This is a genomic window from Mycobacterium sp. NGS26 (assembly GCF_059813025.1).
In genome coordinates, this window is sequence record NZ_JCALDU010000004.1 from 339,073 (window position 1) to 567,044 (window position 227,972).

Sequence of the window (227,972 nt, forward strand, 5' to 3'; positions counted from 1 at the left end):
TGGGTCCGGCCGATCGCGACGAGATCCGCGCGCCCGGCCAAGAGCACCGAGTTCACATCGTCGTACGAGGAGATGGCACCCACGGCGACGACGGTGACACCGTACTTCCTGCCGATCTCGTTGCGGATCCGGTCGGCGTACGGGGTTTGATAGCTACGCCCGTAGGCGGGCTGCTCGTCTTTGACTACTTGCCCGGTAGAGACATTGATGACGTCGACACCGTGTTCGGCGAAGGCACGGGCAATTTCGACGGCCTCGTCGATGTCATTGCCGCCCGCTGCCCAGTCGGTGGCCGAAATACGCACCGACAGTGGACGTTCGGTCGGCCACACTCGGCGGATCGTGTCGAACACCCGCAGCGGGAAGCGCAGCCGGTCCTGCAGTGGACCGCCGTACCTATCGGTGCGCAGGTTGGTCAGTGGGGACAAGAACGACGAAAGCAGGTAGCCGTGAGCGCAGTGCAGCTCCAGCAGGTCGAATCCCGCGCGGTCCGCCGCTGCGGTGGCGTCGGCGAATTGCTGGGTTATTCGGTCCATATCCGGCTCGGTGACTGCTCGCGGCATCTGGTTATACGGCCCGTACCGCAGCGCCGAGGGTGCGACAACCTCCCAGTTCCCTTTCTCGAGGGGTTCGTCGATGCCTTCCCACATCAGTTTCGTTGAGCCTTTGCGCCCGGAGTGGCCCAGCTGCACGCCGATCTTCGCGGTGCTGCAACCATGGACGAGGTCAACAATCCGTTTCCACGACGCCTCCTGATCGGCAGCGTAGAGACCAGCGCAGCCGGGAGTGATGCGGCCCTCCGCTGACACACAAACCATCTCGGTCATGATGAGTCCAGCCCCACCGAACGCTTTGCTACCCAGATGCGCTAGATGAAAGTCGCCGGGTACCCCGTCGACGGCCGAATACATGTCCATCGACGACACCAGGATCCGGTTCTTCAGCTCAAGACCGCGAACTATATAGGGCTGGAACATTGGTGGCCGTGTGTCTGCCGGTGGGGAGATGCGACCTTGGCGCACTTCGCATTCGGCGTACCACTGGTCGGTGCTGTCGACGAACTGCGGATCGCGTAGCCGCAGATTGCTGTGTGTGATGCGGCGACTGCGGGTCAATATGTTGAACGCGAACTGCTGCGGGTCCTGATGCACGTACTGGCTAATGTTCTCAAACCACTCCAGGCTTGCCCGCGCGGCGCGCTGGGTTGACTCCACGACTGGACGGCGCTCGCGCTCATAGGCTTCCAGCGCGTCACCGAGCGCGGCCTGCTCGTGCAGGCAAGCGGCCAGTGCCAAGGCGTCTTCCATCGCCAGCTTGGTTCCGGACCCGATGGAGAAGTGAGCGGTATGCGCGGCATCGCCGAGCAGCACCAGATTGTCACGACACCAGTTGGTGTTGCGCACCGTGGCAAAATTGAGCCAGCGCGAATTGTTTGCCAGTATCTTGTGGCCGTCAACAATGTCGTCGAGCAGGCTGGCGAGCGCTGAGATGGAGGCCTCATCACTTTCACCGGGCGGGAGGACTTGTGCTGCGGATTCTGCGAATCCACCCCGGTGCCAGACATCTTCGCGCATCTCGACGATCACGGTGCTGCCGTCGTTGCCGTAGGGGTAGCCATGGACCTGGATCACCCCGTATGGTTCTTCCCGGATGAAGAACTTGAAGGCCTCGAAAACCTTGTCCGTACCCAGCCAAATGTATTTGTTGCGGCCATATTCCAGCGTAGTGCCGAAATGGTCGGCGAAGCGGCTGCGGGTTGCCGAGTTGGCACCATCGGCGGCAAGCACCAAATCGTAGGTGGCGGCTAGCATTTCGACGTCGGGCGCGACCGTGCGGAACAGCAGCTTGACCCCCAGCTCCTGGCAGCGCTCCTGCAGGAGTAGCAGCAGTCGTTTGCGGCTCATGGCCGCAAACCCGTGGCCGCCGCAGATGTGGATGCTGTCGCGCAGATGGATGTCGATGTCGTCCCAGCGGGCGAACTCGCTTTCCATCCGGCGGTAGGTCTCCGTGTCGGCAAGTTCGATGCCGCCGAGTGTCTCGTCGCTGAACACCACACCGAACCCGAAGGTGTCGTCCGGGGCATTACGCTCCCACACTGTCACCTGGTGCGCTGGGTTCAACTGCTTGGCGAGCGCGGCGAAGTACAACCCGCCGGGGCCCCCGCCAATTATTGCGATACGCATCGTCGTCTCCTTATTCTCCTGCGTGAGATACAGCGCCCCAACGTGTTTCGCCGATTCCGCAGCATCGACCTGCCGAGTCACTGCCTCGCCCCGGAATCATGGTGGGTAGTTAAGAGCGCTGCACCTTGCCGGTAACCGTGCGCGGGATCGCGTCGGTGAATTCGATACTGCGTGGGTATTTGTAGGGCGCCAGAACGCTGCGGACGTGAGCCTGCAGTTCGCTGGCCTTGTGGCAGTCGCCTGCGACACCGGGCCGCAGCACCACAATGGCGTGCACCACCGCGCCGCGGTCGCGGTCGGGCTTGCCGACGACGGAGCACTCGACCACGTCGGGGTGTTGCTCCAACGCTTCCTCTACCTCGGGAGCGGCGATGTTGTAACCCGAGGACACGATCATGTCGTCGCTGCGTGCCTGGTACCAGAAGTATCCGTCAGAATCGCGAATGTAGATGTCGCCGGTGATGTTCCAGCCGTGCTGGACATAGTTGCGTTGCCGCTCATCGGCCAGGTAGCGGCAACCCGTGGGCCCAATGACGGCTAGGCGACCAGGGGTACCATCTGCTACCGGATCCCCCTCGCTATCGAGGATTTCGGCGCGGTAGCCCGGCACCACCCGGCCGGTCGAGCCTGGCCGGATGTCATGGGGGGTGGATGAGATGAACACGTGCATCATCTCGGTGGCCCCGATGCCGTCGATGATCGACAGCCCTGATTGGTCTTTGAATGCTTGCCATACCCATTTAGGCAGATGTTCGCCCGCCGACATGCAGCACCGAAGCCCGGTCAGCGAGCGGGCTTTGCCCTCGCGAAGCAGGGCGCGGTAGGCGGTGGGCGCGGTGAACAAAATGGTGGCACCCTGGTCGGCGACCGCCGCGACCAGCGCATCTGGCGTCGGCTTCTCCAGCAGCACCGTGGCCGCACCGACACGCATCGGGAAGATCAGCAGCCCGCCGAGCCCGTAGGTGAACGAAAGCGGCGGTGTTCCGGTGAACACGTCGTCGGGTCGTGGAGCGATGACGTGTTCGGCGAACGTGTCGGCTACAGCCAGCACGTCGCGGTGAAACTGCAGCGTCGCCTTGGGCGCGCCGGTGGTCCCGGAGGTTGGCGCCAAGAGCGCCACATCGTCGGCGGCGGTGTCGACATTGGTGAACACGCCGGATTTGATCGCGGCCCGCGCAGTGAGGTCGTCGGGCTCCGGGCCGCCGTACTGCAGCACCGACACGTCGTCGGTGCTGTGGAGCGCCGCGAGCAACTCGTCGCTGAAGCGATGGTCGCATATTGCGACCGCCGGTTTGACGAGGTCGATCAGTTGGCTCAGCTCGTGGCGACGCAACAGGGTCATCGTGGTGACCGCCACTGCGCCGGCCTTGATCACTGCGAACCAGCACGCCAGAAGCCACGGGTTGTTGGGCCCGCGCAGCAACACGCGCTGCCCCGGGATAACCGCGAAATCCTCGCACAACACCTGGGCTACCTGATTGGCCCGCTGGAGCACATCGGCATAGGACCAGCACTCGGTGGGCGTAAGCACGCATGGGCGGTCACCGCCAAGTCGATCGACGACCTCGTCCAGCAGTACGGTCCCGCAGTTCATGCGCGCGGGGTAGTGCAACGCGGGCAGCTCAAACTCCAAGTGCGGCCACTGATCGCGCGGGGGCAGATGATCACGACAGAACGTGTCGGCGTGTGCCGTCAGTGACATCGGCATGACTGGACCTCCGTTGAGGCTCGAAGTGTCCGAAATATATACCGTATCTATAACGCTCGTCAATATTATTGGATATCCTGCCGTATGGGCAGTCACGCGCCGGACGGCCCGACACGACGCGTGTGACTAACGGTCCTCATGGGACCGTCAGTCACCATGGGGGCTGACCGATGCCGCGCTCGGCTTGTCCGGACGCCGGACCGAGATCGGGTAGTCCCGTTCAGCGAGGAGAGCCGATGCCGAGCGCCACCACGCGAACCGACCCGGCGCTGCCCTGGCCCACCGAGCCGCAACCACGGGACCTGATCTTGACGCTGTTCGGGCTGTATGCGCGTGCGGAGCAGAACTGGTTGTCAGTGGCGTCGGTGGTCGAGCTGATGAGCGATCTCGGCGCCGCGGGACCGCTGGTGCGCAAGTCGATTTCGCGTCTTAAGCAGCGGGGAATGCTCGCCAGCCATCGTCTGGGTGGGGTCGCGGGGTACTCACTGTCGCCGCAGGCGCTTGCCATCTTGGCTGAAGGTGATGTCCGGATCTTTGATCGCGCCCGTGCTGCTGTCGAGGACGGCTGGGTGCTGGTGGTGTTTTCCATCCCCGAATCCGAGCGGCACAAGCGCCACGCGTTGCGGACCGCGCTGATCCGGCTGGGTTTCGGCGTGGTGGCGCAAGGGGTGTGGATCGCGCCGGGCAAGTTGAGCGATGAAACCAGGCAAGTACTGGAACGGCAGCAACTCGCCGACTATGTGGACATGTTCGTCGGTGATCATCTCGCATTCGGCAGTCTGCGCACCAAGGTGCGCGAGTGGTGGGATCTCGACAACCTTTCGGCGCTGTATGGGCAATTCGTCGCCAGACACCGGCCGGTGCTGACTCGGTTCGGCAGCGACACCGTCGACCCCCGCGAGGCGTTTTGTGTCTATGTACCGATGCTGACCGACTGGCGCCGGCTGCCGTACCTGGATCCGGGTCTTCCGCTGTCACTACTCCCGGCCGGATGGAACGGGGTCACGGCGGACGAACTTTTCGGCAAGCTGAACGCGGTGCTCAGCGCGCCGGCCCGTGAGCACGCGATGCGCGTCATTCACCGCTGACCGGGCTCGCCATGGGTGGTACACAGGCAATACCCTGGATTTCCACGAGCGCTTCGGCGTCCCACAGCCGCGCCACTCCCACCCCGGCGATTGCCGGGTATGTCGGCCCCACCAGCCGCCGCCACACTTGCCCGATTTGCTTGGCATGGTGTTTGTAGTCGTCCACATCGACGATGTAGATGGTCAGGCTGACCAGCTCTTTAGGCGTCCCGCCCGCGGCGCGCAGCGCGGTGAGCAAGTTACTCAGCGCCTGCTCGAACTGGTCGACGACCCCGTCGCCGACTACAACTCCTGTCGCGTCCATGGCGGTCTGCCCGGCCAGGTACACCGCAATACCCTCGGCGCGCACCGCGTGGGAGAAGCCAGATGGCCTGGGCAGGTCACCGGGGTTGATAAACGCGGCCGTCACGATTGCAGCGCTCCCCCGTCGACGTTGATGCCTTGCCCGGTGACCGCAGCGTTGATGATGCAGAATCGGACCGCCTCGGCGACCTCCGCGGCATGGATGAGCCGGCCGATCGGCTGCCGCCGGGCCAGCATCGCTCGGGCGTCGTCCGCAGACCGGGCAGTACGGGCGCTGATGGCCGCCACCGTAACGTCGGTCATCGGGGTATCCACATAGCCCGGGCACACCGCGTTGACCGTGATGCCGGCGCGCGCGTACTCCAATGCGGCAGCGCGTACCAGGCCCAACACACCATGCTTGCTGGCGGTGTAGGCACTCACCTGAGCCTCCCCCCGTTTGGCCACAATCGAGGCCACCACCACGATCCGCCCCCATCCGGCCTGCACCATCGCGGGTAACGCGGTGCGCACGCACCGAAACGGGGCGGTCAAGTTGAGGTCTATCGCCCGCTGCCAGTCGTCGTCGCTGGTCTGGGTGAGCGGCGAAGCCCACCCCGCGCCCGCGTTGGCCACCAGGACCTCCACCGGCGCCCAATGCCGTTCGATGGTGGCGAAGAGGGTTTCGACATCGGGTGGGGACGTGACATCGCAGGCCACCGGCAGGACGGGGTGGTTGTGCTCGTCCGCCACGGCGCGCGCGGCGGCTTGAAGCTGCTCCCGCGATCGGGCGGCCATCGCGACGCAATGCCCGTCGGCGGCCAGCCGGCGCGCGATGGCCAGCCCGATGCCCTTGCTGGCACCGGTGACGAGGCACACTCGCGGCGTGGTCACCGGAACGCCGAAAACCCTGTGATATGTCTGCCTAGCGTCAGGGCGTGTATCTCCTCGGTGCCTTCGTAGGTGATCACGGACTCGAGGTTGGCCAGGTGGCGCATGACGGTGTGCTCCAGCGTGATGCCCGCGGCGCCGAGCATGCCGCGCGCGGTGCGCGCCACCTCGAGCGCCGAGCGCGTATTAGCCAATTTCCCGAAGCTGATCTGGGCCGGATGAATCCCGACGGTGTCCTTGAGCCGCCCGATCTGCAGCGCGATGAGGTTGGCCGTGGTGACCGCGATCAGCAGGTCGGCGAGCTTGCGCTGACTCAACTGAAATGAGGCCAGCGGCCGGCCGAACTGCTTGCGCACAGTGGTGTAGTTCAGAGCTTCCTTGAAGCACTCACGTGCCGCCCCGACCACGCCCCACAAAATCCCGTAGCGCGCCTCGCTGAGGCAGTTCAGGGGGCCCCTCAGCCCGCGGGCGTCCGGAAGCTCGGCCCCCGCCGGCAGCCGCACTTCGTCGAACACCAGCTCCGAGGTCACGGAGGCGCGCAGTGACAGCTTGTGCGGCACCGGGTGCGCAGTGAATCCGGGCACCGTCGTGGGCACCACGAAGCCACGAATGCCGTCCTCGGTGCCCGCCCAGACCACCGCAACGTCGGCGAGTTCGCCGTTGGTGATCCACATCTTGGCGCCGTTGAGCACCCAGTCGCCGCCGGCTCGGCGGGCAGTGGTGCGCATCGACGCGGGGTCGCTACCCGCGTCGGCCTCGGTGAGCCCGAAGCAGCCGATCGCCTCTCCGGCCGCCATGAGCGGCAGCCATGCGGCCTTCTGGTCCTCGGATCCCCAGCGGTGAATGGCGAACATCGCCAGCGATCCCTGCACGGACACGAAGCTGCGTAGACCGGAGTCGACCGCTTCCAGCTCACGGCAGGCCAACCCGTAGGCCACAGCGCTGGTGCCCGCGCACCCATAGCCGTGCAGGTGCATGCCCAGCAACCCCAACCGCCCGAGTCCCGGCGCAATGGAACGGTCGATCGCGCCCTTCTCATACCATTCACCTACGTACGGCGCCAGCTCGGTGACGGCGTAACGGCGCACCGTCTCGGCGATCGCGCGCTCCTCGCCGGTCAGCTGGGCGTCGATCGCCAAGAAATCCAACGGGTCGGGCCGCCGCGCCGCAGCGGCCCCGCGACTTGCAGCGCCCAGGGTGTGCGATAGCACCGGGTTCACCGCCCCAGCCACTGCGGAGGGCGCTTTTCGTTGTAGGCGGCATGAAACTCGGCGTGGTCGTGGGTGGTCATCAGCAGCGCCTGCGTCATTGCGTCCAGCTCGAGGGCTGCGTGAAAGGATGCGTCGAGCTCGCGGGCCAGCAGCGTTTTGGTCTGGCTGTAGGCGAGACTCGGCCCGTCGGCGAGGCGCCGGGCCAGCTGCGAGACGGCCCCGTCGAAGGCCTCATCTTCCACCAGTTCGCTGACCAGGCCGTAGCGGTCGGCGGTCGCCGCGTCGATCGTGTCGCCGAGCATCAGCAACTGAGTGGCCCGGCCGGTCCCAACCATGCGGGGCAGCAGGTACGCGGCGCCCATGTCCGCGCCGGCGAGCCCAACCTTGGTGAACAGGAACGCAAACCGGGCCGACGCCGACACCACACGGAAGTCGGCGGCAAGCGCGATGACCGTCCCGGCTCCCGCAGCGATCCCGTGGATCGCGGCGATAACGGGGATCGAGCAGTCGCGCATGGCAGCGATCACATCGCCGGTCATCTTCGTGAACGCCATCAGCTGATCGGGCTCCATCTTGATCAGCTCGCCGATGATTTCGTTGACGTCCCCGCCGGCGCAGAAGCCCTTGCCCTGCCCGCGGACGACCAGCACCCGGGTGTCGGTGCGATACGGCAGCTCCCGCAGCAGGTCGCGAAGGTCGGCGTAGCTGTCGAAGGTCAACGCGTTGAGTTTCTCTGGCCGGTTGAGGGTCACAGTGGCTACCCCGTTGGAAACGGTGAAGTCGAAGTGTTTCCACACCTGGGTCAGCGGCGCAGAGCCACGAAAAGGGTTGCTGGTCAACGGGTCTCCTGTCCTAGTTGGGTGAGGTGGCGGCTGATTATGGTGCGCTGGATCTCCGAGGCACCCTCATAGATGCGCGGGGCGCGCACGTCGCGGTAAAGGTGCTCGAGCGGGTGTCCCCGCTGTAGAGCCCGGGCGCCGACCAGTTGCACGGCAGTGTCTACGACGAACTGAGCCGCCTCGGTCGCCTCGAGCTTGGCCATCGCCGAGCGGTAGGTGATCTCGGAGCGATCACACCCCGCGTCGTAGGCCGAGGCGGCCTTGTAGACCAGCAGCCGGCCGGCTTCCAGGCGGGTGGCCATGTCGGCCAGTTTGTGAGCGACCGCCTGCTGGTCACACAGAACACCCCCGAACGCTTCCCGGGTCATGGTGTGTTCGATGGCGACATCGAGGGCCGCTTGGGCCATACCGAGGGCAAACGCGCCGACACTGGGCCGGAACAGGTCGAGGGTCTGCATGGCGACCCGAAACCCCGCGTCCACTTCGCCGACCACCTCCTCGGGACCGACTGGCACGCCGTCGAACGTCAGCCGTCCTATCGGGTGGGGAGACAGCATCTCGAGGTGTTCGCCGCCCAGCCCTGGACTGTCTCCCGCGATGACGAATGCGGTGATCCCGCGTGCCCCCGTCCCCGGTTTGGTGCGGGCGAACACCGTGTAGACGTCGGCGTCGGGCGCGTTGGAGATCCACATCTTCTCCCCGTGCAGGCGCCATCCACGCCCGTCGGGCCGTGCCTGCAGGCTCAGCGCTGCGGCGTCGGACCCGGCGCCCGGTTCGCTCAGCGCGAAGGCGGCCACGGCGCTGCCGTCCACGACGGCGGCGCGCCACCGGTTTCTTGCCGCTGGGTTTCCCCACAGCAGGAAGGGATAGCTGCCCAGGCCCTGCAGCGCCAGCGCCGTCTCAGCCTCGGTGCTCACTGCTGCGAGCGATTCGCGCAGCAGGCACAGGTCCATCGCGGCCGCTTTTGCCGTGCCGTCGGCGGCGAACATCCGCGCGAGCAGGCCTCGCTCGCCCAGGGCTCGCAGCAAGTCTCGGTTCACCCGCCCGCACGGTCCAGCGGTCGCGAGCGGTCGGAGCTCGGCGGCCACTTGGCCGACGCCGCGCACCAGGTCGCGCTGCTCGGCGGTGAGCGCAAATGCTGGCATGGCTTCCTAGAGAAAACGAATACGGAAGGAGCAAGATATGTCGTTTATAGCACGTCCGTCACAAATACGCCATACGAGGTATTCGTAGGACTGGAATCGACCGGGACCACCGTCAGGACGCCTGTCGGTTTGCGGCCAGTAGGTCGGCCAACGTGAACCCGTCGTCGGCAGTGCGCATCAGTTTGCGGGCGACACCGAGTGCGTCGCTGTTGACGCCGAACACGCCGACCGGTTGGCCCTGCGCCCGGTAGGCCGCGACGAACCTATGGGCCGATACATCCCCGCCGATTTCCACGCTGTCGTACGCCCGGGTGTTCCCAACGCACCACATGTCCAAGTCGAACTGCTTAGACCACACAAACGGGAGCGATTTGTCGACGGTCGTGCCGCCCAGCATGTTGCGGGCCGCCACGGCACCCTGCTGCTGCGCGTTGGACTCGTGCTCAATGCGCACATACCGGTCGAGCAGCGGCGAATAGGTCGCGGCGGCGTCCCCGGCGGCGTAGACATGCGGGTCGGCGGTGCGGCAGTGGGCGTCGACAACGATCCCTCCCTCCGACAGCGTGATGCTGCTGTCGGTGAGCCAAGAGGTGGCCACGCGGCTGCCGACCCCCACTACGACGACGTCACAGGGCAATACGGCGCCTGAGTCCAGGCACACCGCCTCGACTCGGTGGTCGCCGCGGATCTCCACCACCGTTGCGCCCAGGTAGGTGTGCACGCCGGCACGGCGATGGTGCTCGGTGAGAATCTGCCCGACGTCGCGGCCGACGGCGCGCTCCATCAGCACCGCGTCCATTTCGACGGCGTGGACATGCGCACCACGGGCGATGGCGCTGGACGCAACCTCGCAGCCGATGAAGCCTCCCCCGATCACGACAACCCTTCGCCCCGGAGCAATCTCGTCGCGCAAAGCGATCGCGTCTTCCAAGTTGCGCAGCGTGTGGACGCCCGGCAACAAGAACCCAGGAATGTCCAGCGGTGCGGGCACCAGGCCGGTGGCCAGAAGCAAAGTCTCGTAACCCATGTGGCGTCCGGAGGACAGCCTCACCACACGCTTTTCGGCGTTCAGTCCGATGGCAGCATCGCCGAGGACGACATCGATCCCCCGGTCGCGATAGAAATCGCTGGGCTTGAGGTAGGCCGAGGATGGTGCAGTCTCGCCGGACAGTATCGCCTTCGATAGCGGCGGTCTCGCGTAGGGAAAGTGATGCTCCGCGCTGACCAGACACACCCGGCCCGGTTGTTTTTTGGCTAGTGTCTCCGCCGCGCTGGCGGCGGCCAGACCACCCCCGATGATCAGATACGGCGTGCGCTCCGCTGTCATGGCATCGTCCCACCGACTGGTGAGCGTGCTAGTCGCCGTCGGTGCGTGCGATGAAGACGTCAGCACCGTCAACGACGACGTCGAATTTTTTCACCGGCTCCACGCACGGCAGTGCCGTGGCCTCTCCCGTGCGAAGGTCGAATTTGCCTTCATGCAGGGGACATTCGATCTCCAAGCTGTCCGGGTGAACTACACCGGAATCCAGCCACGCCTCGGCATGGCTGCAGATGTTTCCGACGGCGTAGACCACCCCGCGGATGCGCACGACCAGCACTTCCTCGCCGCCGGCCTCCACGCCGACCGGCTGCTCCTCTGCAAGATCGGTATAGTCCGCGATCCTCAGCAGCTTGCAGCGGCGGGTGCCTTCCACAGTCATGTTCCCCTCACTCCTGACTGACAACAGGCGAGCCACTCACGCCGCGCCCTCTTGTGGACTGGTGAAAGCAAAGGCGCTCATACCTGTCACCCACGCTTTGATCGGTTCGTAGTAGAGGGCCTCGCCACCCCGGTCGCCGATGGCCGCCGCAGCGAAGATCCAGTTGCGGATCTCCAGTCCGCCATTGCCGGCGTGCTCGAGAATGTAGTCGTTGGACCAAGCCGCGGCGTAGCCGCCGTCACCGGCAGCAAGAAGCGCCAGGAACTCGGCATCGAATTCCTCGTTGATTCGGCCCATTTGGGGCGTACCCGGCCAGTGCGAAAGACCTCCGCAACCGACCACCACCACGTTCTCATCACGGGTTGCGACGTAGTCTGCCAATACCTTGCCCAGCCGGTAACAACGGCTTGGTGTGGCAAGGGAATTCGGCGACTGGGTTCCGATGATCAGCGGGACTACCGCTATGTCGTTGTCCGGAAACATCATCAGGATCGGGATTGCCAGCCCATGGTCGGCGCGGATCGTGCTCATCGACGCGACGTCGAAGTCGCGGGCCGCCGCGTGGCTGATGAAGCCCCCGGCGAAATCGGCGTTGGAGGCGATCTGCACCTTGGGAATATTCATTTCGCCGAACGTCGAAAAAGATTCGGTCACCGCCACGGTGTATGGAGGTTGGGGCCCGCTGGGTAACAGTGTCGGCCCGTGTTCGGATGACACCATCAGCACAACATCGGGGCCCAAGGCGCGTATTCGGCGCCCGACTTCAACGAAGCCGTCGACAACCTTTTGCGCCTGAATCTCGACGCCCCTGCTCGGGAACATGGTGTGCGAAGTGGCGAATGCCCCGATGACGTTACCCATCGGCGCACTCCGCGCGGTAGGGCGCCGCAGTGAAGTATTCGCCTGCGCTCATGGAGGTTTCAAAGTCCGGGTTGGCCATGAACGATCCCCACATGGCCAGCAGCGGCGGCACCCCGAGCGACGCCAGTTTGTCAGGTGTCGGCTTGTTGCGAACCGTCGCGGCCTCCTCGGGCGTCAGGGCGTACCGGGCGAGGAAGTCGTCGTCGAGGGCACGGATGGCGCTCCACGCCTCGGCGCTGACGAGTCCGTCCTCGACCATACGGCTCAGTTCAGCGGAACTCATCGCGGTCGACCTCTGAGGACAGGAAGTCGCAGGAGATGCGGCCGAACTCCGCGGGATGCTCGATCATCGCCCAATGCCCGCATCGGGGAATGGCGTAAAGCCGCGAGTCCTCGATGAGTTGATGGAACCGTACCGACTCCATCAGTGGCACGACGGCGTCTTCGCGGCCGCAGACGACAAGCGTGGGAACCCCGACGGCAGCGATTTCGTCCTCGCCGTAGTGCAGCCCGCCTTGTTCGCGCACCCATGCCATGGTGCGCCGGTAGGCGTCCATCACCGCGGGCTCGCGAGTGAGGGTGTAGCGGTAGTCGACCAGATCCTCGGGAGGCACGAAGCTTTCGTGGGTCAGGGCGCGCACGATGTCCGCCATAGCGTCGCGGCTGGGTTCGCGGTAATTCAAGATGGTCTGCAACTGGGGCGAGAAGGCGCGGTTGAGCCCGGCGCTACCCATCAAAACCAGCTTTTTGACCCGCTCCGGCTGGGTCATCGCCAACCCCAGCGCCGTTGCGCCACCCATTGAGTTGCCGATCAGTGACACCCGCTGCAGCCCCAGCGCATCCAGGAGGGCCGACAGGTGGGCGACACGATCGCCCTGCGAGTAGTTGAAACCGGCGTCGTCATCACGACTCAGCAGGCTTTGCCCAAACCCGACCATGTCGTAGGCGATGGTGCGGAAATTCGTTGCGTACGTGGGGATCAAGGGCGCCCAGTTGCCCCAGGCGTCGGCGCCCGCACCCCCGCCATGGATCAACAGCAGCGGCTCGCCGGTACCTGATTCCCAGTAGTGGGTTCTGACCAAGTCAGCCTGGATGAAGCGTTCGTCTGCAGTGGTGATGGTCATGTCATGTGGTCGATTCCAAGTGGGCCAGGCCGCGGGCATGGGTGGAGGCGAGTTGGCGCCATTTGGTGATGCACATGTCGGGCGGGAACAGGTGCTCATTCGCCCAGCCATTGTGGTCGCGGTAGAACTCCTCCTGGGCTTCACGCGCCCACACATCGTCGTCGTTGAAGCCGTGCAAACCCAAATCCCGCCACTTGCTTTCGAATTCCCGCTCGTAGGAGGCGATGTCGGCTTCGGATGACACCTTGCGCTGCAGCACCTGGAAATACTCGTGCTGGCCGGAGTTGATCGGCACGTAGAACTCGTACTGGATCAGCGTGGGGTCAGGGAATGGGTCGACCTTGAGCACTCCGGGCAGCCACACACTGACCTGGGCGGCCACCCGCTTCTGGTCATCGGTCAGCTCAAAGTGCAGCACCGCCTCCCCGCCTAACTGGGCCTCAAAGATCGGCCGATAGTTCTGCGCGAGGTTGTCCACCACCCCTTTGGGCCAGCCCTGGCTGTGCACCTCCATCGCCCCGCGATCTGCGGGCACGAACCCATAGGGCAGGGCGAGCCGGTTTTCCGTCACAAGCGGAGAGTTGCGGTGCATGAAAATGTGGGTGGTGTCGAATCCGTTCTCCACCCCGAGCCGCCAGTTGGACGCCACCGTGCGCCGGATTCCCAGACAGTGCGTGTCGGCGTCGAGGAAGCCCGGGGGCACATCCTCGGCGAGATCGTGCGGTTGCTGATCGCCGAGGAATACAAACACGAGTCCCTGACGCTCGGCCACCGGATACACAGGGATGGCGACCTGACCGATCACTGGCGAATTCGGCGACGTCAACACATCACAGAGCCGACCGTCATCGAGGCTATAGGTCCAGCCGTGATACCAGCACGACACCGTGCCCTTCTGAAGACACAACGGCTGCGCCGAAAATCGCACCCCGCGGTGCGCGCACCGATCGTCGATCGCACGCACCTGTCCGTCGGTGCGGGTCAACAACACCTGTCGGCCCAGCACCTTCACCGACATGAACCCGCCTTCGGCTAACTCATGACCGAACAACACTGGATGCCAATGGTTGCTAAACCCCAGCTCGGCCTGCAGATACCGGGGCCACTTCGACCCCCTGGATGCAGTGGAGCCAGCAGGCATATCGATACTGGTGTCGGTTTGCTGATCGGCCGCTGTCACCGGAGTCGCCTCCTTGTCGTTTGGCTGACGGTGCCCGCGACTATGCCAACCGCGCTCTCGTCCGACATCCGTTGAACTACCGACCCGGCCACCGAACCGACGAGGGGCCAACGGCCAGCGTCGCTACGTCGTTGGTGGAGGCCGGTGTCACAATGCGGTCGTCGCCTCCAACCGCTTTGAAGGTCCGGCACCGCCGTCCGTGCCCTCGCGGCATCATAGGGCGACGTCCTCCAACACAAGCCGCACTGCCGCCGGCGCTGCGCCCGAGTCGTCCGGCAGCAGGTGCGTGTATCACAACGGTCTCCGCGCGCTAGTGTGCTTTGGTCAGTCGTAGCGAACAAGCCGATAGAAGAGTTGAATTCCATGACCGCAGCAGCGGAAGCGTCGGCGATCGAATCGCGGGTCGGCCACTACTACCAGATGGACGGCACCTACCTGGTCGGCCGCGAAAAGCTACGCGAGTACGCCCGCGCGGTGCAGGACTATCACCCTGCACACTGGGATGTCGCCGCCGCCGCTGAACTGGGCTATCCGGACCTGGTGGCGCCGCTGACGTTCACGTCGACGCCGGGCATGACGTGCAATCGCCACATGTTCGAGCAGGTGGTCGTCGGTTACGACACCTACATGCAGACCGAGGAGGTCTTCGAGCAGCACCGCCCGATCGTGGCCGGCGACGAACTGCATGTCGACGTCGAACTGACGTCGGTGCGCAGGATCGCCGGCAGGGACCTGATCACGGTGACGAACACCTTCACCGACACCGCCGGCGAACGGGTGCACACCCTGCACACCACCGTTGTCGGTCTCACCACCGAGGATGTCGATCCGGCAGTCAAGACGGCCGTGCACAACATGATGATGCACGACGTGGACATCATGGCCGTCGGTCAATCCGACGCCTCCTACGAGAAAACCCTGCGCCCCGAGGGCGAGGTTCGGATCGCCGACGGGGGCACGACCCGCACGCCCGGGACGCCGTCCTTCGAAGACGTGCAGGTCGGCGACGAGCTACCGGTGCGCCACACCCGACTCTCCCGCGGCGACCTGGTGAACTATGCCGGCGTGGCCGGCGACGCCAACCCGATTCACTGGGACGAGGGGATCGCCAAGCTGGCCGGGCTGCCCGATGTGATCGCCCACGGAATGCTCACCATGGGTTTGGGCGCCGGGTTCGCCTCCGCGTGGTCGGGCGACCCCGGTGCGGTCACCCGCTACGCGGTGCGGCTGTCCCAGCCCGCGATCGTGTCGGCGGCCGAAGGCGCGGACATCGAGTTCAGTGGCCGCGTCAAATCGCTGGACCCGGAAACCCGCAGCGGTGTCGTGATCGTCGCCGCGAAGTCCGGCGGCCGGAAGATCTTCGGCTTGGCGACGTTGAACATCCGGTTCCGCTGAGGTGTCGGTCTTTGGTGGCGGCTGGCCCCCATCAGCCCAATCCGGCTCGCACGAAAACTACTGGGCTACAACGCGAGCCGCACCTGAAGGTCACGGCAACTTCTAGCCCGCGATCGCATCCCGCGTGTCGAGCACGGCCATATCCGCCGCTGCGCGCCCGGCTCCCCAGCCGGCAACGTCGTACCCTGATACCGCGCGAGGCGTCGTCGACGGGAACAGCCGATCGGTAAGCTCATCGGCCGCTCGATTGTTGGCCGCCAGCACGGGAAGTAATCGACTGTCCCGCTTGACCTCCGCGGTGACCGACGCGCTGGCGTTGTCCAGCCGTTCGCCGATCCGCTGGGCGTAAGCGAGGAGAAATGATTGGCGGAATGACCTGGTTCGTGTGTGCCGATTGCCGCTCTGACGGCGCCCGGCAGTGAGCATGGCTCGGTTGGCTTGGACGAGGAGCGAGGTGCTGAGCAATTCGACCAGAGCGAGGTCGGTTTCGCAGCCGACGATGGTAACGAATCCGAGGCGCTCTGCCCATACCGCGCGACAACGATTGGCCTGGCTCACCGCTTGCACCAGCGCTGTCTTGGCGGCGGCATAGGGGTTCTCGATCCAGATCCGTCGCGCGGCGGCCACCGGCACCTGGCCGCGGCCGTGGCGTGTCAGCGCTTCTTGTAACGAGTACCGGCTCATCAGGTCTTGGGCCTTGGCCGAAAGGGCCTCCGCTTCGTCGGGAAACTCGGTGGCTTCAGCCTTCGCCAGCAGAGCGCGCACTTTGCCGAGGGCCTTCTCGTCGACGCCGTTCACCGCCGTCGGCGCGTGGCGATGCGCCCCGGGCGGCGGCAGAACCGCCCCGAGTACGGGAAGTCTGCCGAGGAGATTCAACAGCTTCAGGACCACGGTCAGGGCCATCCGCCGGTCGACAGCGTTCGATGCGGCCCAGCGCCACATCTGCGGCGTTTGTGCATCGAGATCGACGGTGGCCGCAAGCACGGCGATATCGGCCCGCCAATTCGGATGCAGCGTCGCGACCGCATACCGCCGAGACTCGCGGACGATGGCCTCATCGAGGTAGCCGACCTCGCCTGCCGGTAGCTTGCGGCGTGCGACCTCGTGCAGATCGGACGGCAACCAGCCGTGTTCCCACGCCGCTCGGATCGCCTCGTTCATGGTGAGGTCGGCGGCAACGTCGAGCTCGTGCGGGTGGGCCCGATAGTCCTCGAACAGTTCCGCCGCATGCCGCGGCGCGTGATCGCCGGGACACGAAGCGGCCGTACTCAACCCCACGACGAGGCGCTCCAGAAGCAGCGCCCGGTCCGCCTCCGGGTCGAAGCCGACGCGCTCTCGTTCAGTCGCCGCCCGGCGCCGACTCTTCTGCTTGGCCGCCCGCTTCTCGCGATTGCGTCTGCTCATGCACCGGATTCTTGCGAAGGGGTCCGACACTTTGCGGCAGACGCGCCGCGAAGGCCACCGTTGGACTGGATGCCCAGATTGACCCAGCAGATCGGCGGCGCGCAGCCGGCGTAACGATATCTTCATCCGCTTCTTCAGAACGTTGCGAGCACTCCCCCGGGAGGACGTCCAGTAGCTCAACAAGCGTGCCGATGCAGTGGGGGATTCATCACGTGACGGCACACTTGTATCGGCATCGTCGCGGAGTCCCCGCGGAGGGTCGCCTCCGATCCCCGTCCGTTATCACCGAATCTGAGGCATTCTCATTGACTCTGGGCCAAGTTGATGGCACTTCCGTCAACGGTGCCCACCTATCGAGGCCGTGTGGCGCGACAATCGCCGGCGAGGTCAATGCACGACAGATGATAGCATGATATCATTCGCACATGGCGCAGATTCTGATTCGTCAACTCGAAGACGACACTAAGTCCAAGCTGCAGCGGCTAGCCCGTCAACATGGTCGCAGCACCGAGGAGGAGGTCCGCGAGATCCTGCGGAACGCTGTCCGGAGCGTCGATGAGCCGCCTGGACGACTGGGGTCGCGTATCGCGTCCCGCTTCAAAGGCAAGGGCCTGACCGAGGACATACCCGAACTACGCGGACAGCCCGTCCAGCCGGCGCAGTTCAACGAATCATGATCGTGCTCGACACCAATGTGCTCTCCGCGTTGATGCGGGACACACCCGATCCGGCCGTCGTGGAGTGGCTCGACAATCAGCCGGCCGAATCGATCTGGACGACATCGGTCACTGTATTCGAGATACGCACTGGCATAGAACTTCTGACACCAAGCCGCCGACGCAAGCGGCTCGACGATACCTTTTCACAACTCCTCGACGAAGACCTCGACGGTCGTGTGCAAGCCTTCGACCTGACGGCTGCAATCGCCGCTGGGACCATAGCCGCCACCCGGCAACGAGCCGGGCTTGCGGTGGAGATCCGTGACGTACAAATCGCCGCTATCGCCGCATCCCGGCACGCAATTGTGGCGACCCGCAATACTCGCCACTTCGACGGAACCGGCGTCGACCTGGTCAACCCCTGGGACATGATAGTTGTCGGGCGGCAATACGTTCTGTCCCGCAGGTGATGTCGGTCGGTAGCAATAGCCTCGGAACATGACAGAGCGTGATGATGCGGGTTCGGCTAGTGAACTAGTTGCCCGAACGGATTGGTCGGTCAGACAGGGCTACGGGAACCCCGCAGGCGTGGCGAAGCCGTCACAGACACGGGTGGCGCGGGCAGACACCGGATTCGAAGTCTCGCTGGACGAATTGATGCGTACTGGTGTGAGTCCCCTCCTGTGGTCAGTCGACGAGAGAATGCGCCTCGTCAGGCGACGTGCCACGGGGCGCGTTCTGACTCGCAGTCAAGAGGTGTTCCGGCTGAGCCTGGCATCCGGACGTCAACTCGTGCTGACATCTGGGCAACATGTCCTGAAGGTGGATGGCTGGACGCCTCTGGTAGAGCTGCATGCTGATTCCAGGATTGCTGTGCTCCGCCGACTCGGCGAACCGGTGCAAGCGAATCGGATGCATGACTCAGAGGTAATCCTCTTGGCGCACATGATTGGTGACGGCTCCTGCGTCAAGCGGCAGCCGATTCGTTATGCATCTGTCGATGAGGCCAACCTCGTGGCGGTGACCATCGCGGCCGCACATTTCGGCGTGACACCTATCCGCGACGAGTACGCGGCGGCGCGTGTGACGACATTGCGGTTGCCTGCTCCTTTTCGTTTGACGCACGGCAAGCGCAACCCGATCGCGGAATGGCTGGATAATCTCGGCCTCTTTGGTCTGCGTAGCTATGACAAGTTCGTTCCGCCCGAGGTGTTCTCGCTTCCCGACGAGCAAGTGGCCCTGTTCTTGCGGCACCTATGGGCCACGGACGGTTCGGTGCGCTGGGACGCGAAGACGCAGCAGGGGCGGGTGTACTACGCCTCGACAAGCCGGCGCCTAATCGACGACGTGATGCTCCTACTTCTTCGGATGGGGGTGCAGAGCAAGATTACGCGTACGACGAAGGCGGGCTATCGCGATTGCTGGTTCCTCACCATTGACCGAGCCGCCAACCAGATCGCCTTCCTTACGAAGGTAGGCGTGCACGGGGAGCGCGACATCAAGGCCAAGGAGGTTGTCGAGAAGCTGGCTGGACGCACGCGTCGGCCAGGTACGGATACCATCCCGCTCGAGATCTGGGTACGGGTTAAAACGATTCTGGCGCGACAGAACTGGTCCGAAATGGACTTCGCGCGCGCGACCAACACCAGATTTGACGGTCCCCGGATGTGGACCCACGCGCCAGGCCGCGCCAGGCTGCATCGGATATCCGTCATTCTGGACGATCCCGCGTTGCACGACCTTGCGACGAATGACATCTATTGGGATAGCGTCGTTGACATCGCGAGCTTGGGCAACCGTGATGCGTACAGCATCGCTGATGCCGGGGGCAGTCCTGTCGTGGTTCAGGGCGTGGTGGTGCGATTCAAGTTTTGATTTCAGCGCAGCTTTCGGGCACGTGGAGGATTCGGCTAGACCTTGAGTAGTAACGCTTGCGGGACAACGCACTTTCGTAAACCTTCGCGGCCTCGCGACAATAATTGCCTCATCTCGCCATGTTGGCGAAGCGTGAAAGATGCAACTGATGCGCGACAGTGACCGTCTTGGTCGGACCGTTACGGTGTTTGGCCAAAATTAAGTCCGCCTCTCCCCCGCGTGGGTCGTCGCGATCGAAAGCATCTGGCCGGTGCAGCAGGATCACAACGTCGCTATCCTGTTCTAAGGAACCCGATTCGCGAAGGTCGGAAAGCATCGGCTTCTTGTCGGTGCGCTGCTCGGGACCACGGTTGAGCTGGCTGATCGCGACCACCGGAACCTCGAGTTCCTTAGCTAAAAGCTTGAGATGCCTTGAGAATTCGGACACTTCCACTTGACGCGACTCGAACTTTTTGCCTGATGTCATCAGCTGCATGTAGTCGACGACGATCAGCCTCAGGTCGGCCTTCTGCCGTAGCCGGCGCGCCTTGGCACGGATCTCCATCATGGTGAGGTTGGGCGAATCATCGATATACAGTGGGGCCTCGCTGATTTCGCTCATCCGTCGTGCCAGCCGCGTCCAGTCGTCGTCGTTCATCCGGCCCGAACGCATATCGGAGAGCTTGATTTTCGCCTCCGCCGAGAGCAGCCGCATCACGATTTCGGACTTGCTCATCTCCAGCGAGAAGATGACGCTGGCCATGCGGTGCTTGATCGAACACGAGCGCAAAAAATCTAGTCCCAGTGTCGACTTCCCCACTCCAGGTCGGGCCGCCACGATGATCATCTGCCCGGGATGCAGACCATTGGTCACATCATCGAGTTCGTTAAATCCGGTCGGCACGCCGCGTGAGACGCCGCCGCTGGAGGCGATGGCGTCGATCTCGTCCATCGTCGGCTGCAGCAGGTCCTCGAGCGGAACGAAGTCCTCGGAGAGCCGGCGGTCGGCGACGTCGTAGATCTCGGCCTGCGCGCGGTCCACCACCTCGGCGACGTCGGCGCCCTCGGCGCCCGCGTAGCCGTACTGCACCACCCGCGTGCCGGCCTCCACAAGGCGGCGCAGCAGCGCCTTCTCGGCCACGATGCCCGCGTAGTAGCCGGCGTTGGCGGCGGTCGGCACGGTCGAGATCAGCGTGTGCAGATATGGCGCGCCGCCGATGCGGCGGAGCAACCCGCGGCGATCTAGCTCGGCGGCGACGGTCACGGCGTCGGCCGGCTCCCCACGGCCGTAGAGGTCGAGGATCGCGTCGTAGACGTTCTGGTGCGCCGGCCGGTAGAAGTCGCCGGGCCGCAGCCGTTCCAGCACATCGGCGATGGCGTCCTTGCTGAGCAGCATCCCGCCCAGCACCGACTGCTCCGCGGCCAGGTCCTGCGGCGGCTGACGGCCATAATCCTCGCTCGGGGGCGAGGCGCCCATGCCGGACGTTAGGTCATCGACGACCGCCATGGCTCTCACCTCCCTCCGACAAGGCTAGCCGAACATACATTCGACACCCGACATTCAAGAGCGTAAGTCGGGGCACCGACACCCCGCGCTCGAGCGCCGGTATGGCCGGCGCCGGGACGACGGTAGGCGTTGCTGGCGAGTACTTAAAGGGGGTGCTGTTCATAACGCTGTGCATCGTGTGTGCATATCCGTCGGCACCTGTGTTGAGCGGGGTGTGGAGAACCTGTGGATTATTCCTCGACGTCCTGACATAGCTGCAGATAAGCGCAGTACAACACCGCGCAATTGGTGTGGACAAGAATCTCTTCGGCGTGTCGCGACAGGTTACCGAGTCGGGCGTGTTGGCTTTCGGCCGTATTTTCGCAACGTTAAGCCCCGGTTACGGCGACCCCTCTGGAGCGGCCCCAAAAAAGTTCGCCAGACACGGGCTGAGCGATCGTCAAAAACGGGCGCACAGCGCCCCCATAGCGCCTAGGATTCTGCGGCCGCCGGATGCGGCGCCCGGCGGGCGAGTTGGGCGAACGCCGCGGGGTTAGCTCTCCGCGACGACCTCGAGCGCGAGCTCGACATCGACCTCGGGGTGCAGGTGCACCGACACCGGGTGGGTGCCGACGGCTTTGATGTGCGTCTTGGGCAGCCGGACGATTCTCTTGTCGAGGTTTGGCCCGCCGGCCTTCTTGATGGCCGCGACGACGTCACCACTGGTCACCGAGCCGAACAACTTGCCCGAATCGGCGGCGGTCTTCACCGGCAGCGAAACCGGTCCCAGCGCCTCGATCGCCGTCTTGATTTCGTTGGCGTGCTCGAGGTCGCGCACCGTCTTGGTCTCGCGGGCGCGGCGAATCTCGTCGGCCTGCTTCTGCGCGCCGCGCGAGGCGACGATCGCCAGGCCGCGCGGGAGCAGGAAGTTGCGGCCGTACCCGTCCTTGACCTCGACGGTGTCGCCGACGGTGCCGAGGTGCTCGACATCGGCGGTCAGAATCAGCTTCATCGTTTGCGTACTTTCGGTTGAGCCTGGGCTATCGCGCCGAGGAGGTGAACGGCAGCAGGGCCACCTCGCGGGCGTTCTTCACCGCGAGCGCGATGTCGCGCTGGTGCTGCACACAGTTGCCGGTGACACGACGCGCCCGGATCTTGCCGCGCTCGCTGATGTAGGTGCGCAGCAGCGTGGTGTCCTTGTAGTCGATCACCTGCTCCTTCTTCGCGCAGAAGACGCACTTGCGCGCCTTGACCGGCTTTTCCGGAGCCGGCCGCCGCTTGTTGGACTTGGCCATGTCTGTCTTTCTTTCCGTTTACCGATTGAAGTTTCTTGGTCAGAAGGGGGGTTCGTCGTCGCCGCCGCCGAACGAGCCCGAAGCCGGGGCGCTGCCCCACGGGTCGTCCCCGCTGCCGCCGCTCGGTTGGGCCGCCGGCGGTGCCTGACGGGATCCGCCCCCGCCACCACCGCCGAAGCCGCCGCCCCCGGCGCCGCTGCGGCTGGCCTTGTTGACCTTGGCCGTGGCGTAGCGCAGCGAGGGACCGATCTCGTCGACCTCGACCTCGACCACGGTGCGCTTCTCGCCCTCGCGGGTCTCGAAGGAACGCTGCTTGAGACGCCCGGTCACGATCACCCGCGCCCCGCGGGTGAGGCTCTCCGCGACGTTCTCGGCCGCCTCGCGCCAGATGTTGCACCGCAAGAACAGCGCCTCGCCGTCCTTCCATTCCCCGCTTTGGCGGTCGTAGATCCGGGGCGTGGACGCGACGGTGAAGTTCGCCACCGCGGCGCCCGACGGCGTGAACCGCAGTTCGGGGTCAGCGGTCAGGTTTCCGACAACCGTGATAGTGGTGTCACCAGCCACAATTTCCTCCTGGATCCGCCTGGGGACGAGTGATGGTCATGAGCGTGTTCCTCGCTGAGCCTACGCAAACGCGCCGACAGCGGGCAGCCAGCGCCGCCGTTGCTGCCGTCAGTGCTTGTCGGTGCGCATCACCTTGGTGCGCAACACGGACTCGTTGAGGCTCAGCTGCCGGTCGAGCTCGGACACCGTCGCGGGCTCGGCCTTCAGGTCGACGACGACGTAGATGCCCTCGGCGTGCTTGGCGATCTCGTAGGCCAGCCGGCGCTTGCCCCAGATGTCGACCTTCTCGACGGTTCCGCCGTCCTTGCGGACGACGTTGAGGAACGTCTCCAACGACGGAGCGACGGTGCGTTCGTCGAGTGTGGGGTCAAGAATGACCATGATTTCGTATGGACGCATGGAAACCTCACCACCTCCTCTGGTCTCAAGCGGCCACGGTCGATCCGTGGCAGGAGGGTCGCCTGCGTCGGCAACCGCATCAGGGTACCGGACGGCCGGCCCGCGCCGATAATCCGGGCGCGGCGCCGGCTATCGGCGCGCCCGCAGGTAGTCGTTGGCCCTGGCCACCGTCGCGTCGTCGGCCTTGGCCAGCGCACCCGAATCGAACGGCGGTTGCGGGTCGTATTCGATGAGCAGTTGCACCGCCTCCGCGGCCCGGCGGTCGACGAGCAGCTCGACCAGCCGCAGCGCCATGTCGACGCCGCTGGACACCCCCGCGGAGGTGATGATCCGCTGCGGCAGATGCTCGACGACTCGTTCGGGCACATAGCGCGCACCCAACTCGTTGAGCAGGTCCGCGGCCCGCCAATGCGTTGTCGCGGTCAGCCCGTCGAGCAGGCCGGCCGCGGCGAGCAACAGCGCCCCGGTGCACACCGAGGTGGTGAACGCGGTGTTCGGGTGCACCGATTGCAGCCACGCGCGGATGGTGTCGTCGTGAATCAGCGGGCGGGTTTCGATACCGCCCGGGAACACCACCACGTCGGGTGCGCCGACTTCGTCGAACGTGGCGTCGCACGCCATGCCCAGCATCCCGTTTTCGGTACGCACCTCGCCACGGCGGTGCCCGACGAACACCACCTCGATCGATGGAATGCGTTGCAGCACTTCGTAAGGCCCGACGGCGTCCAGGGCGGTGAACCCCGGGAAGAGCGGGATGGCGACCTGCGTCATGATCGTCCTCCGGCGGTCGCGGTTTCTAATTCGGCGCCGGTCTCGGGCGCCGGCGCGGTCGACCGTTTCGGGCCGGCGGGGCGCAGCCACTGCGGCAACCAACCGGGCGGGGCGTCGGGTGCACGGTCGAACGGCCCGCCCGCGGGATCGTCGATCCGCCCGCGCCAGCGCACCAGATCCTCGTCCGGGCGATAGATCTGCCGGATCACCAACGCGCACAGCGCCACCACCGCGATGTCGCGCAGCAACACCGTCGTGGTGAAGAACTGCTGGGGCAGCGCCCTATTCGGGTTACCGTACAGGTAATACATGCGCGGCACCCATACCACCGCGTCGATCGTCATCCACGCCAGCAGTATTCGGCGGTGCGGCAGGGCCAGCACCGCCAGCGGCACCAACCACAGCGAGAACTGCGGGCTCCACACCTTGTTGGTCAACAGGAATGCCGCCACGATCAGGAACACCACCTGTGCCACCCGGGGCCGCTGCGGAGCAGTGAACACGATGTAAGCTATTGCCGCGCAACATATTACGAACGACACCACGACCACCGTGTTCAGCACCGTGGGCGGCTGCCAGAAGCCCAGCTTGGGATCGAAACCGTGCCAGCTGGTGAACGATTTGACGACATTGTACAGCGAGTCCATGTCGTCACCGCGGCGGGTGTTGAGCCGGAAAAACTCCGACCACCCCCGCGGAAACAGCACCAGCACAGGCAGATTCACCGCCAGCCAGGTCGCCGCGGTGGCGCCCGCGGTGCGGGCCAGGGCGCCGAGGCGCCCGGTCCGGATGCCCAGCACCAGCATCGGCCCCAGGAACAGCAGCGGATACAGCTTGGCCGCGGCGCCCAGTCCGATCAGCAGGCCGGCGAGCACCGGCTTGCGCCGCGCCCACGCCAGCAGCCCGGCCATCGCGAATGCCGTTGCCAGCGCGTCGAAGTTGGTGAAGATCTGAAAGATCAGGATCGGCGATGCCGCCACCAGCGCCGCGTCCCACACCCGGCGCCCGGACAAGCCGGCGGTCGCCCACACGGTCGCCAGCCACGCCAGCGCCAGCCCGAACGCCGCGACGTCGAAGAAGACCACCACCTCGGCGACGACCGGAAGGGGCGCGATCTTGCTCAGCGCGGTGTAGGTCTTGGCCACGGCCATCGACGCGTACTGATAGACGCCGGTCAGCACCGGATATTCCATGTACCGCACCGCGGGCTTGCCGTCGTATTGGGTCTGCGGTGCGCCGCTGGCGTCGTTTTCGACCCAGCTCGACTTGTACGGAAACTTGCCCTGGCTCAACAGCTCCGCGCCGTAGAGCGGCACGGTGTCGGAGTAGCACAGCTCGTAATAGGCGCGCTGGTTGTCCCAGTTGGCGACCCGCTGATCACCCGTCCCACTGCCGGTGCTCTGCAGGCAGGCCGCCTTCGTCGACCAGCCGAGCGCCAGGAACACCAGCCCGATCAGAAACATCACCCGCAGCGGGGTCATCAGCCGGGCCCGGCCGATCAGCGCGTGCCGGCCCACCGGCCCGCCGATCGCGTCGGCCAGCGCGGCACCCAGAAAGTCGGTGCGGCTGGGGCAATCGCGGTTGTCGGCGCTGCGCAGGTCCGCGGCCAGGGGTCGCGGCGAGATGGGGGCGCGCTGCTGCTGGGTGCTCGTCACGGCGGCGGTTGGCCGAACGGTGGCGGCTGACCGAACGGTGGCGGCGGGCCACCCGGCGGCGGGGCCTGGGGGCCACCAGGCGGGACACCGAACGGCGGCCCGCCGCCCGGCGCCTGCGGTGGCGGCGGCCCCATCGTGATCGTCGTGGGCGGGCCGACCGGGATGGTGATGCCCGGCGCCACCTCGATGGTGGGCTGGATGACTTGCTCGGACGGCGGCGGGGGCGGAGGGGGCGGCGCGGCGGGCACCCCCGCGTAGCCGCCGATCTCGCTCGGCTTGGGGAAGTTCTCGTTCGGCGTGCCCTTCAGCGCGCCGTCCATCGTCGCCTTCCAGATGTCCGACGGCAGGCCCGAGCCGTAAACCTCTGCGCCCGAGGAGGTTACCAGCGGCACGTTGTCCTGGACGGTTCCCACCCACACGGCCGTCGACAGCGACGGCGTGTATCCGACCATCCAGGCGTCCTTGTTGGCCTTGGTGTCGCCCAGCTGCACCGTGCCGGTCTTGGCGGCCGACGGGCGTCCGCCGGCCAGGGCGTGGCCGCGAGAGTAGGCGGCGATGGGCTGCATCGCCGCGGTGACGTTGTCCGCGACGCCCTTGTCGATGCGCTGCTCGCCGTTGTTGTCCGAGCCGGCGGCGTCGAACAGGACCTGGCCGTCGGCGTTGACGACCTTTTGCACCAGGTGCGGCCGGTGGTACACCCCGGACGCGGCCAGCGTGGCATACGCCGACGCCATGTCGATCGGCCGGGTTTGGTACTGCCCCAACACGATTCCGTTGTTGGGTGGCCCGCCCTTGCCGTCCTCGGACAGCGTGTGCTCGACGCCGGGGAAGCTCTTCGCGATGCCGGCCTGATGCGCGGCGTCCGCGACGGCCTGCGGCCCGTTCTTGAGTTTGAGCATCAGCCGGTAGTAGGCGGTGTTCAGCGAGAGCTTGAGCGCCTCGGCGATGTTGCAGGTTCCGCAGCTCTCGCCGTCGACGTTGGTGATCTTGATTCCGTCGACCGTCAGTGGCGAGCTGTCCACCTGGTAGCCCAGCCCGATGCCCTGCTGCAGCGCGGCGACAAGGGCGAACACCTTGAACGACGATCCGGTCTGCAGGCCGGCCTGGGCGAAGTCGAAACCGTTGGCATCGGAGCCGCCGTAGTAGGCGCGGATCGCGCCGTTGTGCGGGTCGATGGACACCGCGGCCGAGCGCATGTCGGGGTCCTGGCCGTCGAGGTACTTCGATATCGCCTTCTCCGCCGCCTGCTGGGCCTTCGGGTCGATGGTCGTGGTGACCTGCAGCCCCTGGGTGTTCAGGGTCTGCTCGTCGATGTTGAACAGCTCCATCAGCTCCTTGGTCACCTGACGCTCGATCAGGCCGTTGGGGCCGGTGGTCTGGTTCTGCGCGCGGGCCTGATCGGGCGGCACGGTCGGCGGAAACACCTGCGCCGCACGGTCACTGGGCGACAGCGCCTTGGTTTCCACCATGCCGTCGAGCACCCAGTTCCAGCGGGCCGCCGCGCCCTTGGGATCGACGGCCGGGTCCAAAGTGGACGGCCGCCGGATCAGCGCCGCCAGGAGCGCGCCCTCGGAGACGGTGAGCTGCTCGACGGGCTTGTTGAAGTAGGCCTTGGCGGCGGCCGAGATGCCGTAGGCGCCGCGGCCGAAGTAGATGATGTTCAGGTAGGCCTGCAGCACATCGTCTTTGGACCACTCCCCCGACATCTTGGTGGCGATGACCAACTCCTTGGCCTTGCGCAGCAGCCCACTGAATCCATGTTGCGCGGAGCCGACGAGGGCGTTCTTCACGTACTGCTGGGTGATCGTCGACCCGCCCTGCAGGTCGCCGCCGCCGAAGAGGTTGTTGTTGACCGCCCGCGCGAATCCGCTGAATGAGAAGCCCGGGTTGGAATAGAAGTTGCGGTCCTCCGCGGCGATCACGGCCTGGCGCACGTGCACGGGCACCTGGTTGATGTTGACGTCGACCCGATTGCCTTCCGGGGGAATGATTTTGGCGATCTCCGAGCCGTCGCTGGCCAGGATCGTCGAGACCTGGTTGGTGCGGATGTTGCCCGGTTTGGGAATGTCGACGATGAAGTACGCCATGGTGAACGTCACGATCGGCAACAGCACCAGCACCGCCGCGGTGAGGTAGGCCGCCCGTCGCACCCAGCGCCAATTGATCTGGTCTATCCAGCTCCAGTCCAGCCTCGGCCCGGGTGCCCGAGGGCCGGGCCCGATCGGCTCGTCGGGTCCGCCCGGCCGTCGCGGCGGGGGTGGCGGCCCGGCCGGCGGCCGTGGCCCGGACGCCGGGCGTTCACGCCGCGGACGGGTATCGAGCGCGGCCTTGACCTCGTCGATCGCGTCTCGCTGCAGGGGTTTCGAGGCGGGGGCGTCCAGCGCGGCCTTCACCTCTTCGAGGGGGTCACGCCGCCGGAACGGCCGGTCGTCGGCGACGGGCGGCAGGATCGTCGTCATCCGGTCGTCGGGCGGAAGCGGACGACGCGGGCGCGGCCCCGGACGCGCGCCGTCGCCCGGCCGGTCGGGGTGGTCCGGCGGGTCGGTGCTTGCATGCTTGCCCACGCGCTCAGTCGCTGGCCCGCCCGGGTCGTTGGACGACTGGTCGTGGCGCCCTTCGTTATTCAATGGCCGTGCGGGCGCCGTCGCGCGCGGTCCGGGTGCCGCGCGTCCCCTTTGGCGGGCGTGCCGCGCCGAGCACATACGACTTGACCAGGTGGTTCCAGCTGCAGGTGCGGCACACCTCCACCACGTGGACCGCGAACTCCTCGTAGCGCGTTGCCAGCATGACCAACTCTTCGGCGGTGCGCGCCGAGCCCGACACCGCGCCCAGGTGCTCGCCGAACACCCACGACACCAGGGTGAGTTGTTCCTTGCGGCAGATCGGGCACATCACCTGGCTGGGTTTCCCGTGAAACTTCGCGGCGCGCAGCAGATAGGGGTTCGCGTCACACACCTCCGACACACCGGTGCGGCCCGAGTACACCTCGGCCAGCACCGCGCGCCGCCGAAGCGCGTACTCCACCACCTGTCGCTGCAGTCGCACGCAGACCAGAGTACGTCGCCATCCCGGCCGCCGATATGCAACCGAGGCGGTCGCGCTGGCCGAGCCGCCGTAATCGCTCGTCACATTCGGTGCCGAACTCGATTCGGGCTCCTACGATCATGGCCGTGGCGAAATGGCTCGGGGCACCCCTCGGCGGGACGACGTCGGCGACCCGCGCCAAGGACAGCGACCGGCAGGACACCTGCGCGATCCTCGACAACGCCCTGAGCGACGGCGAGTTGTCCGGCGAAGAGCACCGGGAGCGGGTCAGCGCCGCGACCAACGCCGTCACGCTGGGTGAGCTGCGGGCGCTGGTGGCCGACCTGCAGGTCGACAGCGCGCCGGTGCAGCTCCGCGTCCCCAAGTCGCCGCCGCAATTCGGCGGGTGGGGCATCCTTGCCGCCGCGTTCGTCGTGTCGGTGCTGCTGGGCGTCGGCATCGGATGGGGCCTGTACGGCAGCACCGGCTCGCCGCTGGACGTCGGCAAGGGCCGCGAGGATCCGGGAGCCAAGCCCGACGGAATCGGCGCGGTGGTGTTGACCCCTCCCACGCAGCTGCATTCGCTGGGCGGGCTGACCGGCCTGATGGAGCAAACCCGCAAGAGGTTCGGGGACACCATCGGTTTCCGGATGGTGGTCTACCCGACGTACGCGATACTCGATCGCCCCGACCCCTCCGACAGCCGCCGGATGCTGTCCTACGACTACCGCGGCGGCTGGAGCGACCCGACCAGCTCCGCCAAGAGCTCCGCCGACGGCGCCGTCGCCGTCGACCTGAGCAAGTTCGACATCGCGGCGGCCGTCGGAGTCATGCGCGGCGCCCCGCAGACCCTGCACATGAAGCAGTCCGACGTCCAGACCATGTACCTGATCATCGAGCCCGGCACCGACCCCACGGCGCCCGGGGCGCTGTCGCTGTCGCTGTATGTCTCGTCCGATTACGGCGGGGGCTCGATCGTCTTCGCCGGCGACGGAACGCCCAAGCGGCTGAATTTGCCCACGTAGCGGCCCAATGCCGCACCAACATCGGGTGGTGTTGAGGCAAATATATCGAGACGATACGATGACGCGAGGCGTCGGACCGTCGTAACCAGCCAAGCAAGGGAGGTGAGTCGATGCTGGAGCTCGCCATCCTGGGTCTCCTGATCGAGTCGCCCATGCACGGTTACGAGTTGCGGAAACGGCTGACCGGCCTACTCGGCGCGTTCCGTGCGTTCTCGTACGGTTCGCTGTACCCGGCGCTGCGGCGCATGCAGGCCGACGGGTTGATCGCCGAGGACGCCGCCCCGGCCGGCACGCCGGTCCGGCGGGCACGGCGGGTCTACCAACTGACCGACGCTGGGCGTCGGCGCTTCAGCGAGTTGGTGGCCGACACCGGCCCGCACAACTACACCGACGACGGCTTCGGGGTGCACCTGGCGTTCTTCAATCGCACCCCGGCAGAGGCGCGGATGCGCATTCTGGAAGGCCGCCGCCGGCAGGTTGAGGAACGCCGAGAAGGTCTGCGCGAGGCCGTGGCGCGGGCCAGCAGCTCGTTCGATCGCTACACCCGCCAGCTTCATCAACTCGGGCTCGAGTCCAGCGAGCGCGAGGTCAAGTGGCTCAACGAGCTGATCGCCGCGGAGCGGGCCATGCCCGGCCTGTCCGAGCAGATGTAACCCCTTGCACGAATCCGCACGAAACCAACAAGTCACCGAGCATCCGAGGCAAACGTAATGAGGTTAGGAGAACGCCCTATGAGTGAGCACCAGCCCGTAGGGGCGCCGGAGGCGCACACCGAGGTACGAGTCGCCATTGTCGGCGTCGGAAACTGCGCGTCCTCACTGGTCCAGGGCGTCGAGTACTACCAGAACGCCGACGAGACAGCGTCGGTGCCGGGCCTCATGCACGTGCGGTTCGGTCCCTACCACGTGCGCGACGTCAAGTTCGTCGCGGCATTCGACGTGGACGCCAAGAAGGTGGGCTTCGACCTGTCCGAGGCGATCTTCGCGTCGGAGAACAACACGATCAAGATCGCCGACGTACCGCCGACCAACGTCACGGTGCAGCGCGGCCCGACGCTCGACGGGATCGGCAAGTACTACGCCGACACCATCGAGGTCTCCGACGCCGAGGCGGTCGACGTGGTCAAGGTCCTCAAGGAGAACAACGTCGACGTGCTGGTGTCCTACCTGCCGGTCGGCTCCGAGGACGCCGACAAGTTCTACGCCCAGTGCGCCATCGACGCCGGCGCGGCGTTCGTCAACGCGCTGCCGGTGTTCATCGCCTCGGACCCGGTGTGGGCCAAGAAGTTCGCCGACGCCGGCGTCCCGATCGTCGGCGACGACATCAAGAGCCAGATCGGCGCCACCATCACCCACCGCGTGATGGCCAAGCTGTTCGAGGACCGCGGCGTGCAGCTGGACCGCACCATGCAGCTCAACGTCGGCGGCAACATGGACTTCCTCAACATGCTCGAGCGTGAGCGGCTGGAGTCGAAGAAGATCTCCAAGACCCAGGCCGTCACCAGCAACCTGCAGCGCGAGTTCAAGACCAAGGACGTGCACATCGGCCCGTCCGACCACGTCGGCTGGCTCGATGACCGCAAGTGGGCCTACGTGCGGCTGGAGGGCCGCGCCTTCGGCGACGTGCCGCTGAACCTGGAGTACAAGCTCGAGGTGTGGGACTCGCCGAACTCGGCGGGCGTGATCATCGACGCGGTGCGGGCGGCCAAGATCGCCAAGGACCGCGGCATCGGCGGACCGGTGATCCCGGCCTCGGCGTACCTGATGAAGAGCCCGCCGCGGCAGCTGCCCGACGACGTCGCGCGCGCCCAGCTCGAGGAGTTCATCGTCGGCTAGGGCCGGCTGCCTCTCGTGGCGGATTTCGTCGACACGGCGCTGGGCGGGTGCTTAGCATCATCTCTCGATGAGAGTTCAGCCCGCCGCGTTCCTGCGCACGACGCTTCCGCTCGACCTGTCCCGGCTGTCGGAGCTGGACGGTGGCCGCTACCACTCGATCTGGCTGCCGGATCACATGGTCAGCTTCTGGCCCGACGCGCTCTGGACTCCCGAGTTCACCGACCTCGCCGCCGCGTCGCCGTCGCCGCACCGCCACCTGGACGGGCTGGCTGTGGCGGCGGCGGCCGCGGTCCTGACCGAAAACGTGCCGCTGGTCAGCGCCGTCGTCGACACCGTGCGCCGCCATCCCGCCATGCTGGCGCAGACGGCGCTCACCATCGACCATCTCGCCAAGGGCCGTTTCGTCCTCGGCCTGGGCAGCGGCGAGAGCGAGAACACGCTGCCCTACGGCTTCGACTTCTCCCGGCCGGTGAGCCGCTTCGAGGAGGCGCTGACGGTGATCCGCCTGCTCTGGGACAGCGACGGCCCCGTCGATTTCGACGGGCGGTTCTACTCGCTGCGGCACGCCCGATTGGACACCGAACCGTACGGCGGTGAGCCGCCGCGGATCTGGATCGGCGCCAGCGGCCCGCGGATGCTCGACATCGCGGGACGCCACGCCGACGGGTGGTGGCCGGCGGGCGCCTGGACCCCGGAGCACTACGCCGACATGCTGACCGCGGTCAGGGCATCTGCCGAACGCGCCGGCCGCGATCCGATGGCGATCACGCCGTGCTACATCCAGGTGTGCCTGATCGGCGAGGACGAGGACGCCCTGGCCGAGATCGTGCAGGCGCCCCTCGTCAAGGCGTTCCTGCTGCAGGTATCGGCAGAAACGTTGCGCGGCTTCGGGTTTGAGCACCCGATGGGCGAGGGCTGGCGCGGATTCCAGGACATCGACCCGGCGCTGCTCACCCGCGAACGCATCATCGCGTTCCTGCGGCGGGTGCGGCCGGAAATGCTGCTCGCCGTCGTGCCGCACGGCACGCCGCGACAGGTTGCCAAGATCATCAAGACGTATGTGGACGCGGGCCTGCGGGTGCCCAAAATCCTCGACTACGGCGCCATGGCGGGCCGCAAGCACGCCGAGTCCTCGGCCGCCAACGTTCGCGCGGCCGAGGACCAACTGCTGGCGCTGTGCGGGGACCCGTCGTGAGCGAACACCTGGACGCCGCCGAGCTGCTGAGCGCCGCGGAGGCCGAAACCGGGTTGCGCGACTACGGCGACCCCACCTTGCCCGAGCGCTTCGCCGTCGCCGTCGACCACCTGAACGGCCTCGGCCTGGACGCCGACGGCAGGCGGCAAGCGGCGCGGGTGTGCCGGTGGCTGCTCACATCGCGTCTCGAGTTCATCGAGGACCGCAGCCGGTACCCGATCGGCGACGAGGTGATCCAGGCCCCGATGTTCGTCACCGGCGAACCACGTTCGGGCACAACGCTCATGCACGCGCTGATGTCCGTCGATCCGCACGCGCGGGCGCTGCGGTTCTGGGAGGTGATGTATCCCTCGCCGCCGCCGGGCATCGCCACCGCCGACGACGACCGGCGCGACCGGGCCGATGCGGACTGGCGCGAGATCAACGCCAAGATGCCCAAATGGCTGCACAGCCACCCCTACAACGACATGCTCGGCGACGGCCTGCCCGAGGACGAACGCACCTGGGCCTTCGATTTCCGGGTCATGACGCCGACGGCGTGGTGGCGGGTGCCGATGCAGTCGCTGGTCGGCGGCCTGCCCACCGACCCGGCCGCACAGTACCGGTTGCACAAGGCGATGCTGCAACAGCTGCAGTACAAGCGGCCGCGAAAGTACTGGGTCCTGAAGGGTTTTCACGGTTTCCGGCTCAAGGAGCTGTTCGAGACGTACCCCGACGCGTTCATGGTCTGGTTGCACCGGGACCCGGTCCAGGTCGCCGCGTCGCGCACCATGATGATGGCCGACATCGCCGACGGCATGATCGGCCCCGTCGATCTGCACGCCGAGGCCAAGAAGCATCTCGAGATGACCCGCGCCAGCATCGCCAACACGATGAGCAATCCGCTGGTCGACGATCCGCGCATCCTGCACGTTCGCTACGCCGACTTCATCGCCGATCCGGTCGCCACCGTGCGGCGCTACTACGCGTTTTGCGGGCGGGAGCTGACGGCCGAAGCCGAGTCGGCCATGCGGGCCTACCTGGCCGACAACCGCCCGGACCGATACGGCAAGTTCACCTACTCCACCCGGCTGCTCGTCGACATCGGCGAAGACATCGACGCGCTGCACGCCGAATTCCAGCCGTTCCGTGAACGATTCGGCGTCGAGATCGAGAAGCGGGCCTGACGTGACGGCGGTCGACCAACGCCTGTCCGTGCACAGCGTCACCTTTCACGGCGCGTCACTGGCCGAGCTGCAGCAATACTGGGCCGCGCTCGGGGTGTCCCGGCTGAGCATCCTGGACAGCCAGCTGCTCGATCCCGAATTTCCAACGCTGTTGCGGCGCAACGACTACACGGTCGAAGCCGTGTACCACCTCTTTGCGGGCGGCTCACTGTCCGCCGACCCGCGCGCCGCGCGGGAAGCGCTGTGCGCGGTGATCGACGCCGCGGCCGGGGTGGGCGCGCGCACCGTCTACCTGCTCACCGGTGGTCGCGGCGCGCTCACCTGGAAACAGGCGGCCGACCGGTTCTGCGCGATGGTCGGCCCCTGCGTGCAGCGCGCCGACCGCGCCGGGGTCGCGCTGGCGATCGAAAACGCCTCCAGCCTGTACGCCGACATCCATCTCGCCCACACGCTGCGCGACACCATCACGCTTGCCGAGATGGGCGGGCTTTCCATCTGCATCGACCTGTTTCACTGCTGGGCGGAGGGCGATTTCGAGGCCACCGTGGCGCGCGCCCTGCCACGGACCGCGCTCGTCCAGCTCAGCGACTACGTGCTGGGCGACCGCGCGCTGCCGGGAAGGGCGGTCCCCGGCGACGGCACGATCCCGATCGAGGCGTTCGTGGCCCAGGCCCTCGAGGGCGGCTACACCCACGGCTTCGACCTGGAGCTCATCGGCCCCCGGATCGAGAACGAGGGCCGGCTCGAATCCGCCCGGCGCGCATGCGATTTCGTGACCGCGATGCTCGACCGGCTGGGAGCGTGACGATGGCATTCGGCGACGGGCCCGACGACGCGGAACTGCGGTCCGCGTGGACCGCGTTCTGCGAACGGCTGCAACGCGCCGGCGAGCAGGCCTTCAAGGACGCCAACGCCACCTCGGGCGCGCAGCGCGCCGACGCCTTCCGCTTTCTCACCCAAAACCTGGGCCAGGCCTTCGATTTGGCGCTCGAGACCCGCGACACCCGCTACCCGGTGCTGCACACCTTCTGCGGCCCCACCCGCAAACTCGGCGGCGACTGCGCCGACTTCACCTACCAGCAGGCGTGGATCGACGGGCGCTCGACCTACCGGCTCACCGGCAGCCGGGGCACCTCACGGTTTTTCAACGTGACCGTCCAGGGCCCGCGCCGTCCCGGGCCGGGCGTGCTGCACGAACCGTTCGGTGACACACCGGAGGCCAACCTGCACGGCCATCAACTCGTCGTCGGCGGCGACGGGCAATTCGAGCTCTACATCGGCGGGCCCGAACGCGGCCCGAACTGGTTGCCCACCACCGGCGGCTCGCGCAAGGTGTTCATCCGCCAGGGGTTCGACCGATGGGACGAGACGCCGGCGCGGATGCGGATCGAGCGGATCGACATGGCCTCCCCCAAGCCGCCGCCGACGCCCGCCGCGATGGTTGAGGCGATGGGCTGGGCCGGCGACTTCGTCACCGGCCTGATGTCCGATTGGCCGGAGTTCCCCTTCACCCACGGCGGCGTCGACGCCGAGCACCCCAACACCTTCCCCCGGGTGGACGCCACCGGCGCGGACGCCAAGCGCGGCCGCGCCGCCGCCAACATGTACTGGGAGCTCGGACCCGACGAGGCGCTGATCGTCGAATTCGACGCCCACGACGGGCTGTGGATGCTGACGAACATGGGCGTCTTCTTCAACAGCATGGACTACCTCTACCGCCCGGTGAGCTACACGCCGAGCCGCACGAAAACCGACCGCGACGGCCGGGTGCGTCTGGTCATGGCGCACCGCGATCCGGGCGTGCACAACTGGCTGGACACCCAGGGCTTCGAGCGCGGCAACCTCACCTACCGGCACATGCTCGAGGGCCGGCCCGCCGTGCTGGACACCCGCACCGTCAAGTACGACGAGCTGCTGCGCATCCTTCCCGCGGACACCGCCAGGGTGACCGCGGCGGAACGCACCGCGGCGATGTGGGAGCGGTTCCGCGCGATTCGCCGGCGCTACGTCCTCTGAAGCGTGTCCTCTAGTGTCTGTAGATCGTGACCGAGATCTCCGAGGACGAACTGGCGGGGCTGTCCGAGTTCTCGCTGCTGCCCGAGAACGCCGAGCAGGCGGGTGTTTCGGGCCCGTTGCCGGCAGTCGAGCGCGTCGACGCGGGCGCCGTCAGCGCGCTGCGCTGGGGCGCCACCGCACCGCGGGTGGTCTTCCTGCACGGCGGCGGGCAGAACGCGCACACCTGGGACACCGTCGTCGTCGGCATCGGCCAGCCCGCGCTGGCGGTCGACCTGCCCGGCCACGGGCATTCCGCCTGGCGTGAGGACGGCGACTACTCACCGCGGCACAACGCCGACGCCCTGGCGCCGGTGCTGCGCGAGCACGCCCCGTCGGCCGAACTCGTGGTCGGCATGTCGCTGGGCGGGTTGACCGCGATACGGCTCGCCGCGATCGCCCCCGAGCTGGTGCCCGAGCTGGTCCTCATCGACGTCACCCCGTCCGCGCTGCAGCGGCACTCGGAGCTGACCAAGGAGCAGCAGGGCACGGTGTCGCTGATGCACGGGGAGCGCGAGTTCCCCAGCTTCCAGGCCATGCTGGACCTCACGATCGCCGCGGCCCCGCACCGCGAGGTGAAGGCCCTGCGCCGCGGCGTCTTCCACAACTCCCGCCGGCTCGACAACGGCAAGTGGACGTGGCGCTACGACGCCATCCGCACCTTCCCCGACTTCACCGGCCTGTGGGAGGACGTCGACGCGCTGGCGGCGCCCATCACGCTGGTGCGCGGCGGTTCGTCGGGCTTCGTCACCGACGAGGATGCCGACGAACTCGCCAGGCGCGCAACGAATTTCCGCACCGCGCACATCGTCGAAAATTCCGGCCACTCCGTCCAAAGCGATCAGCCCCGCGCGCTGATCGACATCCTGCGCGGGGTGCTCGACGGGCGCTGAGCCTACGGTGGTCCTATGACTGTGCAACGGCCCATTCGAATCGGTGTGCAGCTGCAGCCGCAGCACGCGCCGTATTACCGCAACATCCGCGACGCCGTTCGCCGTTGCGAAGACATCGGCGTCGACATCGCATTCACCTGGGATCACTTCTTTCCCCTCTACGGCGATCCCGACGGGCCGCACTTCGAATGCTGGACGGTCCTGGCGGCGTGGGCCGAGCAGACGTCGCGCATCGAGATCGGCGCGTTGGTGACGTGCAACTCCTACCGCAATCCCGAGCTGCTGGCCGACATGGCCCGCACCGTCGACCACATTTCCGACGGCCGGCTGATCCTCGGCATCGGATCGGGCTGGAAGAAAAAGGACTACGACGAATACGGCTACGAGTTCGGCACCGCGGGCAGCCGTCTCGACGACCTGGCGGCCGCGTTCCCCCGGATCAAGTCGCGGCTGGCCAAGCTCAACCCGGCACCCACCCGCGACATCCCGGTGCTGATCGGCGGCAAGGGCCCGCGCAAGACCCTGCGGCTGGTCGCCGAGTACGGCGACATCTGGCACGGCTTCACCACCGTCGACACCTACCCGGCCGCGGCAGCCGTGCTGGAGGAGCATTGCGCGGCCGTCGGACGCGACCCGGCCGCCATCGAACGGTCGGCCGGCGTGGAGGACAACAGCGGTGTCCGCCGCGGCGAGGGCCTCGACGGGCTGATCGCCAACGCCGAGGGCCTCACCGCCCTGGGCGTGACGCTGCTGACGGTCGGCGTCAACGGCCCGGACTACGACCTGAGTGCCGCCGAGGCGCTGTGCCGGTGGCGCGACCGGCGCTAGTCGGTTTCGCCGGCAATTCATCGGCGAAACATCGCAACGCGGGCGCCAAGTCGTGAGAAACTTCCTCCGCTGATTGCCTCGTGGGAAAAGAGACCGATGCCGAAGAAATACGGGGTCAAAGAAAAAGATCAGGTTGTCAACCACATCCTCAACCTGATATTGACCGGGAAGCTGCGCAGCGGTGACCGCGTCGACCGCAACGAGATCGCGGTGGGCCTGGGAGTGAGTCGCGTCCCCATTCAAGAGGCGCTCGTGCAACTCGAACACGACGGCATCGTTTCCACCCGCTATCACCGGGGCGCGTTCGTCGAGCGGTTCGACGAGGCCACCGTCCTCGAGCACCACGAACTCGACGGCCTGCTGAACGGCATCGCGTCGGCGCGAGCGGCCACCAACCCGACGCCGCGGATCCTGGGCCAACTCGACGCGCTGCTGCGATCGCTGCGCACCGCAAAGGACGCGCGGGCCTTTTCCGAATTCGCCGCGGAATACCGGCGCACCATCAACGACGAGTACGCGGGCCCGCGGTTGCACGCCACCATCCGCGCCTCGCAAAACCTCATCCCGCGGGTGTTCTGGATGACCTACCAGGACAGCCGCGACGGCATGCTGCCGTTCTACGAGGACGAAACCTCCGCCATCCACCGGCGTGACTCGGAAGCCGCGCGGGCCGCGTGCGTCGGCCGTTCCTACGTGATGGCCCAGACCATGCTGTCCGAGCTGTTCCGGCGAAGGGTGTTCACCCCGGCCGAAACCGTTGTTCCGGGGCCTCTTCGGGCGCTGGCCGGCGCCGAACCGGCGAGCGCCGAGCCGTCCATCATGCTCTGAACGCACCCGCCGACATTATGAATGACGGCAAAGTTTCCTTTCCGACGTGACTTTGATGCGGGCTAAACAAAGTCGCCAATAGCCATCTTGTCCGCACCCGATATCCGGTTAGACTGCCAAACTATGGCGGACACTTCCACCGCGCCCGAGGTGACGGAGCTTGCGGAAGGGTTACACCGTGCGCTGTCCAAACTCATTTCCATCCTGCGCCGCGGGGACCCCAGTGGCGTGGTGGCCGGCGACCTGACGCTGGCACAGCTCTCCATCCTGATCACGCTGCTCGAACAGGGACCCATCCGGATGACCGACCTGGCCGCACACGAGCGGGTGCGCACCCCCACCACGACCGTGGCGATCCGTCGGCTGGAGAAGATCGGGCTGGTGAAGCGCTCGCGCGACCCGTCGGACCTGCGCGCCGTGCTGGTCGACATCACCCCGCGCGGGCGGGCCGTTCATGCCGAGTCCCTGGCCAACCGGCACGCCGCCCTGGCGGCGATGCTCAGCCAGCTCGACGAATCCGACCTGAACACCCTGGCGAAGGCGCTGGCGCCGCTGGAGCGGCTGGCCTTCGGCGAAGCGGTGCACGACGGGGAAGGCGAATCGTCGGCACGCAAGCGGGCGTGAAAAGGGCTGATTCCCAACATCATTGGCGATGCCCGTAAGCTGGGTCGCATGCCAACTGCTCTGATCACCGGGGCCGGCGGCGGCATCGGTTCCGCCATCGCCGCCGCGCTGGCGCCCACGCACGCCCTGCTGCTGGCCGGTCGCCCGTCCGACCGGCTGGACGCCGTCGCGGCCCGGCTCGACGCCACAACGTTTCCGCTCGACCTGACCGATGGCGACGCCATCGGGTCCAGCTGCGAGGTCGTGGACGCGCTCGACGTGCTGGTGCACAACGCCGGCGTTTCCATCCCCGGCCATGTCGCCGAGTCGAGCGTCGACGAGTGGCGCGCCACCTTCGCCGTGAATGTCTTTGGGGCCGTGGCTCTTACACTGGCGCTGCTGCCCTCGCTGCGCAGCGCCCGCGGTCAGGTTGTGTTCGTCAACTCCGGGTCGGGCCGCAAGGTGTCGTCGGGCATGGCGTCCTATTCGGCCAGCAAGTTCGCGCTGCGCGCGTTCGCCGACTCGCTGCGCGACGACGAGCCGGAGCTGCGGGTGACGACGATATATCCGGGCCGCACCGACACCGGCATGCAGCGCGAGCTCGTCGCGTTCGAAGGCGGCGAGTACGACCCCGCCGACTTCCTGCGGCCCGAGACCGTGGCGGCCGTGGTGGCCAACGTGGTCGCCACCCCGCCCGACGGCCACGTCCACGAGGTGGTGATCCGGCCGGGCCGGCGATAGGCCTTGCTAGACGACGAGATTGATCAGCCGGCCGGGCACCACGATCACCTTGCGCGGGGTGGCACCCGCCAGGAACGCCTGCACCTTTTCGTCGGCCAGCGCCGCGGCCTCCAGGACGTCCTCGCCGGCGTCGGGCGCCACCACCACCCGCCCGCGCACCTTGCCGTTGACCTGCACGGGGTATTCGACGCTCTCCTCGACGAGATAGGCGGGGTCGGCCGCCGGAAACGGGCCGTGCGCCAGCGAGGTGGTGTGGCCCAACCGCAGCCACAGCTCCTCGGCCATGTGCGGGGCCAGCGGCGCCAACATCAGCACCAGCGGCTCCACCGCCGCGCGGGGCACCGCGTCGCGGTGCTCCTTGGTGAGGTGGTTGGTGTACTCGATCAGCTTGGCCACCGCGGTGTTATTACGCAGTGCCGCATAGTCTTCCGTCACCCCCGCGATGGTGCGGTGCAGGGCCCGCAGCGTCTCGGTGTCCAGCTCCCGCGGGCCGGCGTCGCCGACCACCCGGGTCTCGCCGGTGTCCTCGTCGACCACCAGCCGCCACACCCGCTGCAGGAAACGGTAGGCACCGACGACGTCCTTGGTGGCCCAGGGTCGCGACGCCTCCAGCGGTCCCATCGACATCTCGTACACCCGCAGGGTGTCCGCGCCGTACTCGTCGCAGATCTCGTCGGGCGATATCGAGTTCTTCAGGCTCTTACCGATTTTCCCGAATTCCTGAAAAACTTCGATTTCGCCGTCGGGCCCCGAATAGACAAAGCGGCCGTCGCGCTCGATCACCTGCTCCGCCGGCACATACGACCCGCGGGCGTCGGTGTAGGCGAACGCCTGGATGTAGCCCTGGTTGATCAGCCGGCGGTAGGGCTCCCGGGAGCTGACCTGACCCAGGTCGTAGAGCACCTTGTGCCAGAACCGGCAATACATCAGGTGCAGCACCGCGTGTTCGGCGCCGCCGACGTACAGGTCGACGCCGCCCGGGTCGTCGGGGCCGTGTTCGGCCGGCCGCGGCCCCATCCAGTACGCCTCGTTTTCCCTGGCGCAGAACCGTTCCGGGTTGTGCGGGTCGGTGTACCGCAGCTCATACCAGGAGCTGGCCGCCCACTGCGGCATCACGTTGGTGTCGCGGGTATAGGGCTTCAGGCCGTCGCCGAGGTCCAGTTCGACGTGCACCCAATCGGTGGCCTTGGCCAGCGGCGGCGACGGCTCGCTGTCGGCGTCGTCGGGGTCGAACGACACCGGCGAGTAGTCGGGCACGTCGGGCAGCTCGACCGGCAGCGCGGCCTCGTCGAGCGGATGCGGGCGCCCGTCGCTGTCGTAGACGATCGGGAACGGCTCACCCCAGTACCGTTGTCGTGCGAAAAGCCAGTCGTGCAACTTGAATTCGATGCGCGCACGGCCGCGGCCGTCGGCCTCCAGCCGCGCGATGATGGCCTCCTTCGCCGCCGCCACGTCCATTCCGTCGAGGTAGCCGGAGTTCACCAGCACGCCGTCGCCGGTGTAGGCCTCCTCCGAAATGTCGCCGCCGGCAATGACTTCCACGATCGGCAGGTGTAGCTCGCGGGCGAATTCCCAGTCGCGCTGGTCGTGGCCGGGGACCGCCATGATGGCCCCGGTGCCGTATCCGGCCAACACGTAGTCGGCGACGAAGATCGGCACGGGTTTTCCGTTGGCCGGGTTGGTGGCGTAGCTGCCCAGGAAGACGCCGGTCTTGTCCTTGCTCTCCTGGCGCTCGAGGTCCGACTTCGCCGCGATGGCGCGGCGGTACGCGGCGACGGCCTGGGCCGGGCCGGCGGCCCCGAACGTCCACGCCGGGTCCACCCCGTCGGGCCAGGCGGGCGCGACCAGCTCGTCGACCAGGTCGTGTTCCGGGGCCAGCACCAGGTAGGTGGCGCCGAACAGGGTGTCGGGCCGCGTGGTGAACACCTCGATGTCGGTGACCTCGCCATTCGTCTTGGTCGCGGAGAACAGCGCCTGGGCGCCGCGGGAGCGGCCGATCCAGTTGCGCTGCATCGTCTTGATCTTTTCCGGCCAGTCCAGCAGGTCGAGATCGTCGAGCAGCCGGTCGGCGTAGGCGGTGATGCGCATCATCCACTGCCGCAGGCGTTTCCGGAACACCGGGAAGTTGCCCCGGTCGCTGCGGCCCTCGGCGGTGACCTCCTCGTTGGCCAGCACCGTGCCCAGGCCCGGGCACCAATTGACCATCGCGTCGGACCGGTAGACCAGCCGGTGGCCGTCGATCACGTCGGCCCGCTCCCCCGCCGACAGCGCTGTCCAGTCCCGGCCGTCTTCGAGACGGCGTGCGCCGGAATCGAATTCGGCGATCAGCTCGGCGATCGGGCGCGCCTTGCCGGCCGCGGTGTCGAACCACGCGTTGTAGATCTGCAGGAAGATCCACTGGGTCCACTTGTAGAAGTCGACGTCGGTGGTCGCAAAGCTTCGCCGGCTGTCGTGGCCGAGGCCCAGCCGGCCGAGCTGACGCCGGAAGTTCACCACGTTGGCCTCGGTCCTGGCGCGCGGGTGGGTGCCGGTTTGCACGGCGTACTGCTCGGCGGGCAGCCCGAAGGCGTCAAACCCCAACGCGTGCAGCACATTATGGCCGGTCATGCGGAAGTATCGGGCGTAGACGTCGGTGGCGATGTAGCCCAGCGGGTGTCCGACGTGCAGTCCCTCGCCGGAGGGATAGGGGAACATGTCCTGCACGAACAGCTTGTCGTCGGGCACCGGGGACCCGTCGGCGGGGGCCAGCGAGCCGACCGGGTTGGGCACGTTGAACGTCCCCAGCCGCGCCCAGTTGTCCTGCCAGGTGCCTTCGATACGGTTCGCCAGCTCCGCGGTGTAGCGGTGTGGCGGCGCATCGGAGTCCGTCGGGGCACCGGCCGGGTTGCTGCCGGCCGCGGCGATCGGGGATTCGGTCACCTGAACAGGGTATAAGGGCGGGCGTCCCGCCCCCGTCGGCCACAGGTTGATCTCGGTTGCGTTGCGCACGGGTCAGAGGTTCATCCCAGGTGTGTTTCGGGCCTGTTCACCGCGTTTGACCACTGGTTACAGTCAGCCTCTGTACTAACGCCTGAGTCGTTGGGATGGACCTGGGAAGGACCGAGCCATGAGTCAGATCACCCCGAATTGTCGGGTCTTAGGGGGTCTGGTCGCCGGCCTGATCGGCGTCGCGGTTTTTTCGGGCGCCCAGGCCTCGGCGGAACCCTTGGTCCCGGCACCCCCACCCGCGCCCGCCGGTCCGGGTGTCGCTGCGCCGGCGCCCCAGAACGTCATCAGTCCCGGAGCGCTCAACGGGAACCGATTCACCGCCTCCCCGCCGTCGGCCAGCCCGGTCGTGCCGCCTTCGGTGACCCCGGCGGCCCCGCCCGCGGCCCCGGCGCCGACGGTGACCCCGGCGGGCTCCGGCACGATCCGCGAGTACCTGCAGGCAAAGGGCGTCAGGTTCGAGCCGCAAAAACCGCAGGGGTTCAAGGCGCTCGACATCACGTTGCCGGTGCCGCCGCGCTGGACGCAGGTGCCCGATCCCAATGTGCCCGACGCGTTCGCGGTGATCGCGGACCGGCAAGGCAACAGCGTTTACACATCGAACGCGCAGGTCGTGGTGTACAAGCTGGTCGGTGACTTCGATCCCAGGGACGCGATCACGCACGGCTACGTCGACAGCCAGAAACTGCTCGCCTGGCAGACCACCAACGCCTCGATGGCCGATTTCGGCGGCTTCCCGTCCTCGGTCATGGAGGGCACGTACCGTGACGGCGACATGCTGCTGAACACCTCGCGGCGCAACGTCATCGCCACGTCCGGCCACGACCGGTACCTGGTGTCGCTGTCGGTGACTACCGACCGCTCGCAGGCGGTCGCCGACGCCCCGGCCACCGACGCCATCATCAACGGGTTCCGGGTGACCGCGCCCGGGGCCGCGACGGCCGCGCCCGCACCGGCCCCGGTCAGCCCCCCGGCCGGGGTTCCGGCGCAGGCGCCGCAACACTCCCCCGTCGGGCTACCCGGGCAGACCCCCACCGGGGCGGCACCCGTCGGGCTTCCCGGGCAGGCGGCCGGTACCGCTCCCCTCGGGCTGCCCGGACAGGCGGCGGGGCAACCGCCCGCGGCGCAGCCGAGGCCAAACCTGTTGACCCTGGTGCCCGGGCTGCCGCCGCTGCCGAACTTCAGCTTCCTGCAGCGCTGATTCAGCGCCGACGCGCGCCCTGTGGAACCCGGCGCGCGGGTTGACGGCGGGACTCGTATTGTGATGCCCATGTTGATCGCGGGCGTGGTGTGCGTGTGCGCGGCGGTGGCCTCCGCCGGGTTCGGGACCTGGTCGCTGTCGCAAAGGGCCGTCGGCACCACGCAGCTGGCGCTGCGCGCGTTGGCGCCGACACAGTTGGCCGCCGCGATAATGCTGGCCGCCGGCGGCGCGGTGGCGCTGGCCGCGTCCCCACAAACCGCGCTGGTGGTGTTGATCGTCTGTGTCGCAGGCGCTTTCGGCACACTCGCCGCCGGGTCGTGGCAGAGCGCGCGCTTCGCGCTGCACCGGGAGGAAGCGGCCGCGTCCGGCTGCGCCGGCGACTGCGCCCTGTGCACGCAGTCCTGCCACTGAGCGGCGCTAGTTGCGGCTGACGTCGATCGGGTGGGTCGCGAGCAGCGAAAGCGGCAGCGGCTGGCGGCGCAGCACCTGCCCCCACAAGTCGGCCCGGGGCCCGACCAGAACGTCGGATGGCAAGGCGGACAACACAATCCAGTCGTCGCGCTCGATCTCGCCCTCGAGCTGACCGATGGTCCAGCCCGAGTATCCGGCGAAGATCCGCACTCCCTCCACCACGGGCGCGATCAGGTCGGGCTCGGCGTCCAGGTCGACCATCACCATCCGGCCGGCCACATGCCGCAGGCCCGGCACGCCGTCCGGGTCGGCGCCCACTCGCAACGCCGCCAAACACAGTGCCGCGTCACGCTTGACGGGCCCGCCGATGAACATCGTCTTCGGCTTGGCGGCGAGTTTGGCCCACTGCGGCAACACGTTGTAGACCGCGGTCTCGCTGGACCGGTTGAGCACCACACCCAGTGTGCCGCCGTCGTTGTGCTCGACGATGTAGATCACGCTGCGCCGAAACGTCGGTTCGAGCAGGTCGGTGTTGGCGAGCAGCAACGTACCCGCGCGCACCCGCTGCGCGGCGGGAGCGACATGGTCCTCTGGATCTTCGGGCGGCACAGCACCATCATCGCATTCCCGCGGCATCGTCCGGTGGAAACGGGCCCGCCCCAGTCGCATTTGTAATGTTATTAGAGCGGCGTCGAGTTCGACGGCCCCCTGCCAGCCCCGATCGTGGAAGTCGGTTCTGTGTCTCAAACCCGGATGCGCACGCGAGCACGCGTCGAACTCTGGCGGTCGGTGCGCGGCCTGCCGGATTTCTGGCGATTGCTGCAGCTGCGCATGGCGAGCCAGTTCGGTGACGGCCTCTTCCAGGCGGGGATGGCGGGGGCGCTGCTGTTCAACCCCGATCGGGCCGCCGACCCGATGGCGATCGCGCGGGCGTTCGCGGTGCTGTTTCTGCCCTACTCGCTGCTGGGGCCGTTCGCCGGGGCGCTGATGGACCGGTGGGATCGCCGGCTGGTCCTCGTCGGCGCCAACATCGGCCGGCTGATGTTGATCGCGGTGATCGGCACGATCCTGGCGGTTCGGGCCGGCGAAATGCCGCTGCTCGTTGCGGCGCTGGTCGCCAACGGCCTGGGCCGGTTCGTGGCATCGGGGCTGTCGGCGTCGCTGCCGCATGTGGTTCCGCGTGAACAGGTGGTGACCATGAACTCGGTGGCCACCGCGGCGGGCGCGATCGCGGCCTTCCTCGGTGCCAACTTCATGCTGGTGCCCCGCTATATCGTCGGCGCCGGCGATCGGGGAGCGTCGGTCGTCATTTTCCTGGACGCGATCCCGGTGGCGACCGCGTTGCTGCTGTCGTGGCGGTTCGCCCCCCGGGTGCTCGGCCCGGACGACACCAGGCGTGCGATCCACGGGTCGGCCGTCTACGCGGTGGTCACCGGCTGGCTGCACGGCGCGCGCACGGTCGTGAGCTACCCGACGGTGGCCGCCACCCTGTCCGGCCTGGCCGCGCACCGGATGGTGGTCGGCATCAACTCGCTGGTGTTGCTGTTGCTGGCGCATCACACGAAGGACCCGGCTGTCGGCGGGTTGGGCATCGCGCTGGTGTTCTTCGCCGCCTCGGGGCTGGGGTCCTTCCTGGCGACGGTGCTGACCCCGCCCACGGTGCGGCGGTGGGGGCGCTATGCGGCGGCGAACGGCGCGCTGACGGCGGCCGCGCTGATCGAGTTCGCCGGGGCCGGACTGTGGCTGCCCGTGATGGTGGCGTGCAGCTTGCTGCTCGGCGTGACCGGCCAGATGATCAAGCTGTGCGCCGATTCGGCGATGCAGATCGACGTCGACGACGCGCTGCGCGGCCACGTGTTCGCAGTGCAGGATGCGCTGTTCTGGGTCGCGTTCATCGCCTCGATCACGCTGGCCGCGACCGTGATTCCGCAAGACGGGCATGCGCCCGGGTTCGTGCTTTTCGGGTCGGCGCTGTATCTGCTCGGGCTGGTCGTTCACGGCGTCGTCGGCCGGCGGGGCCAGCCGGTGGGCGGCCGTTAAGGTGGGGCGATGATGGCGGGACCCGGGCCGATCGTGGCCGACTTGCGCGCCGAAAGCGACGATCTCGACGCGTTGGTGGCGCCCCTTCCGGCCGAGCGCTGGGCGGACCCGACGCCGGCGCCGGGCTGGACCATCGCGCACCAGATCGCACACCTGCTGTGGACCGACCGGGTCGCGCTGACCGCGGTGACCGACGAGGCCGCGTTCGCCGAGGTGCTGGCCGCCGCGGCGGCGGATCCGGTCGGCTTCGTCGACACCGCCGCAGAGGAGCTGGCGGGCGTGGCGCCGGCCGAGTTGCTTGCCGACTGGCGGGCGACCCGCGGCCGGTTGCACGAGGCGCTGCTGACGGTGGCCGACGGGCGCAAATTGCCGTGGTTCGGGCCGCCGATGAGCGCGGCCTCGATGGCGACCGCGCGGTTGATGGAGACCTGGGCGCACGGGCTCGACGTCGCCGACGCCCTGGGCGTCACCCGGCCCGCCTCCGAGCGGCTGCGCTCGATCGCGCACCTGGGGGTTCGCACCCGCGACTACGCGTTCGCCGTCCACAACCTGGCTCCGCCGGCCGAGCCGTTCCTGGTCGAGCTGCGCGGACCCGGCGGCGACACGTGGTCATGGGGACCGCCGGATGCGGCCCAACGGGTCACGGGCTCCGCCGAGGACTTCTGCTTCCTGGTCACCCAGCGGCGCCCGCTGAGCGCGCTGGACGTCGCGGCGCACGGGGCGGACGCCCAGCGTTGGCTGGAGATCGCGCAAGCCTTTGCCGGCCCACCGGGCCCCGGTCGCTGAGCGCGACCTACGCGTCCTGCGGGTCCGTCCTGTCGCCGCCGACCACGACGCGGGCGCGCGTCACGGCGTCCTTGTCCGATTCCGGACCGGTCCCGCGCGCCAGCATGCCGGCCGGCGACATCGGCATGGGCGTCCCGCCCATCCCGGTCGACGTCGTGGGCCCGCGCACGTCGGCGGCGTTGAGAACGCCGGCGCGCAGGCTGGTCGGGCGGCCGCCGGCCTCCGGCTCGAAACTGCTGGTGGGGCGGGTGTAGCTAGTCAGCGCGGCGCCCGGGAAGCCGCCGGCTCCGACCCCGCCGCCGACGCCCGCGGCGCCCGCACCCCCCGCGGCCCCGCCGCCGGCCAGCACCGGTTCCGCGAGGGCGCCGGCCGAAGCGTTCGGCGCCCCGGCCGCCGAGAACATCCCGGTCATCGACGAGAGGAACCCTTGCGGCATGCTGCCGACGCTTTGAAACGCGTCCATCGGCGCCTTGAACGCCTCCTGCAGCGGCTGGGTCATCCCGGACACCATCGACATCGGCTGGCCGAACATCGAACTGAGCTGGCCGCCGGCATCGGCGGGCGCCGAACCCGCCTGCCCCGCGGCCTGGGTGGCCTGACCCGACGCCTGCACCGCGTTGTTCATCCCGCTCTGCGCCGCCGCTTGGGCGACGGCCTCACCCGCGGCCGCCGGGGCGGCGGGCGACGCGCCCATCGGCGCGACCGGTGGGGGAACGGCCAGCGCGGCGGTCAACGCGCTCAGGGCGGCGGAATAGAGCCAGCCCACCCTGGAATTGTGCGGCCAGTGACCGCCGTGGTACTCGGACTCGTGCGCCACGATGTTCGGGCCGTTGATCCCCATGAAGTTGGTGTCGTACAGCGCCTGGGTCTCGACGCGATTCCTGATCGACATCACCGACGGGATGACCGATGACCGCGCAATGGTAAACGCCTCCACCGCGGCCTGGGTGACGCCGATCTTGTGCGCCGTCCACCCCACCAGGGTGTGCAGCCCGACGTTGAGTCCGGTGTTGGCCACCAGCGACGCGACCGCGCCGGCGCCCTGCCAGTTCGCGGCCGTGGCCATGGCGTTGACGGTGGACAGGCCGGCGGCCAATTCCTTGTTCGCGGTTTCGGCGACCCACACCGCGTTGTTGGCGATCACCGACGCCGGGCTGCCCGCCTCGAAGATCAGCGCGACCGTTTCGGGGGGACCGCTGAATCTGGGGTCGGCCATTGGTGCTTACGGCTTACGGGCTATAGGGCGCTGGCGGCCGCGCGCGCCGCCTCGGTGGCCTCGGTGGTGGCAGACGCCAGACCCTGGGCGCCCGAAAAGGCGGCCCGCTGGCCGACGTGCTCGCCCGCGGTCGTCAGGTAGGCGGCCCCAGCGGCGTTCAGCGCGGCCGCGAATTCCGCCGAGTCGGCGTCGGTGGCCATGGGCATCACGCCGGTGAGTGCCGCGGCTCCGGCCGCTGTGGTAGCCGCCATCTCCTCGCTGATCCCAGCCTCCGCGGCCGACGACAAGTTGACGGCCCCCGGAGCCATGCCGAACGATGTCATTTCTGCCTCCGTGTATTAAGTGCCCGGTCCACCCGCAGGGGGATATATACCCCCAATGCCCGAGCTTCCCACCCATATGTTGTGTCCGCGGCGAAACCGCGCGGAATTGCCTGATTCTATGGTGGTCACCAGTGGGTGTCGACTCACCCGCCAGCTCCATTAACTGGAGCTACCGGCCGCCCCGCCCGGGTCACCCCATTCGGGTTCTCCGACCAGCACCCCTTCCATCGCCCCGTCGGTCGTGACCAGCAGGCCACGGCCGGGGGGAAGTTGCTGGGCGCTCACCCTGCCGAACACCTTCACCGCCGCCGGGTCGTTGTCCATGAACAGCGTGGGCGCCCGCGAGCTGGTCATCTTCTGCACGAACGGATTGGTCACCGACACCCCGGCCCAGTTCCCGGGCAACCGGGAGGCGATCACGTGCAGGCCGATCTCGCGGCTGCGCTCCATCAGTCCCCACAGCGGCGCGGTGGCCGCGTTCTTGCCGATCACCCCGTGCGGGCGCAGCTCCTGCTCGTCGTCGATCAGGATGAAATGCTGTGGGCCCTCCCACGTGCTGCGGCTCAGCAACTCCTCCTGGCTCAGGCCCGAGGGTGGGAGGCGGTCGCGCAGGACGGCCGCCAGCCCCTCGATCACCTCGTCGATGTCGTCGGCCGTGTAGGCGTACGCGCGCACATGCGGACCCCGGATCTTGCCGATGAGCGATGTCTTGGGGTCGACGATGGTGATCTGCGCCTGCTCGGGATCGAACCGGCTCATGATCGCCTGTCCGAACGCCGCCAGCGTCGTGGTCTTGCCGCACAGCTGGCGGCCCAGGACGAGCATGTTCGGCAGCGTTCGCGCCGGCAGGGCAACCGGCTGCAGCGCGCTTTCGCCGATCGCAAACGGGATGTTGAGCGGGTCGGCCGCCTCGGCGGTGGCCGCGAACGCGCCGATGATCTGGCCGAGCTCGACCCGCTCGGGCAGTCGCGCCAACCTCTCCAGCCGGCCCGCGCCGGTCACGTCGGCGATGACCGCGCCGATGTCACGCGTCGCCACCCGCTCACCGGTGGCCGACGTGAGCTCCGGCACCCCGACGAGCAGCTCGTGGCCTTGCCGGGTGACCCCGAAGCCGGGGCGGTCCAGGGTGTTGCGGGCGGCCTTCCTGCGCTCGAAGCCCTCACCCATCTGGGTCTCGTCGGGGTTGCTCAAGCGCAGCTGGATGCGCGCGTTCGACACGTTGACCAACTGCTGCTTTTGCCCCACCAACCACGCCGTGGCGCTGGTCATGACGTGCACGCCGTAGGACAGGCCCTGGCGAGCGATCCCGATCAGGCGGTCCCCGAGCGGGGTGTTCTTCTCGTACAGGTCGCTGAAGTTGTCGACGACGAGGAAGACGTCGCCGAACTTGTCGTCGGGGTCGGTGCCGCCGCCCGCCGCCGCGCCGCCGAACCGCCGTTCCCGGAATTCGGAGATGTCGATCTGGTACTGCTTGAACGACGCCTCGCGGGCCAGGATCAGCCCCTCGACCGAGGCGATGGTCCGCGACACCCCCTCGGTGTCGGTCTGGCTGACGACGGACGCCACGTGCGGCAGCTCTTCGACCGGATACAACGACGCCCCGACCGCGAAGAACGTGACCCGCTCGGGCCGATACATCAGCGCGGCCGACGCCATCAACGTCATCAGCGTGGTGGACTTGCCGCGCTGCGCGGTCGCGACCACCATGATGTTGTCCATCTCGGCGTCGATGGCGTGCACCCGCTGGTCGTGCTCCTCGGGAATGTCCACGATGCCGACCGGGAACACCAGTCCCGGGTTCTGCCCGTAGTCGACGTGCCATGGCTTGCCGCGCCAGCGTCCGACGAGCGCGTCGATGGGCTCGCTGACTTCCAAAGGCGGAAGCCAGATTTGGTGCGGTGGGCGCGCGGGGTGGGAGCTCAGCGACTCGCGGATGATGTCGACGAGCTTCTTCTTGCGGAAGCCGTCGGCGTGGAAGAGGAACTCGTCGGGCTCCTCGGGCTCGTCCGCGACGGCCAGGGCCGCGGCGTCCGCCTCGCTGAGCGGCTGGTACGCCCACGTGAACGCCCGCGGTTGCGAAAAGCTCACGGCCACGGTCTTGTTCACGTTGACCACCCGTTTGGGCACCACGAAGGGCGCCGACACGTAGAAGCACCGGAACTGATCCAGGTCGCGCGGTCCGACCTTGAGCAGAGCGTACCCGTTTTCCTTCGACGGCAGGTGCAGCGCCGCGTCGCTGCCGATCACGTCGCGCGAGTCCTCCGCGGTCTCCGCGCGCAGGGCGACGCGGAATGCGATGTTGCTCTTGGCTTTACTCAGCGATGACAGATCCAGCCGCTGGCCGCCGAGGGTGAAGAAGACGTTGCAGCCGCGGCCCTCCTGGCCGATGTGGATGACCAGATCGATCCACTCGGGGTGGTGGATGAACAACTCGAGGTATTCGTCGATGATCGCCAGCAGGATCGGCACCGGCTCCAGGTCCCTGCCGGCGAGGCGCATCTCCTCGTACTCGTTGGCGTCGCGGGCTCCGGCCTCCTTGAAAAGCCGGTAACGCCTGGCGATCTCGCCGTTGATCGCCTTGCGCATCCGCTCGGCCAAATGCCGGTCGTCCTTGCCCAGGTTGGACAACGAACCCGCGACATGGGGGAACCCCTGCAGGTCCTGGGCGGCCGACTCGAATTTCATGTCGACGAAGATCACGATGAACGATTCCGGCGAGTGCGTCAGCGCGATCCCGCTGCACAACGACAGGAAGTACTCCGACTTCCCCGAGCCCGACGTCCCGATCACGACCGAGTGAAACCCGAAGCCGCCGAAGTCCTTCGCGCGCAGGATGATGTATTGCAGCTCGCCACCCTGCTTGACGCCGACGGGCACCATCGCCCACTTGTGGTCGCCGCGGCCGCGGCTCTCGGCCCAGAGCCTGTCGACGTCGAGCTCCCGCGGGTCGCTGATCCCCAACGCGCGCAGCAGTTCGCCGCCCTGGCTGTCGGTCTCCGACAACTCTCCGGCGGTCATCGGGGACCAGCGCGCGAGCGCCCGCGCGTACCGGTTGGCAGTGCTCTCGGCGAGCATGTCGGCCACCGCGTAGAAGGTGCCGCGGTGGGTGAGCCTGCCCTCGCGCAGCCCGAAACGCTCGCTGTCGTCGGTGAATCCGACGCCGACGCCCGGTCGGGTCGCCAGCCGCAACACGGTGATGCCGGCCATGCCCTTCTGGCCGGTCACACCCTCCCATTGCTCGGGCGTGCCGACGTTGTCGTCGACGATCACCCAGTGCGGGCCCAGCGCCAGGCCCGGGGCCGACTCCATCGGCGACGGCATCGACGTCGGGCTGGTCCCGACCGGCGGCGCCCACGGCCCGCGACCCTTGCGGTGCAGCTCGGGGTCGAGCGCCTCTTCCAGTTCCGTCGGCGACGCGAACACGAGCCGGCGCAGCCCGCACGCGTCGAACATCTCGTCGTGCTGATTGTGCGGCAGCCACACGATCCAGGACCACAGCTCGGGGTGGCGGGTGACCACCATGAGCTTGACGTCGTTGGGGCCGTGATAGACGGCCAGGGAACACAGGATCGCCCGGGCGAAGCTGTGCAGCTCGCCGGGATCGTCGCCGATGAAGCTGAACCCGGGCTTCGACCGCAGGCTCAGCACCTTGCCGATGCCGCGTATCTTGCTCTGCTCGAGGATGAAATCCCTTAGCGCGCCGCCGGTTACGGGTTCGAGCTCTTCGCCGATGGGCACGTCGGGCCACTGCAGCGACACCGCCGATTCGCTGGCCTGCTGCACGCCGATCCCCAGGCGCACGTCGAGGAAGTCGGGGTCACCCGGGCGCCGCTCCCACATCCGCGGACCGCCGATGACGGTGTCCAGCTTCTGCGGGTCGCCGTGCACGAACAGCTGGCTGCGCCGCTGTTCCTGAGCGGCGCGCTGGACTTCTTCGCGGTCCTCGTCGAGCTGGCGCAGATAGCTGCGGCGCTGCTTTTCCTGCTCACCCCAGGTGATTCGGCGTCCCCGGCCGAAGCGGCCGCTGAACATCAGCGTCCCGAAACCGACCAGCCCGATCATCGGGAAGAAGCCGGACTGCAACGAACGGATTCCTGAGGCGTACATCACCACCAGGGTGCCGATGATCCCGACCAGCAGCGCCGGCACGGCGATCATCAGCAGGATGTTGCGCGGCTCCCGCTCGGGCAGCGCCAGCGGCGCGGCGACGGCGACCCGCACCGGCGGAACGCTCGGCGGCGGCTTGCGGCGGCCGCGGACGAAACCTCTTTTTGACATTGCTCAACCCCCGCTTGTCTGGTCGCTGGAATCTGGAATGGGCGCCACGGCGCCGCCCCCGGACACCGAATCGCGCGCCACCAGCGCGGCGTCGCGACTGATCGCCGGGCCGGGCGCGAACGTCCGCACTATCGGCCAGGGCGCTTGCACCGCCAAACGCGGATCGAGCCCCAGCGCCTTGAGTGTGCGCTGATCCGATTGGATGCCGTACCGAACACCTTGCGGCGAAAGCCAATACAGGCTCTCCCGGCTGTCGGACGTGCTGACGCCGCTTGTGGTGGTGACGAAGTTCGCCGCACCTGGCAGCATCAAGGTCTGTTGTGCCTCGGGCGAATTGGGGTCGCGGTCGTCGCGGACCAGATGCACGACGCGATCGTCCATGCCGATCGGGACCGGCAAACCCCGCCCGCTGAAGACGGTGATCCTGGCCTGCGGGTCGCCGGGTTGCTTTTCCCATCCCACGCACGTCACCGGATTCGCCGAGGTGTCAATGAATTCCATCTTGCCCGACGGGTAGTAGTCGACGTCGAGCACGTCGACGACCGGGATCTGGATCAGCTTGTCGGGCGCGACCAGGACCGGTGTCGTCGTGCCCTCCGAATCCGCGGTGCGCAACAAGTCCGCGACGAAACTGGTGATCTTCTGCACGCCCGTCGGCAACAACACATAGAAGCCGTTGACGGTGCCGTTGGCGTCGCGGGTTTCCAGCACGCTGCCCACCGTCGAGCCCGGCAGCCACCGCGATGGCGTGCCGTGACCCGGAATCACCGGCAGCACAAGGGGTTCCGTCGAGGGCATCGCATCGAAAAGGGCGTTGGAGATCTCGATCGGATACGTCACGCCGGGGTCAAGACCGAGGTTGAACGTCACCGACCGGTCGGTCGGGTCGATGCGGGAGCGTTGCCCCTTCCAGATCACGTAGGTCGCGCCCTTGTGGGTCACCAGGATGGCCTGCGCCGGGCCCATGGCCGCCGACCGGCCGAACGGCGAGAGCTGGCCCGCGATGGATGTCACCACCGGAGAAGTTCCGCTGCCCCGGGTGGCCGCGGTGTCGCAGACCGACCAGGCCGACACGGCGCTCGCCGTGATCGGCAGGCTGTCCGGCGCCCCCGGAATGCCGATCATCGCGCCCGTCGGGTACTTTGCGATCTCGCTCGCCTTGACCCAGGTGGGCGCGCTCGCGTTGCCGATCGCCAGCCGCGCGGAGGTCAGGTTGAGCGCGGGGTAGAGGCGTCCGTTGATCTTCGCGTAGACCGCGCCGGTGTCCCGGTCGCCGATGATGGCCGACTGGCCGACCAACCCCGCGGGCTTCATCACGTGCAGCAACGCCATCCAGCCGAGGCCGATGAGGACGAGCACGATGGACAACGCCACCGCCGCTTGCTGTTTGCGGTCGTCGTGCTTCATCCGCACCGAGAACCTGGTGATCGCGGCCCGCAACCGCCGGTTGTAAAACAGGTGCCCCGAATTCTGATCCCGGTTGGACAGATTGAGCGGCACGGTCCTTCTCCTTTCGGCGGTCGATGCGGTTGTGCTGCATCGACCCCGACGTCACTGCAGCTGGCCCCCATATCTTTCCCGGTTATCGGCCTCCGCCTCCTCGCGGAGGGCGGCGATCACCAGGTTCAGCCTGTCGGCCAATTCTCCATGGGCGTAGCCGGTCATCACGCCCGGATGCAGCGTCAACTCGAGCAACCTACCGTCGGAGTTCGCCACCGCACGAATATCGCCCATGTCCACGCTGTACGTGACCGTCTCGGCCTGCGCGACAAGAGCCTCCCACTTGTCGGCGGCCTCGCTCAATTCACGCAAAACCGATTCGACGAGATCCTTGTCGCTCAGATTCGCGCGACTGCCCGATCCCGACACGCTGTCAGTATCGTTGACCCCTCCAACCAGCGTCAATTCATGGATTTGGGGAGTTCGGCGGTCCACTGGCTGGGCGGCGGCTCGTCGAGCTTCCGGAACCAGGCGAGGTGATAGTTCGCCGATATCGAGTCCCCGGCGACAAGGCTTTCGGTGGCGGCCAGCAACAGGCAGTTGAGCAAGAGCGCGGACCCGGCGTCGGGATACTGGGTCAGGAGTTGGTGGCGCGCGGTATCGAGGTGGACCCGCAACAGGTCGACTTCTTCCGCTACGACGCCGGTACCCGCGGCGGCCGCCTTGGCCAAGGTATGCACCATCCGGGGCAGACCGTCGCGCCAGTGCGTAGCTCGCCCCAGCTCCCAGCCCAGATCGTCGACCGCCGGCAGTTCTCGGGGCTGCACCGACGATTCCGTCGCCGCGAAGTCGGCCGGCCGGCCGATCGCGTCGCCCGGGGTGTAGGTCGCCATCCGCGTCGCCTCGCCGATCAGCGCGGCGACCTTCCCGGCGCGCCGCCCGGGCTCCAGCAGCCGCACGCCCGCCGGGAGGCTGATCCCCGGAGGTATCCAGCCGTGCGCGAGGTCGGTGACCAACAGCGTCGTGCCGTCCGCGAGATCGGCGACGGCCCAGCTCAGCCGCGGTTCCTGATGGACGACGAACGCGAGTTGCCGCCGCAGCCGTTCGTCGTCGGATTCGGCCACCGCCGGGAGCTCGACGGTCTCGGGGACCTCCGGGGTCTCCGGGATTTCCGGGATTTCCGGTTCCTCCGGGGTTTCCGGTTCCTCGGGGATTTCTGGTTCCTCCGGGATTTCCGGTTCGTCGGCGAGCGGCGCGGGCTGCGGTGCCTCCGGGGCCTCGCCGGCCGCCGGCTCCGGCGTGATGGCCGTCGTGACGGCGTCGTCCTCGTCGGGGGCCCGATGCCGGGCGGGCGAAATCTCGGGAACCTCGGGAACCTCGGGCTCGCCCGGGGCCTCGGCCACCGCGGCATCCGGCGCCGGGGGAGCGGCGGCGGGTTCCACATCCGCGACGACCGGGATGACTTGCGTCTGGTGGATGTCTCTGCCCGCGAACCGCTGGGTGACCTGCGGGCGCCGATGTCCCGCGAGCATCTCGGCCTTGATCGCGCGCACATGGCGAAGCGTCGATTCGACTCGCCGCTCGGCGTGGGCGCGGGCTTCGTCGATGACTCGCGCCTCTTCGGCCGCCCGGGTGGAATCGGTCATGTCCGCCCGCTTGATGACCCGCAGCTGATTGTTGGCGCGACGGGTGATCCGCTGCAGGTCCTGCCTGAGATAGTCTGCGAGCGCAGCGGTTTCGCCGGTTGTGGTCGACAGTTCGTCAGGCCAGAGCCCGCCTGTCACCCAGGGGGTGCAGTCGACCTGAGAGCTGAAGGCCGGAATCTCCAGTGATTCCCGGGTAGCCCTCCGGAGGCGCTGGCGCGCCGCAATCCGACCGAAGATAGCCACCGGCCAAGCCTACCGGCATCTGGCAGATGCTTTATGCGGACGGTGAATTGTGCGGATGCGACGGCCTGGGTAGCGTGGGGGCATGGCTGATTCTGCGCTGCAGCAGCAGCTCGACGAAGTCCGCGCTCTGCTGAGCCGCGCGCGAGAGTTGTTCGGCGCCAATCCCATCGAGCCACCAACCGATATCGCGCCCGATCCGGACATCGTCAAGACCTGGGTTCTCTAGGTCAACGCGCGTCATCGCGGCGGCGCAGTTTATGCGCCAGCAACTTCTCGATCGCCGCATCCAGGTCGTGCGGGGTCGGCACCGCCGCGGACGGGGTGTGCCCGGCCGCCACGATTTCGTCGCGAACCTCTAGCAACGCCTTCAGGCACGACACATCGGCGGTCAAAAGGATGCCCCTTGCCAGGGTTTGGGCGTCGGTGTCCATCGCCTCTTCGCTCAGGGCGACGCTGTGCATGTAGCCGCCGCGGCACGAGCGGACCAGGATGTGTCCGCTCGGGTGAACCGTGTCGAAGGCCGGATTGGCGTCTGTCATCGACCGCCGTCGACGATGCCGCCGAGCTTGCCGGCCGCATCTTCCTCGTGCTGGTCCCACACCGCCGCCGACGTATTCAGTTTGTGCGCCATCTCGGCGTGATCGTTGGCTTGTTGCTCGTAGCACTGGCGGCGGAGCTCGAGCAGCTCCCGTCCCGCGTCGCGAAGTTCGCCGAAGATGGGCCCCAGTGAGTCCAGGCTCTCCTGAATCGCAGGGTGCGACGACGGCACGGTCCGCAAGTACTCGGAGGTGTCCCGGTGATGCGCGGCGGCGTCACGTAAATGCGCGGGCACCACATGGATTCGGTCTGCCATCTGTTGTCTCCTGTTCATGCCGTGGTCGACGTGCCTGCCGGGCGGGTGGGCGCCGGCGCGTCGTCAATGGCCGGCGCGGTCGCGACCGCCACCGGCGGATGCTCCCAGCCTAGAAAGCTTGGCCCGGTTACGGTGGCGATGTGCTGAATCTGCCCGTCGAGAAGGGCCTTCTCGTGGCCGAGGGCCAGCGCGTGCCGGTCGGTGAACATGCCGATGTCGCCCGGCGCGACTTGCAGCGCGTCGATCGGATCGGTGACCGCGGTGCCCGGCGCGGGAATGATAATTCCCTGCTGGTGGAAGGCATCCGCGATCGACGCCCCGCCGGTCGCGGCCTTGATCGCCGCGGCCAGCTGCGGGCTGGCGGCCGTCACGGTGTCGCCGTCGGGCAGGGTCACCGGCGTCGGGCCCGCCGGCTGCGGTTCGCGCTTGTCGGCTGACTCGTCCTGCTCGCGCTCCTCGTCCTCCGCGTGCTTGTCGGCCTCCTCGGGCGAGGCGTGGTCCATCGCGTCGGCGTCTTCCGCCCCCGCCAGCCCGTCGTCCGTACTCCCCGGATCGGTGCGCTCTTGCGGCCCGCCGAACGGCAACCCACCCGGGCCGCCCCAACCGACCGGTGAGGCCGGCGCTGCGCCCAGCCCGGGTAGACCACCAAAATTGGGAACGCCCGGCGCGACCGGCGCCGCTGGCGTGCTGGATGTTGGGCCCTGCCCGGATGGGTCCCCGGCCGGCAGCCCGGGATCGTCGGCCAGCAGCGAATCCAGTAACGGATCCCATCCGGGGTCGGCAACATCCGCGGATTGACCGGCGGTGCCACGCACGGGTGCACTCGTGGCGGCGCCGGGCGCCGGCCCGCTTTCGCGCGAAGCGCTCGGCGCGCCCTTGGACGCGTCGTACAGCGCCGTCCACGCGGCCATCAGTGCTGACTTCGACGTGTCGTCCAGGCTCGCGTTCGCGACCACCGCCCGAATGTCCCTGAGCTTGCCGATGAGGAACCGCTGGAAATCGCGCGCGCCCGCGGGCGTGTCCAGATCGGACCGGGTTTGGACGGCCGCTTCGGTTTCGTGCTGCAACTTGGTCAGCGCGTCCCTGCCCTCGACGGTCTTCAGGTGCGCGTTCATGATGGCCGAAACCACTTGCAGGTCGAGCTGCGAGCTTGCCGAATTCTGGTGTGCCAGAGCGGCTTCGGCCTCCGCTATGGCCTCGGCGGCGGCACCCTCCTGCCGATCCGGCAGCGGTCCGCCCGGCAGCGCGCGGGCGTCGAACAGGTCGGGGTGCTGCCGCCGGATCTTGAGCAGAATCGCATCCAGGGTTTCCGCACGCGTGGTGGGGGTGACCACGGCGGTCAGCTCGGCCGGCGTCAAACCCGCCTGCCAGGCGTTGGGATCGCCGGTGCGGTCGCGCACGCGTTTGACCGTGGTGAGCAGTTCGTCGTAAGTCGACATCGTCTAGGCGAACAACGCTGCGTCCCGGTGCGGGCGGTGTCGCGACCCCTCCATGCCGCGTGACAGTACTCAGGCGCAAACTCGGCGACAATTCACCTCGACAGGCCTGTGAATGAACGCACCGCGCGGCTTTCGGCTAGCCCGGGGAGACGGTGTAGTGCGCCCGGAGCTCTTCCAGCACAGCACTTTTCGCACGGTCGAGCTCGTGCGCATCGGCGACGATCGCCGCGATCTCGCGTTGCTTGGCGACCAGGAAACGCTGAAACTCGCGGACCCCCAACGGAGTATCGAGAGCAAGGTCGTTCCGATCCGGTGCCGCGCGTTCGATTTCGTCGGCGATCGCATCGAGCCGGCGGATGCTCTCCCGTATCGCGGTGTGAGCGTTGGCAAGCACCTCGGCCAGCACGCGGTCGGCGTCGGCGACCGTACCGTGTTGGTCTGCTAGCGCCGCCTGACGCGCCTGAATGGCGGCTAGCGAAGGCCCGGACGGTTCCGACATGGGTTCAACCTATTCATCGTGCCCAGCTGGATCCGGGCGGTCGTTGCTTCTCATATCGGTCGGCGGATCGCAACGTTACTGCCCAGCTGGCTGATCCGCACCGAGGCGCCCGAGTAGGGGGCCTCGACCACCAGGTTGTTCCCGATGGCCAGCTGTACGTGTCCCGCATGGGGAAAGACGAGATCGCCCGGACGGACTTGCGAACGGGGCACCGGGATCCCGTCGTTGATCTGCTGATACGTGGTGCGGTCCAGGTGAATACCCGCCTGCGCGTAGGCCCATTGGACCAACCCCGAGCAGTCGAACTGGTCGGGGCCCGTCGCGCCCCAGACATACGGCCGGCCCAACCGTGACAGGGCGGCGCGCACCGCCATCCCGGCACGGCCGTTCGGTAACGGCAGCCGCAGCCCGGCCAGTCCCCGGCCGCGATGGTGCGACATCCGGTACCGCAGCGCGCGCAACGCCGCTGAATGCCGCCGGGCGCGAAGCCGGGTCGCCAGCACGTGCGCCCGTTGCGCGTGCAGCCGGGCGACGCGGCGCCGCATCGCCTCCCGTTGGGCCATCGGGGTAACAGGGGTGGTGGCGGCATCGGCGCGAGCCTCGTCGAGGACGTTCTTGGTCAGCTCGCGCGCCTGCGCCCGATCTCGGTGGGCAGCGGCGATCACGCCCGTCGCCGCGGCATCCGTGCGCGCCGTCGACCGCAATGTCTCCCGTCCGCGCTCCGCCAGCAGTCCGTAATCACCATGGACCACACCACTATTCAGTTCTGCAGATCGCGACAGCAATCTTCTGTAATGCCCGCTGTTCGCGTCCAGCGTCGCGTGCGAAGTGCTGCCGGTAAACATCTGATGCGCGCGACTCAGCGCCGCGATGTCGCTTTCGATCACTGTTCCCCCTCGTCAGTGTCCGCGTCCGTCGTGACCTCGTTCGTCGTGGGGTGAGCCGTCGTGTCCTGGGTCGTCGACTCGACGGCGTCCGTGAAAGCGCGCACGCGGGGGAGCGCTCCGGCCGGGATGACCCCGCGGTTGCGGATGTCCCACATTTCGTCGCTGCCGACACCGAGCAATGCCGCGACGATCGGCTCCGGCAGCGACGAGCGCGCGCAAGCCCGATCAAAGCGCGCGCTCAAGCTGGCTGGCATCCGCTCCAGCAGCGCGCTGCGCGTCGCCTCGAGCTCCCGTAGATGCTGCATGAGCCGATCCGTCGAGTCGGCGCCGGCGTTCACGGCCACCCGCCATGAGCTGGCGGCCAGCATCTCTGCCTTCACGCATTGTGCGATCACAGAGAGAATATACGTCTCATATTCGTTTGATGTCGTCGCCGGCAACCGATCGATGACAGATTTGAGGGCGTCGAGTTGCGCTTCGGCATAACCTTCCAGCACTTCGGTGTCGCTGTGACGGTCGACGACCACCGTGCCGGCGGGCCGCGCGGACGCCGGTTCGGGCGGCTGCGCGGCGAGCAACCGGGCCAGCTCCGCGTCCGGATCGGCGGCCACCAACAACCGCGAGTAGGTGCCGGGCGGCAGACCCAGCCCATTCTCGACCTTCTGAACTGTGCTTTTGTGAGGCTTGCGGGCCCCGCGCTCCAGATAGCTCAGTCCCATGACGCTGACGCCGGTCGCGGCGGCGAGTTCGGCTAGCGACCAGTCACGCGACTCGCGCAACGCGCGGATGGCGGCGCCGGCCGATTCACGGCTCACGGCAGGCTCCGGCCATAGGCCGGATATTACACAGGCCGGGTCGCTAGGCCCTGTATATACGTTTTTGTCACGTTTCGCTTGCGCTAACCGGTTATGTGCGTATACGCTTTTGCCTACGTTTCATTCGACAAGGAGACCAGCATGGGACATCCCTGCGCAGCCAACCCGGAACTATGGTTCGGCTATCCCGACGATGACGGTGGCGACGGCGCGGCAAAGGCGCGCGCTTACGAGCAGTCCGCCACCGAAGCGCGGCTGCAATGCCTGCGCCGTTGCCCGTTGGCGCAGCAGCGGCGGTGTGCCCAGCACGCCATCGCGCACCGCGAGGAGTACGGCGTCTGGGCGGGCGTCAAACTTCCGGGTGGGCAGTACCGCAAGCGCGAACAGCTCGCGCGTGCCCACGACGTCCTCCGGCGCATCGCCGCGGGCGAGATCAACTCCCGCCAGCTGCCCGAAAACGCGGCCCTGCTGGCCCGCCGCGAACATGACGTCGTCGCGGCGCCCGCGGTGGTGGTGCACCTGCCGCTCGCGCACGTCGGGCCCCGCTCGGCTGCCTGAGAAACGCCCTGGCGGTCGGCAGTTTGTTGCCCCGGCATACGGGGTAGTGCGCATCCATGGCGTTCGACCTGACTCCGACGGCCGCACAGCACGACCTGGCCCGGCGCACCCACGAGTTCGCCGAAGAAGTCATCCGCCCGGTCGCGCTCGGCTACGACCAGCGGCAGGAGTTTCCCTGGCCGGTGCTGGAGGAGGCGGCCCAGCGCGGCTTCTACAGTCCGCTGTTCTACCGCGATTTGATCGGTGATCCGACCGGCATCTCGCTGCCGATGTTCATGGAGGAGCTTTTTTGGGGCTGCGCCGGAATCGGGTTGGCGATCGTCATGCCGGCGCTGGCGCTGTCGGCGATCGGCCAAGCCGCTTCCCCCGAGCAGATGTTGGAGTGGGCGCCCGAATGTTTCGGCACACCAGGCGATCTCAAACTTGCCGCGCTGGCGATCTCCGAACCCGAGGGCGGCAGCGACGTCCGCAACCTGCGCACCCATGCCCGCCGCGACGGGGACGACTGGGTGATCAACGGCCACAAGATGTGGATCGGCAATGGCGGCATCGCCAACGTGCACGTCGTCAACGCGGTGGTCGACGAGGAACTCGGCCACCGCGGTCAGGCGCTGTTCGTGGTGCCCGGCGGCACGCCCGGACTGAAGATGGTGCGGAAGCTCGACAAGCTGGGTTGCCGGGCGTCCCACACCGCCGAGTTGCTTTTGGAGGACGTCCGGGTTCCCGCGGCCAACCTGCTTGGCGGGCAAGACAAGCTCGAACACAAGCTCGCCAAGGCGCGCGAGGCGGCGGCGGGCGGACAACGTTCCGGCTCCGCGACTTTGGGCACCTTCGAGCAGACCCGCCCGATGGTCGCCGCGCAGGCGATCGGGATCGCGCGCGCGGCGCTGGAGTACGCGACGTCCTATGCCACCCAACGGGAAGCGTTCGGGGGACCGATTATCGACAACCAGGGCATCGCGTTCCCGCTGGCGGACCTGGCCACCCAGATCGACGCCGCCCGGCTGCTGACCTGGCGTGCGTCGTGGATGGCCGCCAACAACGTCGCCTTCGAGCGGGGGGAGGGCTCGATGTCGAAACTCGCCGCCAGCGAGGTGGCCGTCAAGGCCACCGAACGCGCCATCCAGACCATGGGCGGCTGGGGCTACGTCACCGACCACCCGGTGGAGAAGTGGTATCGAGATGCCAAGCTGTACACCATCTTTGAGGGCACCAGCGAGATTCAGCGGATGGTCATCTCGAACGCGCTGGGCGCCGCCGTAGGTACACCGCCGCTGCATGTGGTGATCGAGCCGTCCGGGGGACCACTGAACCGGGTTTTCGGTCGCGGCACGCCATTGCGTTCTCGCGCCGCAGACGTCGCGTTGTCGATGCAGGATCGGATTCCCGAGCCGGTGATGCGGCTCGCCATGAAGGTGCTGCGCCCGCCCGGGCGATGACCGGGGCTTGGGTATCGTCGCGGTATTGGCGCCGTCCGGCACCCACGATGGAGGGTGAACGATGAGCAACCTCGAAGCCGCGCCGGCCGAAGTGGCCTGTAGCGCTTCACGGGTTGCGGGCATCGAGGTGCTACATCCACGGGAAGTCCCGCTGGGCGGCCCGAGGGCGCTACCCGTCCAGCGCACGCTTCCGCAACGGCAGCGCTCGTTGATCGGCGCGTGGTGCTTTGTCGACCACTACGGCCCCGTGACCGCGAGCATGGACGTGCCGCCCCACCCGCACACCGGGTTGCAGACCGTGAGTTGGTTGTTCAGTGGGGAAGTGGAGCACCGCGACAGCGCCGGCGTGCACGCCATGGTCCGTCCCGGCGAGCTGAACCTGATGACGGCGGGTGCGGGCATCTGTCATTCCGAAGTGTCGGTGGGGTTGGGCACCGTTCTGCACGGCGTGCAGCTGTGGGTGGCGCTGCCTGATTCCGATCGCGATACCGGACGCGACTTCGTTCACTATGCGCCCGAGCCGATTTCGCTGCGCGGCGCGGTGGCGCGGGTGTTCATCGGGGAGCTGGCCGGCGGCCGTTCACCGGTGCGCGCGTTCACACCGCTGCTCGGCGCCCAGCTCGACCTTGACGCGAACGCTGAACTACAGCTCGACGTCAACCCGGCATTCGAACACGGCGTGCTGTGCGATGCCGGTGGCGTGCGGATGGGCGGGACCGCTCTGGCGGTCGCCGACCTTGCTTACCAGGGTCCCGGCACCTCGACACTGCGGCTGCAGAATATGGGGGAGCGGCCAACGCGAGTTCTGCTGCTGGGCGGGGCGCCCTTCACCGAAGAGCTGGTGATGTGGTGGAACTTCGTCGGGCGCAGCCACGACGACATCGTCAGCTATCGCCAATTGTGGCAGGACGCCGACGAGCGGTTCGGCGCCGTCCAGGGGTATCGGGGGCCTGTCGCCCGGCTGCCCGCACCGCCGCTGCCGACCACCCGGCTGCGGCCTCGACCCATACCGGAGAGAAAGGATCCCGAATGACCACCGACAAGACCGGTGCGCCGACCACCGTCACCGCGAGGCACCAGACCTACACCATTGCCGTCGACGGAAAGACCGTCGGCCACGCCGACTATGCGGACCGTGGCGACCAGCGCGTGTTCCACCACACCGTGGTCGATCCCGAATTCGGCGGCCGCGGCCTGGCGACCATCCTGGTCGAAGAAGCACTCGATGACGCCCGTCGTGCAGGCAAACGCATCGTCCCCGTGTGCTCGATGGTTGAAACGGTGCTCAAGAAGCATCCCGAATTCGATGACATCACCGACCCGGTCACCGCCGAGGTCACGGCGTGGTCAAAAACTCAGCCCAACGGCTGAGGCCCGTTTCGGTGGCGTCGGGCCGTTTTCTCGAGCTAGTACAAAAGCCGGTCGCCTTCATGGTCGGGTTGACTCATCCAACCCTTGGGTTCCAACGCTATTCGACTTTCGCCAGCGCAGTTATGACGGATTTCCTTGCGCGCCTGCGGGATTCGTTCCTAACGGAGCCCCTCGCTAACCATCTGTTCAATCTCATCGACCGATTTGTTCATCAGGTGACTAAATATGGTCGCGTAGGGCTCCATCAAAATGGCGCGTCCACTGCTTGATCGCACTTCGGCGATTCCTTCGGTTATAGGATTCAACTCGACCTCCGGACTGACGCCTAAGGAATACAGTTGCGGTCCCAGCCTCGGAGCACCGACGACCCCTCGAGCGCTGGAAGCCCAGATCCATATCAGGTATTTTTCGGCTAGTTCGAAAGTGGATAGTTTGGCCGTTCCATCATGGCGTTGTCCGCGGTCGTCCACGGTATCTACAATCCACCAAGTTCCGTCGTTCCTGAGATGGACTGAGTAGTCGGTGGATTCGAACAAGAGTTGACAGTCATCGCAGTCGGTAGACACGGATATGTTGCCGAGTTGCGCCAGATTGGACCATGCAAACCAGTTCTGCGACAGTCGGGCGAAATTTGCCATCACTTACGAACCTCTTTCAGGTATCCAGACTCAAGCAGGGCATCCACCGGGGCGTCCTTCCCATCTGGCCCGATAACTCGATATTGCGTCCCGCCCCCCGGCTGGTGGAACCAGGGCGCTACTTCAGATTCCTCAATGTGGTAGCCGCGCGGCAGCGCTTCCGGGTTATCTACGACGTATTGAAAGTAGGGCTTGAGAGCACTATCCGGCGGGAGTGAAAGTTCGGCGAATGGGGTTCCCTGAGGAGCCATGTAGGAACCTCCGGGGTAGCCGAAGCGACTGAGAACCGTTCCTTCGGGCAGCTGTGCGTCGGGCATGACGGTGCCGGGTACCGCGTAGGGCTTGGTGGGGAGGCTGTCGTCGGGATAGATAAGGCTGCCATCGGGCCTGGTGAATTCTGGGCCCGGTTCGATCGGTTGGTATCCGTGAAACAGCGGATGGTCCGAGGGCAGCGGTGGCGGTGGCGACTGGTCAACGACCGGTGGTGGAGTGTGCGGAACGTCAGGTACCGGCAAATGTTCTCCGGGAGCGTGTTCCGCAATGCCGCCGCCCTGACCTCCCGGCGGCGTGTGCTCGACCACGGGTGACGGGCCGGGATGCGCTCCGGGCAGAGGCTCCCCGCCCGCGCCGGGCAGTGTGCGTGGTGGGAGATCCGCCTGGGCGATTGCCGCACGCGCCTCGGCCGCGCTCAATGCGCGGGGCAGCACGTTGTCTGAAGTCAGGCCCGTCATTAGGGCTTCACGACTGAAGAGGGTTTTGAGCCCCTGCCACGCGGCTTCGCCGCCGGCCTTGAGTTCGGGTCCGCCGACGGCCAGGGTGATCACGCTCCACAGGGGTTCCGGCGTGGCTTCCACCTTGCCGGGGTCCAGCGTGCGCATGCCGGTCAACTTGCCGTCTTTGAAGGTGTAGGACGTGCCGGTGGCTTGGTCGAAGAATTCGCCGGCACCGTTCTTGAGCTGCCCGACGACCTGCACCGGCTGCCCGTCAACGTTGTAGGTGAACATGAATCGACCGTCGGCGGTGGTGCTGACGGACGCGGGGTCGATGGTGTTGTAGTCGGGAATCTTGCCCAGGTCGTCGATGGCGCGGGCGAGGTCGGCCTTGAGCTTCGGCAAGCTCTGGGCCGCGGCCTCTCCTTCCGGGGAGCCCGGGCCCTTGGTGTAGAGGGTCGCCAGGGCTTTGTCGACGGCGTCCTGCGCGGCGCGCACTTTGCCCATCTGATCCACCACGGCCTGGTTGGTGACTTGGCGGAGGTCGGTCAGCTCGCCACTCTGCAGCGCGGACGGCGGGGGCGCAGGGTCACTATCGACGCCGTGGATGGCGGCCGGATCGTATCCCTCGCCTCGCAAGTTCTGCAGCGATTTCTGCAGGCAACCGGTGTAGCCGTCGCGCGTTAACTGGATCTGCGCCAGCGTGGCCTGAGTGTCTTTGATGGCGTCCTCTTCGCAGGCACCAATGAAGGCTTCGAGTTGGGCCATCTCATCAGGGGTGACATCGGGATCGTCTTCTTCATCCAGCGCTTGGCCGATCAAGTCGTCGAGCCGCTGCAAATGATCCTCGAGCGTCGCGATCTGCCCACTTGCGGATCCTTGCGCTTCGGCAAGTGCGGCGGCGATGTTTTCCAGGTCGACGCCGATCTTGGGCAGCTGCAGGGACTGCGCACCGAGCGACCGGACGACGAACTGCACTTCGGCGGAGTCATTGATCGGGTGCTCGCCGTTCTCCCGATTCCAGGCCGCCTCGAAGCGGCGACGTGCTTCGTCGAACGCGGCGTTGGCCTCGGTGGTGCATCGGCCCGCGGCATGGAAGGCCTCCGCCAAGTCGGAGATCTGGGCCGGGCGGCCGGCTTGCAAGCTCTTGTTGATCGCGCAAGGATCGCCTCCGGCCTCGGCGACCAGCAGCGCGATGCTTATGTAGCGCAGCTGCATCGCGCCGCCCGCATGCTCGCGGCGCTGCGCATATCCATCTCGGTCGACGTCGCGAACATCCCTAACCCCTTCTGAGCTGCTGGTTAGGCTACTGCCGCAAACGCACCCGTCAATTCACTTCGCGAGCGAAACCATCGCGAGATCGTGGGTTTCGTTCCACCGCAACGGATTCCATGTGCGTGAAGGGTGGGATGCCAGCTCACCCGGCCATCCCTACCAATCGGTGGGCGATCTTGGCGACCGTGTCCAGCTCCCCGGTGGCTACGGCGACCACCAGATCGAACCTTGCGTCCTCGGACGCAGAGATGGTGTAGCCGTTGTATGCGTAGAACAGCCGCATAGCGACCCAGCCGAGCGGCTTGTTGCCGTCAATAAGCGCGTGGTATTTGACTAGCGACTCCAATAGTGCGGCGGCCTTCTCGTGGATCGTCGGATAGGCATCCTGTCCGAATACCGAGGTCCGCGGGCGAGCGACCGCGGATTCGAGCAGCCCGTAGTCGCGGACCTGCGGTGAGTGCCCGGCATAGGCGGCGGCCGCGGCCAGCAGATCGTCGAGATCGAGGTATTCGACGCTCATGCATCGGCCAGCCGCCGCAGCAGCCCGGCATCCTCCTCAACGATCTGGGCCAGCAACGCGGCACGCCGTGCCTCGCGGTTATCGAGATACTGATCGACGGCTTTAAGGGCAACGGCCTGCATCGACAAGCCCTCGCGAGCAGCTGCCTCGCGAAGCCGTGCAGTCTGGTCGGCGGTCAGCCGCAATGTCATTGCCATACGAAGATGGTATCAAGTGATACCAAACGATACCATCGCTCTATCGGTGGATGTTGAATCCCTGAAGGATCCGGCAGCGCGGCCGAAATCGTCTGGCGCCCAAGCGAATGCACCAGAAATATCGCATCATCTATGAGGTATTGATGGGATGTTGACGCGGCCAATACCTGACCCGTGGTTTTTTGGTGGGCGAAGGGGGACTTGAACCCCCACGTCCCGAAGGACACTGGCACCTGAAGCCAGCGCGTCTGCCATTCCGCCACTCGCCCGGGGAACAACCGATGGACCATACCACTCTAATAGCCTTCTGCCCCAGCCCTGCCCGGCAGGGTGCGCGCACCGGCTGACCTGCCTCGTCGCGATTCTCAGGATTCTCATGGTGCCGCCGCATGAGGGTATCTCGATACCATGCACAAGTGATGCGACACGCGGGCGAGTCGTTTGCCTTGCGCGGCCGATACACCAACACAGCTGCGGGCGAGCGCTGATTCATGGGTAGCCACAAAGGGCTGGTTCAGCGGATCGAGCGCAAACTCGAGGCGACCGTCGGTGATGCGTTTGCCCGCATGTTCGGGGGACAGATAGTCCCGCAAGAGGTCGAGGCCCTATTGCGCCGCGAAGCCGAAGACGCCGTCCGGCCGCTTCAGGGAAATCGTTTTTTGGCCCCCAACGAATACATCATTACCCTCGGTATGCACGACTTCGAGAAGGTGAGCGGGGATCCCAATCTCACGCCGAGCGTTTTCGCTAGGTACTTGGCTGACTATATCTATGAACAGGGGTGGCAAACGTATGGTGAGGTGGTGGTTCGGTTCGAGCAGTCGCCGAACCTGCACACCGGCCAGTTCCGCGCCCGCGGTGCTGTCAACCCCGATATCGAGCCCCGCCCTACGCACAACGATGCCGCCCGGCCACAATCAAACCAGGCGTTCAGCGCAGAACCAGGAGTACCACCAATGACTGACAATTCGAGCTACCGCGGCGGTCAGGGGCAGGGGCGGCCCGGCGACGAGTATTACGACGAGCGTTACGCGCGTCCCCAAGACGACCCGCAGGGCGGCCAGGACCCGCAGGGCGGAGCCGACGCGCGAGGCGGATATCCGCCGGAGCAGGGTGGCGGCTACCCACCGCAGGGCGGCTACCTACCGCAAGGCGGCTACCCACCGCCTCGCCCGCCCGAGCAGGGCGGCTACCCCGAGCAGGGCGGCTACCAGGACCAGCGCGGCGGGTACCCCGAGCAGGGCGGTTACCAGGACCAGCGCGGTGGATACCCCGAACACGGCGGTTATCAGGACCAGCGCGGCTACCAGGACCAGGGTCGGGGCTACCCCGAGCAGGGCCAGCCCGGCTATCCGGACCAGGGGCAGCCCGGCTATCCACCGCCGTATGAGCAGCGCCCCCCGGCGCCCGGCGGTTACGGCGGCCCCGGCTACGACCAGGGCTACCGCCAGGGCGGTGGCTACGCCCCGCCGGGCGGGGGTCAGCCCGGCGGAGGTCAGCCCGGCGGCGCCCAACCCGGCTACGGCGGGTACGGCGACTACGGCCGCGGGCCGGCTCGCCCGGAAGAGGGCGGTTACGCGCCGCCCGCCGCCCCGGAACCACCGCGGGCGCCTTACCCCGACCAGGGCGGCGGCTACGACCAGGGCTACCAGCAAGGTGGCCCGGGATACGGCCAACAGGATTACGGCCAACAGGATTACGGTCAAGGCGACTACACGCAGTACGCCGAAAACATCCCGGCCGGGGGCTACGCCCCACCAGCCGGCGGATACGCCGAACCCGCCCCCCGCGACTATGACTACGGCCAGTCGGCGGACTACGGCCAGCCCGCCGACTACGGCCAGCCGTCCGCCGGCGGCTACGGGGGTTACGCCCCGGGCGGTTACGGGGCCGGCGGCACGTCGGTCACCCTGCAGCTCGACGACGGCAGCGGCCGGACCTACCAGCTTCGCGAGGGCTCCAACATCATCGGCCGCGGACAAGACGCCCAGTTCCGGTTGCCCGACACCGGTGTGTCGCGCCGTCACCTCGAAATCCGCTGGGACGGACAGGTCGCGCTGCTGATCGACCTCAACTCCACCAACGGCACTACCGTCAACAACTCGCCGGTGCAGGAGTGGCAATTGGCTGACGGCGACGTGATCCGTTTGGGCCACTCGGAGATCATCGTTCGCATCCACTGAACGCAGCGGGCTCAAAGCTGCCGTGCTTCGCCCCGCGCCGACCACCGCCCAAGTATCGTGACGTTGCCGATGTGCTAGGCGTCACCGATGCGAGGGGTGCGACGCCAGGACGGAAAGGACGCCAGATGCAGGGACTAGTACTGCAACTGACGCGTGCCGGATTTTTAATGTTGTTGTGGGTATTCATCTGGTCCGTGCTGCGGATCTTGCGGACTGACATTTACGCGCCGACCGGTGCTGTCATGGTGCGTCGCGGCCTGGCCTTGCGGGGCTCGCTGTTGCCCTCGCGGCAGCGCCGCCACGCCGCCCGCTATCTGGTGGTGACCGAAGGTTCACTGGCGGGCGCGCGCATCACGCTGAGCGGGCAGCCGGTGCTGATCGGACGCGCTGACGACTCGACCCTGGTGCTGACCGACGACTACGCTTCGACACGGCACGCCCGGCTCTCGCAGCGCGGCTCGGAATGGTACGTCGAGGATCTAGGATCGACCAACGGCACTTACCTTGACAGGGCGAAGGTGACGACTGCGGTACGAGTCCCAATAGGAACGCCGGTTCGGATCGGCAAAACGGCAATCGAGTTGCGCCCGTGACCCTGGTCCTGCGATATGCGGCCCGCAGCGATCGCGGCCTGGTACGCGCCAACAACGAAGACTCGGTCTACGCGGGCGCGCGACTGTTGGCCCTGGCCGACGGCATGGGCGGCCACGCCGCCGGCGAGGTGGCATCCCAACTGGTGATCGCCGCGCTGGCCCATCTCGACGACGACGAGCCGGGCGGCGACCTGCTGGCCAAGCTCGACGCGGCGGTGCGCGCCGGCAACTCGGCCATCGCGGCGCAGGTCGAGATGGAACCCGAGCTCGAGGGGATGGGCACCACGCTTACCGCAATCCTGTTCGACGGCAACAGGATTGGGCTGGTGCACATCGGGGACTCACGCGGCTACCTGCTGCGCGACGGCGAGCTGACGCAGATCACCAAGGACGACACGTTTGTCCAAACCCTGGTCGACGAGGGGCGGATCACGCGGGAAGAGGCGCACAGCCACCCGCAGCGATCGCTGATCATGCGGGCCCTGACCGGTCACGAGGTCGAGCCGACGTTGACCATGCGAGAGGCAAGAGCCGGGGACCGCTACCTGCTCTGCTCCGACGGGCTGTCCGATCCGGTCAGCGACGAAACCATCTTGGAGGCCCTGCAGATCCCCGACGTCGCCGAAAGTGCCTACCGCCTAATCGAATTGGCGTTGCGCGGCGGCGGGCCCGACAATGTGACCGTGGTGGTCGCCGACGTCGTCGACTACGACTACGGCCAGACCCAACCGATTCTCGCCGGTGCGGTGTCCGGCGAGGAAGATCAACTGACCCTGCCCAACACTTCGGCCGGGCGCGCTTCGGCGATCAGCCCTCGCAAAGAGGCGGCGAAACGCGTTGCGCCGCAAGAAGAGACGGCAAAACGACCGCGATGGCCGCGGCGCCGGATGTTCATCTTCGTGACGCTGATCGTGTTGCTGATACTCGCGGGCCTGGCCATCGTGCGGACCGTCATCCGGAGCAACTACTACGTCGCCGGTAACAACGGCATGGTGTCGATCGTGCGGGGAGTGCAAGGGTCGATCCTGGGCATGTCGCTGCACGAGCCCTATCTGGTGGGCTGTCTCAACGCGCGCAACGAGCTGTCGCTGATCGGCTACAGCCAGACCGGGGGGCACCTGGACTGCCGGTTGATGCGACTGCAGGACCTGCGTCCGGCCGAACGCGCACAGGTTCAGGCGGGGCTGCCGGGCGGCACCCTGGACGACGCCATCGGGCAGTTGCGGGAACTGTCGGCCAACTCCCTGCTGCCGCCCTGCCCGCCGCCCCGCGCCACCTCTCCGCCGGGCGCCCCGGCCACCAGCGGGACCACAGCCCCAAGCGCCACACCCACCACGACCATCGGCCCCTCAGCCAGCAGCCCGACCCCCACCAGCGCCCCCGCGAACACCCCGCCGGCAGCGCCCGCGACCACGTCGCCCCCGACCACTTCGCAGACGGTCACCGTACTGCCGCCACCCCCACCGCAGCCGGGCATCGACTGCCGGGCGGTCGCATGACCACTCAGGTCCAGCCGCCGGTCGCCGTCACCCCGCCGCTGCCCACCCGGCGCAACGCCGAACTGCTGCTGTTGTGCTTCGCCGCGGTGATCACCGTCGCCGCGCTGCTCATCGTCGAGGCCAACCAGCAACGCGGCCTGCGCTGGGACCTGACCGGTTACGGCCTGGTCTTCCTGGGCGTGTTCGGCGGCGCGCACCTGGCCGTCCGTCGCTTCGCGCCCTACACCGACCCGCTGCTGTTGCCAATAGTGGCGCTGCTCAACGGACTTGGCCTGGTGATGATCCACCGCCTCGACATCGTCAACAACGAGTTGAGCGGTCGCCGTCACCCCAGCGCGACCCAGCAGATGCTGTGGACCCTGGTGGGGGTGGCCGCGTTCGCGCTCGTCGTCACCTTCCTCAAGGACCACCGCCAGCTTGCGCGCTACGGCTACATCTGCGGATTCACCGGTCTGGTTTTCCTGGCGATTCCCGCGCTGCTGCCGTCGTGGCTGTCCGAGGAGAACGGCGCCAAGATCTGGATTCGCTTCCCGGGCTTCTCAATTCAGCCCGCTGAGTTTTCCAAGATCCTGCTGCTGATCTTCTTCTCCGCGGTGCTGATCGCCAAGCGCGGGCTGTTCACCAGCGTCGGCACGCATTTCATGGGCATGAACCTGCCGCGCGCACGGGATCTCGCGCCGCTGCTGGCGGCCTGGGTGATCTCCATCGGCGTGATGGTGTTCGAAAAGGACCTCGGCACTTCGCTGCTGCTCTACGCGTCGTTCCTGGTGGTGGTCTACCTTGCCACGCAGCGTTTCAGCTGGGTCGTCATCGGCCTGGTGCTGTTCGCGGTGGGAAGCGTTGTGGCGTATTTCATTTTCGAACACGTCCGGGTTCGTGTGCAGACGTGGTGGGATCCCTTCGCCGACCCCGACGGCCACGGCTATCAGATCGTGCAGTCGTTGTTCAGCTTTGCCACCGGCGGCATCTTCGGCACCGGCCTGGGCAACGGCCAACCCGACACCGTCCCGGCGGCGTCGACCGACTTCATCATCGCCGCCTTCGGCGAGGAACTTGGATTAGTGGGTCTGGCGGCCCTTTTGATGCTCTACACGATCGTCATCGTCCGCGGCCTGCGGACGGCGATCGCGACGCGTGAGAGCTTCGGCAAACTGTTGGCCGCGGGCCTGGCGTCGACGCTGGCGATCCAGCTGTTCATCGTCGTCGGCGGGGTGACCCAGCTCATCCCGCTGACCGGCTTGACCACCCCGTGGATGTCCTACGGCGGCTCGTCACTGCTGGCGAACTACGTGCTGCTGGCCATCCTGGCGCGCATCTCGCACAGCGCCCGCCGCCCGCTGCGCACCCGCGCACGCAACAAGGCGTCCATCGCGGCGGCCGGCACCGAGGTGATCGAGCGGGTATGAACGCCTCCCTACGCCGGATCTCGGTGACCGTGATGGCGTTGATCGTGCTGCTGCTGCTCAACGCCACGATGACGCAGGTCTTCGCGGCCGACGGGCTGCGCACCGATCCGCGCAACCAGCGAGTCCTGCTCGACGAGTACTCACGTCAGCGCGGCCAGATCATCGCGGGCGGCCAGCTGCTGGCCTATTCGGTGGCCACCGACAGCCACTACCGCTTCCTGCGGGTGTATCCCAACCCGGCCTCGTATGCACCCATCACCGGCTTCTACTCGCTGCGCTATTCCAGCTCCGGCCTGGAGCGCGCCGAGGACGCCCTGCTCAACGGGTCCGACGAGCGGCTGTTCGGGCGGCGGCTGGCCGACTTCTTCACCGGCCGCGATCCGCGCGGCGGCAACGTCGACACCACCATCAACGCCCGCGTCCAGCAGGCCGGCTGGGACGCGATGCAGCAAGGCTGCGGCGGGCCGCCGTGCAAGGGCGCCGTCGTCGCCCTGGAGCCCTCCACCGGCAAGATTTTGGCGATGGTGTCGGCGCCGTCGTATGACCCCAACCTGCTGGCGTCCCATGACCCCGACGTGCAGGCGAAGGCCTGGCAGCGGCTTCGCGACGACCCCGACAACCCGCTGACCAACCGGGCGATCTCCGAGACCTACCCGCCCGGTTCCACGTTCAAGGTGATCACCACCGCCGCGGCCCTGCAGGCCGGGGCCAGCGACACCCAGCAGCTGACGGCGGCGCCCACGATCCCGCTGCCCGACAGCACCGCCATGCTGGAAAACTACGGCGGCGCGCGGTGCGGCAACGGCAACGGGTCGACCGTGCCACTCAGCGAGGCGTTCGCCCTGTCGTGCAACACCGCGTTCGTCCAGTTGGGCCTGCTGACCGGCGGCGATGCATTGCGCAGCATGGCGCGCTCGTTCGGCCTGGACAGCACGCCCAGCGTCATTCCGCTTCAGGTCGCGGAGTCGACGATCGGGATCATGGCGGACGCCGCCGCGCTGGGAATGTCGAGCATCGGGCAGAAGGACGTCGCGCTGACGCCGCTGCAGAACGCGCAGATCGCGGCGACCATCGCGAACAACGGGGTGATGATGCAGCCCTACCTGGTCGACAGCCTCAAGGGCCCGGACCTGTCCAACATCAGCACCACCGCGCCCTATCAGCAGCGCCGCGCCGTGTCGCCGCAGGTCGCCGCTAAGCTAACAGAGCTGATGGTCGGCGCCGAGAAGGTCGCACAACAGAAAGGGGCCATTCCCGGCGTGCAGATCGCATCCAAGACTGGTACCGCAGAGCATGGCACCGACCCGCGGAATACTCCGCCGCACGCGTGGTACATCGCCTTTGCGCCCGCGCAGTCACCCAAGGTGGCCGTGGCGGTGCTAGTGGAGAACGGCGCCGACCGCATGTCCGCGACCGGCGGTGCACTCGCGGCACCGATCGGGCGGGCCGTCATCGAGGCCGCGCTGCAGGGAGGACCATGAGCCCGCGAGTTGGGGTGACGCTGTCTGGCAGGTACCGCCTGCAGCGCCTGATCGCCACCGGCGGCATGGGCCAGGTTTGGGAGGCGGTCGATAGCCGGCTGGGCCGGCGCGTCGCGGTCAAGGTGCTCAAGGCCGAGTTCTCCCAGGACCCCGAGTTCATCGAGCGGTTCCGCGCCGAGGCGCGCACCACCGCGATGCTCAACCATCCCGGGATCGCCAGCGTGCACGACTACGGCGAAAGCCAGATGGACGGCGAGGGCCGCACCGCCTACCTGGTGATGGAGCTGGTCAATGGCGAACCGCTGAACTCGGTGCTCAAGCGCACCGGCCGGCTGTCGCTGCGGCACGCGCTGGACATGCTCGAGCAGACGGGCCGCGCGCTTCAGGTCGCCCACGCCGCCGGCCTGGTCCACCGCGACGTCAAACCGGGCAACATCCTGATCACCCCGACCGGGCAGGTGAAGATCACCGACTTCGGCATCGCCAAGGCCGTCGACGCGGCCCCGGTGACGCAGACCGGCATGGTGATGGGCACCGCGCAATACATCGCGCCCGAGCAGGCCCTGGGCCACGACGCGACCCCGGCCAGCGACGTCTACTCGCTGGGAGTTGTTGGCTACGAAGTGGTTTCGGGCAAGCGGCCGTTCACCGGGGACGGCGCCCTGACGGTCGCGATGAAACACATCAAGGAGCCCCCGCCGCCGCTTCCGGCCGAGCTTCCGCCCAACGTGCGCGAGCTCATCGAGATCACCCTCGTCAAGAACCCCCAGATGCGCTACCGCAGCGGGGGACCGTTCGCCGACGCCGTCGCCGCGGTGCGGGCCGGCCGCCGGCCGCCGCGGCCGAGTCAGACACCGCCCCCCGGTCGGGCCGCACCCGTCGCCATCTCGTCCGGCGCGACGACCCGGGCCGCGACCGTCAGCCGGGCCGCCGCGCCCCGCCGATCCCGGCCGTCGACGGGCGGCCACCGGCCGCCCCCGGCCCGGCGCACCTTCTCGTCGGGCCAGCGCGCGCTGCTGTGGGCCGCCGGGGTGCTCGGCGCGCTGGCGATCATCATCGCGGTGCTCATCGTCATCAATTCGCGAGCCGAGAACGAGCAGCAGCAGACACCCGCCCCGACCGTCACCGACACCGGGACCCCGCCGGCGACCAGGACCCCCAGCGGTTCGGCGCCCGGCCTGCGGCTCAATTGGACGGATCCCGCGGCGGTAGGTAATTCTGGACTTCGGAGCAGGCCGCCCGAACTCGGCTGGGCAATCCCCGTAGCGCCCAGCACGTCGCCGGCCCAACACGAGACACCGCAATGACCACCCCGCAGCACCTGTCCGACCGCTACGAACTGGGTGACATCCTCGGTTTCGGGGGAATGTCCGAGGTTCACCTGGCCCGCGACGTTCGTTTGCACCGCGACGTCGCGGTGAAGGTGCTGCGCGCCGACCTGGCCCGCGACCCCAGCTTTTACCTGCGCTTCCGGCGCGAGGCCCAAAACGCCGCCGCGCTGAACCACCCGTCCATCGTCGCGGTCTACGACACCGGCGAGGCCGAGACGGCGGCGGGCCCGCTGCCCTACATCGTCATGGAGTACGTCGACGGGGTCACCCTGCGCGACATCGTGCACACCGACGGCCCGCTCCCGCCGCGGCGCGCCATCGAGATCATCGCCGACGCCTGCCAGGCGCTGAACTTCAGTCACCAGAACGGGATCATCCACCGCGACGTCAAGCCGGCGAACATCATGATCAGCACGACCAACGCGGTCAAGGTGATGGACTTCGGCATCGCCCGCGCGATCGCCGACAGCAACAGCGTCACCCAGACCGCCGCGGTGATCGGCACCGCCCAATACCTGTCCCCGGAGCAGGCCCGCGGCGATTCCGTCGACGCGCGGTCCGACGTGTACTCGCTGGGCTGTGTTCTCTACGAAATCCTCACCGGCGAACCGCCTTTCACCGGTGATTCACCCGTCTCGGTCGCCTACCAGCACGTGCGCGAGGACCCGGTCCCGCCGTCGAAGCGACACGAGGGCATCTCCGCCGATCTGGACGCGGTCGTGCTCAAGGCGCTGGCCAAGAACCCCGACAACCGCTATCAGACCGCCGCTGAGATGCGCGCGGACCTGGTGCGGGTGCACAACGGCGAGCCGCCGGAGGCGCCCAAGGTGCTGACCGACGCCGAGCGGAGCTCGCTGCTGGCGTCCACCGGCCCGAGCCTCGCGGGTCCGCGCACCGATCCGCTGCCGCGCCAGCCCCTCGACGACGGCGACGACGATCGCATGGGTGGTTCGATCGGCCGCTGGGTTGTCGCGGTCGCCGTGCTGGCGGTGCTGACGATCGTCGTCGTCATCGCGTTCAACACCTTCGGCGGCGGCACCCGCGACGTCCAGGTGCCCGACATGCGGGGGCAGGTCTCCGCCGACGCGATCGCCGCGCTGCAGAATCGCGGCTTCAAGACGCGCACCCTGCAGAAGCCCGACTCGGCGATCCCGCCCGACCATGTCATCAGCACCGACCCCGGGGCCAACGCCTCGGTGAGCGCCGGCGACGAGATCACCATCAACGTGTCCACCGGTCCCGAACAACGCGAGGTGCCCGACGTCTCCTCGCTGAACTACGGCGACGCGGTCAAGAAGTTGACCGCCGCCGGATTCAGCAAGTTCAAGCAGGCGAACTCGCCGTCGACCCCGGAGCTCATGGGCAAGGTCATCGGGACCAACCCGCCGGCCAACCAGACCTCGGCGATCACCAACGTGATCACGATCATCGTCGGCTCGGGGCCGGAGACCAAGCAGCTGCCCGACGTCGCCGGGCAGACCGTGGACGCCGCGCAGAAGAACCTCAACGTCTACGGCTTCACCAAGTTCAGCCAGGCCTCCGTCGACAGCACCCGGCCGGCCGGGGAGGTGGTCGGCACCAATCCGGCCAAGGGCCAGACGGTTCCGGTCGATTCGGTCATCGAACTGCAGGTGTCCAAGGGCAACCAGTTCGTGATGCCCGACGTGTCCGGCATGTTCTGGACCGACGCCGAGCCGCGGCTACGCGCGCTCGGCTGGACCGGGGTGCTGGACAAGGGACCCGACGTGGATGCCGGCGGCTCCCAGTCCCACCGGGTGGTCTATCAGAACCCGCCGCCCGGCGCCGGCTGCAACCGGGACGGGATCATCACGCTGAAGTTCGGTCAGTAGCAGCGGGATCGGCCGGCAATTGCGGCCGCACCGCGGCGCGCACGTCGTTTTCCAGCCGGCGGATCAGGGTGTCGTCGCGCGCCCATCCGCAGTAGGCCAGCCAGTTGGCCAGCATCCGGTGGCCGCCCTCGGTCAGGATGGACTCGGGGTGGAACTGGACGCCGTGGATGGGCAACTCGGTGTGCCGCACGGCCATGATGACACCGCTGCGGGTGCGCGCGGTGACCTCCAGCACCGCCGGCAGCGACCCCGGCAGGATCGTCAGCGAGTGGTACCGGGTCGCGGTGAACGGGTCCGGAAGTCCTTGCAGCACACCGACATTGGTGTGAAACACGTTGCTGGTCTTGCCGTGCAACAGCTCCGGCGCGCGGTCCACGGTGGCGCCGAATGCGACGCCGATGGCCTGGTGGCCCAGGCAGACCCCGAGCAGCGGGGTGCGCGCCGCCGCGCACGCGCGCACCAGGCCGACCGAGGCTCCCGCGCGTTCCGGGGTGCCGGGCCCCGGGCTGAGCAGCACCCCGTCGAACTGGGTCGCCACTGTGGCCTTGTCCGACAATCGCGCGTCGTCGTTGCGCCACACCTGCGCCTCGACGCCGAGCTGCCCGAGGTACTGCACCAGGTTGAAAACGAAGCTGTCGTAGTTGTCGACAACCAGGATCCGCATCGTGTCAGGGTACCGTTTGGCGCGTGCGCCGGCGCTGCTCAGTGCTGTTCAGTAGCCGACCGGGCCGGCGGGACGGGCGAAATGCGTCCGGACCGGTTCGCTGTGGCCGACGATCTGCACGTCGGGCCTGACCTCCTCGCGGTAGCCCAGCCCGAATCGGACCACGTACTGCTTGTAGAGGGTCACCAGGGGGGCGGCGGCCAGCGCGGCCTGCATCGCCGCGGCGTTACCGATCGCGGTGATCGTGTACGGCGGGCTGTAGGTGCGGCCGTTGAGCAGCAGCGTGTTCCCGACGCAGCGCGGCACCGAGGTTCCGATGATCCGCTGGTCCTGCATCTGGATCGCCTCGGCGCCGGCGCTCCACAACGCGTTGAGGACGGCCTCGATGTCCTGCTGGTGCACCACCAGGTCGTCGGGGGACGCGTCGCGCGGGAACCGGCCGTTGGCATCGCGCTGGGCGTCCTGCAGTGTCACCGTCAGGCCCGGCCCGTGCACCGGATCCAGCCCCGCCTCGCCGGCCAGCTCGGCGGCCCGTCGCAGCATCGCGGCCAACGCCGCGTTCGAAGACCTGCCGTGCATCGAATCGAGCTTGCCGGCCAGCGCCTCGCGTTCGGCGTTGAGATGACTCACCGACGACTGCGCCTCCCGGACCAGGTCGACCAGGCGTGGGGCATCGCTGCGGCGGATCTCGGCGCCGCCGGACACCCCGTGCGTGGCGGCCAGCAGCAACCCGGCGAGCAGGCACACCAACGGCACGCCGAAGCGCCACGGCGAGCGGCGCGTGTCGTCCATCGGGCTCTCCGTTTCCTGGTCAGGTGCCCAGGTGGGTTAGTCTCGTAGCGTAATTGCCGCGACACCCCCGAGGTAACCGTGCCCAAATCCAAGGTCCGCAAGAAGAACGACTTCACCGTCAGCGCCGTCAGCCGCACCCCGGTGAAGGTGAAGGTCGGGCCGTCGAGTGTGTGGTTCGTGGCGCTGTTCGTCGGCCTCATGCTGATCGGCCTGGTGTGGTTGATGGTGTTTCAATTGGCCGCTGTCGGCAGCCAGGCCCCGGCGGCGCTGAACTGGATGGCGCAACTGGGTCCGTGGAACTACGCGATCGCGTTCGCCTTCATGATCACCGGTTTGTTGCTCACCATGCGCTGGCACTGACCAAGATCAAATCCGCAATGAATTCATCTTGGGGTCAATCCGTTACTGCGCCAGCAACGTTGTGACCGCCCAATCACACGCGTGTGATTTATCCCCACTGTTGATAGCGCTTGTGGATAACTCCATCGGCAGTGGTGGGAGGGGGTAGAAAGCAGGTGCAGCAAACTCATTGGGAGCCCCGCGCGGCGGGAATCGCTGGTTGTGGCCTCGCCGGGTTATTGATGGCTACCGCGAGTGTGACCATCGTCACAGACCCGCCGGGCCGCGTCATGACGGGGATTGCCGCGGCGGGCCTGATCTTGTTTGCGGGCGCGACGTGGCGGGCGCGGCCGAAACTGGCAATCACGACCGACGGCCTGGTCGTCCGCGGCTGGTTCCGGACGCAGCAATTCCGCCGCCCCGACATCAAGATCATCCGGATCACCGAGTTCCGCCGCCTGGCCCGCAACATGCGCCTGCTCGAGGTCGAAACGGTCGACGGCGGGCTCGTGGTGTTCTCCCGGTGGGACCTCGGAACCGAACCCCTCGACGTGCTCGACGCGCTCACCGAGGCCGGCTACACCGGGTCGCGCGAAAGCTAGCCGGTGGCCGCCGGGGCGGCCACGATTCGGGTCAGGAGATGGTGATCGACTCGATGACCACCGGATCGGTGGGACGGTCGTTGCCGTCGGTGGGCGTCGTCGCGATCGCGTCGACGACCTTCCGCGATTCGGGGTCGGCCACCTCGCCGAAGATCGTGTGGCGCCGGTTCAGGTGCGGGGTCTTCTCGACGGTGATGAAGAACTGCGAGCCGTTGGTGCCCGGGCCCGCGTTGGCCATCGCCAGCAAGTAGGGCTTGTCGAATTGCAGCTCGGGGTGGAACTCGTCGGCGAACTTGTAGCCGGGGCCGCCGCGGCCGGTGCCGGTCGGGTCGCCGCCCTGGATCATGAATCCCTTGATCACCCGGTGGAAGACCGCGCCATCGTAGAACGGGCCGGACGGGCTACCCGAGGCGTTCTGCGTCGAGTACTCCTTGGTGCCCTGCGCCAGGCCAACGAAATTGGCGACGGTCTTGGGCGCGTGATTCCCGAACAATGCGATCTTGATGTCCCCGCGGTTGGTGTGCAGGGTGGCGGTAGCGGTCTGAAAGGGGCTGTTGGTCACGGGGTCACAGTCTGCCATCACCGACGCGCATGCCCGCACCGGGTGTGGGTCTGCCCGCGGACGTCGTTTTGGTGGCAGTCTGTAGGCTCCACGAGCGGCACAGAAAGGCGACAGATGAGCGCGCAGGCGGACAACCGGTTGACCCCCCGTGAGCGATTGGCCCGAGGCCTGACCTACTCGACGCTGGGACCGGTGGACGTCACGCGGGGCGTCGTCGGGCTGGGGTTGCACTCCGCGCAGTCGACCGCGTCGGGGCTGCGCCGGCGGTACCGGGAGGGCCGGCTGGCCCGCGAAATCGGTGCGGCGCAGGAGACTCTCGCCCAAGAGCTGGCCGCCGCGCAGGAGGTGGTCGCGAACCTTCCGCAGGCGCTGCAGGACGCGCGCCGGTCCCAACGCCGCCGCGGCAGGCGCCCCGTGCTGATCGCCGGAGCCGTCGTCGTGGTCCTGGCCGGCGGCGCCGTCGCCTTCAGCATCGCCCGGCGCTCGGCGCGCCGTGAGCGCTCGGAGCCGTCGCCGCGTCCGCCCAGCGTCGACGTGCAACCGCGACCCTGAGGGGTACGGTCCCGCCGAAGTGGGACACTGGTTGCGGTAGGAAATGAAAGCGCTCGGGATTGCGGCCGCAGCCGCCATAGCTTTCGCACCGCTCTCGGTGGCAGTGGCCACACCCGGTGCGGTGCACGCAGCTCCGTGCGCGGGCGCCGGGGCGACCCCCCAGCGCTGCCAGTACTGCCAGTTTTTGGTCAACGCGTACCACACCTCGAACACCGGCGTGTGTAACGAGGACCCGCCGCCCCGCCCGGCGCAGGCGCCGCCGAGCAGGGTGCCGGAACCGACCCCGGGACCGCTGCCGGAGCCCGCGCTGCCGAGCATGCCGCCGGTGCAGGTCCCGCAGGTGATTCCGCCGAGTCCCCCGGCCCCGAGCACCGTCCCGGTGCAGGCCCCGAAGATCGCCCCGCGCGCCCCCGGCGCGCCGAGCAACGCCCCGCTGGTGGCCCCGCCGAAGCCGCTGGATGCCCCGCCGCCGGCGGTCAGCGCCGCCAAGGCCGCGCCCCCGACGAGGGTCAATCCCGGCACCGCGCACCAGATGCTGCAGGTGGTGGACTTCGACCGCCAGGTCCAAAATGTGGTCAGCGCCCACGGCGGCAACGTCGACGTCGTCAAGGCCGACAACCAGTCGCTGGTGCGTCCGCGGCATTGGGACTACATCGACTACGACGCCTACCACCGCCCCACGCTGTACAACCCGCTCAATCAGGCGATGACCTTCCGCTTCTCCTACAACGGCGGGCGCCAGGAGGCGTACGTGCCGGCCGGCGGCCGGATCGTGCTCGACGTCGCCACCGCCGGGCTGTTCCCGTTCACCGCGGTCGGCGACAGCTATGTGGCGTCGGGCAGCTTCACCGGAGGCGCCTGGATACCGCCGGACAGCGGCGCCGGCTCACCGCCGCCGGACTACCACCCGCCGGCGCCCCCGGAGGTCGACCAGGACGTGTTGGCCGACGTGCCGTCCGGCAACCAGGTCGTGGAGGTCGGCCAGGTGGCCCTGGTGGGCCACGACGACAGCCAGCCCGCGGGCAGTCAGGACACTTTCCTGCTCGACGACTCCACCCTCGCCTGGGGTCACATCAATGATCCCGGCGGCCGCTCCCAGATCACGGTGACCAAGACCCAGTCGCTGCCGGGCGCCGGGCCGACCGACAACGGCGGCTTCCTAGTGGCGCTGGCCGCGCAGCACGACGAGCCCAGGCAATCCGGCCCGCCGTGGTGGCCCTCGGCGCTGGGCTTCGGGGGACTGGCGGCGGTGGTGTGGCTTGTCGCCGGGGCGATCAACCGGCAGAAGCGGCGCGAGGACCTGACCGCTGAGCGCTGACGGTCGGGGCTACGTGGAGCCTAGGGGAATCGAACCCCTGACACCTGCCTTGCAAAGGCAGTGCTCTACCAACTGAGCTAAGGCCCCTCTGGACGACTCGACCGGTGATCGGGCGCATCGGCTGCGGCCACGTGCCAGACCTCGACCCCACGCCGTGACCGCACCACCACCGCCGCGGCGATCAACGCCAGCGGCAATGCGAGTCGTAGGTAACGCCGGGACGAGCACATGGTTGTGGGCCTAGGAGGACTCGAACCTCCGACCTCTTCGTTATCAGCGAAGCGCTCTAACCGCCTGAGCTATAGGCCCGCACGCTGTACGGCCGAGCGACGAGATTACCGCAATCGCCGCCCCTTCCCCAAAACCCGGGAACCGCGCTAGTCGCGGTCAGCCAGGGTCACCTCGATGCCGCCGATCAGATCTGTCGTCAGGTTGTAGACGAATGCACCGATGGTGGCCATCGCGGTCAGCAGCACGATGTTGACCAAGCCGATCAACACGGCGCCGCCGAAGATGGTGCCGCTGGAGACCAGCTCGCCGCTGCTGCCGCTGGTGTTGTTCAGCAGGTCACCGACGTTGCTGTTCAGCTTCGACCACACACCCATGCCGCCGAGCACCAGGTACAGGAACGCCACCGCGATCATCCACACGAAGAACAACGCCACCGAAAGCAACAGGGACACCTTCAACGTGCTCCACGGGTCGATCCGGCGGATCTGCATGCTCGCCCGGACCGGGCCGCGGGTCCGCCGCGACACCTGGAACCGGCTTTCGCGGCCTTCCCGGTCCTCAGTCGCCGAGCGGCCCGACGCCGGCGCGGTCGACGCCTCAGTTGTGCGGTCGGGTGCGGGCTTGCGCTGCGCGGTGCGCGGCATCGGGCCGGACAGGTCGGGCAACTCGCTGGCGTAGGCCTCGGCGGGCGGGCCGTCACCGCGGGGCGGCGGGGCGTCGAAGTCCTGCGGCGCGCCCTTCGGATGCCCCGACGCGCCGGCCCCCGGCGCCGCGGTGCCGGAGATGAAACGGTTCAGCCGGGCGTCTATCCCCGAGGGTGGGCCCGCGGGCCGCGGCTCGGCGGGCGGCTCGGCCGGGCGATGCGGTGGCTGGGGTGCCTGGGCGGGCCGGCTCGCTCGCTGCCGCGGCGGCGGGTCACCGGCGTCCGCGGCGCGGCCGGCCTGCGCGGGCGTCGCGCGGTGGACGCCCGCCCGGTCGGCCGAACCGTCCCCGTTCAGGCTGTCGCCCTTTTTGGGGGCGCCCGGCTCCTTTGGTGAAGTCACCCCGACTCCTTACGTGTGTACCAAGGCCCCCCGGGCGGTGGCTGTCTTGTCTGCGGTCGGGCTGAGTCTAGTTGCCCTTCCGTCGGCGGGTCGCCGCTTGCCCGCATCGCTACCGCGCTAGCCGTCCGACTCCTCACCGTCGATCTCCCCGACGGCCTCGTCGGCGCTCGCTTCGGCGTTGCGGGCAATGGCTAACAGGGTGTCACCCTCGCCCAGGTTCATCAACCGAACGCCCTTGGTCTGCCGTCCCGCCTTGCGCACCTGGCGCGCGGCGGTGCGGATCACGCCCCCGCCCGAGGTGATGGCATAGAGCTCGCTGTCCTCGTCGACGATCAGCGCCCCGACCAGCCTGCCGCGCCGGCGGTCGTACTGGACGGTCAGCACGCCCTTGCCGCCGCGCCCCTGCACCGGGTACTCCTCGATCGCGGTGCGCTTGGCATACCCCCCGGAGGTCGCGACCAGCAGGTAGGTGCCCTCGCGGACCACGTTCAGCGACAGCAGGTAATCGTCGGTGTTGAACCGCATGCCCTGCACGCCGGAGGTCGCCCGGCCCATCGGGCGCAGCGCCTCGTCGGTGGCCGAGAACCGGATGGACTGCCCGTTGGCCGACACCAGCAGCAGGTCCTCGTCGGACGAGCACAGCACCGCGCCGACCAGCTCGTCGCCGTCGCGCAGGTTGATCGCCACGATCCCGCCCGAGCGGTTGGAGTCGAAATCGGTCAGCTTGGTCTTCTTCACCAGCCCGTTGCGGGTCGCCAGCACCAGGTACGGGGCGTCCTCGTAGCCGCGGATCTGGATCACCTGCGCGATGCGCTCCTCCGGCTGGAAAGCCAGCAGGTTGGCCACGTGCTGGCCCCGCGCCGTGCGCGAAGCCTCGGGCAGCTCGTAGGCCTTGGCCCGATAGACCCGGCCCTGGGTGGTGAAGAACAGGATCCAGTCGTGCGTCGAGCAGACGAAGAAGTGCCGCACGATGTCGTCCTGCTTGAGCCCGGCGCCCTGCACGCCCTTCCCGCCGCGCTTCTGGCTACGGTACAGGTCGGTCTTGGTGCGCTTGGCGTAGCCGGTTTCGGTGATGGTGACGACGACGTCCTCGCGAGCGATCAGGTCCTCGTCGCTGACCTCGCCGTCGGCGGCCACGATCCGGGTGCGACGGTCGTCCCCGTGCTTTTCGACGATCTCGCCGAGCTCGTCGTGCACGATCGTGCGCTGCCGCTCCGGCTTGGCCAGGATGTCTTCCAGGTCCGCGATCTCGGCCTCGATCTTGGCCAGGTCGTCGATGATGCGCTGGCGTTCCAGGGCGGCCAGGCGCCGCAGCTGCATGTCGAGGATGGCCTGGGCCTGGATCTCGTCGATGTCCAGCAGCTCGATCAGGCCGGCCCGGGCGATGTCGACGGTTTCCGACGCGCGGATCAGCGCGATGACCTCGTCCAGCGCGTCGAGCGCCTTGACCAGACCGCGCAGGATGTGGGCGCGCTCGTTGGCCTTGCGCAGCCGGTAGGTGGTGCGCCGCACGATGACGTCGAGCTGATGAGCGACGTAGTGGCGGATCAGCTGATCGAGCCGCAGCGTCCGGGGCACCCCGTCGACGATGGCCAGCATGTTGGCGCCGAAGCTGGTCTGCAGCTGGGTGTGCTTGTAGAGGTTGTTGAGCACCACCTTGGCGACGGCGTCGCGCTTGAGCTCGATGACGATGCGCAGGCCGACCCGGTCGCTGGACTGGTCCTCGATGTTGGAGATGCCGGCCAGTTTCCCGTCGCGCACCTGCTCGGCGATCGAGGTGATGAAGTTGTCGTGGTTGACCTGATACGGCAACTCGGTGATGACCAAAGACGTTTTGCCCCTGGCTTCTTCGACTTCCACCACGCCGCGCATCCGGATGGAGCCGCGGCCGGTCTTGTACGCGTCGGCGATGCCCTGCGAGCCGACGATCAAACCTGAGGTGGGGAAGTCGGGGCCCTTGATCCGCTGCATGACGGCGGCCAGGGTCGCCTCCTCGTCGGCCTCATGGTTGTCCAGGCACCAGAACACCGCGTCGGCGAGCTCGCGCAGGTTATGCGGCGGGATGTTGGTCGCCATGCCGACCGCGATGCCGCCGGAGCCGTTGGCCAGCAGGTTGGGGAACCGGCTGGGCAGCACCGTCGGCTCCTGCACCCGGCCGTCATAGTTTGGAATGAAATCGACTGTCTCCTCGTCGATTTCGCGCAGCATCTCCATCGCCAACGGAGTCAATCGCGCTTCGGTGTAGCGCATCGCGGCCGGCGGATCGTTGCCCGGGGAACCGAAGTTGCCCTGCCCGTCGACGAGCGGATAGCGCAGCGACCACGGCTGCGCCATGCGCACCAGCGTGTCGTAGATCGACGCATCGCCGTGCGGATGGTAGTTGCCCATGGTCTCGGCGACCGAGCGCGCCGACTTCGCGTGGCTGCGGTCCGGGCGGAACCCGGAGTCGTACATCGCGTAGAGCACCCGGCGGTGAACCGGTTTGAGGCCGTCGCGCACCTCGGGCAGCGCACGGCCCACGATCACGCTCATCGCGTAGTCGATGTAGCTGCGCTGCATCTCCTGCTGGATGTCGACAGGTTCGATGCGGTCGCCGGCTTCGTCGCCCGGCGGCAACGTGGTGTCAGTCATTTGTTCCTCGGGTTATCAAACGTCCAGGAAGCGAACATCTTTGGCGTTGCGGGTGATAAAGCTCCGGCGCGCGTCCACGTCCTCGCCCATCAGGATGGAGAACAACTCGTCGGCGGCCGCCGCGTCGTCCAGGGTGACCTGGCGCAGCACCCGCACGGTGGGGTCCATCGTGGTCTCCCACAATTCTTTGGCGTCCATCTCGCCCAGACCCTTGTAGCGCTGGATGCCGTCTTCCTTGTTGATCTTCTTGCCGGCCTTCAGCCCCGCCTTCAGCAGACCGTCGCGCTCGCGATCGGAGTAGGCGAATTCGGGGTCGGACCGCTGCCACTTCAGCTTGTACAGCGGTGGCTGCGCCAGGAACACGTGCCCGTTTTCGATGAGCGGCCGCATGAACCGGAACAACAACGTCAACAGCAGCGTCGAGATGTGCTGCCCGTCGACGTCGGCGTCGGCCATCAGCACGATCTTGTGGTAGCGCAACTTGGTGATGTCGAACTCGTCGTGAATCCCGGTTCCCAGCGCGGTGATGATCGCCTGGACTTCGGTGTTCTTCAGCACCCGGTCGATGCGGGCCTTCTCGACGTTGATGATCTTGCCGCGCAACGGCAGGATCGCCTGGAACATCGAGTCGCGGCCGCTCTTGGCCGAGCCGCCGGCCGAATCACCCTCGACCACATACAGTTCCGACTTCCGCGGGTCGGTGGAGCGGCAGTCGGCAAGCTTGCCGGGCAGTCCCCCGAGATCGGTGGCGCTCTTGCGGCGCACCAGCTCGCGCGCCTTGCGCGCCGCGATCCGCGCCTGTGCCGACGAGACCGCCTTGTTCACAACGGTTTTGGCTTCCGAGGGGTTGGCCTCGAACCAGTGCGTGAGTTGCTCGTTGCACACCTTCTGCACAAACGACTTGACCTCGGTGTTGCCCAGCTTCGTCTTGGTCTGGCCCTCGAACTGCGGCTCGCTGACCTTGACCGAGATCACCGCCGCCAGGCCCTCGCGGATGTCGTCGCCGGTGAGGTTGGGGTCCTTGTCCTTCAGCAGCTTCTTGTCCTTGGCGTACTTGTTGACCACCGACGTCAGCGCGCTGCGGAAGCCCTCCTCGTGGGTGCCGCCCTCATGGGTGTTGATGGTGTTGGCGAAGGTGTGCACCGACTCCGAGTATCCGCCGTTCCACTGCATCGCGATCTCGACCTCGTGGCCGGTCCCCTTGCCCTCGAAGTCGATGATGCTCTGCTGGATCGGGTTCTTGGTGCGGTTGATGTGCTTGACGAAATCCACCAAGCCGCCCGGGTAATGAAAAGTGCGGTGCTTGACCTTGTGCGGGGCGGTCGACTCCGCCGCCTTCTCCTCGGCGGATTTGGGCGCATCGGCGGTGTCGCTGACCACGTCGTCGACGACTTCCTCGTTGGTCACCCGCTCGTCGGTGAGATTGATCGTCAATCCCTTGTTGAGGAAGGCCATTTCCTGCAGCCGGCGCGCCACCGTCTCGAAGTCGTATTCGAGGGTTTCGAAGATGTCGGGGTCGGCCCAGAACCTGATGGTGGTTCCCGTCTTCTTGGTGGCCTCGCCCTGTTTGAGGGTGCCCGGCACCGCGTGGTCGTAGTACTGGGACCACTCGTGCCCGTCGCGGGCGATCTCCACCTCGAGCCGGGTCGACAGCGCGTTGACCACCGACACACCGACCCCGTGCAGACCGCCGCTGACGTTGTAGCCGCTGTTCTCCCCGCCGAACTTGCCGCCGGCGTGCAGTTGCGTCATCACGACGTCGACGGTCGGCGCGCCCGTGGCGTGCATGGCCACCGGGATGCCGCGCCCGTTGTCGGTGACCTCGACGCTGCCGTCGTCGAGCAGGCGCACGTCGACCTGGGTGGCGTAACCGGCCATCGCCTCGTCCACCGAGTTGTCGACGACCTCCCAGATCAGGTGGTGCAGTCCCCGCTCACCGGTGGACCCGATGTACATGCCCGGGCGTTTGCGGACCGCCTCCAGCCCCTCGAGCACGGTGATCGCTGAAGCGCCGTATTCGTCTTGTGCCTTCTTCTTCTGGGCAGCCACGGTCGGAATGCTCTCCTTGGGGTTTCATGCGGGCGGTCCGTCACCGCAACAGTCGCACCTCTTCACTCTACCGTGAGAGGTGGTCCGCACCGATTTTCTGGGCGCGTTTCTACCTATCTGGCCGCGCCGTGCGCTCGATTTCTTCATTCCCGGTGCGTCCGGACGTTTGAGATGCGGGTGCGTTCCGTCCTGGCGGCTCTGAGACGTCGCTGTTATGACGTTGCACCGGCCCGTCGGGTTCCGTTATCCGTAGGTGTCGCGGGGTCCCCTGCCGGCGATGTGCCGTGGGCCCTTGCGCCAGGACGGGGCGGCGGGTCCGGTGATTTTCAGCGACGTCACCGCGCCGTTGCCGACCGCCGCGGCGATCTTGGCCAGGATCTGTGCCTGGATCATCCGCAGCTGGGTCGCCCACGCGGTCGATTCGGCCGCCACGCTGAGCACCCCGTCGTTCAGCGCGGTCGGGCTCGCGTGGTCGGCGATCTGGTGCCCGACCACCGACGGCCAGTGGCCGAGCACCGTGCCCTCGGCGACATGGGCGGACCAGCCTCGCTTTTTCGCCAGATCGCGCGCGAGCCTGCCCAGTGGCTGGGGATCCCGGCTGTCGGGCCCGGGCCCCGACCAGCTGCGCCGTTGTCCCGCGACACGACGCGGGGCGGGAGGCGCGCCGCGCCCGCGGCCGGCGTCCTTGCCCTGCGCGCGAGCGGCGGCGCGGGCTTCCTCCAGGGTCCGCCGCACCAGGTCGATGCCCGACGGACCACCGGGTGGCGCACCGCGGTTAGGGTCCGATCCGTCGCCGGTCATGCCCGCACCACCGATACTCGTCCCGAGTCCTCGTCGCGCAAGTCGATGTGCACCCGCCTAGCGTCCCACTCGGCCGGGATATCTTCGAGCACCGCCGCGGTCACCAATACCTGCTCCGCCGCTTCGGCCACCGAAGCCAACGCCCGGCGGCGGGCCGCGTCGAGTTCGGCGAACACGTCGTCGAGCAACAACACCGGCTCGCTTCCGTCGGCCCGCAACAACTCGTACGCCGCCAGCCGCAACGCCACCGCGAACGACCATGACTCCCCGTGGCTCGCAAAGCCTTTGGCCGGTTGATCGCCGAGCCGCAACTCCAGGTCGTCGCGGTGTGGGCCCACCAGACACATCCCGCGCTCCAGTTCGGCGTCGCGGCGCTCCGACAACGCCGCCAGCAACGCGGCTTCGAGAAACTCGGGATCGGGGCCCCCCACGCCATCCACGCTCGCCCGGTAACCAATCGCGGCCACCCGGGATCCCGGCGCCAGCAACTGATAGGCCTTTTCCACCTCGGGCGCCAGCTGGTTCACCAGGTCGATGCGGGCGGCCATCAATTCGGCGCCGTGCCCGGCCAGCCGGCTGTCCCACACGTCGAGGGTGTCCAGGGCGCCCCGGGCGCCCCGATGCCTCGCCCCCGACAACGACTTGAGCAGCGCGGTGCGCTGGCGCAGCACCTTGTCGTAGTCCGCCCGCACGCCGGCGACCGTCGGCCGGCGCACCGTCGCCAGATCGTCGAGGTAGCGCCGGCGGTCCGCCGGATCGCCGCGGACCAAAGCCAGGTCTTCCGGGGCAAACAGCACCGCCCGCAGCACCCCGAGCACCTCGCGCGTGCTGCGCACCGGTGAACGGTTCAGCCGCGCCTTGTTGGCCCGCCCTGCGGCGATCTCCAGATCAACTGCGCACTCCCTGCCCTCGTTGACGACGATCGTCGAAATCACCGCGCGGGGCTGGCCCGCCCGGATCAGCGGCGCGTCGGTTCCCACCCGGTGCGAGCCCAGTGTGCTCGAATACCACAGTGCCTCAACCAGATTCGTCTTGCCGAACCCATTCGGGCCGACGAACACCGTCCGGCCCGGCTCCAATTCGAGATCGGCCTGCGCCCAGGACCGGAAATCGCGCAGCCCCAACTGCCGGACGTACACCTAGCCGGGCAACCGCACGGGCATCAGCAGGTACACGTAGTCCGTCGGCAGGGCGGAAAACGGGCCGTTGCCCGTCGGATGGCTGTCGTCGTCGAGCGCGGGCCGCAGCAGGGCCGGCTTGCCCGGGGTGGTGAACCCGAACGACACCCGCTCCGCGTGCACCGACCCGAGCCCGTCGGTCAGGTAGGTCGGGTTGAACGCGATCGTCAACGGCTCCCCGGCGAAATCGACGGCCAGGTCCTCCTCGGCCCGGCCGACGTCGTCGGCGCCGGCGGAAAGCCGCAGCATGCCGTCGGCGAATTCCATGCGCACCTGCGCGCCCCGGTCCGCGACCAGCGCGACCAGCTTGATGGCCTCGGTCAGCTCGGCGACGTTGATCGTGGCCACCGCGGTGTGTTCGGCCGGCAACAGCTGCCGGAACTTCGGGAACTCCGCGTCCAGCAGGCGGGTTGTGCTGCGTTTGCCGTCACCGCTGATGCCCAGCAGCCCGTCCTTCCCGACCCCCATCCCGGCGCCCAGCGACAGACGAACCTCGGAACCGTCGATGCCGGCCTTGGCGGCCTCGAACAATGTCCGCGCCGGCACCAGCACCGCCGCCTCCACATCCGGTGACAACGCCGTCCAGGTCAGCTCGCGAACCGCGAGACGGAACCGGTCGGTGGCGGCCAAAACCACCTTGTCGCCCGAGATCTCGACCCGGATCCCGGTCAACATCGGCAGCGTGTCGTCCCGGCCGGCCGCGATGGCGACCTGACCGATCGCCTCGGCGAACAGGTCCGCCGGCAACGTGCCGGTGTCCTCCGGCAACACCGGCAGCGTCGGGTAATCCTCCACCGCCATCGTCGGCAACGAAAACCTGGCACTTCCGCAGGTCAGCGCGACCCGGTTGCCGTCCACATAGAAGTCCACCGGCTTGTCCGGCAACGCCCGGGTGATGTCCGACAACAGCCGTCCGGACACCAAAACGCTTCCGGGAGAGGCTATTTCGGCCGCAACCTGCGCCTCGGCGGACACCTCGTAGTCGAACCCGGAGATCGTCAGGCCCTCGTCGGAGCCGGTCAACAGCACGCCGGACAGCACCGGCACCGCCGGCCTGGTCGGCAGGTTCTTCGCCACCCACGACACCGCGTCGGCGAAAGACTCCCGCACCATACGGAACTTCAAGTCGGTGAGGCCAGCTCTCGTCGTCGCTGTGTCCATAGCGTCCCCTCACCTACCGAATTCCAGTGGCCGGCCGCCCCGCTCGTCGGGGCAGTCGAAGAACAACCGTAGATCCTCTGCGGCCATCTTGAAAGCTAATCGCGAAGGCCGACAAGCACGGTCACGCGGGCCTTCCGACGCCAGCGTAACCAAGCTTCCCCAGCGCCGTTCTTCAAAGAAGAAACAACCGAGATAACTCAGTAGCAGTAGTAAGGGGTGTGGACGTTGGGGACAGCGTGATCTTGACCCAGGTAGGGGTGCGGGCCGGGTGTGGATGACGACGTTGACAACTGTGTGGGGTGTGTGGAGCCGTTGGGGATCGAGCCGGAGCGTGTGGAGCGCGGCCGATCAATGCACGATTGCTCGACGGGTTGTGCACAGGGCTGCGCACACGACGGGTGTGTGGCCGGTGTGACGGGGGAGTGAGAAGTTTTTTGAAAATAGTCTGCCGCGGAGGGCGGAAGTCAGCGCTTGGAGCGCTGCCGGATGCGGGTGGTGAGCTCCTTGACGTGATCGAACACCTCGCGCCGCTCGGCCATCTCGGACAGGATCTTTTTCTGGGCGTACATGACGGTGGTGTGGTCGCGACCGAACGCTTGGCCGATCTTGGGCAGGGACAGGTCGGTGAGCTCGCGGCACAGGTACATGGCGATCTGTCGTGACTGCGCCAGCGCACGGGTCTTGCCGGGGCCGCGGAGCTCCTCGACGGTGGTATCGAAGTATTCGGCGGTGGCGGCCATGATGGTCGCCGCGCTGATCTGAATGGTGCTGGCGTCGGCGATCAGGTCACGCAGGACGATCTCGGCCAGCGACTTGTCGATCGGCGTCTTGTTCAACGACGCGAACGCGGTGACCCGGATGAGGGCCCCCTCCAGCTCGCGGATGTTGCGTTCGATGCTGCTGGCGATCAGCTCGAGCACGTCGTCGGGCACCGCGAGCCGTTCCATCTGTGCCTTCTTGCGCAAGATGGCGATGCGGGTTTCCAGCTCGGGTGGCTGCACGTCGGTGATCAGGCCCCACTCGAACCGCGTCCTCAGCCGGTCCTCGAGGGTGGCGAGCTGCTTGGGTGGGCGGTCGGAGGAGATGACGATCTGCTTGTTGGCGTTGTGCAGTGTGTTGAAGGTGTGGAAGAACTCCTCCTGGATACCTTCCTTGCCCTCGATGAACTGGATGTCGTCGACGAGCAGCACGTCGACGTCGCGGTAGCTGCGCTTGAACGCAACCTTGCGGTCGTCGCGCAGCGAGTTGATGAAGTCGTTGGTGAATTCCTCGGTGGAAACGTACTTGACCCGCATGCCGGGGAACAATCGCTGCGCGTAGTTGCCGGCCGCGTGTAGCAGGTGCGTCTTGCCGAGGCCGGACTCGCCCCAGATGAACAGCGGGTTGTAGGCGCGGGCCGGGGCTTCGGCGATGGCGAGGGCCGCCGCGTGCGCGAATCGGTTCGAGGCGCCGATGACGAAGGTGTCGAAGGTGTAGCGGCGGTTGAGGCTGGTTCCGCCGGCGATGGCCGGGTCGATGGTGTGCGGGCGTTCGGTGAAGTAGTTCGGCCAGCCCTGCTCGGCGGTGATGACGGGTTCACCGTTTTCGTAACCCTCGTCGCCGTCGTTCAAGGTGTCGAGATCGGCGTCGTCGGCAAAGGCATCGGTTTGCGACTGCAGGGTGTCCTCGGCGTCGTCCGACGGCGGCGCGATGCGCACCCCGAGCTGGACCTGCTGCCCGAGCCGGCGGCTGAGCGCGTCGGTGATGGGCGCGCGCAGGTGACGCTCGATCTCGTTCTGGACGAAACTGCTCGGGACCGACAGCAGGGCAAACCCCTCGACGATGGTGAGCGGCTGGACCAGGTTCAGCCACGCCTTTTGCTGAGGGGTCAGGGGAGTGATGAGGGCGGTGCGATTGGCGGCTACGCCGTCCGCGGTGGGCTCGCCGTTGAGTTCGGAGACGACCGCGTTCCACACGGTGGTGAAACTGGAACCGGGGTCATCGGTCAACGACGTATCTCCCTGGTCCGACGTCGAGAAACAATCACGCTTGGCGACAAAGCAACTGTCCACATACTTATACACAGGTGTGGACAGGATGAGCGTAAACGAGCCGCAGCCTTGCGGCGACGGCTCGCGATCTCCGCGCTGCCGACAACCCGGGCAGGGGCGCCTAGGCAGCTAGTCGATCCGCCATCCTCGCTTCGTCGTCGAGCGCCGCCTCACCCTGAAACGGCATTGCCCGAAGCTAACAGTTTTCCGTGCGGCTGCCAACCGTTCTGCTGCATTCCAATTGGCCAATTTAGAGTTCTTTGGGGCGTGCTTCGGCCGGGCACGGGTGCGGGCCGGAGCGGGGCGTCGAGAACGAATGTTTTCACCCACCGTTGCAGCGCGGGTCCGTTGGGGGAGGCCAGGTTTGAGCCAGGTTTGACCCGGCGAACACGCGTCAGTACCCTCAAACAGTCGCCCGAAAGTCGGCGATACGGCTGCGACCCAGGTTGAACCGTCTGGGGACCGCGCCGGCCAGTAGCGAGACCGCCTCCGACCGACCCACGAACCACAGTCGTGAATCGTGAACGGCCGGACGGGTGGGAAAGCTTGAGTTAGACACAACGAGGAGAACGCCGTGGCCAAGGGCAAGCGGACTTTCCAGCCGAATAACCGGCGCCGGGCCCGCGTGCACGGCTTCCGGCTGCGAATGCGGACCCGAGCGGGGCGTTCCATCGTGTCCAACCGGCGCCGCAAGGGCCGCCGCGCGCTGTCTGCCTGATCGCAACGTCAGGTCTTTTGGCGGTGCTACCCGCACGTAACCGTATGAGGCGGTCGACGGAGTTCGACGCGACCGTGAGGTACGGGGCGCGCACGGGCCGGGCGGATGTCGTCGTGCACGTTCGCCGGGGGAACGACGGCGGGGGCGATGGCCCGCGGGTCGGCCTGATCATCGGCAAGGCGGTGGGGTCGGCGGTCGAACGGCACCGGGTCGCGCGCCGGCTGCGACACGTCGTCCGAACCATGCTCGGCGACCTCGACCCATCCGACCTGGTGGTGATCCGGGCGTTACCGGGCAGCCGGCAGGCATCGTCGGCCCGGCTGGAGCAACAGCTGCGAAGCGCCCTGCACCGGGGTTGCGAGTTGGCGGGTGCCGGCCGGTGAGCGGGTGGGCGCGAGGGCGCGCAGCCGCCGGGGGTGCGGGCAGGACCGTCGCGCGGGGGCTGATCTTTCTCATCCAGCTGTACCGGCACATGGTGTCGCCGCTGCGGCCGGCGACGTGTCGCTTCGTTCCGACGTGCAGCCGGTACGCGGTCGATGCGCTCACCGAGTACGGGCTGATCCGCGGCGGCTGGCTGGCGGCGGCAAGGCTGGCCAAGTGTGGACCATGGCATCGGGGAGGATGGGACCCGATACCGGAGCGCCACGAATGCCGGGCGGACTCCGACCATGCGAGCGACGCCTGGGGCTCCCCGGCGACGCGAGGGGAGAGTGAAGCTTTTGTTTGATTTCTTCAGCCTCGACATCATCTACTACCCGGTGTCGTGGATCATGTGGGTCTGGTACAAGTTGTTCGCCGCCGTGCTGGGCCCGTCGAACTTCTTCGCCTGGGCGCTGTCGGTGATGTTCTTGGTCTTCACCCTGCGCGCGCTGCTGTACCACCCGTTCGTGCGGCAAATCCGCACCACCCGACAGATGCAGGAGCTGCAACCACAGATCAAGGCGCTGCAGAAGAAGTACGCCAAGGATCGTCAGCGCATGGCGCTCGAGATGCAGAAGCTGCAGCGCGAGCACGGCTTCAACCCGATCCTGGGCTGCCTGCCGATGCTGGCCCAGATCCCCGTGTTCCTCGGGCTGTATCACGTGTTGCGGTCGTTCAACCGAACCACCGGGGGCTTCGGCCAGCCGCACCTGTCGGTCACCCAGAACCGGATGACCGGCAACTACGTCTTCACTCCGGCCGACGTCGGTCACTTCCTGGACGCGAACCTGTTCGGCGCCCCGATCGGCGCCTTCATGACCCAGCGCACGGGGTTGGACGCCTTCACCCACTTCAGCCGGCCCGCGGTGATCGCCGTCGGTGCGCCGATCATGATCCTCGCCGGCATCGCAACGTACTTCAACAGCCGCGCGTCCGTCGCGCGGCAGAGCCCCGAGGCGGCGGCGAACCCGCAGACCGCGATGATGAACAAGCTTGCGCTGTATGTGTTTCCGCTCGGCGTGGTCGTCGGTGGCCCTTTCCTTCCGCTCGCGATCATCCTGTACTGGTTCGCGAACAACATCTGGACCTTCGGCCAGCAGCACTACGTGTTCGGCAAGATCGAAAAAGAGGAAGAGGCCAAGAAGCAGGAAGCCATCAAGCGCCGGGCGGCGAACGCGCCGGCACCGGGGGCCAAACCCAAGCGCAATCCGAGGGCGGCCGCGGCGAGCGGCGACGGCTCGGCGGTGGGCGACGGTGCGGAACCGGGGTCGGCGAAGGCGGGCTCCGGCGGCTCCGAAGTCCGGGAGACCAGGGCGGCCGGATCGGACAAGCCGAAGCCGCCCGGACCCAACGGCAACCGCACCCCGAGGCCCGGGGCGCGACCGAAAAAACGCAAACGCTGACCAGGGTGCGCAATGCTGTGGGGCCGCATCGCAGAGGTGTGAGCCCAACAGATCGGGACCCGTGGATTGAGGGAGAGAAGGGCATGACGGACGCACACACCACCGAATCCGACGTCGACGTCGAGCCACCGGTCGAGGACGCGCCCGAGGGCGAAGCCGCGGCGGATGGCGCCGGCGGCGAGGGCGACGACCTGGAGGAGCGATTGGTCGCCGAAGGGGAGATCGCCGGCGACTACCTCGAGGAGTTGCTGGACCTGTTGGACTTCGACGGCGACATCGACCTGGACGTCGAGGGCAACCGCGCGGTGGTGAGCATCGACGGCAGCGACGACCTGAACAAGTTGGTGGGCCGCGGCGGCGAGGTGCTCGACGCCCTGCAGGAGCTCACCCGGCTGGCGGTGCACCAGAAGACCGGCGTGCGCAGCCGGCTCATGCTCGACATTGCAAGCTGGCGGCGCCGGCGGCGGGAGGAGCTCGCCGCGCTGGGCGACGAGGTCGCTCGCCGGGTGCTGGACAGCGGGGAGCGCGAGGAGCTCGCGCCGATGACGCCGTTCGAGCGCAAGATCGTCCACGACGCCGTGGCGGCCGTTCCCGGGGTTCACAGCGAGAGCGAGGGCGTGGAGCCGTCGCGCCGCGTCGTCGTGCTGCTCGACTAGGAGTTACAACTGTGTAGTTCGTGTCGGCGTCGCTAGCGGCGTCGAGAAGATCAGGGGATGTTTCACGTGAAACATGTCGGTCGTTTGGAGCGGATGCCGGGCTCCGCCGCGCCGACCGCCGCGTCCGAACCGGGCCCTCCGCTCGAGGCGGCATCCGCGATCTTCGGGACACGCATATATATCGCGCAGCGGTATGCCGAACTGCTGGCGTCTGACGGAGTCGAGCGCGGGCTGCTCGGGCCGCGGGAGGTGGGCCGGGTGTGGGAGCGCCACCTGCTCAACAGCGCGGTGGTTGGCGAGCTGTTGGATGCGGGCGACCGGGTGGTGGACATCGGCAGCGGCGCGGGGCTGCCGGGGATACCGTTGGCGATCGCGCGGCCCGACCTCCAGGTCGTCCTTCTCGAGCCGCTGCTGCGGCGGAGCCAGTTTCTCAACGAGGTGGTCGCCGAACTAGGGTTGGCCGTCGAGGTGGTGCGCGGCCGGGCCGAGGAACCTTGGGTGCGGGAACGGTACGGCGGAAGGGACGCGGCGGTGTCGCGAGCGGTTGCAGCGTTGGACAAGTTGACGAAGTGGAGCATGCCCTTGCTACGACCGGGCGGCCGGATGGTGGCCATCAAGGGGGAGCGCGCCGCGGACGAACTCCAGGCGCACCGGCGTGTGATGGCGGCTCCGGGCGCCGTTGATGCCAGGGTGGTCACATGTGGCGCGAACTATTTGCGTCCGCCCGCGACCGTGGTGTTGGCGCGGCGCGGAGAGCGGTCGCGGCACGGGTCGCAGCGGATGGGGAACAGGGGACACCGATGAGTTCTCCGCGTGACTGGCCCGCCGCCGCGCCGCCACCCGTCGCGCCGCCACCCGTCGCGCCGTCACCGGCGGCGGATGCCGTGCCGCATGTTTCACGTGAAACATCCGCCGAATACGACACCCCGATCGGTGCTGCCGCGGAGCGCGCCATGCGGGTTCTCCACACGACCTATCCGCCGTTGCGCCGGCCCGACCACCGCCGGGTGTTCACGGTCGCGAACCAAAAGGGCGGCGTCGGCAAGACCACCACGGCGGTCAACCTCGCCGCGGCGCTCGCCGTGCAGGGACTCAAGACGCTCGTCATCGACCTCGACCCGCAGGGCAACGCGAGCACGGCGCTGGGCATCACCGACCGGCAGTCCGGCACGCCCTCCTCGTACGAGGTGCTCCTCGGCGAGGTCTCGCTACAGGACGCGCTGCGCCGCAGCCCGCACAGCGACCGCCTGTTCTGCGTCCCGTCGACGATCGATCTGGCGGGCGCCGAGATCGAATTGGTGAGCATGGTTGCCCGCGAGAACCGGCTGCGCACCGCCTTGGCCGCGCTGGACCAGTTCGACTTCGACTACGTCTTCATCGACTGCCCGCCGTCGCTCGGGCTGCTGACCATCAATGCGCTCGTCGCCGCGCCCGAGGTGATGATCCCGATCCAGTGCGAGTACTACGCGCTCGAGGGGGTGTCACAGCTGATGCGCAACATCGAGATGGTGAAGGCCCACCTGAATCCCCGGCTCGACGTGACCACCGTCATCCTCACGATGTACGACGGGCGGACCAAGCTGGCCGACCAGGTGGCCGACGAGGTGCGCCGGTACTTCGGCAGCAAGGTGTTGCGCACGGTGATCCCGCGCAGCGTCAAGGTCTCGGAGGCGCCCGGCTACAGCATGACGATCATCGACTACGACCCCGGTTCGCGCGGGGCGATGAGCTACCTCGACGCGAGTCGCGAACTCGCGCTACGCGACTGACGACCGGAAGGGACGACCATGACGCAGCCGTTACGCAAGAGGGGCGGCCTCGGCCGGGGCCTGGCTTCGCTGATTCCCACCGGTCCCGCCGAGGGCGACTCCGGGCCCGCAACCCTTGGCCCGCGGATGGGCGACGCGGCCGCGGACGTGCTGATCGGGGGCCCGGTACCGGACGCCGCCTCGGTGGGCGCGGTGTACCGCGAGATCCCGCTGACCGACATCGAGCGCAACCCCCGCCAGCCACGCCAGGTGTTCGACGAGGAGGCGCTGTCCGAGCTGGTGCACTCCATCCGCGAGTTCGGCCTCTTGCAGCCCATCGTGGTGCGGGCGGTGTCCGGGACGCAGAGCGGCGCGCGGTACCAGATCGTGATGGGGGAGCGGCGCTGGCGGGCCGCCCAGGAGGCGGGCCTGGCCACCATCCCGGCCATCGTGCGCGAGACCGCGGATGACACCCTGCTGCGCGACGCGCTGCTGGAGAACATCCATCGCGTACAGCTGAACCCGCTCGAAGAAGCGGCGGCCTACCAACAGCTGCTCGACGAGTTCGGCGTCACCCACGACGAACTGGCGGCCCGCATCGGCCGGTCGCGCCCGCTGATCACCAACATGATCCGGCTGCTCAAACTGCCGATCGCGGTCCAGCGCCGGGTGGCGGCGGGCGTGCTGTCGGCCGGTCATGCCCGGGCGCTGCTGTCGCTGGAGGCCGGCCCCGAGGCGCAGGAGGAACTGGCCGGGCGGATCGTCGCGGAGGGCCTGTCCGTGCGCGCCACCGAGGAAGCGGTCACCCTGGCCAATCGCGGCGAGGCGACCAAGCCAGCACCCCCGCGGCGCAAGCCGATCCAGATGCCGGGCCTGCAAGACGTTGCTGACCGGCTGTCGAACACCTTCGACACGCGCGTGACGGTCAGCCTGGGCAAACGCAAGGGGCGGATCGTGGTGGAGTTCGCCTCGGTGGAGGACCTGCAGCGGATCATCGACGTGATGACCCCGCCCAACCCGTGACCGGCCACACGGTGTAATTACGTCACTGTGACACCGGGCGGGATTCGGGGCGCGTCGGCCCGCCCCCAGGGCCGCGTTGTGCCGGAGAACCGTTGGGCGCCAACCAATTTCGGATTCCGGCGGATCGGATGTTGCCGGGCGGGAGGCAGACCGGCCGGCCCGCGCACGTGGCTGCGCCGATACTGGCCGCCCGACGGAAAACTCTCCTATCCTGGAGGGGTTGCTGGTGCATGTCAGGAGGCTAGTGTCTGCTCGAATCATGCCGCTGCGGCTCGAAGCCTTCGAGCATCTTCCGAAGCACGCGCGCCGCTGCGTGTTCTGGGAGGTCGACCCCGCCACCCTCGGTAACCAGGACCACCTCGCCGATCCCGAATTCGAAAAGGAAGCCTGGTTGTCGATGGTGATGCTGGAGTGGGGCTCGTGCGGTCAGGTCGCGACGGCGGTCCCCGACGAGCACAGCCTTGCCGAGCCGGCGTGCCTGGGCTACGTCCTCTACGCACCCCCGCGGGCGGTTCCGCGGGCGCACCGCTTTCCCACCGCCCCGGTGTCCGCGGACGCCGTGCTGCTGACGTCGATGGGCATCGAGCCCGGCCCGCACGCCGACGACCTGCCGCACAGCCTCCTGGCCCGCGTCATCGACGAGCTGGTCCGGCGCGGGGTGCGGGCGCTGGAGGCCTTCGGCCGCACGCCGGCGGCGTCGGAGCTACAGGATCCCGGGGCGGCGGACCCCGACGTGCGACCGGTGCTGGAGGCCCTCGGCGACTGCACCGTCGACCACTGCGTCATCGACGCGGAGTTCCTGAAGGACGTGGGCTTCGTTGTGGTGGCGCCACATACGTACTTCCCGCGGCTGCGCCTGGAGCTGGACAAGGGCCTGGGCTGGAAGGCCGAGGTCGAGGCGGCGCTGGAGCGCCTGCTCACCAGCGCCGAGCTGCAGGCACCGGTCGGGGCCGGTTCCACGGCCCAGAACGCTTAGGAGCCGCCGAGCCGGGTGGCCCGCTCCACCGCCAACTCGTGGGCGAGCAACTCGGCGAAAGTGAATGTGCCGGTGGGCCGGTCGTTCTTGCCCAGCAGGTAAAGCCGTTTGACCGCGGCGAGGATACCCTCGGCGATGGCATCGCGAGTCTGGGTCGACACCAGCATGTCGCGGTCGCGCGGGTTGGTGATGTAGCCGACGTCGACCTGAACGGTCGGCATCCGGGTCAGCCGCAGCAGGTCCCAGGTCCGGCCGTGCGTGCGACAATCCCGTAAGCCGGTGCGGGCCACCACTTCTCGCTGAATGAAGTCGGCGAGGTTGCGGCCGATGGTGGAGACCGAGCCGTGTGAGTTGCCGAAATGGAATGAGGCGACGCCGTTGGCCGACGGGCTGCGCTGCGCCTCGCAGCGCAGGCTGATCATCAGGTCCGCGCCCACGTTGTTGGCCGTTGCGGCGCGCTCGGCGTCCGACGGGCTGCGATTGGTCGGACGGGACAGGAACGTCTCCATGCCGATGGCGGTCATCCGGCCCTCGAGCCGACTTGCCAAGTCCCACAACACATCCGCTTCGCTGATGGGCCCGTTCGGGCCGTGGCAGATCATGCCGTGGTCCGCGCCGCCGCGGCCGGGATCGATGATGATCCGCTTGCCCGACAGCTTCGGCCCGGAACGGCGCACCAGCTCTTCCTCGCGGATCGCGTGCGGTGAGCCGCCGGTGACGCGTGAACTCAGAAAGTACAAGGAGCGCAGCGTTTCCGGGCCGCAGATACCGTCGGCGGCAAGCCCGTACTCCCGCTGGTACGACATCAACGCGTTGTGGGTTTGCAGCCCGAAGTGACCGTCGACCAGGCCGGTGTAGAAGCCGAGGTCCTGCAGCCGCGCCTGCAGCGTCGCGACGTCGTCGCCGTACAGCGGCGCACCGAATTGGTGATACAGCGTGCGCGCGCCGAGCCGGTAGGACGCCTCTTTCAGCGCCCGGTAGGTGGCCTCGCCGACCACGCCGTCGACCAGCAGCCCGCGGTGCTGCTGAAAAGCGCGCACGGCCTGGTCAAGCTCGGCATCGAAGAGATCGAGGGCCACGTGCCGGCCGGTGCCCAGGTCTTCCTCGGAATTGTCCAACAGGTTCAGCGCGGCCAGCGCGGCCCGGATCTCGGTCACAGCTGCGCTGCGGTCACCACAGCGCAGCGCGTCGCCGTTTTCGCGGCGCGGACTCGACATACCAAGGGCCCTCCGGGACTCCGCTGACAGGCTCGACATCTGGGGTGAAGCTAACGGATATTGTCGCAGATCCCGCTTGATTTCCGGAAAACCGCAGGCTGAGCGGCGGCGTTGCGCCGCGGCCCGGATGGGGGCTCAGGTGAGGTTGGGAACCGCGTCGGAAAGCTCACGCAGCAAGGCGGCCTTGCCCTTAGCGCCGACGATGCGTTTCACCGGCTGACCGTCCTTGAACAGGATCATGGTGGGAATCGAGACCACCTGGAAGTCGCGCGCCGTTTCCGGGTTGGCGTCGACGTCGAGCTTGGCGACGGTGAGTTGCTCGGCCCGCTCGCTGGCGATCTCCTCGAGGACGGGCGCGACCATCTTGCACGGGCCGCACCACGTCGCCCAAAAGTCAACCAGCACAGGCTTATTGCTGGACAACACGTCGGTGGAGAAGGACGCGTCGGAGACTTCTATTGTGGCCCCGGCGTTTTCGGCGTCGGTCATCGTGGTGCTCCCATCACATCGGTACGGTCAGCTGCTGCGGCTCCGGGGCCGCGTCGGACTCTTCGTGCTCGGCCAGCCACCGTTCGGCGTCGATGGCCGCGGCGCAACCGCTGCCGGCGGCCGTGACCGCCTGCCGATAGGTGCGGTCCACCAGGTCCCCGGCGGCGAACACACCGTCCAGCGAGGTGCTGGTCGTGCGGCCCTTCACGAGCACGTAGCCGTCGGGGTCGACGTCGACGGCGTCGCGCACCAATTCCGAGCGCGGCTCGTGGCCGATCGCGACGAAAACACCGGTCACCGGCAGCGTGGTTTCCGCGCCGGTCACGGTGTCGCGCAACCGCAATCCGGTCACCGTCGTCTCGCCGTCGACCGCGACCACGGTGTGGTTGGTGACGAACTTGACCTTGTCGTTGTTGCGGGCGCGGTTCAGCATGATCTTCGACGCCCGGAACTCGTCGCGACGGTGCACGATCGTCACGCTGGTGGCGAACCGGGTCAGAAACAGCGCTTCCTCCATCGCGGAGTCACCGCCGCCGATGACGGCGATGTGCTGGTCGCGGAAGAAGAACCCGTCGCAGGTGGCGCAGGAGCTCACGCCGCGGCCCAGCAGCTCCTGCTCGCCGGGAACCAGCAGATAGCGCGCCGCGGCGCCCATCGCCAGGATGACGGCCCGGGCGCGGTGGGTCTCGCCGTCCGCGGTGACGACGGACTTGACCGGCCCGTCCAGCGACACCGACTCGACGTCTTCCATCCGCAGGTCCGCGCCGAAGCGCAGCGCCTGCTCGCGCATCTCGTCCATCAATTCGGGGCCGGTGATGCCCTCGCGGAAGCCGGGGTAGTTCTCCACCTCGGTGGTGGTCATCAACGCGCCGCCGAACGAGGTGCCCTCGAAGACCAGCGGGGCCAGCTGCGCGCGGGCGGCATACAGCGCCGCGGTGTACCCGGCGGGACCGGAACCGATGACGATGACGTCGTGGACGGTGTCAGGAGCGGACGGGGCGACGGTCATGCGGGCCTTTCGGGTACTCGAGCGTCTTCAAGTGTGTACGAACGCCAGCGTAGGCGGGGGTGTTCCCGCCCGCGGCGCGCAACACGTGGCATCACACTAAGGGCGGGGGACTTGCGTGTTGGCCAGCAGCCCGGTGTCGGCGGCGCTGCAATTCAGCGCCACCGCGAAGACCGCCAGGTCGTTGGGCGTATCGCCGGGCAGCACCAGCAGCACGCCGGGGCGGGCGTTGACGTCGACCGGTCGCGCGCCCAGCACCCGCGTGGAGGCCGGATAGCCGAGGCCGCTGAGGCACGACGCGCGCCGGGACGGGTCGGACAGCGGGCCGTAGTCGGGGCTGCGGTCGAGCAGGCCGAGGATCTCGTCCCGCGACAGCGGCACCGTCATGGGCGGCGTGGACACCGTGATGTGCTCGGCCGTGACGGAGGTGCTCGGCACCGGGGCGGGCGCGTCGATCAGCGCCGCCGTGCCGATGCCGATCGCGGCGAGCGCCGCGCACCCGCCAGCCACCCCCGCCAGGACCCTGCCGGGGCGCACCGGCGGCCGGGCGGAATGCGCCGCGGGGGCGCCGGCGGGCCCGCTACCCGTTGTCAGCGCCGCGGTGATCCGCGCGATCGCGTCGGGGGGAGCGTCGGGGGCCGACGCCGCATCCGCGCCGGCGGCGGCGACGTCGCGGCGCACCCGGTTCAGCGCGCCGAGGGTCGCCTGGGCCTGCGGGTCGGCGCGAACCCGTTCGCGCACCCGGGCGGCCGCGTCGTCGTCGAGCAGACCGGCCTGCAGATCGGCGAGGCGCTCGACCGTCAGGGGCGGATCGTTCTCGGCGTCAGACATCCGCCCCAGTGTCCGTCATGCGCGCACCGATGGCCAGATGTGGCCTGCGCGAAGGCCTGTCGGCGGTCAGGCCCGGCCCGCGCGCCCGTCGGGTGCGGCGGTGTCGAGATAGCCGAGCAGCTCGGCGAGGCGAACCCGGGCGCGGGCGCAGCGGCTCTTGACGGTGCCCTCGGGGATGCCGAGCAGACGCGCGGTGTCGGCGACCGAGTAGCCCTGCATGTCGACCGCGACGACCGCGGCCCGTTGCTCGACCGGAAGCCGGGCCAGGGCCCGCTGCACCACGATCGCGGTCTCGACCTGAGCGCTGCGGTCGGCCACCGGGTACACGTCCTCGAGCGGCACGGTGCGCTGCCCTTTGCCGCGCCGCAGCCGGTCCAGGCAGGCGTTGACGACGATGCGGTGCAGCCAGCTGCCGACCGCGGCGTCGTGGCGAAACGATCCCGCGCCGCGGTGGGCCGAGAGCATGGCGTCCTGCAGCGCGTCCTCGGCGTCCTCCGGGGTGCGGGTGGTCAGCCGGGCGAGGCGGTGCAGCTGCCGCTGGTGGCGGTGGAACAGCTCGGAGAAGGCGTAGCGGTCGCCGGCGACGTGGGCGGCCAGCAGCTCGGCGTCGCTGCGTTCCCGCCGGACCCGTCCCCCCACACCCACGGCCGGACAGTAACCAATCGGCGATCGCGCGGCACTTCACCGCGGCGCGCGTCTGTGAGCGCCCGTCAGGACGCGGCCTGGACGGTGATCTCGAAGAATCCGGCCTGGCTCTTGCCGTTGGTGGTGCCCAGCGTTGAAATCCACACCAGCAGGTTCGACGTCGGCGCGCCGGCCCTGACCGGGATGACGTTATGCCCGGGTTTGAGCGTGAAGGCCGGCGCCAGCACGGTGGTGTCCTGCAGCTTGGCCGGCGACTGGGTGGACGCCGCGCGGATCTCGACCTTGGTCCCGGTGCTCGGGGTGTCGATGGTGACCTGGCCGACGACGGTCGGGTTGGGCAGCTGCAGCATCAACCCTTCGCCCTGCTTGTAACTGGGGAACGGGACGGCGTCGGTGTAGACCTCGGTGGCCCAGGCGGTGGTGGGGTCGCCGTCGATGGCCTGCCCGGCGGTGCCCGCGTTGTCCGGATCGCCGTCGGGGGCGAAGACGGACGCCCGGGTGGGTTTGACGACGCTGCCCGCGGCGACGGAGCTGGGGGCCGACGACGCGGTCGACGACGACGGCCCGTTCAGCCCGAGCTCGTCCTTGTTGAGGCCGCCGCCGACGTTGCCGAAGATCTTGCTCACCACCGACGCCAGCACCAAAAGCGCCACCACGATGACCGCAAGCCCGGCGCCGACCCCGATCAGCACGTTGCGGCGGCGCCGCGCGAACGTCGCGTAATCGCCCCGGCCGGAGGCCTCGCGGACGCTGGGCACCAGGGGCGTGTCGTCGACGGGCCCGAGCACCTCGGTGCGGTCCGCGACCGCGGTCGCCTGCTGCAGCAGGTTCAAAAGCGTTGAGGCACTGCGTATCCCGCCGTCCTCCTGAACCGCGCGGACCGCGACGGCGGAGATCTGGAACGGGATGTCGCGGTCGATGACGGTGGGTTCGACCGGCAGGCCCGAGGCATCCCGTTCGGCGGGCGCCAGCCCGCTGCGCACCCCGTGCTCCGGCAGTGGCCAGCGGTTGACCAGCAGGGCGTACAGGGCAGCCCCGATTCCGCGGATGTCGTCCTGCGGGTTGGCGTCGGGCATGGTCGCCGGGTAGGCCAGCACCACGTCGCCCTCGATGCTGACGCGCACCCGGCTGGGGTGGTCGATCGACAGGGCAACCCCGGCGCGGTGCGCGGCGTCGGCCGCGGCGGCCAGCGACTGCATCGCGCGGATCGCCCCGACCGGCGACGGCGAGGTGTCGGCGACCTCCTGCAGCGAGCCGCCGCGGATCCACTCCGCGACGACCAGGCCGCCGGATCCGGTGTGCACCACGTCGAGCACCCGGGCGACGCCGGGCTTGTCGATCCGGCTCAGCCGCAGCGTGCGGGCGAGGATCTCCTGCAGCACGTCGTGGGGCAGGGCCCCGTCGGGATCGACGAAGGTGAGCGCGACCTGCCGGTCCAGCGCGGTGTCCAGCGCCTGCCAGAACTGCAGCGGCGGGGCGCCGCCGTGGAAGACCAGCAGCCGGTACCGGCCGCCGGCGATGCGCGCGCCGGGCACCAGGTGGACGTCGTCGCCGGACGCCGACAGGCCCGGCAGGTCGCCGTTGCGCTGGTCGGACGGCCGCGGCGGGGCCGAATCGGGCTTGGCCGGAATATCGGGGGCCGGGATGTCGGGCTCGAAGTCGTCGGCGACGGGACGCCGCGCCTTGCCGCCGGGCGCGGGCCCGGATGCGGCGCTGTCTACTGGGCGGTCGGTCACCTCCGGTCCTTTCGCTATCCCGACGCTGTGGGCCCCCTCCGGAGGCCTGCGCCGGATCGGCTCCTGGACCGCATTTACCCCCGGCGGGGACGAATTCCTCTGCTCAGGGTACGTGACGGGGCGCCGAAGCGACGATCGATCCGGCGCAGCCGTCGCCGGGCTCGCCGGCGGCCCGCCCCGGCGCCCGAACCGGCGTCGGACGGCGCCCAGCGCGGCTTGCGCCTCCGGGACGCGGGCGCGGACCATCACCGCGGCCATGATCGGCAACATGATGGCGGCCAGCACCAGCAGGCGCAGCAGCGAACCCGCTCCGCCGCCGTGAGCCGTCAACCGGCCCAGGCCCAGCAGCCGGTCGGCCACGTGGCCGACCAACGCGGCCAGCAACGACGCGGCGACGGTGACCAGGACCGTCCGCACCTCCCGGACCCCGACGGGGTGGCCCCCGGCCGGCAGCAGGGTGCGCCGCAGCAACTGGTAGCCGACGACCGCGCCGGCCAGGAAGCCGACACCGTTGGCCAGCCCGAGGAATCCGGCCACCAGCTTGGGGTCGCCGGTGAGGTGCGGGGCCAGCACCGAGCCGACGATCTTGACGGCCGTGATGACGAGGATGATCACGATCGGCGTCCACGGCTGCTCCCGCGCGTAGAACACGCGCAGCTGCAAAAGCACCAGCCCGTAGGGGATCAACGTGAACGCCGACAACGCGATCGCGGCGCCCAGGTATCCGGCGTCGACCCCGCCGAAGTGGCCGTAGGCGAACAGCGCGCTGCCGATCGCCGGCCCGCCGACGGTCATGAACGCCACGATCGGGATCAGCGTGATCAGGGTCAGCCGGGTGGCCAGCGACAGGTCGGCCAGCACCGCCTGGGTGTCGTTGGCGGCGGCGTTGCGGCTCAGCCGCGGCGTCACCACGGTCAGCACCGTCACGCCGATCATGCCGAACGGCAGCATCAGCACCAGCCAGGTGTAGTTGTAGATCGCCGGCCCGGAAGCCGCTGCGGTGCTTGCGATTTGGTTGCCGACCACCAGGCCGAGCTGGCTGATCAGCACGTAGAGCACCATCGCGGCGGCCATCGCGCCGAATCGCTTGAGCCGCTGATCGATTCCCCACATCGGGCGCAGGCTGACGCGCTCGCGGCGCAGCGCGATCAGCAGCACCGCGGTCTGGGCGAACACGCCGGCGGTGGTGCCGATGCCGAGCACCAGTAGCTTGGCGTTGCCCATCCGGACGGGATCGACCGAAAGCTCACCGGGGGCCGCCAGGTACACGCCCAGGGTCGCGAGCGCGACGACGTTGTTGACCACCGGCGCCCACGCCGTCGGCCCAAACACGTTGCGGGTGTTCAGGATTGCCATGAACACCGAGGTGAGCCCGTAGGCGAGCACCTGCGGCAGCAGCAGGTAGGCGAAGGCGACGGTCAGGGGCTCGTTGACCTGCGGGGTGCGGCCCAGCATCAGGCGCACCAGCAGCGGCGCGGCCAGCACCGACACCGCCGTCGCGAACAGCAGCAGCGCGGTCGTCAGCGTGACCAGGCGCCGCACAAACGCGGCGCCGCCGTCGGGGTCGTCCTGCTCGGCGCGGGCCAGCACGGGAACGAAGATGGCGGTGAACGTCGCCTCCAGCACCAGCGCCGCGACCAGGTTCGGCAGCTGGTTGGCCACCGAGAAGGCGCTGGACAGCGCGGCGCCCAGGATGGCGGCCAGCAGCACGATCCGGGCGAACCCGGTGATCCGGCTGACCAGCGTGGCGAACGCCATCGCCCACGACCGCGACACCAGCGCGGCGTCGGACAGTTCGGGGCGCCGGCGGGCCAGCTCCGGCACCGGGGGCAGCGGGCCGGTCGGCGGCGAGGCGGGTCCCCGGGCGGGTGGCCGCGGATGTGGCCGCGGATGTGGCCGCCCGTAGGCGGGCTTCATACTCTGTGCTCTTCGTCGACGTGCTGGTCGCCGGCCCGGTCGTGGACCTCGCCGCGGGGGCGGGCGGGCCGGCGCTCGGGCGGACGGTCCAGGTCGGCGCGGTCGGGCTGGCCGCGGAAGCGGTGCCAAAGCCGGCGCCCGGCGAGCAGCACCAGGATCGCCGCCGCGGTCAGCGTGATCGCGAACAGCACCTTCCCGTAGGCGTTGGAGTGCACCGACAGGCGCACCGGCTCACCCAGCCGCATGCCGTCCGGCGTGCGCAACGACACGTCGATGGCCACCCGCTGGGTGAAGTTCACCTCGATGGGCACCCGCAGCGGCAGGTAGCCGGGCGGCAACTCCACCTGGCCGACGTCGGTGACGGTCATCCCGGGCGGGGCGTCGACCTGCAGCCGCACCCGGATGGGGACGGCCAGCCCGTTGTGCAGCGCCAGCGGCAGCGGGCTGTGCTCGGTGGCCAGGGTGTAGGAGCCGCCCGGGTTGACGATCGTGACGGCGCCGAACAGGTCGTTGATCGTTTTGCCCACCACCGCCACGCGCTGCTGGGCCAGCCCCTTGCGGGTGTCCGGCGGTTCCGATTCGCTCAGCGCCCGCAGCATGTCCTCGCACAGCGGCGCGGTGTAGCCGATGCCGGTCAGCCCGGTGCGCTCGTCGGTGGTCAGCGCCGACGTCAGCCCCCACAGCCGCCCGACCTGGTGGCCGATGTCGGCGGTGACGTCGTCGGCGAACCGGCCGCGCGCCGCCAGGTAGGCGTCCGTCGGCTCCGGCGCCTCGTTGTGGGCCGCGGCCTCGGCGATCAGCGCGGGCAGCGGCCGCGGGATCGCCAGACCCGAGCGGATCGCGGTGGCCAGCGCGGTCAGGATCGTCTGCGCGTCGTCGGTCTGCAGGTTCCACACCGCCGGCGGCATCAGGATCTGGGTGCGCGGCGCGGCGTCGCGCTGCAGGGCGCGCCAGAACATCGAGCCCAGCGCGTCCTGGCGCCGCGCGGTCTCGGAGTCGTGCGCGAGCCGGACCGTCAGCGAGGCGTCCAGATAGGTGGGGACGGCGGGGCTGGTTCCCGTCCCGGCGAGCGCGGCGCCGACGGCCGGGTCGAACGGCGCCAGCACCACCTGGGGGGTCAACCGCCGCGGTTTGGTGTCGACGGTGGTGGGAGAGTCGCTCGCGGAGTCCTGGGCGGCCAGGTCGCCGGCCGCGACCGCGACGGTGTTGTCGTTGGCGCTGAGCAGGTTGACCGCGTTGTTGGTCAACGGGCCGTCGGGCAGCAGGGTGGCGCCGCGGGCGGAGGCGACGTCGAGGATGCGGTCGACGATGTCCCCGGCGCCGTTGGTGGCGGCCGCGCTCAGGCCCGGGTCATTGACGCGTTGCAGCGCGTCGAGGTCGGCCTGCGCGTAGGGCAGCGGTGCGACGCAGGTGCGGTGGGCCAGCGCGCGCAGCCGGTTCAGCCACCCGGTCGCGGCCGCCTGACCTGCGCCCGGGTGGGTCGGGCCGGCGGGTTGCTGGGCGGCGAGGTCGGGTGAGTTGGAAACCACGTAGCCGTTGGTCATCGCGTTGACGGTGACCAGCAGGTCCGGGTCGACGGCGAGGCACAACGCGTGCCCGACCGCGCCGTCGGGGTCGACGTCGTGGCTGGTGGCGACCTCGGCCGCGGACAGCAGGATGTCCAGCCGGCCGCCGGTGGCCAGGGAGGTGGCCAGGTCGTCGTCGACCAGCCGGACCGGGATGGTGCCCCCGGGGGCGCCCGGGGCCAGCCGGGGCCGGTCGGCCAGCGGCCACAGCATGGTGATCCACACGGGTTTCGAGGTGTCGGGTGCGACGGCCGCGCCCAGGTCGTCCGTCCGGTCGGGCGGCACGCCGATGACGGGCAGCAGGAACCGCGCGTTGTCGAGTCGGGCGGGGGCGCCGTAGTCGGGTGTCCCGTTGGCGTTGACCAGTATCGGGTAGATCCCGGGCTGGTCGATGCCCAGCGACGGCTTGGTCATCGAGCGCAGCGGGGCGGACAGGGTGAAGCCGGCCTGCTGGCCGCGCTGCAGTTCCGGCGCGACCGTCAGGAAGTCCGCCGCCGGCTGGTACTGGTCGGTGGCGCCGTCCAGGGTGGTGCGCAGGCCGGACGACGCGGCCACGGGCGCGGCGTGCTCGAGCCGGACCATGACGTCGCGCACCGGGCGGTCGCCGATGTTGATCACCATGCCGCTGACCGTGATGACCGGTTGGCTCGTCGTCGTCACCACATCCGGGGTCACCTGGTCGATGCGGACGCGGACGAACGGCGTCGCCCCGGGCTCGCCGGCGGCCGCGCGCGGCGCGGTGGCGGGCCCGGTGAGCACTACCGCGAAACCGGCCACGATGCCGACGACGGCGGCAAGGCGCAACAAGCCGGCCCAGCAGAGTCGCCGCGCAATCACGGTCCCGGACCGTGACCGTTCTTCCGGCCGGCGGGTTTGTCGGCGTGCTTGTCGGAATGCCTTGTGCGCGAATGCGTTTGCGGATGCCGCCGGGGCGAGCTGGGCGGCAGCGGGGGAAGCGCGGCGGGACCGTCGCTCTGCAGCTTGCCGATCAGTTCGTCGGCGACCTCGGCCAGGCGCCGCTCGTCCGCGTAGGCCAGCCTCGACGGCAGCTCCCGCATCGGTACCCAGGCCACCTCGGCGACCTCGAGGTCCTCGTCGCAGAGCTCGCCGCCGGAGAAGCGCATCAAATAATGGTGCACGGTCTTGTGCACCCGGCGGCCGTCGGTGACGAACCAGTAGTCGATGCGCCCCAGCGCGGCCAGCACGCTGCCGCGAATCCCGGTCTCCTCGGCGACCTCACGGATGGCCGTCTGCTCGGCGGTCTCGCCGAGCTCGATGTGCCCCTTGGGCAGCGACCACAGCATCCGCCCGCGCCGGTCGATGCGGCCGATGAGCGCGGCAACCTGGTTGTCGCGCGGCCCGTCGAGGCCGTCGATGACGAGCCCGCCGGCCGACGTTTCGTGCACGGTTCGCAGCCGGTCCGGCACGCGGCGCGGCGAGCGGGATCGGCGCGGCTTGGTCGCGGCGTCGCCGTTGCCCTGGCCGTTGGTCAGGTTCTCGGCCGAGCCGGCAGCGCCGCGGCGCCGGCGCCGTCCCCGGCGCCGACGCGGTTTGGCTTGTTCGCCATCCGACACCCAAGCGATAGTAGCTGGCACGAGCTGGGCCTCTGGACATACTCGCCGCTGGCGAGGCCCCGTCGCTTGACTACGCTGATCGAACGTGTCCCAAGCCGATGCCGATCTGCTGACCGCCGCGGCGGTCGCCCTGAACCGGCATGCCCCGGTGCTGAGCGAGCTGGGCTCGATCTTCGCCGACGCGGGTCACGAGCTGTACCTGGTCGGCGGTTCGGTGCGCGACGCCCTGCTGGCTCGGTTGCGCTCGCCCGACCTCGACTTCGCCACCGACGCCCACCCCGAACGGGTGCAACAGATCGTGCGGCAGTGGGCGGACAGCGTGTGGGACACCGGCATCGCGTTCGGCACCGTCGGGGTCGGAAAGGGCGAGTACCGCCTCGAGATCACCACCTTCCGCACCGACCGCTACGACCAGGTGTCCCGCAACCCGGAGGTGCGCTACGGCGAGCGGCTCGACGACGACCTGGTGCGCCGCGATTTCACGGTGAACGCGATGGCGGTGCGCATCACCCCGACCGGCCCGGGCGAATTCCTCGATCCCCTGGGCGGTTTGGCCGCGCTGGGCGCCCGCATGCTGGACACCCCGTCGGCGCCGTCGGTGTCCTTCGGGGACGACCCGCTGCGGATGCTGCGCGCCGCGCGGTTCGTGTCGCAACTGGGCTTCACCGTCGCCCCGCGGGTGCGGGCGGCGATCGAGGAGATGGCCCCGCAGCTGGCCCGGATCAGCGCCGAGCGGGTGGCCGCCGAGCTGGACAAGCTGCTCCTCGGCGACGACCCGGTGGCCGGCATCGACCTGCTGGTGCAGAGCGGGATGGGCGACGTCGTGCTGCCCGAGGTCGGCGGCATGCAGATGGCCATCGACGAGCATCATCAGCACAAGGACGTCTACCAGCATTCGCTGACCGTGCTGCGGCAGGCGATCGCGCTGGAGGACCCGCGCCCGCAGGGCGGCCCGGACCTGGTGCTGCGCTGGGCCGCGCTGCTGCACGACATCGGCAAGCCGGCGACGCGGCGGCACGAGCCGAACGGCGGCGTCAGCTTCCACCACCACGAGGTGGTGGGCGCGAAGATGGTCCGAAAGCGGTTGCGGGCGTTGAAGTATTCCAAGCAGATGGTCGACGACGTCTCCCAGCTGGTGTATCTGCACCTACGCTTCCACGGCTACGGCGACGGCAAGTGGACCGATTCCGCGGTGCGCCGCTACGTCACCGACGCCGGCCCGTTGCTGCCCCGGCTGCACAAGCTGGTGCGCGCCGACTGCACGACCCGCAACAAGCGACGCGCCGCCCGCCTGCAGGCCAGCTACGACCGGCTGGAGGCGCGGATCGCCGAGCTGGCCGCCCGGGAGGACCTCGCGCGGGTGCGCCCCGACCTGGACGGCAACCAGATCATGGAGCTGCTCGGCATCCCGGCGGGCCCGCAGGTCGGCGAGGCGTGGCGCTATCTCAAGGAGCTGCGGCTGGAACGCGGCCCGCTGAGCACCGCGGAGGCATCCGCCGAGCTGCTGGCCTGGTGGCGGTCGCGCGGGAACCGGTAGCCACCGCCGGGCGTCCGATAGGGCATGGATTACTGCCTCGCCGCGGATCAGGGCGCAGCGGCCATCTGGCACGGCCAGCCCGACCTCGACCTCGACGGGGACGGCCGGCTCGACGCGGTCGGCCTGGACTTCGACGGTGACGGGATGCGCGACGACGCGCTGGCCGACCTCGACGCCGACGGGGTGGCCGACCACGCCGTGCTGGACCTCGACAACGACGGCGCCCCGGAAAGTTACTTCACCGACGACGGGTCGGGGACGTGGGCGGTGGCGGTGGACCGGGGCGGCCAGCTGCGCTGGCATTCACTCGACGGCGCCGAACACACCGGCGGCCCGCTGGTCGACTTCGACGGGCAGGGGCGCCCCGACGATCGGTTGCTCGACACCGACGGCGACGGCGTCGCCGATCGCGTGCTGTGTTCCGGCGAGAACGGGACGACGGCCTATGTGGACACCGACGGCGACGGCCGCTGGAATGTGCGGCTCACCGATGCCGACGGCGACGGCCTGGCCGACGGGGCCGGCGCCCTGTGACGGACGGCCGGGCCGCCAAGCTATCCGCTCGCCGCTTCTGACATGGCGTTACCGTCGTTTGGGCGAACGCCCAGCTCAGCCCCTGTGGAGTAAATAAACGAACTGAAGTGACAGCCATCGATTGCTGTCTAGACTGCTACATATCCCGGCCCGGGGAGAGCCTAGAAATCGAGGGAGAAACGCATGCCAAGCAGCACCGTCGTTACGCCGGAGCTCCTGCGTAGCACACAGCAACGGATCGAGACGCGACTGCAAGAGGCGGCCGCGATCGTCAATCAGTATTTGAGCGGCCACGAGAACATCGTCAGCGCCACGGGGTGGTCCGGCCAGGCGGGGTCGACGTCGCTGAACACCGCCGGTCAGATCAGCCACGACCTGCAGCAGGCGATGAACGGCGGCAACCGGTTGGCGCACGGCCTCGGTCAGGCCGCGACGCTGATGGAAAACCACGAGGCCGACTCGTCCCACAACCTCGCGGGCCTGTTCGGCGCCGGCACGCAGTCGACCTAAGTCAACCCACCCCACGCGCTTTTACGAGTAAGGAAATACCGACATGACAGATCACATCGTCTACAACCACGCCGCCGTCAGCGGCCTGTCCGGCGACATCGGCACGCAGGCCGCCCAGCTGATGGAGATCCACGGCGACGTCCTGCACCTCACCCAGGCGCTGGCCGACTTCTTCCAGGGTCAGGGCGCGACCGCGTTCTTCGACGCGCAACAGCAGATGCTGCACGGGCTGGAGGGCCTGATCCAGACCGTCAGCCTGCACGGCCACACGGTGGACAGCGTGCATCAGGACGCTATCGGCACCGACATGGCGATGCAGAACTTCTTTCTCTAGCCTCTGGCCGCGCGCTAACGGCTTGATGGGGGCGTACGCGGACGCGTGCGCCCCCAGGGTCTGCGTCAAGGGAAAAGCGTGTTAACCACCACATTGGACGGGCTGTGGGCCCTTCAGGTCCTCAGCGGTATCGAGGTGCTGGCCCCCGAGCTGGGGTTGCGGCCGCACCTGCCCAGCGTCGAGCCCAAGACGATGGCGTTGCAGCACCCGGTGGCCGCCGAGCTGCTGGCCGCCGGGGTGATCGACGAGTCGGGCGCCGTGGACAGCACGGTGCTGGAGTGGCTGACCGTCCTGGCTCGCCGCGACGTCGGCCTGATCATGTACTTCCGCATACCCGACGATGACGACCCGCCGCGGGTGGTGCTCGCCAGGTTTGCGCAATGGTGGGTGGCGCTGGAACGGTCGGCCGACATCGTCCGGATCAGCGGGGCCGGGATCGCGAGCAACGAAGGCTCGGCCAGCTCGGCGCTGAACGCGCAGATCGAGCGGCTGTGCGGCGGCAACACACCCGCGACCCTGAGGCCCGTGACCCTGGACGCCGAAGCGATGCGCGCCGCCGCGGCCAGCCTGGAGGACGTGCGCGGATTCTTCCGGCGGCAAGGCCTCGAGCCCGATCAGCTCCACATGCTCGAGCTGGCCGCCGATCCCGCCCGCTCCGCGCAGGCCTCGATCGTCGCGATCCAGGCCGGGGTGGACACCGGCCGGCCGACGCGGACGTTCATCGAGCAGGGCGGGGTGACTATCATCGACACGCCGGAGGGGCGGCTGGTCGTCGAACAGGTCAGCACCGCGGGCAAGCAGTGGATGATCGTCGCCCCGGGGACCAAGGGCCGCGTCGCCTCGGCCATCAACCACATGGTGCGGCGTTTGCCGGCCGAGCGGGAATGGTATTCGTACCGAAAAGTTGTGTAAGTCGAGAGGTATCGCGTAAATGATTGCATCGGCGCCGTGACAAATCCGTGGACGGCCTCATCCAATTCACCGGAGCAGGGCGGACCCACTCGGCGAGAAGCGACCTCGCCTCGCTACCAAAACCCGGATTCGGTATCGGGCACCTTACGCATCTCCGACATGGTCGCGCCGCGGAAAATTCCGCCGGGCGGGGGTTGGCGCAAATTCGTCTACCGGGCGTCTTTTCGTGCCATCAACTTCGGCGAATCGCCCGCCGAAAGGCATTATCGGGAATTGCAGGAGCGGATTCGCCGGCACATCCGCAAGCAGTACGTGATCGGGGTGGTATCGGGCAAGGGCGGCGTCGGAAAGACCACCATGACCGCCTGCATCGGCGCGGTGTTCCGCGAATGCCGGCCCGAAAACGTGGTGGCCATCGATGCGGCCCCGGGCTTCGGGACGCTGGCCGGGCGGATCGACGAAAACCCGCCGGGCGATTACACGGCCGTACTCAACGACACCGATGTGCAGGGCTACGCGGACATCCGAGAACACTTGGGGCAGAACAGCATCGGCCTCGACGTGCTGGCCGGCAACCGGGCGTCGGATCAGCCGCGGCCGCTGGTGGCTTCGATGTTCACCGGGGTGCTGGCCCGGCTGCGCCGCACCCACACAGTCATCGTGGTGGACACCTCCGACGACCTGGAGCATCCGGTGATGAAGGCGGTGCTCGACGCGTGCGACACGCTGGTTTTCGTCTCCGGCCTGACGGCCGACACCTCGCTGCCCGTCACCCGCGCGATCGACCTGTTGCGGTCGATGGGTTATCACGAGCTGGTGTCCCGCAGCATGGTCATCCTCAACGACAGCCGCGACAAATACGACGCGGAGGCGCGCGCCTACCTCACCGAGCGATTCGCGCAATCCGGCGCCACCGTCGAATTCATGCCGTACGACTCGTATCTCGCGAAGGGCGGGATCATCGACACGCAGCACGAGTTGAAGAAGAAGACCCGATTGCGGCTGTTCGAGATCACCGCGGCGTTGGCCGACAAATACATTCCAGATGCCGATAGGCCGCACTAATGGCGAAGGTGTCGTTCCCGGCGCGCTGTGCGGTTGCGGTGGTCTGTGGCGAGCACCTCGTTTCGCAGGTGTACCCGGCGTCGGTGCCGATCGAGGTGTTCATCGACAACGTCGTCGAGCTGCTCAACGATGAGCTCAAGCGCCGCGGCCTGAACGGGCTCGAGCCCGGCGTCGGGTACGAGCTGCACAAGGCCAACGGCGTGCGGCTGGACGTCACCAAGACGCTCGACGAGTTGGGCGTCGAGGACGGCGCCACGCTGGCGCTGGTGCCCGCGGTGGACGGCGAGTCGTTCGAGCCGCAATACGAGTCGCTGTCCACCGGGCTGGCCCGCATGGGCAAGAGACTCTTCGAGCCGGTCACCGTCCAAACGGCGGCCCGCGTGGCGCTGGTCATCCTCGCGATGGTCTGCGCGACGGTGGTGGGACTGGCCCTGCGCCAACGCCTTTCGACCGACTCGTTGCTACCCTGCATCGTGACCGGGGCGGCCGGTCTGCTCGCCGCAGGTGGCGCCGCCGCGGTGTGGCGCTGGTGGCCGGATCGCACCGACATGGTCGACGGGCTCGGCTGGCTCGCGCTGCCGCTGCTGTCGACGGGCGTCGCGTGCGGAGCGCCCGGGCGGCTGGGCTCCGCGCACGTGTTCATCGCGGCGCTGGCGGCCGCGGTGCTGACCTGCGGGATCGCGGCGGTGACGGGGCGCCACGCCAACGTGGCGGCGACGGCGGTGACGGTGTTGGTCCTCGGCGGGACGGCGGCCGCGGCGCGCATGTGGTGGCCGATTCCCGCCCAGTGGCTCGGGATGTGCACCCTGGTCGCGTTGCTGCTGCTGCTGACCATGGCCCCCACGATCGCGCTGTGGGTGGCGCGGATCCGGCCGCCGTACTTCGGGTCGATCACCGGGCGCGACCTGTTCCGGCGCAGCGCCGGACTGCCCGTCGACGCGGTGGCGCCGGTGGAAGAGGGGGCCGACGAGGAGGCGAACCCGGACACCACGCCGCGCGGTGAGCTGATCGCCGCGGCGGCGACCCGAGCGAACAACGTGCTGACCGGAATCTGCGTGGGCGCCGGGCTGACGCTGCCGGCCGCGGTGTGGGCCACGCTGATGCCGGGCCGCGGCAAGAGCGTGGCCGCCGCGGTGCTGGCGGGACTGTTCGTGGTGATCTTCATCAGCCGCGGCCGCGCGTTCGCCGACAAGCGGCAGGCCATCGCCCTGGTGTGCGGCGCCGCCGCCGCGATGTGCGTCGGCGTCGTCAAATACGTTGTGCACGAGCCCGCCTCGGCGCAGTACGCCGTGTTGTGGGGCGCCCTGGTGTTGGCCGCGTTCGGCGGCGCCGGCCTGCTGGCGGCGCTGCTGGTGCCGATCACCAGGTTCACCCCGCTGGTGCGGATGATCGCCGAGTGGGTGGAGATCGCCGCGATCATCGCGGCCCTGCCGCTGGCGGCGTGGATCGGCGGATTGTTCACCTGGGTGCGGATGCGATGACCGGTCTCGGGGCCGGCGGTGCTCGACGGGCCGCGGCGCGGCGCGCCGGTGCGGCCACGCTGGCGAGCCTGCTCGTCGCCGCGTTGGCGAGCCTTCCCGCGGCGCAGGCGATTCCGCCGCCCATCGTCGATCCCGGCAGGGTGCCGGCCGACGGGAAGCCGGGCCCGGATCAGCCGATGCGGCAGAGCTTCGCGTGCGCCCGCACGATCACCGTCGCCGACCCGAACGTCGCCCTGCCCGCGCCCGGGTTCACGATGCTCAACATCAGCAAGGCGTGGCAGTACTCGACCGGTAACGGGGTGCCGGTCGCCGTCATCGACACCGGCATCAACCCGAACCGCCGGCTGCCGGTCGTCGCCGGCGGCGACTACATCATGGGCGGCGACGGGCTGACGGACTGCGACGCGCACGGGAGCATCGTGGGGTCGGTGATCGGGGCTGCGCCGCAAGGCATTCCGATGCCCGCACCGATGCCCAGCGCCCCGGCCTTCCCGCCGCCGGCCGGGCCGCCGCCCACCGACGCGGGTCCGCCACCGCCCGGCGGACCGCCGCCGCCGCCCGCACCGCCGCCACCGCCCCCGCCGGTGACGATCACCCAGGTGGTGCCGGCGCCGCCCCCGCCGCCCCCGCCCCCGGATGTGCCGTCGAACGGGCCGGGTGACCCGGCGCCGAACCAGCCCGACGATCCCGAGGTGCCGCCCCCGCCGCCGGGGGCACCCGACGGAATCGTCGGCGTCGCGCCGCACGCGGTGATCATCTCCATCCGGCAGTCCTCGCGGGCCTACGAACCGGTCAACCCCGGTCCCGGCGGCCTGGAGGGACGCAAGAAGGCCGGCACCATCGCGTCGCTTGCCAGCGCCATCGTGCACGCCGCGAACATGGGCGCGAAGGTGATCAATGTCAGTGTGACGGCTTGTGTTTCGGCCGCCGATCCGTTGGATCAGGGCGCCATCGGCGCGGCGGTGTGGTACGCCGCCACCGTCAAGGACGCGGTGGTGGTCGCGGCGGCGGGCAATGACAGCGAGGACGACTGCGCGCAAAACCCGTCCTTCGATCCGCTGAGCGCGTCGGATCCGCGCGACTGGCACCAGGTCAAGACGGTGTCGTCGCCGTCGTGGTTCTCCGACTACGTGCTGTCGGTGGGCGCGGTGGACAACACGGGCGCACCGATCAGCAAGAGCCTGGCCGGGCCGTGGGTCGCCGCCGCGGCGCCCGGCGTGGGGATCATGGGCTTGTCCCCGGATACGGGGGGACCGGCGAACGCCTACCCGCCGATTCGCCCGGGCGAGAAGAACATGCCGTTCTGGGGGACCAGCTTCTCGGCGGCCTACGTCAGCGGTGTGGCCGCACTGGTGCGCGCGAAATACCCCGCGCTGTCCGCACACCAGATCATCAACCGGATCCTGCAGACGGCGCACAATCCGCCGCGCGGGGTCGACAACCAGGTCGGCTACGGCGTGGTGGACCCGGTGGCCGCGCTGACCTTCGATGTGCCTGCGGGAGAACGGCTTCCACCGGCCGCGCAGAGCCGTCTGGTCCATCCGGCGCCGCCGCCACCGCCGCCGGACCATCGCGCCCGCGACATGGCGTTGATATTCGCCGGTGTCGTCGCGGCCGCCATCGCGGTGGCGTCGCTGATCTTCCGGGCGCGGCGGGAGCGATGAGCGCCGCGACGAGGCTGACGATCATCGCCGGCATCTTCGTCACCGTCCTCGCCGGGTGGGCGGTCGGTGGATACGGCGGCGCCACAGCCGGTTTGGTGCTCGGGACGGCGATCGGCGTCGTTCGCTGGCGGGGGCAGCCGGTGTGGTCGTGGCTGGCGCTGTGGTTGCGGCGCCGTCGGCCCATCGAGTGGACCGAGCCGCTCACGGTGGCCAACGACCGCGCCGGCGGCGGGGTTCGATACCAGGACGGCGTCGCGGTGGCCGCGGTGCAACTGCTCGGGAAGCCGCACACCCCCACCCTGTTCACCGGGTCGACCTCGACCTACACCGAGAACGCCTTCGACATCACCGATCTCAAGCCGCTGCTGCAGCAGAGCCTCGGCCTGAGGATCGGTTCGCTCAGCGTGGTCAGTGCCGGGGCCCGGCGGCGCAGCACGGGCGACTACCCGCGCGTGTACGACACGCTGATCGGGACGCCGCCGTACGCTGGTCAGCGCGAGACCTGGCTGATCGTGCGGACGTCGGTCCTCGACAATGTGGAGGCGCTGCGGGCGCGGGCCTCGGTGGGCACCGCGACGCTCGCGGCCGCGCAGCGGATCTGTGCGGCCATGCGGCAGCAGGGAATCCGGGCGCGGGTCGCCACGGCCACCGACATCGTCGAGATGGAGCGGCGGCTGGGCCGGTCGGCGCTGGAGGTGTCCAATCGGCGCTGGCGATCGGTGCGCGGCGACAGCGGCTGGCTCACCACCTACTGGTACGCGCCGCGCGACATCACCGCGGAGAAGCTGGCCCACGTCTGGTCGGCGCGCGCCGACGGGATCATCCAGAACGTCACGCTTTTCGGCTCGGGAACAGTCACCGCCACTGTGACGGTGCGCACCGCGCAACAGCCGACCGCCCCGCTCAGCACGATGCTGCACACGTTGCTCGGGCAGCAGGCGCTGGCCATCGCCGCCAACCTGTGTGGTCCGCTGCCGGCGCTGCGTGGCGTGCGCCGGGGATCGCTGGACCGCCCGCTGGTGGTCCCGATCGGGCCGTCGGGCGTGCTGCTCGGCAAGGTCGCCGGGGGAAACCGGCTGCTGCTGCCGTTGGACGACGCGGGGGAGTTCAGCCGGGTGCACATCGCCGCGGAGGACGCGCTCGCCAAGCGGTTCATCATCCGCATGGCGGGTGCCGGCGAGCGGATCACGGTGCACACGCGAAACATGCAGCGGTGGGCCACCGTTCGCATGCCGGACATCGCGGTGAGCGACCAGGCGAAGCCGGTGTCGGGCACGACGGTCAGCGTCGTCGACGGCACGCTCACGCCCGCCCCGCGGCCGAACACGCTGATCTCGGTCGGTGAGCCGGGCGAGCCGTACCGCGGGACCGCCAACGTGCTCATCACCCAGGTGGGCCCGGCGACGGTGGAGGTCCGGACCGACGGGCAGGTGCACACCGTGGAGGTGGAGTTGTTCCGCGCCGAGAACCGTTACGTATCGTCGGAACCGACGGTTTTGCGAAGCTCTGAGCTCGAAGCGGTGGATACACAATGACCAGCAGCACCACGCCCGCCGCCGCGCGCAAGGTGTTCGATCAGGCGATGACGTTGCTCGACACCGACCCCGCGGGCGCCGAGGCGCGGTTCCGGGAGGCGACGGAGATCGACCCGTCGATGGCCGACGCCTGGCTGGGCCGCATCGCCGCGGGTGACGAATCGCTGTCGACCGTCCAGCAGCTTTACACCTACGGCGCCCGGCTGCACCGGGAGACCAACCGGCTCGGCGCGCGCCTGTCGGCACCCATCAAAGCCGGGCCGTACCTGTCGATCTCGGTGACCGAGGCCTCGCACGCCGGCCTGGCGCTGGCCAGCGCGCTCATCGATGACCGGCAGTACGAGAAAGCCGAAGCGCTGCTGAAGGATTCGGCCCTGCTGGACAGCTGGGAGAACCACCAGTGGCAGCAATACATCGAGGCCTACCTGATGTTCGCCACGCAACGCTGGCCGGACGTGATCGCGGTCGCGGCGGGGGTCCTGCCGCCGCAGGCCATCATCATGTCGGCGGTCACCGCGGCGACCTGCACCCTGGCCGCCCACGCCGCCGCCCATCTGGGGCAGGGGCGCGTCGCGCTGGAGTGGACCGACCGCGTCGAGCTGCGCAGCGGCTACGGCGGCCCGACGGAGGCCCGCCGCCAGCATCTCGAAACCGCCGTCACCGCAATCGATCCCAACGACTTCCCGTTGATCGCCGCCGACCTGGCGTATGTGCGGGGGATGGCGCATCGCCAACTCGGCGAGGAGAACAAGGCGCAGGTGTGGCTCTCGAAGGCGACCATCAACGGCGCGCTGATCGAGTCGGCCAAACAGGCGTTGGCCGACCCCGCGCTGCAGCTGGTGGTCACCGACGAGGAGGCCATCAGGAGCCGGACGAACAAGTGGGACGTGAGCACCGAGCTGTCCGAGCAGCAGCGCCAGGAGTCCGAGCACCAGGAGCGGCGCAGCGAACTGCTGCGGGAGGGACGCGCGCTGCTCGACAACCAGGTGGGACTGGCCGAGGTCAAACGGGCGGTCGCCGAGCTTGAGGACCAGATCGAGGTTCGCGCGCTGCGCCTGGCCGCCGGGTTGCCGGTGGCCAACCAGACCAACCACATGCTGCTGGTCGGGCCGCCCGGCACCGGCAAGACCACCACCGCCGAGGCGCTGGGAAAGATCTACGCCGGGCTGGGCATCGTGCGGCATCCGGAGATCATCGAGGTCAAGCGGGCCGACTTCTGCGGGGAACACATCGGCGCGTCGGGTCCGAAGACCAACGAGCTGATCAGCCGGTCGCTGGGCCGCATCCTGTTCATGGACGAGTTCTACTCGCTGGTGGAGCGCCACCAGGACGGCCGGCCGGACATGATCGGCATGGAGGCCGTCAACCAGCTGCTGGTGGCGCTCGAGGTGCACCGCTTCGACTTCTGTTTCATCGGCGCGGGATACGAGCGCGAGGTCGACGAGTTCCTCACGGTGAACCCGGGTCTGGCGGGGCGGTTCAATCGCAAGCTGCGCTTCGAGTCCTACACGCCCGACGAGCTCGTCGAGATCGCGGTCCGCTATGGCAAGCCGCGCGCTACGGTGCTCGAGCCCGCCGCGGGCGAGGCGCTGAAGGCGGCGTGCGCGACCCTGCGCGCCTACCACGCGCCCAACGGCGAGCACGGCATCGACGTCATGCACAACGGACGGTTCGCCCGAAACGTCGTCGAACGCGCCGAGCGGTTGCGCGACTCGCGGGTGGCGGCCCAGCACCGCACCGACAAGGGCTCGGTGACCGTCGAGGACCTGCAGGCGTTACGCACCCAGGACGTGATCGCCGCGGTCAAGGACGCGTGCGCGGAAAAGCATGTGCCGATAGCGCTTTGAGCGACGTCAAGCGGGCTCAGGCCGGCTCGAACCGGAAGACCGCGAGCCGGCCCGCCAGCGCCTCGAACTCGTCGGGCGTGCCGTCGCGCACCATTCCCGAGCGCTTCGCGAACGCCACGCCGACGGGCACCTCGGTGGGAAAGGCGCGCAGCACCGGACGCGCCTCGTCGGCGTCGAGCTCGACGATTCTGACCCGCCGCGATCGCCGGCCCCGGGCGAGCGTGCCGGTGCCCGCGGCGCGGGCGTTGGCCGCCCAGTCGGCGCCCGGATAGCCGGCCACCACGTAGAGGCCGCCCCGAAACTCGAACGGCGTCATCGGGGTGCTGCGCGGCTGGCCCGACTTGCGGCCGGGCACGGTCAGCACCATGGCGGGACCCGTCGGTATCCCGAGGCGCTGCACCGCCATCATGAACTTGTTCATCGGCTTGAGGTAGCGCGGCGGGCGCGGTTGCGACATTTCAGAGCTCCTTTGTGTGCGGGGGTCTACTTCTCGAACAGGTAGCGGTGCGCCGACACCCAGCGCGCGAACGGCGTCGCCGCCCGGCCCAGGATCTTCTCGACGTCATGGGTGACCAGGGCGGGCTTGTCGAGGGTCTCGGCGAGCATGGCCATGTAGGCGTCGGCGAACCCGGCGCCGAAACCCAGGCCGACGAACCGCTGCCGCACCGCCTCGGCCGGCATCTCCCGGTACTGCAGCCGGCGGCCCAGGACCGCGCCGATGACATTCACCAGCTCGGTGTTGGTGAAGGCCTGCGGGCCGGTCAGCGGCACGCGCTGGCCGACGAGGTCGTCGGTGAGCAGCGCCCGCGCCGCGACGGCCGCGATGTCGCTCTCGACGATCGGCGCCGTCGACGCCGCGGCGTACGGCCCGGCCACCACGTCGCCGGCGCGGATCTGCGCCGCCCACATGCCGGCGAAGTTCGTCGCAAAGACCGTGGGGCGCAGGCTCACCCACGCCAGGCCGGAGTCGACCGCGAGCTGCTCGACCTCCCGGTTGCGGTCGCCGCGAAAGCGCGACGGCTGCCGGGAGAAGTCGTCGTCGGCGTTGATGGCCGACAGCGCCACCAGCTTGCCGACCCCGGCGGCCACGCACTCGGCGACGACGGAGGCCAGCTCGGCTCCGAGCGCGCGGGAGTTGAGGAATACCGCGGACGCTCCCGTCAGACCGTCGGTCGCCGATCCGACCACCTCGACGGAAGGCGGGAAGGCGGCCGTCCCGGGTGAGCGGGTGACCGCCCGGACGCGTGCGCCCGCGGCGGCGAGTTCGGCGACCAGCGGCCGCCCGACATTGCCGGTTGCCCCGGTTACGACGATCGTCATGATGTGCTTCCCTTCGGGTGTCCTTTGACGGCTTTTCACCAAGGACGGCGCGAAAGGTGGGAAAGTTACAACCGCAAACGCGTAACTTTTTGCGGCATCGGATCGTCGAAGGTTCATGGATCAGTCCCAGGCGGATGACCGGATCACCGAGGCGTGGCGTCAGCACCGTCCGTATCTGGTCAACCTCGGATACCAGATCATCGGTGACGTCGGTGACGCCGAAGACGTTGCGCAGGAAGCGTTTCTGCGGCTGTCCCGCGCCGACGTGGACGAGATCGACGATGTCCGCGGCTGGCTGACCGTGGTCACCAGCCGGCTGTGCCTCGACCAGGTGCGCTCGGCGCGCACGCGCTACGAACGGCCGGGTGAGGTCGACCAGCAGTCGTCGTCGCCGCAGCTTGATCCGGCCGACCGGGTCACCCTCGACGACGAGGTCCGCGCCGCGTTGCTGGAGGTCCTGCGCAGGCTCAGCCCCGGTGAGCGGGTGGCGTTCGTGCTGCACGACGTGTTCGGCGTCCCGTTCGACACGATCGCGGAAACGGTGGGCCGCCCCGTCGGCACCTGCCGCCAGCTGGCGCGGCGCGCGCGGGCCAAATTCGGCACGGCCCGGCCGAAATTGGGCGAGGTGGCCTCCGCCGAGCACCAGCTCGTCACCGAGAGGTTCATCACGGCGTGCGCCAACGGCGACATCGCCGCGTTGACCGCGGTGCTGGACCCGACGGTCTGGGGGGTGGGCACGGTCCTCGCCGACCCGGCGCCGCCCCCGCAGGTCAACCACGGGCCGCACGCGGTGGCCACCAACCTGCTGCGCTACCTGGGGCCGGAAGTCACGCTGGTGAGCGGTCCGGCCGGGCAACCGGTGCTGTTGGCGTTCGCGCAGCGCCGGCTCTTCGCCGCGATCGTGCTGACCATCCGGGGCCGCCTCGTCACGAAGATCGAAGCGATCGCCGACCCGTCGGCCCGGGCCGGAGCCGCCCCGCGGGCGTAGCGGTACCCGGGGCTCAGCTCCCGTCCGTGTCCGGCCGGCGATCGCGACCGGGCCGCGCGGCGAAATACCCTGCGACCGTTGCGGTTACCTGCAAAAATTTGCGGCGCGTCGCCGAGGCCATCTCGTGGGTGACGTCGATGACGCCGCCGGGCCGCAGGTGGGGGTCGAACGGCACCTCGACGACGGGCTGCCCGTGCTCGATGAACTCGCGCGCCAGCAATTCCCGGGTGCGCTTGTCGGCGTGGCCGTCGGAGTCGTTGAGCACCACGATGGTGTGGCGCAACAGCTCCGCCATGCCCTGATCCGACAGCCATTGAATCGTCCTGGCGGCCGCGGAGGCGCCGTCGGCCCACGGCGACGAGACCACGATCAGCGCGTCCAGGTCGCGCAGCACCTCCTGGGTGACCGGCGAGTCCATGGTCGAGCCGCAGTCGATGACCGAGATGGTGAAATGGCGGTCCAGCCGCAACGCGGCCTCCCGGTAGATCGCGGGATCCAGCACCCGCCGCGGGCCGGACGCCGGTTCGCCGGCCAGCACGTGCAGCCCGGTGGAATTGCGGCCGACCCGCTCGATGACGTCGGTGAAGGAGCGCAGGTTCTTGTCCGACGTGATTTCCCAGAAGGAGGCCGTCGAGTGCGGGTCGATGCGGCTGCTCAGCCGGCCGAAGGCGGTGTCGGCGTCGATCGCCACCACGTGATCCTGCGGGCGGAGCTCGGCGAGAAGCGATCCGACGCTGGCGGCGACCGACGTCTTCCCCACGCCGCCCTTGCCCACCACGCCGACCTTGTAGTTGCCGCGCAGCCCGGTCCGGATGGCCGCCTCGAACTGCGCCTCCTCGCGTTGCGCGGCCGACGGGCCCGGCTTGACCAGACCGAAGGTGACCAGGCGGAGGATGCGGCGCCAGCCGCGCTCGGGCAGCTCCGCCGTCACGGGGGCCGCGGGTGCGGTGGGTCGCGGCGGCAACCGGGACGGCGCGGGCGGGCGCGGGGCCGATGGGGTCGACGGGGCCGACGGGGCCGGCGGGCGCGGCGCGGCGGGTCTCGACGGGGCCGGGGGGACGCCCGGGCGTGCCGCGGGGGTGGTGGGGCGGCCGGGCTGCAGGCGGTTCCGCAAGAATTCGTCGCGCTCGTTCATGGGCTCCTCGGTGCGATGCGAGCGATCGTCGCGTGTGCGGCTGACCACGGCGAACTCCCGAAAGTGATGAGGCCCGCGGTCCCGCCGCCGTCCAGTATCACCTCCGGCGTCGCCTTGGAACCCCATCAATTCCGCGCAAACGCCACTCAGCGCCATTGTGCTGCGCCGGGCGGAACCGCAGCAAACTGCGGCCCGCGGCGATGTGGCGAGCGGCACGGCGCACCGGAGCGGGTGGCCGGCCGATCAGCCGCACCAAAACAGCATGTCGCGCCGGTGCCGGACGCCGCCCGCAGCGAATTTACGCTGCCGGTAGCCGCCAGGCTAGACTTAGGGAAGTTGGCATGTCAGGCGGTTTTTGTCATATCGTTTTACGACTTGTCGAGACCGGGTACTCGCCACCGTTCAGCGCAGCACGGACGATTCCCTGACCGGAACACTTCCGCCTGGGGGACAGCCTATCGACAAGACCGAAGGGGCTCAGCCCGCAACCTCCGGGTGCGGCCCCGTCGGAGCCGCAGACAACGGTCGTGCAGAAAGTTCTGGTGAAGGGTCAGGTGCGTATGACGCCCAAGCGCGTAGGGTTGTACAACCCCGCGTTCGAGCACGATTCGTGCGGGGTAGCCATGGTCGTCGACATGCACGGCCGCCGTAGCCGCGACATCGTGGACAAGGCGATCACCGCGCTGCTCAACCTCGAACACCGTGGCGCTCAGGGCGCCGAGCCGCGCAGCGGCGACGGCGCCGGCATCCTGATCCAGGTCCCCGACGCGTTCCTGCGCGAGGTCGTGGACTTCGAGCTGCCCGCGGCGGGCAGCTACGCGACCGGCATCGCGTTCCTGCCGCAGTCGTCCAAAGACGCCGCGGCCGCCTGCGCCGCGGTGGAGAAGATCGCCGAGTCCGAGGGCCTGCAGGTGCTGGGCTGGCGAAACGTGCCGACCGACGACTCGTCGCTGGGCGCGTTGTCCCGCGACGCGATGCCCACCTTCCGGCAGGTGTTCATCGCGGGCGCCTCCGGCATGACGCTGGAGCGCCGCGCCTACGTCGTCCGCAAGCGCGCCGAGCACGAGCTCGGCACCAAGGGCCCGGGCCAGGACGGACCGGGCCGCGAAACCGTCTACTTCCCCAGCCTCTCGGGCCAGACGCTGGTCTACAAGGGCATGCTCACCACCCCGCAGCTCAAGGCGTTTTACCTTGACCTGCAGGACGATCGGCTGACCAGCGCCCTGGGCATCGTGCACTCCCGGTTCTCCACGAACACATTCCCGTCGTGGCCGCTGGCCCACCCCTACCGTCGCATCGCGCACAACGGCGAGATCAACACCGTCACCGGCAACGAGAACTGGATGCGCGCCCGCGAGGCGCTGTTTCACACCGACATCTTCGGGTCCTACGACGACGTCGAGAAGCTGTTCCCGATCTGCACCCCGGGTGGCTCCGACACCGCCCGCTTCGATGAGGCGCTGGAGCTGCTGCACCTGGGTGGGCGCAGCCTGCCGCACGCGGTGCTGATGATGATCCCCGAGGCCTGGGAACGCAACGAGTCGATGGACCCGGCGCGGCGGGCGTTCTACCAGTACCACGCGTCGCTGATGGAGCCGTGGGACGGCCCGGCGTCGATGACCTTCACCGACGGCACCATCGTGGGCGCGGTGCTCGACCGCAACGGCCTGCGTCCGTCGCGGATCTGGGTGACCGACGACGGGTTGGTGGTCATGGCTTCCGAGGCCGGCGTGCTGGACCTGGACCCGTCGACGGTGGTGAAGCGGATGCGACTGCAGCCGGGCCGGATGTTCCTGGTGGACACCAAGCAGGGCCGCATCGTCTCCGACGAGGAGATCAAGGCGGAGCTGGCCGCCGAGCACCCCTACCAGGAGTGGCTCGAGAAGGGCCTGGTCCCGATCGACAAGCTGCCGGCGGGCGAGTACGTGCGGATGCCGCACGAGCGACTTGTCCGGCGGCAGCAGACATTTGGCTACACCTACGAGGAGCTCAACCTGTTGGTGGCGCCGATGGTCCGCACCGGCGCCGAGCCGATCGGATCGATGGGCACCGACACCCCGGTGGCGGTGCTGTCGCAGCGGCCGCGGATGCTCTACGACTACTTCCACCAGCTGTTCGCTCAGGTGACCAACCCGCCGCTGGACGCCATCCGCGAAGAGGTGGTGACCAGCCTGCAGGCCACCACCGGCGGGGAGCGCGACCTGCTCACCCCGACGGAGCTGTCCTGTCACCAGATCTGGCTGCCGCAGCCGATTCTGCGGAATTTCGAGCTGGCCAAGCTGGTCAACCTCAACCCCGAGGACGAAGTCAACGGACGGCCACACGGCTTGCGCTCCAAGGTGATTCGCTGCCTGTACCCGGTCGCCGAGGGCGGTGCGGGGCTGGCGGCCGCGCTGGACGAGGTGCGGGCCCGGGCCTCGGCTGCGATCGCCGACGGCGCGCGGGTCATCATCCTGTCCGACCGTGGGTCCGACGACACGATGGCGCCCATCCCGTCGCTGCTGGCGGTGTCGGCGGTGCACCACCACCTGGTGCGCGATCGCACCCGCACCCACGTAGGTCTGGTCGTGGAATCCGGTGACGCCCGCGAGGTTCACCACATGGCGATGCTGATCGGCTTCGGCGCCGCGGCGGTCAACCCGTACCTGGCCTTCGAGTCGATCGAGGACATGCTCGACCGCGGCGTCATCGAGGGCGGCACGAACGGGATCGACCGCAACACCGCGCTGAACAACTACATCAAGGCCGCCGGCAAGGGTGTGCTGAAAGTGATGTCCAAGATGGGCATTTCGACGCTGGCCTCCTACACCGGCGCGCAACTGTTCCAGGCGGTGGGCATCTCCGAGGACGTGCTCGACGAGTACTTCACCGGGCTGAGCTGCCCGACCGGCGGCATCACGCTGGACGACATCGCCGCCGACGTCGCCACCCGGCACCAGCTGGCGTACCTGGACCGGCCCGACGAGCGCGCCCACCGCGAGCTCGAGGTGGGCGGCGAGTACCAGTGGCGCCGCGAGGGTGAGTACCACCTGTTCAACCCGGAGACCGTGTTCAAGCTGCAGCACGCCACCCGCACCGGCCAGTACAAGATCTTCAAGGACTACACCCGCCTGGTCGACGACCAGAGCGAGCGGATGGCGTCGCTGCGCGGGTTGCTGAAGTTCCGTGCGGGCGTGCGCCCGCCGGTTCCGCTCGACGAGGTCGAGCCCGCCAGCGAGATCGTGAAGCGCTTCGCGACGGGCGCGATGAGCTACGGATCGATCTCCGCCGAGGCGCACGAGACGCTCGCCATCGCGATGAACCGCCTGGGCGGCCGCTCGAACTGCGGCGAGGGCGGCGAGGACGTCCGGCGTTTCGATCGCGACCCCAACGGCGATTGGCGCCGCAGCGCGATCAAGCAGGTCGCCTCGGCCAGGTTCGGCGTCACCTCGCACTACCTGACCAACTGCACCGACATCCAGATCAAGATGGCGCAGGGCGCCAAACCTGGTGAGGGAGGACAACTTCCGGGCCACAAGGTGTACCCGTGGGTCGCCGAGGTCCGGCACTCCACGCCCGGCGTCGGGCTGATCTCGCCGCCGCCGCACCACGACATCTACTCCATCGAGGACCTGGCGCAGCTGATCCACGACCTCAAGAACGCCAACCCCTCCGCGCGGGTGCACGTGAAGCTGGTCTCCGAGAACGGCGTGGGCACCGTGGCCGCGGGCGTGTCCAAGGCGCACGCCGACGTGGTGCTGATCTCGGGACACGACGGCGGCACCGGCGCGACCCCGCTGACGTCGATGAAGCACGCGGGCGCGCCGTGGGAGCTGGGCCTGGCCGAGACGCAGCAGACGTTGCTGCTCAACGGTTTACGCGACCGGATCGTGGTCCAGGTGGACGGCCAGCTCAAGACCGGCCGCGACGTGATGATTGCCGCGCTGCTGGGCGCCGAGGAATTCGGCTTCTCCACGGCGCCGCTGGTGGTCGCCGGCTGCATCATGATGCGGGTGTGCCACCTCGACACCTGCCCGGTCGGCGTGGCCACCCAGAACCCGGTGCTGCGGGAGAGGTTCACCGGAAAGCCCGAATTCGTGGAGAACTTCTTCATGTTCATCGCCGAGGAAGTCCGGGAGTACATGGCGCAGTTGGGCTTCCGCACCTTCAACGAGGCCGTGGGGCAGGTGGGATCGCTCGACACCACGCTGGCCCGGGCGCATTGGAAGGCGCACCGGCTGGACCTGACGCCGGTGCTGCACGAGCCGGAGTCGGCGTTCATGAACCAGGACCTGTACTGCAGCTCGCGCCAGGATCACGGCCTGGACAAGGCGCTCGATCAGCAGCTGATCGTGATGAGCCGCGAGGCGCTGGATTCGGGCAAGCCGGTGCGGTTCTCCACCACCATCGGCAACGTCAACCGCACCGTCGGCACCATGCTCGGCCACGAGCTGACGAAAGCCTATGGCGGCCAAGGCCTGCCGGACGGGACCATCGACATCACCTTCGAGGGATCGGCGGGCAACAGCTTCGGCGCGTTCGTGCCCCGGGGGATCACACTGCGCGTCTACGGCGACGCCAACGACTACGTCGGCAAGGGCCTGTCGGGTGGCCGGATCGTGGTGCGGCCGTCCGACAACGCGCCGCCGGACTATGTCGCCGAGGACAACATCATCGGCGGCAACGTGATCCTGTTCGGGGCCACCAGCGGGGAGGCCTACCTGCGCGGCGTGGTCGGCGAACGGTTCGCGGTCCGCAACTCCGGCGCGCACGCGGTGGTCGAGGGCGTCGGCGATCACGGCTGCGAGTACATGACCGGAGGCAAGGTGGTCATCCTCGGCCGCACCGGCCGCAACTTCGCGGCGGGCATGTCCGGCGGCGTCGCCTACGTCTACGACCCGGACGGCGAATTCACGCAGAACCTCAACGCCGAGATGGTCGAGCTCGAGAGCCTCGACGAGGACGACGTCGAGTACCTGCACGGCACGATCCAGGCGCACGTCGATGCCACGGATTCCGCCGTCGGGCAGCGGATTCTGGCCGACTGGCCCGGGCAGCAGCGGCATTTCGCCAAGGTGATGCCGCGGGACTACAAGCGGGTGCTGCAGGCCATCGCCGAAGCCGAGCGCGACGGCGTGGATGTCGACAAGGCGATCATGGCGGCCGCGCATGGCTGATCCGACCGGCTTCCTGAAATACACGCATCGGGAATTGCCGAAGCGCCGGCCTGTCCCGCTGCGGTTGCGGGACTGGAACGAGGTCTATGAAGACTTCGACGAGAAGACCCTGCGGGAGCAGGCAACCCGCTGCATGGACTGCGGTATTCCCTTCTGCCACAACGGATGTCCGCTGGGCAACCTGATCCCGGAGTGGAACGACCTGGTGCGCCGGGGCCGCTGGCGCGACGCGATCGAGCGGCTGCACGCCACCAACAACTTCCCCGACTTCACCGGCCGGTTGTGCCCGGCGCCGTGCGAGCCGGCGTGTGTGCTCGGCATCAACCAGGATCCGGTGACCATCAAGCAGATCGAGCTGGACATCATCGACCGGGCCTTCGAGGAAGGCTTCGTGGTGCCGCTGCCCCCGCACAAGCTGACCGGAAAGTCGGTCGCCGTGGTGGGCTCGGGCCCGGCGGGCCTGGCCGCCGCCCAGCAGCTGACGCGCGCCGGCCACAGTGTGACCGTCTTCGAGCGCGACGACCGCATCGGCGGGCTGCTGCGCTACGGCATCCCGGAATTCAAGATGGAAAAGCGCGTCCTGGACCGGCGGCTGGACCAGATGCGCGCCGAGGGGACCGAATTCAAGACCAGCGTCAACGTGGGGGTGGACATCACCGCCGAGCAGCTGCGCGCCGATTTCGACGCGGTGGTGCTGGCCGGCGGCGCCACCGCCTGGCGCGACCTGCCCGTTCCGGGACGCGAACTGGACGGCATCCACCAGGCGATGGAGTTCCTGCCCTGGGCCAACCGTGTGCAGGAGGGCGACGACGTCCTCGGTCCGGACGGGCAGCCGCCGATCACCGCCAAGGGCAAGAAGGTCGTCATCATCGGCGGCGGTGATACCGGGGCCGACTGCCTGGGCACCGTGCACCGGCAGGGCGCGGTCGCGGTGCACCAGTTCGAGATCATGCCGCGTCCGCCGGACGAACGCGCCGAATCCACCCCGTGGCCGACCTACCCGCTGATGTACCGGGTGTCGGCGGCGCACGAGGAGGGCGGCGACCGGGTGTTCTCGGTCAACACCGAGGAGTTCGTCGGCAAGGACGGGCACGTCACCGCGCTCAAGGCGCACGAGGTGACGATGCAGGACGGCAAGTTCGTCAAGGTCGAGGGTTCCGATTTCGAACTCGAGGCCGACCTGGTGCTGCTGGCGATGGGATTCGTCGGCCCGGAGAAGGCCGGCCTGCTCACCGACCTCGGCGTCGAGTTCACCGAGCGCGGCAACGTCGCGCGCGGCGCCGACTTCGACACCTCGGTCCCCGGTGTGTTCGTTGCCGGCGACATGGGTCGCGGGCAGTCGCTGATCGTGTGGGCGATCGCCGAGGGCAGGGCCGCCGCGGCGGGCGCGGACCGGTATCTGATGGGTGCGACGGCGCTGCCGGCGCCCATCAAGCCGACGGCCGTGCCGCTTCAGTAAGTCACATCAGAAATCACACCAGCCCCAATAGAAACACTGATATCAAATTTCGGCGTTTCTGCCCACGTTTGCCAGCGCACGGGTGTCTAATGGGCCGTTGTGGGCTTCGTCACAGGGGGAGTCCCGTGGAACGGACCGATCGCAGGAGTGATCACTGTGCATATCAACCCAGTACCTCGGTCGCGGATGGGGCGAATCGCCTGGTCATGGTTTCGTCACCCGATGAAGAGCCGAGAGTTTCCCGCCAAGCAAGAGCGTCTGGTCACCGCTGAAGAGCTGATGGCTTTCGGGGTGTAGCCGATCAGCGCTCGCGTCCGGGGTTTGCCCGGCGCGTTTGCTCAGCGTTACCAAATCGTTATTGCGACCCGTCCCACAGTCCCGAATCCCGGATCGCCTCCGCCAACGGCTCCAGGACGGCGGGGTCGTGCGGCGGTGAGATGTACGCGATGCCGAGGTCGAGTCCTTCGGCGGCCAGCCCCGCGGCGTCCTCGATGACCTTCCCGTAGTTGCGGTCGGGCCCCAGGAACAGGTGCGCCGACAGGGTGATCTCCTTGGGATCGCGCCCGATGTCCGCGCAGCACGCGGCCAGCACGTCGCGCTTGCGCGCGAACTCCTCGGGCGTGCCGCCCGCGAAATTCCAGTGCTGGGCGTAGCGCGCCGTGATCGGCAGGGTGCGCTTCTCCCCGCTGCCCCCGATGCAGATGGGCGGGTGCGGGCGTTGCGGCCCTTTGGGTTCGTTGCGGGCGCCGTTGAGCTGGTAGTACTTGCCGGCGAAGTCGGTGGTGTGGTCGCTGAGCAGGCTGATGAGCACCGCGCAGGCCTCCTCGAACCGGTCGAAACGTTCCTTGACGGAGCCCAGCTCGATGCCGTAGGCGCCCGACTCCTCCTCGTTCCACCCGGCGCCGATCCCGAGTTCGAGGCGTCCGTCGGAGATGATGTCGAGCGCGGCGGCCATGTTGGCCAGCACGGCGGGGTGCCGGTAGTGGATGCCCGTGACCAGTGTGCCCAGCCGCAACCGCCCGGTGGCCTGCGCCAGCGCGGTCAGCGTCGTCCAGCCCTCCAGGCAGGGGCCGGCGCTGTCGGAGAAGATCGGATAGAAGTGGTCGAAGGTCCACCCGGACTCGTAGACGTCGATGTCGTCGGCGGCCCGCCACACGGCGAGCATGTCGGCCCAGGTGGTGTTTTGGGGTGAGGTCTTGAAAGCGAATCGCATATCCCCGACGTTAGCCGGGCTTTATTAAGGGCAACTAAACTCCTGACACCATGACGTGCGCGCTCGGAATCGACACCAAGGTCACCCTGCTGGCGGCCGGGCTGATCTTTCTGCTCGCGCTGGTTCTCGGCGTCTGGAAGTACCGGCAGATCATGGCCGCCGAGGACCACCGGGCCCATCCCTATGTCGACATCGCGCACCGGGCGGCGTTGCTCTATTCGTTCGCGACGCTGCTGCTCGCGGTGTTCGTCGAATTCAGCGCGTGGCCGGCCCGGGTCAACCTGACGGCGGCGATGGTTGCCGTGTTCTTCTTCGTCGCGGCCATCGCCAGCTACATCCACCACGGCGCGCGCCGCGACACCACCAACCAGTTCGAAAACGCCGACCGTCGGCTGCGGGCGGAGATGGCGGCGCTCATCGTCGGGGAGATCGGCGGCTTCGGCGTGATCCTCGCCGGGTTCGTCGCCGGGCAGTTCTGGTGATCCGGCCGGGCACACTGGAGTCATGGATCCGGTAATCGCGCTGCGGCGCATCGCCTATTACAAGGACCGGAGCCGTCAGGACCCCAAGCGCGTCATGGCCTACCGCAGGGCGGCCGACATCATCGAGGGCCTCGACGACGCCGCGCGGGAACGCCACGGGCAGGCCAACAGCTGGCAGACGCTGCCCGGCATCGGCCCCAAGACCGCGAAGGTCATCGCGCAGGCCTGGGCCGGCCGCGAACCCGACGCGCTGATCGAATTGCGCTCTGCCGCAACCGATCTCGGTGGTGGCGAGGTGCGCGCCGCGCTGCGCGGAGATCTGCACCTGCATTCCAACTGGTCCGACGGCTCGGCGCCGATCGAGGAGATGATGGCCACCGCGGCGGAGCTGGGCCACGAGTATTGCGCGTTGACCGACCATTCGCCGCGGCTGACGATCGCCAACGGGCTCTCGCCGGAGCGGCTGCGCGCCCAGCTGGACGTGATCGACAGGTTGCGCGACGAGTTCGCGCCGATGCGCATCCTCACCGGCATCGAGGTCGACATCCTCGAGGACGGCAGCCTGGACCAGGAGCCCGCGCTGCTGGAGCGCCTCGACGTGGTGGTGGCCAGCGTGCACTCGAAGCTGTCGATGGACGCCGACGCGATGACGCGGCGCATGGTGCGCGCCGTGTCCGACGGCCACGCCGACGTGCTCGGCCACTGCACCGGCCGGCTGGTAGCCGGGAACCGCGGGATCCGGCCCGAGTCGAAGTTCGACGCCGAGGCCGTGTTCACCGCCTGCCGCGATCACGGCACCGCCGTGGAGATCAACTCCCGCCCCGAACGCCGCGACCCGCCCACCCGGCTGCTGAACCTGGCGCTGGAGATCGGCTGCCTGTTCAGCATCGACACCGACGCGCACGCCCCCGGCCAGCTCGATTTCCTGGGCTACGGCGCCCAGCGCGCGCTGGACGCCGGCGTGCCGGTGGACCGGATCGTCAACGCCTGGCCGGCCGAGAAGCTCTTGGAGTGGACGGGTTCATAGGCTGCTCTGGACGGCGATGAGGCGCTCGGTGTGTGATCTGGACCATGACCTTTCACAGCGACACCGGCATGCCGGGCAGCCCCGCGGTCCTCACGCCGGAGGTTCAGCGGGCGGTGTGGTTTCTGGGCGGACTGATCCGCATACGCGCCGGGGCAGACGCGACGGCCCGAAACCTGGCAGTGCTGGAACACCAGGGTGAGCGCGGCTACGGCAGTCCCGTGCACCGGCATCTGGCCGACGACGAAACCTTCTTTGTGATCGACGGTGAACTGCGCGTGGAGGTGAGCGGCGAGGCGCACGCCGTAGGGGCGGGAGCGGTCGCATTCCTGCCACGCCAGCTCCCGCATGGGTTCGTGGTCACCAGCCCGCAGGCCCGGTTCCTCACCCTGCACACGCCAGCGGGTTTCGACCGGTTCACGCTCGCCGCCGGATCACCGGTCACCGGCACGGTGACGGGCCCACCGGATGAGGTGCCGCCCGACCCCGCCGCTCTCGCCGAACTGGCCGCTTCCTATGGCATCGAGGTCGTCGGGCCGCCTCTCTCGCCATGAAAGACGTCGTAAAAACTCAGTCGGGCAGGTGGGGCATCTCCAGGCCGGTGTCGCGGCCGAGCAACACCGCGGGCGTCAGCGCGGACCGGCCGTAGCGACTGCGCACCCGGTCGATCGCGGCGTCGATCGCGAGTCGGCCTTCGCCCTCGCCGAACGGCAGCATCAGCTGCTGAGCGCCGGTGCGATCGATTCCCGACACCGCGAAGCCGACCAGGGTCAGCCCGCGCTCGGCGATCAGCGGGCCCGCCGCCACGACCAGCCGCCGGGCGGCGGCCAGGATCGGCTGCGTCGACGACGTGGCCCACGGCAGCGTGTGCGACCGGGTCGCCCGGCCGAAGTCGTCGAACCGCAGCCGCAGCACCACCGTGCGACCGGTGCGCCCGGCGGCGCGCATCCGGGTGGTGATCCGGTCGATCAGGCCGACCACCACCGCGTCGACCTCGGCGGGGGACATGCGGTTGCCGGCCGCGCCCAGCGCCCGCTGGGCGCCCACCGACCGGCGCCGGGCCCCGGTGGTCACCCGACGGCGGTCGATATTGCGCGACAGCGCAAACAGCTGGCGGCCCATCGCGGCGCCGAGCAACGAGGCCAGCGTCGACTCGCTGAGCTCGGCGACGTCGGCGACGGTCGCGATGCCGTGCGCGGTCAGCTTGTCGGCGGTCACCGCGCCCACGCCCCACAGCCGGCGCACCGGCAGCGGGCGCAGGAAGGCCAGCTCGCGATCCGTCGGCACCAGCAGCAGGCCGTCGGGCTTGGCCTCCCGGCTGGCGACCTTGGCCAGGAACTTGGTCCGCGCGACCCCGACCGTGATGGGCAGTCCCACGCGATCGCGCACCTGGGTGCGCAGCCTGCGAGCGATCTGCAGCGGCGGGCCGGACACCCGGGCCAGGCCGCCGACGTCGAGGAACGCCTCGTCCACCGACACCGCCTCCACGATCGGTGTGACGTCGCGAAACACCTCGAAGACGGCGTCGCTGGCGCGGGTGTACGCGGTCATCCGCGGCGGCACCACGACGGCGTGCGGACACAGCCGGCGCGCCTGCGACCCGCCCATCGCGGTGCGCACGCCGTAGGCCTTGGCCTCGTAGCTGGCGGCCAGCACGACTCCGCCGCCGACGATCACCGGACGGCCACGCAGCGTCGGGTCGTCGCGCTGCTCCACGGACGCGTAGAACGAGTCGAGATCCGCGTGCAGGATGGACGCATCACACCGCACGAACACATGTTCGCACGGGGTTACGACAGTCGGCCGGACTCGCCGTAGATGCTGCTGACCCAGACGTGGGTGAGGGTGTCGACGACCCGGTCCGGGTCGACGGCCGGGGTCTCGGCGGACAGCGCGGCCATCATGGTGCGCTCGTTCATCTGGTTCAGCGAGGTCGCCAGGTCCGCGGCCGGGACGGTCTCCGGTGCGGCGCCGCGGGCCCGTTCGGCGGTGATCATGGCCGCCGTCTGATCGATCCACTTCTGCATGAACCCCGACCAGACGCTGCGCAACTCGGAACTGGTGGCCAGCGCCTCCCTGGCGGCGCGGCTCAGCGCAGGCTGCGAGGCGAACGCGGTGTAAAACGCCTTGATGCCGTGGCGCCATGCCCGGAGCGGGTCCGCGGGTAGCCGCGCAATAGCGTCAGCGATCTCCGCGTCGGCACTCGCGATCACCGGCTCGAGCAGCGACAGCAGCACCGCCTCCTTGGACTTGAAATAGAAGTAGAAGGTGGGCCGCGACAGGCCGGCGCCCCTGGCCAGGTCGTCGACCGAGATGTCGGCGAACGAGCGCTCCTCGAGCAGTCGCTCGGCGGTCGCGAGGATGGCCTGCTCGCGGTCGTCGCCCGAGGGGCGGATGGAGCGGCGGCCGCGCAGGGCGCGGGTCGGGCTGGTCACGGCCGCTACTTTACACGGTGTTGAGTATTTCGACAGAGTGTTGACCGACTCGACGCGACGTTGATAGCGTGGCGGAATGACCGAGCACCTTGACGTCGTGATCGTGGGCGCCGGAATCTCCGGCGTGAGCGCGGCCTGGCACCTGCAGGACCGCTGCCCGACCAAGAGCTACGCCATCCTGGAGAAGCGTGCCGCCATGGGGGGCACCTGGGACCTTTTCCGTTACCCGGGCATTCGCTCCGACTCCGACATGTACACGCTGGGCTTCCGGTTCCGGCCGTGGACCGAGCGCCAGGCCATCGCCGACGGCGGGCCGATCCTCGACTACGTCAAGGACACCGCCGCGATGTACGGCATCGACCAGCACATCCGGCTCAACCACAAGGTGGTCGGCGCCGACTGGTCCAGCGCGGACAACCGCTGGACCCTGCAGATCGAAAGCGACGGCACGGCGAAGACCATCACCTGCACTTTCCTGTTCCTGTGCAGCGGCTACTACAACTACGAGCAGGGCTACGCGCCGAGGTTCGAGGGCGCGGAGGACTTCACCGGCCCGATCATCCATCCGCAGCACTGGCCCGAGGACCTCGACTACGCCGGCAAGAACATCGTCGTGATCGGCAGCGGCGCCACCGCGGTCACGCTGATCCCCGCGCTGGCGGAGTCGGGTGCGGGGCACGTCACGATGCTGCAGCGGTCACCGACCTACATCGTCTCCCAGCCCAAGCGCGACAAGTTCGCCGAACGGCTCAACCGCTGGCTGCCCGAGACGCAGGCGTACACCGTGGTTCGCTGGAGGAACGTGCTGCGGCAGGCGGCGCTGTACGCGGCCTGTCAGAAGTGGCCGCGGCGGATGCGGAAGATCCTGCTCGGCTTTGTGCGCCGCCAGCTTCCCGAGGGCTACGACGTGCAGAAGCACTTCGGCCCGAACTACAACCCGTGGGATCAGCGGCTGTGCCTGGTGCCCAGCGGCGACCTGTTCCGCGCCATCCGGCACGGGCAGGCCGACGTGGTCACCGACACCATCGACCGGTTCACCCCAACCGGCATCCGGCTCAACTCGGGTCAGGAGCTGCCGGCCGACATCATCATCACCGCAACGGGTTTGAACCTGCAGCTGTTCGGTGGGGCGACGGTGAGCGTCGACGGGACGCCGGTGGACCTGACCAAGGCGATGGCCTACAAGGGCATGATGCTGTCCGGGCTGCCGAACATGATCTACACGGTGGGATACACCAACGCGTCGTGGACGCTCAAGGCCGACCTGGTGTCGGAGTTCGCATGCCGGCTGCTGAACTACATGGACGACAACGGTTTTGACACCGTGGTGGTCGAGCATCCGGGTTCCGATGTCGAGGAGCGCCCGTTCATGGAGTTCACCCCGGGCTACGTGCTGCGCTCGCTGGACGAGTTGCCCAAGCAGGGCTCACGCACGCCGTGGCGGCTGAACCAGAACTACGTGCGCGACATTCAGCTGATCCGGCGCGGCAAGATCGCCGACGAAGGCCTGCGGTTCGCGAAAAAGCCCGTGACGGTGGCGGTTTAGTCACCCGGCGCGACGACGACGATGCCGTCGTCGTCGCTGTAGGCGGTATCGCCGGGCACGAAAATCACACCACCCAGGCTGATTTCGACGCCGCGCTCGCCGGCGCCGGTCTTGGTGCTCTTGCGGGGATTGGTGCCCAGCGCCTTGATGCCGATGTCGATGTCGCGCAGCGCCGCGGCGTCTCGCACCGCCCCGTTGACGATCAGCCCGGCCCAGCCGTTGGAGCGCGCCAGTTCGGCGATGACGTCGCCGACAAGCGCGGTGTGCAGGGAACCGGCCCCGTCGATCACCAGGACCCCGCCCGCACTGCGCTGCGAGAGCACCGATTTCAGCAGCGCATTGTCCTCGAAGCAGCGCACGGTGTTGATGGGCCCGGCGAATTGCGCGCGGCCCCCGAACTGGCGGAACTGGAGGTCGCAGCTGCGAACGTCGGGCCCGATGCTGTCTACGAGGTCGGCGGTCGGCCGGAACGACGCGGTCAACGACGCCGCAGTTGCCGCACCAACAGGATCGCCAGGAGGCTGAGCGCCAGGGCGACCAGCACCGGCACCGGCAACGGGCTCGCGGTGGGTGCCGGAACGTCGGCGGGAAGCGGGTTGTTCGCGCGGTCGACCGTTGACTTCGCCTGCGCCGCAGCATCTTTCGCGGCGGCCAGTTGGCCGTTGGTTTCGATCCGCTGCTGGGTGGGTTCCGGGGTCTTGGCAGGCGCCTTCTTGGCGGGGGCTTTCTTGGCAGGTGATTTCTTGGCCGCCTTATTGGCGGGGGCCTTCTTCGCGGCCGCCTTCTTGGCCGGCGCCTTCTTGGCGGGCGCTTTCGCGGCCTTCTTGACCGGCTCGTTGACCGGCTCGGCGGGGGGCTTGTTCTCCGGCGGTGTCGATGCGCCGTCGGGCTCGCTGTTGGGGTGATCCTGAGGGTCTGCCATGCGGCCGCTCCTTTGCAGCTTTGTCTCTAGCGCACCGGGTCGTCGCGTCCCATCATGCCAGGGCGCCCACCGGGCGCCTCGGTGAGCGGGCCGGTCACGGCCTGCGCCGGACCGCCCAGAGGGCGCCCGCGGCGACGAGCGCCACCGCTACCACCACAAACGGCCAGACCGGGAACGCACCGCCGGTGTCGGTCGCGGCGGCCGGCCCCGGGGTGCCGCTGCCCGGCACCGCCAGCCGAAACGACCAGGAGCCGGACACCACGTGGCCGTCGGCCGACGTCACCCGGTAGTTCACCGTATAGGTCCCCGATGGCCCGAGCGGTCGCACGCCGACGCCGACCACCGCGCCCTGCACCGTCGGCTCCCCCGTCGACCACACGTTGCCGTCGGGCCCGACGACCGTCATGGCCGCGAACGTGGTCTGCAGCCGCTCGTTGAAGGTGGCGCTGACCCGGTCGGGACCTGTCGTCAGGACCGCATTTTCCGCCGGTTCGGCGGACACGCGCGCGGCGTGCGCCAGCGCCACGTGCGCGTTCAGGATCGCGGTCAGTGCCAGGGCGGCCAACAGCAGCCCCGCCCACGCGACACCCGCCGCTCGCCTCATGCTCGTCGGCGCACCAGCACCAGCAAGAAGCCCAGCGCGCCCAGCACCAGGGCCGCCCCGCCCAGCAGGCGGGCGGTGATGTCCGGCGATCGCGGCGCGCGAAACCCAGCCGTCGTCGAATACCATGTCCGGCAACCGCTTTCAGGTCAACCCGAGCCGGGCCATCAGGTCCGCCTCGATCCCGTCGAGCTGCGACGAGATCGCGCCGTGGGCGGTCCGGCGGCGCGCCGCCGGCATGTTCTCGGCGGCGGTGACGGCCGCCGAAAGGTCGGTGAGCCGTTCGCCGATGGCGGCGACGAACTGCTTGGTCTCGGCGTCCTTGGGCTTTTTCTCCTGCACCATCCGCAACGACTTCTCCGCCCCGGCGATCCGCGCCGACAGCTCGGCGCCGCGCCCCGAGAACTGGCCGATCTGAGCCAACGGAACCCCCAGCCGGTCCGCCCGGCGCTGGTCGATCAGCGCGCGGGCGGACATCGCGGCCCGGTAGATCAGGGGGGCCAGGATCGGGGCGAGCAACCGGGACACGGTCAGCAGCCGGCGGATGCGCGTGGGCGACAGCAGCTTTCCCTCCCGCGCCGCCTTGAGCTCGGCCTCGGCGACCTTGACCGCCGCGCGGTCGCTGTCCCGCTGCGCCTTGATCTGGGCCTTGAGCGCCTTGTCCGCGGCGCGCAGGTCGCCCTTGATGCGGCGGGCCTCGTTCTTGGCGGCCAGCCGGGCCTCGAGCCTGGCGCGGTGCTTGATCGCGCGGGCTTCGGCGCGGCGCGTGGCGCGACTCTTTCGCTTGCGGAACAGGGCCATTCCCGGCCGCCTCCCGGTATCTCGTGGACTATCGCTCTCGCGTGTACGCGATCCGTGAGCCAACCCTAATGGGAATGGACCGGCGGCAGCCGTTCAGGTCGGGCTGCGCCGCCTCGGTGTGCTTTAGGCGCCGAGCTGCTCTTTACGGCGCAGCTCGTTGACCCGCTCCGCGACGTCCTGCTGGGCTTCGGGAGACAATTCGGCGGCCCCCATCGCGATGCGGCGCACACCGTCGTCGCGCATCGTGGCAAGCCACGACAATTCCTTGTCGAGCTTTTCGTAGTACTCGTCGTCAGTGAAGTACGCCGACTTGATGCGGAAGAAGTTTGCCAACGCCGCCATGGTGGCCGTCGACGGGTTCGTCCGGTTGCCGGAACGTAGCTGCGACAGGTAGGGAGCCGACATCGTGATGCCCTCCGCCTTGAGCGCCGCGATCACCTCCGCGGAGGTGTGCGGCCCGCGTCCGGGTGGATAAACCGTGTCGAACAGGCGGTTCAGGCGGGCGGCGAACGTCGTGCTCATCGATATGACCTCCACTGGGCTGTAGAAGTGAACTGTTACCTATGCATATTTGCTCATGGTAGCGAGCGCCTGAGTACGCGACCAAGTGCAAACCCTAGCGGTTTTGGTGGCGGCGTTGCTGGCGCCCGCCAATTCCTCACTGGACGAGCGTCTAACTGATTCGCTGGGGTGTCCACTAAATATCCGAAACTCACAGGTTATCCGCAGAATCGGGGTGCGGTGCCGAAGTGGCGGGCCAGCGGGTTGGGGCCCGGCCCGGAGGCCGCACCGATCGTGCTGGCCGATCGCACCGCGATCGGCAGGCAACTTGACCCCATCGAACGGCAGATTTGCTGCCAGGTCTGCAAAGCGGCGGCTGAACGGACCGTAGGTACAGCGCACCTGCCCACGGAGATACCTCTGGGGGCGGCTGCCGGCCGGGGCCGGGGAGCGGTAGTGCCGTCAGCAGCTAGGCGATGTCCGGTGACCTCCCGGTGATCGAGACTTCGGTTCGGCGGCGCTGTCGCAGAGTTTGCGCGGCCGCGGCCGCCGCGGCGGCCAGCACCACCATCGCGGATGCCGAGATTGCTAGCGGCCGCTGGCCCAGCGCGCCGTCGAACAGCATCCACAGGCCGAACATCAGGAAGAGCAGGCTGGCCAGCATGTGCAGCAGCTGCTGGGGCAGTCGGCGATTCAGCAGCGCGCCCACGCCGATCGCCAGGGCGTCGGCCACGACCATGCCCACCGTCGAGCCGATCCACACGCCGCGCCAGTCCTGGTCGCTGGCCAGCGCGAGGGTGGCCAGCGTCGTCTTGTCGCTCATTTCGGCGAGCACGAACGACGAGATCACGGCGACGAGCGCGAAGCGCGGCTCGGCCGGGCTCGAGACGGCCTCGTCCTTGGTCGTGCCCTCGCGCCACGCCCACACCGCGAAGATCAGGAACGCGACCGCGGAAGCGAACCCCAGCGGGCGCGCCGGCAGCGCGGCGCCCAGGAAGTGGCCGACGGTCACCGAGACCCCGTGCCCGCCGAACGACGCGATCCCGACCCCGATCAGCACCACCCACCAGCGGCAGCGCAGCGCGTAGGTCAGGGCGATGAGCTGAGAGCGGTCGCCGAGTTCGGCGAGGAAAACCACCCCGAGGCTTAACAGCGTGGCGGCGAGCATGCGGGACGACCTTTCGACGCGTTGTCGACGACCAAGTCGCCGAACATCGGTCGAAGGTCTCGCCCACCGATCCGTTCGGACCGGTTCGCCGGCCGGGCTGTGCGCCAGTATGTCGACTCGACGATTCGGGGCTACTCCCCTTCGCTGACCGTCTCAGGCTAACGGGCTGATCCGGCGGGCGCCAGCGCGCGGAGAAAGTTCGGGAATCCGAAATCCCTTATGCGGCAAGCAGCATCGCCAGGATCGCGGTGTCGGGATGGCTGATCGGGTCGACGCCGACGCGGCTCACCATGGACGTGATGGTGCCGTCGGCCTCGGCTTCCACCCAGGCCGCGCGGTGCTCCAGCCCCAGATACGGCAATCCCGGAAGCAGCACGCATCCGGACGCGGCGCCCGTGCACTCCGGCAACGACGGCATGGTTTCCGACGGCGGGTGCAGCATCAGCAGCGCCGGGGGCTGATGGTCGGCGAAATACCCTGGCGGGATTGCCGATTCACCGAAGACGGTGCCCTCGGCCAGGACCAGGCCGACGGTGCCCGGCTCGGGTTCGTCGGGCAGCTCCTCGCGGGCGCCGAACACCGTTGTGGTGGAGAGCAATCCGGGCAGGGAGGCCACCCGGACCGCGACCATCAGCAGCTGGGCCCATTCCTTGGTCGAGTCGGGCCAACGCCCGGAGATGACGAACCCCTTGAGCGCGCCGCGGGCATGGAACGGGGCGACCCCTATCGGTCCGCTCGACCCTGTGTCCACCTCGACCTCCGCGCGACGCCTTCCTCCGAAATAACCACGCTGGCAGCTCGAATAACTAAGAATGCCTGCGGTTTAGGCGCGTTGCAACTCGACACGGCCGGTGGCCTCGGGCAAAGACAGGGGCGCCACGGATGCCCGTGACGCCCCAGCCCGGAAACGGCCTCAGCCGGCGATCAACCCCTTGGTCTTCGAGGTCGCGGCGGCGTAGCGGTCCTGCACGTCCGCCCAGTTGACGACGTTCCAGAACGCCTTGGCGAAATCGACCTTGACGTTCTTGTACTGCAGGTAGAAGGCGTGCTCCCACATGTCGAGCAGCAGCAGCGGCACGATGCCGAGCGGGAAGTTGGACTGGTGGTCGTACACCTGGAAGACCAGCAGCTTGTTGCCGAGGGTGTCCCAGCCCAGCGCCGCCCAGCCCGACCCCTGCACGGTGGTCGCCGCGGCATGGAATTGGGCGCGGAAGTTGTCGAAGGACCCGAACGCGTCGTCGATGGCCGCGGCGAGCTCGCCGGTCGGCTTGTCGCCGCCGTTGGGCGACAGGTTCTTCCACCAGATGGTGTGGTTGACGTGTCCGCCGAGGTTGAACGCGAGGTTCTTCTCGTTCAGCAGGATGGCGGCATGGTCTCCCTTGGAGCGGGCCTCCTCCAGCTTTTCCAGGGCGTCGTTGGCGCCCTTGACGTAGGTGGCGTGGTGTTTATCGTGGTGCAGCTCGTTGATCTGGCCGGAGATGTGCGGTTCCAGCGCTCCGTAGTCCCAGTCCAAATCGGGCAGGGTGTATACAGCCACGGCATTCCTTTCTTCGGTGCATCGTTGGTGATCGGACGCTCATCGCGCGGGGCTGCCACGCGGCGGCCAGCCATGATCAACCCTGCTCCATGAGCGCGCCCGCCGCAAGAAACGGCTAGTAGCCGGTAACCCCGATATCCGTTCGGCGAAACGTCACGACAAGACGATGATGGCGAGAACCGCCAGTAATGCCAGCGCGATCAGGCCGGCCCGCAGGCACGCGACGCTGTAGCTATGGCTCCAGGTGGGCGAGCCGGAATACGAGTTCGAGGGGCCCGATGATCCCGGACCGAACGAATGCGTGGCCATCAATCGCCTTCCACCAGCACGTTCACCCGCCTCCAGTGAGGTGAGTCACAACGACGTTTTCGTGATGGCGATCATAACGCGTCGCGGCGGGCATGAAAAACGCGGCGGGCGCACCCGCCCGCCGCGGTCGCGGGTGCTTAGCTGGGCAATCCATTTCGCTCGGACCCCGTGCCGGGCTGTCGATAGCGCGCCGAAACCACCCGGTGTTATCCACAGTCGCGGCCCGGGTGCACCGGCTGAGGCAGTGCAGATGGCGTTTGTACCCGAAAGACCGGTGTGGATAAACCTGTGGAAACTGTGGATAGCCTCAAGCGATCGTTCACGTTGCGGACGCCTCGCGGCGCACCCGGTCCGCGCCGCCGGCCCGGCTCGCCGCCGGAGCTACGCTGGTCCGGTGATCCAGGCGTGCTCCCAGTGCGGCACTCGGTGGAACGTGCGCGACCGGCGGCGCGAATGGTGCCCCCGCTGTCGCGGCGCGCTGATGGCGCCCCTGGCGGATCCGCCCCCCGCCGGCCCACAGTGGGGCACCCGCGGTGTCCCGCCGGCGCCGCCGCGGCCGGCCGGGTGGCAGCGCACCCCGCCCCGGCTGCCGCCGGGCTTCCGGTGGATCGCGGTGCGCCCCGGTGCCGCACCGCCCGCGCGGCGCCGGCGACGGCCCCTCGGGCCCACCCCGCGCTACACCGTGATCCCGCGCTGGGGGTTGGCCGACCGCGTCGAGCAGGCCCCCGCGGGGGCCGAAACCCCAACGCTGACAGGGCCATCGGTCGCGTCGGTGCGCACCAGCATCTTCGTCGGCGTGCTGGTGCTCGGCATCGCGGCCCTGGTGTACGTCGTGCGGTACGTGCTGTTGATCGTCAACCGGAACACGTTGCTGAACACGGTGGTGGCCGTCGCGGCCGACTGGCTCGGGATCCTGGCCAGCGTGGCGGCGCTCGCGGCGGTGATCACCGCCGGGGTGATGCTGATCCGCTGGCTCATCGCGCGCCGGGCCGCGGTGTTCTCGCACCATCGGATGCCGGAGCCGCGCTCCGTGCGCGCGCTGTGGGCCGGCTGTGTGGTGCCGCTGGCCAACCTGCTGTGGGCGCCGGTGTTCGTCATCGAGCTGGCGACGATGGAGGAGCACTACCACCGGCTGAAGAGACCGATCCTGGTGTGGTGGATCGCGTGGGTCGCCAGCTACACGGTTTCGACCTTCGCGATGGTCTCCAGCTTCGCCACCGACGCGCAGGGCATCGCCGACAACACCGTCATGATGGTGTTCGCGTATCTGCTCGCGGCGGTCACCGTGGCCGCCGCGGCCCGGGTGTTCGAGGGCTTCGTGCGCAAACCGGTCGAACGGCCCGCGCATCGCTGGGTCGTGGTGGACCCCGAGGACGCGGGTCAGGTTGAGTTGCGGGGGCAGGAACCGGCAGCATAGCGGTATGACATGGGCCGACGAGGTGCTCGCCGGGCACCCCTTTGTCGTGGCCCACCGCGGCGCGTCGGCCGCCCGCCCCGAACACACGCTCGCCGCATACGATCTCGCGCTCAAGGAGGGCGCCGACGGCGTCGAATGCGACGTGCGGCTGACCCGCGACGGCCACCTGGTTTGCGTGCACGACCGTCGGCTGGACCGGACGTCGACGGGGGCGGGGTTGGTCAGCACCATGACCCTGGCCCAGCTGCGCGAGCTGGAATACGGCGCGTGGCACGACAGCTGGCGCCCGGACGGCGCGCACGGCGACACCGGCCTGCTGACGTTGGACATGCTCGTCGGCCTCGTCCTGGACTGGCACCGGCCGGTGAAGCTCTTCGTCGAGACCAAGCACCCGGTCCGGTACGGCTCGTTGGTGGAGAGCAAGTTGTTGGCGCTGCTGCACCGCTTCGGCATCGCCTCGCCCGCGTCGGCCGACCGCTCGCGCGCGGTGGTGATGTCGTTTTCGGCGGCCGCGGTCTGGCGGATCCGGCGGGCCGCGCCGATGCTGCCGACGGTGCTGCTCGGACGGAACGCCCGCTATCTGGCCAGCAGCGCCGCCACCGCCGTCGGCGCCACCGCCGTCGGGCCGTCGCTGGCGGCGTTGAAGGAATATCCGCAACTCGTCGACCGCGCCATCGCCCAGGGCCGGGCGGTGTACTGCTGGAACGTCGACGAGTACGAGGACATCGACTTCTGCCGGGACGTCGGGGTGGCCTGGCTGGCCACGCACCACCCGGGCCGCACGAAAGCCTGGTTGCAGCACGCCCGCAGCGTCGGCGACTGAATCGGGCGCTCGGAAGCCGTTACCGCTGTCCGTCGAGCGCCTCGGCGGGCACCGGGGCGTCGGCGGCCAGCGCGTCGAACAGCTTGCCCGCCACGTCGTGGTTCCACACCACCACCGCGCCCGCGTCGCCGCTGCCGAACTCGCCGATCGGCGCCGTCACCGAGGTGGGGGACCCGCGCAGCGCCCAGCCCAATCGGGCGAGGTCCCATACGTGGTCGCCCCGGTCGACGGTCAGGGCGCCGGCCGCGGCATGCGCGATCGCGTACCAGCGAAACGGGTTCAGCCACACCGACGGGCTCGACGCGCGGTGCAGCAGCGCCGACATGAACTGCCGCTGGTTGATCATCCGGTCCAGATCCGCCCGCGGCGTGTCGCGGGACCGGACGTAGCCGAGCGCGTTGCGGCCCTCGAGCTTTTGGCAGCCGGCCGGCAGGTCGATGCCGGCCAACGGGTCGCTGACCGGCGCGGTCGGGCACACGGTCACCCCGCCGAGCGCGTCGACCAGCGCGGCGAAACCGGCGAATCCGATCTCGACGTAGTGGTCGAGGCGCAGCCCGGTGGCCTGCTCGACGGTTTGCGTCAGCAGGGTCGCGCCGCCCATGACGAACGCGGAGTTGATCTTGTCCTTGCCGTGGCCGGGGATGGGCACGTAGGAGTCGCGCGGCAGCGAGACCACCGTCGCCGGCGTGCTCGAACCGAACGACGGCACATGCACCAGCAGGATGGTGTCGGTGCGGCCGGCGCCGACATCGCCGCCGGTGGACAGGTCCTGTTGCTGCTCGGCGGTCAGGTCCCGGCGGCTGTCGGACCCGACGAGCAGCCAGTTGGTGCCGCGGCCGGCCGCGGGCCGGTCGGCGTAGTCCGTCAGCACCGCCTCGCGGCGCAGCGTCCTGTCGAACCAGGCGGCCCCGCCCACGATGCCGGCGCCGGCCAGTAGCGCGCCGATCAGCAGGAGCAGCGCCACCCTGCGGCCCCAGCGGCGCCTGCGTCGTGCCCTCGGCGCGACGGGACGCGGCGGGGGCACCTGCGTGGGCGCCCGGCGCAGCGGCACCGTCTCGGCCGTCGGCGACGCGGTGTGGCGACGAATCACCTGCGGCGGCTCCGGACGCGGCGGTTCCGGACGCCGCGGCTCCGGCCGCTCCGGGGATCTGTCGCCGCTCACCCGGATAACGTACGTGGCGTCGCGGGCCGGTTACCGGCGGGCGCGCAGCCCGTTGATGAAGGGGCAGCCCATCAGCACCCGGATCGCCTGGCTCAGCCCGGGCATGTCGTCGGCCGGCTTGTGGAAGGGCAACCGGACGTCGCGGTCGCCGTCGTCGCCCTCGATGCGGAACCGCACCCCGTAGCGGTCGAGCCCCAGTGGGCGGACGCGTCCGCGGCGCAGCGTCGCCGGCAGCCTTGACACCAGTCGCGCGACGACGTCGCCGTGCGCATTGTCCAAGTGCCACAGCAGGTTCGACTCGATCTCGCAGAACGGGTCGGGGCGGGCCGCGAGCAGGTCCGCGACGCCGACGGCCTCGGCGCCGGTGGCGTCGGCCACCACCACGGACGCGATCTCGAGCCGCAGCAGGCGGTACCGGGCCTCCGTCCCGTCCGGCGGCGCGGACCGGGGTGTATCGACCTGCAGCAGCGCCGGGTCCGGGCACTCGGTGGCGATCAGGTCGAGGATCTTCGGCACCGCGCCCGGTGGCACCCGTCGCAGCCGGCCGCGGACCCACACCAGGGAGCGGACGGGTTCGCGCAGCGGCAGCGGCGCGTAGTCGGTCAGCTCGAGCAGGGCCTGCGACCCGTCGACCCGCGCGGCGTCGCGGTCGGCCGGAAGCGCGACGGCGAAGGACCCGTCGTGCAGCAGGTGATGCACCGGCGTGGCGACCGGCCCGTCGCGGCCGTCCCCGTTCTCGATGGCCAGGAGCGCGCCGCCGGCCCGGGTGCAGGCGCTGCGGATGCGTTCGGCGGTCGTCGGCGCGGCGCTGGTCTGCGGTAACATCGTTCTCCCATTGGCTTAGGTAAGGCTAAGTTAACTTACATGCGTGGGCGACGCAACCCTTGTTTCGGGGTGGCCGCCGTTAGGGTTGGAGCGTGGTCCGCATTGCATATCTGGGTCCCGAGGGGACCTTCACCGAGGCGGCGTTGGTCCAGATGACGTCGGCCGGACTGGTTCCCGACCGGGGGCCGGAGCCCGTGCGGCAACTGCCGATCGAGAGCACGCCGGCGGCGCTGGACGCCGTTCGCAACGGCGATGCCGACTACGCGTGCGTGCCCATCGAGAACTCGATCGACGGGTCGGTGATGGCCACCCTGGACAGCCTGGCCATCGGGTCGCCGTTGCAGGTCTTCGCCGAGACGACGCTGGACGTGGCGTTCAGCATCGTCGTCAAGCCGGGCCGGGGCGCCGCCGACGTGCGCACGGTCGCGGCGTTCCCGGTGGCCGCGGCCCAGGTGCGCCACTGGCTCACCGCCCGGCTGCCCGGGACCGAGCTGCGGCCGGCCTACTCCAACGCCGACGCCGCGCGACAGGTGGCCGACGGCAACGCCGACGCCGGGGTGACCTCGCCGCTGGCCGCCGCCCGCTGGGGGCTGGACGTCCTGGCCGACGGCGTCGTCGACGAACCCAACGCCCGCACCCGCTTCGTGCTGGCCGGTCTGCCGGGCCCGCCGCCGGCCCGCACCGGCGCCGACCGCACGTCGGTGGTGCTGAGCGTCGACAACGTGCCCGGGGCGCTGCTGGGCGCGCTCGCCGAATTCGGCATCCGCGGTATCGACCTGACCCGGATCGAATCCCGTCCGACCCGCACCGAGCTGGGCACCTACCTGTTCTTCGCCGACTGCGTCGGCCACATCGACGACGACGCCGTCGCCGAGGCACTCAAGGCGCTGCACCGTCGTTGTGCCAGTGTGCGATACCTGGGTTCCTGGCCGACGGGCGCGGCCGCCGGCGTGCTGCCGCCGCCGGCCGACGAGGCGTCGCGGTGGCTGGCGCGGTTGCGGGCGGGCAAACCGGAGCAGGACTTCGACTCATGAGCGGTCGTCTGGTGCTGGTGCGGCACGGCCAGTCCTACGGCAACGTCGAGCGCAGGCTGGACACCCGGCTGCCGGGCGCCGAGCTGACACCGAAGGGCCGCGACCAGGCCCGGGCGTTCGCCCTCGGCGCCGGGCGGCCGGCGATGCTCACGCACTCGATCGCCACCCGGGCGTCGCAGACGGCCGCGGTGATCGGCGCCGCGCTCGACGTGGCGGCCCACGAGGTCGTCGGCATCCATGAGGTGCAGGTCGGGGAGCTGGAAAACCGCAGCGACGACGACGCGGTCGCGGAGTTCAACGCGATCTACGACCGGTGGCATCACGGCGAGCTCGACGTGCCGCTGCCCGGCGGCGAGACCGGCAGCGAGGTGTTGGACCGCTACGTGCCGGTGCTCACCGAACTGCGGATGCGCTACCTCGACGACGACGACTGGGACGGCGACATCGTCGTCGTCAGCCACGGTGCGGCGATCCGGCTGGCGTCCGCGGTGCTGGCCGGGGTGGACGCCAACTTCGCGCTGGACAACCACCTGGACAACGCCGAGTCGGTGGTGTTGGCGCCGATCACCGACGGGCGGTGGAGTTGTCTGCGGTGGGGAACGTTGACGCCGCCGTTCTACCCGCAGCCCGACGCCAGCCCCGTCGAGGACGCGGTGCGGTCGAGCACCGACCCGATGGGCTGACCCGGCGCTCAGACGGCCAGCGGGACCGATTCCTCGGTGCAGCCGCAGCCGACGGCGTCGCAGTCGATGACGAACGCGTGCGGCAACAGCTCGGGGCTGACGCAGCCGGGCTCGGTGCACTCCGACCGGCGCAGCCAATGGCGAATGATGGTGCCGTGGCAGTGATCTAGTCCCGCCCGGCAGTCGCGGCAGTCAGCGCTCATAACGCGTTCATAGCACCGACGCCGGACAAATTCGGGATGCCGCGCCCGGGCGGACGCTCGCGGATCGGACGCCGTCGTCACGCCCAGCCCAGTTCGTGCAACCTGTCGTCGTCGATGCCGAAGTGGTGGGCGATTTCGTGGATCACCGTGATCGCGACCTCCTCGACGACCTCGTCGTCGGAGTCGCACGCGTCCAGCAGCGCCTCGCGGTAGATGGTGATGGCGTCGGGCAACGACCCGCCGTAGTCGGAGTCGCGCTCGGTCAGCGCCACGCCCTCGTACAGGCCGAGGAGCCCGGTGTCCTCGGGGTGGCGGTCGGCCACCAGCACGACGACGTTGTCCATCGCGGCCGTCAGCTCGGGCGGGATCAGGTCGAGCGCGTCGGAGACCAACTCGTCGAACCGTTGCGGATCCATCCGCACGGCCACCGGCTAGCCTCCCGGCGCGGGTGGCGGCGGTGGTGCGGGTGGCGCTTCCGGAGCCGGCGGTGGCGGCGGCGCCTCCGGGGCGGGTGGTGGTGGCGGTGGCGCCTCCGGGGCCGGCGGTGGCGGCGGGGCTTCGGGCGGCTGGGTGGCCGGGGCCTGCGACGCCGGCGCCTGGGGTGGCGTCACGACCGGCTGCTGCGGCAGGTGCTGGTTGTTCGGCGGGATGGCGTTGGGCTGGGAGGTGGGCTCCGGCGCCTGAACCTGAACCGGGATCGACGGCAGCGAGAGCCGCTCCTCGGGGATGTCGGGCGGCGGCACCGGCGGCTGACCGTTGATCAGCAGCTGCCCCTTGGCGTGGTTCACCAACGTCGCCCAGCCGCCGTTGCCCAGGCTGGCGCCGATGCTGCAGGCGACCTCGCGGCTGCCCGCCTGCCAGCTGGGCAGCGACACGGTGGGGTAGATCAGCGTCAGCGTGGTGGTGCGCAACTTCACGGGCGCGAGGAACGCGTCGGTCATCCTGGTGCACGAGTCCTTGATGAAGCCGTCCTGCTCGGGCTCGGCGGGCAGCGGGCCGGGGAACTTCTCGGCCAGGTTGACCGTGCCGGTGATCTCCATCGCGTGCGGGGCCGCGCAGTCGACGGGAACGTCGTTGGGCTGGTTGGTCGCCGTGTCGATGCCCAGGCAGGTGCCGGCGGGCCAGACCTTGGACTGGTCGACGTCGGCGACCCTGCCCTTGAACGCGGCCTGCTGGTTGTTCGGCCCGGGCAGCTGCAGGCCGCACAGCATGCGGCGCTCGCCGGACTGGCGCCAGGCCCGGTCCCCCGACCACAGCATGCTGACGCTGAACTTGCTGTTGGGATCGAACTTGGGCCCGAGGTAGCGGCGCACCGCGGCCTCGCACTGCTCCTGGCTGATCTGCTGGATGCGCGCTGGCGACGGGGGCGCCGCGGAGGGCCCGTACTCCGAGCCGGGGAACGTGCGCATGTCGATGGACTCGGCGACCTCGAACTTGTGGTCGTCCGCGCAGTTGACGATGCCCGCCGACTCCGGCGTGATGTCGGGCCACATCAGGCAATCGCCGCTCTTGGCCCGGTTGAATGCGGCGTCGCTCTTGGCTCCGGTGCTGGGCACCGGGTTGCTGTTGAGGTAGCCGGCCAGCCGCCCCGGCCCGCTGCCGCCGACCGGGATCGCGGTGGCCAGCCCGGCGATCAGCAGGCCGCCGAGCGCGAAGAGGAGCAGCGCCCGCCGGGTCGCGGTCGCCTGCAGGGACCGCGGCCACCGGAACCCGCCCGCCGGCTGGTCCGCTTCGGGCGCTTCGGGCGCTTCGGGCGTATCCAACATCGGCTCCATTCTGACAGGGCCCACCGAGGGGCGTGACAAATGTTGCTGATGTGATGCCGTATCGCGCACTCGGTCCGACGCCGGTGTCGGGCCAAAAGTAGTCTTCAGGCCGTGATCGACCTGAAGCTGCTCCGCGAGGACCCCGACGCCGTCCGCCGTTCCCAGCGCAGCCGCGGCGAAGACCCGGAGCTGGTGGACGCCCTGCTGGCGGCCGACGCGAACCGCCGCGCCGCGATCACGGCGGCCGACGCGCTGCGCGCCGAGCAGAAGGCCGCCAGCAAGAGCGTGGGCGCCGCGTCGGCCGAGGAGCGGCCGGCCAGGCTGGCCCGCGCCAAGGAGCTCGCCGAGCGGGTGAAGGCCGCCGAAGCCGCCCAGGCCGAGGCCGAGGCGGCGTTCACCGCCGCGCACATGGCGATCTCCAACGTCATCGTCGACGGTGTCCCGGCCGGCGGGGAGGACGACTTCGACGTCCTCGACGTCGTCGGCGAGCCCAGGGCGATCGAAAACCCCAGGGACCACCTGGAACTCGGCGAGGCGCTGGGCCTCATCGACATGCAGCGCGGCGCCAAGGTGTCCGGCTCGCGGTTTTACTTCTTGACCGGCCGGGGCGCGCTGTTGCAGCTGGGCCTGTTGCAGCTGGCGTTGCGGCTGGCCGTCGACAACGGGTTCGTGCCGATGATCCCGCCGGTGCTGGTGCGCCCGGAGGTGATGGCCGGCACCGGGTTCCTGGGCGCCCACGCCGAGGAGGTGTACCGGCTGGAGGCCGACGACCTCTACCTCGTCGGCACCTCCGAGGTGCCGTTGGCCGGCTATCACGCCGACGAGATCCTGGACCTGTCCGCCGGCCCGCTGCGCTACGCGGGCTGGTCGACGTGTTTCCGCCGCGAGGCCGGCAGCCACGGCAAGGACACCCGCGGCATCATCCGGGTGCATCAGTTCGACAAGGTCGAGGGGTTCGTCTACTGCGAGCCCGGCGACGCCGAGGCGGAGCATCAACGGCTGCTGGGCTGGCAGCGCGAGATGCTGGCGCTCATCGACGTGCCGTACCGGGTGATCGACGTGGCCGCGGGCGACCTGGGTTCCTCGGCGGCGCGCAAATTCGACTGCGAGGCATGGGTTCCCACGCAGGGCACCTACCGCGAGCTGACGTCGACGTCGAACTGCACCACCTTCCAGGCGCGCCGGCTGGCCACCCGGTACCGGGACGACAACGGCAAGCCGCAGATCGCGGCCACACTCAACGGGACCCTGGCCACCACCCGGTGGCTGGTGGCGGTCCTGGAGAACCACCAGCGGCCCGACGGCAGCGTGCGGGTTCCCGACGCGCTGGTGCCCTTCGTCGGCACCGAGGTGCTCGAGCCCTAGGCGGGCACCGTCTCCCGTTCGTGGCGGCGCTGCCGCTCCATGGTGGCGAAGTAGAACGCGAACGCGAACGCGAAGCTGGTGAACAGGCTGGACACGAAGTACAACCAGGGGCGCCGCAACCCGCGGCGATAGCCGTCGACGATGGTGAACAGCGGCAGCAGAATCACATTCGCGATCGTGTAGTCCTGGCTGGCCGAGCTGGCGGCCGGGTTGGTGAACATCAGCCGGATGTAGTCGGACCAGCTGCCGGGCCCCCAGATGGGGTTCGTCGAGCCGGCCGAGTACTGCTGCACGAAATGGATGTTGAACCACCAGCCCAGCGCCACGGACGCGATACCGACGACGTAATACACGCATTCCAGCGGCGAGAAAAACGGGCCGGCCGCCGGCCGGGCGAACACGCCGGCGTTCGACGCGACGATCCAGCCGATGACGGAGAGACCGAGAACCGCATGCACGAGAAGCGAGACCATGGCCGAAGTCTCACCGCCTCCCAAAGTTTTGTCAATAATGACATAACCGATGGGGTACCTTACTGCCATGGTCCGGCCGGCGCAGACGGCGCGCAGCGAGCGCACCCGGGAGAAGTTGATCCAGGCCGCGATGGTGCGATTCCTGGCCCAGGGCGTGCAGGAGACCTCGGCCGAACAGATCGCCGCGGACGCCGGGGTGTCGCTGCGCACCTTCTATCGGCATTTCGGCTCCAAGCACGAATTGCTGTTTGCCGACTACACCGGCCTGACGTGGTTTCGCGCGGCGCTCGATGCCAGGCCGGTCGACGAGCCGGTTATCGATTCCGTCCAGACGGCCATCTTCGCGTTTCCGTATGACGTTGAGGCCGTGACGAAAATCGCCGCATTGCGGGGCGGCGACCTCGACCAGGGACGCATCGTCCGCCACATTCGGGATGTCCAGGCCGACCTGGCCGACGCCATCGAGTCCCAGTTGCGCAGGCGTAGCTGCCCGGCGGATCTGACGGCCGATGCGCGGCTACGCATCACGGTGACCGCACGCTGCATCGCGGCGGGTGTCTTCGGCGCCATGGAAGCCTGGATGGTCGGCGAGGATCGATCGCTCGGCGAGTTGGCGCGGATGTCGCACAGGGCGCTCGAATCGCTGCGAGCAGGCATCACCGGCACCTGGGCGACCGCAGTTTTGTCATAATTGACAAAACTTTCGATCCGTGCCAGCCTGCCCAGAATGACTGGTTATGACGCGATCGTTGTCGGTGCCGGGCACAACGGGCTGGCCGCGGCGGTGCTGCTGCAGAAGGCCGGGCTGCGGACCGTGTGCCTGGACTCGAAGCTATACGCCGGGGGGATGGCCTCCACCGTGGAGCTGTTCGACGGGTACCGCTTCGAGATCGCCGGCTCGGTGCAGTTCCCGACGGCGGCCGTCGTGGTGCAGGAGCTGGGCCTGGACACCCTGCCGACCATCGACCTGGACGTGATGTCGGTGGCGGTGCGCGGTGTCGGCGACGACCCGCTGGTACAGTACAGCGACCCGGTCAAACTGTTCGCCCACCTCAACGAGGTGCACGGGGCGGACGCGGTCAACGGCATGGCCGGGCTGATGGCGTGGAGCCAGGCCCCGACGCGGGCGCTGGGCCGGTTCGAGGCGGGCGCGCCGCCCAAGACGCTCGACGAGATGTATGCCTGCGCCACAAACGAATTCGAACGCTCCGCCATCGACGACATGCTGTTCGGCTCGTGCACCGACGTGTTGGACCGCTACCTGCCGGACCGCGAGAAGCACGGCGCGCTGCGCGGCTCGATGACCGTGCTGGCCGTCAACACCCTCTACCGCGGGCCGGCCACCCCGGGCAGCGCGGCCGCGCTGGCCTTCGGGCTGGGCGTTCCCGACGGGGACACCATGCAGATGAAGAAGCTCCGCGGCGGCATCGGCGCGCTCACCGCGCACCTGTGCGAACTGCTGGAGGGCCGCGGCGGCGAGCTGCGGCTGCGCACCAAGGTGACCGAGATCCTGGTCGACAACGCCGGTTCCGGGTGGCGGGTGACCGGCGTGCGGACCGAGGCCGGGGAGACGCTGACGGCCCCGATCGTCGTGTCCGGCATCGCGCCCGACGTCACGCTCAACGAGCTGATCGACCCCGCCGCGCTGCCGGCCGACATCCGGGCGCGCTACGCGCGGATCGACCACCGCGGCAGCTACCTGCAGATGCACTTCGCGCTGGACGAGGCGCCCGCCTTCGGCCCGCCGTACGAGTCCCTCAACGACCCGGCCATGCAGGCATCCATCGGGCTCTTCTGCACGCCGGAGGAAGTCCAGCGGCAGTGGGAGGACTGCCGCCGCGGCATCGTCCCGGCCGATCCGACGGTGGTCCTGCAGATCCCGTCGCAAAACGATCCGGACCTGGCCCCCGAGGGCAAGCACGCCGCGTCGGCGTTCGCGTTGTGGTTCCCCATCGAGGGCGGCGCCGACTACGGCCGGGCAAAGGTCGAAATGGGTCAGCGGGTGATCGACAAGATCACCCGGCTCGCGCCGAATTTCGAGCGCAGCATCATCCGGCACACCACCTTCACGCCCAGGCACATGGGCGTGATGTTCGGCGCCCCGGGCGGCGACTACTGCCACGGTCTGCTCAACCCCGACCAGATCGGCCCCAATCGGCCCGGTCCGAAAGGCTTTCTCGGCCAGCCGATCCCGATCGAGGGACTGTACCTGGGCAGCGCCGGTTGCCACGGCGGACCGGGAATCACCTTCATCCCCGGCTACAACGCCGGGCGGGCCGCACTGGACGACCGCTAGGGCGACTCGCCCAGCAACTTGTCCAGCAGCGCGATGAACTCGTCCGGGCGCGCGGGCGTGAACGCGGGGCTGGGCCGGGTTCCCGGCACGTCCAATGTGACCAGCGTCGACCGGAACGGGCGCTTCATGTCCAGGGGCAGCCAACGGCGGAAATCCGAGGTGCCCCAGACGCGCAAGCGGTGCCAGAAGAGGTCCAGCGCCTCGGTCTTGTACCCACGGATGGTGTCGAGCGGGATGACCTTGGACGTGCCGGAGGGAAAGTGGTAGCGGCGCAACGTGATCGCCGCGCGGTCCAGCTGAACCAGGCCGTCGTCATACGTGTCGGTCATGCCCGGCGGCTCCGCAGCGGATGACCCCGCGAGGTCAGGCAGCGGCCGTCGTCCAGCCGCCACTGCCACCCGTGCAGGTTGCAGGTCAACGTGTTGCCCTCCACCACACCGAATTTCGACAGGTCGGCCTTGAGATGCGGGCAGCGGCGCTGAATTTCCCAGCCGTCCAGGACGATCGACGCGGAGTCGTCGTGGGTTTCGGCGAACCAGCCGTCGGCGTACGCGATGCGCTCGTCGGTCAGGCACTTGAAGAACGTGTACAGGTATTCGTTGTAGCCGCCGACCCGCCACGCCGTGAAACGGGTGGACAGGAAGATGGTGTTCACCCAGTCCGGCTCGCGGTCCCGCAGCACGGTGCGCACCAGCTCCGGCGCGATGGCGAAGCCGTAGCGGACCTTCTCGTCGGGAATCGCTTCGCGCACCGCCCGTTTCGGGAAGTCGAGGATGATGGTCTCCGGGCCGATCACCAGCTCGACGGGATAGCCGATGCCGTCGCAGATCTCGTTGCTCTGCGACATGATCGGTTCGAACAGCGCCCGCAGCGGTTCCAGCAGCGGCTCGCCGGTCGCGGGAGCCCAGCTCGCCCGCTCGGCGGCCAGGACGGGCGCCATCCGGTCGGCGTAGTCGGCGATGTAGGCCGACTTGCCGGTGGTGAAGATGGCCTCCACGTCCTCGACGGGCAGCGGGTGGCTCAGCGAGCTCAGCCGCGCGCCGGTGAAATCCGCGGTCGACCCCGGGATCATCAGCAGGCCGCGATCGTGCCCGTGGGCGCGCATCTGGTCCAGGAACACCATCTGGTCGGGGAAGATGTTGGCCGGGTCGCCGCGGTCGTCGTTGAGGTGGCGCAACTCCGGGTCCAGGAAGCACGGCGGCCCCGCCGACGGCACCACCCAGGTCGCCCCCACCTGGGCGATGTACTGGCGGGCGCGATCCATCTGCCGTTGCCGCTTCTGGGTGCCGAACGACGCCTTGGCGCGTGCGGGCATGTCGTAGACCATCGGGTACCAGATCGCCCCGGAGTACTGCAGCATGTGCACGTCGACGTGCCCGAACTGACGGGCCAGCACGTCCAAGTCCACCGGCCGGGCATCGTTCATGTTGAAAACCGTTGTGCTGCCGTCGGAAACCGCCAGCGCCGAATCGCCGATCGGCCCGTCCGCGGGGGCGCGCAGCGCGATGATCATGACGTCGAGCTCGCCCTTGGGCCCGGCGACCCGGTGCTTGACCGAGTCGGTGGTCTCGAAGAATCGGTGAAAGCCCAACTCCTGCAGCTCATTTCGAAGGTCGGGCACCGGAAAGTCGGGCAGCAGCACCACCGCGTCCTTGTTGACGTGGGCGCGCAGGTGCCTCGCGTCGAAGTGGTCCTTGTGCAGGTGCGAGACGTACAGGTAGTCGCAGTCGCCCAGCGCGTCCCAGTCCAGCCCGCTGTTGTCCGGGAAGGGGAACCAGGACGCGAAGTAGGCGGGGTTGACCCAGGGGTCACACAGGATGCTGCCCGCATGGGTCTGGATCAGGAATCCGGCGTGGCCTACGCTCGTGACCTGCACAAATACCTTTCTCGGGTCGCTGGGGATCGTCCCAAGCTTAGCGTGCGGCGTCGTCCGTGGACTGCGTCAGGCGGCTCACAGCCGGGAGCACTACGCTGAATGGCTGTGGAACCGGTATACGGGACTGTCATTCAGCTTGCCCGGTTGGTCTGGCGCATACAGGGCCTCAAGATCACCGTGTCCGGGGTCGAGAACCTGCCCACCAGCGGCGGCGCGGTCGTCGCGATCAACCACACCGGCTACCTCGACTTCACCTTCGCCGGTTTGCCCGCCTACAAGCAGGGCCTGGGCCGCAAGGTCCGGTTCATGGCCAAGCAGGAGGTCTTCGACCACAAGATCACCGGGCCGATCATGCGCAGCCTGCGGCACATCTCGGTGGACCGGCTGGACGGGGCCGCGTCCTACGAGGAGGCCGTCCGGATGCTGAAGGACGGCGAGCTGGTCGGGGTGTACCCCGAGGCCACCATCAGCCGCAGTTTCGAGATCAAGGAGTTCAAGTCGGGGGCCACCCGGATGGCGGTCGAGGCCGGCGTGCCGATCGTTCCGCACATCGTCTGGGGCGCACAACGCATCTGGACCAAGGGCCATCCCAAGAAGCTGCTTCGCCCGAAGGTGCCGATCACGGTGCTCGTCGGCGAACCGATCGAGCCGACGCTGGCGATCGAGGATCTGAAGGGCCTGCTGCACTCGCGGATGCAACACCTGCTGGAGCGGGCGCAGGAACAGTACGGGCCGCATCCGGCCGGGGAGTTCTGGGTGCCGCACCGGCTGGGCGGCGGCGCCCCCTCGCTGGCCGAGGCGTCCCGCCTCGACGCCGAGGAGGCGGCCGCGCGGGCGGCCCGTCGCGCCCAGGCCGCACGGGCACCGGAGCCGTAGCCCATGGCGGAGCCGACCTTTCGCACGCTCGAGATCATGGCCCAGCTGGTCGTGATGGCGACCGGAACCCGGATCACCTACCGCGGCGAGGAGAACGTCCCGGCACACGGTGGCGCGGTGGTGGCCATCAACCACACCAGCTACGTCGACTTCCTGCCCGCCGCGTTGGCGATGCACCGCCGCGGCCGCCGGCTGCGGTTCATGATCAAGGCGGAGATGCAGCGGGTGAAGGCGATCAACTTCTTGATCAAACACACGAAGACCATCCCGGTGGACCGTGACGCCGGCGCCGGGGCCTACGCGGTGGCCGTGCAGCGGCTGCGCGAGGGCGAGCTCGTCGGGGTCTACCCGGAGGCCACCATCAGCCGCAGCTTCGAGCTCAAGGAATTCAAGACCGGGGCCGCCCGGATGGCCCTCGAAGCCGACGTTCCGATCGTTCCGGTGATCGTCTGGGGCGCGCAGCGGATCTGGACCAAGGACCACCCGCGGCACATCGGCCGCCGCAAGCTGCCGGTCATCGTGCAGGTGGGCCCGCCGCTGCGGGCCGCCGACGACGTCGCGCAGACCAGCGCCGCCCTGCGCGAGGCGATGACGGAGCTGCTGCATCGGGCCCAGCGGGACTATCCCCAGCCGGCGGGCGCCTACTGGGTGCCGGCCCGATTGGGCGGCGGCGCACCGACTTTGGCCGAGGCGGCCGAGATCGAGGCCGAGGAGGCCGCGGCACGGTCGGCCAACAAGGCCGCCAACCGCACCCCGAATCGGTCGCGGTAGGGGCGCGGGAGGGAAAGGAGAAGGACATGGGAGACGCCTTTTACCGGTTCGGCGAGTTGGTCGTCCCGCCGGTCGTCGCGATGCAGGGAACGAAGTTCACCTACCGCGGCCTGGAGAACATCCCGCAGCGGGGCGGCGCGATACTCGCCCAGAACCACACCAGCTACCTGGACTGGCTCCCGACGATGCTCGCCGTTAAGGAGCGGGGCCGCCGCATGTACTTCATGATCAAGGCGGAGATGGGCGAGGTGAAGTCGGTCAACTACGTGATCAAGCACGCCCGGCTCATCCCGGTAGACCGCAGGCGTGGACACGACGCTTTCGACGTCGCCGTGCGGCGGCTGCGCGAGGGCGAGCTCATCGGGATGCATCCCGAGGCCACCATCAGCCGCAGCTTCGAGCTCAGGGAGTTCAAGACGGGCGCCGTGCGGATGGCGCTGGAGGCCCAGGCGCCAATCCTTCCAGTGGTCGTCTGGGGCGCACACCGCATCTGGCCCAAGGATCATCCGAAGAAGGTGTGGCGCAACAAGGTTCCGATCACCGTGGCCGTCGGCCGCCCGCTGGCGCCCCAGGGCACGCCGGAGCAACTCAACGTCATGCTGCGCAGTGTGATGAACGAGTTGCTCTACCAGGTGCAGGAGGAATATCCGCATCCGGATGGCGAGTACTGGGTGCCCCGGCGGCTGGGTGGCAGCGCCCCCACCCGAGAAGATTCCCAGGCCATCAGGTTGGCCGAGTTGCAGGAGCGGATTCGACGGTACGGAACCGATGGCGTGACCCGGCCGGGGCAAGATCTGAGCGGATTGCATTGACGCCCAACGACTTCGAAGGCGGACCGTGTCGGTGACAGCTCGGTGACCGACCCGATATCGCCGGCGCTGATCGCTTGCGACGTCGACGGCACACTGTTCGACGGCAGCGAAACCATCTCCCCGCGCACGCGCGAAGCGGTGCGCGCCGCGGTGGCCGCCGGCGCGGGCTTCGTCGTGGCCACCGGGCGGCCGCCGCGGTGGATACGCCCGGTGGTGGACGCGCTCGGGTTCGCGCCAATGGCGGTGTGCGCCAACGGGGCCGTCGTCTATGACCCCGCGTCCGACCGGGTGGTGTCGGCGCGCACCATCGACGTCGACACCCTGGCCGAGTTGGCCGAGCTCGCGAACCGGGTCATCCCGGGCGCGGGGCTGGCCGTCGAGCGGATCGGCGAGCGCGCCCACGACACCGCGACGCCCCAGTTCATCAGCTCGCCGGGCTACGAGCACGCATGGCTGAACCCGGACAACACCGAGGTGTCGATCGAGGACCTGCTCAGCGCGCCGGCGATCAAGCTGCTGATCCGCAAGGCCGGTGCCCGCAGCGCGGACATGGCGGCCGTGCTGACCAAGCACGTCGGCATCGAGGGCGACGTCACCTACTCGACCGACAACGGGCTGGTGGAGATCGTCCCGCTGGGAATCAGCAAGGCCACCGGCGTGGAAGAGGTCGCCAAGCCGCTGGGGATCGGCAGCCATGAGGTGGTGGCGTTCGGCGACATGCCCAACGACGTGCCGATGCTGCTGTGGGCGGGGCACGGCGTGGCGATGGGCAACGCGCACCCGGACGTGCGGGCCGCCGCCGACGAGGTCACCGCGTCCAACGACGACGACGGCGTCGCGCGGGTGCTGGAACGCTGGTGGCGATCGGCTTGAGCGCCTAGGTGGTCGTCGGGTGCGCCGGCAGCGAGAAGTGTTCCGGCGGCACCGTGGGGCCGCTGGGCGACTGCGTCGCCAGCGGCGTGGTGATCCCGTCGACGACCTCGGTGATGTTTCCGGTGAGCCGCTCGAAGTTCAGCGTCCCGTGCTGGAAGTTCTGCGTAATCCGCAGTGGCTCTTGGATTTCCGCGCTGGTGGGCAACCCGAGCGGGCCCCGCTCGAAGCTCAGCGACGCCCAGGCCTCGTAGATCGCGCCGGTGACCGGCTGCGCGCCCGTCTCGGGTGACCAGTACATCGCGCCCTTGGCGAACGTGGCGTACCGGGCGCCGCCCTCGGCGCTGTCCTCCGGCGAGGTCGGCGCGCCCAGGACGCTGTTCATGCCGCCGATCGCCTGCCAGTGCTCGTAGATGGCGCCGCCCTGCAGCGCCTTGATCAACTCCTCGGGCGGATCGTTGACATGCGATGCGATGTCCCGGATTTCGTCCATCAGCGCATAGGCCGCGTTGCCGGGGCAGTCGGTGTTGCCGACGTCGCGGTGGGTGAAGATGGTGGGCAGGTTCGCCACCGCGCCGGCCGGGAAGGTGGTGTAGTGGCTGCCCGCCGACTCGAGGGCCACCGTGCCCTTGGGGTCGACGTCGTCGAGGCCCAGACGCCAGCCGAGGAGCCGGCCGACGGTTCGAAGCTGGATCGGCGTCGGCGGCACGTCGTCGAAGTTGCCGATCATCGCCACGCCCCAGGTGTTGCGGTTGAAGCCGCCGGTGTGGAAGGCCTCGACCGCTTTGGTCAGTCCCCCGGCGCTGCCCTCGAAGACCTGGCCGTACTTGTCCACCAACGCGTTGTAGGCGATGTCGCACCAGCCCAGCGTCTTGCTGTGGTAGGTGTAGATGGCCTTGACGATCCCGGCCGATTCCAGCGGTGAGTAGTCGTTGCTGCCCGCGGTGTGGTGGATGACGGCGGCGCGAATCCCGTTGTCGTACTGGGGACTACCGCATCGCAGCGATTCGTCGGCCCCCCATTCGGCGCGGCTGATGATGGGCGGCGCCTGGCCCGGCATGACGACCCCCGACGGCGGCGTCCATTGCGTCTGCGCCGGCGCCTGCGGCGGCGAGATGAGGATCGCCGAGATGTTCTGCCCGAGGGGCTGCTCCCGCGACGCCGGCTTGTAGCCCAGGCCCGCGTCCTCGGCCGGGCCGCTCGGCGGCGCGGCCCGCGTCACCGGCGCGTCGAGCGGGCGGGTGACCGCGATCTGCACCGTCGTGGTGGTGCCGACGAACACCGGATCCGTGCTGCGCGGGCCCTCGGTGGGGCCGGCGTCGTTGCCCGAACCGCCCTGCTGGGCCGGGCCGGCGTCGTTGCCCGAACCGCCCTGCTGGGCCGGGCCGGCGTCGTTGCCCGAACCGCCGTCGGGGGCAGCGGTCTCGTACTCGGTCTGATACCAGGGCCCCCAGGATCCGTCGGGCCGCCGGGCGCGCACCCGGGTCGAGGTGCCGGCCAGGTCGCCGGTGAGCGCGACCAACGAGAACGGCTCGTCCTGCGTGACCTCGCGAACCGTGACGCCCGCGCCGAGCCCGATCAGCGGTCGCTCGGTGAGCTGGGTGCCGCGCGCCGGGGGCGGGCCGGCGACGCCGCGATCGTGTGTCACGTCCGCCACCGCCGAGACGATGACCACCGTCGCCGCGACGGCGGTGAGCAGCATCGTTGGTGCGCGACGGCGGGACGACACCAGCCGATGTTACGTGTGTTTCTGATGTTACCTATGAGGCGACACGATGTACGCGCCCGAAAACTCCACGAAAACCTGTTCGACGGCACCGCAGAGGTTTGGTTGCCGGGCGAGTTGCTAGCTCCCCAATCCCGGACTCTGCGGTGCCGTCAGGTGACAGGTCCCCCGAAGCTCTTAGACCGGAGGCAGCGCCGGCGCCGCGGCCGGCAGTGCCCCGGCGGCCGCCGGCAGCGCACCCGCCGCCGCGCCCGGCAGGGCACCCGCGGCACCCGCCGCGCCCGGCAAAGCACCCGCGGCACCCGCCGCGGCCGGCAACGCACCCGCTGCCGCACCCGGCAGGGCACCCGCGGCACCCGGCAGGGCACCCGCGGCGCCCGGCAGGGCACTCGCGGCGGCACCCGGCGCGGCCGCGCCGCCGTGCACGCCCTGCATGATCGCCGGCATGACCAGGCCCTTGAGCAGGTCGATCGCCTGACCGGCGCCCAGCTGGTTGGCGGCCTGCATCACGTCGTTGACGAGCCCGCCGCCGCCACTGCTGCCGGAGCCGCCGCCGAGACCGCCGGTCCCCACCGGCGAGGCGCCGCCCAGGGTCGACGGGTCACCGAGGATCGGGTAGGTGCCGTCGGCGCCCGGGTCCAAGCCGGCCGGCGCGGCGCCGATCGGCACCTCGCTGGGGGTGACCCCGGTACCGCCGAGACCCGGCGCGACTCCAGTCGGGCTGGTCAGGCCCGGGTTGGACAGCGCGGGGTTCATCCCCGCGCCCGGCGTGGTCGGCGCACCCGGCGCGGTGAGCCCGGGCGTCCCGGGCGTCAGGCCCGGGTTGGTCAGCCCCGGTGTGCCGACGCCCGGTGTGCCGAGACCCGGGGTGGTCGGGCCCGGCGTGCCGAGGCCCGGGCTGGCCAGCCCCGGCGTACCCAGGCCCGGCGTACCCAGGCCCGGCGTACCCAGACCCGGACTGGTCAGCCCCGGACTGGTCAGGCCCGGCGTACCCAGACCCGGGCTGGTGAGCCCGGTGGCGCCGGTGGTGGTGCCGCTGGTCCCGCTCAACGCCGGCACCGGGGGCAGGTTGATCCCGAACTGCGACAGGCCCTGCGAAAGCGCGCCCATCAGCTCGCCGGGCAGGTCGCTCATGACCGCGGCCTGCTTGAAGTCGTGGTGCTCGGGCGGCTTGCTGCCCGCGGTGGATTCGTAAACCAGGAAGTATGCGCAAGGACTCGCGACTGCCAGGGCGGCGACCGCGCTCATGGCTGTCGAAAGCTTGCGTCGGCGTCGGTTCGGCACGGAAGTCTCCTCAATCTGGACAACTATTTGAACTGCTGTGTCGGCGTGTCCTGCCCGTCCTATCCGGCATGAACCACACACAGTCGATGGTACGAGTGAGATTGCTGTGACTAGAGTGGTGATATTGAATCGTGAGGCAATTGCGACCTTGGCCGCAATCTTCGCGATGGCGTCGCCAAATCGGGTTACGCGGCGCGGTCGGATACCCTAGGCAACCGATGACAGCTCGTTTCGACCTCTTCGTCGTCGGCTCCGGATTCTTCGGCCTGACCATTGCCGAGCGCGCGGCCACCCAACTCGGCAAGCGGGTGCTGGTCGTCGAGCGGCGCCCGCACATCGGCGGCAACGCCTATTCGGAGGCGGAGCCGCAGACGGGTATCGAGGTCCACAAGTACGGCGCCCACCTGTTCCACACCTCTAATAAGAGGGTCTGGGACTACGTGCGGCAGTTCACCGACTTCACCGACTACCGCCACCGGGTATTCGCGATGCACAACGGGCAGGCCTACCAGTTCCCGATGGGCCTGGGCCTGGTGTCGCAGTTCTTCGGCAAGTACTTTTCGCCGTCGGAGGCGCGGCAGCTGATCGCCGAGCAGGCCGCCGAGATCGACACCGCGGACGCGCAAAACCTGGAGGAGAAGGCCATCTCGCTGATCGGCCGGCCGCTCTACGAGGCGTTCGTCAAGGGATACACCGCCAAGCAGTGGCAGACCGACCCCAGTGAGCTCCCGGCTGCCGTCATCAATAGGCTGCCGGTCCGCTACACCTTCGACAACCGGTACTTCAGCGACACCTACGAGGGCCTGCCGGCCGACGGCTACACCGCGTGGCTAAAGAACATGGCCGCCGACGACCGCATCGAGGTCCGGCTCAACACCGACTGGTTCGGCGTACGCGACCAACTGCGCCGGGAGTCCCCGGCGGCGCCGGTTGTCTACACCGGCCCGCTGGACCGCTACTTCGACTACGCCGAGGGCCGGCTCGGCTGGCGCACACTGGACTTCGAAGTGGAAGTGTTGCCCATGGGGGATTTTCAGGGGACGCCGGTGATGAACTACAACGATCTCGATGTGCCCTACACGCGCATCCACGAATTCCGCCACTTCCACCCCGAGCGGGACTACCCGACCGACAAGACGGTGATCATGCGGGAGTACTCGCGCTTCGCCGGAGACGACGACGAGCCCTACTACCCGATCAACACCGAGGCCGACCGCGCCGTGCTGGCGGCCTACCGGGAGCGCGCAAAATCCGAAACCGCTTCGGCGAAGGTGCTTTTCGGCGGCCGGCTGGGCACCTACCAGTACCTGGACATGCACATGGCCATCGCGAGCGCGCTGAACATGTACGACAACGTCCTGGCGCCGCACCTGCGCGACGGCGCACCACTCGAGGGGAACCGCGAATGACCGCCCAGAGCCTGCTGGCCCGAATCATCCTGCCGCGTCCGGGTGAGCCCCTCGACGTGCGCAAGCTCTACCTGGTGGAGTCGATCACCAACTCGCGGCGCGCGCACGCGCCGACCCGCACCTCGCTGCAGATCGGCGCGGAGTCCGAGGTGTCGTTCGCGACCTACTTCAACGCCTTCCCGGCCAGCTACTGGCGGCGCTGGACGATCTGCAAGTCGGTGGTGCTGCGCGTCGAGATGACCGGCGCCGGGCGGGTCGACGTCTACCGGACCAAGGCCACCGGGGCGCGCATCTACGTCGAGGGGCGCCAGTTCGCCGGCACCGAGGACCAGCCCGTCGTCGTCGAGATCGAGGTGGGGCTGCAGCCCTTCGAGGACGGCGGCTGGATCTGGTTCGACATCACCACCGACAGCAACGTCAACCTGCTCGGCGGCGGCTGGTATGCGACCGAGCCCGCCCCCGGCACGGCCAACGTCGCGGTCGGCATCCCGACGTTCAACCGGCCGGCCGACTGCACCAACGCACTGGCCGCGCTGACCGCGGACCCGTTGGTGGACGAGGTGATCGGCGCGGTGATCGTGCCGGATCAGGGCGTGCGCAAGGTGCGCGACCACCCGGACTTCCCGGCCGCGGCCGCGCGGCTGGGCAACCGGCTGACCATCTGTGACCAGCCCAACCTCGGCGGGTCCGGCGGATACAGCCGGGTGATGTACGAGGCGCTGAAAAACACCGACTGCCAACAGATCCTGTTCATGGACGACGACATCCGCATCGAGCCGGACTCGATCCTGCGGGTGCTGGCCATGCACCGGTTCGCCAAGAGCCCGATGCTGGTGGGCGGACAGATGCTCAACCTGCAGGAGCCGTCGCACCTGCACATCATGGGCGAGGTGGTGAACCCGTCGAACTTCATGTGGACCGCCGCTCCGCACGCCGAGTACGACCACGATTTCGCCGAATATCCGTTGAACGACAAGAACCCTCGCAGCCAGCTGCTGCACCGCCGCATCGACGTCGACTACAACGGCTGGTGGACGTGCATGATCCCGCGGCAGGTCGCCGAGGAGCTGGGACAGCCGCTGCCGCTGTTCATCAAGTGGGACGACGCCGACTACGGCCTGCGGGCGGCCGAGCACGGGTATCCGACGGTCACGCTGCCCGGCGCGGCGATCTGGCACATGGCCTGGAGCGACAAGGACGACGCCATCGACTGGCAGGCCTACTTCCATCTGCGCAACCGGCTGGTGGTCGCCGCGATGCACTGGGACGGCGACATCACCGGGCTGGTCCGCAGCCACCTGAAGGCCACGCTGAAACACCTTGCCTGCCTTGAATATTCGACGGTGGCGATCCAGAACAGGGCCATCGACGACTTCCTCGCCGGCCCCGAGCACATCTTCTCGATCCTGGAGTCGGCGCTGCCCGAGGTGCACCGGATGCGCAAGGAGTTCCCGGACGCCGTCGTCCTGCCGGCGGCCAGCGAGCTGCCGCGGCCGCTGCGCATGAGCAAGGCGATGAATCCCCCGGTGAACCCGCTGTCCATCGGCTACCGGCTGGCCCGCGGCATGCTGCACAACCTCAAGGCCTCCGATCCGGAAGCCCACCGGCGCCCGGAGTTCAACGTGCCGACCCAGGACGCGCGCTGGTTCCGGCTGTGCACGGTCGACGGCGTGACCGTGACGACGGCCGACGGGTGCGGTGTGGTCTATCGACAGCGCGACCGGCGCAAGATGTTCTCGTTGCTGTTCGCCTCGCTGCGCCGGCAGCGATTGCTGTTGCGGCGGTTCGACGAGATGCGCCGGGTGTATCGGGGGGCGTTGCCCGTGTTGTCCAGCAAGCAGAAGTGGGAGACGGCGTTGCTGCCAGCAGCGGGCAATGGCTGAAACCCCCGTATCGGAGGCGCCGCACGGCGAGGTCGCGGCGATCGTGGCCGTTCAGTCGGCGCTCGGTGACCGCCCGGGGGCGCTGGCCGCGGCGCGCGGGCTGTCCCACTTCGGCGAGCACAGCGTCGGCTGGGTGGCCGTGTCGCTGCTGGGCGCGCTGCTCGCGCCGCGGCGCCGCCGGGACTGGCTGGTGGCCGGGGCCGGCGCGTTCGTCGCGCACGCGGCCGCGGTGGCGATCAAGCGGCTGGTACGACGCACCCGGCCGGACCACCCGGCCGTCGCCGTCAACGTCGGCACGCCCAGCCGGCTGAGCTTCCCGTCGGCGCATGCCACCTCCACCACGGCCGCGGCGATCCTGATGGGCCGCGCCGCCGGGCTGCCCGAAGGGCTTGGGCCCGTGTTGCTCGTCCCGCCGATGGCGCTGTCGCGGATACTGCTGGGGGTGCACTATCCCAGCGACGTGGTCTTCGGCATCGCGCTCGGCGCCGCCGTCGCGGGGATCGCCCAAAGCGGCGGCGAGAGGCTCCGAAAGAGGTGCGCCGAATGAGTGAAGACGTGGTGACCGGGCCGCCGGCCAACGTGATCACCGGCGTGGTCAAGGCGATGCGGCCGCGGCAGTGGGTGAAGAACGTCATCGTGCTGGCCGCCCCGCTGGCCGCGCTGGGCGGGACCATCCGCTACGACTACACCAAGGTGCTGACCGAGGCGTCGGTGGCCTTCGTCGTGTTCAGCCTGGCCGCCTCGTCGATATACCTGATCAACGACGTGCGCGACGTCGCGGCCGACCGCGAGCACCCCACCAAGCGGTTCCGGCCTATCGCCGCCGGCGTGGTCCCCGAGTGGCTTGCCTACCTGCTGGCCGCGCTGCTGGGGGTGGCGTCCCTGGCGATCGCCTGGTGGCTGACGCCGAACCTGGCGCTGGTGATGGCCGTCTACATCGGGATGCAGCTCGGCTACTGCTTCGGGCTCAAGCACCAGGCCGTGATGGACATCTGCATCGTGTCGTCGGCGTATCTGCTGCGGGCCATCGCCGGCGGCGCGGCCACGGATATCCCGCTGTCGCAATGGTTTTTGCTGTTCGTGGCGTTCGGCTCGCTGTTCATGGTGGCCGGCAAGCGCTACGCCGAACTGCAAGTCGCCGAGCGCACCGGCGCGGCGATCCGCAAGGCGCTGGAGAGCTACACCAGCACCTACCTCCGATTCGTCTGGACGCTGTCGGCCACCGCGGTGGTGGTGTGCTACGGGCTGTGGGCGTTCGAGCGCGACCGCCATTCCGGGTCCTGGTTCGCGGTGTCGATGGTCCCGTTCACCATCGCGATCCTGCGCTACGCGGTCGACGTCGACGGCGGGCTGGCCGGGGAGCCGGAGGACATCGCGCTGCGCGACCGGGTGTTGCAGGCGCTGGCGCTGGCGTGGATTGCGACAGTCGGAGCCGCCGTTGCCTTCGGCTAGCCCCCAACTGAATGCCCTGAGGCTGGGGGTGATGCGCGGTCGGGCGGTGGCCAGGCGGGTCCGGTGGCCGGTGTTCCCGTACGACGTCGTGGTCCGGGCCAGCCTGTGGGCCAGCGTGGCGGTGGTCGCCGTGCTGTTCGGGTGGGGCGCCTGGCAGCGGCGCTGGATCGCGGACGACGGGCTGATCGTGTTGCGCACCGTGCGCAACCTGCTGGCCGGCAACGGGCCGGTGTTCAACCAGGGCGAGCGCGTCGAGGCGAACACGTCGACGGCGTGGACGTACCTGATGTACGCGGGAAGCTGGGTCGGCGGCCCGATGCGCATGGAGTACGTGGCGCTGGCGCTGTCCCTGGGGCTGTCCGTGCTGGGGGTGGCGCTGCTGATGCTGGGCGCCGGGCGGCTCTACGCGCCGAGCCTGCGCGGCGCGCGCGCGATCATGTTGCCCGCCGGCGCGCTGGTCTACGTCGCGCTGCCGCCGTCGCGGGACTTCGCCACCTCCGGCCTGGAAAGCGGCCTGGCCCTGGCCTACCTCGGGCTGCTGTGGTGGATGATGGTCTGCTGGGCGCAGCCGCTGCGGACCCGCCCGGATCACCGGGCGTTCATCGCCGCGCTGGCGTTCGTGGCGGGGTTCAGCGTCCTGGTGCGGCCCGATTTCGCGCTGATGGGCGGGCTGGCGCTGATCATGATGCTGATCGCGGCGCGCACCTGGCAGCGCCGGGCGCTGATCGTGGTGGCCGGCGGGTTCCTGCCGGTCGCCTACGAGATCTTCCGGATGGGCTACTACGGCCTGCTGGTGCCGGGCACCGCCCTGGCCAAGGACGCCGCCGGCGACAAGTGGTCGCAGGGCATGATCTACCTCTCGAACTTCAACGCGCCCTACGCGATCTGGGCGCCCGCGGTGCTGCTTGTGCCGCTGGGGCTGCTGCTGATGGCGGCGCGTCGCCGGCCGTCGTTCCTGCGCCCCGCCCTGGCGCCCAACTACGGGCGGGTGGCCCGGTGGGTGCAGAGCCCGCCGGCCGTGGTGGTCTTCGTGCTCGTCAGCGGTCTGCTGCAGGCGCTGTATTGGATCCGGCAGGGCGGCGATTTCATGCACGCCCGGGTGTTGCTGGCGCCGCTGTTTTGTTTGCTGGCCCCGGTCGCCGTGGTCCCGGTGATCATTCCCGACGGGAAGGTCTACCTGCGCGAGACGGGCATGCTGGTGGGCGGTGCGGCGGCGGTGTTGTGGCTGGGGATCGCGGGCTGGTCGCTGTGGGCAGCAAACTCGCCGGGGATGGGTGACGACGCCACCCACGTCACGTATTCGGGGATCGTCGACGAGCGCCGCTTCTACGCGCAGGCGACCGGGCAGGCGCACCCGTTGACCGCCGCCGACTACCTGGGCTACCCGAGGATGGCCGCGATCCTGACGGCGCTCAACAACACCCCGGACGGGGCGTTGCTGCTGCCGTCCGGCAACTACACGCAGTGGGACCTGGTGCCGATGGGCCAGCCCCCCAGCGGCAAACCACCCCAAAAGCCGCAACACACAGTGTTTTTCACCAACCTCGGCATGGTCGGCATGAACGTCGGGCTCGACGTTCGGGTGATCGACCAGATCGGGCTGGCGAACCCCATCGCGCAACACACCGGTCGGCTGGCGCACGGCCGGATCGGGCACGACAAGAACCTCTTCCCGGACTGGGTGATCGCCGACGGACCGTGGGTGAAGGTCTATCCGGGCATTCCGGGCTACCTGGACGCGAATTGGGTCACCCAGGCGGTCGCGGCGCTGCAATGCCCCGAGACGCAGGCGGTGCTGGCCTCGGTGCGCGCCCCGATGACGCCGCACCGGTTCGTCTCAAACTTCTTGCACTCCTTCACCTTCACCCAGTACCAGATCGACCGGGTGCCGCTCTACGAGCTCGCCCGGTGCGGGCTGCCGGTGCCCGAGGCGGGCCCGCCGCCGCCCCGCGAGTGAAGTTCCGGCGAATTTTTTCCCACGGGTTCCCAACCGCTCGCGCCGCGCTGGCACGGCGGATTGACAGCAAACTCACATCTGCGGCGCCACCAGCGCGCGACACCGGCCCGGCACATGCGGAAACGCCCTCTTCGGGCGCCCGGTTCGGCTCGAAAACCACCGGAAATCGCGGCCGGATGACGGTTTGCGGGGCCTGCTCGATGAGAGCGGAGGCCCGATCGTGTGGTTGACTACACGGGCACTGCTGCGCCCGAGACGTATGCAGTCGGACCCAATGATTCATGCGCGGGGACGAAGAATGCGCCCGAAAGGATGAGGAAGCAAGGATGAAGCTCGTTGACAGAGTTCGCGGTGCCGTGGCGGCTGTGCCGCGCCGGCTCGCGGTGGGTGCTGTTGGTGCAGCCCTGCTGCCGGGCCTGATCGGCGTCGTGGGGGGCTCGGCGACGGCTGGGGCGTTCTCGCGCCCGGGCCTGCCGGTGGAATATCTGCAGGTTCCCTCCGCCGCGATGGGCCGCGACATCAAGGTTCAGTTCCAGAGCGGCGGCCCCAACGCGCCGGCCGTGTACCTGCTCGACGGCATGCGCGCGCAGGACGACTTCAACGGCTGGGACATCAACACCCCCGCCTTCGAGTGGTACAACCAGTCGGGCCTCGCCGTGGCCATGCCGGTCGGCGGGCAGTCCAGCTTCTACTCCGACTGGTACAAGCCGGCCTGCGGTAAGGCCGGCTGCACCACCTACAAGTGGGAGACCTTCCTGACCAGCGAGCTGCCGCAGTACCTCGCCGCCAACCAGCAGGTCAAGCCCACCGGCAGCGCCGCGGTCGGCCTGTCGATGGCCGGGTCGTCCGCGCTGATCCTGGCCGCCTACCACCCCGACCAGTTCGTCTACGCCGGCTCGCTGTCGGCGCTGCTGGACCCGTCCCAGGGCATGGGGCCGTCGCTGATCGGCCTGGCCATGGGCGACGCGGGCGGCTACAAGAAGGACGACATGTGGGGCCCGTCCAGCGACCCCGCCTGGCAGCGCAACGACCCGACGCTGCAGGTCGGCAAGCTGGTCGCGAACAACACCCGCATCTGGATCTACTGCGGTAACGGCAAGCCGTCCGACCTGGGTGGCGACAACCTGCCCGCCAAGTTCCTCGAGGGCTTCGTGCGGAGCAGCAACCTGAAGTTCCAGACGGCCTACAACGCCGCCGGCGGCCACAACGCGGTGTGGAACTTCGACGCCAACGGCACCCACGACTGGCCGTACTGGGGTGCGCAGCTCAATGCGATGAAGCCGGATCTGCAGCAGGCGCTGGGCGCGACGCCGGGCGCCGGTCCCGCCACGGCCGCGGCGACCAACGCGGGCAACAGCACCCACGGCACCTAGTCGGCCGGCCGAAATCGAACACCGCCGATGGCGGCGATCCCCCGGGGTCGCCGCCATTGGTGATTTACGCCACCCATCGGGTGTGGTTACTGTGCTCACAGCGACTAGACGTTGGAGGGTGGACATGAGGGGTCTGTCAGCGCTGCTGCGGGTGTTCTGCGTTGCCGCACTATCGGTCGGGCTGGGCGGTGTGGCTGCCGTCTCGGCGCCGGGAACCGCGGGCAAGGCCCGGGCCGCGGGCTACGAGAGCCTGATGGTCCCGTCGGCGGCGATGGGCCGCGACATCCCGGTGGCGTTCCTGGGCGGCGGGCCGCACGCGGTGTATCTGCTCGACGCCTTCAACGCGGCCCCGGACGTGAGCAACTGGGTGACCGCGGGCAACGCGATGAACACCCTGGCCGGCAAGGGGATCTCGGTGGTGGCGCCCGCGGGCGGGGCGTGGAGCATGTACACCAACTGGGAGCAGGACGGCAGCAAGCAGTGGGACACCTTCCTGTCCAGCGAGCTGCCCAACTGGCTGGCCGCCAACAAGGGGCTGGCCCCCGGCGGCCACGCCGCCGTGGGCGCCTCGCAGGGCGGCTACGCCGCGATGGCGCTGGCCGCCTTCCACCCGGATCGCTTCGGCATGGCCGGTTCGCTGTCGGGCTTCCTGTACCCGTCGAGCACCAACTACAACGGCGCGATCCTGGCCGGGCTGCAGCAGTTCGGCGGCGTGGACGGCAACGGCATGTGGGGCGCGCCGCAGCTGGGCCGGTGGAAGTGGCACGACCCGTACGTGCACTCCACGCTGCTGGCGCAGAACAACACCCGGGTGTGGGTCTACAGCCCGATGAACATGGGCGGCGACGACGCCGCGATGATCGGCCAGGCGGGCGCGGCGATGGGCAGCTCGCGGGAGTTCTACCAGCAGTACCGCAGCACCGGCGGGCACAACGGTCACTTCGACTTCCCGGGCGGCGGCGACAACGGCTGGGGCTCGTGGTCCGCGCAGCTGGGCGCGATGTCGGGCGACATCGTCGGGGCCATCCGCTAGCCATTCGCTAGTCATTCGCTGGCCCGAGCGCCGGCGGCGCCGGCGCGGTGAGCCGGTACCGTGGGGGGAGCAGCAGGGGGCGGCCGCTTGCCTCGAATCGAGCTGCGACCACCGACTCTGCCAGCAGGAGAACATGGCCACCAACGCCCGGCGCAAACGCCACCGAATCCTCGCCTGGGCCGCCGCCCTGTCGATGGCCGGCGTCGTATTGCTGGTCATCCTGGGCGCCGTGATGCTGTTGCGCCACCCGTCGTCGCCGCCCAGCGCGGTGCCGCCCGGCGTGCTGCCCCCGTCGTCGACGACGACGCACCCGCACAAGCCGCGGCCCGCCTTCCAGGACGCGTCGTGTCCCGACGTGCAGCTGGTGACGGTCCCCGGGACCTGGGAGTCGTCCCCGCAGGACGACCCGCTGAACCCGATGCAGTTCCCGAATGCCTTGCTGCACAAGGTGACCGCGGAGCTCGGCCAGCAGTTCGGATCCGCGCGGGTGCAGACGTACACCACGCCGTACACGGCGCAGTTCCACAATCCGCTCAGCTCCGACAAGCAGATGTCCTACAACGACAGCCGGGCCGAAGGCACCCGCGCCACCGTCCAGGCGATGACCGACATGAACAACAAGTGCCCGTTGACCAGCTACGTGCTGATGGGCTTCTCGCAGGGGGCGGTGATCGCCGGCGACATCGCCAGCGACATCGGCAACGGCCGCGGTCCCGTCGACGACGACCTGGTGCTCGGTGTGACGCTGATCGCCGACGGCCGGCGCCAGCAGGGCGTGGGCAAGGACATCGGGCCCAACCCGCCGGGCGAGGGCGCCGAGGTCACGCTGGCCGAGGTGCCGATGCTGTCGGGTTTCGGCCTGACCATGACCGGCGCGCGGCCGGGCGGTTTCGGCGCGCTCAACGACAAGACCAACGAGATCTGCGCGCCGGGCGACCTCATCTGCGCGGCCCCGGAGGAGGCGTTCAGCGTCGCCAACCTGCCGAGCACGCTGAACACGCTGGCCGGGGGCGCCGGCCAGCCGATACACGCGTTGTACGCCACCACCCAGTTCTGGAACCTGGACGGGGTCCCGGCGACGGATTGGACGGCGAACTGGGCCCACGGGCTCATCGAGAATGCGCCCCACCCCAAACATGGGTGACATGACCGCGACGTAGGCCGATGTGTGACGGAATCGGCGGTACCTTGTGATTTGGTCTGCCGCGTGCCGCCCCTTAACATTAAGAGAAAAGTAAGAGCATTGTGATCGTGACCCGTTGGGGTCGAAGCTGGCACCTAATCGACGCTCGCCTTAGCATGCGCCGTGACGGGGCCGGCGTGCGCGCGGTTATAGCGTCGGGGGCAGCCGACCAAATTGTGTTGTGACAGGAGAAACCGGCATGGCGTACCACAACCCGTTCATCGTCAACGGACGAATCAAGTTCCCCGAGAACACGAATCTGGTTCGTCACGTTGAGAAGTGGGCGAAGGTTCGTGGCGGCAATCTGGCCTATCGATTCGTCGACTTCTCCACCGAGCGCGACGGCGAATACAAGGACATCTCGTGGTCGGAGTTCAGCGCCCGCAACCGCGCGGTGGGGGCCCGGCTGCAGCAGGTCACCCAGCCGGGTGACCGCATCGCGATCCTGTGCCCGCAGAACCTCAACTACCTGATCGCCTTCTTCGGTGCGCTGTACGCCGGCCGGATCGCGGTGCCGCTGTTCGACCCGGCCGAGCCGGGCCACGTGGGCCGGCTACACGCCGTGCTCGACGACTGCACCCCCTCGACGATCCTGACCACCACCGAGGCCGCCGAGGGCGTCCGCAAGTTCATCCGCGCCCGGGCGGCCAAGGAACGGCCCCGCGTCATCGCCGTCGACGCGGTGCCCGACGAGGTCGCCGCCACCTGGCAGGAGCCGGTGGCCGACGAGAACACCATCGCCTACCTGCAGTACACCTCCGGCTCCACCCGCACCCCGACGGGCGTGCAGATCACCCACCTGAACCTGCCCACCAACGTGCTGCAGGTGCTCAACGGCCTCGAGGGCAAGGAGGGCGACCGCGGCCTGAGCTGGCTGCCGTTCTTCCACGACATGGGCCTGATCACGGCGCTGCTGTCGCCGGTGCTCGGCCACAACTTCACCTTCATGACCCCGGCCGCGTTCGTCCGGCGCCCCGGCCGGTGGATCCGCGAGATGGCGCGCAAGCCCGAGGACGGCCCGGACTGCGAGGTCTTCACCGTCGCGCCGAACTTCGCCTTCGAGCACGCCGCGGTGCGCGGGGTGCCCAAGGAGGGCGAGCCGCCGCTGGACCTGAGCAACGTCAAGGGCATCCTCAACGGCAGCGAGCCGGTGTCCCCGTCGTCGATGCGCAAGTTCTACGAGGCGTTCGCGCCATACGGCCTGCGCGAGACCGCGATCAAGCCGTCCTACGGCCTGGCCGAGGCGACGCTGTTCGTCTCCACCACGCCGATGGACGAGGCGCCCACCGTCATCCACGTCGACCGCGACGAGCTGAACAACCAGCGCTTCGTCGAGGTGCCCGCCGACGCGCCCAACGCCGTCGCGCAGGTGTCCGCCGGCGTCGTCGGGGTGGACGAGTGGGCGGTCATCGTCGACCCCGACACGGCCAGCGAGCTGCCCGACGGGCAGATCGGCGAGATCTGGCTGCACGGCAACAACCTCGGCATCGGCTACTGGGGCAAGGAGGAGGAGACCTCCCAGACGTTCAAGAACATCCTCAAGTCGCGGATCAGCCAGTCGCACGCCGAGGGCGCCCCCGACGACGGGATGTGGGTGCGCACCGGCGACTACGGCACCTACCACAAGGGGCACCTCTATATAGCGGGCCGCATCAAGGACCTGGTCATCATCGACGGCCGCAACCATTACCCGCAGGACCTCGAGTACTCGGCGCAGGAGGCCAGCCGCGCGCTGCGCACCGGCTACGTCGCCGCGTTCTCGGTCCCGGCCAACCAGCTGCCCCAGGTGGTGTTCGACAACCCGCACGCCGGGATCAAGTTCGACCCCGAGGACACGTCCGAACAGCTGGTGATCGTCGCCGAGCGCGCCGCCGGCACGCACAAGCTGGACTACCAACCCATCGCCGACGACATCCGGGCGGCCATCGCCGTTCGCCACGGGGTGACCGTCCGCGACCTGTTGCTGGTGCAGGCCGGCACCATTCCGCGGACGTCCAGCGGCAAGATCGGGCGCCGCGCGTGCCGTGCCGCCTACCTGGACGGCAGTCTGCGCAGCGGCGTCGGTTCACCGACCGCCTTCGCCGGCGCCAACGACTGAATCAGGAACCATGGCTGACACAGAACCTGACCTTCCGGAGAACCCGCCCGCCGAGAATCCGCCCGCCAACAAGACCGACATGACGGTCCCCGAGATGCGGCAGTGGCTGCGCAACTGGGTGGGCCGGGCCGTCGGGCAGTCGCCCGACGCTATCGACGAGTCGGTCCCCATGGTGGAGCTGGGCCTGTCGTCGCGGGACGCCGTGGCCATGGCCGCCGACATCGAGGACATGACCGGCGTGACGCTGTCGGTCGCGGTGGCGTTCCAGCATCCGACCATCGAGTCGCTGGCCACCCGGATCATCGAGGGCGAGCCCGAAGCGCCCGACGCCGGCCTCGACGACGCCGACTGGTCGCGCCCCGGCCCCGCCGAGCGCGTCGACATCGCGATCGTGGGCCTGTCCACCCGGCTGCCCGGCGACATGAACACCCCCGACGAGACCTGGCAGGCCCTGATGGAGGGCCGCGACGCCATCACCGACCTGCCCGAGGGCCGCTGGTCGGAATTCCTCGAAGAGCCGCGCATCGCGGCGCGCGTCGGCACCGCCCGCACCCGTGGCGGCTACCTGAAGGACATCAAGGGCTTCGACTCCGAGTTCTTCGCCGTCGCCAAGACCGAGGCCGACAACATCGACCCGCAACAGCGGATGGCGCTGGAGCTCACCTGGGAGGCGCTCGAGCACGCCCGCATCCCGGCGTCGAGCCTGCGCGGCGAGGCCGTCGGCGTGTACGTCGGCTTCTCCAACAACGACTACCAATTCCTGGCGGTCTCCGACCCGACCGTCGCGCACCCGTACGCGATCACCGGCACCGCCAGCTCGATCATCGCCAACCGGGTGTCCTACTTCTACGACTTCCGCGGCCCCTCGGTCGCGCTGGACACCGCCTGCTCGAGCTCGCTGGTGGCCACGCACCAGGCCGTGCAGGCGCTGCGCAACGGCGAGTGCGACGTGGCGATCGCCGGTGGCGTCAACGCGCTGCTCACCCCGCTGGTGACGCTCGGTTTCGACGAGATCGGTCAGGTGCTGGCGCCCGACGGCCGGATCAAGTCGTTCTCGTCGGACGCCGACGGCTACACCCGCTCCGAGGGCGGGGGCATGTTCGTGCTCAAGCGGGTCGACGACGCCCGCCGCGACGGCGACCAGATCCTGGCCGTCATCGCGGGCAGCGCGGTCAACCACGACGGCCGGTCCAACGGCCTGATCGCGCCGAACCAGGACGCGCAGGCCGACGTGCTGCGCCGGGCCTACAAGGACGCCGGCATCGACCCGCGCACCGTCGACTACATCGAGGCGCACGGCACCGGCACCGTCCTGGGCGACCCGATCGAGGCCGAGGCGCTGGGGCGCGTCGTGGGACGGGGCCGTCCGGCCGACCGCCCGGCGCTGCTGGGCGCGGTGAAAACCAATGTGGGACACCTGGAGTCGGCCGCCGGCGCGGCCAGCCTGGCCAAGGTGGTGCTGGCGCTGCAGCACGACAAGCTGCCGCCGTCCATCAACTTCGCCGGCCCCAGCCCCTACATCGACTTCGACGGCATGCGGCTGAAGGTCATCGACACCGCGGCCGACTGGCCGCGCTACGGCGGCTACGCGCTGGCCGGGGTGTCCAGCTTCGGCTTCGGCGGGGCCAACGCGCACCTCGTGGTCCGCGAGGTGCTGCCCCGCGACGTGATCGAACGCGAGCCCGAGCCGGCGCCCGAGGCCGAGTCGGCCACCGAAACCGAAGCGGCGCAAGCCCCCACGCTCGAGAGCCACTCGCTGCGGTTCGACGACTTCGGCAACATCATCCCCGACGCGTCCGAGGTGCCGGAGGAATCCTACGAGCTGCCCGGCGTCACCGAGGAGGCGCTGCGCCTGAAGGCGATTGCGCTGGAAGAGCTTGCGGCACAAGAGGAATCGGAACCGACCAGGCCGTTGATCCCGCTCGCGGTGTCGGCGTTTCTGAGCTCCCGCAAGCGGGCCGCGGCGGCCGAGCTGGCCGACTGGATGGAAAGCCCCGAGGGCCAGGCGTCGTCGCTGGAGTCCATCGGCCGGGCACTGTCGCGTCGTAACCACGGCCGGTCCCGCGCGGTGGTGCTGGCACACGACCACGAGGAGGCCGTCAAGGGTCTGCGGGCCGTCGCCGAGGGCAAGCAGCGACCCAACGTGTTCAGCACCGACGGGCCGGTCACCAGCGGCCCGGTGTGGGCGATGGCCGGTTTCGGCGCGCAGCACCGCAAGATGGGCAAGAACCTGTACCTGCGCAACGAGGTCTTCGCCGAGTGGATCGAGAAGGTCGACGCGCTGATCCAGGACGAGCGGGGTTACTCGATCCTGGAGCTGATCCTCGACGACTCGCACGAGTACGGCATCGAGACCTCCAACGTCGTCATCTTCGCGATCCAGATCGCCCTCGGCGAGCTGCTCAAGCACCACGGCGCCAAACCCGCTGCGGTGATTGGTCAGTCGCTGGGCGAGCCCGCGGCGGCATACTTCTCCGGGGGGCTCTCGCTGGCCGACGCGACCCGGGTGATCTGCTCGCGCTCGCACCTGATGGGTGAGGGCGAGGCGATGCTGTTCGGCGAGTACATCCGGCTGATGGCGCTCGTCGAGTACTCCGCCGACGAGCTGAAGACCGTGTTCGGTGATTTCCCCGGCCTGGAGGTGTGCGTCTACGCCGCACCCGGCCAGACCGTGATCGGCGGCCCGCCCGAGCAGATCGACGCGATCGTCGCGCGCTGCGAGGCCGAGGGCCGCTTCGCCCGCAAGCTGCAGACCAAGGGCGCCGGCCACACCTCGCAGATGGACCCGCTGCTCGGCGAGTTCTCCGCGGAGCTGCAGGGCATCGAGCCGATGAGCCCGACGTGCGGGATCTTCTCGACGGTGCACGAGGGCAGCTACATCAAGCCCGGCGGCGAGCCGATCCACGATGTCGCCTACTGGGTCAAGGGAATGCGGCATTCCGTCTACTTCACCCACGGCGTCCGCAACGCCGTCGACAGCGGCCACACCACGTTCCTGGAGCTCGCGCCCAACCCGGTGGCGCTGATGCAGATCGGCCTGACCACCGCGGCGGCGGGATTGCCTGACGCCCAACTGATTCCGACGCTGGCCAAAAAGCAGGACGACGTCGAGTCGATGATCTCGGCCATGGCCCAGCTCTACGTCCACGGCCACGACTTGGACATCCGGACGCTGTTCAGCCGCGCGCAGGGTCCCGAGGATTACGCGAGCATCCCGCCGACCCGGTTCAGGCGCAAGGAGCACTGGCTGGACGTGCACTTCTCCGGCGACGGCTCGGTGATCATGCCGGGGACCCACGTCGCGCTGCCCGACGGTCGCCACGTCTGGGAATACGCGCCGCGCAACGGCGAGACGGACCTGGCCGCGTTGGTGAGATCCGCTGCGACACAGGTGCTTCCGGATGCGCAGCTGACGGCTTCCGAGCAGCGCGCGCAGCCGGCTGCCGGTGCCCGGCTGGTGACCACGATGACCCGGCATCCGGGCGGCGCCTCGGTTCAGGTGCACGCCCGCATCGACGAGTCCTTCACGCTGGTGTACGACGCGGTGGTGAGCCGGGCCGGCCAGGCCGGCGCGCTGCCGACCGCGGTCGGCGCGGGCACGGCGATCGCCGCCGCCCCCACCACGGCCGCCCAGCCCGAGGCGCCCGCCGAGGACACCGAGGCCGAAACGCTGTCGGACAGCCTGACCAACCGCTACCTGCCGAGCGACGTGGGCAGGTGGTCACCGGATTCCGGCGAGACCATCGCCGAGCGGCTGGGCCTGATCGTCTCGGCGGCAATGGGTTACGAGCCCGAGGACCTGCCGTGGGAGGTGCCGCTGATCGAGCTGGGCCTGGACTCGCTGATGGCGGTGCGGATCAAGAACCGCGTCGAATACGACTTCGACCTGCCGCCAATCCAATTGACGGCCGTGCGCGACGCCAACCTGTACGCCGTCGAGAAGCTGATCGAGTACGCGATCGAGCACCGCGACGAGGTCGAGCAGCTGCACGAGCACCAGAAGACGCTGACGGCCGAGGAGATCGCCAAAGAGCAGGCCGCATTGCTCAGCGGCGCAACGCCGTCGTCCGTCGTCGCGCCCACGCCCGCGCCGGACAAGCCGGAGGCGCCGCTTCCGCCGCCGCCGACGGATCCGTCGGGACCCAAGGGCGCCGAGGGCAACGGCGCGCAGCCGAACCTGGCCGGGGTGACGGACGCGCTCAACCAGGAGGCGGTCGCCAAGGCGCTCAACTCCGACATACCGCCGCGCGACGCCGCCGAGCGGGTCACCTTCGCCACCTGGGCGATAGTCACCGGGAAGTCCCCGGGCGGCATCTTCAACCCGCTGCCCAAGCTGGACGCGGACACGGCGACCAAGATGGCCCAACGGCTTTCGGAACGCGCGGAGGGCCCGATCAACGCCGAGGACGTGCTGTCGTCGGCGAACATCGAGGAGCTGGCCGACAAGATCCGCGGCTACTTCGAGGCCGGGGAGATCGACGGCTTCGTGCGCACCCTGCGGGCCCGGCCGGAGGGCAGCACCAAGACGCCGGTGTTCGTGTTCCACCCGGCCGGCGGATCGACGGTGGTGTACGAGCCGCTGCTCAACCGGCTGCCCGCCGACACCCCGATGTACGGCTTCGAGCGGGTCGAGGGCTCGATCGAGGAGCGCGCCGCGCAGTACGTTCCGAAGCTCATCGAGATGCAGGGCGACGGGCCCTACATCCTGGCCGGCTGGTCGCTGGGCGGGGTGCTGGCCTACGCGTGCGCGATCGGGCTGAAGCGGCTGGGCAAGGACGTCGCGTGGGTCGGCCTGATCGACGCCGTGCGCGCCGGTGAAGAGGTCCCGCAGACCAAGGAGGAGATCCGCGCGCGCTGGGACCGCTACGCCCGGTTCGCCGAGCGCACCTTCAACGTCACCATCCCGGCGATCCCGTACGAGCAGCTCGAGGAGCTCGACGACGAGGGCCAGATCCGGTTCGTGCTCGACGCCGTCAGGGAGAGCGGCGTGCAGATCCCGGCCGGCATCATCGAGCACCAGCGCACGTCGTATCTGGACAACCGGGCCATCGACACCGCCCAGATCCAGCCCTACGACGGGCATGTCACCCTCTACATGGCCGATCGCTACCATGACGACGCGATCATGTTCGAGCCGCGGTACGGCACCCGCAAACCCGACGGCGGCTGGGGCGAGTACGTGTCCGATCTCGAGATCGTGCCGATCGGCGGCGAGCACATCCAGGCCATCGACGAGCCCTACATCGCGAAGGTGGGCGCGCACATGACCCAGGCGCTGAACATGATCGAGGCACAACAGCAGCAGGACGCGTCGGAACGAGTGAGGTAGGCAAGTAGTGACGGAGATGGCGCCGGCCCCCATCCAGCACACCACCGCGGAGAAGCTGGCCGAGCTGCACGCTCGCCTCGAACTCGCCAAGGAGCCCGGCGGCGAGAAGGCCGTCGCCAAACGCGACAAGAAGGGCATCCCGAGCGCCCGCGCCCGCGTGCACGCGCTGCTGGATCCCGGCACGTTCCTGGAGGTCGGGGCGCTGGCCAAGACCCCGAACGACCCGAACGCGCTCTACGGCGACGGGTGCGTCACCGGGCACGGCATGATCGACGGCCGCCCGGTCGGGGTGTTCTCCCACGACCAGACCGTGTTCCAGGGCACCGTCGGTGAGATGTTCGGCCGCAAGGTGGCCCGGTTGATGGAGTGGTGCGCGATGGTGGGGTGCCCGATCATCGGCATCAACGACTCCGGCGGCGCCCGCATCCAGGACGCGGTCACCTCGCTGGCCTGGTACGCCGAGCTCGGCCGCCGCCACGAGGCGCTGTCCGGGCTGGTGCCGCAGATCTCCCTGATCTTCGGCAAATGCGCTGGGGGAGCGGTGTATTCGCCGATCCAGGACGACCTGCTGGTCTCGGTGCGCGACCAGGGCTACTTCTTCGTCACCGGGCCCGACGTGATCCAGGAGGTGACCGGCGAAGAGGTCACCCTCGACGAGCTGGGCGGCTCCGACGCGCAGGCCCGCTACGGCAACATCCACCAGGTGGTGGACTCCGAGGCCGAGGCGTTCCAGTACGTGCGCGACTTCCTGTCCTTCCTGCCGTCCAACTGCTTCGACAAGCCGCCGATCGTCAACCCCGGGCTGGAGCCGGAGATCACGCCGACCGATCTGGAGCTCGACTCGATCGTGCCGGACTCCGACAACATGGCCTACGACATGCACGAGATCTTGCTGCGCATCTTCGACGACGGCGACTTCCTCGACGTCGCCGCGCAGCACGGGCCGGCCATCATCACCGGATACGCGCGCGTCGACGGGCGTCCCGTCGGGGTGATCGCCAACCAGCCCATGCACCTGTCCGGGTCGATCGACAACGAGGCCTCCGACAAGGCGGCGCGGTTCATCCGGTTCTGCGACGCGTTCAACATCCCGCTGGTCTTCGTGGTGGACACGCCCGGGTTCCTGCCGGGTGCCGAGGAGGAGAAGCGGGGCATCATCAAGCGCGGCGGGCGGTTCCTCTACTCCGTCGTGGAGGCCGACGTGCCGAAGGTGACCATCACCGTGCGCAAGTCCTACGGCGGCGCGTACGCCGTGATGGGCTCCAGACAGCTGACCGCCGACTTCAACTTCGCGTGGCCGACCGCGCGCATCGCGGTGATCGGCGCCGAGGGCGCCGCGCAGCTCCTGATGAAGCGGTTCCCCGACCCGACCACGCCCGAGGCGCAGAAGATCAAGAAGGACTTCATCGACGGCTACAACCTGAACATGGCTATCCCGTGGACCGCCGCCGAGCGGGGCTTCATCGACGCGGTCATCGACCCGCACCAGACCCGGCTGCTGCTCCGCAGGTCGCTGCACCTGCTGCGGGACAAGCAACTGTGGTTCCGCACGGCACGCAAGCACGGCCTGATCCCGGTCTAGAGCTCCAGCGCCCCCGCCACGAGCTCGTCGAAGCGCTCCAGCGCCTCGTCGGAGTCGGCGTCGATGCCGCGCAGCGGCCCGCGGTCGGCCAGGTATCGCTGCGCATACAGCCGGGCGACCAGCGCCTTGCGCTCACCGCCGCGCGCCTCCCGCTCCCACGCGGCCTGCTCGGTGAGCAACGCCGCGGCGTAGACGTCGCCCATGAACTGGGCCAGCCCGAACAGTCGCGCCTCGGCCAGGGCTTGTTGGGAGCCGTCGAGCTTGGCCCACGCCGTGATCGCGGCGTCGAGGTCGTCGATGCGGCGCGCCACCAGGGCGGTGGTGTCGTCGTCGGTGTCGGACACCGACACCGCGTCGCGCAGGCGCGCCAGCAGCGCCTCGTGCGCCCGCGCCTGCACGATGCCGCGCCGCACGTCGAGGCACAGGATGTTGTCGGGCCCCTCCCAGATGGTGTTCACCTGCGCGTCGCGCAAAAGCCTTGCCACCGGCCAGTTTTCGATGTAGCCGTTGCCGCCGTGGATCTCGATGGCGTCCGATGCCGCGGTGATGCCCAGCCGGCACGCCTTGAGCTTGGTGACGGGCACGGCGATGCGCTGGCGCACGCCGCGGGGCTGGCGATGGTTGCTGGCGCCGGTGCCGTCGAAAACCATCGCCTGCGCGGCCTCGACGTCGACGATCAGCTCGGCGAGCTTGCGCCGCATCAGCGGCTTGTCGATCAGCGCGTCGCCGAACGCGCGCCGCTGCCGGGCGTAGCACAGCGACTCGACCAGCGCGCGCCGCGCGTTGCCGAGCCCGAACAGCGCGATGCCCAGGCGCGCGGCGTTGGTGAGCTCCATCATGCGGCCCAGCCCCCTGCCGTCCGACGGTCCCGCCTCGCCGGTGGGCTCGCCGGACAACAGGAACGCCTCGGCGTCGGCGAACTCGACCTCGCCCGAGGCCACCGAGCGGGTGCCGAGCTTGTCCTTGAGCCGCCGGATCCGCACCCCGTTGCGCGAACCGTCCCGCCGGGTGCGCAGCACCAGGAAGTTGGCGACGCCGCGGGTCGAGTCGGGGGCGCCCTCGGGCTTGGCCAGCACGACGAACGCCTCGCCGGCGCAGTTGGACGCAAACCACTTGAACCCGTTGAGCAGCCACGCGTCCCCGTGGCGCGTCGCGGTGGTCTCCAGCGCCCCCAGGTCGGAGCCGCCGGTGCGTTCGGTGAGCAGCTGCGCCGTCTCGCCGGCCCACTCGCCGGAGGCGAACTTGGCCAGCACGTGCTCGCGCACGTCGGGCGGCGCGTACGCGGCGACCAGCGACTGGACCATGCCGCCCCCGGTTCCCAGCGCGCAGCCCATCCCGATGTCGGCCTGGTTCAGCAGATAGTTGGACGCGAACATCGCCAGCGACGAGTTCACCTGGGCCGCACGCGCTTCCGCGCGCAGCGCCTGCTGGGCGTCCAGCACCGCCCGCTTGGACTGCGTGAAGGATTCCGGCATGACGACCCGGCTGACGTCGTGGCCCCACCGGTCGTAGCGCTCGAGCCGGGGCGGGTTGCGGTCGGTCTCGTCGGCCCAGCGCGCCACCGGGCCGCCCATCAGCTCACCCATGCGCGTCAGGTGGCGTTCGGCCAGCGCCAGCTCGTCGGGCTGCAGGTAGTAGGCCATGATGAACCGCAGGCTGGGGTCGGTGAGGTACCAATTGAGGCCCACCGCCCCGCGGTAGTTCTCCGTCCGGTAGCGCCGCGCCTTCTCCTCGGTGGAGAACGGCAGCCGGTCGACCGGCTCCGCGTCGTAGTCGCTCATCCCGGCCTCCTTCAGCGCCGCGCGCCGGCCGGGCCGATGAACCCGGCGAGCGCGTCGCCCACCGCGGTGGCGCCAAAAGCGGTGGGGTGCAAGGCAACCGCCGGGCTTTGCGCCCCGTATCCCGCGACATAACGGTCGGCCGGCGCGGCGCAGATGTCGTGGCCCTGCCACATCGGCCGGGTGTCGAAGTAGTCGATCCCCTTGTCGGCGGCCAGAAGTCGTTGCCGGTCGTCGAGCTCGTTGATCTTGGACTGCAGGTAGTCCGAGTCGTGCGGCAGCACCGGCTGCCCGGGGAAGCAGCCGCCGGGCCGGATCAACGTCCCGTACCCCACGAAAACGATCCGGGCATTCGGCGCCTCGGCGCGGACCTGGTCGATCAGCATGCTCCACCCGCGCACGTGCCCGTCGATCGCCGCCGAGATCCGGTCGACGGAGCCGACGACGAAGTCCTCGGTGCACGGCGCCGGGTTGGGCGACTTGACCTCGCAGCCCTCCGCGTCGGCGGCCAGCCCCACGTCGTTGGCCCCGACGGTGATCGTGACCAGGTCGGTGCTCGCCCGGACCGCGTCGATCTGGCGCCCGACCGTCCCGTTCTTCGTCTGCTGTTCGCGATCGGTGATGTCCTCGGTGGTCGCGCCGCTACAGGTGACGTCGGTGAACGTGCTCGCCATCAGCCGCCGGGCGAGCACCGCGGGGTAGTCGTTGGTCGACTTGCGGCATCCGGCGGGCGGCGCGGGGTCCGGCACGCCGGGCGCGGCGGCCATGGAGTCGCCCAGCGCGACGTAGTTCAGCCGGCCGGGCGGCGGGCTCGCGGTGGGCGGTCCGGCGCAGGCGACCGCCGCGGCACCGACCAGCGATGCGAGACACAGGCGCGTCGAAACCATGTCCCCCAGTGTTTCATCCCGCGGCGGCCCGCCGTGTCACCGCCGCGGCGCGCGGCCTATACGGGTACGACGTACTCGGAGGTGTAGAACTCGGCCGGGTTCTGCGAGTGCGGGTCGCCGCGCTCGATGATCACCCAGACGCCGGTCGTGCCCGGGCGAATGGTGTCCTGAATGGTCACCGTCCCGTTCCCGGCGCCGTCGGTGTCCATTCCGGTAAAGGCGGTCCCGGGATCCCCGGGCCCACATGTGGCCGACGACGGAAGGGGTTCCTGGATCAGGCCGACGTCGAAATGCATGCCCGGCTGATTGGGGTCATACAGATGCACTTCCGCGATCGCCTTCGACCCGGCCTTGTGGATCACGACGGTGCCGCTGCCGAGCCTGGGGCGCTGCACCGGGGGCCCGGTGGTCACCAGGCTGAAATCGCAGCGCCGGAGATCGCTGGCCAGGCCGACCGTGCCGCCCTCCGCGGCGGCCTTGACCATTTCGAATGTCGCCGCCGGGGAGATCACCACAGTCAGCGTTGCTGCGCATGCACCCAAACGGGTCAGTGTGTGCATCGGGCCACCTTTTGGCGTTGTGTTAGTTCCCTCGCAAGGGAAATAAGTATTGACCCGGGGTGGCCGAAATCAAACCCGAAGCGGTGAATTACCGGGACGTAAATTAATGGTCGCTATTCGACCGGCGCCAAATTGTGCAATGCCCGACTCACGGTTTGATTCGGATCTCGCCGGGCGACCACCAGCCACTGCGGGTCGCGGTGCCCAGGTCCAGTTGCGCGGGCCGGGCGTCTGAAATGGTGTCGAACTTGCGCAGCGAACCCCAGTCGCGGCCCCAGTCGCGCGACAGGTAGGTCGACATCACGTGGGCGCGCAGCAGCAGGTCGGTGATGCCCAGCAGCCCGCCGTTGGTGCCGTCCTCCCAGGTGTCGGTGTCCATCTTCTTGGCCGTGTAGTCCGGGGTGATCCGGAACTTCGGGATCTCGGTGACGCCGTTGGCGTGCAGCATCGGCCGCTGGCAGGGGAAGGCCAGCCCCACCGCCCAGTCCAGCAGCACCGGCTGCGACGAGCCGACGTACTCCTGCAGGGAGCGCAGCTCGGGCACCCGCGGCGGGGTCACCGCGATCCAGTCCTCGGGCGTCAGCGACAGGTCCTCGGCCACCACCCGGACCGCGACGGCGCCGGCGGGCATCTGGGACCGCGCGAAGCGCAGGTTGCGCCACGCCTTCGGCTGCTCGCCGTACAGGTCGTAGGGCACCAGCCGCCCCGCGGGCACCACCTTGCCACCGGGGCCGGGCATGCCGTACTCCAGCACCACCGTCTGCCCGGTGGTGTGCCCGTGCAGCACGCTGTTGCCGGCGATCTTGCCCGCGGTGGTCACCACGACCAGCGGATGCCCGTCGTCGGGCTTGGGCAGCTGGTACCACGCCGACGTCAGCCTGCTCTGCTGTTGCGGACCGGCGGTGTAGCTGCCGGCCAGCGGAACCCGGCCGGGGTCGAGCCCGTACGGCAGCGGCACCGTCGAGCCGTTGACACCCGGCGCGGTCAGCTTGGTCGGCGCGTCCCAGTCGTAGTCCGTGCCGGGCTGGTTGGGCGTCATCCGAATCGCCTCGGCGACAGTGTGTTCCGGCACCCCGTCGGAGCTGAACCCGACCGGGTTGAGCCCGCCCAGCGGCCCCAGCGGGCCGTAATCGCCGGGGAGGGCCGGCATGAAGCCGGCGTTGCTGTCCGGCTCGACGAGCACGTCGTCGGCCAGCCCGCAGCCCCCGGCGAACTCGCGCAGGTTGGCCCAGCCGTTGGAGTAGGTGGGGTACTGGCGCACGATCCCGGCCACCATCGACGCGACGAACACCACCGCCATGAATCCGGCCGCGATCGGGATCGGCGCGGTTGTCACCGCCCGCGCCAGCCGGCCCTCGCCGTGGCTCCTGGCGGCGAAGTGCAGCCAGGCCGCGTACAGTGCGGCGACGGCGAACAGGGCGAAAAAGACTGCGCTTACGCTGATTCCGGCGATCTTCGGCATGGTGCTGTTGAACGGCACGCCGTAGCTGGAGACGTACCACCACCCGTTGGTGGTGGCGAAGCACAGCGCCATCAGGAACAGCAGCGCCGCCAGGAACGCCATCCGGTTGCGCGACCAGCGCAGCACCGACGGCGACACCAGCACGGTGGTCAGCGCGGCCATCGCCGCGCCCACCGCGGCGAACAACCCGAAGTGGTGCACCCACTTGGTCGGGGTGAACATCAGGAAGAACATCGTGGCGAAGATGACACCCATCAGCCGCCACGCCGGCCCGCGGGCCACACCCGGAATTCGCTTGCGCCGCAACATGATGAACACCGCGGTGAACAGGCTCAGCGCGGTGATCAAGAACCCGAACCGCCGCGACAGCGAACCGTCGACCGTCGGCAGGATGAGGTAGTAGTAGCGCAGGTTCTCGGTGTACCAGGCCTGGCTCGGCCCGATCGCGGTGCGAATCCTGGTGGCCTCCAACACCGTTGACAGGGTCTGGTCGGCGAACACCACGGTGAGGATGACGAACCCGGCGGCCAGCATCGGGGCCACCAGCGGCCAGGTGCCCATCACGCGATGGCGGTGCACCAGGATGCGCAGGATCGGACGCCCCCCGGCCACCAGCGCGGCCACCGCGATCAGCCCGGTGGGCTGCACCCCCAGGGTGAACGCGGCCGTCACCACCGCCAGCGCCGCGGGCGTCAGCCGGGACGCGCACATCGACCGCTCGATCAGCACCCAGGTGAGCAGCGACCCGAGCGCGATGATCGGCTCCGGGCGCAGGCCGTTGTTGAACGGCATCCACGCGGTCAGCAGCACCAGGCCCGCCGCCCAGTTCGCGGCCCTGCTGGACGTCACCGCCGGCCCCAGCCGGGGCAGCACCTCACGCGACAGCAGCAGCCAGCACACCAGGCCGGCGATCAGGTCCGGCAACCGCATCCACAGGCTGGCGTCGCTGACGTGGGTCATCAGTGCCAGCAGGTTGTAGTACCAGCCGAACGGGTCCTCCGGGCTGCCGAACCAGCGGAAGTAGTTGGACATGTAGCCGGCGTGGTCGGCGACCCGGGCCATGCCCAGGATGTAGCCGTCGTCCGACGAGTTCGCCCCGATCAGATGCCACAGCAGGAACCCGAATATCACCGTGGCGTCGACCAGGGTGAACTTGCGCCAGCGGGTCGGGATCCAGCGCTGCATCCGCCGGCCGTCCAGCTGGTCCAGCCGCCACAGGGCGACGAGCGCGACGATCGTCGACACGATCGCGGCCACCATCGCGACCAGCTTCAGCGTCGTCGGCGTGGTTGAGAAGCGCGTGTCGATGGTCGCCGACAGCCGCGCCCCGGGCGGGGCGGGGCCGGTCAGATCCGTGAACACCCCGACGATCTGGGGGCGCAGGTTGGGATCGGGGAAGCCGCCGCCCACCGGCTTGCCCGCGGGATCGGTCAGCCCGACGAACGTCGCGAAGGTGCCGGCGCGGGTGGAGGTGACCTCGATGCGCTGACACTGGGGCGACGTGGCCTGATCCCGGGACACGCTGGCGATCACCACGTTTCGGTCGGTGACGTCGACGCGCTTGCCGTTGACGACGACGAACAACGCGTTGAGCGCGGCGTCCTTGCCCTTCTTCGGCGCGGTGCTCAGCACCACCCCGCCCTCGGGCGGCAGGCCGCGCACCATCGAGCACGGCGCGGTGACCGTCACGTCGACCGGGTTCAGCGAAATCAGCGGCGCCGTAACGCTGTTCAGCTGCCCGTTCTGCGGCCAGTTCAGCGTCGCGGTGGTCTGCACGACGGGCAGCAGCGGCGTCGCGACCGACAGCACGAAGCCGAGCAACCCGGCGATCGTCGCCACCCAGCGCGTCACCCGCACGTCGCGGTTCACGGCAGCGCCCTGATCGGTCCCTGCCGGCTCCACCCGGGCACCGTGATCACGCCCTGGTCGACGACGGCGTCCGGCGCCTGCTCGGTCGGCACCAGCGGGTAGTACTGCTCGACCGATCCCCAATCCCGGTACCAGTCACCGCGCAGGTAGGTCGAGATCGTCGACGTGCGCAGCATCGCCTGCAGGAACAGGAACGGGCCGCCGGCCTCGCTGGACTGCCACAGGTTCGACGAGACCGCCGTCTGCTTGCGCTCGGGCAGGATGCGGTAGCGCGGAAGTTCCGCAACGCCAAGGTGTTCGGCGAAGGGCCGCTGGCACGGGAAGTTGGCGGCGGTGGCGATGTCCAGCATCACGGGCGTGTTCGACCCGATCAGCTGCTGCAGGGTTTCCAGCACCGGGACCCGCGGCGGCGTGAAGGCGAACCACTGCTCGGAGCTCAGGTTCGGGTCGTAGGCGACGATGCGCGCCACGTTGGCCTCCGGCGGCGCCCACGCCAGCGGGAACCGCAGGTTGCGCCACGCCGGCTGCGGCCCGAAGTCGATCGGATACACCTCGCCGAGCGCCTGGGTGGTGCCGTCGGGACGGGCCACGCCCCACTGCAGTTTCAGCGACTGCCCGTAGGTGAAGGTGCCGTCCTCCTTGTACGACCAGATCGCGCCGGCGGCGGAGACCACCACCAGCGGCCGGTCGCCGGTGCGCGGCGGCAACTGGTACCACGCCGACGTCGCGGTGGCGGCCAGCGTGTTCTCGCCGTAGCTGCCCATCACCGGGGTGCGTGCCGGGTCCAGGCCGAACGGCAGCGCCGCGTGCGACCCGTTCACCCCGACCGGACCCTTGCCCCCGGCCGTGCCCGCGGAGTCGCTGTAGGCGACGTTGGGCTTGTTGGGCGAGGCGTCGGAGTTGACCACCCCGGGCTTGCTCACCACCGGGTCGGACTGCAGGTCGTTGCCCACGCCCTCGGGCTTGAAGCCGACGGGGTTGGCGCCGCCGAGCGGCCCGCCCGGCCCGAACGACTGCCCCGGAACCGGTTGCAGCAGGCCGACATTGGGGTCGGGCTCGGCCAGCACGTCGTCGGCCATCGCGCAACTGGTCGGCGAAAGGCCCGACGTGATCGCGGCCAGGTTGGCCTTGCCGGTGGTGTACAGCGGGTAGCGGACGACGACGCCCTTGGCCAGCGAGGCGACCTCGCCGACGACCATGATCGTCGCGACCACCAGCAGCGGGGTGGAGGCCAGCACGCGGTTGCGCCGGTTGTCCTTGACCTCGGTGTGCCCGGCGTAGTCCATCCGGAAGTGGTACCAGGCGGCCAGCAACCCGGTCAGGATCGACAGCGTCAGGAACATGGACGTCACCGGGTGACTGGCGATCACCGGCTGGATGTCGAACCACGGCACCCCGTAGTTGCCGACGTAGAACCAGCCGTTGATGCCCGACGTCGCCCACGCCAGCACGAACAGCAGCGCGGTGACGTACAGCGTCAGGTTGCGCCGGCTGTGCAGGCCGATGCGGGTGAAGGTGAACGCGGCGAGCGCGCCCAGGGCGCCGGCCAGGCCCGCGAACGCGCCGAACTGCACGGCCCACTTGGTCGGCGTGAAGTGCAACAGCAGCAGGCCCACCGCGGTGGTGCCGATCAGTCGCCACGCCGGGCCGCTGGCCAGCCCCGGCACCCCGCCGCGCCGCAGCAGCACCACCAGCCCGCCGAACATGCACAGCAGCATCACCAGCACGGCGAACCGCCGCGACATCGACCCGTCGGGGTTGGACTCCACGGTGAGGAAGTAATAGCGCAGGAAGTCCTGGTACCACGCGATCGTCGGCCCGACCTTGTACTTGATGCGGGCCGACTCGGCGACCGTGGCCAGCGTCTGGCTGCGGAACACCACCACGGTGATCAGCGACAACGAGGCGGCCAGCACCAGCAGCGGCGCCAGCAGGCCGTCGGTCGCCCGGCGCCGCCGGATCGTCCGGGCGATGGCCCGGGCGCCGGTCAGCAGCGCGGCGACGGCGATCAACCCCTGCGGCGCCAGCGTCGCGGTCAGCATCGCTACGACGATCGCGACCGCGGCGGGGGCCAGCCGCCCCAGCGCGATGGCGCGCTCGACGAGCATCCAGGTGAGCAGCACGCCCAGCGCGATCAGCGGCTCGGGCCGCAGGCCGTTGTTGAACGGCAGCCACGCGGCCAGGAACACCACGCCCGCGGTGAACACCGCGACCCGGTTGGCCGCCAGGCCGCCCCGCGCGGGGCCCAGCCGTCGCAGCACCCAGTGCCCGATGATCAGCCAGCACGCGATGCCGGCGAGCGTGGCCGGGATGCGCATCCACACGCCGGCGGTGCTCACCGACGCGAATTTCGACAGCACCGAGAGGTACCAGTCGAAGGGCGCGTCCGTCGTCCCGAAGTACCGGTAGTAGTTGGCGACGTAGCCGGCCTTCGGCGCGACGCGGGCGATGGTCAGGTTGTAGCCGTCGTCCGACGAGGTGGCCCCGATGACGTGCCACAGCGCCAGCGTCGCGATCACCCCGGCGTCGGTCAGCCAGGTTGCCCACCCGACGCGCCACCAGGTGGCCCAGTGCTCGTGCGGCCGGTACCGCGACAGCCAGGCGATCGGCGCCCGCCAGTTGACCAGCTTGCCGCCGCGGCTGCGGCGGTCCAGCGCGGCCAGCGCCACGATGGCGGCCAGCACCGCGAGCGCGCCGACGACCATCACCGCCTCCTTCAGGGCGGTCGGCGCGGTGATGAAGCGGGTGTCGATGTCGACGCGGGCCGACAGCCCGGGCTGCGGCGGCACCTTCAGATCCGTGAAGATCCCGCCGACTTGCGGCTTCTTCTCGGACGGCAGCAGGCCCGTCGCGCCGGGAATGCCGACGAAGTCCGCGCCGGTGACGCCGGCGTCCGCCCAGATGTGCAGCACGCTGCAGCCGCCGGCGGCGACCGCCGGGCGCTGCGCCACCGCGGCCACCGTGTCCCGGAACGCCACGACGATCGCGTTCTTGTCGGCGCGCACGAACAGCCCGTTCTTGCCGGCGTCCACGCCGCCGGCCGGCAGCGTGGAGAGCACCAGACCGCCGTCGGGCGGCAGCGTGGCGATCGCCGGGCAGGGGATGGAGATGTCGAGCGCGCGCGGCGCCCCGGACACCAGCGGCGCGGTGACCTGGCTGACGTGCCCGGCGGGGCCTTCAGTGTTGCCCTGCGGCCACAGCACGGTCGCCGTCGTCTGCTTGACCGGCAGCAACGGCACGGTCCCGCACAGCAGCAGGCCCACCAAACCCGCGACGACGGCGACCAACCGCGGGGTCCGCTGCGATCGCTGGCTACCGTCGTGGGGCACGAGGCTCGATCGTAGGGGACGGCGCTGTGGACCCCCGCGACGGACGCGGCCAAGGGCGTGGGGTTATTCGTGGGGTTATTCGGGCGGTTATTCGGGCAGCCGCCGCGCCAGCTTTGCCACGCCGGGGCCGTCGAGGTCGGCCAGGGCCGCCCGGCGGCCCGACATCGCCATGAGCAGGGCCTCGCCGGTGCCGGTCACCTCCGGCCCGCTGCCGTGCGCCCAGTCGACGTCGGTGGCGCGCAGGCGCAGCCCCCGGATCCGCCGCCCGGCGCCGAGCCGGGGGTTGCCGGGCACCAGGCCGAGAACCCGCTTGAGCCGATCGGCCGGGACGGTGCGCGGCCGGCCCAGCGCGCGGCGGATGTCCTGGTGATGGATCGTGCCGTCGACGAGCGCGATCATCCCGCCGAAGCCCGCCGTCAGCCCGCGCGGCTGGAGGTGATCGCGAAGAAACTCCAGCAGCTGATCCGGGCTGCGCGCCGCGAACTCGTCGACGCCCACCTGATTGGCCCGCACGATCCAGCCCTTCGCGAAGCGCCTGAGCAGTCCCAGCGTGCCGAGCTCCTCATAGCTGATCACGTGCGCGACAACGTCTTTGACGCTCCATTCGGAGCAGAGGCTGGGCGCCGCCCAGTCCTGCGGGCTCAGGGTGGCCAGGAAGTCCGCGAGGTCGGCCCGTTCCGCGCGGGCCATGCTCATCAGGGATTCGGCGGGGGCCTCGTTGGCGGTCATCGCCGCACCCCCGCGGCGAACAGGCCGGCGTAACGACCCAGGTACAGCGGCCAGCCGGCGTCGCCGTCGACCCCGTCGGCGACCGACCGCCAGCCCGCACCGTGCCGGTCGAGGTGGCGGTGTTCCAGGTCGACACGGGTGCGCTCGCCGGATTCCGCGGTGAAGCGCACCTCGACCTCGCTCGTCTTCGACTGGTCGGTTTCGAGCTGCCAGGTCGGGCCGATGTCCCAGCTGAACACCAGGCGGTGCGGCGGCTCGTAGACCAGCACGCGCGCCCATCGGCACACGCTGCCGTCGACGCCGCGGTCGTAGATGTGCCCGCCCACGCGGGGCTCGAAGGTCGTCTCGGCGATCGGGACGGAAAGCAGGTTGTGCTCGCGCGGCTTGAAGTCGCCGAACCGCTCGGTGAAGACGGCGAACGCGCGCTCGATCCCGGCGTCGACGATGACGTGATGGCGGATGCTCGGGGTTCGTGGCTGGGTCATGAGGTGTCTCCTTCCCGGTTGAGCGTGGTCGCGTAGTTGGCCAGGGCCTGCGTCCAGAACCGGTCCAGGTCGGCGCGCATCGCCTGGAGGCCGGCCGGGTCGAGCTGGTAGACGCGCCGCGTTCCGGCCGCGCGGTCGCGCACCAGCCCGGCGCACTTGAGCACCTTGAGGTGCTGCGAGACGGCCGGCCGGCTGACCGGCAGCTCGCGGGCCAGTTCGCCGACCGCCGCGGGGCCGTGCGCGAGGCGCTCGACGATCGCCCGTCGCGTGCGATCCGCCAGGGCCAGCCACGCGTCGCCCCCGGATTGGTAAGTGACCACGAACCGTAAGCCTACGCTTACCGATGGGGGCCCGGCAATCCCCTCAGCCCCGGCGCAGCGGCGCCGGGCTCCACAGGCCGCTGCGCGTGGCCGTCCCCAGCTGGAGCCGGGCGGGCTGGGCGTTGGGGTAGTAGGGCGTCAGCCGCTGCAGACTGCCCCAGTCCCGCGGCCAGTCGTCCTTGAGATAACTGGCCACCGTGGTCGCCTTCACCAGCAACTCGGTGACGCCCAGCGGGCCGCCGCCGTTGTTGTCCATGACGGGCGAGTTGGCTTCGGCGCCGAACCGGTCCGGCAGGATCCGCCACTTCGGGGTTTCGTCGACGCCGTTTTGATGGCCGAACGGCCGCTGGCACGGGAACGCCAGGCCCACCAGCCAGTCCAGGAACACCGGGTCGGTCGAGCCCACCACCTGCTGCAGCGTGCGGAGCCGCGGAATCCGCGGCGGCGTGACCGCGATCCAGTGCTGCGGCGCCAGGTCCTCGTCATCGACGGCCAGCCGAATCTGGGTGGCGCCCTGCGGAATCCACGACATCGGCAGCCGCAGGTTGCGCCAGGCCGGCGACGCCCCGACGTCGAAGAATTGGAACGACCCGCCCGGGTGTCCGCTCGCCGCCCCGGCGTCGGTGGCCCACTGCAGCTGCACCTCGCGCGGGTCGAACCGGCCCGCCGCCGACACCACCAGCAGCGGCCCCGGCAGGTCCCGCGGGTCGGGCAGCCGGTACCACGCCGAGCGCAGCCGGGCGGGCACCTGGATGCCGGACTGCCAGCTGCCCAGCACCGGGGTGCGGGCCGGATCCAGGTTGTAGGGCAGCTGGGCGCGGGAGCCGTTGATGCCCGGAGCGGCGCTGGTGCCGCCCTCGGTGCCGGCCTGGTTGCTGGTGCCCTTCTCTTCGTCGGTGACGAAGCTGCGGTCGCCGGGACGTTCCATCACCGGGTCGGCGCGGACGTCGGCGGGAATTCCGTTGGGCGTGAACGCTTCCGACAGGCCGGCCCCCAGGGCGTCGGCAGCCGGGGCCGTCACCGGCGGCAGCATCCCGGCGTTGGGATCCGGCTCCACCAGGACGTCCTCGGCCAGCCCGCAGGACGTGCCGGTCAGCGCCTCGAGGTTGGACCGGCCCACCGACCACGCCGGATACTGCTCGGTCATCGCCAGGGTCAGCGACGCCACCTCGAAGATCACCAGCGCCCACGCCGCAATCGCCAACGGGGACTGGACGATTGCGGCCACCCGGGTTTCGGGCGGCCGTTGGGAGCCCGCCGAGTCCGGGGCGATGAAGTGGAACCAGGCCGCCAGCAGCAGCACCAGAACCGTCAGCCCGAGCAGCGCGGTGGCGAACGCGTAATGCCATTGCGGGAACGAATTCGACCATGGCACACCGAAATTGGACACGTACCACCAGCCGTTGACGCTGGCGAACGACAACGCCGCCAGGAACAGCACCACGGCGGCGAACACGGTGCGGTTGCGCCGCGAACGCATCGCGGCGGACGTCACCGCGACCGCGGCCAGCGCACCCAGCGACCCGGCCAGCCCGGCGAACACCCCGAAGTGGTGTGTCCACTTGGTGGGGGTGAACATGATCGCCACGAACGAGATGATGGTGATGCCGACGATGCGGCGGCTCGGTCCGGCCGCGGTGCCCGGAATCCGCCCCTTGCGCAACGACATTGCCACCGTGATGCCGAGCGCGAGGACCAGCGCCAGCACCGCGAAGCGGCGGGCGACCGACCCGTCGGGGCTGGCCATGAACAGCCGCTCGTAGCGGATGTGCTCGTCGAACCAGCTCAGGCTGGGCCCCAGCGCCCGCTTCAGCGCGGTGGCCTGCATCTCGCCGGCCAGGGTCTGATCGCGGAAGATCAGGATCGCGGTGACGGTGACGGCGGCCGCGATGGGCGCCAGCAGCGGCAGCGCCCCGAACCGCTTGGAGCGGCGGTGCACGATCGTGCGCAACGGCCCGATTGCCACCAGCAGGGCGCCGATGGACGCGATGCCGGTCGGCCCGGAGAACAGCGTCAGGGCGCCGATGATGCATGCGATCGCCACCGGCAGCAGCCGGTTGGTGGCCACCGCCCGCTCCACCGAGCACCAGGTGAGCAGGATTCCCAGGGCGATGATCGGCTCGGGCCGCAGGCCGTTGTCGAGCGGCAGCCAGGTCGCCAGGAACATGCCCGCCGCGGTCCACGCCGCGGCCCGGCTGCGCTTGACGGCGTGGCCCAGGCGGGGGATGACCTCGCGGCTGATCACCCACCAGCACGTCAGCGCCATGGCCAGGGTCGGCAGCCGCATCCAGACGCTGGTGGTGCTGACGTGGGCCCACAGCGCCAGCAGGTCGTAGTACCAGCCGAACGGCGCCTCCGGGGTGCCCAGCCACCGGTAGTAGTTGGCCATGTACCCGGCGTGCTCGGAAACCCGGGCCATGGTCAGGATGTAGCCGTCGTCGGAGGTGTTGGCGCCGACGAAATGCCACCACGTCAGCACGGCGATGACCAGGGCGTCCAGGCCGCCGATCGACCACCAGCGCGGCGGCAGGAAGCGCCGGTGCCGGGTGCCGTCGGCGCTGTCCAGGACGTACAGCGCGATCAGGGCGGCGACCGTCAGCGCCACCCCGAGGACCATCGCGGCCAGCTTCAGCGGCGTCGGGCTGCTGCTGTAGCGGGTGTCGACCGTCGCCGAGAAGCTCAGGCCCGGGGGCGTGGGCCCGGCCAGGTCGGTGAAGACGCCGACGATCTGCGGCCGGAAGTCGTACCCGCTCTTCTCACCGCGCAGCGGCGAGCCGGGATGCTCGGCGTTGGGCCCCTGCTTGAGCCCGACGAACTCCGCGGTGACCCGCTCGGCGTGCGCGGTGAAGGTCAGCCGCTGGCAGGCCGGGCTCAGCACCTGACTGAGCGGGGCGGTGACGACCGGCACGTTGCGCACCACGAGCACCAGCTCGTCGTTGGCGCGCTGGATGAGCAGCCCGCGGTCGACGGCCTTCGGGGCCTGCTTGGGAACCGTCGACAGCAGCACCGTCTTGCCGGTGTTCTGCGGTCCGGCCAGCCCGGCGGCGGCGGCGCAGGGCACGCTGACGTTCAGCTCGGTGGCCACATAGCCGATCAGCGGCGCGTCGACGCTCTCGAACGTGCCGTTCTGCGGCCAGTTCAGCTGGGCGGTGGTCTGGTTGACCGGCAGCACCGGGGTGGCGATCGCCAGCAGCGCCCCGAGCAGGCCGGCGACGACGGCAACGGCGCGAGCGATCCGGTGGTTCGCTCCCGTGTCGCTCACGGGGGTTGATCGTAGTTCTTCGGCCGAGGCGGGTGAGGTCTCGGTGGCCATCAGCCGCCCGTCGCCGGTCGGGTCCCCGGCCCGCGGATGGCCAGCACAAACGGGCCGATGGTCTGCACCACGAACCGCGGGTCGTCGAACAGGGCGGCCCGCAGGTCGACGGTGTAGCGGCGAACGTTGGGCTGGTTGGGGTAGACGTCCTCGGCCAGCCGCAGCGTGTAGTTGCCGTTCGCCCCGCGGCGCATGAGGAACACCGTCGGCGGCGGCCACGGCGAGGTGTCCAGGGCGTGGACGAAGTCGTCGGCGGTCTTGAGCGTGGACCACTTGTTGATCTGCGCGGCCCGCAGGTCGAACTGCGCCAGCGGGTTGGCGTAGTGCGACGTCAGCCCCTGAAAGCCCCAGTAGGGGTAGTAGGACAGGAAGCTGTAGTCGGCGGTCATCACCACGGTCTGATCGCGCGGCCTGCCGGTGACGCGCAGGATCGCGGCGTCGATCTCGGCGTAGAACTTCTCCGAGCTGGGCGGCCGGCGGTCGCCGCGCTGGCCGTGGCCGTCGGTGTCGGTGTAGGCGATGGTCAGGTCCGGCCGCAGCACGTCGGGGATGTCCTGGCTGAAGGCGATCGCCGCGGCCAGTCCGATCGCGCCGGCAACCGGGACGGCGGTGCGACTTCGCCCGGCCAGCCACTGCGCGCCCTCGACGACGCCGAACGCCCCGGCCGCGACGAGCAGCACGGTCAGCGTCGGTTGCAGCCGGAACGACAGCAGCGTGGTGCGCGCCAGCGTGGTCAGCATCGACAACAGCGACCACAGGTAGACGGCCAGCACGCCGATGGCCAGGGCCCCGGCCCGCACCGACGAGCGGGCGCGCACCACCAGCCACACGGTGCCCATCATGCAGACGGTGCCCAGCAGCGAGAACTGCAGCATCGGGAAGGTCAGCTCCGCGCCGTCGGCGGGCAGGTAGTGCTGGGCGCTGCCGGAGTTGCTGACCGGGCTGCTCGCCGCCCGCAACGCGAACGGCAGCCAGGTCGTGGCCCCGATGGCCGCCGCGATGACGGCGATCAGCCCCAACCGGCGCAGCGGGTCGAGCGCGGCCCCGAATCCCGCGCGCCACCACCGCGACCCGGCCAGCAGCAGGGCCATCAGCGTCATCGTGAACGCGGTGAAGGCCAGCAGCAGCAGGTACCAGGTCGCCGTCCAGCCGAGGAACAGCCCGGCGCCGACCACCGCCGCCCAGCCCCCGCGCCGCTCGCCGGCGCGCAAGCCCGACCACGTCAGCACCAGCACCGGCGGCAGCAGCACCGTGATCATCGCGGCGTACGGCTCCGGCGAGCTGTAGGCCAGCGTCACCGCCGCGGTCGCGGCGGTGACGATCAGCGCGTACTCGAACCGGATCATCCGCCACCACAGCACCAGCGCGACCGCGACCGCGATGGTGATCGACGTGATGGCCCACGGCTGGTAGATCTCCCAGGCCGGCGTCGCGGTCAGGGCCGCCGCGCGCCCGCCGATCCAGAACCACCCCGGCGGGTAGAACGGCGGCAGCCCGACGTAGGTCATGTCGTGCAGGGCGGGGCTGTCGGCGAGCCGGGTCAGGTATTCGGTGCGGAACTGCTGGTCGACGGAGATGCCGAACAGGTAGAGCTTGGTCGCGCCCAGCGGCATGCCCAGCGTCACTACCGAGAACGCGGACACGAAGACCAGCCCGCCCAGCCGGGCCAGCAGCCGCGGGTAGCGGCCGCCGCGCCGCCACAGCCAGCCGACGGCGAGCAGCCCGGCCAGGCAGCCGACCTGCCCGACGGTCGTCAGCGCGTGCAGCTGGTTGGACGACGGGAAGGCGGGCCACTGGACGCCGGCGATCGCGATCAGCGACACCACCGCGACGGCGACGGCGACCACCGCCGCCACGACCACCTGGCCGAGGCCGGCCAGCGCATTGCGCATGGTCAGATTGGCAGCTTGCGGAAGATGCTCCGCGGGATGTGTCGCAACACCATCATCACGTACCGGAACGCTGCTGGCGCCCAAACCAATTCCTTACCTTTTGCGGCCGCGGTCACCGCGAGGTTGGCGACGTACTCCTTGTCGACGGTCAACGGGGCTTCCTTGATGTGCGCACTCATCCGGGTCCGCACCTGGCCGGGCCGGATCACCAGCACGCGAACCCCGTACTCGCGCAACGCCTCCGACAGACCGAGGTAGAAGCCGTCCAGGCCCGCCTTGGTGGAGCCGTAGACGAAGTTGGACCGCCGCACCCGCTCGCCGGCCACGGTGCTCATCGCGATGATCTGGCCGAAGCCCTGGGCACGCATCTTCTCGCCCAGCAGCACACCCACCGAAACCGCTGCGGTGTAGTTGATTTCGGCGATCTGCACCGCCTTGCGCTGGTTTTGCCACAGCTCTTCGGCGTCCCCGAGCAAACCGAACGCGACGATGGCCACGTCGACGTCGCCTCCGGCGAACGCCTGCTCGATCATCTTCGGGTGGCTGTCGGTGTCGGTGGCCTCGAAGTCGATCAGCTCCACCGATCGCGCGCCAGCCGCCTTCATCTGCGCCACCGCGTCGTCGCGGCCCGGGTCGTCGGGCATCGCGGCCAGCACGATGCGCGCGTGCGCGTTCTGCAGGTAGCGCTCGCAGATGGCCAGCCCGATCTCGGACGTGCCGCCGAGCAGCAGGATGGTCTGCGGGTTTCCCACCGCGTCTAAAACCATTGGCGCACCATCTAGAGCAGCTCCAAACGTCGGGCCATGTCGGAGGCGAACACCCGCAGCGGGTCGGCCTTGCGGCGCACCGCGATCCACTCGTCGATGCGCGGATACATGGCGTGAAAGGTGTCGGCGGTGGTGCGGGAGTCCTTGGCGGTGTACACCCGCCCGCCGAACTCGAGCACCCGGCGGTCGAGTTCGTTGAGGAACTCGTTGACCCCGGGCTTGTTGGGGAAGTCCATCGCGACGTTCCAGCCGGCCATCGGGAAGCTCAGCGGCGCGCGGTTGCCCGGGCCGAAGAGCTTGAACACGTTCAGCGCCGAGTAGTGGCCGCGGGTCTGGATCCAGCGGATGATGGCCTTGAACTCGTCCATCGCGTCCGGCGGGACCAGGAACTGGTGCTGCGCGAAACCCCTTGGGCCATAAGCGTTGTTCCAGCCGCTGACCAAATCCAGCATGTGGTAGAACTGCGACAGGTTCATGACCTTGCCGGTGTAGGTGCCGCCCAGCCGGTAGTAGACCTCGCCGATCGCCATGAACGACAGCTTGTTCATGGCGCTGACAGGAAACACGTCCGGCACCGACAACAGTTGCGGCGCATCGAATTTCAGCGGGTTCTTGGCGAGCTTTGCCGGCAGCTGATCCAGCGTCGCCAGGCTGCCCCGGCTGACCGCGGCCCGGCCGAGCTTCGGTGGTGGGCTGATCAGGTCGAACCAGGCGCTGGAGTAGGTGTATCTGCTTTCGCTGCCGTCGAGGTGGACGGCGACGGTCTCGTCGAGGTCCTTGGTGGCGACGCCGTCGGCGATGAAGTACGCCGTCTCCGTCGGCGTCATGGCGATGGTGGCGCGCAGCACGATCCCGGTCAGGCCGTTGCCCCCGATGGTGGCCCAGAACAGCTCGGCGTCCGAGGCGCCCGGCCCGTCGGGGGTGATCGTGCGGACGGTGCCGTCGGCCATGAGCAGGTCCATCGACCGCACGTGGTTGCCGAAGCTGCCCGCGCTGTGATGGTTCTTGCCGTGGATGTCGCAGGCGATGGCGCCGCCGACGGTCACCTGGCGGGTTCCCGGCAGCACCGGGACCCACAGCCCGAACGGCAGCGCCGCCCTCATCAGCTGGTCCAGGCTGACGCCGGCGTCGACGTCGACCAGCCGGGTGTCGGCGCTGATGGAGTGGATGGCGTTCAGCGCGGTCATGTCGATGACCAGCCCGCCGCCGTTCTGCGCGTTGTCGCCGTAGGAGCGGCCCAGCCCGCGCGCGATCACCCCCCGCCCGCCCGCGTCCGCGGCCCGCGCCACCGCCTTGGCGATCACCTCGGGATCGCGCGTCTGCAGCACCCGCGCCACCGACGGGGCGGTGCGGCCGAAGCCCGTCAGCCGGCGGGTGGTGGTGGGAAAGTCCGCGCTCAACATCGTCAAAGAGGGTACCGCTTGGCCGGCGCGGCTCAGCGGATGCGGAAGATTACCGCCCGCTGGACGACGAAGTTGATCACCGTCGCGGTGCCCTGCGCGATCACGAACGCGACCGGTATCGCCCAGTCTCGGTAATGCAGCAGGGCAAGGCACAGGTGGTTGAGCCCCACCTGCACGGCGAAGGTGATGCCGTAGAGAACCATGACCGCGACGAACCGCGCGGTGCTCGGCGCCGCCTGGAACGTCCATCGGCGGTTGATCAGGTAGGCGGTGATGGTGCCGACGACGAAGCTGGTGGCCTTGGACAGGTCCACCTGGACGTGCGCGACCTTGTAGAGCACGAGGTAGAGGCTGAAGTCGACGACTCCCGCCAGCCCGCCGGTGACGACGAAACGCATCACCTGCGTCGTCAGACTCAGGTGTCGCGGCGCGGCTGCAGGCATCGGTGAGCTAGCGGGGCAGCTTCACCGCGATCAGCTCGACCTGGTTTTCCCCCTGCGGGGTCGAGTAGGTCACCGTGTCGCCCGGCTTGTGTCCCGCCAGGGCCTGGCCCAGCGGGCTGCGGGCGGTCAGCGTCTCGCCCTCACGGCCGGCGGGAGTCTCCTCGACGATGGAGATCACCTGCATCGTGACGACTTCACCGTCGGGGAAGCGCAGCGTCACCTCGGTGCCGCCGGGCAGGGTTTCGGTCTCGCCGGAGTGCTGGGACTGTGCGGGCCCGGTGCGCAGCCGCCGGTCCAGTTCGTTGATCCGGTCGGCCAGGACGACCAGTTCGTCGGCGCGCTGTATCGCCTCGGCCGCGTCTCCGTGATCGCCGACCATGCCGCGGTCGTTCTTGACCTCGACCTCCAGGCGATCGCGGCGCTGCCGCAGCCGGGCCAGCTCCGCGGCGAGGTTCTCCCGCGCGGCGTCGGCCACTGATTGGGCTTCCTTGCTCACGTCCGCCCGCCTTTCGCCCGGTCGTCCCGGGTGCCGTTTGCCGATCACTCACGCGCCGTGAATCCGATTCGTGGCGTATCAGTGTTACACCACCAAGCGGCCGCCCGTCACCGGTATCAGGCAAGCGCTTTATCTAGTTGTACACGCGCATACCGTTTCGCGCCGTCACCGCGGGCCGTCACACCGGGCCCGCGGTCAGCGTGACCACGTGGTTGCGGCTCTCACGCGCCTTGATCCGCGATACCCAGACCCGACCCGCGGTCGCCAGCCCGACGATCTGCTCGGCGGTGTCGAACACCCAGGCCGCCGAACCCTCCATCCCGGTGTTGTCCATGATGCGCAGGTCGATGACGCCCCGCTCGGCCAGCAGCTCGAACAGGTCGCGCTGCGGGTCGTCCGCGGCGATCAACGTGGTGTGGTCGAACTGGCGCCGCAGCGCCGCGTCGATCTCCCCGACGGTGCCCGAGTCCACCACCACGCCGGTGCCGGGTTCGGTTTCCGCGCAAGCGAATTCGACCTCGAACGTCCGCTCGTACCCGTGCAGGAAGAAGCGCTTCCCCTGGTTCGCCCACGACCGGCGACAGCAGGGGAGGTTGCCGAACGTCTTGCGCATGTGGACCCGCGCCGTGCGGCCGACCGGTGCGTCGGCACGAAGCATGACGGCGACGTGCTCGTTGTCGGCCGATACTGTGCTGCTCATCGGGTTAGGGTCCGGTGCCGGCCTACTCGGATCCTCAAAGGATCCTTGACGGATCCTCAAGGGCGTGCGCGTCAGAAGGGCGGCGGGTCGGGGTCCGATGGCGGGTGTTGGATGCCTTGGGCGGCAACGACGGCGGCCCGGCGGGCTTGACGGTCTCGGCGGTTTTGGTTGCGTTCGGTGGCGATGCGGTAGGCGCGGTCCTGGGCGCGGGTGCGGCGGCGTTTGGGCATCATCGCGGTGCGCTCGGCGCAGTAATCGGGCGCCGGGTCGGCCTCGACGGCGGCGAACCCGCCGACCGCGCGGCACAAACTGGGGAACAGCAGCGCGCTGCCCGGCGTGGTGACATAGGTGTGCCCCGTCGGTGAGGTCAGGATCAGCGTGCCGTCGGGCAGTTGCTGTTCGGCCCAGCCCAGGAAGGTCTTCACCAAATGATGTGTGCGGCAATAACATTTGAGGTTGCTCGCATGCGTGGGCCCGCCCTGGCTGTAGGGGATGGTGTGGTCGAGATCGCACCCGGCGGCCGGGGCATCACAACCGGGCCAGCGACACGTCAAATCCCGGCACCGCACAAAATCGGCCAACGCGGTCGATGGCACATAACCCGGTTCCGGGGGCGCGTCGCCCGGATGAACCAGCGGCACCAGCCTGGCCGACTTGGCCAACTCGGCCACCAGTTCCGGGGGGATGAGCCCATCGGCGCTAAGTTCGGAGCCCGGGGCCGTGCCGGTGCCGTCGAGGGTGGCTTGCTCGGCGATCACATGAATGGCCACCGCGCTGGCCGCGGGCCGCGCCCCGGCCGCACAATCAGCGCGCCCGCACCGACAGCCCAGCCGGTCGGCGCCGGCGGCCAGCGCGCCCAGCGCATCGGCGCGGCGCTGCTCACGGGCACGCGGATCATGCTCACACACCGTGGCCGCCAACGCATCCAGCCGCTGATCCAGCGCGTGCGCGTCCGGGGCGAACAGGGTGCCGCTGATCTCGGCGAGCCCGCTGTGGACCCGATCACCAACCCAGACCCCGCGATCACGCTGGACCTCTCGGCGCCGGCGCACCGCATCGGCATCGGCGCCGGCCACGACCCGATCCACCTGGGCGGCCAGCCGACCCTGCGTCATCGACGGCCAGCGCACCACATTGGCCGCCAGGGTGGCATCCACCGCCGCGAGCACCGCCTCATCGGTGATCAGATCGGTGCGATACACCAACATCTGAAACATCCGATAGTCGATCTCGCCCGCCCGAAACACCTCGGCCACCCTCGGGAGACGCGCGCGCATGGCCAGCGCGTAACGCAAGTAGCTGCCCGCCATGGCCAGGCTGACCCGAAACGCCGCGGCCACCTCGGCGCCCACCGCCGCCCAGGTATCCACCGCCCAATCGGCCGCCTCGCCGCGCTGGGCCCGCCGCAGCTCGAACAACTCGCCAATGGCATCCAACCGATCCGCGGCCGACCGCGCCTCGCAACGCCACGACGCGCACATCCGGTCCACCAGCGCACGCGACCGCTCGGTGCGCGGGGGATCCCCGTGCTCGTGAAGCCGAGTATCGAACATGTGTTCGAAGCTACACCAACCCTCCGACAAGGGCTAAAGCCCAGGTCAGCTACACCCAGTAGGGCACCCGGGCGCGGTATTGCCGCATCGCGAAGGCCGCCAGCAGCCAGCCGACGGCGGTCAGCACCAGCACCACCACCCAGTGCCGCAGCTCCTGGTGGGAACCCAGCAACGGCGAACGAACGATGTCGAGGTAGTGCAGCAGCGGGTTGAGTTCGACGATGCTCGCCCAGCGGCCGGCGCCCTGCTGCCGCAGCGTGTCGTCGTTCCAGATGATCGGCGTCATGAAGAACAGCAACTGCACGATGGAGAACAGCAGCGGACCGATGTCGCGGTAGCGGGTCGCCAGGATGCCGAAGCACAGGGCCACCCAGATGGCGTTGACCACGATCAGCCCCAGCGCCGGGAGCACCGACAGGTCGGCCCACGACCACGGCTTGGGGTAGATGATCGCGACGACGACATAGATGACGATGTTGTGCGCGAACAGGATCATCTGCCGCCACACCAGCCGGTAGACGTGCACGCTCAACGGCGTCGGCAGCTGTTTGATCAGGCCCTCGTTGGCGACGAAGACGTCGGCGCCCTCCAGGATTGCGGCGTTGATCAGGTTCCAGATGATCAACCCGAGCGTGACGTAGGGCAGGTGCACGGCGAGGTCGAGGTGAAACAGCTTGGAATACAGCCCACCCATCGCGACGGCGGTGGTGCCGGTCGCGATTGTGATCCAGAACGGTCCCAGCACCGAGCGGCGGTAGCGCTGCTTGATGTCCTGCCAACCCAGGTGCAGCCACAGCTCGTGACGGCGAAACCCGTCGACCAGGTCGGCCCGGGCGCGGCTGAACGTCCGGGACTGAGCCGCGGCGTCGAGGAAACTCATGACGACCCTCCCGGCTTGCCGAATCGCTCGCGACGCCCCAAGCGGCGCAACCGAACCCATTCCAGCAGACCTTTGGGGTCGCGGCGGCTCACCAGGAAGAACCAGCCGAACCGGAGCCACTCCTGGGCCAGCAGCCTGCGCAGGCCGGGCTGCGACAGCAGGTAGCCGCGGTTGCGGTAGGTGAAGAACCGCTTGGCGGGGTCGTCGGGATACTGCGTGTGCATCCGGCCGCCCAGGATCGGCCGGAACTCCTCGGACCCGCACGGGTGCAGGTATACGGCCTCCAGGCAGGTTCCGAACGGCAGGCCGGACCGCACCAGCCGGCGGTGCAGCTCCACCTCGTCGCCGCGAATGAACAGCCGCAGGTCCGGGACGCCGATCGCTTCCAGGGTGGACGCCCTAAACAGTGCCCCGTTGAACAGCGACGCGATGCCGGGCAGCAGGTCCTGCCCCGCCTCGGTGCGCAATTCGCTTGTGTACCTGCGCCATACCAGGCCGCGCCGCAACGGGAAGGCCAGCCGCCGCGGGTCGTCGGCGTTGCACACCATCGGCGACACCTCGGCCAGGCCGTGCTTCGCAGCGCACAAAAGCAGGGTGGCCAGCACGCGGGAGTCCTGCGGGCGCCCGTCGTCGTCGGCCAGCCACACCCAGTCGGCGCCCTGCGCCAGCGCATGCAACATGCCGAGCGCGAAACCGCCTGCGCCGCCAAGGTTTCGGCGCGAACCCAGATACGTCGACGAAATCGGTTGGGCGGCAACCAAATCACGGACCCGGCCGTTCGGGCAGGAACCGTCGTTGTCGACCACGATGAGGTGATCGGGCAACCGGGTCTGCGTGCTCAGCGCGTCGAGCGACTTGGCCAGTTCGTCGGGTCGCCGGTGGGTCACCACCACCGCGAAGACGGACTCGCTCATGACTGCCCGGTGGTCTCGGCCAGCACCTCGCGAACGTGGCGCGCGGCGTCCTCGCCCTCGTAGGCGCGCACCACCTCCTCGATGCCGCCCGTCTGCCGGATGACGCCGTGGTCGATCCACATCGCGGTCTTGCACAGCCGCGCGAGGAATTCGCTGGAATGGCTGGCGAACACCAGGATTCCGGAGCGTTCCACCAGGCCCTGCAGCCGCGACTGGGCCTTCTTCAGGAAGTCGGCGTCGATGGCGCCGATGCCCTCGTCGAGCAGCAGGATCTCCGGGTCGATGCTGGTGACCACGCCCATCGCCAGCCGCACCCGCATCCCGGTGGAATACGTGCGCAGCGGCATCGACAGGTAATCGCCGAGTTCGGTGAACTCGGCGATCTCGTCCACCTTGCTCAGCATGTACTTTCGGGTCTGCCCGAGGAACAGGCCGCGGATGATGATGTTCTCGTAGCCGGAGATCTCGGGGTCCATGCCGACGCCGAGGTCGAACACCGGCGCCACCCGTCCGGTGACCCGCGCCCACCCGCGGGTCGGTTCGTAGATGCCCGAAAGTAGGCGCAGCAGAGTCGATTTCCCCGCCCCGTTGTGACCTACCAGGCCGACCCGGTCGCCCAGCTCGAGCGACATGGTGATGTCCCGCAACGCCTCGACGACGACGACGTTGGAGTTGTTGCGCCCGATGGTGCCGCCCGCCTTGCCCAGGAACGCTTTCTTCAGGGACCGCGACTTGGCGTCGAAGATGGGGAATTCCACCCACGCGCTCTGCGTCTCGATGCGAGGACCCGAACCCGCCACCGTCGGCTACTTACGTCTGCCTACAGGTACTGCCCGTGTCCGGACCCGCCCTGGCCGGAGCGGTGGATGCCCGGCGGCAGCGCTCCCTGGCGCATCTGCTCCAGCTGCGCGCGGGCGGCCATCTGCTGGGCGAACAGTGCGGTCTGGATGCCGTGGAACAGCCCCTCCAGCCAGCCGACCAGTTGTGCTTGGGCGATGCGCAATTCGGCGTCCGACGGCGTGGCGCTCTCGTTGAACGGAAGCGTGAGCCGGTCGAGTTCCTCGCGCAGTTCGGGCGCCAGGCCGTCTTCGAGCTCGCGGATGCTGGTGGCGTGGATCTCGCGCAGCCGGTTGCGGCTGGCCTCGTCGAGCGGTGCCGCGCGCACCTCCTCGAGCAGTTGCTTGATCATGGTGCCGATCCGCATCACCTTGGCCGGCTGCTCGACCAGGTCGGTCAGGGAGCGCCCGTCGGAGTCTTCGTCGTCGTCCGCCCCCTCGTGCATCGCCATGATCCGCGGGTCGACGCCGCCGATGATCTCGACGCCGTCGTCGTCCCGGCCGTCGTTGCCGTTAGTCAATCCGTCACCATCCTCTTGTCACGTCTAAGGGTGGGGCGTCGCTGCGGTGCTTCCGCGCCATTCGTAGATTTTGGCCCCACCGTTGTCGTAGATCAGCGCCCACGACTTCGATTTCTCCAGTGACACTAGTCCGTCCGGTGTGGCGAACCCTCTCACGTTGGGCGTGCTAGTCAGTATGTACCTGATATTGAGCGCCTTGATCGCCTCGACCACCTTGGGATCGGACTCGCCCTTGGCCGCCGAAGTCCAGAAGATGTAGCGGTAATAGCCCGGGCCGGTCTGCTGCGGGAAGTCGTAGTGGGTCCACAGTGGATGCAGGTCGGCGACGGCATACATCCACGCTGTGCCGTCGACGTTGGAGTCGCCGATCACCGTGTCGCGCGCATCGGGCTGCTTGGCCAGATAGGCCATCGCCATGAGGTCGCGCTGGTCGATCATCACCGAGTCGTACTTGTCGCCGAACAGGACCAGGTGCCGGTAGAAGTAGTGCCGCGCGATCAGCACGGTGGCCACCGCCAGCAGCACCGCCGTCGTCGACACCCAGAAGGCCGCGGGCAGCCGCCTGAACCGCTCGGTCACTCGCCGCGCGCCGGCGACCGCCAGCATGACCGCCGCGAACAGGGTGATCGCCGCCATCGGCGTCACCAGCATCGTCACCACCGCCGTGAGCCGGCGCGGGTCGTTGTAGAAGAACTGGCTGAACGCCTCGATGGCCGCGCCGGCCGCGTTGTGAAACGGCGCCCCGGAGTAGATGGTCGCCACGGTCAGCACCAGCCAGACGACCGGCGGCCACCAGATTCGCTTGTACAGCAGGATCGCCAGGCCGAGATAGCTGAGCACGACCAGGCCGTATTGGGTGGGGAAGTCGTTGAGGTGACGGGTGTGCAGCAGCAGCGCGTCGACGACCCCCTGCTTCGCGCTCTTGAAGCTGGGGAAGGCGTGCCCGGCGATGATGTCCGCCTGCCGGAGCACCCCGATGAACTGCGGCGCCAGGACCGCCGCGGTCGGGACGGCCACCGCGGTCAGGGTCAGCACGTCGGCGAGCCGGCCCCGCGCCGGATGCCACCACGCGTCCAGCGCCCACCAGGCCAGCAGGAACAGGATGACGATGAACCCGCCGGTCAGATGCACCGACAGCACGCCCACCAGGGCCAGCACCGCCGTCGGGATGCGGTCGCGATGCCGCAGCGTCGAGGTGATCAGGACGAACGTCGGGATCGCGACGCCATAGGCCGCCAGGTTGGGCATGGCGGCGACGCCGAACTCGACGTAGGGCACCGAGGTGAACGACGCCGACAGCGCGGCCGCGGTGGCCGAGGCGCCCGCCGTGCGCCACTGCGTGGTGCGCGGCCGCAGCAGATGCCAGGTGAGCATGGCCGCGCTGGTCGGGAACAGCCAGACTGAGGCCGCCACCGAGCTCAGCGTGTAGCCGGTGGTCGGGGCCGCCCCGGTCAGCTGGCAGAACACCGCGGTCAGGGCGTGGAACACCGACGGGTAATACAGCGCCTGGTGCGTCTCGACGTTGCGCAACTCGCCCATGTGGGTGGACGACGCCTGACCGGTGTCGAGCATGTAGCGCACCTCGTTGGCGTGCCAGACCGCGTCCCAGGTGCTGGGGATGGTCTGCCAATGCGCGGCCAGGCCGCGATGCGCCGCCCACATGATCAGCAGCGCCCCCAGCAGCACGCCGGCCGCCACCGTCAACGCCGGCCACCCTCCGATGCCGCGCGCCTCCGACGCGGTGTCGCGGTAGCGGGCGAGCACCAGCTGCAAACCCGTCATCACCAGGCACACGGCAACCAGCGCGGCGAGCGCAGTCCAACCGTTCCAAGGGATTCCGAGCGCGCCGAAGGGAATTATCGCCAGCGCCACCACGCCGTATGTCAGCGCCGGGCCAACGGCGATGGCCACCGGCCAAGTTAGCTGAGTGATGCGTGCGACGATCGTCCCGGGCGTGATCAGCAGGAACAGCGCGAGCAGCGTTCCGATCCAGAGCCCCACTCGACTAGTATGGCTGCCCGGGTGACCTGGCTCGCCAAGCCTCTGTTCGGCTGGAACGCCTACGGGGCACCCGCTACCGTCACAATTTCGCGGAAATGCGGAAGCTCTAAGGTGGCTGGCATGGCTTACGACGTCGCCCGGGTGCGCGGACTACATCCGTCGCTGGGTGACGGATGGGTGCACTTCGACGCGCCGGCGGGAATGCTGATTCCCGATTCCGTCGCGACGACGGTTTCGACAGCCTTTCGCCGGTCCGCCGCCAGCACCGTGGGCGCGCACCCGTCGGCGCGGCGCAGCGCGGCGGTGCTGGACGCGGCGCGCGCCGCGGTGGCCGACCTGCTCAACGCCGACCCGGCGGGCGTGGTGCTGGGCGCCGATCGCGCGGTCCTGTTGTCGTCGCTGGCCGAGGCGTCGTCGTCGCGGGCCGGCCTGGGGTACGAGGTGATCGTCAGCCGCCTCGACGACGAGGCGAACATCGCGCCGTGGCTGCGGGCGGCGCACCGCTACGGCGCCAAGGTGAAGTGGGCCGAGGTCGACATCGAGACCGGGGAGCTGCCGACGTGGCAGTGGGAGAGCCTGATCGGCAAGTCGACCCGACTGGTCGCCGTCACCTCCGCGTCGGGGACGCTGGGCACGGTCACCGATCTGCGGGCGATGACCAAGCTGGTGCACGACGTCGGCGGGGTGGTGGTGGTGGACCATTCCGCCGCCGCGCCCTACCGGCTGCTCGACATCAGGGAAACCGAGGCCGACGTGGTGGCGGTGAACGCCGTCGGGTGGGGCGGCCCTCCGGTCGGGGCGATCGTGTTCCGCGACCCGGCGCTGATCAACGCCTTCGGCTCGGTGTCGACGGACCCGCACGCGACGGGCCCCGCGCGGCTCGAGGTCGGCGCCCACCAGTTCGGCCTGCTGGGTGGTGTGGTCGCCAGCATCGAGTACCTCGCGGCGCTCGACGAGTCCGCACGCGGCACCCGGCGCGAACGCCTGTCGCTGTCGATGCAGTCCGCGACCGCCTACCTGAACCGCGTCTTCGACTACCTGATGGTCTCGCTGCGGTCGCTGCCGCTGATGATGCTGATCGGCCGCCCGGAGGCGCGGATACCGGTGGTCAGCTTCGCGCTGAACGGCGTGCCCGCGGAGCGGGTGGTGCAGCGCCTGGCGGACAACGGAGTTCTCGCCGTGTGCAACGAGAATTCGCGCGTGCTGGAGGCGTTGGGCGCCAACGAGGTCGGCGGCGCGGTGACCGTCGGGCTCGCGCATTATTCGACGATGGCCGAGGTCGACCAGTTGGTGCGGGCCCTGGCGTCGCTGGGCTGAGCCCGGCCTTAACCCGTCAGACCGTCAGCACTATCTTGCCGTGCACGTCGCCCGACACCAGCCGCTGGTGCGCCTCGCCCGCCTCCTGGATGGGCATGCGCGCGCCGATGATCGGGCGCACCCGCCCGTCGGCGATCATCGGCCACACCGAGGCCGTCACCGCCGCCACGATCTCGCTCTTGCTGTTCGGCCCGCTCACCGGCCGGCCGCGCAGCGTGGTGCCGATGACCCGCGCCCGCTTGGCCAGCAGCTTGCCGAGGTTGAGCTCGCCCTTCACCCCGCCCTGCATGCCGATGATCACCAGCTGGCCGTCCGTGGCCAGGGCGTCGAGATTGCGGTCCAGGTAGGAGGCGCCCATGATGTCGAAGATCACGTCGGCGCCGTCGGTCTCCTCGCGCAGCCGCGCCACGAAGTCCTCGTCGCGGTAGTTGATGGTGATCTCGGCGCCCAGGTCCCGGCAGATGTCCAGCTTCGCGGCCGAACCGGCCGTCACCGCGACGCGGGCGCCCAGCGCCCGCGCGACTTGGATCGCGTGCGTGCCGATGCCGCTGGCCCCGCCGTGCATCAGCAGCAGTTGGCCCTCGCGCAGGTGCGCGGTCAGCACCAGATTGGACCACACCGTGCACGCCACCTCGGGCAGCCCGGCGGCGTCGACGAGGTCGACGCCGGAAGGTATCGGCAGCAGCTGGCCGGCCGGGACGGCGACGTATTCGGCGTACCCGCCGCCGGCCAGCAGCGCGCAAACCTGTTGTCCGACAGACCATTTCGCGTCGGATCCGCCGTCGTCCCCGATCTCGGAGACGACGCCGGAGACCTCCATGCCGATGATCTCGCTGGCGCCCGGCGGCGGCGGATACTTACCGGCGGCCTGCAGCACGTCGGCGCGGTTGACGCCGGCCGCGGCGACCTTGACCAACACCTCTCCGGGGCCGGGGGAGGCGTCGGGCACCTCCTGCCAGAGGAGTTTGTCGGCGGCTTCGGCGACGATTGCGCGCATGCGGCCACGCTACTAGGGCCCCGTTACCCTTATCAGCGGTGGCGTGGCAGAGCGGCCTAATGCACTCGCCTTGAAAGCGAGAGACGGCTAAAACCGTCCGGGGGTTCAAATCCCTCCGCCACCGCCCCGTCGCCGCTCGTCAGGGCGCGGCTAACCGGTCGGGATTTCGGCGGCGATGGTGTTCATCAGCGCGGTGTAGCGGCCGACTTCGGGATCCCGGCCCGGCTTGCCGCTGCTGATCACGCCGGCGGCCAGGGCGCGCTGTGGGTCGGCCCAGATCGCGATGTTGGCCAGGCCGAGGTTTCCGAACGCGGCCGGCGCGTTGCGGCCGAAGGGCCCAAACCTGTTGGTGCCCAGCATGAATCCGGTTCCCCACCGCGCCGGGTGCAGCCCGACCGCGAAATCGGGCCGCAGCCGCCGGCACTCCTGCACCGCGGCGTACATCCGTTCCGGGCTGATGATCCGCACGCCGTCGAGCTCACCGCCGCGACGCCAGATCTCGGCGAACCGCGACAGCTCGTTCGCGGTCGACACGGTGTTGGACGACGGGACCACGGTGGACAGGAACGCCGGGGTGTTGGTGTAGGGGATGATCTCGTGCACGGTGCCGCCGATCGCCCTGCGAAAGATCGCCGCGACCACCGGCGGCAGTGGCTTGCCGGTGGCGTGGCTGGGCGCGACCAGCGGGATGTCCTGCTCGGCGACGCCGAAGTTGGTCCACCGGAAGCCGAGCGGGTCGAGGATTTCGGAGGCCAGGACGTCGCGGATGTCCTTTCCGGTGGCGGCGTAGACGATCTCGCGCATCAGCGGGCCCCAGGTCAGCGCGTGATAGATGTGCACCAGCCCCGGCCGGTACAGCGGCCGCAGCTTGCCGAGCTGCTCCTGCGCGTACTCGTGGTCGTCGGCGCGCTTGAGGTCCGGCTTGGGGCCGGTGGGGAACGGGACGCCCGCGCTGTGGGTCAGCACGTGGCGGATCGTGGTGCGGTGCTTGCCGTGGCTGGTGTAGCTGGGGATGTACTCGCACACCCGGTCGTCGAGCGAGAAGTGCCCCTGCTCGACGAGCATGTGCACCACGGTCGCGGTGATGCCCTTGGCCGCCGAGTACACGCAGAACGGCGTGTCCGTGGTGACGGCGATCTTCTCGGCGTCGGGCGGGTCGCTGGGGGCGTTGCCCCAGCCGTGCCCGATCGCCCGGTTGAGCACGACGCGGCCGCGATGCCGGATGCACAACTGGATCGCGGGGTGCAAGCCGGCCGAGTACCAGTGCCGGGCGGCCTGCCAGATCCGTTCCACGGCGGCGGCGCCGACGTCGGAGTGGTCCTCGTCGCCGATCGTCGTCACGGCGCCCAGGTCGGCCGGCACGCGGATTCTGCCGTCGGGCGTCACCGCGGCTACTCCCCGGTGAACTGCGGCGGACGCTTGGCGAACGTCGCCGAGATGCCCTCGGTCAGGTCCTTCGACGGCAGGAAGGCCGCGTTCCACGCGGCGACGTAGCGCAGGCTCTCCGAGACCGCCGCGACGCGCTGCTGGTCCAGGACGTCCTTGATGCCGTGCACCGTCAGCGGCGGGTTGGCGGCGATCTCGGCGGCGGTGGCGTGCGCGGCGGCCAGGGTGGCCTCGGCGTCGGAGTACACGTCGTTGACCAGGCCGATCTTCTCGGCGCGGGCCGCGTCGATGTCCTTGCCGGTCAGCGCGAGTTCGCGCAGATGCCCGTCGTTCAGGATCAGCGGCAGCCGGGCGAGGCTGCCGACGTCGGCGACGATGGCCAGTTTGACCTCCCGCACGGAGAACTTGGCGTCGGCGCTGGCGTAGCGGATGTCCACCGCGGAAATCAGGTCGACGCCGCCGCCGATGCACCAGCCGTGCACCGACGCGATGGTGGGGGTGCGGCAGTCGGCGATCGCGGTGATCGCGTTCTGCATGCGCCTGATCTCGGCGTGGAAGTCCGCACGCGGGCGGGCCAGCGCGCCGTCGGCCAGCAGCGGGGTGAACGATCCGCCCATCGCCGGCACGTCCAGGCCGTAGCTGAAGTTCTTGCCGGAGCCGGTGATGACGATCGCGCGCACGTCGCGGTCGGCGTCCAGCACCGCGAACACCTCCGGCATCTCCGACCAGAACGCGGGCCCCATCGCGTTGCCCTTACCCGGCCCGATCAGCGTCACCTGCGCCACCCGGTCCTTGGTCTCGACGGTGACGGATTCGTATGTTTCGCCCATATCGAGACCGTAGCCTGGCGAACATGCCCAGCGATTTGCGACCCGGCCCGCATTCGGTGCCCACCGACGAGCTGCACAGCGCCGAGGACACGCTCGGGGTCCTGCAGCGAGTCCTGCACACCATCGCCGCCGACGACCTGTCGCGGCCGACCGGCCCGCTAGCCCGCGCCTTTCGCCGAACGTGAACCCAGTGCGAAATCCGGCACCCGTTTTCGCAACGGCTTCACTCTCGGCGAGGTGGCTACACCCGCTCTAGGTAGAAGTAGTAGTAGCGGCCGTTATCCAGCACGTCCTTGCCGTTCATGATGCCCATCACGGCGTCGTCGTCGATCTTCTTGAAGTGGTCGTGCACCGGCCGGCCGTCGTAGACCATCGTCGCGGTGACCTCGCCGCGGAATTCCTCCATCCACAGGCTGGCCTCGCCGTTCATCCGCTCCATGTTCGAGTACTTGTTGCCGTCGGCGTCCAGGCAGACCAGCGGCTGCGCATCGGTGGCGGATTTGAAGGTCTTGCCGAACCAATTGATATTCGCGAGCGCGCCGTTGGCCCGGTGACCGGTGAGGAACTCGCCGCCCTTCCACTCGCCGATCATGCCTTCGATGGTCGTGGGCGCAAGGGTCGCCCAGAAATCGTCGAGCTCGGCATCGGCGATCCGGTCGCGTTCCTTGAACTCGTCGAACATCTTGCGGGCCAAGGTCATTGCTCACTCCTCCGGTTCGGGTTGGGCGATCCATTCGCGGGCAAACCGCAGCAGGGCATCGTTCTCGTCCGGGGCCCCGATGGTGACCCGGACGCCGTCCGTACCGTACGGCCGGACCACGATGCGCGCGTCGGCGGCCTGCTTGACGAAGTCCAGGGTGCGGGGGCCCAGCGGCAGCCAGACGAAGTTGGCCTGCGTCGGTGGCAGCGCGAAGCCGGCGTCACGCAACGCCGCGGCGACCCGCGCGCGCTCGGCGACCAGCGCATCGGTGCGGGCCAACAGCTCGTCGGCGGCGTCCAGCGCAGCGACGGCGGCGGCCTGCGCGAGGCTGGACACGGTGAACGGCACGTAGACCTTGTCGAGCGCGGTGATCAGGTCGGGATGCCCGACCGCGTAGCCGATCCGCAACCCGGCCAGCCCGTACGCCTTCGAAAAGGTCCGCAGCACAACGACATTGCCGTGGGCCCGGACCAAATCCAGGCTGTTCGGCGCCATGCCGTCGCGGATGTACTCGACGTACGCCTCGTCGATGGCGATCAGGATGTGCGACGGGACCGCCAGGATGAAGCGGGTCAGCGCGCCCGGGTCGACGACGGTGGACGTCGGGTTGTTCGGGTTGCACACGAAGATCAACCGGGTGCGTTCGGTGACCGCGGCGAGCATGGCGTAGAGGTCGAAGGTGTGGTCGCTCAACGGCACCTGGATGGCGGTCGCGCCGGAGACCTGGACCAGCGGTGGGTACAGCTCGAAGCTGCGCCAGCCGTAGACGACCTCGTCGCCCGCCGAGGCGGTGATCTGGACGAGTTGCTGGCACAGGCTGACCGAGCCGCAGCCGACGGCGACGTGTTCGGGTGCGAAATCCGAACCCAGGTGCGCGGCCAGCGCCGCCTTGAGCTGCACGCAGCCGTTGTCCGGGTAGCGGTTGACGATGTCGGTGGCCCGCTCGATGGCGGCGCGCACGCTGGGCAGGGGGCCGAAGACGGTTTCGTTGCTGGCCAGTTTGATGGCGCCGGGCACCGTCTTGCCGGGAACATAAACTGGCAGCCCCGCCAGCTCAGGCCGTAGGCGGGCAGTCACTTCGACAGCATATGTCGGCGCTGTGTACGCTATGCCTCCGGCGGTTCCGGGACGCCGGGAAGCGTTCGGGTACCCTCAAGAGTCCAATGGAGGCGTGCCAGAGCGGCCGAATGGGGCTCACTGCTAATGAGTTGTCCCCCTTCAAGGGGACCGGAGGTTCAAATCCTCTCGCCTCCGCTGAGTGGTTTTGGCGAGACAACTGAAAACAGGCGCCCGTAGCTCAACGGATAGAGCATCTGACTACGGATCAGAAGGTTGGGGGTTCGAATCCCTTCGGGCGCGCTCGCGGTGCTACACGGCCGACGTGCGCCACATCCCTTGCGCCGCGCCGTCATCCGTGCTCGGTGATCCAGTCCGTGGTGAAGCGCTGTATTGCGGACATTTGTTGGACCAGTAGGCGGCCCATCAGAGCCTCGATCTTGCCGCCGACCAACGGAACGTTGAATTCCAGCGTCGCGGTGCACGTCATGCGCGAGCCGTTGGGCGCCGGTGCCAGCAACGCCGTGCCGAACCCGGATCCCGGCGCTCCGTGCGTCACGACGCTGACCTCACCGCGAACCAACCCGCCGCCGATCGGGCTCCACGTTTCCTCTTGCACGACTCGCCAACGCCGCGGGAAGAACTTGGCGACCAGGCGCGGCAGACCTTCGGGGCGCAGCTCCTGGACGATGACCACGGCCACGGAGCCGTCGGTGCCAACCGTCAACGAGTCCAGCCTGCCGAAGCCGCCGAAGGCCGCCAGCCGCGCGTGCCAGTAATCCTCCTCGGAGTGCGCCCAAAGGATTTGTTCGACGGTGCTCGAAGCCTCGAGACAGAAGTCGACCGACCGCGGCATGGCAGCCACGCTATCGCCCCCGGCGCAGGCAAGCACCGCTTCTCGGAGCAGCGAGGCGACCAGATCCCTTACGCTATGTCAGGCCGCTTCCTGCGCCATCGCCATGCGGTGAGGAGGACGTCGTGACGGATTCTGGACCACCACATGGGCGGGCCGAGCCGATCGGTGGTGACGGCAAGGTGGACTTCACCGGTGTCCGCTGGGGCTCGGTGGAGTGGACGATGCTATGCATGCTTTACCTCCGGGCGTGCGAGAGCCGATTGGCCCAACCCATCCTGGGCGATCATCTCGCCGCAGAGGATGTCGCGCGCATCGATTACGACTTTGACCGCATCCATCGCGCTGTGCGGCCGGCGATCAATCAGTTCGGGGTGGCGTTGCGCGGGGCGCGGTTCGATGCCTTGATCACCGATTTTCTGAACGGCCATCCCGACGCCGTCGTGCTGCATCTGGGATGCGGGTTGCACAGTCGCGCAGTGCGCCTCGCGTTGCCGGACGGCGTGCGGTGGTACGACGTCGACCTGCCTCAAGTCATCGCGTTGCGCCGCCAGCTGTATTCCGAGTCCGAAACCTATCGGATGGTCGGGTCTTCGGTGACCGATCCCGGGTGGATCGATGAGCTGCCCGCGGGCGGTCCCGTTCTGATCGTCGCCGAGGGCCTGCTGATGTACCTGACGCCTGCGGACATCACCGAATTGCTCCACCGGTTGCTCGACCGATTCGATACCGGTGAGTTGCTGGCCGACCTGCTGTCCAGTTGGGCTCCGCGGCTGTCACGGATCTTTACGTCCGGCATCTCCAAGTGGGGCACCCGCGACGGCGGCGAAATCACGCGCTGGGATCCGCGCCTGCGCCTGCTCCAAAGCAGCTCCGTCATCGCCGGGTTCGACAGGATCCCGTCGGCCGCACCGCGTTTGCTGTACCGCATGCAATACGCCATGCCGGCGACTCGCAACTACGACCGCCTCTTCCGGTACGCCTTTTGAGCCGTAGCGGCCCCGCCGCTGCTTCAAGACCCGGGCTGATCGGCGCTTTCGGCTGAGGCTCGGACGTCCCGGCGGCGGCCCGGTCATCTGCTCATCCGATGCCGGCCGGCATCACGTCACCCGCTGTTCATCGTTCCGGAGCTTTTTTGCCCAAGGGTGGCGCTCACCCTTGCGCCTGCAGTAGCGTTTCGAATTATTGTAGTCGTGTCTACTAGGTGGACCGGAGAGCCGGTGAGCATCCATCCGTTCGACGATGGCGTCACCAGCATCCTTGTCTTGGTCGAGGACAAGGAGCAGTACAACTTGTGGCCGGACTTTGCCAGCGGCGTGACCCTGGACCACATCGAACACATCTGGACCGGTATACGGCCGAAGAGCCCGGGGGAGGGCTGGCCGCCGGGGGGTTTTGTGGAAAAACCGCCTGGATTGGGGTCCGAGTATGGGGTTGGGTGACCGGTCACTCCCGCTGACGCGGCGACAGCTGGACATTTGGCTTGACCAGCAAACGAGTCGCTCCGGCACGGAGTGGCAGCTTGGCCTCTTCGTGAGGATCGGGGGCCCCGTCGAGCCGGAATTGCTCGAACAGGCGATCAGGATGGCGCTGCACGAGGCCGAACCATGCAGGGCCGCATTCTTCGAGGCGAATGGCCGGCTTTCCCAGCGGGCGATCGACGCCTCGGCCATCGAACTGGCCCGCTACGACCTGACCGCCTTTGACGATGCCGTGCAGGAAGCCCGAAAGATCGCGTCATCGATGCAGCGGACCCCGATGTCGTTCGCCGACCTGCTGTGGAAATTCGCCTTATTCCGAACGCAGCCGGACGAATACTACTGGTTCACCTGCTGCCACCACATAGTCATAGACGGCCTGAGCATTGGCTTGCTGGGCCGTCGCATTGCAGCCATCTACTCCGCAATGGTTTCCGGCACACCGATTTCCCCCGCCTTTTTTGGTTCGCTGCAGGAACTGCTCAGCGCCGAGTTGGAATACGAAGCGTCGGCCCAATATCTGGAAGATCGGGCCTATTGGAGCAAGAACCTACCGACGAAAGACGAAACGAATTCGTGGCTGCCCCGCGCCGCAGGAGAGGATGATTCGCACTGGCCTTCCCCGCCGGTCCAATTCGACCCGGCGGTCGTCAGCCGCATCAAAGGGTTGGCCAAAGCGTTAGGCATCCGCCGATCATCGGTGATCACCGCGGCGTGCGCACTCTTGGTGCGCGGCTTCAGTTTTGACGGTTCCGAGGTGGTGCTCAACTTCCCGGTCAGCAGGCGCGTCGCTCCGGAGCTGAAGACGCTTCCCGGGATGATTGCCGGATTCGTGCCGCTGGTGCTGCGGGCGTCGCCGGAATCCGAAATTGGCGATTTTTGCCGGCAAGTTGACATACGAATACGAGAAGCGTTGCAACACCAGCGTTTTCCGGTGCACATCCTTGAGGGGGACAGTAACCTGCTAGCCGCGACGCAGGCGGCAAATCGGGTAGTCGTCAATTTCGTCCCGTCCAGCATTACCCTGAGCCTGGCCGGCGTTCCGGCTACCGCCACATTTACCTCTTTTGGCCCGGTGGGCCACTATGGGCTGTTCTTCGTGGGGGCGGGTGATCAACAGTCCCTATGCACGGCGGGTACCGGGCAGCCATTCTCGAGTTTTGCTCCCGCGGACTTAGCGGGGCGGTTGCAGCGGGTGTTGGTGGCCATGGCTGCCGACCCGGCGCGGCGGTTGTCGTCGGTGGATGTGCTCGACGACGGCGAGCACCTGCGCCTGGATGAGTGGAGCAATCGGAGAGCGCTTACGCGGGCGACGACGACGGCGTCGATTCCGGAGTTGTTCGCCACCCAGGCGGCGCAGACGCCCGGTGCGGAGGCGCTGGTATGCGGAGAACATTCGTGGACTTATCGCGAGCTGGACGAGGCCGCCAACCGGTTGGCGCACTTGCTGGCCGAACAAGGCGCGGGCCCGGGAGAGTCTGTGGCACTGCTGTTTTCGCGTTCGGCCGAGGCGATCGTCGCGATCTTGGCGGTGCTCAAATCCGGAGCGGCTTACCTGCCGATCGACCCCGCGGTGCCGACGGCGCGGTTGCAGTTCATCATCGCCGACGCGACGCCGATCGCCGTCCTCACCACAGCCGGGCGGGTCGAGCGGTTGGGCGGGTGCGACCTCGCCGTCATCGATGTCCACGACCCCGCCATCGAGGCCCATCCCGGCACCGCTCCGCCGGGCCCGGCGCCCGAGGACATCGCGTACATCATCTACACCTCGGGCACAACCGGCGTTCCCAAAGGTGTGGCGGTCACCCACCACAACGTCACCCAACTGTTGGGCCCACCGGATACCCACCTGCCGGGACAAGCTTGGGCACAGTGTCATTCCTTGGCCTTCGACGCCTCGGTCGAAGAGATCTTCGGCGCGCTGCTGCACGGTGGCCGACTGGTGGTGGTGCCCGAGACGGACGACATGCAAGCCTCGCTGGCCGCCGCCCGGGTCAGCGTGTTGAGCCAAACCCCGTCCGCGGTGGGGATGCTCTCGCCGGAGGGGTTGGATTCGATGGCGCTGTTGGTGGCCGGTGAGGCCTGTCCGGCCGAGCTGGTGGACCGGTGGGCGCACGGGCGGGTGATGGTCAACGGCTACGGCCCGACGGAAACGACGGTGTGCGCGTGTAGGAGTGCTCCACTGGCACCGGGGTCGGGGGCGCCGCCGATCGGCTTGCCGGTCCCGGGGGCGGCCCTGTTCGTAATGGACGCTTGCTTACGTCCGGTGCCGGCGGGCGTGGTCGGGGAGCTGTATGTGGCCGGCCAGGGAGTCACGGTCGGGTATGTGCGTCGGCCCGGCTTGACCGGGTCGCGGTTTGTGGCGTGCCCCTTCGGGGAGCACGGCGCGCGCATGTATCGCACCGGCGATCTCGTGTGCTGGCGCGCCGACGGGCAACTGGATTACGTGGGCCGCGCCGATGAGCAGGTCAACATCCACGGGTATCGCATCGAACTCGGCGACGTTCGGGCCGCACTGGCCGGGCTGGACGGAATCGAGCAGGCGGTGGTGGTCGCCCGCGAGGACCGTCCCGGCGATAGGCGTCTGGTGGGTTATTTCACGGGGACCGCCGACCCGGCCGAGGCGCGGGCCCAGTTGGTTGATCGATTGCCGCGCTACATGGTTCCGGCCGCGATGGTGGCGCTGGCAACGCTGCCGTTGACGGTCAACGGCAAGCTCGACACTCGGTCTCTGCCGGCGCCGGACTACAGCGCTGTCGATCGCTATCGCGCCCCGGCCGGCGCCGTTGAGGAGATCCTGGCCGGCATCTATGCCCACGTGCTGGGCCTGGATCGGGTGGGGGCCGACAGCTCCTTCTTTGATCTGGGCGGGGATTCGGTGTCGGCCATGCGCGTGGTGGCCGCCATCAAGTCGGGCCTCGGTGCCGATGTATCGGTGCGCGCCGTGTTCGATGCGCCCACGGTCGCCCAGCTGGCGACCTGTCTCACCAGCGGCCATGGGGGTGAGAGGGAGCCGTTGGTGGCCGGGCAGCGGCCGACGGTGGTGCCGTTGTCGTTCGCTCAGGGCCGGTTGTGGTTCCTTGACCAGCTGCAGGGCCCCGCACCGGTTTACAACATGGCGACGGCGTTTCAAATCAGCGGCAGGCTCGACGTCGAGGCGCTGGGCGCTGCCTTCGACGATGTCATCGCCCGCCACGAATCGCTGCGGACCCTATACCCCGACGTCGACGGTGTGCCGTTTCAGCGGGTGCTGCCGGCGCGGCCGGCGATGTGGCGGCGCGGGGACGCGGCCGTGGTGTTGTTGCCCGAGCGGGAGGTAGCCGGCGAGCTGGAGGCGTTGGCGGGACACCGGTTTGAGCTATCCACCGAAGTCCCGATACGGGTCCAGATCTATTCGGTGCGACGCGAGCAGCATGTGGTCGGAATCGTGGTGCACCACATCGCTTTTGATGGGTGGTCGCTGGCTCCGATGGTCCGGGATCTCGGCGAGGCGTATCGGGCGCGGCAGCAGGGCCGAGCCCCGGGTTGGGCCGAATTGCCGGTGCAGTATGCCGATTACACGTTGTGGCAGCGCAGGCAGTTCGGCGATCTCGACAACATCGCCGGTCCCCTCGCCGCGCAGCTGGCCTATTGGCAGGATGCCCTGGCGGGGCTGCCCGAGCGTCTGCAGCTGCCGACGGATCGGCCGTATCCGCCGGTGGCCGATCAACGAGGGGCCACGGTGGCTGTGGAGTGGCCGGCCGAGTTGCAGCGGTGGGTGCGCGAGGTGGCTCGTGCGCATCAGGCGACGAGTTTCATGGTGGTTCAGTCCGCGCTGGCGGTGCTGTTGTCGCGGCTGAGCGCGAGTTCCGATGTGGCGGTGGGTTTTCCGATTGCCGGGCGCAATGATCCCGCGCTTGATGAGGTGGTGGGGTTTTTCGTCAACACCTTGGTGTTGCGGATCGACCTGACGGGTGACCCCACCATCGCCGAGCTGCTGGGCCGGGTGCGGACGCGTAGCCTGGCCGCCTTTGACAATCAGGACGTGCCCTTCGAGGTGTTGGTGGAGCGGCTCAACCCCGCCCGCTCCCTGACGCATCATCCGTTGGTTCAGGTGATGTTGGCGTGGCAGAACCTGCCCGGGAATGCCGATGGTCCCGCTACCGAGCTGGCGCTGGGGGACGCGCAGGTGACCCAGGTGCCGGTGGATACCCGTTCCGCCCGCATGGATTTGGCGTTTTCGCTGCGGGAGCGTTTCACCGAAACTGGTGAGCCGGCCGGGATCGGCGGGTGGGTGGAGTTTCGCACCGACGTGTTCGACACCGCCAGCGTCGAGGCGCTGACCCAGCGGTTACAGCGGGTGGTCGAGGCCATGACCACCGACCCGACACGGCGGTTGTCGTCGATCGATGTGCTGGACGCCTCCGAGCGCGCGCGGTTGGGCGCGACGGGCAACGCGGCGGTGTTGGCCCGCCCGGCGGTCTCGGCGGTGTCGGTTCCGGAGGTTGTCGCCGGACATGCGGTGCGTACGCCCCAGGCGGTGGCGATCCGCTGCCAGGGCCGGTCGGTGACGTACCGAGAGCTTGACGAGGCGTCGAACCGGTTGGCGCACCTGCTGATTGACGAGGAGGTCGGGCCGGGGCAGTCCGTTGCGCTGCTGTTCAACCGGTGCGCGGAGGCGATTGTGGCGATGCTCGCCGTGCTCAAGGCGGGGGCGGCCTACCTGCCGATCGATCCGGGGCTGCCGCACGAGCGGATCGGGTTCATGCTGGCCGACGCCGCACCGGTCGCGATGGCCACCACTTCGGGCCTGCGCCGGCGGCTGGCGGGGTTCGACTTGCCGGTCATTGCCGTCGACGACCCCAGCGTCGACACGCAGCCCCGCACCGCGTTACCGGCACCGGGTCCCGACGAGATCGCGTACCTCATCTACACCTCGGGCACTACCGGTGTCCCGAAGGGGGTGGCCGTCACTCACCGCAATCTGATCCACCTGGCGCAGTCCACGCCGGCAGATCTGCCGGTGCCGCGGGTGTGGACGCAGTGCCATTCGTACGGCTTCGACTTTTCCGTGTGGGAGATCTGGGCCGCACTCCTCGGTGGCGGGCGGCTGGTCGTCGTGCCCGAATCGGTGGCCGCCTCACCGCCGGACTTTCACGCGATGCTGGTCGGCGAGCACGTCACCGTGTTGACCCAGACCCCTTCGGCGGTGACTGCGCTGTCAACCAAAGGGTTGGAGTCGGTCGCCCTACTGCTCGGTGGTGAAACGTGCCCCGCGGAGGTGGTGGATCGGTGGGCGTCCGGGCGGGTGGTGATCAACGCCTACGGCCCGACCGAGGCCACCGTGTACGCGTCGATGAGCGCCCCGCTCACGCCGGGAGCAAGCGCGGTGCCGATCGGTGGACCGGTGCCGACCGCGGCGGTGTTCGTGCTGGACGAGTGGTTGCATTTGGTGCCGGCCGGGGTGGTCGGGGAGTTGTATGTGGCCGGTCGTGGTGTGGGTGTTGGTTATGTGCACCGTTGCGGGTTGACGGCGTCGCGGTTTGTGGCGTGCCCGTTCGGCGGGGCGGGGACGCGCATGTATCGCACCGGGGACCTGGTGTGCTGGGGTGCCGACGGGCAGCTGCGATACCACGGCCGCGCCGACGAGCAGGTCAAGATCCGCGGGTATCGCGTCGAGCTCGGCGAAATCCAAAGCGCCCTGGCCGATCTCGACGGGGTGGAGCAGGCGGTGGTGCTCGCCCGCGAGGACCGTCCCGGCGACAGGCGCCTGGTGGGTTACATCACCGGAGCCGCCGACCCGGCCATAACCCGCGTCGAGTTGGGCGAGCGGCTCCCGGGCTACATGGTCCCGGCCGCGATCGTGGTGCTCGACGCGTTGCCGCTGACGGTCAACGGCAAGCTGGATACTCGCGCGCTGCCGGCGCCCGAATACCTGGACACCGATCACTACCGCGCCCCGACCAGCCCGGTCGAGGAGATCCTGGCCGCCATCTACGCCGAAGTCCTCGGCGTGGAACGGGTCGGGGTCGACGACTCCTTCTTCTACCTGGGCGGCGACAGCATCCTGTCGATGCAGGTGGTGGCCCGGGCGCGGGCGGCGGGCCTGACGTTGCGGCCACGCGACATTTTCGTCGAGCAGAGCGTCGCCCGGTTGGCTCAGGTCGCGGCGGTCACCGGCGCTCCGACCGGCGACATCGACGAGGGCGTGGGCCCGGTGATCCCCACCCCGATCATGCACTGGCTGCACACGGTCGACGGCCCGGTCGACCAGTTCAACCAGGCCGCGGTGATCCAGGCGCCTCCCGGGGTCACCCGGGCCGACGTCTTGGTCGTGCTGCAGGCCCTGCTCGATCAACACGCGATGCTGCGGCTGCGCGCCAGGGACGGTGGCCCCAAAGGCTGGTCGCTCCACGTGCCCGAACCGGGATCGGTCGATGCCGCGGCGTGTCTGCACACCGTCGATGTGTTGTCCGACGAGACCATCGCGGCCGCGCGGTCGCGGCTGGACCCGGCGGCTGGGGTGATGGTCAGCGCGTTGTGGGTCAGCTCCACCGGTCGGCTGGTGGTGATCGTTCACCACCTGGCGATCGACGCGGTGTCGTGGCGAATCCTGTTGGAGGACTTCAACATCGCCTGGGCCCAGCATCACGCCGGGCAACCCGTGGCCCTGCCGGCACCCGGCACATCGTTCGCCCGGTGGGCCTCCCTGCTGGCCGATCATGCACACGCCTCGGAAGTTGTTGCCCAGGCCGACATTTGGCGGCAGATGGCGGCGGTCCCG

Annotated in this window: 199 protein-coding genes, 6 tRNA genes and 3 pseudogenes (1 of these 208 running past the window's edge); 93 read left to right on the plus strand and 115 right to left on the minus strand. The window is 68.9% G+C overall.

Translation table 11 applies throughout. From position 1 onward, the window contains the following. Both AC5Y6X_RS15975 and AC5Y6X_RS15980 read right to left on the minus strand, forming a co-directional pair. On the minus strand, positions 1–2,264 hold the 5' portion of the coding sequence (locus tag AC5Y6X_RS15975; RefSeq protein ID WP_499987453.1) for a bifunctional salicylyl-CoA 5-hydroxylase/oxidoreductase. It extends 211 nt beyond the left edge of the window; 2,264 of the gene's 2,475 nt are visible here — the first part of the coding sequence; its start codon is at positions 2,262–2,264; the stop codon falls past the left edge of the window. Positions 2,265–2,292: 28 nt separating this feature from the next. After that, complete coding sequence (locus tag AC5Y6X_RS15980; RefSeq protein ID WP_499987454.1) at positions 2,293–3,987, minus strand: AMP-binding protein; 1,695 nt, start codon at positions 3,985–3,987, stop codon at positions 2,293–2,295. A 140-nt stretch (positions 3,988–4,127) separates the two neighbouring features. Between AC5Y6X_RS15980 and AC5Y6X_RS15985 the strand changes: the two genes are divergently transcribed. Then, entirely contained in the window at positions 4,128–4,979 is an 852-nt protein-coding gene (locus AC5Y6X_RS15985; protein ID WP_499987456.1) for a PaaX family transcriptional regulator, read from the plus strand. Here AC5Y6X_RS15985 and AC5Y6X_RS15990 read toward each other — a convergent pair. The 11 genes from AC5Y6X_RS15990 to AC5Y6X_RS16040 all read right to left on the minus strand — a co-directional run bounded on the left by AC5Y6X_RS15990 (position 4,966) and on the right by AC5Y6X_RS16040 (position 14,215). Beyond that, entirely contained in the window at positions 4,966–5,388 is a 423-nt protein-coding gene (locus AC5Y6X_RS15990) for a RidA family protein (RefSeq protein WP_499987458.1), read from the minus strand. The two genes, AC5Y6X_RS15985 and AC5Y6X_RS15990, sit on opposite strands and share 14 nt — an antisense overlap. Further along, on the minus strand, positions 5,385–6,155 hold the full coding sequence (locus tag AC5Y6X_RS15995) for an SDR family NAD(P)-dependent oxidoreductase (RefSeq protein WP_499987460.1): 771 nt from the start codon (positions 6,153–6,155) through the stop codon (positions 5,385–5,387). Before AC5Y6X_RS15995 ends, AC5Y6X_RS15990 begins: the two co-directional genes overlap by 4 nt. After that, positions 6,152–7,363: an acyl-CoA dehydrogenase family protein gene (locus tag AC5Y6X_RS16000; protein ID WP_499987733.1), complete on the minus strand. Its 1,212-nt coding sequence runs from the start codon at positions 7,361–7,363 to the stop codon at positions 6,152–6,154. Before AC5Y6X_RS16000 ends, AC5Y6X_RS15995 begins: the two co-directional genes overlap by 4 nt. Positions 7,364–7,368: 5 nt before the next feature. Then, positions 7,369–8,202, minus strand: coding sequence for an enoyl-CoA hydratase family protein (locus AC5Y6X_RS16005; RefSeq protein ID WP_499987462.1), 834 nt, complete (start codon positions 8,200–8,202; stop codon positions 7,369–7,371). Further along, on the minus strand, positions 8,199–9,347 hold the full coding sequence (locus AC5Y6X_RS16010; protein ID WP_499987464.1) for an acyl-CoA dehydrogenase family protein: 1,149 nt from the start codon (positions 9,345–9,347) through the stop codon (positions 8,199–8,201). The genes AC5Y6X_RS16005 and AC5Y6X_RS16010 overlap by 4 nt, the downstream gene beginning before the upstream one ends. Before the next feature lie 112 nt (positions 9,348–9,459). After that, positions 9,460–10,740, minus strand: a complete 1,281-nt coding sequence (locus AC5Y6X_RS16015) for an NAD(P)/FAD-dependent oxidoreductase (protein WP_499987734.1) — start codon at positions 10,738–10,740, stop codon at positions 9,460–9,462. Next, entirely contained in the window at positions 10,703–11,050 is a 348-nt protein-coding gene (locus AC5Y6X_RS16020) for a non-heme iron oxygenase ferredoxin subunit (protein ID WP_499987466.1), read from the minus strand. The genes AC5Y6X_RS16015 and AC5Y6X_RS16020 overlap by 38 nt, the downstream gene beginning before the upstream one ends. A gap of 36 nt (positions 11,051–11,086) precedes the next feature. Further along, the gene (locus tag AC5Y6X_RS16025) at positions 11,087–11,911 is read right to left on the minus strand and encodes a DODA-type extradiol aromatic ring-opening family dioxygenase (RefSeq protein ID WP_499987468.1); all 825 of its coding nucleotides are present in this window, start codon (positions 11,909–11,911) and stop codon (positions 11,087–11,089) included. After that, a complete protein-coding gene (locus AC5Y6X_RS16030) occupies positions 11,904–12,194 on the minus strand; it encodes a hypothetical protein (protein ID WP_499987470.1) in 291 nt (96 codons plus the stop codon). Before AC5Y6X_RS16030 ends, AC5Y6X_RS16025 begins: the two co-directional genes overlap by 8 nt. Then, positions 12,181–13,035 (minus strand): alpha/beta fold hydrolase, encoded by an 855-nt coding sequence (locus AC5Y6X_RS16035; RefSeq protein ID WP_499987471.1) that lies wholly within the window; start codon positions 13,033–13,035, stop codon positions 12,181–12,183. The genes AC5Y6X_RS16030 and AC5Y6X_RS16035 overlap by 14 nt, the downstream gene beginning before the upstream one ends. A 1-nt stretch (position 13,036) precedes the next feature. Beyond that, positions 13,037–14,215 carry a Rieske 2Fe-2S domain-containing protein gene (locus AC5Y6X_RS16040; RefSeq protein ID WP_499987473.1) on the minus strand — a complete coding sequence of 393 codons (1,179 nt, stop codon included), beginning with the start codon at positions 14,213–14,215 and terminating at the stop codon, positions 13,037–13,039. A 363-nt stretch (positions 14,216–14,578) separates the two neighbouring features. On the opposite strand from AC5Y6X_RS16040, the gene AC5Y6X_RS16045 reads away from it, so the two are divergent. Next, positions 14,579–15,610 (plus strand): fused (3R)-hydroxyacyl-ACP dehydratase subunits HadA/HadB, encoded by a 1,032-nt coding sequence (locus tag AC5Y6X_RS16045; RefSeq protein WP_499987474.1) that lies wholly within the window; start codon positions 14,579–14,581, stop codon positions 15,608–15,610. Between the two features lie 102 nt (positions 15,611–15,712). Here the strand turns inward: AC5Y6X_RS16045 and AC5Y6X_RS16050 are convergent, their stop codons facing one another. Further along, entirely contained in the window at positions 15,713–17,014 is a 1,302-nt protein-coding gene (locus tag AC5Y6X_RS16050; protein ID WP_499987476.1) for a DUF2786 domain-containing protein, read from the minus strand. Between the two features lie 425 nt (positions 17,015–17,439). On the opposite strand from AC5Y6X_RS16050, the gene AC5Y6X_RS16055 reads away from it, so the two are divergent. From AC5Y6X_RS16055 to AC5Y6X_RS16065, 3 genes are read left to right on the plus strand one after another with little or no spacing between them, the layout of a single operon-like run. Further along, the gene (locus AC5Y6X_RS16055) at positions 17,440–17,691 is read left to right on the plus strand and encodes a FitA-like ribbon-helix-helix domain-containing protein (RefSeq protein WP_499987477.1); all 252 of its coding nucleotides are present in this window, start codon (positions 17,440–17,442) and stop codon (positions 17,689–17,691) included. Further along, positions 17,688–18,143, plus strand: coding sequence for a type II toxin-antitoxin system VapC family toxin (locus AC5Y6X_RS16060; protein WP_499987479.1), 456 nt, complete (start codon positions 17,688–17,690; stop codon positions 18,141–18,143). The genes AC5Y6X_RS16055 and AC5Y6X_RS16060 overlap by 4 nt, the downstream gene beginning before the upstream one ends. A gap of 28 nt (positions 18,144–18,171) precedes the next feature. Beyond that, positions 18,172–19,548 carry an LAGLIDADG family homing endonuclease gene (locus AC5Y6X_RS16065; protein ID WP_499987480.1) on the plus strand — a complete coding sequence of 459 codons (1,377 nt, stop codon included), beginning with the start codon at positions 18,172–18,174 and terminating at the stop codon, positions 19,546–19,548. A gap of 109 nt (positions 19,549–19,657) precedes the next feature. Here the strand turns inward: AC5Y6X_RS16065 and dnaB are convergent, their stop codons facing one another. From dnaB to AC5Y6X_RS16110, 9 genes are all read right to left on the minus strand, one after another. Beyond that, a complete protein-coding gene (dnaB, locus tag AC5Y6X_RS16070) occupies positions 19,658–21,034 on the minus strand; it encodes a replicative DNA helicase (RefSeq protein WP_324675667.1) in 1,377 nt (458 codons plus the stop codon). Between the two features lie 532 nt (positions 21,035–21,566). Further along, on the minus strand, positions 21,567–22,025 hold the full coding sequence (gene rplI / locus AC5Y6X_RS16075) for a 50S ribosomal protein L9 (RefSeq protein WP_499987482.1): 459 nt from the start codon (positions 22,023–22,025) through the stop codon (positions 21,567–21,569). 28 nt (positions 22,026–22,053) lie between these two features. Next, complete coding sequence (gene rpsR / locus AC5Y6X_RS16080; protein WP_324675670.1) at positions 22,054–22,308, minus strand: 30S ribosomal protein S18; 255 nt, start codon at positions 22,306–22,308, stop codon at positions 22,054–22,056. Between the two features lie 39 nt (positions 22,309–22,347). Beyond that, positions 22,348–22,872, minus strand: a complete 525-nt coding sequence (locus AC5Y6X_RS16085) for a single-stranded DNA-binding protein (RefSeq protein WP_499987484.1) — start codon at positions 22,870–22,872, stop codon at positions 22,348–22,350. Between the two features lie 108 nt (positions 22,873–22,980). Next, positions 22,981–23,271 carry a 30S ribosomal protein S6 gene (rpsF, locus tag AC5Y6X_RS16090; RefSeq protein WP_067007424.1) on the minus strand — a complete coding sequence of 97 codons (291 nt, stop codon included), beginning with the start codon at positions 23,269–23,271 and terminating at the stop codon, positions 22,981–22,983. Positions 23,272–23,400: 129 nt separating this feature from the next. Further along, positions 23,401–24,042 (minus strand): DJ-1/PfpI family protein, encoded by a 642-nt coding sequence (locus AC5Y6X_RS16095; protein ID WP_499987485.1) that lies wholly within the window; start codon positions 24,040–24,042, stop codon positions 23,401–23,403. Next, positions 24,039–25,697 (minus strand): glycosyltransferase family 87 protein, encoded by a 1,659-nt coding sequence (locus AC5Y6X_RS16100; protein WP_499987487.1) that lies wholly within the window; start codon positions 25,695–25,697, stop codon positions 24,039–24,041. The genes AC5Y6X_RS16095 and AC5Y6X_RS16100 overlap by 4 nt, the downstream gene beginning before the upstream one ends. Further along, a complete protein-coding gene (locus AC5Y6X_RS16105; protein WP_499987488.1) occupies positions 25,694–28,324 on the minus strand; it encodes a transglycosylase domain-containing protein in 2,631 nt (876 codons plus the stop codon). The genes AC5Y6X_RS16100 and AC5Y6X_RS16105 overlap by 4 nt, the downstream gene beginning before the upstream one ends. Beyond that, positions 28,317–28,742 carry a DUF5318 family protein gene (locus AC5Y6X_RS16110; RefSeq protein WP_324675676.1) on the minus strand — a complete coding sequence of 142 codons (426 nt, stop codon included), beginning with the start codon at positions 28,740–28,742 and terminating at the stop codon, positions 28,317–28,319. Before AC5Y6X_RS16110 ends, AC5Y6X_RS16105 begins: the two co-directional genes overlap by 8 nt. Before the next feature lie 125 nt (positions 28,743–28,867). Here AC5Y6X_RS16110 and AC5Y6X_RS16115 point away from each other — a divergent pair, with 125 nt between their 5' ends. From AC5Y6X_RS16115 to AC5Y6X_RS16170, 12 genes are all read left to right on the plus strand, one after another. Further along, positions 28,868–29,746, plus strand: a complete 879-nt coding sequence (locus tag AC5Y6X_RS16115; protein WP_499987489.1) for a DUF1707 SHOCT-like domain-containing protein — start codon at positions 28,868–28,870, stop codon at positions 29,744–29,746. Positions 29,747–29,856: 110 nt separating this feature from the next. Further along, positions 29,857–30,399, plus strand: coding sequence for a PadR family transcriptional regulator (locus tag AC5Y6X_RS16120; protein WP_324675680.1), 543 nt, complete (start codon positions 29,857–29,859; stop codon positions 30,397–30,399). A 78-nt stretch (positions 30,400–30,477) separates the two neighbouring features. Then, positions 30,478–31,581 (plus strand): inositol-3-phosphate synthase, encoded by a 1,104-nt coding sequence (locus AC5Y6X_RS16125; protein WP_324675682.1) that lies wholly within the window; start codon positions 30,478–30,480, stop codon positions 31,579–31,581. Between the two features lie 67 nt (positions 31,582–31,648). Continuing rightward, positions 31,649–32,776, plus strand: coding sequence for an LLM class flavin-dependent oxidoreductase (locus tag AC5Y6X_RS16130; RefSeq protein ID WP_499987492.1), 1,128 nt, complete (start codon positions 31,649–31,651; stop codon positions 32,774–32,776). Then, positions 32,773–33,942, plus strand: coding sequence for a sulfotransferase family protein (locus tag AC5Y6X_RS16135; RefSeq protein WP_499987493.1), 1,170 nt, complete (start codon positions 32,773–32,775; stop codon positions 33,940–33,942). Before AC5Y6X_RS16130 ends, AC5Y6X_RS16135 begins: the two co-directional genes overlap by 4 nt. Before the next feature lies 1 nt (position 33,943). Then, positions 33,944–34,747, plus strand: a complete 804-nt coding sequence (locus AC5Y6X_RS16140; protein WP_499987495.1) for a sugar phosphate isomerase/epimerase family protein — start codon at positions 33,944–33,946, stop codon at positions 34,745–34,747. Positions 34,748–34,749: 2 nt separating this feature from the next. Continuing rightward, a complete protein-coding gene (locus AC5Y6X_RS16145) occupies positions 34,750–35,958 on the plus strand; it encodes a DUF1214 domain-containing protein (protein WP_499987497.1) in 1,209 nt (402 codons plus the stop codon). Between the two features lie 26 nt (positions 35,959–35,984). Next, a complete protein-coding gene (locus AC5Y6X_RS16150; protein ID WP_499987498.1) occupies positions 35,985–36,887 on the plus strand; it encodes an Rv0045c family esterase in 903 nt (300 codons plus the stop codon). A 15-nt stretch (positions 36,888–36,902) separates the two neighbouring features. Then, positions 36,903–37,715 carry an LLM class F420-dependent oxidoreductase gene (locus tag AC5Y6X_RS16155; RefSeq protein ID WP_499987500.1) on the plus strand — a complete coding sequence of 271 codons (813 nt, stop codon included), beginning with the start codon at positions 36,903–36,905 and terminating at the stop codon, positions 37,713–37,715. 96 nt (positions 37,716–37,811) lie between these two features. Next, positions 37,812–38,543: a GntR family transcriptional regulator gene (locus AC5Y6X_RS16160; RefSeq protein ID WP_499987502.1), complete on the plus strand. Its 732-nt coding sequence runs from the start codon at positions 37,812–37,814 to the stop codon at positions 38,541–38,543. A gap of 123 nt (positions 38,544–38,666) precedes the next feature. After that, positions 38,667–39,167: a MarR family winged helix-turn-helix transcriptional regulator gene (locus AC5Y6X_RS16165; RefSeq protein ID WP_499987504.1), complete on the plus strand. Its 501-nt coding sequence runs from the start codon at positions 38,667–38,669 to the stop codon at positions 39,165–39,167. Positions 39,168–39,215: 48 nt separating this feature from the next. After that, complete coding sequence (locus tag AC5Y6X_RS16170; protein ID WP_499987506.1) at positions 39,216–39,887, plus strand: SDR family oxidoreductase; 672 nt, start codon at positions 39,216–39,218, stop codon at positions 39,885–39,887. 6 nt (positions 39,888–39,893) lie between these two features. Here AC5Y6X_RS16170 and leuS read toward each other — a convergent pair whose 3' ends face one another. Continuing rightward, a complete protein-coding gene (gene leuS, locus AC5Y6X_RS16175; protein ID WP_499987508.1) occupies positions 39,894–42,806 on the minus strand; it encodes a leucine--tRNA ligase in 2,913 nt (970 codons plus the stop codon). Between the two features lie 187 nt (positions 42,807–42,993). Between leuS and AC5Y6X_RS16180 the strand changes: the two genes are divergently transcribed. Continuing rightward, positions 42,994–44,073, plus strand: a complete 1,080-nt coding sequence (locus tag AC5Y6X_RS16180) for an LpqN/LpqT family lipoprotein (RefSeq protein WP_499987510.1) — start codon at positions 42,994–42,996, stop codon at positions 44,071–44,073. A 69-nt stretch (positions 44,074–44,142) separates the two neighbouring features. Beyond that, positions 44,143–44,484, plus strand: a complete 342-nt coding sequence (locus tag AC5Y6X_RS16185) for a hypothetical protein (protein WP_499987511.1) — start codon at positions 44,143–44,145, stop codon at positions 44,482–44,484. A gap of 6 nt (positions 44,485–44,490) precedes the next feature. Here the strand turns inward: AC5Y6X_RS16185 and AC5Y6X_RS16190 are convergent, their stop codons facing one another. Further along, positions 44,491–45,120 (minus strand): YqgE/AlgH family protein, encoded by a 630-nt coding sequence (locus AC5Y6X_RS16190; protein WP_420715850.1) that lies wholly within the window; start codon positions 45,118–45,120, stop codon positions 44,491–44,493. A 117-nt stretch (positions 45,121–45,237) separates the two neighbouring features. Between AC5Y6X_RS16190 and AC5Y6X_RS16195 the strand changes: the two genes are divergently transcribed. Both AC5Y6X_RS16195 and AC5Y6X_RS16200 read left to right on the plus strand, forming a co-directional pair. After that, a complete protein-coding gene (locus AC5Y6X_RS16195) occupies positions 45,238–46,524 on the plus strand; it encodes an MFS transporter (protein ID WP_499987513.1) in 1,287 nt (428 codons plus the stop codon). 12 nt (positions 46,525–46,536) lie between these two features. Beyond that, positions 46,537–47,310, plus strand: coding sequence for a TIGR03084 family metal-binding protein (locus AC5Y6X_RS16200; protein WP_499987515.1), 774 nt, complete (start codon positions 46,537–46,539; stop codon positions 47,308–47,310). A gap of 7 nt (positions 47,311–47,317) precedes the next feature. Here AC5Y6X_RS16200 and AC5Y6X_RS16205 read toward each other — a convergent pair whose 3' ends face one another. The 7 genes and pseudogenes from AC5Y6X_RS16205 to AC5Y6X_RS16235 form a co-directional block, all read right to left on the minus strand. Beyond that, positions 47,318–48,526, minus strand: a complete 1,209-nt coding sequence (locus AC5Y6X_RS16205) for a PPE domain-containing protein (protein WP_499987516.1) — start codon at positions 48,524–48,526, stop codon at positions 47,318–47,320. 20 nt (positions 48,527–48,546) lie between these two features. After that, a complete protein-coding gene (locus tag AC5Y6X_RS16210; RefSeq protein WP_499987518.1) occupies positions 48,547–48,849 on the minus strand; it encodes a PE domain-containing protein in 303 nt (100 codons plus the stop codon). A gap of 159 nt (positions 48,850–49,008) precedes the next feature. Beyond that, on the minus strand, positions 49,009–53,127 hold the full coding sequence (gene eccCa, locus AC5Y6X_RS16215) for a type VII secretion protein EccCa (protein ID WP_499987520.1): 4,119 nt from the start codon (positions 53,125–53,127) through the stop codon (positions 49,009–49,011). 3 nt (positions 53,128–53,130) lie between these two features. Further along, positions 53,131–54,627 (minus strand): type VII secretion protein EccB, encoded by a 1,497-nt coding sequence (gene eccB, locus AC5Y6X_RS16220; RefSeq protein ID WP_324675715.1) that lies wholly within the window; start codon positions 54,625–54,627, stop codon positions 53,131–53,133. A gap of 51 nt (positions 54,628–54,678) precedes the next feature. Further along, positions 54,679–54,996 (minus strand): DUF2710 family protein, encoded by a 318-nt coding sequence (locus tag AC5Y6X_RS16225; protein WP_324675964.1) that lies wholly within the window; start codon positions 54,994–54,996, stop codon positions 54,679–54,681. Positions 54,997–55,028: 32 nt separating this feature from the next. Further along, a complete protein-coding gene (locus AC5Y6X_RS16230) occupies positions 55,029–56,120 on the minus strand; it encodes a DUF5631 domain-containing protein (protein ID WP_499987735.1) in 1,092 nt (363 codons plus the stop codon). Between the two features lie 2 nt (positions 56,121–56,122). Next, positions 56,123–56,456 (minus strand): annotated as a pseudogene (locus AC5Y6X_RS16235) (hypothetical protein); the annotation flags it as partial. An 82-nt stretch (positions 56,457–56,538) separates the two neighbouring features. Here AC5Y6X_RS16235 and AC5Y6X_RS16240 point away from each other — a divergent pair. Then, the gene (locus AC5Y6X_RS16240; RefSeq protein ID WP_324675719.1) at positions 56,539–56,682 is read left to right on the plus strand and encodes a hypothetical protein; all 144 of its coding nucleotides are present in this window, start codon (positions 56,539–56,541) and stop codon (positions 56,680–56,682) included. Position 56,683: 1 nt separating this feature from the next. On the opposite strand, the gene AC5Y6X_RS16245 is transcribed toward AC5Y6X_RS16240, so the two are convergent. From AC5Y6X_RS16245 to AC5Y6X_RS16270, 6 genes are all read right to left on the minus strand, one after another. Next, positions 56,684–56,995: a DUF2694 family protein gene (locus AC5Y6X_RS16245; protein WP_324675721.1), complete on the minus strand. Its 312-nt coding sequence runs from the start codon at positions 56,993–56,995 to the stop codon at positions 56,684–56,686. Beyond that, complete coding sequence (locus tag AC5Y6X_RS16250) at positions 56,992–57,309, minus strand: ESX-1 secretion-associated protein (RefSeq protein ID WP_499987522.1); 318 nt, start codon at positions 57,307–57,309, stop codon at positions 56,992–56,994. Before AC5Y6X_RS16250 ends, AC5Y6X_RS16245 begins: the two co-directional genes overlap by 4 nt. Positions 57,310–57,323: 14 nt before the next feature. Beyond that, the gene (locus AC5Y6X_RS16255; RefSeq protein WP_499987523.1) at positions 57,324–58,748 is read right to left on the minus strand and encodes a DUF4226 domain-containing protein; all 1,425 of its coding nucleotides are present in this window, start codon (positions 58,746–58,748) and stop codon (positions 57,324–57,326) included. 136 nt (positions 58,749–58,884) lie between these two features. Continuing rightward, positions 58,885–59,247 (minus strand): DUF4226 domain-containing protein, encoded by a 363-nt coding sequence (locus AC5Y6X_RS16260; protein WP_324675727.1) that lies wholly within the window; start codon positions 59,245–59,247, stop codon positions 58,885–58,887. 50 nt (positions 59,248–59,297) lie between these two features. Then, positions 59,298–60,092 (minus strand): C40 family peptidase, encoded by a 795-nt coding sequence (locus AC5Y6X_RS16265; RefSeq protein WP_499987736.1) that lies wholly within the window; start codon positions 60,090–60,092, stop codon positions 59,298–59,300. Positions 60,093–60,130: 38 nt separating this feature from the next. Further along, positions 60,131–60,949 (minus strand): helix-turn-helix domain-containing protein, encoded by an 819-nt coding sequence (locus tag AC5Y6X_RS16270; protein WP_324675731.1) that lies wholly within the window; start codon positions 60,947–60,949, stop codon positions 60,131–60,133. 141 nt (positions 60,950–61,090) lie between these two features. On the opposite strand from AC5Y6X_RS16270, the gene AC5Y6X_RS16275 reads away from it, so the two are divergent. The 4 genes from AC5Y6X_RS16275 (at position 61,091) to AC5Y6X_RS16290 (ending at position 64,317) form a co-directional block, all read left to right on the plus strand. Then, entirely contained in the window at positions 61,091–61,507 is a 417-nt protein-coding gene (locus AC5Y6X_RS16275) for a WhiB family transcriptional regulator (RefSeq protein ID WP_324675733.1), read from the plus strand. A gap of 56 nt (positions 61,508–61,563) precedes the next feature. Further along, positions 61,564–62,946: an acyl-CoA dehydrogenase family protein gene (locus tag AC5Y6X_RS16280; RefSeq protein WP_499987525.1), complete on the plus strand. Its 1,383-nt coding sequence runs from the start codon at positions 61,564–61,566 to the stop codon at positions 62,944–62,946. A gap of 61 nt (positions 62,947–63,007) precedes the next feature. Next, positions 63,008–63,979 carry a pirin family protein gene (locus AC5Y6X_RS16285; RefSeq protein WP_499987527.1) on the plus strand — a complete coding sequence of 324 codons (972 nt, stop codon included), beginning with the start codon at positions 63,008–63,010 and terminating at the stop codon, positions 63,977–63,979. Next, a complete protein-coding gene (locus tag AC5Y6X_RS16290) occupies positions 63,976–64,317 on the plus strand; it encodes a GNAT family N-acetyltransferase (RefSeq protein ID WP_499987529.1) in 342 nt (113 codons plus the stop codon). Before AC5Y6X_RS16285 ends, AC5Y6X_RS16290 begins: the two co-directional genes overlap by 4 nt. Positions 64,318–64,475: 158 nt before the next feature. Here the strand turns inward: AC5Y6X_RS16290 and AC5Y6X_RS16295 are convergent, their stop codons facing one another. From AC5Y6X_RS16295 to AC5Y6X_RS16315, 5 genes are all read right to left on the minus strand, one after another. Then, complete coding sequence (locus AC5Y6X_RS16295; protein ID WP_499987531.1) at positions 64,476–64,955, minus strand: Imm61 family immunity protein; 480 nt, start codon at positions 64,953–64,955, stop codon at positions 64,476–64,478. Further along, positions 64,955–66,883: a TNT domain-containing protein gene (locus AC5Y6X_RS16300; RefSeq protein WP_499987533.1), complete on the minus strand. Its 1,929-nt coding sequence runs from the start codon at positions 66,881–66,883 to the stop codon at positions 64,955–64,957. The genes AC5Y6X_RS16295 and AC5Y6X_RS16300 overlap by 1 nt, the downstream gene beginning before the upstream one ends. A gap of 199 nt (positions 66,884–67,082) precedes the next feature. Then, the gene (locus tag AC5Y6X_RS16305) at positions 67,083–67,460 is read right to left on the minus strand and encodes a type II toxin-antitoxin system death-on-curing family toxin (RefSeq protein WP_324675746.1); all 378 of its coding nucleotides are present in this window, start codon (positions 67,458–67,460) and stop codon (positions 67,083–67,085) included. Next, complete coding sequence (locus AC5Y6X_RS16310; protein ID WP_324675748.1) at positions 67,457–67,657, minus strand: CopG family transcriptional regulator; 201 nt, start codon at positions 67,655–67,657, stop codon at positions 67,457–67,459. The genes AC5Y6X_RS16305 and AC5Y6X_RS16310 overlap by 4 nt, the downstream gene beginning before the upstream one ends. Before the next feature lie 183 nt (positions 67,658–67,840). Then, positions 67,841–67,926, minus strand: a tRNA-Leu gene (locus tag AC5Y6X_RS16315). 222 nt (positions 67,927–68,148) lie between these two features. Here AC5Y6X_RS16315 and AC5Y6X_RS16320 point away from each other — a divergent pair. The 7 genes from AC5Y6X_RS16320 to pknB all read left to right on the plus strand — a co-directional run bounded on the left by AC5Y6X_RS16320 (position 68,149) and on the right by pknB (position 78,000). Continuing rightward, complete coding sequence (locus AC5Y6X_RS16320) at positions 68,149–69,840, plus strand: FhaA domain-containing protein (RefSeq protein ID WP_324675750.1); 1,692 nt, start codon at positions 68,149–68,151, stop codon at positions 69,838–69,840. A 125-nt stretch (positions 69,841–69,965) separates the two neighbouring features. Next, positions 69,966–70,433, plus strand: coding sequence for an FHA domain-containing protein FhaB/FipA (locus AC5Y6X_RS16325; RefSeq protein ID WP_324675752.1), 468 nt, complete (start codon positions 69,966–69,968; stop codon positions 70,431–70,433). Further along, positions 70,430–71,932, plus strand: a complete 1,503-nt coding sequence (locus tag AC5Y6X_RS16330) for a PP2C family protein-serine/threonine phosphatase (RefSeq protein WP_324675754.1) — start codon at positions 70,430–70,432, stop codon at positions 71,930–71,932. The genes AC5Y6X_RS16325 and AC5Y6X_RS16330 overlap by 4 nt, the downstream gene beginning before the upstream one ends. Next, the gene (locus AC5Y6X_RS16335; RefSeq protein WP_324675756.1) at positions 71,929–73,338 is read left to right on the plus strand and encodes an FtsW/RodA/SpoVE family cell cycle protein; all 1,410 of its coding nucleotides are present in this window, start codon (positions 71,929–71,931) and stop codon (positions 73,336–73,338) included. The genes AC5Y6X_RS16330 and AC5Y6X_RS16335 overlap by 4 nt, the downstream gene beginning before the upstream one ends. Beyond that, positions 73,335–74,819 (plus strand): D,D-transpeptidase PbpA, encoded by a 1,485-nt coding sequence (gene pbpA, locus AC5Y6X_RS16340; RefSeq protein ID WP_324675758.1) that lies wholly within the window; start codon positions 73,335–73,337, stop codon positions 74,817–74,819. Before AC5Y6X_RS16335 ends, pbpA begins: the two co-directional genes overlap by 4 nt. Beyond that, on the plus strand, positions 74,816–76,126 hold the full coding sequence (locus AC5Y6X_RS16345; RefSeq protein WP_324675760.1) for a serine/threonine-protein kinase: 1,311 nt from the start codon (positions 74,816–74,818) through the stop codon (positions 76,124–76,126). The genes pbpA and AC5Y6X_RS16345 overlap by 4 nt, the downstream gene beginning before the upstream one ends. Then, a complete protein-coding gene (gene pknB, locus AC5Y6X_RS16350) occupies positions 76,123–78,000 on the plus strand; it encodes a Stk1 family PASTA domain-containing Ser/Thr kinase (protein WP_324675762.1) in 1,878 nt (625 codons plus the stop codon). Before AC5Y6X_RS16345 ends, pknB begins: the two co-directional genes overlap by 4 nt. Here the strand turns inward: pknB and AC5Y6X_RS16355 are convergent. Together AC5Y6X_RS16355 and AC5Y6X_RS16360 are read right to left on the minus strand one after the other, a co-directional pair. Further along, positions 77,978–78,664, minus strand: a complete 687-nt coding sequence (locus AC5Y6X_RS16355) for an aminodeoxychorismate/anthranilate synthase component II (RefSeq protein WP_324675764.1) — start codon at positions 78,662–78,664, stop codon at positions 77,978–77,980. The genes pknB and AC5Y6X_RS16355 overlap by 23 nt on opposite strands. A 48-nt stretch (positions 78,665–78,712) precedes the next feature. Further along, positions 78,713–79,456 carry a DUF881 domain-containing protein gene (locus AC5Y6X_RS16360; RefSeq protein WP_324675766.1) on the minus strand — a complete coding sequence of 248 codons (744 nt, stop codon included), beginning with the start codon at positions 79,454–79,456 and terminating at the stop codon, positions 78,713–78,715. Positions 79,457–79,534: 78 nt separating this feature from the next. On the opposite strand from AC5Y6X_RS16360, the gene crgA reads away from it, so the two are divergent. Then, positions 79,535–79,816, plus strand: coding sequence for a cell division protein CrgA (crgA, locus tag AC5Y6X_RS16365; protein WP_067756253.1), 282 nt, complete (start codon positions 79,535–79,537; stop codon positions 79,814–79,816). 155 nt (positions 79,817–79,971) lie between these two features. After that, a complete protein-coding gene (locus tag AC5Y6X_RS16370; protein WP_324675769.1) occupies positions 79,972–80,397 on the plus strand; it encodes a PH domain-containing protein in 426 nt (141 codons plus the stop codon). A gap of 31 nt (positions 80,398–80,428) precedes the next feature. On the opposite strand, the gene AC5Y6X_RS16375 is transcribed toward AC5Y6X_RS16370, so the two are convergent. Next, a complete protein-coding gene (locus tag AC5Y6X_RS16375) occupies positions 80,429–80,977 on the minus strand; it encodes a peptidylprolyl isomerase (RefSeq protein ID WP_324675771.1) in 549 nt (182 codons plus the stop codon). A 96-nt stretch (positions 80,978–81,073) separates the two neighbouring features. On the opposite strand from AC5Y6X_RS16375, the gene cwsA reads away from it, so the two are divergent. Together cwsA and AC5Y6X_RS16385 are read left to right on the plus strand one after the other, a co-directional pair. Further along, entirely contained in the window at positions 81,074–81,511 is a 438-nt protein-coding gene (gene cwsA, locus AC5Y6X_RS16380; RefSeq protein WP_324675773.1) for a cell wall synthesis protein CwsA, read from the plus strand. 43 nt (positions 81,512–81,554) lie between these two features. Beyond that, a complete protein-coding gene (locus AC5Y6X_RS16385; RefSeq protein WP_420715840.1) occupies positions 81,555–82,829 on the plus strand; it encodes a hypothetical protein in 1,275 nt (424 codons plus the stop codon). A 14-nt stretch (positions 82,830–82,843) separates the two neighbouring features. On the opposite strand, the gene AC5Y6X_RS16390 is transcribed toward AC5Y6X_RS16385, so the two are convergent. The 9 genes from AC5Y6X_RS16390 to dnaA form a co-directional block, all read right to left on the minus strand. Next, positions 82,844–82,916: transfer RNA gene (locus tag AC5Y6X_RS16390), tRNA-Ala, on the minus strand. Between the two features lie 148 nt (positions 82,917–83,064). Then, positions 83,065–83,138: transfer RNA gene (locus AC5Y6X_RS16395), tRNA-Ile, on the minus strand. Between the two features lie 68 nt (positions 83,139–83,206). After that, positions 83,207–84,103 carry a DUF3566 domain-containing protein gene (locus AC5Y6X_RS16400; RefSeq protein ID WP_324675777.1) on the minus strand — a complete coding sequence of 299 codons (897 nt, stop codon included), beginning with the start codon at positions 84,101–84,103 and terminating at the stop codon, positions 83,207–83,209. Positions 84,104–84,220: 117 nt separating this feature from the next. Next, entirely contained in the window at positions 84,221–86,734 is a 2,514-nt protein-coding gene (gyrA, locus tag AC5Y6X_RS16405) for a DNA gyrase subunit A (RefSeq protein WP_324675779.1), read from the minus strand. A gap of 15 nt (positions 86,735–86,749) precedes the next feature. After that, positions 86,750–88,783, minus strand: a complete 2,034-nt coding sequence (gyrB, locus tag AC5Y6X_RS16410) for a DNA topoisomerase (ATP-hydrolyzing) subunit B (protein WP_324675780.1) — start codon at positions 88,781–88,783, stop codon at positions 86,750–86,752. Positions 88,784–89,026: 243 nt separating this feature from the next. Continuing rightward, the gene (locus tag AC5Y6X_RS16415) at positions 89,027–89,584 is read right to left on the minus strand and encodes a DUF721 family protein (protein WP_324675782.1); all 558 of its coding nucleotides are present in this window, start codon (positions 89,582–89,584) and stop codon (positions 89,027–89,029) included. Beyond that, on the minus strand, positions 89,581–90,723 hold the full coding sequence (gene recF / locus AC5Y6X_RS16420) for a DNA replication/repair protein RecF (RefSeq protein WP_499987543.1): 1,143 nt from the start codon (positions 90,721–90,723) through the stop codon (positions 89,581–89,583). The genes AC5Y6X_RS16415 and recF overlap by 4 nt, the downstream gene beginning before the upstream one ends. Next, positions 90,724–91,923 (minus strand): DNA polymerase III subunit beta, encoded by a 1,200-nt coding sequence (gene dnaN / locus AC5Y6X_RS16425; RefSeq protein WP_499987545.1) that lies wholly within the window; start codon positions 91,921–91,923, stop codon positions 90,724–90,726. It abuts the gene before it with no gap. 464 nt (positions 91,924–92,387) lie between these two features. Then, on the minus strand, positions 92,388–93,911 hold the full coding sequence (dnaA, locus tag AC5Y6X_RS16430; protein ID WP_499987547.1) for a chromosomal replication initiator protein DnaA: 1,524 nt from the start codon (positions 93,909–93,911) through the stop codon (positions 92,388–92,390). Positions 93,912–94,527: 616 nt separating this feature from the next. Between dnaA and rpmH the strand changes: the two genes are divergently transcribed. The 9 genes from rpmH to AC5Y6X_RS16475 all read left to right on the plus strand — a co-directional run bounded on the left by rpmH (position 94,528) and on the right by AC5Y6X_RS16475 (position 100,897). Continuing rightward, positions 94,528–94,671: a 50S ribosomal protein L34 gene (gene rpmH, locus AC5Y6X_RS16435; protein WP_076060026.1), complete on the plus strand. Its 144-nt coding sequence runs from the start codon at positions 94,528–94,530 to the stop codon at positions 94,669–94,671. A gap of 23 nt (positions 94,672–94,694) precedes the next feature. Continuing rightward, positions 94,695–95,054 (plus strand): ribonuclease P protein component, encoded by a 360-nt coding sequence (gene rnpA, locus AC5Y6X_RS16440; protein WP_499987737.1) that lies wholly within the window; start codon positions 94,695–94,697, stop codon positions 95,052–95,054. After that, positions 95,051–95,398, plus strand: a complete 348-nt coding sequence (gene yidD / locus AC5Y6X_RS16445; RefSeq protein WP_499987549.1) for a membrane protein insertion efficiency factor YidD — start codon at positions 95,051–95,053, stop codon at positions 95,396–95,398. Before rnpA ends, yidD begins: the two co-directional genes overlap by 4 nt. Continuing rightward, on the plus strand, positions 95,382–96,494 hold the full coding sequence (yidC, locus tag AC5Y6X_RS16450) for a membrane protein insertase YidC (protein WP_499987551.1): 1,113 nt from the start codon (positions 95,382–95,384) through the stop codon (positions 96,492–96,494). Before yidD ends, yidC begins: the two co-directional genes overlap by 17 nt. An 83-nt stretch (positions 96,495–96,577) precedes the next feature. Continuing rightward, positions 96,578–97,150, plus strand: a complete 573-nt coding sequence (locus AC5Y6X_RS16455; RefSeq protein ID WP_499987553.1) for a Jag family protein — start codon at positions 96,578–96,580, stop codon at positions 97,148–97,150. Positions 97,151–97,243: 93 nt separating this feature from the next. Next, positions 97,244–97,954, plus strand: coding sequence for a 16S rRNA (guanine(527)-N(7))-methyltransferase RsmG (gene rsmG, locus AC5Y6X_RS16460; RefSeq protein ID WP_499987738.1), 711 nt, complete (start codon positions 97,244–97,246; stop codon positions 97,952–97,954). Then, complete coding sequence (locus AC5Y6X_RS16465) at positions 97,951–98,919, plus strand: ParA family protein (protein WP_499987555.1); 969 nt, start codon at positions 97,951–97,953, stop codon at positions 98,917–98,919. The genes rsmG and AC5Y6X_RS16465 overlap by 4 nt, the downstream gene beginning before the upstream one ends. Positions 98,920–98,937: 18 nt before the next feature. Next, positions 98,938–99,921, plus strand: coding sequence for a ParB/RepB/Spo0J family partition protein (locus AC5Y6X_RS16470; RefSeq protein ID WP_499987557.1), 984 nt, complete (start codon positions 98,938–98,940; stop codon positions 99,919–99,921). 244 nt (positions 99,922–100,165) lie between these two features. Further along, a complete protein-coding gene (locus tag AC5Y6X_RS16475) occupies positions 100,166–100,897 on the plus strand; it encodes an acetyltransferase (protein WP_499987558.1) in 732 nt (243 codons plus the stop codon). On the opposite strand, the gene AC5Y6X_RS16480 is transcribed toward AC5Y6X_RS16475, so the two are convergent. The 8 genes from AC5Y6X_RS16480 to AC5Y6X_RS16515 all read right to left on the minus strand — a co-directional run bounded on the left by AC5Y6X_RS16480 (position 100,894) and on the right by AC5Y6X_RS16515 (position 111,877). After that, complete coding sequence (locus tag AC5Y6X_RS16480; protein ID WP_499987560.1) at positions 100,894–102,114, minus strand: N-acetylmuramoyl-L-alanine amidase; 1,221 nt, start codon at positions 102,112–102,114, stop codon at positions 100,894–100,896. The genes AC5Y6X_RS16475 and AC5Y6X_RS16480 overlap by 4 nt on opposite strands. Positions 102,115–102,249: 135 nt before the next feature. Further along, a complete protein-coding gene (gene trxA, locus AC5Y6X_RS16485; protein WP_499987562.1) occupies positions 102,250–102,603 on the minus strand; it encodes a thioredoxin in 354 nt (117 codons plus the stop codon). Between the two features lie 13 nt (positions 102,604–102,616). Beyond that, a complete protein-coding gene (trxB, locus tag AC5Y6X_RS16490) occupies positions 102,617–103,612 on the minus strand; it encodes a thioredoxin-disulfide reductase (RefSeq protein WP_499987563.1) in 996 nt (331 codons plus the stop codon). Between the two features lie 96 nt (positions 103,613–103,708). Next, positions 103,709–104,440, minus strand: a complete 732-nt coding sequence (locus AC5Y6X_RS16495; protein WP_499987564.1) for an RsmA family anti-sigma factor — start codon at positions 104,438–104,440, stop codon at positions 103,709–103,711. A 66-nt stretch (positions 104,441–104,506) separates the two neighbouring features. After that, positions 104,507–105,085, minus strand: a complete 579-nt coding sequence (gene sigM, locus AC5Y6X_RS16500) for an RNA polymerase sigma factor SigM (protein WP_324675812.1) — start codon at positions 105,083–105,085, stop codon at positions 104,507–104,509. 65 nt (positions 105,086–105,150) lie between these two features. After that, entirely contained in the window at positions 105,151–108,738 is a 3,588-nt protein-coding gene (locus AC5Y6X_RS16505) for a lipid II flippase MurJ (protein ID WP_499987566.1), read from the minus strand. After that, positions 108,735–111,140 (minus strand): hypothetical protein, encoded by a 2,406-nt coding sequence (locus AC5Y6X_RS16510; RefSeq protein WP_499987567.1) that lies wholly within the window; start codon positions 111,138–111,140, stop codon positions 108,735–108,737. The genes AC5Y6X_RS16505 and AC5Y6X_RS16510 overlap by 4 nt, the downstream gene beginning before the upstream one ends. After that, positions 111,137–111,877 (minus strand): NUDIX hydrolase, encoded by a 741-nt coding sequence (locus AC5Y6X_RS16515; protein WP_499987569.1) that lies wholly within the window; start codon positions 111,875–111,877, stop codon positions 111,137–111,139. Before AC5Y6X_RS16515 ends, AC5Y6X_RS16510 begins: the two co-directional genes overlap by 4 nt. An 85-nt stretch (positions 111,878–111,962) precedes the next feature. Here AC5Y6X_RS16515 and AC5Y6X_RS16520 point away from each other — a divergent pair, with 85 nt between their 5' ends. From AC5Y6X_RS16520 to eccA, 10 genes are all read left to right on the plus strand, one after another. Continuing rightward, positions 111,963–113,414 (plus strand): CCA tRNA nucleotidyltransferase, encoded by a 1,452-nt coding sequence (locus tag AC5Y6X_RS16520; protein ID WP_499987570.1) that lies wholly within the window; start codon positions 111,963–111,965, stop codon positions 113,412–113,414. Positions 113,415–113,438: 24 nt separating this feature from the next. Then, positions 113,439–113,948 (plus strand): pullulanase, encoded by a 510-nt coding sequence (locus AC5Y6X_RS16525; protein ID WP_499987572.1) that lies wholly within the window; start codon positions 113,439–113,441, stop codon positions 113,946–113,948. 183 nt (positions 113,949–114,131) lie between these two features. Then, positions 114,132–114,458 (plus strand): WXG100 family type VII secretion target, encoded by a 327-nt coding sequence (locus AC5Y6X_RS16530; protein ID WP_324675823.1) that lies wholly within the window; start codon positions 114,132–114,134, stop codon positions 114,456–114,458. 43 nt (positions 114,459–114,501) lie between these two features. Further along, a complete protein-coding gene (locus tag AC5Y6X_RS16535) occupies positions 114,502–114,792 on the plus strand; it encodes a WXG100 family type VII secretion target (protein WP_324675825.1) in 291 nt (96 codons plus the stop codon). Positions 114,793–114,870: 78 nt separating this feature from the next. Next, complete coding sequence (locus AC5Y6X_RS16540) at positions 114,871–115,704, plus strand: ESX secretion-associated protein EspG (protein ID WP_499987574.1); 834 nt, start codon at positions 114,871–114,873, stop codon at positions 115,702–115,704. A 36-nt stretch (positions 115,705–115,740) separates the two neighbouring features. Continuing rightward, positions 115,741–116,769, plus strand: a complete 1,029-nt coding sequence (locus AC5Y6X_RS16545; RefSeq protein ID WP_499987576.1) for a MinD/ParA family ATP-binding protein — start codon at positions 115,741–115,743, stop codon at positions 116,767–116,769. Then, positions 116,769–118,250 carry a type VII secretion integral membrane protein EccD gene (gene eccD / locus AC5Y6X_RS16550; protein ID WP_499987578.1) on the plus strand — a complete coding sequence of 494 codons (1,482 nt, stop codon included), beginning with the start codon at positions 116,769–116,771 and terminating at the stop codon, positions 118,248–118,250. The genes AC5Y6X_RS16545 and eccD overlap by 1 nt, the downstream gene beginning before the upstream one ends. Continuing rightward, positions 118,247–119,914 carry a type VII secretion-associated serine protease mycosin gene (gene mycP, locus AC5Y6X_RS16555; protein WP_499987579.1) on the plus strand — a complete coding sequence of 556 codons (1,668 nt, stop codon included), beginning with the start codon at positions 118,247–118,249 and terminating at the stop codon, positions 119,912–119,914. Before eccD ends, mycP begins: the two co-directional genes overlap by 4 nt. Further along, entirely contained in the window at positions 119,911–121,449 is a 1,539-nt protein-coding gene (eccE, locus tag AC5Y6X_RS16560; RefSeq protein WP_499987581.1) for a type VII secretion protein EccE, read from the plus strand. The genes mycP and eccE overlap by 4 nt, the downstream gene beginning before the upstream one ends. Next, positions 121,446–123,296, plus strand: a complete 1,851-nt coding sequence (gene eccA / locus AC5Y6X_RS16565; RefSeq protein WP_499987582.1) for a type VII secretion AAA-ATPase EccA — start codon at positions 121,446–121,448, stop codon at positions 123,294–123,296. The genes eccE and eccA overlap by 4 nt, the downstream gene beginning before the upstream one ends. 16 nt (positions 123,297–123,312) lie before the next feature. Here eccA and AC5Y6X_RS16570 read toward each other — a convergent pair whose 3' ends face one another. After that, entirely contained in the window at positions 123,313–123,753 is a 441-nt protein-coding gene (locus AC5Y6X_RS16570) for a nitroreductase family deazaflavin-dependent oxidoreductase (protein WP_499987584.1), read from the minus strand. 26 nt (positions 123,754–123,779) lie between these two features. Further along, positions 123,780–124,616, minus strand: coding sequence for an NmrA family NAD(P)-binding protein (locus tag AC5Y6X_RS16575; protein WP_499987586.1), 837 nt, complete (start codon positions 124,614–124,616; stop codon positions 123,780–123,782). A 115-nt stretch (positions 124,617–124,731) separates the two neighbouring features. Here AC5Y6X_RS16575 and sigI point away from each other — a divergent pair, with 115 nt between their 5' ends. After that, the gene (gene sigI, locus AC5Y6X_RS16580) at positions 124,732–125,604 is read left to right on the plus strand and encodes an RNA polymerase sigma factor SigI (RefSeq protein ID WP_499987587.1); all 873 of its coding nucleotides are present in this window, start codon (positions 124,732–124,734) and stop codon (positions 125,602–125,604) included. Positions 125,605–125,617: 13 nt separating this feature from the next. Here the strand turns inward: sigI and AC5Y6X_RS16585 are convergent, their stop codons facing one another. Next, a complete protein-coding gene (locus AC5Y6X_RS16585; protein ID WP_499987740.1) occupies positions 125,618–126,739 on the minus strand; it encodes a MinD/ParA family ATP-binding protein in 1,122 nt (373 codons plus the stop codon). 560 nt (positions 126,740–127,299) lie between these two features. Here AC5Y6X_RS16585 and gltB point away from each other — a divergent pair. After that, positions 127,300–131,895: a glutamate synthase large subunit gene (gltB, locus tag AC5Y6X_RS16590; protein WP_499987741.1), complete on the plus strand. Its 4,596-nt coding sequence runs from the start codon at positions 127,300–127,302 to the stop codon at positions 131,893–131,895. After that, on the plus strand, positions 131,888–133,354 hold the full coding sequence (locus AC5Y6X_RS16595) for a glutamate synthase subunit beta (protein WP_499987589.1): 1,467 nt from the start codon (positions 131,888–131,890) through the stop codon (positions 133,352–133,354). The genes gltB and AC5Y6X_RS16595 overlap by 8 nt, the downstream gene beginning before the upstream one ends. A gap of 355 nt (positions 133,355–133,709) precedes the next feature. Here the strand turns inward: AC5Y6X_RS16595 and AC5Y6X_RS16600 are convergent, their stop codons facing one another. Next, positions 133,710–134,567, minus strand: a complete 858-nt coding sequence (locus tag AC5Y6X_RS16600; RefSeq protein WP_499987591.1) for an LLM class F420-dependent oxidoreductase — start codon at positions 134,565–134,567, stop codon at positions 133,710–133,712. Between the two features lie 50 nt (positions 134,568–134,617). On the opposite strand from AC5Y6X_RS16600, the gene AC5Y6X_RS16605 reads away from it, so the two are divergent. The 3 genes from AC5Y6X_RS16605 to AC5Y6X_RS16615 are packed head-to-tail and all read left to right on the plus strand — an operon-like array spanning position 134,618 to position 136,627. Next, positions 134,618–135,049: a hypothetical protein gene (locus tag AC5Y6X_RS16605; RefSeq protein WP_499987592.1), complete on the plus strand. Its 432-nt coding sequence runs from the start codon at positions 134,618–134,620 to the stop codon at positions 135,047–135,049. Between the two features lie 22 nt (positions 135,050–135,071). After that, entirely contained in the window at positions 135,072–136,076 is a 1,005-nt protein-coding gene (locus tag AC5Y6X_RS16610) for a PHP domain-containing protein (protein ID WP_499987594.1), read from the plus strand. Between the two features lie 44 nt (positions 136,077–136,120). After that, on the plus strand, positions 136,121–136,627 hold the full coding sequence (locus AC5Y6X_RS16615; protein ID WP_499987596.1) for a cupin domain-containing protein: 507 nt from the start codon (positions 136,121–136,123) through the stop codon (positions 136,625–136,627). A gap of 16 nt (positions 136,628–136,643) precedes the next feature. On the opposite strand, the gene dinB is transcribed toward AC5Y6X_RS16615, so the two are convergent. Together dinB and AC5Y6X_RS16625 are read right to left on the minus strand one after the other, a co-directional pair. Beyond that, positions 136,644–137,849 (minus strand): DNA polymerase IV, encoded by a 1,206-nt coding sequence (dinB, locus tag AC5Y6X_RS16620; RefSeq protein ID WP_499987598.1) that lies wholly within the window; start codon positions 137,847–137,849, stop codon positions 136,644–136,646. A gap of 14 nt (positions 137,850–137,863) precedes the next feature. Next, positions 137,864–138,508: a TetR/AcrR family transcriptional regulator gene (locus AC5Y6X_RS16625; RefSeq protein ID WP_499987599.1), complete on the minus strand. Its 645-nt coding sequence runs from the start codon at positions 138,506–138,508 to the stop codon at positions 137,864–137,866. Between the two features lie 76 nt (positions 138,509–138,584). Between AC5Y6X_RS16625 and AC5Y6X_RS16630 the strand changes: the two genes are divergently transcribed. Then, positions 138,585–140,054, plus strand: coding sequence for a flavin-containing monooxygenase (locus AC5Y6X_RS16630; protein ID WP_499987600.1), 1,470 nt, complete (start codon positions 138,585–138,587; stop codon positions 140,052–140,054). Here AC5Y6X_RS16630 and rraA read toward each other — a convergent pair. From rraA to AC5Y6X_RS16675, 9 genes are all read right to left on the minus strand, one after another. Continuing rightward, positions 140,051–140,536, minus strand: coding sequence for a ribonuclease E activity regulator RraA (rraA, locus tag AC5Y6X_RS16635; protein WP_324675860.1), 486 nt, complete (start codon positions 140,534–140,536; stop codon positions 140,051–140,053). The two genes, AC5Y6X_RS16630 and rraA, sit on opposite strands and share 4 nt — an antisense overlap. After that, on the minus strand, positions 140,533–140,976 hold the full coding sequence (locus tag AC5Y6X_RS16640; protein ID WP_499987602.1) for an Rv3852 family protein: 444 nt from the start codon (positions 140,974–140,976) through the stop codon (positions 140,533–140,535). Before AC5Y6X_RS16640 ends, rraA begins: the two co-directional genes overlap by 4 nt. A 94-nt stretch (positions 140,977–141,070) precedes the next feature. Next, positions 141,071–141,580, minus strand: coding sequence for a copper resistance CopC family protein (locus AC5Y6X_RS16645; protein WP_499987604.1), 510 nt, complete (start codon positions 141,578–141,580; stop codon positions 141,071–141,073). 141 nt (positions 141,581–141,721) lie between these two features. Further along, positions 141,722–142,378, minus strand: a complete 657-nt coding sequence (locus AC5Y6X_RS16650; RefSeq protein WP_499987606.1) for a DUF6474 family protein — start codon at positions 142,376–142,378, stop codon at positions 141,722–141,724. 123 nt (positions 142,379–142,501) lie between these two features. After that, positions 142,502–142,900 (minus strand): transcriptional regulator, encoded by a 399-nt coding sequence (locus tag AC5Y6X_RS16655; protein WP_499987608.1) that lies wholly within the window; start codon positions 142,898–142,900, stop codon positions 142,502–142,504. Positions 142,901–143,348: 448 nt separating this feature from the next. After that, a complete protein-coding gene (locus AC5Y6X_RS16660; RefSeq protein ID WP_499987610.1) occupies positions 143,349–144,047 on the minus strand; it encodes a TMEM165/GDT1 family protein in 699 nt (232 codons plus the stop codon). Between the two features lie 217 nt (positions 144,048–144,264). Beyond that, the gene (locus AC5Y6X_RS16665; RefSeq protein WP_324675874.1) at positions 144,265–144,798 is read right to left on the minus strand and encodes a peptidase; all 534 of its coding nucleotides are present in this window, start codon (positions 144,796–144,798) and stop codon (positions 144,265–144,267) included. Between the two features lie 162 nt (positions 144,799–144,960). Next, positions 144,961–145,584 carry a superoxide dismutase gene (locus AC5Y6X_RS16670; RefSeq protein WP_324675876.1) on the minus strand — a complete coding sequence of 208 codons (624 nt, stop codon included), beginning with the start codon at positions 145,582–145,584 and terminating at the stop codon, positions 144,961–144,963. A 153-nt stretch (positions 145,585–145,737) separates the two neighbouring features. After that, positions 145,738–145,893: a hypothetical protein gene (locus tag AC5Y6X_RS16675; RefSeq protein WP_499987613.1), complete on the minus strand. Its 156-nt coding sequence runs from the start codon at positions 145,891–145,893 to the stop codon at positions 145,738–145,740. A gap of 394 nt (positions 145,894–146,287) precedes the next feature. Between AC5Y6X_RS16675 and AC5Y6X_RS16680 the strand changes: the two genes are divergently transcribed. After that, entirely contained in the window at positions 146,288–147,310 is a 1,023-nt protein-coding gene (locus tag AC5Y6X_RS16680; protein WP_499987615.1) for a DUF4328 domain-containing protein, read from the plus strand. Positions 147,311–147,314: 4 nt separating this feature from the next. Further along, a complete protein-coding gene (locus AC5Y6X_RS16685; RefSeq protein WP_324675881.1) occupies positions 147,315–148,133 on the plus strand; it encodes a glycerophosphodiester phosphodiesterase in 819 nt (272 codons plus the stop codon). Between the two features lie 19 nt (positions 148,134–148,152). On the opposite strand, the gene AC5Y6X_RS16690 is transcribed toward AC5Y6X_RS16685, so the two are convergent. Together AC5Y6X_RS16690 and AC5Y6X_RS16695 are read right to left on the minus strand one after the other, a co-directional pair. Further along, a complete protein-coding gene (locus AC5Y6X_RS16690; RefSeq protein WP_499987617.1) occupies positions 148,153–149,295 on the minus strand; it encodes an LCP family protein in 1,143 nt (380 codons plus the stop codon). A gap of 30 nt (positions 149,296–149,325) precedes the next feature. After that, entirely contained in the window at positions 149,326–150,120 is a 795-nt protein-coding gene (locus AC5Y6X_RS16695) for a DUF2470 domain-containing protein (RefSeq protein ID WP_499987619.1), read from the minus strand. A 92-nt stretch (positions 150,121–150,212) separates the two neighbouring features. Here AC5Y6X_RS16695 and pheA point away from each other — a divergent pair, with 92 nt between their 5' ends. Continuing rightward, on the plus strand, positions 150,213–151,154 hold the full coding sequence (gene pheA, locus AC5Y6X_RS16700) for a prephenate dehydratase (protein WP_499987620.1): 942 nt from the start codon (positions 150,213–150,215) through the stop codon (positions 151,152–151,154). Next, positions 151,151–151,837 (plus strand): histidine phosphatase family protein, encoded by a 687-nt coding sequence (locus AC5Y6X_RS16705; protein ID WP_499987622.1) that lies wholly within the window; start codon positions 151,151–151,153, stop codon positions 151,835–151,837. The genes pheA and AC5Y6X_RS16705 overlap by 4 nt, the downstream gene beginning before the upstream one ends. Positions 151,838–151,845: 8 nt before the next feature. Here the strand turns inward: AC5Y6X_RS16705 and AC5Y6X_RS16710 are convergent, their stop codons facing one another. From AC5Y6X_RS16710 to AC5Y6X_RS16720, 3 genes and pseudogenes are all read right to left on the minus strand, one after another. Further along, positions 151,846–152,040, minus strand: a complete 195-nt coding sequence (locus AC5Y6X_RS16710; protein ID WP_324675891.1) for a hypothetical protein — start codon at positions 152,038–152,040, stop codon at positions 151,846–151,848. Further along, positions 152,037–152,468 (minus strand): annotated as a pseudogene (locus tag AC5Y6X_RS16715) (metallopeptidase family protein). The gene AC5Y6X_RS16710 and the pseudogene AC5Y6X_RS16715 overlap by 4 nt, the downstream one beginning before the upstream one ends. A gap of 3 nt (positions 152,469–152,471) precedes the next feature. Then, positions 152,472–153,806: a septum formation family protein gene (locus AC5Y6X_RS16720; protein ID WP_499987623.1), complete on the minus strand. Its 1,335-nt coding sequence runs from the start codon at positions 153,804–153,806 to the stop codon at positions 152,472–152,474. 111 nt (positions 153,807–153,917) lie between these two features. Between AC5Y6X_RS16720 and serS the strand changes: the two genes are divergently transcribed. Continuing rightward, positions 153,918–155,171 (plus strand): serine--tRNA ligase, encoded by a 1,254-nt coding sequence (gene serS / locus AC5Y6X_RS16725; RefSeq protein ID WP_499987624.1) that lies wholly within the window; start codon positions 153,918–153,920, stop codon positions 155,169–155,171. Here the strand turns inward: serS and AC5Y6X_RS16730 are convergent. Continuing rightward, a complete protein-coding gene (locus AC5Y6X_RS16730) occupies positions 155,168–155,644 on the minus strand; it encodes a DUF2834 domain-containing protein (RefSeq protein ID WP_499987625.1) in 477 nt (158 codons plus the stop codon). The two genes, serS and AC5Y6X_RS16730, sit on opposite strands and share 4 nt — an antisense overlap. A gap of 67 nt (positions 155,645–155,711) precedes the next feature. On the opposite strand from AC5Y6X_RS16730, the gene AC5Y6X_RS16735 reads away from it, so the two are divergent. Then, positions 155,712–156,335 carry a TetR/AcrR family transcriptional regulator gene (locus AC5Y6X_RS16735; protein WP_499987627.1) on the plus strand — a complete coding sequence of 208 codons (624 nt, stop codon included), beginning with the start codon at positions 155,712–155,714 and terminating at the stop codon, positions 156,333–156,335. Positions 156,336–156,371: 36 nt separating this feature from the next. After that, complete coding sequence (locus tag AC5Y6X_RS16740; RefSeq protein ID WP_499987628.1) at positions 156,372–157,940, plus strand: phytoene desaturase family protein; 1,569 nt, start codon at positions 156,372–156,374, stop codon at positions 157,938–157,940. On the opposite strand, the gene AC5Y6X_RS16745 is transcribed toward AC5Y6X_RS16740, so the two are convergent. Beyond that, on the minus strand, positions 157,937–158,269 hold the full coding sequence (locus AC5Y6X_RS16745) for a hypothetical protein (protein ID WP_499987629.1): 333 nt from the start codon (positions 158,267–158,269) through the stop codon (positions 157,937–157,939). The genes AC5Y6X_RS16740 and AC5Y6X_RS16745 overlap by 4 nt on opposite strands. Continuing rightward, positions 158,266–159,816, minus strand: coding sequence for a Rieske 2Fe-2S domain-containing protein (locus tag AC5Y6X_RS16750; RefSeq protein ID WP_499987631.1), 1,551 nt, complete (start codon positions 159,814–159,816; stop codon positions 158,266–158,268). Before AC5Y6X_RS16750 ends, AC5Y6X_RS16745 begins: the two co-directional genes overlap by 4 nt. Positions 159,817–159,921: 105 nt before the next feature. On the opposite strand from AC5Y6X_RS16750, the gene AC5Y6X_RS16755 reads away from it, so the two are divergent. Genes AC5Y6X_RS16755 through AC5Y6X_RS16770 form a run of 4 tightly spaced genes read left to right on the plus strand, consistent with a single transcriptional unit; the run spans position 159,922 to position 163,148 of the window. Further along, positions 159,922–160,692 (plus strand): lysophospholipid acyltransferase family protein, encoded by a 771-nt coding sequence (locus AC5Y6X_RS16755; protein ID WP_499987632.1) that lies wholly within the window; start codon positions 159,922–159,924, stop codon positions 160,690–160,692. Between the two features lie 3 nt (positions 160,693–160,695). Next, complete coding sequence (locus tag AC5Y6X_RS16760) at positions 160,696–161,463, plus strand: lysophospholipid acyltransferase family protein (RefSeq protein WP_499987633.1); 768 nt, start codon at positions 160,696–160,698, stop codon at positions 161,461–161,463. A gap of 26 nt (positions 161,464–161,489) precedes the next feature. Then, positions 161,490–162,275, plus strand: coding sequence for a lysophospholipid acyltransferase family protein (locus tag AC5Y6X_RS16765; RefSeq protein WP_499987634.1), 786 nt, complete (start codon positions 161,490–161,492; stop codon positions 162,273–162,275). Between the two features lie 42 nt (positions 162,276–162,317). Continuing rightward, the gene (locus tag AC5Y6X_RS16770) at positions 162,318–163,148 is read left to right on the plus strand and encodes an HAD family hydrolase (protein ID WP_499987636.1); all 831 of its coding nucleotides are present in this window, start codon (positions 162,318–162,320) and stop codon (positions 163,146–163,148) included. 4 nt (positions 163,149–163,152) lie between these two features. On the opposite strand, the gene AC5Y6X_RS16775 is transcribed toward AC5Y6X_RS16770, so the two are convergent. Together AC5Y6X_RS16775 and AC5Y6X_RS16780 are read right to left on the minus strand one after the other, a co-directional pair. Beyond that, a complete protein-coding gene (locus tag AC5Y6X_RS16775; protein WP_499987638.1) occupies positions 163,153–164,874 on the minus strand; it encodes an N-acetylmuramoyl-L-alanine amidase in 1,722 nt (573 codons plus the stop codon). A gap of 174 nt (positions 164,875–165,048) precedes the next feature. Beyond that, a complete protein-coding gene (locus AC5Y6X_RS16780; protein ID WP_499987639.1) occupies positions 165,049–166,155 on the minus strand; it encodes a PirG in 1,107 nt (368 codons plus the stop codon). Between the two features lie 218 nt (positions 166,156–166,373). On the opposite strand from AC5Y6X_RS16780, the gene glf reads away from it, so the two are divergent. The 11 genes from glf (at position 166,374) to AC5Y6X_RS16835 (ending at position 185,454) form a co-directional block, all read left to right on the plus strand. Beyond that, entirely contained in the window at positions 166,374–167,564 is a 1,191-nt protein-coding gene (gene glf / locus AC5Y6X_RS16785) for a UDP-galactopyranose mutase (RefSeq protein ID WP_499987641.1), read from the plus strand. Next, positions 167,561–169,447: a glycosyltransferase gene (locus AC5Y6X_RS16790; protein WP_499987642.1), complete on the plus strand. Its 1,887-nt coding sequence runs from the start codon at positions 167,561–167,563 to the stop codon at positions 169,445–169,447. Before glf ends, AC5Y6X_RS16790 begins: the two co-directional genes overlap by 4 nt. Then, complete coding sequence (locus AC5Y6X_RS16795; protein WP_499987644.1) at positions 169,440–169,994, plus strand: phosphatase PAP2 family protein; 555 nt, start codon at positions 169,440–169,442, stop codon at positions 169,992–169,994. Before AC5Y6X_RS16790 ends, AC5Y6X_RS16795 begins: the two co-directional genes overlap by 8 nt. Further along, the gene (locus tag AC5Y6X_RS16800) at positions 169,991–170,899 is read left to right on the plus strand and encodes a decaprenyl-phosphate phosphoribosyltransferase (RefSeq protein WP_324681968.1); all 909 of its coding nucleotides are present in this window, start codon (positions 169,991–169,993) and stop codon (positions 170,897–170,899) included. Before AC5Y6X_RS16795 ends, AC5Y6X_RS16800 begins: the two co-directional genes overlap by 4 nt. After that, positions 170,886–172,856 carry a terminal beta-(1->2)-arabinofuranosyltransferase gene (gene aftB, locus AC5Y6X_RS16805; RefSeq protein ID WP_499987646.1) on the plus strand — a complete coding sequence of 657 codons (1,971 nt, stop codon included), beginning with the start codon at positions 170,886–170,888 and terminating at the stop codon, positions 172,854–172,856. The genes AC5Y6X_RS16800 and aftB overlap by 14 nt, the downstream gene beginning before the upstream one ends. Positions 172,857–173,182: 326 nt before the next feature. Further along, positions 173,183–174,229: a diacylglycerol acyltransferase/mycolyltransferase Ag85B gene (ag85B, locus tag AC5Y6X_RS16810; protein WP_324681965.1), complete on the plus strand. Its 1,047-nt coding sequence runs from the start codon at positions 173,183–173,185 to the stop codon at positions 174,227–174,229. Positions 174,230–174,353: 124 nt separating this feature from the next. Further along, the gene (locus tag AC5Y6X_RS16815) at positions 174,354–175,262 is read left to right on the plus strand and encodes an esterase family protein (RefSeq protein ID WP_499987648.1); all 909 of its coding nucleotides are present in this window, start codon (positions 174,354–174,356) and stop codon (positions 175,260–175,262) included. Between the two features lie 133 nt (positions 175,263–175,395). After that, the gene (gene culp6, locus AC5Y6X_RS16820; protein WP_324681963.1) at positions 175,396–176,406 is read left to right on the plus strand and encodes a carboxylesterase Culp6; all 1,011 of its coding nucleotides are present in this window, start codon (positions 175,396–175,398) and stop codon (positions 176,404–176,406) included. A 238-nt stretch (positions 176,407–176,644) separates the two neighbouring features. Further along, on the plus strand, positions 176,645–178,543 hold the full coding sequence (gene fadD32, locus AC5Y6X_RS16825; protein WP_499987650.1) for a long-chain-fatty-acid--AMP ligase FadD32: 1,899 nt from the start codon (positions 176,645–176,647) through the stop codon (positions 178,541–178,543). A 79-nt stretch (positions 178,544–178,622) separates the two neighbouring features. After that, complete coding sequence (gene pks13, locus AC5Y6X_RS16830) at positions 178,623–183,872, plus strand: polyketide synthase Pks13 (RefSeq protein WP_499987743.1); 5,250 nt, start codon at positions 178,623–178,625, stop codon at positions 183,870–183,872. A gap of 16 nt (positions 183,873–183,888) precedes the next feature. After that, the gene (locus AC5Y6X_RS16835; protein ID WP_324681981.1) at positions 183,889–185,454 is read left to right on the plus strand and encodes an acyl-CoA carboxylase subunit beta; all 1,566 of its coding nucleotides are present in this window, start codon (positions 183,889–183,891) and stop codon (positions 185,452–185,454) included. Here AC5Y6X_RS16835 and AC5Y6X_RS16840 read toward each other — a convergent pair. From AC5Y6X_RS16840 to AC5Y6X_RS16940, 21 genes are all read right to left on the minus strand, one after another. After that, a complete protein-coding gene (locus AC5Y6X_RS16840) occupies positions 185,451–187,235 on the minus strand; it encodes an acyl-CoA dehydrogenase family protein (RefSeq protein ID WP_499987652.1) in 1,785 nt (594 codons plus the stop codon). The genes AC5Y6X_RS16835 and AC5Y6X_RS16840 overlap by 4 nt on opposite strands. An 11-nt stretch (positions 187,236–187,246) precedes the next feature. Next, positions 187,247–188,119 (minus strand): SGNH/GDSL hydrolase family protein, encoded by an 873-nt coding sequence (locus AC5Y6X_RS16845; RefSeq protein WP_324681960.1) that lies wholly within the window; start codon positions 188,117–188,119, stop codon positions 187,247–187,249. Between the two features lie 56 nt (positions 188,120–188,175). After that, positions 188,176–188,679: a hypothetical protein gene (locus tag AC5Y6X_RS16850; RefSeq protein ID WP_499987654.1), complete on the minus strand. Its 504-nt coding sequence runs from the start codon at positions 188,677–188,679 to the stop codon at positions 188,176–188,178. 148 nt (positions 188,680–188,827) lie between these two features. After that, positions 188,828–192,043, minus strand: coding sequence for an arabinosyltransferase EmbB (embB, locus tag AC5Y6X_RS16855; protein ID WP_499987656.1), 3,216 nt, complete (start codon positions 192,041–192,043; stop codon positions 188,828–188,830). Beyond that, positions 192,007–195,339, minus strand: a complete 3,333-nt coding sequence (locus tag AC5Y6X_RS16860) for an arabinosyltransferase domain-containing protein (protein WP_499987658.1) — start codon at positions 195,337–195,339, stop codon at positions 192,007–192,009. Before AC5Y6X_RS16860 ends, embB begins: the two co-directional genes overlap by 37 nt. Before the next feature lie 87 nt (positions 195,340–195,426). Then, positions 195,427–196,068 carry a maleylpyruvate isomerase family mycothiol-dependent enzyme gene (locus AC5Y6X_RS16865; protein ID WP_499987660.1) on the minus strand — a complete coding sequence of 214 codons (642 nt, stop codon included), beginning with the start codon at positions 196,066–196,068 and terminating at the stop codon, positions 195,427–195,429. Further along, on the minus strand, positions 196,065–196,553 hold the full coding sequence (locus AC5Y6X_RS16870; protein ID WP_499987661.1) for an SRPBCC family protein: 489 nt from the start codon (positions 196,551–196,553) through the stop codon (positions 196,065–196,067). The genes AC5Y6X_RS16865 and AC5Y6X_RS16870 overlap by 4 nt, the downstream gene beginning before the upstream one ends. Continuing rightward, entirely contained in the window at positions 196,550–196,873 is a 324-nt protein-coding gene (locus tag AC5Y6X_RS16875; RefSeq protein ID WP_499987663.1) for an ArsR/SmtB family transcription factor, read from the minus strand. The genes AC5Y6X_RS16870 and AC5Y6X_RS16875 overlap by 4 nt, the downstream gene beginning before the upstream one ends. A 43-nt stretch (positions 196,874–196,916) precedes the next feature. Then, entirely contained in the window at positions 196,917–200,186 is a 3,270-nt protein-coding gene (locus tag AC5Y6X_RS16880; protein WP_499987664.1) for an arabinosyltransferase domain-containing protein, read from the minus strand. Continuing rightward, positions 200,186–202,078, minus strand: a complete 1,893-nt coding sequence (locus AC5Y6X_RS16885; RefSeq protein WP_499987666.1) for a galactan 5-O-arabinofuranosyltransferase — start codon at positions 202,076–202,078, stop codon at positions 200,186–200,188. Before AC5Y6X_RS16885 ends, AC5Y6X_RS16880 begins: the two co-directional genes overlap by 1 nt. 2 nt (positions 202,079–202,080) lie before the next feature. After that, a complete protein-coding gene (dprE2, locus tag AC5Y6X_RS16890) occupies positions 202,081–202,845 on the minus strand; it encodes a decaprenylphospho-beta-D-erythro-pentofuranosid-2-ulose 2-reductase (RefSeq protein WP_499987668.1) in 765 nt (254 codons plus the stop codon). An 11-nt stretch (positions 202,846–202,856) separates the two neighbouring features. Further along, positions 202,857–204,248 (minus strand): decaprenylphosphoryl-beta-D-ribose oxidase, encoded by a 1,392-nt coding sequence (gene dprE1, locus AC5Y6X_RS16895; RefSeq protein ID WP_499987670.1) that lies wholly within the window; start codon positions 204,246–204,248, stop codon positions 202,857–202,859. A gap of 32 nt (positions 204,249–204,280) precedes the next feature. Further along, positions 204,281–204,646 carry a GtrA family protein gene (locus AC5Y6X_RS16900; protein WP_499987672.1) on the minus strand — a complete coding sequence of 122 codons (366 nt, stop codon included), beginning with the start codon at positions 204,644–204,646 and terminating at the stop codon, positions 204,281–204,283. A gap of 52 nt (positions 204,647–204,698) precedes the next feature. Next, positions 204,699–205,187, minus strand: a complete 489-nt coding sequence (locus tag AC5Y6X_RS16905) for a GreA/GreB family elongation factor (RefSeq protein ID WP_499987674.1) — start codon at positions 205,185–205,187, stop codon at positions 204,699–204,701. Positions 205,188–205,365: 178 nt separating this feature from the next. Next, positions 205,366–205,887 (minus strand): 6-carboxytetrahydropterin synthase, encoded by a 522-nt coding sequence (locus tag AC5Y6X_RS16910; RefSeq protein WP_499987675.1) that lies wholly within the window; start codon positions 205,885–205,887, stop codon positions 205,366–205,368. 71 nt (positions 205,888–205,958) lie between these two features. Beyond that, the gene (locus AC5Y6X_RS16915; RefSeq protein ID WP_499987677.1) at positions 205,959–207,440 is read right to left on the minus strand and encodes an HNH endonuclease signature motif containing protein; all 1,482 of its coding nucleotides are present in this window, start codon (positions 207,438–207,440) and stop codon (positions 205,959–205,961) included. 49 nt (positions 207,441–207,489) lie between these two features. Further along, entirely contained in the window at positions 207,490–208,320 is an 831-nt protein-coding gene (gene wzm, locus AC5Y6X_RS16920) for a galactan export ABC transporter permease subunit Wzm/RfbD (RefSeq protein WP_499987678.1), read from the minus strand. Further along, the gene (gene glfT1 / locus AC5Y6X_RS16925; protein ID WP_499987679.1) at positions 208,317–209,234 is read right to left on the minus strand and encodes a galactofuranosyltransferase GlfT1; all 918 of its coding nucleotides are present in this window, start codon (positions 209,232–209,234) and stop codon (positions 208,317–208,319) included. Before glfT1 ends, wzm begins: the two co-directional genes overlap by 4 nt. Beyond that, positions 209,231–210,034 carry a galactan export ABC transporter ATP-binding subunit Wzt/RfbE gene (gene wzt / locus AC5Y6X_RS16930; RefSeq protein WP_499987680.1) on the minus strand — a complete coding sequence of 268 codons (804 nt, stop codon included), beginning with the start codon at positions 210,032–210,034 and terminating at the stop codon, positions 209,231–209,233. The genes glfT1 and wzt overlap by 4 nt, the downstream gene beginning before the upstream one ends. Before the next feature lie 20 nt (positions 210,035–210,054). Then, positions 210,055–210,522 (minus strand): bacterial proteasome activator family protein, encoded by a 468-nt coding sequence (locus AC5Y6X_RS16935; RefSeq protein WP_420715995.1) that lies wholly within the window; start codon positions 210,520–210,522, stop codon positions 210,055–210,057. Positions 210,523–210,615: 93 nt separating this feature from the next. Further along, positions 210,616–212,592, minus strand: a complete 1,977-nt coding sequence (locus AC5Y6X_RS16940) for a DUF6541 family protein (protein WP_499987682.1) — start codon at positions 212,590–212,592, stop codon at positions 210,616–210,618. A 120-nt stretch (positions 212,593–212,712) separates the two neighbouring features. Here AC5Y6X_RS16940 and AC5Y6X_RS16945 point away from each other — a divergent pair, with 120 nt between their 5' ends. Further along, entirely contained in the window at positions 212,713–213,909 is a 1,197-nt protein-coding gene (locus AC5Y6X_RS16945; RefSeq protein WP_324681929.1) for a cysteine desulfurase-like protein, read from the plus strand. Positions 213,910–213,925: 16 nt separating this feature from the next. Here AC5Y6X_RS16945 and AC5Y6X_RS16950 read toward each other — a convergent pair whose 3' ends face one another. Beyond that, entirely contained in the window at positions 213,926–214,906 is a 981-nt protein-coding gene (locus tag AC5Y6X_RS16950) for an NAD(P)H-quinone oxidoreductase (protein WP_499987684.1), read from the minus strand. Between the two features lie 37 nt (positions 214,907–214,943). On the opposite strand from AC5Y6X_RS16950, the gene AC5Y6X_RS16955 reads away from it, so the two are divergent. Beyond that, positions 214,944–215,030 (plus strand) — tRNA-Ser (locus AC5Y6X_RS16955). A gap of 26 nt (positions 215,031–215,056) precedes the next feature. On the opposite strand, the gene lipE is transcribed toward AC5Y6X_RS16955, so the two are convergent. Together lipE and AC5Y6X_RS16965 are read right to left on the minus strand one after the other, a co-directional pair. Then, complete coding sequence (gene lipE, locus AC5Y6X_RS16960) at positions 215,057–216,292, minus strand: lipase LipE (protein ID WP_499987686.1); 1,236 nt, start codon at positions 216,290–216,292, stop codon at positions 215,057–215,059. 5 nt (positions 216,293–216,297) lie between these two features. Beyond that, the gene (locus tag AC5Y6X_RS16965; RefSeq protein ID WP_499987689.1) at positions 216,298–217,122 is read right to left on the minus strand and encodes a crotonase/enoyl-CoA hydratase family protein; all 825 of its coding nucleotides are present in this window, start codon (positions 217,120–217,122) and stop codon (positions 216,298–216,300) included. A 23-nt stretch (positions 217,123–217,145) separates the two neighbouring features. Between AC5Y6X_RS16965 and AC5Y6X_RS16970 the strand changes: the two are divergent. Beyond that, a pseudogene (locus tag AC5Y6X_RS16970) lies at positions 217,146–217,274 on the plus strand (TIGR03086 family metal-binding protein); the annotation flags it as partial. A gap of 89 nt (positions 217,275–217,363) precedes the next feature. On the opposite strand, the gene AC5Y6X_RS16975 reads toward AC5Y6X_RS16970, so the two are convergent. Beyond that, positions 217,364–217,822, minus strand: coding sequence for a DUF4334 domain-containing protein (locus AC5Y6X_RS16975; protein ID WP_499987690.1), 459 nt, complete (start codon positions 217,820–217,822; stop codon positions 217,364–217,366). A gap of 3 nt (positions 217,823–217,825) precedes the next feature. Then, a complete protein-coding gene (locus AC5Y6X_RS16980) occupies positions 217,826–218,899 on the minus strand; it encodes an aromatic amino acid aminotransferase (RefSeq protein WP_499987691.1) in 1,074 nt (357 codons plus the stop codon). Between the two features lie 88 nt (positions 218,900–218,987). Between AC5Y6X_RS16980 and AC5Y6X_RS16985 the strand changes: the two genes are divergently transcribed. Beyond that, positions 218,988–219,076, plus strand: a tRNA-Ser gene (locus AC5Y6X_RS16985). A gap of 32 nt (positions 219,077–219,108) precedes the next feature. Next, positions 219,109–219,181: transfer RNA gene (locus tag AC5Y6X_RS16990), tRNA-Arg, on the plus strand. A gap of 49 nt (positions 219,182–219,230) precedes the next feature. Here AC5Y6X_RS16990 and AC5Y6X_RS16995 read toward each other — a convergent pair. Then, positions 219,231–219,734 carry a DUF2505 domain-containing protein gene (locus AC5Y6X_RS16995; RefSeq protein ID WP_499987693.1) on the minus strand — a complete coding sequence of 168 codons (504 nt, stop codon included), beginning with the start codon at positions 219,732–219,734 and terminating at the stop codon, positions 219,231–219,233. Positions 219,735–219,955: 221 nt separating this feature from the next. Between AC5Y6X_RS16995 and AC5Y6X_RS17000 the strand changes: the two genes are divergently transcribed. From AC5Y6X_RS17000 to AC5Y6X_RS17010, 3 genes are all read left to right on the plus strand, one after another. Beyond that, on the plus strand, positions 219,956–220,720 hold the full coding sequence (locus AC5Y6X_RS17000) for a class I SAM-dependent methyltransferase (protein ID WP_499987745.1): 765 nt from the start codon (positions 219,956–219,958) through the stop codon (positions 220,718–220,720). Between the two features lie 231 nt (positions 220,721–220,951). Next, positions 220,952–221,173, plus strand: a complete 222-nt coding sequence (locus AC5Y6X_RS17005; RefSeq protein ID WP_324681920.1) for an MbtH family protein — start codon at positions 220,952–220,954, stop codon at positions 221,171–221,173. Then, positions 221,160–227,972: amino acid adenylation domain-containing protein (locus AC5Y6X_RS17010; protein WP_499987694.1), on the plus strand; the 6,813-nt coding region annotated here is incomplete at its 3' end. The genes AC5Y6X_RS17005 and AC5Y6X_RS17010, both read left to right, overlap by 14 nt.

Coding starts and splice junctions, on each gene's coding strand:
- AC5Y6X_RS15985 (WP_499987456.1), top strand. CDS start 4,128: ATGCCGAGCGCCACCACGCGAACCGACCCGGCGCTGCCCTGGCCCACC.
- AC5Y6X_RS16010 (WP_499987464.1), bottom strand. CDS start 9,347: ATGCCAGCATTTGCGCTCACCGCCGAGCAGCGCGACCTGGTGCGCGGC.
- AC5Y6X_RS16020 (WP_499987466.1), bottom strand. CDS start 11,050: ATGACTGTGGAAGGCACCCGCCGCTGCAAGCTGCTGAGGATCGCGGAC.
- AC5Y6X_RS16025 (WP_499987468.1), bottom strand. CDS start 11,911: ATGGGTAACGTCATCGGGGCATTCGCCACTTCGCACACCATGTTCCCG.
- AC5Y6X_RS16030 (WP_499987470.1), bottom strand. CDS start 12,194: ATGAGTTCCGCTGAACTGAGCCGTATGGTCGAGGACGGACTCGTCAGC.
- AC5Y6X_RS16035 (WP_499987471.1), bottom strand. CDS start 13,035: ATGACCATCACCACTGCAGACGAACGCTTCATCCAGGCTGACTTGGTC.
- AC5Y6X_RS16045 (WP_499987474.1), top strand. CDS start 14,579: ATGACCGCAGCAGCGGAAGCGTCGGCGATCGAATCGCGGGTCGGCCAC.
- AC5Y6X_RS16050 (WP_499987476.1), bottom strand. CDS start 17,014: ATGAGCAGACGCAATCGCGAGAAGCGGGCGGCCAAGCAGAAGAGTCGG.
- AC5Y6X_RS16055 (WP_499987477.1), top strand. CDS start 17,440: ATGGCGCAGATTCTGATTCGTCAACTCGAAGACGACACTAAGTCCAAG.
- AC5Y6X_RS16060 (WP_499987479.1), top strand. CDS start 17,688: ATGATCGTGCTCGACACCAATGTGCTCTCCGCGTTGATGCGGGACACA.
- AC5Y6X_RS16065 (WP_499987480.1), top strand. CDS start 18,172: ATGACAGAGCGTGATGATGCGGGTTCGGCTAGTGAACTAGTTGCCCGA.
- dnaB (WP_324675667.1), bottom strand. CDS start 21,034: ATGGCGGTCGTCGATGACCTAACGTCCGGCATGGGCGCCTCGCCCCCG.
- rplI (WP_499987482.1), bottom strand. CDS start 22,025: ATGAAGCTGATTCTGACCGCCGATGTCGAGCACCTCGGCACCGTCGGC.
- rpsR (WP_324675670.1), bottom strand. CDS start 22,308: ATGGCCAAGTCCAACAAGCGGCGGCCGGCTCCGGAAAAGCCGGTCAAG.
- rpsF (WP_067007424.1), bottom strand. CDS start 23,271: ATGCGTCCATACGAAATCATGGTCATTCTTGACCCCACACTCGACGAA.
- AC5Y6X_RS16095 (WP_499987485.1), bottom strand. CDS start 24,042: ATGACGCAGGTCGCCATCCCGCTCTTCCCGGGGTTCACCGCCCTGGAC.
- AC5Y6X_RS16120 (WP_324675680.1), top strand. CDS start 29,857: ATGCTGGAGCTCGCCATCCTGGGTCTCCTGATCGAGTCGCCCATGCAC.
- AC5Y6X_RS16125 (WP_324675682.1), top strand. CDS start 30,478: ATGAGTGAGCACCAGCCCGTAGGGGCGCCGGAGGCGCACACCGAGGTA.
- AC5Y6X_RS16130 (WP_499987492.1), top strand. CDS start 31,649: ATGAGAGTTCAGCCCGCCGCGTTCCTGCGCACGACGCTTCCGCTCGAC.
- AC5Y6X_RS16145 (WP_499987497.1), top strand. CDS start 34,750: ATGGCATTCGGCGACGGGCCCGACGACGCGGAACTGCGGTCCGCGTGG.
- AC5Y6X_RS16155 (WP_499987500.1), top strand. CDS start 36,903: ATGACTGTGCAACGGCCCATTCGAATCGGTGTGCAGCTGCAGCCGCAG.
- AC5Y6X_RS16160 (WP_499987502.1), top strand. CDS start 37,812: ATGCCGAAGAAATACGGGGTCAAAGAAAAAGATCAGGTTGTCAACCAC.
- AC5Y6X_RS16165 (WP_499987504.1), top strand. CDS start 38,667: ATGGCGGACACTTCCACCGCGCCCGAGGTGACGGAGCTTGCGGAAGGG.
- AC5Y6X_RS16170 (WP_499987506.1), top strand. CDS start 39,216: ATGCCAACTGCTCTGATCACCGGGGCCGGCGGCGGCATCGGTTCCGCC.
- AC5Y6X_RS16180 (WP_499987510.1), top strand. CDS start 42,994: ATGAGTCAGATCACCCCGAATTGTCGGGTCTTAGGGGGTCTGGTCGCC.
- AC5Y6X_RS16185 (WP_499987511.1), top strand. CDS start 44,143: ATGTTGATCGCGGGCGTGGTGTGCGTGTGCGCGGCGGTGGCCTCCGCC.
- AC5Y6X_RS16190 (WP_420715850.1), bottom strand. CDS start 45,120: ATGCCGCGGGAATGCGATGATGGTGCTGTGCCGCCCGAAGATCCAGAG.
- AC5Y6X_RS16195 (WP_499987513.1), top strand. CDS start 45,238: ATGCGCACGCGAGCACGCGTCGAACTCTGGCGGTCGGTGCGCGGCCTG.
- AC5Y6X_RS16200 (WP_499987515.1), top strand. CDS start 46,537: ATGGCGGGACCCGGGCCGATCGTGGCCGACTTGCGCGCCGAAAGCGAC.
- AC5Y6X_RS16205 (WP_499987516.1), bottom strand. CDS start 48,526: ATGGCCGACCCCAGATTCAGCGGTCCCCCCGAAACGGTCGCGCTGATC.
- AC5Y6X_RS16210 (WP_499987518.1), bottom strand. CDS start 48,849: ATGACATCGTTCGGCATGGCTCCGGGGGCCGTCAACTTGTCGTCGGCC.
- eccCa (WP_499987520.1), bottom strand. CDS start 53,127: ATGTCAAAAAGAGGTTTCGTCCGCGGCCGCCGCAAGCCGCCGCCGAGC.
- AC5Y6X_RS16240 (WP_324675719.1), top strand. CDS start 56,539: ATGGCTGATTCTGCGCTGCAGCAGCAGCTCGACGAAGTCCGCGCTCTG.
- AC5Y6X_RS16245 (WP_324675721.1), bottom strand. CDS start 56,995: ATGACAGACGCCAATCCGGCCTTCGACACGGTTCACCCGAGCGGACAC.
- AC5Y6X_RS16250 (WP_499987522.1), bottom strand. CDS start 57,309: ATGGCAGACCGAATCCATGTGGTGCCCGCGCATTTACGTGACGCCGCC.
- AC5Y6X_RS16255 (WP_499987523.1), bottom strand. CDS start 58,748: ATGTCGACTTACGACGAACTGCTCACCACGGTCAAACGCGTGCGCGAC.
- AC5Y6X_RS16260 (WP_324675727.1), bottom strand. CDS start 59,247: ATGTCGGAACCGTCCGGGCCTTCGCTAGCCGCCATTCAGGCGCGTCAG.
- AC5Y6X_RS16265 (WP_499987736.1), bottom strand. CDS start 60,092: ATGTTTACCGGCAGCACTTCGCACGCGACGCTGGACGCGAACAGCGGG.
- AC5Y6X_RS16275 (WP_324675733.1), top strand. CDS start 61,091: ATGGGACATCCCTGCGCAGCCAACCCGGAACTATGGTTCGGCTATCCC.
- AC5Y6X_RS16280 (WP_499987525.1), top strand. CDS start 61,564: ATGGCGTTCGACCTGACTCCGACGGCCGCACAGCACGACCTGGCCCGG.
- AC5Y6X_RS16285 (WP_499987527.1), top strand. CDS start 63,008: ATGAGCAACCTCGAAGCCGCGCCGGCCGAAGTGGCCTGTAGCGCTTCA.
- AC5Y6X_RS16290 (WP_499987529.1), top strand. CDS start 63,976: ATGACCACCGACAAGACCGGTGCGCCGACCACCGTCACCGCGAGGCAC.
- AC5Y6X_RS16295 (WP_499987531.1), bottom strand. CDS start 64,955: ATGGCAAATTTCGCCCGACTGTCGCAGAACTGGTTTGCATGGTCCAAT.
- AC5Y6X_RS16300 (WP_499987533.1), bottom strand. CDS start 66,883: ATGCAGCTGCGCTACATAAGCATCGCGCTGCTGGTCGCCGAGGCCGGA.
- AC5Y6X_RS16305 (WP_324675746.1), bottom strand. CDS start 67,460: ATGAGCGTCGAATACCTCGATCTCGACGATCTGCTGGCCGCGGCCGCC.
- AC5Y6X_RS16310 (WP_324675748.1), bottom strand. CDS start 67,657: ATGGCAATGACATTGCGGCTGACCGCCGACCAGACTGCACGGCTTCGC.
- AC5Y6X_RS16320 (WP_324675750.1), top strand. CDS start 68,149: ATGGGTAGCCACAAAGGGCTGGTTCAGCGGATCGAGCGCAAACTCGAG.
- AC5Y6X_RS16325 (WP_324675752.1), top strand. CDS start 69,966: ATGCAGGGACTAGTACTGCAACTGACGCGTGCCGGATTTTTAATGTTG.
- AC5Y6X_RS16335 (WP_324675756.1), top strand. CDS start 71,929: ATGACCACTCAGGTCCAGCCGCCGGTCGCCGTCACCCCGCCGCTGCCC.
- pbpA (WP_324675758.1), top strand. CDS start 73,335: ATGAACGCCTCCCTACGCCGGATCTCGGTGACCGTGATGGCGTTGATC.
- AC5Y6X_RS16345 (WP_324675760.1), top strand. CDS start 74,816: ATGAGCCCGCGAGTTGGGGTGACGCTGTCTGGCAGGTACCGCCTGCAG.
- pknB (WP_324675762.1), top strand. CDS start 76,123: ATGACCACCCCGCAGCACCTGTCCGACCGCTACGAACTGGGTGACATC.
- AC5Y6X_RS16355 (WP_324675764.1), bottom strand. CDS start 78,664: ATGCGGATCCTGGTTGTCGACAACTACGACAGCTTCGTTTTCAACCTG.
- AC5Y6X_RS16360 (WP_324675766.1), bottom strand. CDS start 79,456: ATGGACGACACGCGCCGCTCGCCGTGGCGCTTCGGCGTGCCGTTGGTG.
- AC5Y6X_RS16375 (WP_324675771.1), bottom strand. CDS start 80,977: ATGGCAGACTGTGACCCCGTGACCAACAGCCCCTTTCAGACCGCTACC.
- cwsA (WP_324675773.1), top strand. CDS start 81,074: ATGAGCGCGCAGGCGGACAACCGGTTGACCCCCCGTGAGCGATTGGCC.
- AC5Y6X_RS16385 (WP_420715840.1), top strand. CDS start 81,555: ATGAAAGCGCTCGGGATTGCGGCCGCAGCCGCCATAGCTTTCGCACCG.
- gyrA (WP_324675779.1), bottom strand. CDS start 86,734: ATGACTGACACCACGTTGCCGCCGGGCGACGAAGCCGGCGACCGCATC.
- AC5Y6X_RS16415 (WP_324675782.1), bottom strand. CDS start 89,584: ATGACCGGCGACGGATCGGACCCTAACCGCGGTGCGCCACCCGGTGGT.
- dnaN (WP_499987545.1), bottom strand. CDS start 91,923: ATGGACACAGCGACGACGAGAGCTGGCCTCACCGACTTGAAGTTCCGT.
- AC5Y6X_RS16455 (WP_499987553.1), top strand. CDS start 96,578: ATGACGGACGCACACACCACCGAATCCGACGTCGACGTCGAGCCACCG.
- rsmG (WP_499987738.1), top strand. CDS start 97,244: ATGCCGGGCTCCGCCGCGCCGACCGCCGCGTCCGAACCGGGCCCTCCG.
- AC5Y6X_RS16465 (WP_499987555.1), top strand. CDS start 97,951: ATGAGTTCTCCGCGTGACTGGCCCGCCGCCGCGCCGCCACCCGTCGCG.
- AC5Y6X_RS16470 (WP_499987557.1), top strand. CDS start 98,938: ATGACGCAGCCGTTACGCAAGAGGGGCGGCCTCGGCCGGGGCCTGGCT.
- AC5Y6X_RS16480 (WP_499987560.1), bottom strand. CDS start 102,114: ATGTCGAGTCCGCGCCGCGAAAACGGCGACGCGCTGCGCTGTGGTGAC.
- trxA (WP_499987562.1), bottom strand. CDS start 102,603: ATGACCGACGCCGAAAACGCCGGGGCCACAATAGAAGTCTCCGACGCG.
- trxB (WP_499987563.1), bottom strand. CDS start 103,612: ATGACCGTCGCCCCGTCCGCTCCTGACACCGTCCACGACGTCATCGTC.
- AC5Y6X_RS16495 (WP_499987564.1), bottom strand. CDS start 104,440: ATGTCTGACGCCGAGAACGATCCGCCCCTGACGGTCGAGCGCCTCGCC.
- AC5Y6X_RS16505 (WP_499987566.1), bottom strand. CDS start 108,738: ATGAAGCCCGCCTACGGGCGGCCACATCCGCGGCCACATCCGCGGCCA.
- AC5Y6X_RS16525 (WP_499987572.1), top strand. CDS start 113,439: ATGGATTACTGCCTCGCCGCGGATCAGGGCGCAGCGGCCATCTGGCAC.
- AC5Y6X_RS16530 (WP_324675823.1), top strand. CDS start 114,132: ATGCCAAGCAGCACCGTCGTTACGCCGGAGCTCCTGCGTAGCACACAG.
- AC5Y6X_RS16535 (WP_324675825.1), top strand. CDS start 114,502: ATGACAGATCACATCGTCTACAACCACGCCGCCGTCAGCGGCCTGTCC.
- eccD (WP_499987578.1), top strand. CDS start 116,769: ATGGCGAAGGTGTCGTTCCCGGCGCGCTGTGCGGTTGCGGTGGTCTGT.
- mycP (WP_499987579.1), top strand. CDS start 118,247: ATGACCGGTCTCGGGGCCGGCGGTGCTCGACGGGCCGCGGCGCGGCGC.
- eccE (WP_499987581.1), top strand. CDS start 119,911: ATGAGCGCCGCGACGAGGCTGACGATCATCGCCGGCATCTTCGTCACC.
- eccA (WP_499987582.1), top strand. CDS start 121,446: ATGACCAGCAGCACCACGCCCGCCGCCGCGCGCAAGGTGTTCGATCAG.
- AC5Y6X_RS16570 (WP_499987584.1), bottom strand. CDS start 123,753: ATGTCGCAACCGCGCCCGCCGCGCTACCTCAAGCCGATGAACAAGTTC.
- AC5Y6X_RS16575 (WP_499987586.1), bottom strand. CDS start 124,616: ATGACGATCGTCGTAACCGGGGCAACCGGCAATGTCGGGCGGCCGCTG.
- sigI (WP_499987587.1), top strand. CDS start 124,732: ATGGATCAGTCCCAGGCGGATGACCGGATCACCGAGGCGTGGCGTCAG.
- AC5Y6X_RS16585 (WP_499987740.1), bottom strand. CDS start 126,739: ATGAACGAGCGCGACGAATTCTTGCGGAACCGCCTGCAGCCCGGCCGC.
- gltB (WP_499987741.1), top strand. CDS start 127,300: ATGACGCCCAAGCGCGTAGGGTTGTACAACCCCGCGTTCGAGCACGAT.
- AC5Y6X_RS16595 (WP_499987589.1), top strand. CDS start 131,888: ATGGCTGATCCGACCGGCTTCCTGAAATACACGCATCGGGAATTGCCG.
- AC5Y6X_RS16600 (WP_499987591.1), bottom strand. CDS start 134,567: ATGCGATTCGCTTTCAAGACCTCACCCCAAAACACCACCTGGGCCGAC.
- AC5Y6X_RS16605 (WP_499987592.1), top strand. CDS start 134,618: ATGACGTGCGCGCTCGGAATCGACACCAAGGTCACCCTGCTGGCGGCC.
- AC5Y6X_RS16610 (WP_499987594.1), top strand. CDS start 135,072: ATGGATCCGGTAATCGCGCTGCGGCGCATCGCCTATTACAAGGACCGG.
- AC5Y6X_RS16615 (WP_499987596.1), top strand. CDS start 136,121: ATGACCTTTCACAGCGACACCGGCATGCCGGGCAGCCCCGCGGTCCTC.
- AC5Y6X_RS16630 (WP_499987600.1), top strand. CDS start 138,585: ATGACCGAGCACCTTGACGTCGTGATCGTGGGCGCCGGAATCTCCGGC.
- AC5Y6X_RS16640 (WP_499987602.1), bottom strand. CDS start 140,976: ATGGCAGACCCTCAGGATCACCCCAACAGCGAGCCCGACGGCGCATCG.
- AC5Y6X_RS16645 (WP_499987604.1), bottom strand. CDS start 141,580: ATGAGGCGAGCGGCGGGTGTCGCGTGGGCGGGGCTGCTGTTGGCCGCC.
- AC5Y6X_RS16650 (WP_499987606.1), bottom strand. CDS start 142,378: ATGGCCCTGTTCCGCAAGCGAAAGAGTCGCGCCACGCGCCGCGCCGAA.
- AC5Y6X_RS16655 (WP_499987608.1), bottom strand. CDS start 142,900: ATGAGCACGACGTTCGCCGCCCGCCTGAACCGCCTGTTCGACACGGTT.
- AC5Y6X_RS16660 (WP_499987610.1), bottom strand. CDS start 144,047: ATGCTCGCCGCCACGCTGTTAAGCCTCGGGGTGGTTTTCCTCGCCGAA.
- AC5Y6X_RS16675 (WP_499987613.1), bottom strand. CDS start 145,893: ATGGCCACGCATTCGTTCGGTCCGGGATCATCGGGCCCCTCGAACTCG.
- AC5Y6X_RS16685 (WP_324675881.1), top strand. CDS start 147,315: ATGACATGGGCCGACGAGGTGCTCGCCGGGCACCCCTTTGTCGTGGCC.
- AC5Y6X_RS16695 (WP_499987619.1), bottom strand. CDS start 150,120: ATGTTACCGCAGACCAGCGCCGCGCCGACGACCGCCGAACGCATCCGC.
- AC5Y6X_RS16705 (WP_499987622.1), top strand. CDS start 151,151: ATGAGCGGTCGTCTGGTGCTGGTGCGGCACGGCCAGTCCTACGGCAAC.
- AC5Y6X_RS16710 (WP_324675891.1), bottom strand. CDS start 152,040: ATGAGCGCTGACTGCCGCGACTGCCGGGCGGGACTAGATCACTGCCAC.
- AC5Y6X_RS16720 (WP_499987623.1), bottom strand. CDS start 153,806: ATGTTGGATACGCCCGAAGCGCCCGAAGCGCCCGAAGCGGACCAGCCG.
- AC5Y6X_RS16730 (WP_499987625.1), bottom strand. CDS start 155,644: ATGGTCTCGCTTCTCGTGCATGCGGTTCTCGGTCTCTCCGTCATCGGC.
- AC5Y6X_RS16735 (WP_499987627.1), top strand. CDS start 155,712: ATGGTCCGGCCGGCGCAGACGGCGCGCAGCGAGCGCACCCGGGAGAAG.
- AC5Y6X_RS16740 (WP_499987628.1), top strand. CDS start 156,372: ATGACTGGTTATGACGCGATCGTTGTCGGTGCCGGGCACAACGGGCTG.
- AC5Y6X_RS16745 (WP_499987629.1), bottom strand. CDS start 158,269: ATGACCGACACGTATGACGACGGCCTGGTTCAGCTGGACCGCGCGGCG.
- AC5Y6X_RS16760 (WP_499987633.1), top strand. CDS start 160,696: ATGGCGGAGCCGACCTTTCGCACGCTCGAGATCATGGCCCAGCTGGTC.
- AC5Y6X_RS16765 (WP_499987634.1), top strand. CDS start 161,490: ATGGGAGACGCCTTTTACCGGTTCGGCGAGTTGGTCGTCCCGCCGGTC.
- glf (WP_499987641.1), top strand. CDS start 166,374: ATGACAGCTCGTTTCGACCTCTTCGTCGTCGGCTCCGGATTCTTCGGC.
- AC5Y6X_RS16790 (WP_499987642.1), top strand. CDS start 167,561: ATGACCGCCCAGAGCCTGCTGGCCCGAATCATCCTGCCGCGTCCGGGT.
- AC5Y6X_RS16795 (WP_499987644.1), top strand. CDS start 169,440: ATGGCTGAAACCCCCGTATCGGAGGCGCCGCACGGCGAGGTCGCGGCG.
- AC5Y6X_RS16800 (WP_324681968.1), top strand. CDS start 169,991: ATGAGTGAAGACGTGGTGACCGGGCCGCCGGCCAACGTGATCACCGGC.
- ag85B (WP_324681965.1), top strand. CDS start 173,183: ATGAAGCTCGTTGACAGAGTTCGCGGTGCCGTGGCGGCTGTGCCGCGC.
- AC5Y6X_RS16815 (WP_499987648.1), top strand. CDS start 174,354: ATGAGGGGTCTGTCAGCGCTGCTGCGGGTGTTCTGCGTTGCCGCACTA.
- culp6 (WP_324681963.1), top strand. CDS start 175,396: ATGGCCACCAACGCCCGGCGCAAACGCCACCGAATCCTCGCCTGGGCC.
- fadD32 (WP_499987650.1), top strand. CDS start 176,645: ATGGCGTACCACAACCCGTTCATCGTCAACGGACGAATCAAGTTCCCC.
- pks13 (WP_499987743.1), top strand. CDS start 178,623: ATGACGGTCCCCGAGATGCGGCAGTGGCTGCGCAACTGGGTGGGCCGG.
- AC5Y6X_RS16835 (WP_324681981.1), top strand. CDS start 183,889: ATGGCGCCGGCCCCCATCCAGCACACCACCGCGGAGAAGCTGGCCGAG.
- AC5Y6X_RS16840 (WP_499987652.1), bottom strand. CDS start 187,235: ATGAGCGACTACGACGCGGAGCCGGTCGACCGGCTGCCGTTCTCCACC.
- AC5Y6X_RS16845 (WP_324681960.1), bottom strand. CDS start 188,119: ATGGTTTCGACGCGCCTGTGTCTCGCATCGCTGGTCGGTGCCGCGGCG.
- AC5Y6X_RS16850 (WP_499987654.1), bottom strand. CDS start 188,679: ATGCACACACTGACCCGTTTGGGTGCATGCGCAGCAACGCTGACTGTG.
- AC5Y6X_RS16865 (WP_499987660.1), bottom strand. CDS start 196,068: ATGACCGCCAACGAGGCCCCCGCCGAATCCCTGATGAGCATGGCCCGC.
- AC5Y6X_RS16870 (WP_499987661.1), bottom strand. CDS start 196,553: ATGACCCAGCCACGAACCCCGAGCATCCGCCATCACGTCATCGTCGAC.
- AC5Y6X_RS16880 (WP_499987664.1), bottom strand. CDS start 200,186: ATGGCCACCGAGACCTCACCCGCCTCGGCCGAAGAACTACGATCAACC.
- AC5Y6X_RS16885 (WP_499987666.1), bottom strand. CDS start 202,078: ATGCGCAATGCGCTGGCCGGCCTCGGCCAGGTGGTCGTGGCGGCGGTG.
- dprE2 (WP_499987668.1), bottom strand. CDS start 202,845: ATGGTTTTAGACGCGGTGGGAAACCCGCAGACCATCCTGCTGCTCGGC.
- dprE1 (WP_499987670.1), bottom strand. CDS start 204,248: ATGTTGAGCGCGGACTTTCCCACCACCACCCGCCGGCTGACGGGCTTC.
- AC5Y6X_RS16900 (WP_499987672.1), bottom strand. CDS start 204,646: ATGCGTTTCGTCGTCACCGGCGGGCTGGCGGGAGTCGTCGACTTCAGC.
- AC5Y6X_RS16910 (WP_499987675.1), bottom strand. CDS start 205,887: ATGAGCAGCACAGTATCGGCCGACAACGAGCACGTCGCCGTCATGCTT.
- AC5Y6X_RS16915 (WP_499987677.1), bottom strand. CDS start 207,440: ATGTTCGATACTCGGCTTCACGAGCACGGGGATCCCCCGCGCACCGAG.
- wzm (WP_499987678.1), bottom strand. CDS start 208,320: ATGAGTTTCCTCGACGCCGCGGCTCAGTCCCGGACGTTCAGCCGCGCC.
- glfT1 (WP_499987679.1), bottom strand. CDS start 209,234: ATGAGCGAGTCCGTCTTCGCGGTGGTGGTGACCCACCGGCGACCCGAC.
- AC5Y6X_RS16935 (WP_420715995.1), bottom strand. CDS start 210,522: ATGGCGATGCACGAGGGGGCGGACGACGACGAAGACTCCGACGGGCGC.
- AC5Y6X_RS16945 (WP_324681929.1), top strand. CDS start 212,713: ATGGCTTACGACGTCGCCCGGGTGCGCGGACTACATCCGTCGCTGGGT.
- AC5Y6X_RS16950 (WP_499987684.1), bottom strand. CDS start 214,906: ATGCGCGCAATCGTCGCCGAAGCCGCCGACAAACTCCTCTGGCAGGAG.
- AC5Y6X_RS16965 (WP_499987689.1), bottom strand. CDS start 217,122: ATGGGCGAAACATACGAATCCGTCACCGTCGAGACCAAGGACCGGGTG.
- AC5Y6X_RS16975 (WP_499987690.1), bottom strand. CDS start 217,822: ATGACCTTGGCCCGCAAGATGTTCGACGAGTTCAAGGAACGCGACCGG.
- AC5Y6X_RS16995 (WP_499987693.1), bottom strand. CDS start 219,734: ATGCCGCGGTCGGTCGACTTCTGTCTCGAGGCTTCGAGCACCGTCGAA.
- AC5Y6X_RS17000 (WP_499987745.1), top strand. CDS start 219,956: ATGCTATGCATGCTTTACCTCCGGGCGTGCGAGAGCCGATTGGCCCAA.